Consider the following 182,564-nt stretch of genomic DNA (forward strand, 5'->3'; position numbering starts at 1 on the left):
AAAGCCCACCTTGTCCGTTGTTCACCCGATCCCTCGGGAGCCGGCTCGACCGGCCGAGTGTCTGCCTTCGCCGATCACATCCCGGGAGCATGCAATCAATCGAGGAGACGAGGATGCACCAGCACGGCCATAACGATCCGAATGCCGGAAAGCTCTACGAGCTCATCAAGGATGTGAAGATCGCCATGATGACCACCGTCGACACCGACGGTACGCTCCACAGCCGCCCCATGCACAGCCAGGAGGCCGACGAGCACGGCGACCTCTGGTTCTTCACCCAGATCCAGTCTCCCAAGATGACCGAGATCTCGCGCGACAACGAAGTCAACCTCGCCTACAGCGATCCGAGCAGCCAGAATTATGTTTCGGTATCCGGCAAGGCGGAGATCGTGCGCGACAAGGCAAAGATCGAGGAGAAGTGGTCGGAGCCCATGCGCGCCTGGTTCCCGAAAGGCACGGACGACCCGCAGATCGCCCTGATCCGGGTGCATCCCATCAAGGGCGAGTACTGGGACAGCCCGTCCTCGACCCTGGTGCATCTCTACGGCTACGCGAAGGCCGTCGCCACCGGCAAGCCCCCGAACCCGGGCGATCAGGCGAAAGTCAACCTGACCTGATCGTTCAGCCGGCTTCTTTCTTTCGTGGGGCCGCTCTTTCAACATGAGCGGCCCTTCGCTATGGTCCTGCTTCTTGTGAGTGCTAGGGAGCAGGCGATGGTGGACATCGCGACGCGTGTCTACAATCATACCTGGAAGATCGACCCGATCGTCCGGTCGGTTCTGGACACGGATTTCTACAAGCTGCTGATGGCGCAGACGATCTTTCGCCGCCATCGGGACGTGCAGGTGACGTTCGGCATCCACAACCGCACCACCCGCATCCGCCTGGCCGACATCATCGATGCCGGCGAGCTGCGCGAGCAGCTCGACCACGTGCGCAGCCTGCGCCTGACCCGGGGCGAATCCACCTGGCTGCGGGGCAATACGTTCTACGGCAAGCGGCAGATGTTCTCGCCGGAATTCATGGATTGGCTCGAGACCTTCCGCTTTCCGGAATACCTGCTGGAGAAGGAGGACGGCCAGTACGTGCTCACCTTCCACGGGCCCTGGATCGAGACCACCATGTGGGAGATCCCGGCGCTGGCGATCCTGAACGAGCTGCGCTCGCGCGGCGTTCTGCGGGGAATGGGCAAGTTCGAGCTGCAGGTGCTCTATGCCCGCGCCATGACCCGGGTCTGGGAGAAGATTGAGCGGCTCAAAGCGCTGCCGGATCTTTCCATCGCCGATTTCGGCACCCGTCGCCGCCATGGCTTTCTCTGGCAGGATTGGTGCGTGCAGGCCATGATGGAGGGGCTTGGATCGTCCTTTCTCGGAACGTCCAACTGCCTGATCGCCCTGCGCCAGGAAGTGGAGGCGGTGGGCACCAACGCTCATGAGCTTCCCATGGTCTACGCGGCCCTGGCCGATTCCGACGAGGAACTGGCCGTGGCTCCCTACAACGTGCTGTCGGACTGGCAGGAGGATTACGAGGGCAACCTGCTCGTCATCCTACCCGATACCTACGGCACCACGAACTTCCTGCAGAATGCGCCCGACTGGGTGCCGGCCTGGACGGGCATCCGCGTGGATTCCAAGGACCCCATCGAGGGCGGCGAGGAGGCCATCGAATGGTGGCGCCAGCGCGGGCAGAACCCGCGCGACAAGCTCGCGATCTTCTCCGACGGTCTCGACGTGGACGTGATCGAGCGCATCCACGCGCATTTCCGCGGGCGCATGCGCATCGGCTATGGTTGGGGAACGCTGCTGACCAACGATTTTCGCGGGCTGGCTCCTGAAGGAAAGCTCGATCCCATCTCCATCGTGTGCAAGGTCATCTCGGCCGATGGGCGACCGACGGTGAAACTCTCCGACAATCCGACGAAGGCCATGGGTCCGAAAGCGGAAGTCGAGCGTTACAAGCGCATCTTCCACGTGGGCGAACAAGCGGCGAAACCTGTTCTGGTGTGACAGCATGATCATCGATCTCAACTGCGACATGGGCGAAGGCTTCGGTCCCTGGCCGATGGGGGACGACGAGGCGATGCTCGACATCGTCTCCTCTGCGAACATCGCCTGCGGTTTCCATGCGGGCGATCCGTCCATCATGTTCCGCACGGCGGAGATCGCGAAGCGCAAGGGCGTGGCTATCGGGGCGCATCCCGGCTTCAACGATCTGCACGGCTTCGGCCGTCGCATGATCCGCGGCGATTCTCCCGCCGAGATAGAGCGCATGATCGCCTATCAGATCGGCGCCATGCAGGCCGTGGCGTCGCTTGCCGGGCACAAGGTCACCTATGTGAAGGTGCACGGGGCGCTCAACAACATGGCCAACGAGGACGAGGATCTCGCTCTCGCCATTGCTCGCGCCATCAAGGGCGTCGATGCGAGCCTCATCAACATGTGCATGCCGGGCCTTCTGATGGAGAAGGCATCCCACAATGTCGGCATCCCGGTCGTGCGCGAGATTTTTGCCGACCGCACCTATGAGGACAACGGCACGCTCACCAGCCGGAAGAAACCCGGCTCCGTGCTGCATGATGCCGAGTTCGCGGCGGAGCGCATTCTGCGCGCTGTCCAGGACAAGGCGATCACGACGGTGTCAGGCAAGCGGATTCCGGTCGAGATCGACACCATCTGCGTGCATGGCGACGAGCCGAGCGCAGTGGCCATGGCGCGAACCGTTCGCGCGACGCTGGAGGCGAACGGCGTCAGGATCGCGCCTTTCGCAGGATGATGAGACATACCCTTTGAAGCAGAAATTTCATGGGGCACGAAGGTCAGCGCCCCATGATAGGCAACCTGCGCGGGCTTCTTCCAAGAAGGTGCAAGAACACGGTCCAAAGCACTATCAGTTCTGGACCGGCGCACTTGCAAAGAACCTGCTCAGATCCTTAAGGGCAATCACATACATCTCGCCTTTGCTGCCGATGGCACCGATTGCCCCATCGCCCAGATTGACAGGAGAGGGAAAGCCACCGGGAGACCCTGGGCCAAAGGGACCGCACCAGCCGTTCCTGCTGGCTCCGCCGCCGCCGTTCCCGGGAGTTCCAGGTGCGCCGCCGCGACCTCCGCTTCCTCCCAAGCCGCCCTGGTTATTGACACGAGAATAGCTGAATGTGTCGGCGCCGCGCTGAAGGGACACAAAGACAATCGTCCCTCCAGCGCCTCCCGAACCACCATCTCCGCCTCGTCCGCCCATCCCTGCCATGCCACCGTCGCCTCCAGGACCGGGTCCTTCCTTGCAATCGAAGAGACCACTTGCGCCTTCCTTCCCGTTCCCGGCATGGCCCCCATCGCCGCCCCGTCCTCCGGGCCCGCCTGCGCCGCCATCGATGCCGCGCGCGAGTACCGCAAGATTGAGGAGACCAGCCGGAATTTCCTGATTTTGATCGTCCAGCAACTGCTCGGCTACAACATAGATCGTCGGCAGTGGCAGGCGTTCGCCTGTGCCTCCATTCCCGCCTGTGCCGCCAGGATGTCCGTCGTTGCCTCTACGATTGGTTTCCCCATAGTCATCAGCGCCGCGCTGGCCTGTGTTTCCCATGCGGCCAGTTGATCCGCTGCGGACATTCATATCCCGCTCGATTAACGAATAGCTGAGGGGATCGCGGAATTTGATCCGTCTCGCCGCGATTGCGATCCATGGAGCTTTGAGGTTCGTGAAAACCAGCCGAGATCCTGCGTCGAACACGATTTCGTCGGCTTTGATGATCTGCTGTCCGAATGACTCACTTCCCGTGATCGGGATGACATTCCTGATATTGGGCGCCGTTTTGATAGAGTCGGCAACTTCCTTAGGAATCTCAGGAGTCAGCACATTCGCATGGGCTGACACGTCTTTCTTAATGACGACAGAACTGCCCCTGTCTGTAAGTAATTCTTGAGCCTGAAGCACATAGCCGGAAGCAAGGAACAGACCGGCACCTAGGACAAACCTGTTCATGAGCCTTCCCCTCAACCTAAGACAGCAAATTGCTGCATCTACAATCATAAGTTTAGAGGGCTATGAGCGACAACTTCCCTAAAAGATCTTTCTATTTATCCTTAAGAGCATTAGGGCACGCAGCTATGGTCTGAACGCCTTCTCGGCATCCTGTTTTCCAGTTACTCCCGAAATGGCTTAGATCTGCATTCTCGCGAACGCCCCATCCAGAAAAGGCGCTAAAGCTGCCAGCGTGTCCTCTGGCGCTTCCTCGGCGAGATAGTGGCCGCAGTCGATGGCGTGGCCCTCCACGTCATCCGCCCAATCGCGCCACACGGCCGGCACATCGTACCATTGATCGAGCCCGTTCCTGCGGCCCCAGAGGGCTTGGACCGGGCACATGATCCGACGGCCTGCCTTCCGGTCCTCCTCGTCGAGGCGCATGTCGATGGTCGCCCCGGCGCGGTAGTCCTCGCACATGGCGTGGATCGTGTCTGTATCGGTGTAGCAGCGGCGGTACTCGGCAAGCGCTTCTTCATCGAACATCGAGCGCCCGCGGCGGAGATAGAAGGCATCGGGATCCGACGCGATCAGGCGCTCCGGGAGCGGGTGGGGCTGCGCGAGGAAGAACCAGTGCCAGTAGCCCATGGCAAACGCCATGTCCGTGCGCTGGAAGTGCTCCGCAGTGGGAATGATGTCGAGAACGGAAAGCGCCACGATGCGCTCCGGATAGTCGAGGGCCATGCGATAGGCACAGCGCCCGCCGCGATCGTGACCGACCACGGCGAAGCGCTCGAAGCCGAGGGCCTGCATCAGTTCCACCTGATCGCGCGCCATGGCCCGCTTGCTGTAGGGGGCGTGATCTTCCGTCGTTGGTGGCTTTGAACTGTCGCCATAGCCACGCAGGTCGGCGCAGACGACCGTGTATCTGTCTGCAAGCTTCGGCGCCACCTTGTGCCACATGACGTGGGTCTGCGGATGTCCATGCAGCAGAAGCACGGGCGGGCCGTTGCCGCCGGCGCGCAGGTTGATGACGGCTTCGGAGGTTTCTATCCGGCGGTGAGTGAAGGTCTCGAACATCCGGTGAGTGTCTTACAGTTTTCGCTTTCGAGCCAGAGGTGGCCAGAGCCACGGGCCGTGCGGCTCCGTGGCCCTGGGCAGAAGCGAAACGGGCGCGCTTCTCACCAGGAACGGCGTTCCCCGTTGTCGATGTGGATGATGCCGTTTCGATACATCTTCAAGCCGCCGACCTGCGGGTGCGCGCGCAGGTAGGCCATGACGCCTCGCACGCGGGTGCGGACCCTGAAATCGATGGCGCGGCAGGAGAGATGCAGCGACTGGCGGGCCCCACCGGCACGCCAGTTGCGGGCGCGGCTGCGATGGGTGGATTCAACACTCACGGGGCCGAACTTCGCGGCAACGGATGCAACGACCTCGCGCAGATTGCCGGGGATGCAATTGGTCGGAGCACTCGCCCGCAACGTGATCGTCCCCTGAGAAACCAGAGATGCGAAACCGGAGAGAGTTCTCGCACTAGGCAGGCTTCCTGTTGTCTTGGGATCGTTGAGTTCGTCGTTGGAGGGGAGGCTGGCATATTGGGCCGGGGGAACGAAACTTCCGTCGCCGTCACCGGCTTGAAGCGCAGCCGGCGACAATCCAAACAGAAGCACGCCGGTCACGAGAACTGGTCTGCACGCGTGGCGAACTCGGCAGGTGATGCTCATCGGGTTCTCCCGTTCTGACCCCCTACAGAAGTAGATACCGTCGAAATGGTCCTCCCAACGGTGTCGCTGTTGTTATTGGTCAGGTAACTGACGGTTGCGCAAAGAGCGCTACGGCAAGACTACCTAAAGGAAGCTTGGCACTAAGCAAGAGCGCGCAGGTATGGGGGAGGGGCGTAGACAACGCACATGGTCGGCAAAGCTTTAGCCCGTAAGGCATTCAGCGTGTGGGAAATTTGGTGTTAGTTTTGAAATAACAGAGCCTTAACTCTTGCAGATTGTAGGTCCGATGCACACATTCCGCGCATTGGACCATTCAAGCTTTTGGTCTGCTGGAGACTGGAATGAACACTGCCCGCAGCGCTGTTTTCGACGCGATCAAGACGGCCGGCCCGAGCCGGGAGGATGCGATCGCGCGCATCACCCTGGTTGCAAAGTTGCTGGACAGCGCCTTTCTGATTCCGGGCCTGAACAGGCGCGTCGGCCTGGATGCGGTGCTGGGCCTCGTGCCGGGTGTCGGCGATGCGCTGTCCGCGGCGCTTGCCAGCTATATTGTTTGGGAAGCCCGCCAACTGGGGCTGCCGCGCTGGAAGATCGCCCGGATGATCGGCAACGTTGCGATGGACACCGCCATCGGCGCCATTCCGCTGGCGGGCGACGTGTTCGACGTCTTCTTCAAGGCCAACGAGCGCAACCTGCGGATCATTCACGAGCATCTCGGCACGCCCAAGCGCGGGCCGAAAGAAATCGACGGTGTCGCAGTCAGGATCGAGGAGCGCTGAATGAGACGGCTGTTGTGGATCGTTGCCTGGATTGCCGTGGCGCTCTGGTCCCTGTTCGCCTGGGGAGCCTATGGGCTTCTGGACTTCTTCGGCGGCATGGCGGCTCGCAACGCCGACATCGTTCCGGGCAATCCCGAGGCGGTCGAATGGCTGTCCTGGGCTCTGATCACGCTGAGAGGTCTGGGCCTCGGCGCCATCGTGTTCGTCTGGGGCCTCGTATCGCTGCTCATCCTGGCCGTTCCGGCCGTGCTGAGCCTGTTTCTCGGCAGCTCACGCCACCATCATCATCGCGTTCACGAGTGGCGAGGGCCTGGAACCGGCCCAAACCCTTCAACGCCGTTCACGCCGCCGACCGGATCGTATCAGCCGAACGGATTGCATCCGCCGCGCCGGATCGAGAAGCGCTGAAACGAGAAAGGGCGAAGCGGCATCCGCTTCGCCCTTCGCTTTTCTGGCCCTGGGTGATCGGCCGAAGCACCTGTCATCCCCGGCGGCCGCAGGCCGGGAAGGGGATCCATTCACAGGCGCAACCCTATGGATTCCCTTCCCCTCCGTTGCGCTCCGGCCGGGAATGACACCATTCCTGTCTTGGTCGAAGCCTATCGATGGCTTGAGATGAACTGCTTGAAGCGCTCTGATTTGGGAGCTTCGAACACCTCCGCGGGTGCGCCTTCCTCCTCCACCACGCCCTTGTGCAGGAACACGACCCGGTTCGACACGTCGCGTGCGAAGCCCATTTCGTGCGTCACCACCAGCATGGTGCGGCCTTCCTCGGCGAGCGAGCGCATGACGCGCAGCACCTCGCCGACGAGTTCCGGATCGAGCGCCGAGGTCGGCTCGTCGAAGAGCATCACCTTCGGGTGCATGGCGAGCGCCCGCGCGATGGCGGCGCGCTGCTGCTGGCCGCCGGAGAGGTGAGAGGGGTACTGATTGCGCTTGTCGACGATGCCGACCTTCGCCAGCAGTTCCTCGGCCTCGGCGATGCATTCCGCCTTCGGGCGTTTCTGCACATGCACGGGTGCTTCGATGACATTCTCCAGGATCGTCATGTGGGACCAGAGGTTGAAGCTCTGGAACACCATGGCGACGCGGGAGCGGATGCGGTCCACCTGACGCTGGTCGGCAGGCTCCATGCCCTTGCGGCCCTTCCTCAGGCCGATGGTCTCCCCGCCGATGCGGATCTCGCCGGAATCGGGCACCTCCAGCATGTTGATGCAGCGGAGCATGGTCGACTTGCCGGAGCCGGAGGCGCCGAGGATCGAGATCACGTCGCCTTCCTTGGCGCTCAAGGAAACGCCTTTGAGGACTTCGAGCGATCCGAAGCTCTTGCGGAGATTCTGCACGGAAACGGCCTGGGCCGCCTCGGAGGACGCAAGCTGGGACGACAAAGGTGCAACTCCGTTAGACATGGGCGGCCTCCAGACGCGGCTCCACGGCCGGTGGGCGCCGCAGGTGAGGCGAGAGCCACCATTCGATGGCCATGATGATGCGGGTGATGATGAAATTCATGATCAGGTAGATCAGGCCGGCGACGACGAACACCTCGATGGCGCGGAAGGTCTGCGAGATCAGCTTCGCGGCGAGGCCCGTGACCTCCATCATGGTGATGACCGAGGCCAGCGATGTCGCCTTCACCATGAGAATGATCTCGCTGCCATAGGCCGGGAGGGCCTGCCGGACTGCGATGGGAAAGACGACGCGGCGGTAGAGCAGGAAGCCCGACATGCCGCAGGCCCGTGCGGCCTCGACCTGGTTGTGCGGGACGGATTGCAGCCCGCCGCGCATGATCTCGCTGGCATAGGCGGCCGTATTGAGCGTGAGGGCAAGCACCGCGCACCAGTAGGGCTCGCGGAAGAAGACCCACAGGCCCCATTCCTGCAAGGTCGGGCGGAACTGGCCGAGGCCGTAATAGATCAGGAAGATCTGCACGAGCAGCGGCGTTCCGCGGAACACGAAAACATAAGCCTGGGCCGGCCAGTCGAGCACCTTGAGGCCCGACATGCGCATGAGCGCCAGAAGCATGGCGAGAACGGCGCCAAGGCCCACGGCCATGAAGGCGAGGTTCAGCGTCAGCGGCACGCCGCTCAGCAGGGTCAGAAAGGCATCCCACATGAAAGCGAAGTCCATCAGGAAGCCCTCCGCATGCCACGCATCGAGTGGGTCTCCGCGCGCTGGAACAGATAGGTGGAAACCCACGTAATGAGCAGGTAGAGCACCGCAGCCGTGAGATAGAAATCGAACGGGCGGCGCGTGGAGCCTGCCGCGATATGCGACTGGCGCAGTAGCTCGACGAGGCCCGTCACGGAGATGAGCGCCGACTCCTTCAGGACCAGCTGCCACGTGTTGCCGAGGCCCGGAATGGCATAGCGCAGAACCTGCGGGGCAATGATGCGGCGGAACATGAGCCAGCGGTGCATGCCAACGGAGCGCGCCGCCTCGATCTCGCCGCGGCTGACGACCTGATAGGCGCCGCGAAACACCTCGGCTTGATAGGCGCCTGACACGATGCCGATAGCCATGGCGCCCGTCGCGAAGGCCGGCACGCCGATGAAGCCGTCGGCGCCGAACAGGCTGCCGATGGCGCCGAGGGCCGCGCTGCCGCCGAAATAGAAGAGATAGATCACGAGAAGATCGGGGATGCCGCGCAGGACCGTGGTGTAGCCGTCGGCCAAGCCGCGGATCACGACATTGCCGCCGATCTTGCCCCAGGCCACCAGGGTGCCGACGACGGAGCCCGCGAGGAAGCCGCAAGTGGCGACCGCAATCGTCATGCCGGCTGCGGTGAGGAGCGCCCATCCCCATCCATTGGGACCGAACCCGACGAGCTCGAAATAGCTCAGTTGCTGCACGCGTCTCAACTTTCTTGAATATGTCTCCCCCTGTGGAAGGCAGCGGGCGAGACAGCACTTTCAACATCCGGTTTCGACCGGATCCATCCCGGGCCCGCAGAGCCGGGCCCGGGATGGATTTTTTTCCGTCATCAGGCCTGCGGGGTCGCGTCGATCTTGAACCACTTCTCGGACAGCTTCTTGATCGTGCCGTCCTTGATCGCAGCCTGGATCGCCTCGTCGAAGGACTTCTTCAGCTCCGCGTCGTCCTTGCGCATGCCGACCGCAACGCCCCGGCCCAGCACGCCGCCGCGCATGCCCGTGCCGGCGATGACCATGTCCTTGAACTCGGGCTTTTCCTGCGTGGCCTTCAGGGCCCCATGCCCGGCGAAGATCGCATCGATGCGGCCGGCGGTCAGGTCGAGGTCGTGCTGCTCCGTCGTCTTGTACTCGCGGATCTCGATGGTGTCCTTGAGATGCTGCTCCAGGAACTGCGAGTTCACGGTCGAGCCCTGCACGCCGACCGTCTTGCCCTTGAGGAGCGGCTTCCAGGCCTCAATAGCCTTCTTCGCGCCCTCGGGATCCTTCTCGAAGCTCACCGTCGTGCCGGTTCCGGCCAATTTGGCGAGGGGAGAATCCTTCATCACGCCGAAGCCGTGCGGGGTGGATGCATAGGGAAGCGAGAAGTTCATCACTTCCAGGCGCTTGTCGGTGATGTTCATGCCGGCCATGATGGCGTCGTACTTCTTCGCCTGCAGGGCCGGGATGATGCCATCCCAGTCCTGAGCCACGATCTCGCACTTCACCTTCATGCGCGCGCAGAGTTCATTGGCGAGGTCGATCTCGAACCCTTCGAGCTTGCCGCCCGCGCCCGTGAAGTTCCACGGGGCATAGGCGCCCTCCGTGGCGATCTTGACCGTCTTCTCCTGCGCGGCGGCTCCACCCATAGCGAGAGCGGAGGCCAGCAGGCCTAAACCCAAAGCCTTGAACAGTTTCATCGTCATCCCTCTGGTCAGTTTCGACTGATCCCGTTGTCGGGTGACAGGCGGCTCCGTGAGCCGGAGCTGTCATCCTGCATGCCAAAGCTAACATTCAAAAGCCAAGCCGGTGCAAGCCCTAAACATGTTCAATAGGGCAGCCAAGCTGGCAATTTCAGTGGCAAACAGGCTTTCCCATACGAAAAAGGCGCGGCCGAAGCCGCGCCTTGATCCTGCTGGCGAGATCGATCAGCTGCGGGGGGTCAGGTCGACCTTGAACCACTTCTCGGACAGCTTCTTCACGGTGCCGTCCTTGATGGCGGCCTGGATCGCGTCCTCGAAGCCCTTCTTCAATTCGGCTTCACCCTGGCGCATGCCCACGCCGACGCCGGCGCCGAGAATGCCGCCGGTGATCGAGGGACCGACCATCGCGTAGTCCTTGAACTCGGGCTTGTCGAGGGTGCCGATGATGGCGGTCGAGTCGGCCAGAACCGCATCGATGCGGCCTGCGGCGAGGTCGAGATCGTGCTGCTCGGTGGTCTTGTACTCGCGGATCTCGGCGACGTCCTTCAGGTACTTGTCGGCGAACTTCGAGTGGATGGTCGAGCCCTGGACGCCGATGGTCTTGCCCTTCAGGAGCGGCTTGTAGGCCTGGATGGCCTTCTCGGCGGCAGCCTGCTGGCTGCCCAGGTTGAAGGCCTCACCGGTGCCCGGCATCTTCGCCAGCGGCGAGTTCTTCGCCACGAGGAAGCCGTTCGGGGAGTTGGCATAGGGACCGGCGAAGTCGATGGTCTTCTTGCGCTCGTCCGTGATGCTCATGCCGGCCATGATGGCGTCGTACTTCTTGGCGGTCAGCGCCGGGATGATGCCGTCCCAATCCTGGGCCACGATCTCGCATTTTACCTTCATGCGCGCGCACAGGTCGTTGGCCAGATCGATTTCGAAGCCTTCGAGCTTGCCGCCGGGGCCCGTGAAGTTCCAGGGGGCGTAAGCACCTTCCGTGGCGATCTTTACAGTCTTCTCCTGAGCGGCTGCTCCACCCATGGCGAGAGCGGAGCCGAGGAGGGCCAAGCCGATGGTCTTCACAAATTTCATTTGTCGTTCCCTTGTTTGTGGGCCCGGCTCGAGGCCAGGGCCTGACTTACCGCAGCCCTCTCGGGCCGCGCCGTGACGCAGTAACGGCCAAACTTCGAAAAAAGGCAAGGGGCGCCCGTACCGCCTTACACAACCCGCAGCCGGATCTCGCCGAGACCCTGGACGGCTCCGACCATGATCTGCCCTTGCTTGACCGCCCCCACGCCGTCCGGGGTGCCGGAGAAGATCACGTCGCCCGGCGCAAGCTCGAAATACGAGGAGAGATAGGCGATCTGCTCGGCCACCGACCAGATCATGTCCGACAGGTCGGCCTTCTGCCGCACGGCATCGTCCACCGTCAGGGAGATGGCGCCCTTCGCGGGATGGCCGACCTTGGACACGGGATGGATCGGGCCCACGGGGCCGGAATGATCCGCAGCCTTGCCCAGCTCCCAGGGACGGCGGAGCTGCTTGGCCTCGTCCTGCAGGTCGCGGCGGGTCATGTCGAGGCCGACCGCATAGCCGAAGACGTGGTCGAGAGCCCGCTCGACGGGGATGTCACGGCCGCCCTTGGCCAGCGCCACCACCAGCTCGATCTCGAAATGGTAGTTCCCGGTCTTGGGCGGATAGGCGTGATCGGCCGTTGCGCCCTCGGCGACCGGCTGGAGGGCATCCGCCGGCTTCATGAAGAAGAACGGGGGCTCGCGGGTCGGGTCGCCGCCCATCTCCCGCGCATGGGCGGCATAGTTGCGGCCGACGCAATAGACGCGGCGCACCGGGAAGAGGTCGGCCGTTCCGGCGACGGGCAGGGCGGGGATCGAAGGCGCGGGAATGACGTAGGCCATGGGAGCTCGCGAGAGGTGAGGTGTGATGCTCCTTCCTACACCGTGCCGCCCGCATCACAAGCCGGGAAAAGGGCTCAACCTTCCTTTGCCGCCGCTGCAAACGGAAACGGCGGGTCCAATGGACCCGCCGTCAGGCGACTTCGGTTCAGGTTCGCTTAGCGGCGACGGGCGGTCGCGCCGGGAAGGCGACGGGAATCCTCGAGGTGATGCTCGATGTGCGGAACCACCGAGGCCGCGAACTGGCGCAGGGACGGATCGTTGCCGGCCTGGGCATAGCCCGCGTGCAGGGCCAGAGCCTCCTGGTGCGCCATGCGCTGGGTCTGACCGTAGAGGCGGTCGAACTGCGGGCCCGAGGTCGAGGCGAGCTGGTTCAGCATGGCCATCTTTTCCGGCGGAAGCGGAACGCCGAGGCGGATCGGGGTCACCGAGCCCGTGGCCTGGACGTCGGCCGCACCGCCGGCCGCCGCGCCCGTGCTCGCACCGATGCCGGCGCCGACCGCTGCGCCCACGGGGCCGCCCACAAGGGCGCCCACGCCGGCGCCGGCCAGGGCACCTGTCGCCGTGCCGCCAGCCGTGCTGGGAGAGCCGCTCGCGGTCGCACCCGCTGCCGTGCCTGCGGTCGCACCGATGCCGGCGCCAACGGCTGCACCCACCGGCCCGCCGACCAGGGCGCCGATGCCCGCGCCGGCCAGGGTGCCGCTCAGGGAGCCGCCGATGAACTGGCCGGAGGCGGTGTAGACCGGACGGCCGCCGTTCAGGGCCTGGCTCGTCGTCGTGTGATCCTGGATCATCCGTTCGGCATAGCGGCGGACGGCCGGATTGCGGGAGCGCTCGAGGGCGAGCTGGCTGGTGGCGATCTCGAAGGCATCCGATTGGGCCGCCATCATGCGATAGGTCTGGCTGTCCATGACCATCTGAGCGGAGGCCGGGGCGGCCGAAACGGATGCGGCCAGGGCCGCGAGGGCGACGTATTTCTTCATGGGATGAACTCCTGTTGTCCCAGGTCCCAGAACATCGTGCGCAGTCCGAAAGGCCTGCGAAGTTCATGGGTGTCTGCTGCACCCCTTCAACGGGGAGCGATCTGAGCGGTTCCAGAAGATAAGAGGAGATGCAGGGAAAATACTGCTGCGAATACTGAAGCTTAGCTTTGCTTGCGCTGTCGCGGGGCGAGACGTTAACATGTGTTAGCGCGGTTCCCGAGAGACGCAGCTTGAGCCTTATCCCTGCTCGCCGGGTTGGCGGATGCGGGCGAGCGAGAGCATGCCCAGGCCGCCGACGGTTCCGTCAGGGCGCAATCCCCTGCGCTCCGCCATCAGGAGAAAGCCCGTTTCATCCCGTCCGACGGTGAAGAGATGATAGCCGGCCGTGTGGATCAGTGTTCCGCCGCGGGCCGAGGCCGAGGGGGCGCCGATCACCGGGATCGGGCCGCGCGGGCCGTCGAGATGGGCGAGCGATCCCACATGGTTGTGACCGTGGAGCACGAGCTCGGCGCCCGCCCGGCAGAGCATCTTCTCGAAGCGCTTGGCATCGGTCAGGTTGCGCCCGGCTTCCGCCCCGCCCACGTGGGGCGGGTGGTGGATGAGCACGATCCGGAAGCAGCCCGGATCCTCGCCCAGCGTCTTCAGCATTTCCTCGGTGGCTTTCATCTGCCTGGAGCCGACCCTGCCCGAGGCCACGAAGGGAAGCGTCGGAATGGCGGAGGACAGGCCGACGATCGCGATGGAGCCGTAGCGGCGTAAGTAAGGAAAGCTCGCCTCGCGGCCGTCGTCGCCGCGCGTCCAGGGCGCGACCTCCTTCAAGAGGCCTGCCAGGGAGCCCCGGACATAGGCGTCGTGATTGCCCGGCACGAAGGTGACGCGGGCCGGATCGCCGAGCTCCTCGAGGAAGACCCGGGAGGTCTTCCACTCTTCCGGCAGGCCGATGTTGCAGGTGTCTCCCGTGCAGGTGATGTGGTCCGGCTCCTGGGCATGGATGTCGGCCACCAGCGCGGCCAGGAGTTCCATGTCGTGCATGTCGTGCCGGCTGCGGTGCCAGTTGTACCAGCCGGTCAGGCGCTTGCTCAGAAGCTGCTTCAGGCGCGGCCGGGGCAGGGGGCCCACATGAGGGTCGGTCAGGTGTGCGATGCGGAACATGGCGGCCGGGTTGATGCGGTTGGACACGAGAACTCGCGCGCGCACGCTGCCCCGTCAAGCGCTGCCGATGAAGATACCGGCAAGCAGCACCAGCACGCCGCCGACGATCACCTGATAGGTGGCGCTCCAGAACGGCGTCTCCATGTACTTCGTCCGGATCCAGGAGATCGCGACGAGTTCCACCGCCACAACGACGGCCGCGATGCTGGTGGCCAGGATGAAGGCGTTGGGCCAGGAATCCGGCACCAGGTAGGGCAGGGTATGGCCGATCCCGCCAGCCGCCGTCATCAGGCCGCAGACGAGGCCGCGCAGCCAGGGCGAGCCGCGCCCGGTGATCTCGCCGTCGTCCGACAGGGCCTCGGTCAGGCCCATGCTGATCCCGGCGCCGACGGAGGCCGCCAGACCCACCAGAAAGGTCTCCCAGTTGTTCTGGGTGGCGAAGGCCGCGGCGAAGAGGGGCGCGAGGGTCGAGACCGAACCGTCGATGAGGCCGGCGAGTCCCGGCTGCACGTATTGCAGGACGAAGAGCCGCCGGCGGGCATGTTCCTCGGCGGCTTGCGCGTTCTCGGTCAGGTGGGCGGCATGGAGTTCGCCGGCCTTGCGCTCATGCCCACGCTCGATCTCGGCGAGCTTGGTGAAGAGTTCGCGCAGGGACACGTCCAGGGTCTGCCCGGCGGCCTTCTCGTAGAAGCTCGCCGCCTGCAGCTCCATGACTTCCGCCTCGCGGCGCATCCGATCGAGATCGAGATGGGGGCTCCACCAGACCGCGCGGCGCTTCAGGAAGCCGCGCACGTCCTCCCGGCGGATGGGAGGCAGGTGCTCGCCGTACCGCGAGCGGAAGAAGCCGTAGAGGGAATTGCGATGGTCCCGCTCTTCCTCGGCCATGCCGTCGAAGATGTCGGCCGAAGCGGGAAAGTCAGGGCGAAGGCGATCCGCGAAATGCTGATAGATCCGCGAGTCTTCCTCTTCGCTGGCGATGGCGAGCGCAACGACCTCGCGCTCGGACAATTCAGACAGGGACTTCATGACGACTCCAATTTAGAATAATTCTAAAATAGAGCCGCGCCATAGCCAAGTCCCCTGTCATGCGGACAGGGGCTCGTCCGAACTCAGTACTGGGCGCCCGGGATCAGGGTCGAGTAGACCGAGCGGTCGTCGAAGTTGAGGGCCGGGGTCCACGAGAAGCGAGCGGAGCGGTTCAGGCGGGACAGGATGAACGTGAGAAACATTGGAACACCTTTGGTTGCCGGTGTCTTAGACCTTCGTATGATGCGGGTCACGCGCCATTTTGAGGGAACAGCCATGCATTTGATGAATGACTACATTCATCCTCCGGTAATCTTGTTGTGATGGCATGGGCCGATGTCCGACTCCGCGCCGCCCCGGAAAGCCTCGCGTCTCCTGTCCCTGGGGCTTCACACCTATTGGCGCTTCTCGAGAGGCATGACGCTCGGGGTGAGGGGCGTGGTGCTCGACCGTGAGAACCGCGTCTTCCTCATCCGGCACACCTATGTGCCCGGCTGGCACCTGCCGGGCGGGGGTGTGGAGACCGGCGAGACGGCCCTGGAGTCCCTCGACCGTGAGCTGCGCGAGGAGGCCTGTATCGCCATGGACGAGGCGCCCTCCCTGTTCGGCGTGTTCTTCAACAATCGGACATCCCGGCGCGACCACGTTCTGGTCTATGTGATCCGGCGCTTCACCGTGCTGGAGGAGAAGCGGCCGGACCGGGAGATCGCCGAAGCAGGGTTCTTCCCCCTCGACGATCTGCCCCAGGAGACGACCTCGGCCACCCGAAACCGTCTGGCGGAGATCCTCGAAGGCCAGCCTCCCTCGCCGCATTGGTGAAGAGCGTTTGCGCCGCGTTCCCGACGCTGCTATGGCCTAGTCAGAGAGGAAACGCCGAGCCCCATGAGCATTACCCGGATTCTGCGACGACGACACGGCTGAATTTGTCCAGCCGCCTTAGTCCATTTCGTCTTTCGCCCAGAGTCCGTCCATGACCGAGCTCTCGCTCCAGATCCGCACCGAGCAACCCATCGATTCCGACGCCATCGAGCGCCTGCACGAGCGCGCCTTCGGCCCCGGCCGCTTCGCCCGCACCGCCTCGCGTCTGCGCGAAGGGGTGCCGCATCTGCTCGACCTGTCCTTCACCGCCATGGTCGGCACCCTGCTCGTCGGGTCCGTGCGTCTCACGCCCGTGATGGCTGGCGAGGAACCGGCCCTCGTGCTCGGGCCGCTGACCGTCGAGCCGGCTTTCGAGAGCCGCGGCATCGGCGCCGCCCTCATGCGCCGGTCTCTGGAGGCCGCCAAGGCCAAGGGGCACACCCTGGTGCTGCTGGTGGGCGACGAGCCCTATTACAGCCGCTTCGGCTTCAAGCGCATTCCGCCCCAGCACCTGCAGCTTCCGGGCCCGGTCAATCCGGGGCGTTTTCTCGCCCTGGAGCTGGAAGAGGGCGCATTGGCGCGCGCCAAGGGGCTCGTGAGTACGCTTCAGCCGACGGACTGATCAGGCCCTTCGCCGTCCCTCGATCAGCCAGGCGGCGAGGGTCGAGCCGATCAGCAGCACCAGACCCACGAAGCCCAGGGCCATCGGGAAGACCGAGACGCCGCGCACGATGGCGCTGTCGCTCGGCTTGATGCCGATCCAGTCGCCGCCGGCAAAGCGCGATCCCGAATGCACCGCGAGGATGCGCGGGACCGTGATGCTCTGATCGCCCGCCATGGCCACGCGCCGCACCGACCCGCCGGTCGCTTCCGCGATGGGCTCGAGAGCCTCGGTGTTGCTGAACACGTCCATCAGCTCGCGCGGATTGGCCGGGCCGATGCTGACGAAGGCGACGAGGTCGCCGGAGCGGATCGTGTGCAGCCCGAGTTCGCGGCTTGCCACCTGCGCGGTGAACAGGCCGGGGCGCGACTCCGTCAGAGCCACGCTGCTCTCCTGGCCGCTCGGCGCGACGACCGTCGCGGGAGCGGCGGTCTCCGCCATCGTCTGGCGCTCGATGCGGATGTCGCGTCCTTGCGCGCTCGCCCGCAGGGCCTCCTCCTCGAGGGCCGGCTCCTTCATGAGCCAGTGGGCGAGGCGGCGCAGGAGGTCGAGATGCGGGCCGCCCTCCTGATAGCCGCGGGCCCAGAGCCAGGCGTGGTCGGAGAGCAGCAGGGCCACGCGGCCCTTGTCCTCCCGGCGCAGCACCAGGAGGGGCAGGTCGTTGGCGCCCGACATGAGCGTCGAGCCCGTCTGCACCTGTGAGCCGATGATGCGCAGCCACTCGCCCCAGGCGGGCGGCGACTGCTCCGAGCCCGGCAGGTCGCGGGTCACGGGATGGCGCTCGCCGGTCTCGGTGATCTCGGCCTTGTAGGGCTGCTCGATGATGCTGCCGTTGGGCTGGCCTGGAATGATCGGCGAAAGGCGCGTCTGCGCGAGGCTGCCATAGCTGGCGAATTCCGGGCCCGCCGCCACGAGGATCGCGCCGCCCTCGCGCACGTAGCGCACGATGTTCTCGAAATAGCTCGAGGGCAGGATGCTCTGGTTCGCGTAGCGGTCGAAGATGATCAGGTCGAATTCCTTGATCTTCTGCTGGAACAGCTCGCGGGTCGGGAAGGCGATGAGCGACAGCTCGTTGATCGGCGTCCCGTCCTGCTTCTCCGGCGGACGCAGGATCGTGAAATGGACGAGGTCCACGTTAGCGTCCGACTTCAGCAGGTTGCGCCATGTCCGCTCGCCCGCATGGGGCTCGCCCGACACCAGCAGCACGCGCAGCTTCTCGCGGATGCCCTCGATGGGAATGACGGCCCGGTTGTTGGCCTGGGTCAGCTCGTTGGGCAGGCCCTCCACTTCGAGCTCGACCACGTTGGTGCCGCCATGCTCGATGCGCACGTCGAGGGAAAACGGCGTGTCGGCGCGCACCTGCTGGCGGGTGAGAACCTGCCCGTCCCGGCGCACCGTCACCTGGGCGGAGCCCGTGCCGCCGCGCTCCATCACCTGGGCCCGGATGGTCTGGTCCTTGCCGACGATGCCGAAGCGCGGTGCCTCCAGCAGCTTGATCTGCCGGTCGCGTTCGTCGGGGCGGCCGGTGATCAGCGCATGGAGGGGCGCCCTGAAGCCGAGGCTCTCCACCGTGGGGGGAATGTCGTGAACGACGCCGTCGGTGATGAAGATGACGCCGGCGAGACGATCCGGCGGCACGTCGGCGAGGCCGTTGGAGAGCGCGGCGAACAGGCGCGTGCCGTCGTCGCCGCTGCCGTCGTCGGCCTCGATGAAGCGCGGGTCGACATCCGCCAGGGAGCCGAAACGGCGCTCCAGCTCGGCCCTCACCTGATCGGTCATGGGCGAGCGGTCGCCCAGGGTCTGCGAGCTCGAGCGATCGACGACCACCGCCACGATGTCCTTCACCTTCTCCCGGTCCTCCTGCACCAGCGCCGGGTTGGCGAGCGCGAGCAGAACGAGGCCGAGGGCCACCGCGCGGAGGATCGCCACAGGCCCGCGCGTGGCGAGCGCCAGGACCGCCAGAAGGGCGACGACCGCGCCGAGAGCCCAGAGGGCGTAGTCGGGGATGAGGGGTGAGAAGCTGACGGAAAGCAAAAGACCTACCCCTTACTGCCCGAGGCGTTCGAGCAGGGCCGGCACGTGCACCTGATCGGCCTTGTAGTTGCCGGTGAGCGCGTACATGACGATGTTGACGCCGCTGCGATATGAGAATTCCCGCTGGCGCTGATCGCTGCCGACGACGGGATAGAGCCACTCGCCCCGCTGGCCCACGGCCCAGGCGGCGGCGAGATCGTTCGACGTGATGATGATCGGCGAGACGCCGTCGCCCGAGCGCGCCGGACGGTTGGCCTCGCCTTCCGTCTCCGGCGGCAGGGCCTCGACCCAGGTCTGCCCGGTGGCGTAGCGGCCGGGGAAGCTGTCGAGAATGTAGAACGTCTTGGTGAGCACGTGATCGACCGGCACGGGCTCGATTTCCGGAATGTCGAGGCCTGCCAGCATCCGGCGCAGATACTGCCCCTCGGCGCTGGGAGCGCCGTCGAGACGGTTGCCGAAGGCGTCCCGCGTGTCGAAGATCACGGTGCCGCCGCCCTTCATGAAAGCATCCAGACGCCTGATCGCCGCCTCCGACGGCATGGGCCGGCCCGCCACGATGGGCCAGTAGAGCAGCGGATAGAACGCCACCTCGTCCCGCGACAGGTCGACGCCGATGGGCTCGCCCGGCGACAGGGCGGTGCGCTGGCTCAGCACCTGCGTCAGCCCGGTGAGGCCCGCCTTGCTGGTCTCGTCCACCTGCGGATCGCCCGTGATCACGTAGGCGAGCCGCGTCACGAGAGCGGGGTTCGAGCTTTCCATGGTCATGGACGACCGGCGCTCCTGCGCACTGGCATCCGAGGCAGGGTTGAGCAGCAACGTGGAGCCCAGCACGATGGCGGCTGCGGCGCCCGCCTTGCGCAGGCGGCCGGAGACGCTGGACAGATGGCCGCCGAGCCAGAGCGACGCCAGGGTGTCGATGACGAGCAGCAGCAGGGCCAGCATAAAGAGGGGCATGCGCAGATCGATGGTCTGGGCTCCGGCCAGCGGAGCGATCCGGGCGTTGAGGGGGGCGAAGTTCAGCGGAGCCAGCCGGTCGCCGGGCAGGAGCGCATTGACCGCGAGGCTCGAATCCACCGGGCCGTAGAAGCCGGGCGGATGCTCGCCCGTCGCCCGCTCGGCATAGGTGCGCGTCACCGGGCGGGCGTTCGCCGGCGGCGAGATGTAGATGCCATAGCCATCGAGGGTGAGACGGGGCGCCACGGTTTCGTTCTCCGCGTTGCGGGACTCTGCGTTCACGTCGTTCGGGGCGCCGGCGAGGGCCGTGGTCCGGCGCAGCATGTCGACGAACAGACCCGACAGGGGCAGGTTCGACCAGGTGGTGTCGGCCGTCACGTGGAAGAGCACGATCATGCCGTCGCCGCGCTTGTCGGCCGTGACGATGGGTGTGCCGTCGGCCAGGGCCGCCCAGGTCTTCGCCGGCAGGTCGCCATCGGGCTCCGCGAGAATCTGGCGGCGGATGCCGATTTCTTCCGGCACGGCGAGGCCGAAGAAGGGGCTTTCGCGGGTGAAGGGCGCGAAGGTTTTGGGCGTATCCCAGGACAGCGTGCCGCCGAGGCTGCGTCCGCCGCGGCGCAGGCGCACCGGCACCAGCTCGTCGTTGCCGGCGGCCAGTCGCGAGCCTGCAAACCGCAGCAGCATGCCGCCCTGTTCCACGAAGGCGGTGATCTTGCCCAGGGTCTCCCGGTCGAGCCCGCCCACATCGGCCAGCACCAGCACGGAGACCTGCTCGTCGATGAGCTGGTTCACCGCATCGGCCACGCCGCCGCGGCCCTGGCGGATTTCGGAATACGGCGCGAGAGCCCGCTCGATGTAGTAGAGCGGCGAGAGGAGCGGCTGCGCCCGGTCGGAGGTGCCGCCGAACACGAGGCCGACGCGGCGGCGCTTGCCGCGCTCGTCGAGGAGATGGACCGCGCCGGCCGAGCCCTCGCCGAGGATCTCGATGCGGGCGATGGCGTTGCGGATCTCGGTGGGCAGGTCGAACGCCACATTTGTCTCGGTGGCGTCGGCCGCGAACGAGAAGCGCGTGTCGGCGAGCGGCAGGCTCTTGAGATCGAGAACGCGAATGGTGCCGGAATCGCGCCCGTTCGGTTCGGGCCGCACGAGCCTGACATTGAGCTGGCCGCTGGCATTCTCCACGCCGGCGACCGCAAGGGCGGGAGCGCGCTCCGCTTTCAGAACGGTGATCCGCCGGCCGTCCGCCATCTGCGCCAGACCATCGATGAAGCCCTGTCCGTCAACGCCCGCGACCCCGTCGCTGATCCAGACGATGTTGGCGTCGGGCGTTGCCTCCAGGAAGCGCCTGACGGACTCCAGGTGCGCCTGCCGGTCCTGCAGGTGCGGCAGGGGTTTCACGGAGCGCAGGCGTTCGAGCGCCGCAGCGGGGCTCGCAGGCTCGATAGCGGCCGGCGCTTCCGCCGTCGCCACGAGGGCCACCGTGCGCCCGTCGCGACCGGCGGCCTCGATGCGCTCGGACGCCAGGTTCATGCGGTCGCGCCAGTCGTGAGCGGCGGCAAAGCCGTTGTCGAGCACGATGAGGAGCGGAGAGCGATTGCTGTCCTCGGCCAGCGGATTCCAGATCGGCCCGGAGGCCGCGAGGATCAGGAAGGCGGCGAGCAGCAGCCGCAGGAGAAGGAGCCACCACGGCGTGCGGGCCGGCATCTCCTGCTCGGGGCGCAGGTCCGCCATGATCCTGAGCGGAGGGAAGTCCACGCGCTTGGGCTGCGGCGGCGTGATGCGCAGGAGCAGCCAGATGGCGGGCAGCGCGGCGAGCGCCGTCAGGACGAGGGGAACGGTGAAGGTGAGAGGCAGGCCCAGCATCGCTCAGCGCCCTCCCACGCCCGTCCCGCGGGACGTCGACACGAGCGTCATGATCCGCAGGGCTGCCTCGCTGGCCGGCCGGTCCGTTCGATGGATGGTGAGCGTCCAGCCGCGGCGGCGTGCCAGTTCCTGCAGCTCCGCCCGGTGCTGCTCGATCCGCAGGCGATAGGCCTTGCCCCAGGAGATGGCGTCGCCGATCCGAAGCGACAGGCCATCCTCGAGATCGTGCAGAACCGCCTGTCCCTGGAACGGGAAGGTCTCCTCGACGGGATCGACGATCATCACGAGATGCCCGCGTGCGCCCCGGGACGAGATGCCCTCGACCATGGCGGTGATGTCGCGCGCAGGCGACAGGAAATCGCTGACCAGGATGGCCTCGTGCTGCGGCGCCACGGCAGCCGGCGGCGGCAGGTCCTCCTCGAGGGAGGCGCGGTCGGCCACCAGGGTCTGGGCCATGGTCTCGGCGATGCGCCGGGTGGCGCGCGGCGGCATCAGGCCCAGCATGCCGACCCGCTCGCCGCCCTCGACGAAGCAATTGGCCAGCGCCAGACCCAGCACGACGGCACGCTCGATCTTGGGCGCCTGGGCCAGGTCCGACGCGTAGCCCATGGAGGCGGAGCGGTCGATCCAGAACCACACGGTCTGGGCCGTCTCCCACTCCCGCTCGCGCACATAGAGCCGGTCGTCGCGGCCCGAGCGGCGCCAGTCGATGCGCTGCGCCGCCTCACCGGCCACGAAGGGCCGGAACTGCCAGAAGGTCTCGCCGGTGCCCGAGCGGCGGCGTCCGTGGATGCCGTGGGCAAGATTGGCGGCGACGCGCCGGGCCTCCAGCACGAGGCGGGGCATCCGGTGAGCGAGGGAGAGCGCGCTCTCCGTCTCGACGCGGCCCGGCGAACGGGCGCTTTCGGGGAGGACCCGGACACGGGCCATGGTGATGATCCTAGCCTGCGAGCCGCGCGGTGAGCCGACCGATGATGCTTCCGATGGTGTCGCCATCCGCACGGGCCGAGAAGGTGAGCGCCATGCGGTGCTTGAGAACGGGTTCGGCCAGCGCCACCACGTCGGCCAACGAGGGCGCCACGCGGCCCTCGATGAGCGCGCGGGCGCGCACGGCCAGCATGAGCGCCTGGCTGGCGCGGGGTCCGGGACCCCACAGGATCTTGTCGCTGACGCCCTCGATCCGTTCCGCTTCCGGACGGGCCGAGCGCACGAGATCGAGGATCGCCTCGACCACGCTCTCGCCCACGGGCAGGCGGCGGACGAGGCGCTGCGCGTTCATCAGCGTCTCTGCGTTCATGACGGCGGTGGGCTTGTGATCCTCGGCGCCGGTGGTTTCGATGAGGATGCGCCGCTCGGCGTCCCGGCTCGGATAGCCGACGTCGATCTCGAGCAGGAAGCGGTCGAGCTGGGCTTCCGGAAGCGGATAGGTGCCCTCCTGCTCGATCGGGTTCTGCGTCGCCAGCACGTGGAAGGGCTGCGGCAGGTCGTGCCGCTCGCCGCCCACGGAAACGTGATGCTCCTGCATGGCCTGCAGCAGCGCGGACTGGGTGCGGGGGCTGGCGCGGTTGATCTCGTCCGCCATCAGGAGCTGCGCGAAGACCGGGCCCTTCACGAACCGGAAGGAGCGACGCCGGTCGGCGCCCTCGTCGAGGATCTCAGACCCCAGGATGTCGGAGGGCATCAGGTCCGGGGTGAACTGGATGCGGCGGGCATCCAGCCCGAGCACGGTGCCGAGGGTATCCACGAGCTTCGTCTTGGCGAGGCCCGGAACGCCGACGAGGAGGCCGTGGCCGCCGGCGAGAAGGGTGATGAGGGTGAGGTCCACCACGTCTTCCTGGCCGAAGATGACGGTGTGAATGGCTTCCCGGGCACGGCCGACTGTCTCAAGCGTTGCCTCCGCGTTGCGGATGATCGCGTCGTCCAGGGCGGTGGGCGCTTGAGCAATGCTGGCCGTCATGAGGTCATTCTCCCTCTCATAGCGATTGCCCCCGTTAGCTAGTCTGCCTGTGATCCGGGTCGAGTGGCAAGGGTCGATGCGCCGCAGCGTTGAACCGGGGTGGAGTGGACGAGACAGCTGGGGACTCTATGCTCTAGGAAGTAACCATCGATGGCCGTTCGTCGATCCCGGAAAATGAAAATCATGTTCACGCTTGCGTCATGACCGACCCTTCGCCTCTCACCCCCGGAAATGCCCTGACCCGCCTGGCGGAAGCTCTCGGGTCCGATGCCAAGCGCAAAGGCCCGCCTCCCGTGGAGCGCTGGAATCCGGCCTATTGCGGCGAGATCGACATGCGCATCGCGGCCGACGGCACGTGGCACTACATGGGCACGCCCATCAACCGCCCCGCTCTGGTGAAGCTCTTCTCGACGGTGCTGCGCAAGGATCCGGAGCGCCATGTGCTCGTCACGCCGGTCGAGCGGGTCGGGATCGTCGTCGAGGATGCGCCGTTTCTCGCAGTCGAGATGGCAGTCGAAGGCGAGGGGGAGGGGCGCCAGATCGCGTTCCGCACCAACGTGGACGACCTCGTCCAGGTGGGGCCGGATCACGCCCTGCGCTTCGAGCAGGACGCCCATGGCGGCGTCAAACCCTATGTGAAGGTCCGGGGGGACCTGTGGGCTCTCGTGACCCGCAGCCTCGCCCTCGACCTGATCGCCCTGGGAGAGGAAAGGAGCCTCGACGGCGCGGCCACCTTTGGGGTGGCTGCAGGCGGGGCCTTCTTCCCGATTGCTCCTGCCTCCGAGCTGGGCGCCGCTTGATGCGTCTTGCCCCCCAGGACGAGCCGGATTTCCTGACCCTGGCGACCGAGCGGCTGCGCCCGGAGCCTCCGCACCCCGAGGAGGCCCTGGCGAACCCTCGCGGCGATCACAGCATCGACGACGTGCCGCTGGTCTATCCGCTCACGCCGAAGCCTGCGGCGGTCTTGGTGCCCGTGGTCATGCGCGAGGAGCCGATGCTGCTGCTGACCGAACGCGCCGCGCATCTGCGCCAGCATTCGGGGCAGATCGCCTTTCCGGGCGGCCGGGTCGACCCGACGGACGCGTCGGTTCTGGATGCCGCCTGCCGCGAGGCCATGGAGGAGATCGGCCTCGACAGCCGCTTCATCAGCCCCCTCGGCTATCTCGACGCCTATCTGTCCGGCACGAACTATCTCGTCATGCCGGTGGTGGCCCGGGTCTCGCCGTCCTACGCGCTCGCCATCAACCACGATGAGGTCGCCGATGCCTTCGAGGTGCCGGTGAGCTTCCTCATGGATCCGGCCCGCCACGAGCTCCATTCCCGCGAGTGGAAGGGAAAGCTTCGCCGCTACTATGCAATGCCCTATCAGGGACGCTACATCTGGGGCGTGACGGCGGGCATCATCCGCAACCTTTATGAAAGGCTCTACGGTTCATGACGCGGGCAGTTGTTCAAGGCCTGGTGCTGTTCTTCCTGCCCTTTGTCCTTTTCGGCGCATATCTTGTGATCCGTCGCCGCAATCCGCTGCTCTGGGCCCATTGGAGCAGCCAGTCCCTCTGGCTCACCATCGTGGGCCTGAGCTTCGTCGTTCTCTCGCTCATCGCCACGGGCCTTCTGGATGAGCGCCAGACCGGCACCTATGTGCCGACACGCGTCGAAAACGGACGCGTGATCCCAGGGCATTTCCGGTGACCGGAGCCCTCGACCGGCGGGCGCTCGCCAGCCTCCTCGAACGCCCCGAGCTGCGACGCCTCCTCGAGGTCTTCAACGACAGGGCCGAGGAGACCCGCATCGTGGGCGGCGCCGTGCGCAATGCTCTCCTCGGACGGCCCGTCACCGAGGTCGACTGCACCACCACCATGCTGCCCGACGCGACCGTGAAGCGGGCGAGGCAGGCCGGGTTCAAGGCCGTGCCCACGGGCATCGAGCACGGCACGATCACGGTGATCGTCGACGGCGAGCCCTTCGAGATCACGACCCTGCGGGAGGATGTGGAGACGGACGGGCGCCACGCGGTGGTGCATTTCGGGCGCGACTTCGCGCGCGATGCCAGGCGGCGAGACTTCACCATCAATGCCCTGTCCCTCGGGCTCGATGGGCAGCTCTACGACTACACCGGCGGCGAAGCGGATCTCGCCGCCCGGCGCGTGCGCTTCATCGGCGACGCCCGCACCCGCATCCGCGAGGATTTCTTAAGGATCATGCGCTTCTTCCGCTTCCACGCGGAATACGCGCAAGGCGAGCCCGATGCCGAGGGACTTGCCGCCTCGGGAGCCGAGCGACAGGGCCTGTCGATCCTCTCGAAGGAGCGGATCCGACACGAGCTGCTCAAGCTCCTCGTGGCCAGAAGAGCCGAGGAGACGATCCGCATCCTGGCAGAGCACGGCTTCCTCACGGGCCTTCTCGGCGGCGTCGCCGAGTTCGGTCGCTTCGGTCGCGTGGCTGCCGGTGATGGGGATCACCCTGGCGCCATCTGGCGTCTGGCGGCTCTCGCCGTGCTGGTGGAGGAAGACGCAGGCCGCCTGCGGGACGAACTGCGGCTGTCCAATGACGAGCACAGACATCTTGTCGCCTATGCCCGGCTCCTCAGCCTGCTCAAGACCCGGACCCTGCCTCTCGATGCACAAGCCATCCGCCGCCTGGTGGCCGATCACGATCCGGCGTCCTTGGGGCTTGCTCTGGCGGCGATGGCCGGAGAGCCGGTCCCCGTCGTTCACGACGAGGGCCGCAAGGCCCTCGAGCGCTACCGCAGCGGCGCCGAGCCCGTGCCGGTCTTTCCCCTGCGCGGGGCCGATCTCGTCGAAGGCGGCGTTCCGAAAGGACCGAAGATCGGCGAAATGCTCGCCCAGGCCCGGCAGGCTTGGCTGGCGGAGGGCTGCCGGACGGATGCGGACTACGCCAGGGACTTGCTCAGGCGGGTGCTGGAGCCGGGGTCGCGTACAGGATAGGGCGCTGTTTCCCTCCCCTCTTGTGGGGAGGAGCAGCCGCGAAGCGGCCGGTTGGGGGTGGTGCGACCGGCGGGGCCGGGAAACCAGCATGGCACGTCTCCCTCTCCCGTGTGGGAGAGGGTTGGGGTGAGGGGAAGCCGGTGCCGAAGAAGATGCAGCGGAGATGACCGCGCCAAGGTGGCCGAGCGCTACGCCCTCACCCCTGCCCCTCTCCCGCCCGGGAGAGGGGAGTGTCCCGATGTCATCCCCGCCGCCGTCATCCCGGACGGCGGAGCCGATCCGGGATCGTGTGCAGGATGGAGCGCGGGTACCCCTCCCCCCCATCCAGATCGGGTGTTCCCGATCTGGACATTCCTCGTGCTCAAGTCGGAAACATCCGACTTGAGTGCGGGGGAGGGTGGCGAGCGGAGCGAGCCGGGAGAGGGGCTGTGCTCGACGTCTGACGGCCCCTCTCCCGACCTGCTGCGCAGGCCACCCTCTCCCGCTACAGGGGAGAGGGAAGGTGGCGCATGTTCTCACTTTGTTCTTGACAGATGTGCCAAGCTCGGCTATATCGTTGTGCATTCCCGCCCTTCGAGGGGCGCGCTCGCGAGGCGTCGCAGAGGTGGGGTGGGAGGCGGTCCCGCCGCAGGTCTCGCACACCTGTGATCGCGGGTGGCCGATCCTGGCTTGGACCAGGTCCGCTGAAACAAACCGCGCGTGACGAGCAGTCTGGCTCTCACCTTCCACACACATCATCGAGCCGGGCTGCCCAGCACGCCACCCTCGACAACCCTTCAGGCTCGCAGCACCCGCTGCGGGCCACAAGGCGCTGGCGCTTTGACAGATATGAGAGTGTCTTCCCGGACGAAGCGCAGATCCGGGATGACGCATTCTTGGTTTAAGGCCACCTCACCGTCGGCGGCATGGAGGAGAGGATGGAGGCGATGTTGCCGCCCGTCTTGAGGCCGAAGATCGTGCCCCGGTCGTAGAGCAGGTTGAACTCCACATAGCGCCCGCGCCGCACCTGCTGCTCGATGCGATCTTCCTCCGTCCAGGGCTTGGTGGCGTTGCGGCGGACGATCTCGGGATAGACTTTGAGGAAGGCCTCGCCCACATTGCGGGTGAAGGCGAAGTCCTCGTCCGGGTTCCCGGTCCAGTGATAGTCGTAGAAGATGCCGCCGATGCCGCGCGGCTCGTTGCGGTGCTTGAGGAAGAAGTATTCCTCACACCACTTCTTGTATTTCTCGTAGGAGCCTTCGGGAGCATGGGCGCCGCAGGCTTCCTCCATGGCCTGATGGAAGAGCACCGTGTCCGGGTCCTCCTGGGTGCGGCGCCGGTCGAGCACGGGAGTGAGGTCCGCCCCGCCGCCGAACCAGGGCTTCGTGGTCACCACGAACCGGGTGTTCATATGCACCGTCGGCACGTTCGGGTTCCAGGGATGGGCGATGAGGGAGATGCCGCCGGCCCAGAAGCGAGGGTCCTGGTCAGAGCCGGGGATCTGGCCGCGGAACTCGGGTGCGAACTCGCCGTGGACCGTCGAGACGTGCACGCCTACCTTCTCGAACACGCGGCCCTTCATCATGGACATGACACCCCCGCCGCCGGGCACGCCGTTGTGATCCTTGCGCTCCCAGGGGGTGCGCTCGAAGCGGCCGGGCTCGGACGCCTCCGGAGGGAGGGGACCCGTCACCTCGTCCTCCAGGGCCTCGAAGGCGGCGCAGATGCGGTCGCGCAGCAGGGCGAACCAGACAGGGGCCTCATTCTGCAGGCGCGCCACGGCGGCTTGGTCGGTCATAGGAACTGGCCTCACGTCTCGGAAGGGGCAGGGTTGGGGAAGGAGCGGGTCTGCCGCAGGGCCTCGCCCAGGACCATGGCGGCGGTCACGGCCACGTTGAGCGAGCGCATCCCGGGCTGCATGGGAATAAGAACGCGCGCGTCGGCGACCGCATGCACCTCATCCGGGACGCCGGCCGATTCCCGGCCGACCATCACGACGTCGTCGGGCCGGTATGCGAAATCGGAGTAGGGGATGGCCGCCTTGGTCGTGGCCAGGATCAAACGGCCTCCATGCTCCTGCCGCCAGGCCTCGAAAGCCCGCCAGGAGATGTGACGGTTAATCGTTGCATGGCCTAGATAGTCCATGCCGGAGCGGCGCAGATTGCGGTCGGAGACGTCGAAGGCCGCAGGTTCGATGATCTCCACTGGCACGGCGAGGCAGGCCGCTAGGCGCAGCATGGTGCCGGTGTTCTGCGGGATATCCGGTTGGTAGATGGCGAGACGGGGCATGCCTTCCGTCATCGTGGCAACCGGCCCTGCCGTCAAGGGATCGCCATGGGCCATCGGGACCGGCGGCATTTTGAGCCACTCCCTGGAACAACTCCAATCCGGCTATGGACAGGCGGGCTTGACCGTGCCAAAGAGCCACCGCGCGGCGACTCCCAGTCGCATTGCGCGCGCCTCGACGCGCATGCTTGTTCCTTTTTTGGACCTCGTGTGCCGGATGCCTGGGTTTCCAAGGCATTGCCGATGCGCGGTTCTCGTTTTTACCAATGCTGGAGAGCCAAGTGGCCGAGACCACCACTCATGTCGCTGAGCCGACACGGCGCGATTTTCTGTACATCGCCACGGGCGCAGCCGCCGCTATCGGCGGGGCCACCCTGGTATGGCCCTTCGTCCAGTCGCTGGCACCCGACGCTGCGACCGTTGCGGCCGGCGCCCCTGTCGAAGTCGACCTGACGCCCATCGCCGAAGGCCAGATCGTGAAGGTGTTCTGGCGCGGCAGGCTGATCTTCATCCGCCACCGCACGCCGGACGAGATCAAGGCTGCAGCGGACGTGAACGTCGCATCGCTCCGCGACCCGCAGCCCGACGCGGTCCGCGTGAAGGACGGCAAGCCGCAGTGGCTCGTCGTCTACGGCAACTGCACCCATCTCGGCTGCGTGCCGCTCGGGAACTCGGGCGAGTACAACGGCTGGTTCTGCCCATGCCACGGCTCGGTGTTCGACACCTCCGGCCGTGTCCGCGGCGGCCCGGCGCCGACCAATCTGCCGATCCCGCCCTATGCCTTCGCGTCCGACACGAAGGTCATCATCGGCCAAGAAGCCACGGCGTAACCTAAGCGACGATCAGGCGATACACATGAGCCAGCATTCCACAACTTACGTTCCCAAGAGCGCCTTCGGTCAGTGGTTCGAGAGCCGCCTGCCGGTCGCGGGACTTGTCCATTCCTCATTCGTCGCCTTCCCGGTGCCGCGGAACCTGACCTATTTCTGGACCTTCGGCGCCATTCTGGCCTTCATGCTCGTCGCGCAGATCGTGACCGGCGTGTTCCTGGCGATGTACTACACCCCGAACGCCGCCATGGCGTTCCAGTCCGTCGAGCACATCATGCGCGACGTGAACTACGGCTGGCTGATCCGGTATCTGCACGCCAACGGCGCGTCGATGTTCTTCATCGCCGTCTACATCCACATCTTCCGGAACTTCTACTACGGCTCCTACAAGGCGCCCCGCGAGGTTCTGTACATCCTCGGTGTGATCATCTTCATCCTCATGATGGCCACCGCCTTCATGGGTTACGTGCTTCCCTGGGGCCAGATGAGCTTCTGGGGCGCCACCGTGATCACGAATCTCTTCTCGGCGATCCCGCTCGTCGGCGAGACCATCGTAAGCTACCTCTGGGGCGGCTATTCCGTCGGTAACCCGACGCTCAACCGCTTCTTCTCCCTGCACTACCTGCTGCCCTTCATGATCGCCGGTGTCGTCGCCCTGCACATCTGGGCGCTGCACGTGCCGGGCCAGAACAACCCGACCGGCATTCCGATCAAGTCGGGCAAGGATGCGGTTCCGTTCACGCCGTATGCGACGATCAAGGACATCTTCGCCGTCGTCGTGTTCCTAATCTTCTTCGCCTACTGGGTGTTCTATATGCCGAACTACCTGGGGCACGCGGACAACTACATCCCGGCGAACCCCGCCGTGACGCCCGCGCACATCGTGCCGGAATGGTACTTCCTGCCGTTCTATGCGATCCTGCGTGCCATTCCCGACAAACTCGGCGGCGTCATCGCCATGTTCGCGGCCATCGTGATCTGGGTGTTCATGCCCTGGCTCGATACCTCGAAGGTGCGCTCCACCGCCTATCGTCCGACCTACAAGTTCTTCTTCTGGGTCTTCGTGGCCGTCTGCCTCGTGCTCGGCTGGCTGGGCTCCCGCCCGGCGGAGGGCTGGTACGTGATCGCGTCCCAGATCTGCACGGTCTACTATTTCGCCCACTTCCTAATCGTCCTGCCGGTGCTCGGCTTCGTCGAGCGTCCGCTGCCGCTGCCGAATTCGATCCTCGAATCCGTGATGGGCGTGCAGAAGGGCGGGGCTGGCATGCCGGTCGGCGCCAGTGCCGAGCCGCAGTCCAAGGGCTGAACGGAAGCGTTGAGGAAAACATCATGATGAAGCGTACCCTTCTCATCGCTGCGGCCGTTCTCGGCCTCTCCGCTCCGGCCTTCGCTGCCGGCGAGACCCCGGTCCCGCCGCAGCTCAAGTGGAGCTTCCAGGGGCCGTTCGGCACCTTCGACCGGGCCCAGCTCCAGCGCGGCTTCAAGGTCTACCGGGAGGTCTGCGCCTCCTGCCACGGCCTGAGCTATGTCGCCTTCCGCAACCTGTCGCAGCCCGGCGGTCCGGAATTCTCCGAGGCCCAGGTCCGCGCCCTGGCGGCGGAGTACAAGATCCAGGACGGCCCGAACGAGGCCGGCGACATGTTCGAGCGTGCCGGCCGTCCGGCCGACCGTTTCCCGTCGCCGTTCCCGAACGAGAACGCCGCGGCGGCAGCCAACGGCGGCAAGGCGCCTCCGGATCTGTCTCTGATGGCCAAGGCCCGCACCTATGAGCGCGGCTTCCCCTGGTGGATCACGGACGTATTCCTTCAGTATTCCGAGAACGGCGCAGATTACACGGCGGCGCTGCTCAACGGCTACAAGGAGCCCCCGGCGGGCTTCGCGGTGCCGGCCGGCGGTCACTATAACGAGTACTATCCGGGCCATGTGATCGCGATGCCGAAGCCGGTCAGCGACGGCCAGGTCGAGTATCCGAAGAACGAGGCCGGCCAGCCTCAGGCTCCGGAGACCGTCGAGCAATATGCCAAGGACGTGACGGCCTTCCTCATGTGGACGGCGGAACCGCATCTCGAGGCCCGCAAGCGCCTCGGCTTCCAGGCCATGCTGTTCCTGATCGTGCTCGCAGGCCTGCTCTACTTCACCAAGAAGAAGATCTGGGCCCGAGTGGGCGGCGAGGTCGAAGGCCACGCCACGCCCCCGATGACGCACAATCCTTGAGAACCAACGATCAAGGTCCCGGTTTCCGGGGCCTTTTTCTTTTCAGGTGACACTCCCCAGGAGCGGCCCTATTTCGGTGGCCATGCTGCAGACGATTGCCGATGACATCTGGGGCCTGCCCTGCCTCGCCTACCACGTCCAGCCGAGCCTTGAGCCTGAAACCCGCGAAGCCTTCGAGGAGGTGCAGCGGGCGATTGCCGAGCGCTGGCCGGAGCCGCTGCATCTCGTCCCCAGGGACGGGCTTCACGTGACCATCTATCCGCTCGTGCCGGTGAAGGGATCCTTCGACAAGGACGCCTACTGGCAGAGCATCGCCGAACTGTCCCGAAACCTCCTGGAGGATCTCTGCTCGGGCCATGGGGCGCTGGAACTGCGCTTCTCCCGGCTCAAGGTCACAGACACGGCCATCATCGCCACCGCGACCGACGAGACCGGCCTGATCGCGGCGATCAGGGACAGGATCGTCCGTGACCTTCCCCTTCCGCCCGGCCGGGAGCCGCTGCATTACGATCTGATCCACACGACGCTGGCTCGCTATCGGACCGCCGCCTCGGTGCCCCGTTCCGTCGTTGAGAGCATCGAAGCCATTCCGGTTGCGGTTTTGGCCCCTGTGGCTCGGATCAAGCTCATCCGCGAGACCCTGTTCCCCTGCCTCGTGCGGGACAAGCTCGCGAGCTTCCCGTTGGGCTGATCGGCTGGCCCTCGCATCGAAGCGCCGCCGGGCTTGGGGATGAGCCTGCAGTCGTCTATGAGAGGCTGGAGCACAGGCAGGCGAGGACAAGCATGGCGAAGGCGGTTTTGGGCATCATCGGCGGATCGGGGGTCTATGACCTGCCGGGGCTCGAGGACATGCGCGAGGAGCGCATCGCATCGCCGTGGGGCAAGCCTTCCGACGTGCTGCGCATCGGGCGGATCGGCAAGACCGAAATCGCGTTCCTGCCCCGTCATGGGCGAGGGCACCGTCTGTCGCCCTCCGACATCAACTACCGGGCCAATATCGACGTGATGAAGCGGGCCGGGGTCACGGACCTGATCTCCGTCTCGGCCGTCGGCTCGTTCAAGGACGAGTACTATCCCGGCTTCTTCGTGCTGGTGGACCAGTATGTGGACCGCACCCACAAGCGCGAGACCTCCTTCTTCGGCCGGGGCTGCGTGGCCCATGTCCCCATGGCCCATCCGGTCGGTCCCCTGCTGCGCCAGCGTATCGCCGATGCCGCCGTGGCCGAGGACATTCCTTTCAGCTTGGGCGGCACGCTCGTGTGCATCGAGGGGCCGCAATTCTCCACTTACGCCGAGTCCATCACCTACAAGGGTCTCGGCTACGACGTGATCGGCATGACGGCCATGCCGGAGGCCAAGCTCGCCCGCGAGGCCGAGATCACCTATGCGACCATCGCCATGGTGACCGATTACGATTGCTGGCACCCCGAGCATGACAACGTGGACGTCGCCTCCGTGGTCGCTGTGGCGCAGCAGAACGCCGCCACGGTCTCGCGCCTGATCGCCCGCGTCGCCCGCGATTTCCCGGCCGAGCATGAGCCGTGCCCCGCAGGCTCCGACCGGGCCCTCGACGGCGCCATCATGACGGCGCCCTCCGCCCGCGATCCCGAGATCCTGACGAAGCTGGATGCGGTGGCCGGGCGGGTGCTCAATCCTTCGAGAGCATAAGCGCTGGCGTCTTGCGCTCACGGCGCTTACAGATCCATCTTCATTCCATATCCAGGCAGGCCGAACCCATGGACCAGCGTCTCCTCACCGATCTGAAGACCGCGATCCGCTCGATCCCGGACTATCCGAAGCCGGGCATCGTGTTCCGGGATATCACGACCTTGCTGGGCGATGCGCGGGCCTTCCGGCGCTCCGTGGACGAACTCGTCCATCCTTTCGCGGGCGGGCGCGTCGACAAGGTGGCGGGAATCGAGGCGCGAGGCTTCATTCTCGGCGGCGCCGTTGCGCACCAGCTCTCCGCCGGCTTCGTGCCGATCCGCAAGAAGGGCAAGCTGCCCCACGAGACGGTGCGGATCGCCTATTCGCTCGAATACGGCGTCGACGAGATGGAGATCCACACCGATGCCATCGGCCAGGACGAGCGCGTGATCCTCGTGGACGATCTCATCGCCACCGGCGGCACGGCCGTGGCTGCCTCCCAGCTCCTGCGCCAGATGGGGGCCAACATCGTGGCCGCCTGCTTCATCATCGACCTGCCCGATCTTGGCGGCGCGCAAAAGCTGCGTGACCTAGGCGTCGAGGTGCGCAGCCTCGTGAGCTTCGAGGGGCATTGACCTCCCTGTCATCCCGGAGCCGCGCAGCGGAGTCCGGGATCCATAACGGCTGACGGTGCAGGAGAGGCACAACGCCGCCGCTCATCCTTTCTTGCAACGCCGTGTTTCTGGATCCCCGCCTGCGCGGGGATGACACTGGATTATGGCTACGCAGCCTGAGTGAACGTCAGCGAACGCTTCAGCCCCGCCGTTCCCAGAACACCATTCCGTCGAAGGCAAAAACCTCCTCGCCGTTCTGGTTCGTGCCGGTGTTGTGGTGGAATACCAGGCCCCATTCCGGACGGGACGCGGAGGGGCGCTTGGCCGTCACCGTGGTGCGGTAGGTGATCGTGTCGCCCGCATAGACGGGCTTGAGCCATTTCAGGTTCGAGAAGCCCGGGGAAGGGCCGAGCCGGGCAGGACGTTGGCCATGGGCCAGCGCATAGGCGCGGATCCGCTCGCGATGGCCGACCATTTGCTTCATCCAGACGCTCGCCGTGTGCCAGCCGGAGGCGCAGAGCGCCCCGAACAGGCTGCTCTTGGCGGCCTCCGCATCCACATGGAAACGCTGCGGGTCGTAACTCTTGGCGAAGCGGACGATCTCGTCGGGCGTGAAGGTGTAGGAGCCCAGCTCCTCCGTTTCTCCGATCACGAGATCCTCGAAATAGGGGTTGGAGGAGATCGGCGGGATCTCGCGCCGGGGATGATCGCCGGGCAGGGAATCCGCGATGTCGGAAAGCACCTGCCGACCTTCGCCTGAAAAGGGCTTGGCGTCGCGGGTAGCGAACATGACCCAGTTGGTCTGGGTGAGAACGGTCTCGTCCGCCTGGTTCATCATGTCGAAATGGAGCTGCACGAGGCCGAGCGACGGCCTGCTCTTCGAGACGCGGCTCTCCAGAACCTTTACGTGCGAGCGCAGGGTATCGCCCGGCCTGACGGGCCGCACCCATTTCACCTCCTCGATGCCCGGCGCGCCCATGGCTGTGGAATCCAGAAGCAGCCCGTCAGCCACAAGGCGCATGTTGAGGCTGCAGGTATGCCAGCCGGAAGCGATCAGGGTGCCGACGAAGGAGTCCTTGGCCGCGATCTCGTCCACATGGAAGGGCTGGGCATCGTACTCCCGGGCGAAGGCCAGAATGTCGTCCTTCGACACATGGAGCGGGCCGAGGGTCTGAGCAAAGCCGACCGGCAGGTCTTCGAATGTGCGCATGAGCGTTCCCCTGTCGAAATCTGCCCTAGCACAGCGAGCCTTTCAGGGGGAGGCCTGTCCCTGCAACCCCGGTCCGTGGCGTGTGCGCAGCCCCGAACGGGAAAGGGGACGGGCATCGCCCGTCCCCTCGCGTGATAGTCGAAAGTGCGTCCGAGCCGACGGCGATCAGAGCACGAACCAGCTCTTGCTAAGCTCGATGGAGCCCTTGAGCTTGATCACGCCTTCGGCCGCCCGGTCGTTGTCGGTGTTCAGGTAGACATAGGTATACTTCTTCGTCTTCTCGAAGCGCACCTCGCCGGCCTTGCTGAAGCTCTCGTCATCCCCGATGAAGGAGAACTTCTGGTCGCCGCGCTTCTTGGTGTTGGCATCCACCAGCTTCAGGTCAATCCGGTCGCGGTCCCTACCACGGAAGTCGGTGATATAGTCCGCCTTGCTCTTGGAGGAGGCCGTCTCCCGGTCGTCGAACACGAACACGTCCCGGCCCTTGCCGCCGGTGAACGTGTCCTTGCCTTTGCCGCCGATCATCCGGTCGTTGCCGTCGCCGCCGCTGAATACGTCGTTCCCGGCACCGCCTACCAGCGAGTCGTTGCCGGCATCGCCGTTCAGACGGTCGTTGCCCGCAGCGGCATCAATGGTATCGTTGCCGGCTCCGCCGGAGAAGGTGTCTTGGCCGGAGCCGCCCAGCATCAGATCGCCTAGGGCGCTGCCGGTGGCACTTTCATTCAGAACATCATCGACCGTGATGAACAGGGTCCTGGTGATCGAAGCCCCGGCTCCGTCGATTGCCTTGACCGTGATGCTGTGGCGGGTCGCCTGCTCATAATCCAGACGGGTGCCATCCTTTACTGTCAGGGCACCGGTGCTTGGATCGATTGCGAAGCGACCTTCGGCATCGTCGACGAGTTCGAAACGATGCTGGGCGTCATCCGCATCGGTCACCTTGAACGTTACGATCGGCGTACCGTTCTTGCTATTCTCGGCCACCACTTCGAATTCCGAGGTAATGCCGGTGGGAGCTTTGTTGAGCAGATTCTCCGCGGTGATCGGGCCATCGCTGAACCGGAAGATCTCCACCTTGAGAACCGTATCGACACCGTCGCCATCGGTGCGCGAATCTTCCAGCAGGAACGAGCCATCATGATTGCGTGTAACGGTGTAGTCGACACGCCTGCCAGTGAACACGACGGTGTCGCTACCGCCACCGCCGTCGAGACGGTTGGCGCCTCTGTTGCCATGAAGCGTATTGCCCAGCTCGTTCCCGGTGAGATCGCTGATTTCACTTTCCTCGTCAGCTTTCAGAATCTCGACATGCACGCCGCCGGCGAGGGTGTATGATCCGTCCACAATGATCGTGTCCGTACCCTTACCGGATGCTTCAACAATAACGTCTTCCGCACTGTTGACCCGGTAAGTATCGCTGCCGTCGCCACCCTCGAGCGTGTCGGCTCCACCGGCACCGTCGAGCGTGTTGGCTGTGTCATTGCCTTTGATATAGTTGTCCCAGTAGTTTCCTGTGCCCTTGGCAGCCGTGCCGAGCAGGATCAGGTTCTCCAGGTGAAATCTCGGATCCTCAACTCCGCCAGGTTCAAAGCTGAAATCTATCATCGACTCGACGGTGTCGATTCCTCCGTCCATGCCTTCGACGATGAGATCGCCTTCATCGTCGACCACATAGGTATCATTGCCGCCAAGGCCTATCATCGTGTCCGCGCCGCCCCTCCCATCGAGGCGGTTGGAGCCGGCATTGCCGGTCAATGTTTGCGAGAACTCGTTGCCGGTCAGGTCAAGCGCAGACGTAGAGGCTAGGTTGTCTGCCTGGAGAGCTTCAACGGCTTGACCGGCGTGCAGGACGAAGGATGTGGCCGAAGCGAGAACGCGCACATGATCGATGCCGCTATCGGTCTCTTCGACAATGATGTCGTCTATGTCGACATAGTAGACGTCATTGCCGCTGCCGCCTTCGAGCGTATCCGCTCCGGCATCGCCATACAGCCGATCGTCATCGGCCTCGCCAAAAATATGGTCATCATTGTCGCCGCCATGAATGGTGTCGTTGCCGCCGCCGCCATAGATGGTGTCGTTGCCCTCAGCGCCGTTTAGTATGTCGCCCAAGTCTGACCCGCCGCCGCCTGCATCGAGGCGGAATACTTCTCCGGTGATGTCCACCACGTAGAGGTTGCCGTTGTTGTCGGTTCCGAAAGAGGCGATCCTCTCGATCGTCCCGGCACTCGGAACGATCATCGCGGTGATGTCAGTTCGCACCCAGTCGGTGCCGATTTGTTCGAGAGTCCAGATTCGACCGCTGCCGAAGTCGCCGAAAACGTACTTGCCCTGCAAAGCGGCGATAGGGCCGTTATAGACATATCCACCCGTAACCGATGATCCGATGCCTTCGCTATGAAAATAGGAGTGGATCGCGTCCGTGTAGCCGTCGTTGGTTCCAGGAGTTGGTCCGTCATCCGGAGCGCCGCCGTTGTCCTGTCGCCCCCAACCATAGTTTGCGCCGGGGACCACAAGATTGATCTCTTCCGCGGTGTCTGCGCCAACATCGCCCACAAAGAGCCTGCCATTCTGATCGAAGCTGGCGCGCCATGGGTTGCGGAACCCGATGGCATAGACCTCTGACGGCTGTGCCAAGTCGGGCGCATTGTCGAAGACGGTCGGATTGTCAGCCGGTATGGCGTAGTTCTTCTTGTCGTCGGCCGGAAAGGCGTCGGGTCCATTCACATCGAGCCGCAGGATCTTGCCCAGGAGGCTGGTCGGGTCCTGCGCTTTCGCGTTCTGATCGCCGTCGCCGATCGCGGCATAAAGATAACCGTCCGTTGGGTGGAAGCCGATCCAGCCCGCGCGATGGTTGCCTGAGAACGGGGTGTACTCCGTTGTCTCCAGAATCAGCTTGTAATTGTTGGGATCCAACTCATTCGGATGAGCGGGATCGACAGTGTACTCCCGGATCTGCGACTGATTGTGCCGTGGATCGTCAGTGGTCTCGCCTTTGACTGACAGAAAGACGTAAACCTTGCCGTTGTTGGCGAAGTCCGGGTGGAACGTGAAGCCGAGGAGGCCGACCTCACCAGCCGTTGCAACCTGATCCGTTACGTCCAGGAACGGGGTATCTGTCCCTGCGATATGGATTGTCCCTTGCTTGCCCACGATGAAGAGGCGGCCTGAGTTGTCCGGGGCGCCCGTGACGAAGAGCGGTTGAGTCAGGCCTGATGCGATCCGTGTGCCGACGATTTCCGACGCATTGGGATCGTACCCATAGATCGTATCCGCGTCAGATGTGCCGGTACGCGTATCTGCGCCAGAGGTGCCGTAAATCGTCGCCATAATCGTTGCCCCAAATTGAGGAAGAGTGCCTTCCCTCCATCTGTTGCCGAGCGGCTTGGCTGGGACAACTCTCTGAACGGGGAGGGCTCTTGACGAAGGGGTAGGTTTGCTTGGCTCAGGCAGCGAAGAAGTTTAGCGAATACAGCCGATGTTTCCCAAAGCCGTCGCTCTGCGTCAATCAGCAGCACTTAAGGCGAGAACTGCCCCGCCGCGTTGTGCGCTAAACGGATGGGTTCCGGCAGGCGGTATTTCGGTGAGCAGCGCAAGACGAGTTCGGTGGCGGTCGGGATGTCGGCAAGGTGGCCGGGGGAAATGAACATGGGGTTCTTGGCTGTGCGGGTGCGCAGCGCCACGCCGATGGTCTCCTTGCGGTCGATGAGCGGCGCGGCGGAGCCCTTCTCCTCAGCCAGATCCTTGTAGCGTCCGCACAGAAGCGTCTTGCCGCAGCCGACAGTGGGGCGCTGGAGCCACAGGCCCATGTGGCTGGCGATGCCGATGCGGCGCGGATGCGCGATGCCCATGCCGTCGAAGAGAAACACGTCGGGCACGGTTTTCAGCTTCTCGAAAGCCTCTTCAAGCACCGGCCCCTCGCGGAAGCTGAGCAGGCCTGGCACATAGGGAAAGGGCGTCGGGCGCTGGGCCAGCACCGTCTCCACCGGCAGGAAGCCCGGATACGTCATCACCACGATAGCCGCCTGTGACTGCTCGTTCTTCACGCTCACATCGACGCCGGCCACCAGTTCGATCCGGTCGAGATCGATAGGCCGGTCGGAGATCACCTCCGACCGCAGTTCCTGCTGCAGCGCGACGGCCTCGGACGGGGAGAGATTCCAGTCGTGTCGATGGTGAAGCTTCATGGCCCGGCATTGGAGAACACGAAGGCACAACGCTCAAGGTTCGGGAACGATCCCTCCACGGCGCGCGACAAGGGCTCGGGGCCAAGGTTCTTATGGTCAAGCCTATGACGCCGTTACGGAAAACCCCTTAGGGACATTGTCTGAATGTTCCCGTGGACAGGATGGGGCTACACCCCGCTCATCGAAAAAATTCTCAACAACGAGGATATCATGTCTCGCGTCACTGCCACGAACGGCTCCGCGCCGTGTGAGCCAAGAGCAGGAAATCCGGGAGCGCTGAAGCGGGCGGCTGCAGGCTTTACGGCCCTTGGCGCAGGCCTGTGGGCGCTGCCGGCGGAAGCGCATGTGAAGTGGTTCGCACCCTATATCGTCGATGCCGCTCCGCAGCCGATCTCCGCAACCCTGACCAACATGTGGTTCTGGACCGGCATCGGCCTGGTGCTGGCCTTCTTCCTTGCCACGCTCGCGGTCGAGCGCACATTCGTCGGCCGGGGCATCCAGTCGGGGCTCGACCGCATCAGCGCGCCGCTCTGGAGCCGTTCCGACGATTTCATGCGCGTGTCCATCGGGGCCTTCTTCGTCGCGATCTTCGCGGTCGGGGGCATCTATCTCACCCCCGATCTCAAGACGGATTCCGAGCTGATCTCATGGGCGCAGCTGCTGATCGCCATGTGCGTGTTCTCGCGCCGGACCATGCCGGTCGCGGCGGCCGGCATCATCACCCTCTGGGTGGTGGCCCTGCGGGAATACGATCTGTTCCACCTGCTCGACTACCTGGCGCTCGGCGTCGCGGTCGCGGCCTATCTGGTGATGGCCTCCTCCAACGACGAGAAGTGGCGCGCCCGCCGGTTCCTGGCCCTGCGCTGGGGCATCGCGATTGCACTCATGTGGTCGTCTCTTGAGAAGTTCGCCTATCCGGACTGGTTCTATCCGCTCGTGGAGGAGAAGCCCTTCCTGACCTTCGGCATGCCGCGCGACGTGTTCATTCCGATGGCGGGCGTCGCCGAGTTCACCCTGGGCTTCGGCCTGCTCTGGACCCCGATGGTGCGCCGTCTCTCAGCCGTGGCCCTGCTGGCGATCTTCTTCACCGCGGTCTATCCGTTCGGCCGCATCGACCTCGTCGGCCATGCCCTCATCATGGCAGCGCTCTTCCTGGTTGCCGCCGATCCGTGCCGCGATGCCAAGGCCATTGCCGTGAAGATGCCGAATACCCTGCCGCGCTTCGGCAGCCTGGCTTCGGTGCCTGCAGGTCTGGCCGTCGCCCTCGTGGTGCTGGTGAGTGGGTATTGGGGGCTTCACGGTGTCTTCTACGGCGCCGAGTATGAGGCCGGTCAGCAAATGGAGCTGAGCACCCATTCCCACAGCAAGGAATACCCGCACGGGCCCCAGGCCAAGCCTGAGAACCGCAGCCATCACTGACCAACCTCAAGCCGGGCCGCTCATAACGGCCCGGCTTGATCTGTCGCAAGGAATGATCGAACGGGATGGAGGCATGATGCTCCATCCCTTTTCGTTTTGAGGAGATCCGCTTTGGTGCAGTCAGCCACAGGCCGCAGCATCCCGATCATCAGCCCGGCGGAGGGCGTGACCGAGGAGATGATCCGGCAGCTCGTGGAAACCTTCTACGACCGGGTGATCCGCGATCCGGAACTCGGGCCGATCTTCCATAAAGCTCTCTCCGGCCGCTGGAGTCGGCACCTGGCGCTGATGGTGGATTTTTGGTCCTCGATTGCCCTGCGGACCGGCCGCTACCAGGGCAAGCCGCAGGCGGCCCATATGGGGATGAGCCTCACACCGGAGCTGTTCGGGCGCTGGCTGGCGCTGTTCGAACAAACGGCGGGTGAGATATTTGAGCCGGATGTGGCGGCCTTCTTCGTGGATCGGGCAGGGCGGATTGCCGAGAGCCTGCAGATCGGCCTCGGGATCGGGCCGAAGGCGCTGCGGCTGCCTTGAGGGGAAACTAGCGCTCCCACCACTCGAGCTTGTCGTCACCGGTCTTCGGCAGGAGGGACGAGATGCCGATCATGACGAAGCCGCAGGCCACGAGCACGCCGATGAAGAACTCGGCGCTGCCGAAACCGGGGGAAGCGAAATTCTCAAAAAAAGCCTGCATGGGATGGGAACCTCCATAGAGGCTTTGTCGCAGAACGGCCCTGAACGGACGAAAAAGCGCCCGTTCAGGATTCCGACAGATTTAGGTGTTGAAGCGGAAGTGCATCACGTCGCCGTCCTGCACGGTGTATTCCTTGCCCTCCAGCCGCAGCTTGCCCGCATCGCGCGCACCGGCCTCGCCTTTCAGGGAGGTGTAGTCGGCATAGGCGATGGTCTCGGCCCGGATGAAGCCCTTCTCGAAATCCGTGTGGATCACGCCGGCGGCCCCGGGAGCCTTGGTCCCCCTGGTGATGGTCCAGGCGCGGGCTTCCTTGGGGCCGACGGTGAAGTAGGTGATGAGGCCGAGCAGCTCATAGCCCGCGCGGATCACGCGGTTGAGGCCGGGCTCCTCGAGGCCCACGGCTTCGAGATAGTCCGTCTGCTCGTCGGGCGGCAGAACGGCGATCTCGCTCTCGATCTTGGCCGAGACGACCACGGCCTTGGCGCCTTCTTCCTTGGCGCGCTCGAAGACCTTGGTTGAGAAGGCGTTGCCCTGGTCAGCGGAGGCCTCCTCCACGTTGCAGACGTAGAGAACGGGCTTGGAGGAGAGCAGGCCCAGCATCTGGAACAGGCGCTCTTCTTCGGCCTTGCGCTCCACCAGGCGGGCGGGCTTGCCCTCGCGCAGAAGAGGCAGGGTCCGGTTGACGAGGTCGAGGGTTTCCTTGGCCTCCTTGTCGTTGCCCTTGGCTTTCTTCTCGAGAGCGGTGACGCGCTTCTCGAGGCTGTCGAGGTCGGCGAGCATCAGCTCGGTCTCGATGGTCTCGATATCGGCGACGGGGTCGATCTTGCCTTCGACATGGGTGATGTCCGTGTCCTCGAAGCAGCGCACCACGTGGGCGATGGCGTCGACCTCACGGATGTTGGCGAGGAACTGGTTGCCGAGACCCTCGCCGCGGGAGGCGCCGCGCACGAGGCCGGCGATGTCCACGAAGGTGAGGCGGGTCGGGATGATCTGCGCCGAGCCGGCGATGCCCGCGAGCTGGTCGAGCCGGTCGTCCGGCACCGCCACGTCGCCCACGTTCGGCTCGATGGTGCAGAACGGGTAGTTGGCGGCCTGCGCCGCAGCCGTCTGCGTCAAGGCGTTGAAGAGGGTGGACTTGCCCACGTTCGGCAGGCCGACGATGCCCATTTTGAAGCCCATGGCCTCACTCCTTTGATGGCCGGCCCCTAGCCGGCGTTGTTCTTGCCTTCAGCGGCCTTTTCTCCGGGCCGCTTCACGTCCGTCCAGCCTCTCGCCTCCATGGCGAGGTGCACCTTGTTCTGAAAGCTGCCATCCTCACCCTTGGCGAGAAGGGCGGCGCTGTCCGCGATGATCCGGCACAGGTCATCGACCCAGGCCTCTTCGCTCTTTCCGAAATCGCCCAGCACATGGCTCTGCACCAGCGCCTTGTGGCCGGGGTGCCCGATGCCGAGGCGCACGCGGCGGTAATCGTTGCCGCAATGGGCCGAGATCGATCGCAGGCCGTTATGACCCGCATTGCCGCCGCCGATTTTCACGCGCAGCTTGGCCGGCGGCAGATCGAGCTCGTCGTAGAAGACCGTCACGTCGTGCAGCGGGATCTTGAAGAAGTTCTGCGCTTCTCCCACCGCTTGGCCGGATAGGTTCATGAAGGTCTGCGGCTTGATCAGCAGCACCTTCTCAGCCCCGATCACCGCATCCGCGGCCTCCGCGTGGAAGCGCTTGCGCCAGGGGCCGGCATTGTGCGCGCGCGCGATCTCGTCCACGGCCATGAACCCTATATTGTGGCGGTTCCTGGCGTAGCGGGATCCGGGATTGCCGAGGCCGACGAAGAGGCGCATCGCTTGGTCCTGCTCATAAGAAACGCTCCGGCCTTGCGGTCGGAGCGTTAAAGCCGATCGATGGGGCTCGAACGCCCGATGAGGCCGATCAGGCGGTGGCGGCAGCCTCGCCTTCGGCCGGAGCTGCTTCCTCTTCCTTCAGGCCGGTCGGGGCCACGACGGTGACGAGGGTCGCGTTCTCGGTCGCGGTCGCCTTTGCGCCGTTCGGCAGCTTGATGTCGTTCAGGTGGACCGAGGAGCCGATGTCGAGACCCTCGACCGAAGCCTCGATATAGTCCGGGATCGCGTCGGGCGACACGAGCAGCTCGACCGTGTGCTCCACAACCTGGAGGGTGCCGCCGCGCTTCACGCCCGGGCACTTCTCCTGGCCGACCACGTGGACCGGAACCACGACCTTGATCGACTGACCAGCTGCAACGCGCAGGAAGTCGATGTGGATCGGGAAGTCACGGACCGGGTCGAGCTGATAGTCGCGCGGAATGGCGCGGATCGTCTGGCCGTTCACGTCGATCTCGAAGATCGTGGTCAGGAAGTGACCGGCGAAGATCAGCTGCTTGGTCTGGTTGAAGTCGAGGGCGATCGCCTGGGCCGGCTGGCCGGCTCCGTAAATGACGGCGGGAACTTGGCCTTGGCGACGAACGGCCCGGGCGGCCCCCTTGCCGGCCCGGTCGCGCGCCACGGCCTTGATTTGCTTTACTTCGCTCATGGTCGTGGTCCTATAGATTGAGTTGAAAAACCGATGGCCGCCTAAAGGCGGCCATGAGGTCAGCGCCCGTGCCTCCAAGGGTGTCGAGCGGGCGCGGCATCCCTATAAGGGAAATCTCCACGAAAGACAATCACGTGAGAAAATTCAGAATTCTGAGATCGCGGAGCACTACGGATAGCAGCCATACCGCTCAAGATGGTGCATCTCCTTGACCCGGCTGCGCCAGTTCTCCTCTGGATGGCCGATGCGGGGGAGGGGCCAGTGTGGTTCTTTCCCTTTAGGAAAGGCAACAATATTGGTGTCGCCAACAATTTTAGCCGACCTGTCAGACCGTTGGGAGGCCGATCCTGAAACGAAGGGAGCGAAAAACCAGTAGGCCTCATAGCCCCATTGATCCAGCAAGCCGATGAGCTGGACCGTCTTGGGCGAAGCATGAGCCTCGCAAAACAGAATGGGCCTGTTCCGCTGGATCGTTTCCTGGGCTCCGCGAACCACCTCCAGGTCATATCCTTCCACATCGATCTTGATGATGCTCAGGGGTGGAAGCGCCAGCGAATCCAGTTTGCGGATAACGACCGGAACCTTGTCTCCACTTTGGCTTCCACGGCCAATGGCACCAAAGTTCGTCTGCGTCGTCAGGGCAGGACTGGCGAATTCAATCATTCCGTCCGCCTCGCCTAAGGCCCAAGGATAGGCTTCGACAGACATCACGCCATTGAGTGCCACGTTCCGCATCAGGAGCCGAAAGATCGGCAATTGAGGCTCAAAGGCAAAAACCGATAGTCCCGGCGATGCCTTGGCGAGCGGGATTGAGACGGTGCCGATGTTGGCACCCACATCGCAGACAGCGCCATTCGCTGACAGGTGGGCGATCAGGAAATCGACTTCAGCGCGAGCAAACTCACCTGCCGATGCGAGGCACGGCCCAATCGTTTGATCGGCGCTCGGGTATAGAAAGAGAGCATCGAAGGCGATTGCGCTGGATACCTGTCTCATCTCACCTCTCCAAATCATGTGAGGTTATAACGAATAGAAGCAATCCGGCCTAGCGCCTCAGATGCGTCCGACAGCTATCAGTCGAACAGGCTCGACACCGAGCTTTCCGTCGCCGTCCGACCGATGGCCTCGCCCATGAGGGACGCGATGGAGATGACGCGGATGTTGTGGGCCGCTTTCACCGCCTCAGTGGGCATGATGGAATCGGTGATGACGAGCGCCTTCAGGCGGGAGCTGGCAATGCGGGCCACCGCGCCGCCGGACAGCACCCCGTGGGTGATGTAGGCGTAGACCTCCTTCGCCCCATTGGCCAGGAGGGCGTCGGCGGCGTTCACCAGGGTGCCGCCGGAATCGACGATGTCGTCGACCAGGATGCAGGAGCGGCCGGACACGTCGCCGATGATGTTCATCACCTCGGACTCGCCGGGGCGGTCGCGGCGCTTGTCGACGATGGCAAGCTGGGCATCGATGCGCTTGGCGAGCGCGCGGGCGCGCACCACGCCGCCCACGTCCGGCGAGACCACCATGCGGTTGCCGCCGTCCAGGTGTTCCTTGATGTCGCGCGCCAGGATCGGCGCGGAGAAGAGGTTGTCGGTCGGGATATCGAAGAAGCCCTGGATCTGGCCGGCATGGAGATCGAGCGTCAGCACACGGTCAACGCCCGCATGGGCGATCATGTTGGCCACCAGCTTGGCCGAGATCGGCGCGCGGGATGCGGATTTCCGGTCCTGCCGGGCATAGCCGAAATAGGGGATCACCGCCGTGATGCGGCGGGCCGAGGCCCTGCGCAGCGCATCTGTGATGATCAGGAGCTCCATGAGGTGGTCGTTCGTGGGGAACGAGGTCGACTGGATGATGAACACATCCTCGCCGCGCACGTTCTCCTGAATCTCGACGAACACCTCCATGTCCGCGAAACGCTTCACCTGAGCCTTGGCCAGGGGAACATTGAGATAGGCGGAGATGGCCTCCGCCAGCGGACGATTGGAATTTCCCGCAACGAGCTTCATGCAAGCAACTTTGGCTCTGTGTGACCGACAATGCCCGCTGCGCAACGCCATGATCCCTGCGCGGCCGGGCGCAAGGGTCTTAGCAGCGATATCAAACCGTCACAATACACGTGAGCGGCTTTGATGCACCGCAATGCCGGGTTGTTGCCATGCAATCATTGCATTGCAACTTGGCTCTCCTCGTCCGAAGTCTCCATCGGCTGGACCTCTGCCGTCTGAAGCGGCGCTTCGAGAGCGGTCGGCTTTTCCGATTTGGCCGCGCTCAGGAAATCGGCGATCTCGCCCATGCTGGCCTGGGCCAGCTTGGCAAGGGCCTGCTTGTCGAGGGACGAGATGGAAGCGGCGGTCACGGGGCTCGACCCCTCCAGGCGCTTGGCCCGCCGCTTCTGGGAATCGAACACGTCCCAGACATAGGCGACCTGGGTCTCTCCATCCTCGGTCGAGGTCGAGAGATAGCCGCGGACCCGGTAGCGCGCCTCGGCGCTGGCGCCCACGAGATCGACTTTGCGGTCGGTGGCTGCGGTGGCGAGTTCGTCGGCCAGGGCAGCCCGGATCGGGTCCGGTGCGCCGTCGATGCTCTCGAGCGCGACGGGGATCCCCTCGGGCGAGGCGCTGAAGGTGCCCTGGCAGGCTCCCAGAGCCGCCGTCAGCATGATTGCGGCAACACGTGCCGCAGGCGCCATCCCGCCCATGAGAGCCCCCGTTCTTGTTCTTCGTAACGAAGTCTTAAGCTTAACGGAGGCTGCCGTCCAGATCAGCCGCGTCGGCGCAGCCGGATTGCCAGGAGGTCGAGCCCCAGAGTGATGAGGCCGGCCGCCAGCCCCCAGAAGGCGGAGCCTATGCCGAACAGGGTGAGGCCGGAGGCTGTCACCGCCAGGGTTACGACGGCTGGAAAGACCTTGGAGCTCTCCGACAGGGCGGAGCCGAGCGCGCCCGCGAAGGCGCCCATGAGGGCAAGTCCCGCCACGGTCTTGATGAGTTCGGGCGGCAGCGCCGCAATCAGGCCGATCAGGGCGGCGCTGAAGGCGGCGAAGATCAGGTAGCTGAGAGAATAGAACGGCCCCACCATCCAGCGCTTCGTGGGATCGGGGTGCGTATCGGGCCCGGTGCAGATCGCCGCCGAAATGGCCGCGAGGTTGCTCGTGTGGGCGCCGAAGAGGGCGGTGACCACGGAGGCAAGCCCGGTCGCGGCTAGGATCGGCCGGGACGGCGGCTGGTAGCCAGAGGCCTTGAGCACCGCAAAGCCCGGCAGGTTCTGGGACGCCATGCTCACCAGGAACAGGGGCAGCCCGAGGCCGATCAGCGCCGCGGGCTCGAAGGCAGGCTCGATGAAGGTGAGGGAGGAGAGGCTCAAATCCGATGTCAGGGGTTGGGCCATGCCGCCGCCGAAGGCGATGCCGAGGCCGACGAACAGGACCGCCAGCACGGCGAGCGCCGGATTGAACAGGCGCACCACCAGGAAGATGGCGACCAGGGGCAGGACGAGGCCCGGCGCCCCTTGCGCGCTCTGAAACACCCCGACGACGAACTGAAGCAGCACGCCGGCTAGCATCGCGGCCGCGATGGAGGTGGGGATGCGCTCGATGGAGCGCCCGAACGGCTTGATTAGGGCTGCGAGGACGATAAGGGCGCCGGCGAGCAGGAAGGCCCCGACCGCTGCATGGATCGAAATGCCGGCCGAGGCTGCCACGAGCGCCGCCCCGGGGGTCGACCAGGCGGTGATGACCGGCATCCGGTAGCGGACGCTCAGGAAGCCGCTGGTCGCCGCCATGGCGAGGCACAGCGCCGCCACCCAGGAGGAGGTCTGCGCGGCATCGGCCCCCACCGCCTGCGCGGCCGCAATGATGATCGCGATGGTGCTGCCGAACCCCACCAGGGCCGCAACCACGGCTGATGTGACGATCGACAGGCGCATGATCCGGCTCCGGTTCCTTCAGAAGCTTCGCGGTTTAGCCCGAACGGCAGGGCTGCGCCAGTTCGTCGGCGGTACTTTCCTCGCGACTCCGGAGCCCTTAAATCTCTCCCATGAGTCGCAACACCACCAACGACGTCCCGCCGGACATTCTGGACAACGACGAGCAGGACGAGGCTGCTTCCGTCGAGAGCGGCTCGGATGTCGAGTTCGACCTGGAGGCCAATCCGGGCTCGGTCCAGCGCGGCACCGAGGTCATCCGGCATTTCTGGAACACGCTGCCCAATGCGCCCGGGGTCTACCGGATGCTCGATGCGAAGGGTGATGTGCTCTATGTGGGCAAGGCGAAGAGCCTGAAGAACCGGGTGGGCTCCTATGCCCGCGGTCAGGGCCATTCCAACCGCATCGCCCGGATGATCGGCGAAACCTCGTCGATGGAGTTCGTCACCACGGCGACGGAAACCGAGGCGCTGCTGCTCGAGGCCAACCTCATCAAGCAGCTCAAGCCCCGCTACAACGTGCTGCTGCGGGACGACAAGTCTCTGCCCTATATTCTGCTGACCGCAGACCACGAGGCGCCGCAGCTCGTGAAGCATCGCGGCGCGCGCAAGCGCCAGGGCGACTATTACGGCCCCTTCGCCAGCGTGTGGGCGGTCAACCGCACCATCAACGCGCTCCAGCGCGCATTCCTGCTGCGCTCCTGCAACGACAGCTACTACGAGAACCGCACGCGGCCGTGCCTGCTCTTTCAAATCAAGCGCTGCTCGGGCCCCTGCACCAACGAGATCCCGCACGATGAATATGCCGGGCTCGTGGCGGAGGCGCGGGCGTTCCTGTCGGGCAAGTCGAACGCGGTGAAGCAGCGCATCACCGAGGAGATGCAGCAGGCGGCCGAGGACCTTGAGTTCGAGCGCGCTGCGCGCTGCCGCGACCGTCTGGCTGCGCTCTCGGCCATCCAGGGCGTGCAGGGCATCAACACCCAGTCGGTGGAAGAGGCGGACGTCTTCGCCCTCGACGAGCAGGCGGGGCAGTTCTGCGTGGAGGTGTTCTTCTTCCGCAACTGGCAGAACTGGGGCAACCGCGCCTATTTCCCGAAGGCCGACAAGTCCATGAGCCGGGAGGAGGTCCTCGGCTCTTTCATCGCTCAGTTCTACGACGACAAGCCTGCGCCGCGCCTCATTCTGCTCTCGCACGAGATCGAGGATGCGGAGCTGATGGCGGCGGCGCTCTCGACCAGAACCGACGCCAAGGTCGAAATCCATGCGCCGCAGCGCGGCGAGCGGCGCCAGCTCATCGAATACGTGCTTCGCAACGCCCGCGAGGCGCTCGGCCGACGGCTGGCCGACACGGCCTCGCAGCAGAAGCTTCTCATCTCCCTCGGCCAGGCCTTCGGGCTGGCGAAGCCGCCCCGGCGCGTCGAGGTCTACGACAACTCGCACATCATGGGCACCAATGCGGTCGGCGCCATGGTGGTGGCGGGCGCCAACGGCTTCATGAAGCAGCACTACCGCACCTTCAACATGAAGTCGGAAGACCTGAAGCCGGGCGACGATTACGGTATGATGCGCGAGATGCTGCAGCGCCGCTTCGCCCGCCTGGTGAAGGAGGAGCCGCGTGGCCCGGACGGCAATGGGGCCGCCAATGGAGACGACGGGTTGCCGGCTTGGCCGGATCTGGTGCTGATCGACGGCGGCAAGGGGCAGCTCGAGGCGGCGCGCCAGGCGCTTGCCGATGTCGGCGTCAGCGAGGACGACGTGGCCCTCGTCGGCATCGCAAAGGGGCGCGACCGCGACGCGGGCCGCGAGACCTTCTTCAAGCCGGGCCAGCCGCCCTTCAAGATGCCGCCGCGGGACCCCGCGCTCTATTTCGTGCAGCGCCTGCGTGACGAGGCGCACCGCTTCGCCATCGGGGCGCACCGGGCCAAGCGCAAGCGCGAGCTGGTGAAGAACCCCCTCGACGAGATTCCCGGCATCGGCCCGACCCGCAAGCGGGCGCTCCTGCACCATTTCGGCACGGTCAAGGCGATCCAGCGCGCGGCCCTGGAGGACCTGATGAAGGCGCCGGGCGTCAACGCCGCCACGGCCCGGGCCGTCCACGACTTTTTTCACGAGCGGGGTTGAGTGCGGCGGAATGTGGATCACGTAAGGGTCACGTTCCGCGACCGCCGGCTTCCGCGATTGACGGAACGGGTGTCCTCATGCTTCCTGCGGGTGATATGAAGATTGCTCCTTCCTTAAGCCGCTCGAAGGCCTTCAACCTGGCGAACATGCTGACCTACGGTCGGCTTGCGGCGGTGCCGGTCGTGGTCGGCCTGCTGTTCTGGCCGGAGGACCACTGGTCCCGTTGGGCGGCGCTGATCGTCTTCGCCATTGCGGCGATCACCGACTACCTCGACGGCTATGTGGCGCGCACCTATGCCCAGCAATCGGCCCTCGGGCGCATGCTCGATCCCATTGCGGACAAGCTTCTGGTGGCCGCGTGCCTCCTGATGCTGGTGGCGGACGGCACGATCCATGGCTGGTCGCTCTGGGCCGCCATCGTGATCCTGTGCCGCGAGATCCTGGTCTCGGGCCTGCGCGAGTTCCTGGCCGAGCTGAAGGTGAGCGTGCCGGTGAGCCGGGTGGCCAAGTGGAAGACCACCCTGCAGCTTGTGTCGCTGGGCTTCCTGATCGCAGGGCCGGCCGGCGAGACGGTTCTGCCGAACAACACCCTGATCGGCGTCGTCCTGCTCTGGGTCGCGGCGGTCCTGACGATCTATACCGGCTGGGACTACTTCAAGAACGGCATCCACCACCTCGTGGACGAAGGCTGAAGGCCATGAAGCTCGTCTATTTCGCCTGGGTGCGCGAGCGGGTCGGCAAGACGGACGAAGACGTCGAGCTGCCGGAGGGTATCGGAACCGTGGCGGATCTGGTGCGCTGGCTCAAAGGCCGGGGCGAGGAATACTCATATGCCTTCGAGAACGAGGGCGTCGTCCGGGCCGCCGTCGACCATGTCCATGTCAAGCCCGAGGCCTCCATCGCCGGCGCGCGGGAGATCGCCTTCTTCCCTCCCATGACCGGAGGCTAGCCCTTCGAGGGGCGCGACCGCCATGGCACGCACCATCCGCATCCAGTCCGAACCTTTCGACACCGCCGTCGAGACGGCGATCCTGACCGAGGGGAGGGCGGATATCGGCGCGGTGGTGGCCTTCACCGGCCTGTGCCGGGATGAGGGCGGGCGGCTGGCGGCCCTCGAACTCGAGCATTATCCCGGCATGGCCGAGGCCGAGATCGACCGGATCGCCGGGCAGGCGGAAAGCCGCTGGCCCCTCCTGGGCCTCACCGTCATCCACCGGTTCGGCCGAATTTCTCCCGGCGAGGAGATCGTGCTGGTGCTTGCCGCCAGCGCCCACCGGCAAGCGGCTTTCGAGGCGGCGTCGTTCCTGATGGACTACCTGAAGACGCAGGCGCCGTTCTGGAAGCGCGAGCACCTGAAGGACGGGACTACTGGCGCATGGGTCGAGGCCAAGGAGGCCGACGACCGGGCGATGGAGCGGTGGGCCTGACGCGTCAGGCCCGGATGCCGTCCTGAAGCGCCTCCGGCGAAGGCCAGAGATAGATGACGACCGGCCACTTGAAGGCATCGACCCTCACCATGACCTGCTTGACCACGACGCCTCCGATGGCGTCGTAGAAGGACCGGAAAGGGTTCTGCTCGAAGGCCCCGATGGAGACCGGGCCGGGCGCACGGACCTTCAGCCATTCGGCCGCTTCCAGGAGAAGCCGGCGTCCGATGCCGCGGCCTTGCCTCTCGGGAGAAACGTAGAGCAGGGTGACCTGCGCCACCGATCCGACATCGTTGCGGTCGCCCAGGCGCGCCGCCAGGAACCCGGCCGCGTCGCCGGCCAATTCCGCCACGAGCAGCAACTCCGTGCCAGTATTGAAATCGTTCGAGAGCCATGTCTCGACCTCCCGCGCCCGATGGTCGGGATCCACCCGTGGGCCGAGTTCGTCCTCGGGCATGAAGCCGGAATAGGCCTGTTTCCAGCCCTCAGCCAGGATCCGCCCGATGGCGCTGCTGTCGGTGGCGGTTCCGGGGCGGATCAAGAGTTCCGGAGATGTAAGGCGCATGGGGTCGGGCTGCGTTGCAGGTGCATTTCCTTGACCTTATGGCGGGAAAGGCGGACCATCGCGAGGGAAATGACACGCGGAGATGCCTGATGCGCAGCGTGGTCGTCGTTCTTGCCCTAATGGGTCTGGCCCCTGCCGCCGCTCACGAGCGGCCGGTACTATCCCAGACGGCTCAAGCTCCTGCTCACAATCCGCTCGAATGCTACTGCAGGGCGCAGGGGCGGATGTTCGCCCCTGGAGAGAAGGTGTGCCTGAGAACGGCCGAAGGGCCGAGGCTGGCGCAGTGCCAGATGGAGATCAACGTCATGTCCTGGAGTGTCACGGAGACGCCCTGCCCGGAGACATGAAAAACGCTGCCGGGAAACCGCGGCAGCGTGGAGAAACCATGACTTGGAGCGGCTCGCCCGAAGCCGCTGTGCCTCTTCCTAGAAAAGACCTGCCACCACGGCGAGGATGAAAGAGGAGGACGCGCAGACGGCTACGATGTTGAGCTTGGCTGTCCAGTCGAGATTGGATGTCAGATGCATCGCGGCCCCTTTCCCTATAGGGGTTAACCCCCCTCTATGAATGGATAGGTAGGGTATCAAACCTGCGAGGGCCTGAGAAGCGATTCCAGGAGCTTCAGGGCCGCAAAGGCTGGCCGCCGAGGTGGTTAACAAATCGTTAACGCCTTGTATTCTCAGGAATGAAATCGTTTTCAACTTTCGACGAAAAATGTTCCTGATCCATTGTGTCGCACCCCGGGTTTCCCAGGCCTGTAAGGTCATGAAGCGGATGCAAAGGGCCGAATCGGCCGGGCAGGGCAGCCGGCCCACCCGCCGTTGACGGGATGTTTACGAGCCTGCTGCTAAGTCTCCGGCCATGCGTCGTGGGTTAGTTGCGTTTGTTGCCCTATCGCTCGTCGGGCTCGGGCTTACCGGTTGCGGACTGTTTCGGTTCGAGCAGCGCGAGCCTTGGCGCGCGCAGGCCGAGGAGGCCTGCCTGTCCCAGCGCCTCGTGCAGCCTTCCGCCTATATGTCCCTGAGTTCCAAAATCGACGGGCCCGGCGTCTGCGGCATGGATTACCCGTTCAAGGTCTCGGCCTTCAACAACGGCTCGGTCGGGTTGAAGTCGAAAGTCACGCTCGCCTGCCCGATCATTCCCCGGATCGATATCTGGCTCGACGAGATCGTGCGGCCCGCCGCCGAGATGTATTTCGGCGTCCCGCTCGCCGACATCAAGGCGGGCTCCTATTCCTGCCGTCCCCGCAACAACCAGCGGGGCGCCAAGCTTTCCGAGCATTCCTTCGGCAATGCCCTTGATGTCATGGGGTTTGTCCTCGCAGATGGCCGGGAGATCTCGGTTGCCAACGGCTGGCGCGGCCGCGATCCCGCCGAGCAGGAGTTCCTGCGCGAGGCCTTCGTGGGGGCCTGCCGCTACTTCACGACCGTTCTCGGGCCGGGTTCCGACGCGTTCCATTACGATCACTTCCACATCGATCTGGCGCGGCACGATCCTCGCGGCGAGCGGCGCATCTGCAAGCCGATCCTGAAGTTTTCACCCCGGATCGATCCCGAGCGCAGCCAGGAGGTTCTCCAAAGCGCGGCCGCTGCCGGCGATCTGGCCCCGGTGGATCTGGAACAGGACGTGTCGGAAGGGGGCGCCTATATCCCACCTGCGCCGCCTCCGGCTCCCACCCTGGCTGTGCCGGTGGCTCCGCTGCAGCGCTCCCCGGTTCCGAACGGATATGCGGCCGACCTGCCGGGCCAGGCTGCAGGAACCCGGAGCCCCGCGCCGGTGGCCTCCTATCCGGCGCAGCCGCCGGCGGGCCGTCCCCTGGAGCAGACCTATGCTCCGCCGCGGCCCCAGGGGCGTCCGGCTGCTGCCCCGATGGTGCTGAACAGCCACGCTATCTATTAAACCACAAGCGGAGCCTTGACCTTCTCGGGCTTCGCCCACATGGTCGATGGAACAAGATCCAAAAGACCTGTTGGAGCACCCGAATGAAGTGGCTGGCGGCTTTCGTCTCCTGCGTGATGCTGAGCGCACCTGTGATCGCCCGTGAGATCACGCCCGCAGAACGGCGCGAAATCCCCTTCGATGCCTCGCTGCCGGCCTGCGCCGATCCGTCCGTGTTTCACGACATCAGCACGAAATTCGCGCATAAGGAATACAAGTTCTGGAACTCGACCCGCACGATCGTGGCGTTCGAGCGGGTGCAGCAGGTCGCCTGGCGTCCCTGGGGCCTGGATTACATCCCGCGCCGCTTCTGCACCGGCACGGTGCTCATGTCCGACGGCGAGCGGCACAGGATCAACTACTCGATTCGCGAGGATCTCGGCTTCCTCGGCATCGGCTGGGACACGCTGGCCTGCGTGGATGGCTTCGACAACAACCATGCCTACGCGCCCCACTGCAAGCAGGCCGCCCCTTGATCCTGCGCCGGTGCCTGACGCATCGTGCGCCTTAGCGGATCCGGCTTTGCGGCACCATGATGAGGCTCACCAAAAGAGTTGAGATGAGGGACGTTCTCAAGAAGGTATGCTTCGCCCTGGCCTTCGCGGGCGGCAGCCTTCTTTCGCTCTCTCCCACGGCAGCCCAGGGCATGCGGGAGGCGAGGGGCGCTCCCGTAGGACAGTTCGACTTCTACGTGCTGGCTCTCTCCTGGTCGCCGGGCTTCTGTGAGCACAGCGGCAGCCGAAGCCGGCAATGCGACAGCGGCAGCGGGCTCGGCTTCGTGACCCACGGCCTGTGGCCGCAGAACGAGCAGGGCTATCCCAGCTTCTGCGAACCCGGCGGACGTTTCGTGGCGCGGGCAGCGATCGACGATGCCAAGGGTCTGTTCCCGGACGACAACCTGGCGCGCTACCAGTGGCGCAAGCATGGGACGTGCTCGGGGCAATCGCCGAGCGGCTACTTTCAGGCGGTGCGCCGCGCCCGCGAGCTCGTGCGCATTCCCGACAGCTTCAGGGGGCTGGACAGCCGCTCCCGGGTTCTGCCGAGCGAGATCGAGCAGGCCTTCATGAGAGCCAATCCGGGCCTGCGCGCCGACATGATGGCGGTTTCCTGCGGACGGCGTATCTTCCAGGAGGTGCGCATCTGCCTCGGCAAGGACCTGCGCGGTTTCCGCCAGTGTCCCGAGGTCGACCGCAGCGGCTGCCGCGCGAGCGAGGTCTCCGTCCCGGCGGTGAGATAGCGCACCGAACGATGCGCCCATGAGGGAAAGGGGCATCGGATCGCTTCCAGAACTGGAATCCGCCATGGATCCGATGCTTTAGGACGAACATGAATTACCGCCATGCCTTTCACGCCGGCAATTTCGCCGACGTCATGAAACACGCCGTTCTGGTGCGGATCCTCACCTATCTGCAGCGTAAGGAGACGCCGCTTCGCGTCGTCGACACCCATGCGGGGATCGGCCTCTACGATCTCGGCGGCGACGAGGCCGGTCGGACGGGGGAGTGGGTCGACGGCATCGGTCGCCTGGAAGAGCCTTTCGCGCCGGAGGTCGAGGAACTCCTCGCTCCTTACCGCAAAGTCGTTGCCGATGTGCGAGCTCGGCATGGGCAAACCATCTATCCCGGCTCGCCGGGCATCGTGCGCGAAGTTCTGCGGCGGCAGGATCGGGGCGTGTTCGTGGAACTGCATCCGGCCGACCATGCGGTGCTGAGCGAAGCCTTCAACGAGGTCTCGAACCTGAAGGTCATGCATCTCGACGGCTGGACGGCGCTCCATGCCCTGATCCCGCCCAAGGAGAAGCGCGGCGTGGTTCTCATCGATCCGCCCTACGAGCAGCCTCATGAACTGGAACGGCTCGGCACGGAGCTTCTCGATGCCTTGAAGAAATGGCCTACCGGCGTCTATGCCGGCTGGTATCCGATCAAGGATGTGGGGCCCGTCGATGCGGTGGCCGGGCGGCTCCATCGGGAGAGCCCGCGCCCCGGCCTGCGGCTCGAACTCTACGTGGACGATCCGCGCGACAAGACCCGGCTTAACGGCAGTGGGCTGTTCGTGCTCAACCCTCCATGGTCATTGGGACAGGAGGGCGAACTGCTGCTGCCAGCCCTGGCGGAGCGCCTGTCGCGCAGCGGCTACGGCGCTTATCGCTGTGAAGCCTTCGGACCCCCTGCTTAAAACGGATTGCCGCAGGCGCCGCGACCGTTCATGACTTGCCCCATTCTGTCAGATCAGGGGTTTGCTCATGCTCGTTCTCCGCTCCTCGCCCGCGTCGCCCTTCGGCCGGAAGGTGAAGCTCGCCGCCACGATTCTTGGTGTCTCGGACCGGATCGACATCGTCGATGCCGACACGCTGAACCCGGAGGATTCGATCCGCCAGCAGAATCCGCTGGGCAAGATCCCGGCGCTGATCCTCGAGAACGGAGATGTGCTCTACGATTCCCGTGTGATCGTCGATTATCTCGATCATCTCGCCGGCGGTGGGCGCGTCATCCCGAACGGGCCGGAGCGGTTTACCGCCCTGCGCGATCAGGCGCTCGCCGACGGAATCATGGATGCGGCGCTGCTGCAGGTCTATGAGGGACGCTTCCGCCAGGAGGACAAGCGCGAGCCGAAATGGATGGATCACCAGGCGGACAAGGTGCGCCGCGGCCTCGACCATGCCGAGGCGCATCTGTCGGCGCCCGGACAGGACCTGCATATCGGCCAGATCGCCCTTGCCTGTGCCCTGGGCTATCTCGACCTGCGCTTCGGCGGCCGGTGGCGCGAGAACTATCCGAAGCTCGTCGCGTGGCTTGCCGATTTCGAGGCCCGGGTTCCGGCCTATGCCAAGACCAGGGTGGCACCCTGAAACGAAAAAGGCCCGGGGTGACCCGGGCCTTTTCTGTCTCTGGAGAAGAGACGGATCTTAGTAGGTGCCGAAGCGGAAGTTCAGACCGGCGCGGATCACGCCGAAGTCGGTCTCGCCGTCGAAGCCCGGGAAGTCGTCGTCGTTGTCGAGGTTGACGTACAGACCTTCGATCTTCGCCGACAGGTTGTTGGTGAAGGCGTACTCCATACCACCACCCACGGTCCAGCCGGTGGAGTCGTCCGCGAACGCGAAGCCGCCGGTGGCGTAGATCAGAGCGCGGTCGAAGGCCACACCGGCGCGAGCACGAACCGTGCCGAACCAGTCGCCGCTATCGAACACGTCGTCGTCGCCGTCGATGTCGCCGTCAGCGTCGGAGTCGAAGCTGAACTCGGAGCCGAAGTCGGCGTACTGGATGTCGCCTTCGAGACCGACCACGAAGGAGCCGATCTGGTAGTTGTAGCCGACCTGGGCGCCGCCGACGAAGCCGCCGTCGTCATTCTCGTCCGCCAGATCGACGACGTCGAAGTCGTTGTTCGACCAGCCGTAGCCGGCGTTCACACCGACGTAGAAGCCGGTCCAGGTGAAGATCGGAGCAGCGGCGATGATCGGAGCCGGCGGAGCAGCGCGCATGGGCAGGTCCGCAGCGGAGGCAGCCCCGGCGAAGCCGAAGAGGGCGACGCTGGCGAGAAGAATCTTCTTCATGGTTTCTCTTTCCTAATCGATGTCATGCCAGCCCAACCGAATTCCATCGGATCAAGCCGGGCACTCCCCATTTATAGAGCGACAACCTCGCGAGGGCTGTGACCTCACAACCACAGCAGCCAAGAAGTGTTGTGGCAGGATTGTGGCGGTAATGCCCGTGCTGTTCCCCTTGTGGCATCGCTGGACCCACAACGCACAGCTTGGCCATTAGTTCGACGACGCAACGAAAAAATGTCATTTTCTTGGCGAAGGCAGATACTTGACGCAACAGATTTACATTTCAAGAGGTGGAGCATGGAAAAAGCAGCCCTCGTGACCGGAGGCGCTCAGCGCATCGGTCGCAGGATCGTCGAGCGGCTTGCTGCGGAAGGCTACGCTGTAGCCATCCATTGCCGCCGCTCGACGGACGAGGCTGAGCGCATGGCTGCGCAGATCCGGGGCGCCGGCGGGAGAGTAACCGTCGTGCAGGCCGATCTGGCCGATGGAGATGCCGTCGAACGCCTCGTGCCGGAGGCTGTCAGAGCCCTGGGTGCTCTGACCCTGCTCGTGAACAATGCCTCCGAGTTCGAGCCCGACGAGGTCGAAACTCTGTCGCAGGAGCGGTGGGACCGGCACTTTGCCGTCAACCTGCGTGCGCCGGCCTTCCTCGCCCGCGACTTCGCCCATCAGTTGCGCGTCGGGGGCCAGGGATGCATCGTCAACATCGTCGACCAGCGGGTCTGGAAGCTCACGCCGCAGTTCTTTTCCTACACGCTCACGAAGGCCGCCCTCTTCACCGCCACCCGGACCATGGCCCAGGCGTTGGCGCCGCGCATCCGGGTGAATGCCATCGGGCCGGGCCCGACCCTGTCGAATGTGCGCCAGGGGGATGAGGACTTCGCCAAGCAGAGCAGCGCCGTGCCACTAGGGCATGGCGGAACGCCGGACGAGATCGCCGATGCGGTGCTCTACCTTGCGGGTGCGCGCAGCGTCACCGGGCAGATGATCGCTGTCGACGGTGGCCAGCACCTCGCCTGGGAGACGCCGGACGTGGCCGGCATCAGGGAGTGAGCGCGATCGCCGAGATCAGGCGGCCGTAATCCGGCTCCTGGCGGTGAGTGGTGCGGCGATAGCTGTAGAACCGCTCCTCGTCGGAATAGGTGCAGAGCCCGAGATCCGTGAAGGCGCCGATGCCTGCCGCCTCCAGGCGCGCGCCGATGAAGCCGGGGAGGTCGAACATGGCATGGCCCGGCCTCTCCGCGCTCTTGAGAAAGCGCTCATGGCCGGGCACTTCCTTGTTGAAGCGCTCGATGAAGTCGGGGCCGACCTCGTAGGCCTTCTGGCTGATCGTGGGCCCGAGCACCGCGACAATGTTCCCGCGCCGGGCTCCAAGCCGCTCCATCGCCTCGACGGTGGCTTCGAGAACGCCCGTCACGGCCCCGCGCCAGCCCGCATGGGCCGCCCCGATGACGCGCGCTTCGGGATCTGAGAAGAGAACCGGTCCGCAATCCGCCGTGGTGATGCCCAGCGCCAGGCCCGGCACGGAGGTCACCATGGCGTCGGCCTTGGGGCGCTCACCCTGCCAGGGGCCCTCCACGGTCACCGCATCGGGCGAGTGAACTTGATAGACGCTGATCAGGGCCTCGGGCGCCACGGCAAGTGTCTCTGACATGCGGCGGCGGTTCTCCCGCACCTTTTCCGGATCGTCGGAGGAGCCGACGCCGCCGTTGAGCGAGGCATAGATGCCCTCCGAGACGCCGCCTTCCCGCGTGAAGAAGGCGTGGCGGATGCTCGGCTGGGAGGAAAGGGCAGGGGCTTGGATGAACATGGGGCGATCCTACGAAGAGGAGGGCAGGGCAGGCAATCCGGGAACGGCCCCGATGCCCTCATGTGTAATGGCCAAAACCTTAAACAGCTCTCCCATGCCCGTCGGGCCGCGCTCGGTCAGGCGGTCAAGGGCCTGGTCGATGTCAGTCGCCTGGAGCGGCGTGGCCCGAGCCTTCAGGGCCTTGGCGCGAGCCTCGATGCCGAGAGCCTGGAGGAAATCGCCCTGCGCGGCGATGCCGTGAGCCCGAGCGCCCTGTGAGGCGGCGGCCTGGGCGAGGCGGTGGAAGTCCACATGGGTGGTGAGGTCCGCGTCTCCCGGCTCCTCCAGGGGATCGACCGGCTGGTGATGTTTCAGGGCCTGCAGGGTGTCGCCGAAGGCCGGGCCCCAATAGCCGTAATCCAGCACCAGGGCCGCGCCGCCGTCGCGGGCAAGCCTCCCGGCGAGTTCGCCCATGATGTCGATTGAGGCGGCAGGCCATTCGAGAATATCGCCGAGCCGCAGGGGCTTTCCGAGAGCCTGCTCCGGCTCCGGGCGCAGGCCGAGGATCAGCCGCTCGCCGTCGAGGCCTATCAGGCGCTCGCACCAGCCGCGCTCGGTGGCGAGGAACTGGCGAACGGGGAGCGCATCGAAGAACTCGTTGGCCACGAGAAGCATGGGACCTGTCGGCACATCCTGAAGGCGATCATGCCACTCAACTGAAAACCCGGAGGAGGCGAGGGCTGCCTGCTGCCGCTGCCTCAGAGATGGGCTTGTCTCCACAAGATGAACGGTGGTGGCTGTCTTGAAATCGGGCAGGAGCCGTGTCGCCCGCAGCAGATCCGCCATCAGTGTGCCGCGTCCCGGCCCCAGCTCGACGAGGCGGCAGGGGGCAGGGCGGTCCATGCCGTTCCAGACCTCCAGCATCCACAGGCCGATCAGCTCGCCGAACATCTGGCTGATCTCGGGTGCCGTGGTGAAGTCGCCGGCGGCACCCAACGGGTCGCGGGTGCCGTAATAGTGGCGGAGGCACAGGCCCATGTAGCGTTCGACCGTGATCGGCCCCTCCAGGGCGATGGTCTCGCGCAAGGTGTCCTTCAGCGCCGTCACGCAGCCCCGACCGCTTGTCTCGGCCGCGTCAAGCCGCGCGCCGCAAGCCCGATGACTGCCGCGCCCACGAGCGCCATGGGGATCGAGAGCAGCATGCCCATGGTGATGCCGCCGCCCAATGCTTGCACGGACGAGCCGAAGAGGAATCCGAGCTGCGCGTCCGGTTCACGGAAGAACTCGGCTGCGATGCGGGCGAGCGCATAGCCGAGCACGAAGATCCCGCCGAGCAGCCCGGGCCTGCGGAAGCCGAAGCGCCGCGCCGCGATAATCATGACGATGAACAGGATCAGGCCCTCGCCCAGAGCCTCGTAGAGCTGGCTGGGATGGCGTGGCACCGGTCCCGCGTGAGGGAAGACCACCGCATAGGGGAAGTCGGGCGCCGGCCTGCCCCACAGCTCCCCGTTGATGAAGTTGGCGATGCGGCCGAAGAACAACCCGATGGGCGTCACCACGGCGGCCATGTCGAGCATGGCGAGCGGGTTGAGCCCACGCGAGCGGGCAAAGAGCACGATGGCCAGCACCGCGCCCAGGAAGCCGCCATGGAACGACATCCCGCCGCGCCAGATCGCGAAGATTTCCAGGGGCTGCGAGAGATAGGATCCCAGATTGTAGAACAGCACGTAGCCGACGCGCCCGCCCAGCACGACGCCGAGCGCCACCCAGACGATGAGATCGTCCACATCCATGGGCTTGGGCTGCTTGAGGCCGGCCCAGAGGTCCGCCTTTGCAGCCAGGCGCTTGGCATAGAACCAGCCGCCGAGGAGGCCGGCCACGTAGGCGAGCGCGTACCAGCGGATCGCCAGGGGGCCGATGGAGATGGCAATCGGGTCGATGAGCGGGAATGAGAGCGGCATGAGAGGGCCTTGATCGAACGGGTTGCCATTGGACCCGTCAGGCGAGGATCGTCAACCCTGTTGCAGTTTAGGGCGAATGCGCCCATGTGTGGCGTTCCGGGGCCAGGCAGGCCCGCCGAACGCTGTGGATTGACCTCATGACCCAATCGTCCAACCGGATCTTCGATGAACTCGCCCGCTTTGCCACCGATGCCGCGGGCGCGGCCCAGGGTGTCCGGCGCGAGGTCGAGAGCGTGGTCCGCAGCCAGTTCGAGCGCCTCATGAAGGATATGGACGTCGCCACCCGCGAGGAGGTCGAGGTCCTGCGCGAGATGGTGATCGCGGCCCGCGAGGAGAACGAGCGGCTCGAGGCCCGGCTGAAGGACCTGGAGGCGAAGCTCGCCGGTTCCGGCGGCACGGGTGCCGCCACGCCCTGACCGGGGTGAAAAGCCGGCCTGCACCCGGCGCGGGTCTCCTGTTGTGGACAGGTGAACCCGGCGCATTGTGACAGAGGCCGAAATCTAAGACTGTCGATTCATGAGCTGATTCGAGGCTGCGGCGGCAGAGGGCTCCGAATACGGAAGTATTCCGAGATCTTCTTCCGAATAGTGCCCGGATTGATGCAATGGTGTTGCCCGGATGTGTTTACCATATTCAGGCAACTGAACTTTCTGGATCGACATGTCGCAGATTCATCTTGAAATCGACCGCGCGGAGCACCCTCTCGACGTAGTCGAGCGTCTGGCTGCTCTGCGGCACTGGATCTTCGACCGCGCCGAGGCGGACGAGATGTCCGTGTCCGTCGCCGGTCGCTGGGCGGATTACGACGTCGCCTTCACCTGGATCGAGGATGTCGAGGCGCTGCACATGGCCTGCGCCTTCGACCTGAAGGTTCCCGAGCGCCGCCGCCAGGACGTTCTCCAGCTCATCTCCGCCGTCAACGAGCAGCTCTGGGTCGGGCATTTCGACCTGTGGAGCACGGAGAACGTGGTGATGTTCCGCCATGCCCTTCTGCTGGCGGGCGGGGCCGATCCCACCGACGGACAATGCGAGACCATGCTGCGGGTCGCGGTGGAGGCTTGCGAGCGCTACTTCCAGGCCTTCCAGTTCGTGATCTGGGCCGGCAAGTCGGCCCGCGAAGCTCTCGATAGCGTCCTGTTCGAAACCGAAGGCGAGGCCTGATCCCGCCTCGACAGGGCCGGGCGGACTTGAATAGAGTGCGGCCTCCCGCGTCCATTCCGCTAGGTCGTCCCATGTCGTCGAACGCCTCTCATCTCCCGTCGTCGCTCATCCTCGTCGGAGCCGGCAAGATGGGCGGTTCCATGCTGGAAGGCTGGCTGAAGGTCGGAATGAAGCCTGAGGGCGTCACGGTTCTCGACCCGCGTCCCTCCGACGAGATGACCCGGCTCTGTGAGAAACGGGGAATCGCCCTCAACCCTACAGAGTCTGCCGCCCCCGACGTGCTGGTGCTGGCGATCAAGCCGCAGATGTTGGACGACGCGGCCTCTCTGGTGAATGCCTGCCTCGGGCCCCACACCCTCATCGTCTCGATCCTCGCCGGCAAGACCGTCGGTGACCTGCGCGCCAGGCTTCCGGCCTCCGGTGCCATCGTGCGCGCCATGCCCAACCTTCCCGCCAGCATCGGCCGTGGCGCCACGGGAGCCGCCGTCAACGACCAGGTGAGCGAAGGGCAGCGCCTCATGGCCGATGCGCTTCTCGCCAGCAACGGCATCGTCGAGTGGCTGCCGACCGAGGATCTGATCGACGCGGTCACGGCCGTGTCGGGATCGGGCCCTGCCTATGTATTCCACCTCGTGGAGTGTCTTGCCGAGGCCGGCGCCGCGGCCGGACTTCCAAAGGAACTTGCCGAGCGCCTCGCACGCGCCACGGTGACCGGGGCGGGCGAGCTCCTGTTCCAGAGCGATCTGCCGCCTGCGACGCTTCGCCAGAACGTGACCTCGCCGGGCGGCACCACGGCGGCGGCGCTCGAGGTGCTCATGCGAGACCCCGACGGGATGAAGGCGCTCATGCGCGAGGCTGTGGCCGCTGCCAAGCGGCGCGCGGAGGAACTCGCCGGGTGAGGCTTGGGATTGGTGCAGTGCATCCCTAGATTAGCCTGAACGGCATATTTTCAGGAGGTTGATCGTGACGGCACAGGCTTCCACAGCTCCGATGGACAAGCGCAAGGCAATCGTCGAAGCCCTTATGGATCTCGCTGCCCGGCGCTCCTGGCACGAGATCGAAATCGCCGACATCGCGAGGGCCGCCAACTTCTCGCTCGCGGAGTTCCGCGATTTGTTTCCCTCGAAGGGCGCGGTGCTCGGCGGTCTCTCCCGGATGATCGACAAGCAGGTGCTGGAAGGAACGACGGACGATCTCGCCGGCGAGCCCGCGCGCGAACGCATCTTCGACGTGCTCATGCGCCGGTTCGATGCGATGCAGCCCTACAAGGAGGCTCTGCGCCGGATCTCGCAGGATCTGCAATACGATCCGGTTTCGCTCGCCGCGCTCAATCAGGTGGCGCTCAACTCTCAGCGCTTCATGCTGGCGGCAGCCGGCATCAACACGGAAGGGCCGCTGGGCACGCTGAAGCTGCAGGGTGCGGTGCTGGTTTATGCCAACACCATGCGCACGTGGCTCGAGGACGAGGATCCGGCGCAGGCCAGGACCATGGCGCGTCTCGACCGCGAATTGCGACGGGGCGAGCGCATCCTGGAAGGCGCCGAGGATCTGCGCCGCCTGAGTGCACCGTTGCGTGCCGTCGGCCGCGCCTTCATGCAGGGGCGTCGCTCGTCCCGCTCCGAACGGCGGCGTTCGGCGGATGACAACGGCGATGCGGAGAACCCGGCCGCGGCGATCTGACGAAGACCGAGGGGCACCATGGATCAGGCGCGTTCGATCTCACCGCAAATCACGTTCGACGATTTCCTGAAGGTCGACATTCGTGTCGGCCGCATTCTTGCCGTGGATCCGTTTCCGCAAGCGCGCAAGCCCGCCTTCAAGCTGACCATCGATTTCGGGCCGGAGATCGGCACGAAGCGCTCGTCGGCTCAGATCACGGTCAATCACACACCGGAGGAGCTTGTGGGAACGTTTGTGCTGGCGGTGGTGAACTTCCCGCCGCGCCAGATCGGGCCGTTCATCTCGGAGGTGCTGACGCTCGGCGTGCCCGATGCCAATGGCGACGTCATGCTGATCAGGCCGGATCGCGACGTGCCCGTGGGGGGAAGGCTCTACTGATCAGGCCGGCAACCTGACCGTTGCCCTCAAGCCCCCGAGAGGGCTTTCGCCGAGCACGATGTCGCCGCCGTGGGAGCGCGCGACGTCGCGGGCGATGGCAAGGCCGAGGCCTGAACCGCCTTCGTCCTGGTTGCGTGCCTCATCCAGGCGAACGAACGGCTTGAACACCTCCTCGCGCATGTCCTGCGGAATGCCCGGCCCGTCGTCATCCACGTGCAGCACCAGCCAACGCGTTTCGTGATTGGCCGTGATCTCGATCCTGTCCCCGTGCCGCGCCGCGTTGGACACGAGGTTGAAGAGAAGGCGGCGGAACGCATCGGGACGCACGGTGATCATCGGGTCTCCGACGATGTCGAGTTCCGTCACGTGGCCTTGGCGCTCAGCATCGGACTGCACCTCTTCGAGCAGTTGCCGCAGATCCGTCGCAACGGCCTGCTCGCCCGCATCGCCGCCTTCGCCGCGGGCGAAGGCGAGATAGCCTTCCAGCATGCGGCTCATCTCGTCCACGTCGCGCTTGAGGTCCTCGACCTCGGCTGTTTGTTCGAGGAACACGAGCGAGAGCTTGAAGCGCGTCAGAATGGTCCGCAGATCATGGCTCACGCCGTTCAGCATCGTCGTGCGCTGTTCCATGTTGCGCTCGATGCGCCGTTTCATTTCGAGGAACGTGTGACCGGCTTGGCGCACCTCGCGTGCGCCGCGCGGGCGGAAGTCGATCTCACGCCCCTTGCCGAGAGCCTCGGCCGCTTCCGCGAGCCTGAGGATCGGCCTGATCTGATTGCGCAGGAACAGGATGGCGATGCCGAGCAGCACGAAGGAGGAACCACCCATCCACACGAGGAAGATGTGCGAGTTGGAGGCATAGGCCTGGCTGCGCCGCGCCAGAACGCGCATCACGTCGTTCTGATCGAGCTTGATGCGCACTTCCACATAGCTCGAGCGCCCGACCGTATCGATCCAGTAGGGGCGGTCCACCTGGCGGCGCAACTCGTTGGACAGGGTCTCGTCGAGGATGTCGAAGAAGGGCTTCGGGCCGGGCGGCGGCAGATCGGTGTTGCGCAGGATGTCCACGTCGAGCTGCAGGCGCTCGGAGGCGATGCGCGAGAGAGTGCTGGTGTTCCTGTCCTGCGGATAGCTCTCGTAGATGTCGATGAGCGCCGCGATGTCGGCGGTCACGGCCGAGGAGAGGCGGCGGGTCACGAGTTCGTAGTGGCGCTCCATGAACACGTAAGCCACGACCGATTGCAGCAGGATGACCGGCGCGATGATGATGATGAGCGCGCGCGCATAGAGACCCTTCGGCAGGAAACGCCCGAACCAGCGCGCGGCATGGTCGAGGGGCGAATACTTCAGGGTCGCGCCGATCTTCATCGGTCGATCACGAGCCGGTAGCCGATGCCGCGCACGGTCTGGAGGAAGATCGGGTTGGCCGGATCGGTCTCGATCTTGCGGCGCAGCCTGTTGATCTGGACGTCCACCGTACGCTCGTTGGCGGCGAGGCCGTTGCCGGCGAGCGCCTCGCGGGGCACGTTGTCGCCCGCATGGCTGCCGAGAATGGTCAGGATCTCGCGCTCGCGCTCGGTGATGCGCACCACCTCATCGCCTTTGCGCAATTCGCCCCGGTCGAAGCGGTAGGAGAAGGGGCCGAAATGGATCACGTCCGGAGCGTCCCCGTTGGAAGCGCCCGGCACGGGCACGGCGCGCTTGAGGATGTTGCCCAGACGCAGGAGCAGCTCGCGCGGCTCGAAGGGTTTCGACAGGTAGTCGTCCGCGCCGATCTCGAGGCCCGTCACCCGGTCCGAGGTGTCGGAGCGGGCGGTGAGCATGAGGATCGGCACCTGCGAATGCTCCCGCAAGGAGCGGGCATACTCGAACCCGGTCTCGCCCGGCATCATCACGTCGAGGACGAGGGCGTCGAAGACGAAGTTCTCCGCTTTGGCCCGAGCCTCGGCGGCGCTGGCTGCGGCCGTCACCCTATAGCCGTTCTCGCTGAGAAACCGGGTCAGCAGGTCGCGCAGGCGGCGGTCGTCGTCCACCACGAGGACGTGCGGGGCATGGTCGGGAATGTCGATGCGTGCATCCATCGGGTCTAACACTTTACTGTCACGGACCCTGCTTTATCAGGTTTCCTCAGACCCGAATACGAGGTGCTTCACATGGGCGCTGCTGTCCGGATCGATCAGGCGCAGAAGATAGCGGCTCACCAGGTCCTTGGCCTCCGGCTCCATGTCGGACAAGGCACGCATGATGCGGCGGGTCTGCAGCTTGGCAAGCTTCAGGGCCAGCTCCCGGCCCTGCTCGGTGGCGAAGAGCAGCCGCTGGCGCCGGTCGGCGGTGCCCATCCGGCTTTCGATGAAATCCTTGTCGATCAGCTCCTTCAGGACCCGGTTGAGACTCTGCTTGGTGATGCGCAGGATGTCGAGAAGCTCCGCGATGGTCAGGCCGGGATTGCGGCCGACGAAGTGCAGGACCCGGTGATGGGCGCGCCCGAAGCCGTACTCGTCCAGGATCCGGTCCGGATCGCTGACGAAGTCGCGATAGGCGAAGAAGAACAGTTCGATCAGGTCATAGGCCGGAGTCTCGGCGAGGATGTCCTTGCCGGGTTGGTGAGACTTCAAAGCCGGAATGGCGTCAGGCAACGTCCTTATCCCAAATGATATGTCAGCCTTGTTGACATATCTCAGGACGATTGTTACTCGTCAAGCCGCTTCCGCGAAACGAATGAAACCCAAATCGTGCGGAGGCGCACCGGAAATTACCCGGCCCCGGTTGCCGCAAAGGCTGGCCTGCAAGGAGATACACGATGTCCGCGTCCCCCTTCGATCAACGTGATGGATGGATCTGGTACGACGGGCAGCTCGTACCCTGGAAGGATGCCCAGCTCCACGTTCTCTCCCACGGCCTCCATTATGGGTCGTCCGTGTTCGAAGGCGAGCGCGCCTATGGCGGCGAGATCTTCAAGTCGACCGAGCATTCGGAGCGCCTGAAGAAATCGGCCGAGATCCTCGATTTCGAGATCCCCTACACGGTGGCCGAGATCGACGCGGCCAAGCGCCTCGTGCTGGAAAAGAGCGGCATGAAGGATGCCTACCTGCGCCCCGTCGCCTGGCGCGGCTCGGAGATGATGGGCGTGGCCGCGCAGGCCAACAAGATCCATCTCGCCATCGCGGCCTGGGAATGGCCGAGCTATTTCGACCCGGCCCAGAAGATGAAGGGCATCCGCATCGACATGGCGGAGTACCGCCGTCCCGATCCGGCGACGGCTCCGTCGGCCGCCAAGGCGGCGGGCCTCTACATGATCTGCACGATCTCCAAGCACAGGGCGGAGCGGAAGGGCTATGCCGACGCGCTGATGCTCGACTGGCAGGGCCGCGTGGCCGAATGCACGGGCGCCAACGTGTTCTTCATCCGCGACGGCATCGTTCACACGCCGATCGCCGACTGCTTCCTCGACGGCATCACCCGCCGCACGGTGATCGACCTCGCCAAGCGCCGCGGCTTCGAGGTGGCCGAGCGCCGGATCATGCCGGACGAGCTCCCGAGCTTCAACGAGTGCTTCATCACCGGCACGGCGGCCGAAGTGACGCCCGTGTCCGAGATCGGCCCGCACACGTACCAGCCCGGCAACATGACCAAGGTGCTGATGGACGACTACACGGCCGAAGTGCAGCCCAAGAGCAAGGCGGCCTGAGGCAGCTCCTCTCACTCGGCTATCACGTTCATGCCCGGCCTCGCGCCGGGCATTTACGTTTTTAGGCCTTTTCAGAGTGGCTCCATATGGGCGATGACGCGGATCTCGACGATGGCCCCCTCACGCCTGAGACCGGCGACCTCAACCGCCGTCCAGGCCGGGTAAGGCTCGTTCAGGTATTCGAGGCGGATCGCATTGAAGAAGTCGAAATGGTCCCGCAGGCCCACATGATAGGTCGTCATCTCGATGATCGCGTCAAACGTCAGACCGCCCGCGCGCAGCACGGAGCCGATCTTCTCGAAGGCATTTCTGATCTGCGTTTCCTGATCGTCCGGCATCTGTCCGTGCATATCGCTCCCCGTGACGCCGGTCAGGAAAACGTGGTTTCCGGAAACAATGGCTGGAGACATCTTCAGGTGCTCGACGGCGGCCTGAAACCCGGGTGGAATGATTGCACGCTTGGCCATTGAGGAGCCTCCAGGGAACAACTGAGCCGCCATAGTGGCCAAGGCAGCTCCTATGCTCAACATCTCTCATGCCGCCTAGAAATCCTCGTCATCGGGGATGCGGTTGAAGGCGATCTTCGCGCCGGCATAGCCCCCGGGAATCGTCACCCAGGGGCCCCAGTGAAGCAGGGTCTTGCGGTGGCTGACATTGAACCGGTCGGCGATGACGGACAGGTACTCCATGCGGCGCTTGAGCTGCACCTCGGGCATGTGATCGAACAGATCCTCCTCGATGTCCTGCAGCGGCACGAGATCGTGCAGCGCCACGTGGACGCTGCGGCTGCGATGCATCTCCTCCCGCTCGGCATGGAGGAAGAGGCGGCTCAAGGATGCCAGCAGGGACGGGTCGTCCCAGGCCGGCTGGAAATGCTCCTCCCCGTACCAGCCGGCGCTGTTCTTGTCGGTGAGCCACAGGGCCAGGGCCTTGGCGGCGAAACCTTCCCGCCGCATCCGGGCGGAGGCCTTGGCCAGCAGCACGCGGGCGGCCGCGTAGGCGCCGTTCAGGGAGCGCCAGTCGGCGGGGAGAACCCGGCCATGGCCGAACATGCGGCGCCGGGTCTCCGGCCGCTCGACGGTGTAGCCGTGCAGCCCCATCCACATCCGCTCCCCCTCGACGCTGCCCCACAGGCGGCGCAGCTGCTTGGGCTGGAGCCGCCAGAGCGCGGCCATGTCGCCGATCCCGGCGCGGGCCAGACGCGCCGCATTGCCTCGGGCGATGCCGGGGATGTCCGTGAGCCCGAGGGAGAGCAGGGGACCGGGCAGGTCGTCGGGATGGAGGGCCACGAGGCCGTCGGGCTTCTTCATCTCGGCAGCGATCTTGGCCAAAAGGTCGTTAGGCCCCAGGCCCACCGAGCAGGTGAGGGTCGGGCCGATCCGGGTCGCGATGGCATCCTTCACGCGCTGCCCGACCTCGAGGGCTCGCGGCCATTCCGACGGCACGAGAGCACACAGCATCTCGTCGATGGAGCAGACCGCCTTGACGGGAAGCACCGTCTCGATGGCGTCCAGGATCTGGCGGTGGAGCTTCACATAGGCCTCGTGCCGCGCCGTCACGAGGACCAGCCCGGGGCATTGCCGGCGGGCATCGCGCACGAAGGTGCCGCGCCTGAGCCCCAGGGCCTTCGCCTCCCGGCTGACCGCGATGAGCCCCGTATGCTCCGAATCGACCGGAATGACGCCCACAGGCCTGCCGCGCAGGGCAGGCTGCAGGTGCTGCTCGGCGCTGGCGAAGAAGGAATCGAAGTCGACGTAGAGCCGCTCCAGACCCGTCGGTTTGCGCATCGCCATCCGCCCATCCTGCATTGCATGAACAAATCAAGAACATGGGCGTGGCCGGGAGTCGAGGGCCGTATCTGTGGATAACGGGGATGAGTCCGGGGGAGTAATCCGCCTTTCTCTGAGGAACCAATGGCCTGAAAGGCTGTTCTCCTATCAGAACAAATATAGAACAATAGGAGTCCCGCATGTCTTCGCACAGCAAAGTGAAATCCGGTGGTTCCGTTAACCATAAGGGTCCCGCAGAGGCAGGTAATCCGAAGACCGATCCTGATCCTTCCGACAACCAGATCAAGGATCCGGACGAGTGGGTTTCGGGGGACGAACCGATGACCGGTGCTCAGGCATCCTATCTCAAGACCCTGTCCGAGCAGGCCCACGAGCCGAAGGCCTTCGACCCCGATCTCGACAAGGCGGAAGCCTCGAAGCGGATCGACCAGCTGAAGCAGAAGCAGGGGCATTGAGGCTCTTCGAATGACCACACGCCATGGCCGGGCCCGTCTCAGCCATGGCGTTTCTGCGAGGCTAATTCTTTTCGGGCAGGCTCACCGGCGCAAAGACGGTGATGGCGGGTGGGAGGAGGCTTCCGAAGCCTCGCTCAAAATCGGACGGCCGACCCTTCCGCAACCCCTTGGGCATCACCACATTATCTCTCGAGAGCGATATGCTCCGAAGGGATGGAAAACCAAGACAATGATGAATTTAGCTTCTCGCCGTAGCCGGGTCATGATGGCCCTGGCGGCCGCTCTGGTCTTCGCCGGAAGTGCGGCCGAGGCCCGCGTCGGGCGGGGAGGGGGCAGCTTCGGCTCGCGCGGTGCGCGCACCTACACCCCGCCGCCGGCCACGCGAACGGCGCCTGACGCCGCAGCCCCGATCCAGCGCTCACAGGTTCCCAACCAGGGCCCCAACGTGACCCGTCCGGGCACTCCGGCGCCCAACGTGGCGCAGCCGCGCCGCTTCGGCTTCGGCACGGGCCTCATGGCCGGCCTGTTCGGCGCAGGCCTGCTCGGCATGCTCATGGGCAACGGCTTCTTCGGCGGCCTTGCCGGTCTCGCCTCGATCTTTGGGCTCCTGCTCCAGATCGGCCTGATCGTCCTGGTGGTTTCCTTCGCCATGAAGTGGTTCCGCAGGCGTCAGCAGCCTGCCTATGCGGGTCCGGGCCAGGATCAGGGCTATGCCCGCTCCATGGGCGGCAGCGTCCCTCCGGCCGGCGGACGCCCCATGGGCGGCGGTCTCGGCAGTGGCATGGGCGGCCTTGCAGGGGGCTTAGGCGGAGCGCTCGGCGGCATATCCAGAGGGGCTCAGCCCCAGGCAGCACAGCGCCGTCCCGGCGTGCGTGACGAGATCGGCATCGGCGAGCGCGACTACGCCGAGTTCGAGAAGGGTCTCGTCGAGATGCAGGATGCCTATTCCCGTGAGGACGTCGCCAAGCTCTGGACGCTCGCGACCCCGGAGATGGCCGGCTACATCCAGGAGGAACTGAACGACAACGCCGCACGCGGCGTCGTGAACAAGCTCTCCAATGTGCGCCTCAACCAGGGCGACCTGTCGGAGGCCTGGCGCGAGGGGGCGACCGACTACGCGACCGTCGCCATGCGCTTCGGCATCACCGACGTCATGGTGGACCGCGCCAGCGGCCGCGTGGTGGAAGGCGATCCGAACAAGGTCGAAGAGGCCACCGAGCTCTGGACCTTCCGTCGCGACCAGGGTGGTCCCTGGAAGGTCTCGGCGATCCAGCAGGTTTAAAGCCGCTCTCCAGACGAATACGAAAGCGGCCGGTTCTCACCGGCCGCTTTTTTGCTTGCATGCTACTCTGCGGCCTGGCGCCTGCCGGCGTGCGAGCCTTCGCGAACCTCTTCGATGATCTTGCTCACGAAGGCATCGAGATCGCCGGGATTGCGGCTGGTGATGAGGCCGTGATCGGTCACGACCGTCTCATCGCGCCACTGGCCTCCGGCATTGACCACGTCGGTCTTGATCGAGTGGTAGGACGTGCATTTCCTGCCTTTGATGATCCCGGCCTCAATCAGCAGCCAGGGTGCATGGCAGATCGCAGCTATAGTCTTGCCCGATGAGTAGAAGGCGCGGATGATCTCGATCGCCTTTGGCTCCACGCGCAGCTTGTCGGGGTTGATCTGCCCGCCGGGCAGCACGAGTGCATCGTAATCGGCCGGGTTCACGTCCTCGATGTCCTTGTCGACGGACACCGTCTTGCCCCAGTCGTTTTCGTCCCAGCCATAGATCTTGCCGGACTTCATGCGCGACTTCGGAGCCGCGACCTCGACCGTTGCGCCGGCATCCGACAGCTTCTCCTGCGGCACCATGAGCTCCGACTGCTCGAACCCGTCGGTGGCCATGATGAGGATCCTGGCCTGTTTGATGTCAGGCATGATGCTTCTCCATTGTTTTGGGACTGCTTGGGAACGGATGAACGATGGCGGGGTTCCGCGGCGCGAGCGCCGGTCGGAACCGTGTCCGCGTGCGCCTGTTGACCCAATCAGGGATGTCGCAAACAGAGGATGAAACGATGGTCAATCCGGGAGCACCGACGAACGAGCCGCTGCCGGGCGGCAACATTCCAAGCGAGGTGCCGCCGCCAGTGCCGGTGCCCGACGAGCAGCCGGATATCGGGCCGACCGGGCCGCGCACGCCCTATCCCGTGAACGATCCGGGGATCACCGATCCGAAAGGTCCAGGCTCCGAGCCCGATTACCTGCCAGGCAACCCGACCGACCCCGGCACGCGCTATTGAGCTTAAGATGATGAGGCGTCGAGCGGGCTGCGAATGAGCCCGCTCAGATTTCCAGAATGGCGTAAGGCTTGCCGGTCGGCTTCTCGATGTGCTTGGCCACGTTGTAGACCGGCTGCCCGCCGGGCGTGCGGCCCTCGAAACGGCCGCGATGCGCGTGCCCGTGCACGATGGCGTTGACCTTGAAGCGGTCGATGGTTTCCGCCAGGCGCGATGAGCCCAGGAACGGATAGATCTCCAACGGTTCGCTTTCGATCGTATCGGTGACAGGCGCATAATGAAGAATGACCATGGAGCGTTTGGCGCGCACATGGCGCATGGCGTTCTCCAGCCGCAGCGTTTCGTTCATGGTCTCGGTGACGAATTGCTTCATGGCGGGCTCGCCGAAATATCCCAGCATGCGCCGCCCGAAGCCGCCGGCAAATCCCTTCACGCCGACAAAGCCGACGCCGTCGATCTCGACGGACTGCCCGTCCAGCAGCTTCATGCCGGCATCGCGCAGGATCTGGGCGACCTCTTCCTGTGCGCCGCATTCGTAGTCGTGGTTGCCGAGAACGCCGACGACGGGTATCGAGCAGGCTTTCAGGTCCTGCGCGAGAAGCTCCGCTTCCTTCGGCTTGCCGAGATCCGTCAGGTCTCCGGCGAGCACCAGCACATCCGCCTCGCGCGAGATTTCTCCGAAGAGTTCGCGATAGGACTCGGCATTGTCTTCACGGATATGAAGGTCGCCCATGGCAGCGATCTTCATCAACTGTTGTGGTTCGTCACTCATTCCGCCATTCACCTTCGCCGCCCACGTCGCCGAAGCCCCATTGCTTTACGTCGATTTCGTAGTCGACACGCGAGAACATCCGTCCGCGGCAGACCTTCATCTGCGGCGGAGGAAGATCGAGCTGCTTGGTGAGCCTGTCGAGAAGCTCGTTCATCACCCAGTGTGGAACCTTGTCGCGCTCGGATGGGTAGATCCAGCGGAAGTTGAGCAGGTGCATGAGCAGCACCTCCCAATGGACTTCCATGTAGGCGAGCAGGCGATGCCAGTCGATCTGGTCGTGCGCCTTCAGGATCGTGTGCGCCACGTCGGCCCCGTCATAGCGGTGGCGCAGCTGGATGAAGCACTTGGACCAGACGAGTTCCGTCGGCCCGACGATGCGCACGGGAATGCCGAAGACGTCGATCTGGCGCGCGTGCTCGAACCAGGGGTCGCCGATCGGCATCGTGCCGTTCGACGAGGCGAAGATCACGTCGAAGAAATACTGACCCTTGAACACTTTGCCGAGCCAGCGGTCGTCCTCGATCTCGATGGAATAGCCGATGCTCTTGAAATGCGATAGCACACGGGTGTAGTCGCCGGCCTTGCAGAAGATGTCGAGATCCTTGGTCGGGCGCGTGATGCCCGTATAGGCCGAGAGTGCATAGGTGCCCGCGAGCAGGAAGGGTAGCCCGAGGGAGTTCAGCTCCCGAAGAGCCTCCGCGTAGAAGGCTTCCGACTCCGGATACTTGAGCGTCGGCTCCGCCTTGGCGTTCATGACCGGAACGGACGGATATGCGCCGGAGGTGAGATCTGGATCGTGAACTGCCATGGGCCCTGTCCGAAGCGCGGCCAAGAATGACCCGCGTTCGACAACAGAATGGCATTCATGAAGTTCCGCAGCCGCTCAGCTTGAGGCCGGAGTGGATATACGGCTCAGGCGCGCAGCCGCCGCTGCTCGGCGGCTTCCTGCGGCGATGGCGCGCAAAGGCCGAGATTCTCCCACACGCCGAGGGTGTTCTGTTCGAAATCAGCGATGCGCTGCCGGAGCTCCGTTTCCTGGTCCGCATCGTTCAAGGGCTTGCCGTCCTTCAAGAGACGGTGACCGGCTGCCGACAGGACGCTCCCGACAAAATGGGCCATTTCGGTCTCGCGCTCCTCCAGGGACAGCCACATCAGCTGGCTGATGCGGTCGGCCGCGATGCCGCCGCCCGTAACCGGAGAGGCGAAGGATCCGAACTTGCGCTCGAAGCGCGACAGGTCCGCGACAACCCGATTGAAGCGCTCCGTCCGGAGCTTCCGCTCGTCAAGTCCCCGTGTCGGCAAGCAGGGCTGACAGGACCCCAAGGCGACGAGGATCGTGAGGGCCTGGATCAAACGGCTGAAGCCCGCCTGTGCCAGAACCGGCTCGGCCATGATCTCGCGCAGGGTGCGGGGACCCTTCTCGAGCACGGCGATCAGAGGATCGTATATGCCGCTGTGCAGTTTGACGCCGTGGCGAAGGCCACGCAGCTCGCGCGGGATCCTGCTGCCTTTTGCGGTCAGGACAAAGCCTGTCTCAAGCCATTGCTCGCGAATCTGATGGGCGGAGAGACGGGCCGCCCCCTTGATGAAGATGTCGCGGCGGAACTGCTGGTCGACGATATGGTCGCGCGTGGTCTGGCGCAGGGCGATGTCGTCGATCCCGGCGAGGAACTCCCGCTGCTCCTTCGTCAGGTTGACCTCGTCGAGGTTCTCGAGCGCGTTCGCGGGCCCGACCCAGGTCAGCTTCGCCTCGACCAGCTCTCGCGCGAGATCCGAGAAGTAGAAGGGCTCCAGATCCTGGTTGAGGTATTCATGCGCAATGTAGTTTGAATTTTGATCCTTAAGCTTCTCGATCCGCTTCGACAGCTTGGGATGGTTGGCGAAAAAGCGCGTGTCGAGCTTGCCGAGCTTGTCTGCAACGTCGAGGAAGTTCTTGACGCGCGCCGGGCCTGGGAGCTGCGAACCCCTCGCGGCCATGTGCTCCAAGAGCAGGCGCCGGAGCGGCATCATGGAGGCCCAGCCGGGCATGGTATTGTAGGAGATGTAGACGATGCCACCGGGCTTGAGCTTCCGGCGGATGAACTCGACGATGGTCCGCCGGTTCTCGGGAGAGATCCAGCTGTAGATCCCGTGCAGGCAGACGAAGTCGAAATCCGGCAGGTCGCTGCGGTCCAGGAAGTCGGCGAAACTGTCGTCGTAGAAGTGGACGTTCTGCAAGCCCCCGGCCTGTGCGAGGCTCTGTGCGCCGACGATGTGGCCCGGATTGAAGTCGGTGGCGTGGAACTGGATGTGCGGGTTCGCGGCCGCCAGGAGATTGGTCGAGAAGCCCTGGCCGCACCCAAGCTCGCAATAGGTGAGTGCAGAAGAGCCAAGATCCGGTGCCTGCACGCCCTGCAGGAGTGTTAGAAAGCCGAGAAGGCTCGGCGTCAGCTCCTGGTAGAAACCATGGGTATACTCGACGTCGACGACATACCCTGCTGACCAATTCGCCATGACAATACCCCGGCTGCCTTCGAGATACTGCTTCAGCTCGTCGAAGGCACTGAAAAGTTATAAAATAACTCTATGTCAGGTGCCCGTATCGAGATCAATCCTTTTCTGGCGACAGAAAACGGCTGTGGTTAAGCCTAATGATCCCCGTGCGAGACGCGCACGTCACGGGGGCTGTTGAGGATTTCGAGCAGGCTCTGGGCGATATGCCTCGCTTCGTCGTCCTTCAGACGAAGCAGGAAAGGCGGCATCAAGCCCGCCTGAAGAGCCACCACGGCCATCCCGTGCTCATCCATGCCGACATCGATGGTCTGGGAGGTCACATCCACCAGTTCCTCCGGCATCTCCTCGCCCTCCTCGCCGACGTTCTCGCCGATGGCGGTGAGGAGCTGGCTCACGGCCCTCACGAGCGAGCGGGCGGCCTGGGGATCCATGACCACGGCCGTGGATTGTTCGCCCTTCTGGAACGCCAGCTGGATGTTGTCGCCTTCGAGCGTAACGGAGATGCCTGCCATCGATGTCCTCGTCCTTGTCCCTTCCATATGGTGTCCCGACACGCTCATGGAAAGTCAAAGGCCTTGGTACGACGGATGCGCCTCATCCCCAAGGGAGGAAGCGCATCCTGGTAAACCGGCGGGCGGAGGGCGGATCGGAAGGTGTCAGCCGCCGCTGCCCGACGTTCCGCCGGTCCTGCGGCGACTTGGGGTCGTGGTCGGATTCCCGACACTGCCCGCTCCCGCCGCCCCGGCACCGGACATCATGGTGCCGGCAATGCCTGCATCGGCCGCCTGCTGAATGCGAAGGTTGTTCTGCACGTGGGTGACGCCGGAGACGGATTCGGCAATGTCCTCTGCGTGCCGCTTCTCAAAGCGGCTGTTGGCCGTGCCGGTGAGGGTGACCTCCCGGTTCTCCACCCTCACGTCGATCTCGGAGGCGTCGACGTGCGGATCCTCCGTCAGGCGGTCGTTCACGTCCTCGAGGATGCGGGCGTCGGAGCGCTGGTAGCCCTTCGGCCCGCGGCCGCGATGCTGGCCGGCCTCGCGCATGTCGCGGTCGCGGCGGCGCTCCGCGTCGTCATCCCCGAACCAGGACCGCACCTCGTCGCCGGCCCGATCCATGAAGCCGCGGTCCTCGTGGTAGTCGCGAGAGCCGCGGCCGAAGCTCTCCGAGCCGGAGCGGTCGCGCCCGTAGCGGTCCTGCCCGAACCGGTCCGGGTCGTGCCGGCGGTCCGTATCGAACAGGGGATGTCCGGATCCCCGGTTGTCGCCGACCACGTCGTGCCAGTCGAGGGCCGATCCGCCGGTGCCGTAGCCGGCCGAGTCTCCGAAGTCGCGCTCGCGGCCGCGCCCATACCCTTCATCCGAATTGGAGCTTCGGCCCGAACCGGCGTTCCGGTCGTAGCCGGCGCTGCGGTTGCCGAAGCCGCGGCGGGCGATGTATCCGTCGTCCTCGCGGTCCTGCCAGTCGGAAGCCCTGTTTCCGTAGCGGTTGCGATCATTGGCCATGATAGCGCTCCTCCTTGCTGTCGTCCGGGGCCCTTGAGGGCCCGCCCTCGCGCAAACAACGTGAGGCACGGGGCTCTGTTCCTAGTGGCCGGAGGAGCGTCGCGGGGCCTGTTTTTGCCGCTCCGCTTGAACGGTCCCGGTGCAATCGCATTGAGAGGGTGGAACCCTTCAACGGCAATCGAGGTCAACGATGGCGGATCTGTCCGGATTGAGCGACGAGGCGCTGGCGGTCTTCGCCTTCGCGGCCTATCACCAACTGTCGAGCGGCCAGATGGTGCGCAGCGTGGTGCAGAAGGACGGTGTCGGCCACAAGGCGAGCGACCCTGCCGTTGAGGAATTGAAGGGCCGCGGCCTCATCGAGGCCGACGGCAGCGAGATCCGCTTCACGCCGCAAGGCGAGGAGGCTCTCCAGGGGGTGATTTCCGGCATCCGGGGCAGCCGCTGACGGCCGGTTCACAGATAGCGGCGACCGGGGACGGGCCATGGGCCTTTGCCTTGCATTTGCCCCATCCGTACCCTACGTAGTTCTCATCGACATTTGGCCGGACGACTGGGCTTCCCGCTTTGGCACTGCCGGGCGCACGTTCCTTGCTCTACCATCTATCGACTAACGGGTGACTGGCCTTAAGCTCTCATCCACGTGCAAACGACAGTGAAAAGGAATTCCCCATGGAACAGGGAACCGTGAAGTGGTACAATGAAACCAAGGGTTATGGTTTCATCCAGCCCGACAACGGCGGCAAGGATGTGTTCGTTCATGCCACGGCGCTCGAGCGTGCCGGCATGCGCGGCTTGCAGGAAGGCCAGAAGATCTCCTATGAGCTTCAGACCGACCAGCGCACCGGCCGCGCTTCTGCAGTGAACCTGCAGAACGCCTAAGGTTTCATGCCGGAGGACGTGCCCCGCACGTCCTCTCGCATATTGGCCGTTCCGGTTCAGGGGCGGCTTTTTTGTTATGAGGAAAGGCTTTGCATGGCAAAGGAAGAACTGATCACCTTTGAAGGACTTGTGACCGAAATCCTGCCCGATGCGCGCTACCGCGTGCAGCTCGACAACGGGCACGAGGTCATCGCGTATACGGCCGGCAAGATGAAGAAGAACCGTATCAAGACGCTCGCCGGCGACCGCGTGACCGTCGAGATGTCGCCCTACGATCTGGAGAAGGGCCGCCTCATCTTCCGTCACAAGGACTCGGGTGCCTCTTCCGGTCCGCGCCCGCCGCAGCGCGGCAACCAGCAGTTCCGGCGTCGCTAAATCGGTTGGCGCCCCGCGAGGCAGCGCCAATCGTTCGAAGGCCGTTGACGGCCGCTTGAGATCCGTTGTCAGGCGACCGCGTGCATCGCCGAGAGGGTGACGCGGTCCGGGCCGAGATCCTCCTCCATGTCGGTGAGGTGCATCAGCTCGGCGAGCCGGTTGCGGGCCCGGTTGACGCGGCTCTTGATCGTGCCGACCGCGCAGCCGCAGATCTCCGCCGCCTGCTCGTAGGAGAAGCCCGAGGCGCCCACCAGCAGCAGCGCCTCGCGCTGGTCGTGGGGGAGGCAGGCCAGGGCCTTCTGCAGATCCTCGAAATCGAGATGGGGCAACTGGTCGGGCTGCACCGAGAGGGCGGCCGCGTACTTGCCGTCCGCATCCTCCACCTCCCGGCGGCGCTTGCGGTATTCGGAATGGAACAGGTTGCGCAGGATGGTGAAGAGCCAGGCCTGCATGTTGGTGCCGGGCTGGAAGCGGTCGATGTTGGCGATCGCCCGCATCAGGGTCTCCTGCACAAGGTCGTCGGCGCGATCCACGTTGTTCGTGAGCGAGATGGCGAAGGCGCGCAGGTTGGGCGTCGCCTTGAGCATGGAGTCGCGAAGACTGGTGTCGATACTCATGACTGCTGCTTCTCCGGCTTGCGCTCGTCCAGCCGATTGATGATCTCGATGAACCGGTCCGGCACCGGCTGCTCGCCGAGCGCCAGGGTCTCGTAGAACTGGCGCAGCCGCTGGCCGATCTGGGCCTGCACCGAGCGGCTGAGCGCTGGGGATGACCCGTGAAGGCCAGGAACGCTCTCTGTGTCTTCGTTGCGCATGATGTTCGGATTCTTCTTCTGCATCGGGTTGTCCTGAACCATCGGGGATTGACGGCCTCCCGAGGGGGCGCGTGAAGGCCGCCCCCAACCGCCAGGGAGGTAACGTCAAGCCGTTGTGAACGTTCCGCCCGGGAACCTACCCCTTCGGTGCTCATCCACAGGCAAAAACGGGGCTCATGGAGACGGGAACCTTTTCCCGAACGGCCAAGTTTCTTCACCCATGAAGCGCGGCCGTTCCGAAGGCCCGCAATCGAAGGAGACCTCCTTATGGGTATCGGCACCATCCTGCTCATTCTCGTGATCCTGCTGCTCATCGGCGTCGTCCCGGCCTGGCCGCACAGCCGCGGCTGGGGCTACGGGCCGAGCGGCCTCATCGGCCTCGTCCTCGTCATCCTCATCGTCCTGCTGCTGCTGGGACGGCTCTGAGCCCGACACGAGCCTGATCGAACCCGATGGCCGGGCGCTCCCCGGCCATTCGCCTGCCATCCAGCGACCAAACGGCCCAGCGGGCCGAAAACCCTCGCCAGCCTGCCGAAACGTGATATCGAAGGGGCGGCGGACAATGCTCCGCTTCATTGTTGAACAGCCTGTTTGAAATCGAAGACTGAAGGTTGGAAATGGCAAGATATTTCGGGGGCCGAGGGGCCGACGTGCTGCGCGGCGGCATGGGGACGGATCTCATCAAGGGCTATAACGGCAACGACCGCATTTACGGCGGGGCCGGCAACAACACCATCGACGGCGGCGACGGCCACGACCGGCTCTGGGGCGGCGCGGGCGACGACCGGCTGACCGGCGGCAACGGCCGCGACCGGATCTGGGCCAATGCGGGCAACGACACGGTCGATGCGGGCGCGGGCCACGACATCGTCTTCGCCGGAGCGGGCGACGACAGCATCGACGGCGGCACCGGGGCCGACGTCCTCCAGGGCGGCGCGGGCCACGACACGGTGCTCGGCGGCGCCGGCTTCGACATGATCTTCGCGGGCGACGGCAACGACGTGGTCAACGGCGGCGCCGGCACGGACTTCCTGCGCGGCGGCCTGGGCCAGGACAGCTTCGCCTTCGACGTGAATTTCGGCCGCGACCGCATCCGCGACTTCAGCCAGGCCGACGACCTCCTCGACCTGCGCAACACGGACGTGACCGCCTTCGAGCAGCTGAAGATCGCCATCAAGGGCGGCGCCACCGTGGTGGACACCGGCACCGGCACCATCGTGCTCCAGGGCTTCAAGGGCACGCTCACGGCGGACGACTTCCTGTTCTGAGGCAGCCTTCGCAGATGGATGAGTGAGAGGGCGGCCGCAAGCCGCCCTTTTTCTTGGCCCGCGACAGGCGCGACGCCGGCCGGGCGCCCGGCGCCGCAGGGCTGCGGCCCGGCCCGGACGGGTCGCCGGTCCCGAGAGGGGCGGGCCGTCGGCGTCCAGGGCCAGGGGCGGCATCCCCGTGGGGATCGCCATCCCCGTTGGGATCGCTATCCCCGTTGGGATCGACATCCCTGTCAGGGCTCCATGACGGTCGAAGCTACGTGGAGGCCGGCCGGGCCTTGGCCCGCCGGCGCTGCTCGTACCAATAGGCCCGGTACTCGTCGAGCTCGCAGCGGACCGCATCGGCGAAGAGGTGGCGCTGCTGCAGGTAGCAGGGCGGGCCGAACCCGCCCTGGCAGCCCTCATGCCAGCGGCAGGTGCGCCGGCGGCAGAGCCGGTGCGCCCTGAGCAGGTTGGACAGGCGGATCAGGGTATCGTCGAAATCGGGCATGTCGAACAGGGGAAGGTCTTCGTCGTCGATCATGGCGGGTCTCTCGGGCAATGGTTGAGTCGGGAAAGGGAATGAAGCAATCGGGGAGGAGTGCCCGGACGAACCGGGCACGGGCCATCGGCCCCGGGGCCGGTCAAGGCCCCGGGAGGGAAGGCAATCGAGGGTGGCGCGTTGGGCAGCCCGGCTCGATGATGTGGTGGTAAGTGAGAGCCGAACTGCTCATCACGCGCGGTTTGTTTCAGCGGACCTGGTCAAGCCAGGATCGGCCACCCGCGATCACAGGCGTGCGAGGCCTGCGGCGGGACCGCTCTCCGCCCCACTCTTGCGACGCCTCGCGAGCGCGCCCCTCGAAGGGCGGGGATGGGTTACGATATAGCCCAGGTTAGGAGGATTGTCAAGAACAAAATGGGAACAATGCCGCAATCTCGCTCAAGCCGACTACTTCAGAGGAGAAACCCGGGAGGTTGGTGCGGACGAGGCTGGTGAGTGCTTTGAGTAGGCATTCAAGAGGGCTTTTCCTATGCGGCCTCGCACTATGTTCTGACTAGAAATCAACCCAAATCTTTAAGAAAGAGAAGTTCGAATTTCTGGTCAATTTTCTCTGTTGCGTACACTGTGGTGCTAGTCTCTCTAATCCGAGCAATATATGTCTTACCCAATGTTAGCTCAGCGTCAGGAAAGAAATCGTCTGCCAAGTACCCGCGATAGTCACTGCCATTAGGAACAACGAAGTGGAATGAGCCGCTATTTAGGTCTCCACCAACTAGGAGCCCAATCGCGTCAATATCGCGGGTTTGTTCGTCAGATGTTGCCTCAATCAGATCAACAATTACTTCCATCTGTCGGCGGTTGATTATCTGGCCAAGCTGCTTTCCGTCTGATCGATTCCATCTAACGTCAGTAGCAAATCCACCTTCTATATTTGCTGCCGACCAGTCATGGAGTCGCTTCACAACGGCATTGCCTAGAGTATGAGCAACATCTCTAACAGCAGAGCGGCTATCAATTTCCAAGATTTGGAATAGAGCATCTATTGAATTGTCTAGCTTGCCTTCGAAGAAGTCTCGCTCGCTGGTGGCGAGTAGCACCACTCCTAGTGAGCCACTATAGGAATATGCGAGTTCAAGAAGACTTTCATCCCAAGCTTCTTTGCCAATTCGAGTTCTCGCTTTAAGTCCATTTTTGAAGGAATCATAGATTTGGCTAAAAAGATTTTGGTATTCGAGGAGCGACTTAGAAACGTAAGGGAGCGCATAGCGCTCTGTTGCCTCTGGAAGCAAGCGATAATTGCAAATTTCTATTTGGTTGCGCTCGGCGACAACGTAAAGTTGCTCTTGTGCTTGGCGGGCTAGTTTGCGTTTTGCTGCCAAGTTGATCTGAATGGATGAGTCCTCTGGAGCGCGCGCCAAAGCGCTCTCCAATCTTGCGACGGAGGCGAAAGCGCGCCTAGCGCGATCAGCGACGAATGCGTAGTCCGACATTCGTTTCCCTCAGTCTCAAAACAGCAAGTCCCTTTAACCAGACTTCGCTGTGTTCAAGCCCAAATTGCTCTGCCCAAGTCTCGCGGTCGTCGATCTCTGACCCAAAAAATTCATGATCACGAGGATACGCCACAAAGACAAAACTGTCTATTCCCTCAATATAAACAATGTCATTTGCTGCGTCAACAAGTTGTCTCTGCTCGGATGTTAGTGCTTCTGAAACATCAAAGCCGATTTTTACAACAATATCTACATCGCCCGGATCAGGTTTCTCAGTAAGAAAGCTTCCATCAATCCACATTTCACATGGGATTTCGGCAATCAAAAATTGCTGCACCATCTCTTCTACTTTGTGGAACTTGTGCTCGCGATCCCTATTTCCAGGGAAACGAGCGACACATAAGCCGTACAATTGCTCCAAGGTCAGGTAATGCCGACCAGGAGCGAGCAAAGGAGAGCGGTCGTACTTGTACCGAAGCCCCATAAGTCACCGGCGCGGCCGAGCGCTGCCGCGATAGGAAAATAGCGACTTGGCCTTAACGATTTATACCGGTGGGTACGAGAAGTGCAATATCCTCAGTTTCTCAATCACTGGTGGATTGGCGTCTTGTAAGTAACTTAAAGATTGAGGGGTTTGACCGAGCTTGACCCTCCTCGCATGGAGAAGGCTTTATGCCCTTGCCGACCCAGACTGGACCGTGTGGCTTGGCTCAGCGGGTCGGCCCTCGTGGTGGGGCGCTCATCGCGTGTTCCTCGAAGCTGCCGCAACAGGCGACTGTGGCCGTAATAGCGTTCGAGGCAGGGGCCTGATCCGAAGCGCTCTCCTTCGACCTCATGGACAGGCTTAGGCCGCGCGTCATCCCCGGCCTTATACCGGGGATCCACGTCTTCTCTCGCTCCCACCTCATCCTGAGGAGCAGCCGGAGGCTGCGTCTCGAAGGGGCTTCCAGAGAACACTGGATCCTCCTTCGAGACGGATTGCTCGCGCAATCCTCAGAGGCTGGCTCATAAAGAGGAATACGACTCGGTTTCCGTCATGGCCGGGCTTGTCCCGGCCATCCCGATGCTGAAAAGCGTTGCGCCTCACCGCATCGGGATCACCGGCACAAGGCCGGTGACGACGTGAGGAGGGGGCTGCCGGTCCCTTATGAGCCAACCTCTCAGGATGAGGCTGCGTTTGTGGAGAGCGAAGACGTGGATGGCCGGGACTGATCCCCGGATCAAGTCCGGGGACGGCCATGACGCGGTGTGGGTTCAGGCCGGAAAGCGCCGGTCGTATTCGGGCTTCAGGCGGGCGATCTGGTCCCAGAAGGGCTCCGGCTCCTGGCCTGCCATGCGGGCGGCCAGGACGTCGAGATGGGTGTGCCAGCCGGCGCTGACGCTGAGCAGCATCGGGCGCTCGCACACCCGGCGATGGGTGACGGTGAGCAGGGTCTTGCTGCCGATGGGCTCGAGCGTGAAGGTGACGCCGCCGGTGGAGCCCCAGGTGATGGCGAGTTTTCTCGGCGGGTCGAGCTCGGTGATGCTGCATTCCAGCCGGTGCTCCTCGGCCGAGCCGGCCGGGCGGGCGCCGGGCGGGGAGGTGAGCTCGTCGTTGCGCCACACGAACTCGAAGGGCGCGCCGACCGCCAGCGCCATCTCGCCCGCGGCGAGCCACTGGCGGCGCAGCTCGCTCTGCGTGAGATACTCCCACACCCGCTCGACGGGGCCGGGGAGGAGGCGCTGGATCGTCAGCGTGTCGGGCTCGCTTAAGGTCCCATAGGCATCGGGGGCAAGCCGGGTGGGCGAAAGGTCATTCATGGCCGTCTCCTTCGGGGTTCTTCGGGGGCTTGGGGGCACGGGCATCCTCCTCGCGAAGGAGCCGGTCGAGGGCATCCAGACGATCCGTCCAGAAGCGTTCGTAAGCCGCGAGCCATTCATGGGCGCTCGCCAGCGGGCCGGGGTCGAGGCGGCACAGATGGGTCCGGCCGCGCACCTCGCGCCGGATCATCCCGGCCTGCTCCAGCACCTTGATGTGCTTCGAGGCGGCCGCCAGCGAGATCGCGAAGGGCTCCGCCAGCTGGCTCACGCTGCGCTCGCCGCGCGAGAGGTCGCGCAGCATCTGCCGGCGGGTGGCATCGCCCAGGGCGTGGAAGACGGTGTCGAGGTGGGGTGCGTGTTGTTCAACCATGTGGTTGAATATGCGCCCGTCGGATTAGATTTTCAACCGAATGGTTGAATGTTTGCGCCGGGCGGCCCGCGCATCCGCCCGGCCGTGAGGCGGCAGGATTCCGGCTTCCGCCCGAACCGTGTAAAGTGCTCCAGGGGGCTCGGAGGGCACGAGGATGCCTATCTATCTCGACCGGCACGATCTCAAGGGACTGACCGCCGCCGACATTGCCGAGGCCCATCGCAAGGACCTGGAGGTGCAGGGACGCTACGGCGTGCGGTTCCTGACATACTGGTTCGACGACACCCGCGGCACGGCCTTCTGCCTCATCGACGCGCCCGACATCGACACGGCGATGCGCGTCCATGACGAGGCCCATGGGGAGCTCGCCCGCGACGTGATCGAGGTCGATCTCTCGGCCGTCGAGGCGTTCCTGGGCCGCGTGTCCGATCCGGCGCCGGCGGGGCATTCGGGGCATTCGGGGCATTGCTGCGACGGGCGCGTCGATCCGGCCCTGCGCACCATCATGTTCACCGACCTGGTCGATTCCACCGCCATGACCGCGCGTCTCGGCGACGTGCGGGCCGTGGAGATGGTGCGGGCCCACGACGCCATCGTGCGCCGGGCGCTGCACGCCAAGGGCGGGCGCGAGGTCAAGCACACCGGCGACGGGATCATGGCCGCCTTCGACGATGCGGCCGCCGCCGTGGATTGCGCGCGGGCCATCCAGCAGGCCTTCGAGGCCTTCAACCTCGCCAGCCGCGAGAAGCTGCAGGTGCGCATCGGCCTCGATGCGGGCGAGCCGGTGGCCGACCACAACGACCTGTTCGGCGCCACCGTGCAGATGGCCGCGCGCCTGTGCCAGAGCGCCGAGCCGGAGACGATCGTCGTGTCCGAAGCGGTGTCGGGCCTCATGCCGGATCGCGCCCAATTCGTGGATCTCGGGCACAGGGATCTGAAGGGCTTTGCCAGGCCCGTTGCTGCCTTCGAGGTGGCCTGGCGCTGAAGGGAAAGCCGCCTTGCCATAAAGATGGCACGGCCCTCATCCACCATGAGGGTTCGGGCGAGAGCCGGAGCGTCGGGGATGGTCAGGGGTCTGGTCTGGTTCGTGCTGTTCGGGGCGGCGTCCCTGGCGTTCTACCGCGTGAACGACCGCATCGTGTGGGACATCTGCCGGCGCGAGCGGCGGCCCTATCCGCAGGCCTGGACCTTCTCGCTCTACTGGCAATGGCGCACCATCATCGGCGGCTGGTACACGGATGCGCGCCGTGCCGGCCTGCTCATCCCCAAAGCCGCCGCCACCGCGGCCATCCTCATCGCCAGCATCGGCTCGGTGGTGACGGGCATTTTCGAGAGGCTGCCGGGGTAGGGGGCTGTCATCCCCGGCGGTCCGCGGGACCGGGATCCACTCACATGCGTGGTGCTATGGATTCCCTTCCCCTCCGCTGACGCTCCGGCCGGGAATGACAGGGAGCAGAGCCGGCGCGGCTCTACCGCCCCTTGCGCCCGCCCTTGTATTTCGGCTTCTGCCCGGCGAACCCTTGCGTCGAACGCCCGGCGGGACGCTCGCGGAAGTTCAGCGGGACCTCGCGGTCGGTGCCGGGGCCCATCTCGTCGAGGCCGGGCTTGCGCACGCGGGTGCCCTCGTCCGAGCGGCCCTTGCCTGTGGGGCCGTAAGAGTCCGAATCCTCGTCGCCCGCACTCGTGCCTTCGCCTGAGGGCGGCAGCCCCTTCGGCGGCAGGTTGGCGCTGCGGCCGTATTTGCGCGCGCCGCCATACCGGCCTGCATCCCGCTCCACATCGGCCTGCCGCGCCATCGGGTCGTCGCTGATGGCAAGCTCGGTGGCCTGCAGGCGCTTGAGCTCGTCGCGCAGGCGCGCAGCCTCCTCGAACTCCAGGTTCGCCGCGGCCTCGCGCATGCGCTTTTCCATGTCGGCGATGACGGCCTTGAGGTTGTGGCCCACGGTCCTGTCGGCCATCCCCGTATCGACCGACACGTGATCGCGCTCGTAGACGCTGTCCAGAATGTCGGCGATGTTCCTCTTCACCGATTGCGGCGTGATGCCGTGCTCGGCGTTGTAGGCGAGCTGCTTCTCTCGGCGGCGGTTGGTCTCGGCGATCGCGCGCTCCATGGAGCCGGTGATCTTGTCGGCGTAGAGGATCGCCTTGCCTTCTACGTTACGCGCCGCGCGGCCGATGGTCTGCACCAGTGAGGTTTCGGAGCGGAGAAAGCCCTCCTTGTCCGCATCGAGAATGGCGACCAGCGCGCATTCGGGGATGTCGAGGCCCTCGCGCAGCAGGTTGATGCCGATGAGCACGTCGAAGGCGCCGAGCCGCAGGTCGCGGATGATCTCGATGCGCTCCAGCGTGTCGATGTCCGAGTGCATGTAGCGCACGCGGATGCCGTTCTCGTGCATGTATTCCGTGAGGTCCTCGGCCATGCGCTTGGTGAGCGTGGTCACCAGCGTGCGGTAGCCGTTCGCCGCGAGCTCCTTCACCTCGTGCACGAGGTCGTCCACCTGCGAACGCGCGGGCCTGATCTCCACCACCGGATCGACGAGGCCCGTGGGGCGGATGACCTGCTCGACGAACACGCCGCCGGTCTGCTCCATCTCCCACTTGGCCGGCGTCGCCGACACGTGCACCGATTGTGGGCGCATGGCGTCCCATTCCTCGAAGCGCAGCGGGCGGTTGTCGAGGCAGGAGGGAAGGCGAAAGCCGTATTCCGCCAGCGTCGCCTTGCGCCGGAAGTCGCCGCGATACATGCCGCCGATCTGCGGCACGGTCACGTGGCTCTCGTCGGTGAAGACGAGCGCGTTGTCGGGCAGGTATTCGAACAGGGTCGGCGGTGGCTCGCCGGGCTTGCGGCCGGTGAGATAGCGCGAATAGTTCTCGATGCCGTTGCACACGCCTGTGGCCTCGATCATCTCGAGGTCGAACTGCGTGCGCTGCTCCAGCCGCTGCGCCTCCAGCAGGCGGCCCATGCGGGCGAGCTCCTGCAGGCGGTGCTGCAGCTCGTCCTGAATGCCCTTCACGGCCTGCTGCAATGTGGGGCGCGGCGTCACGTAGTGCGAGTTGGCGTAGACCTTCACGAATTGCAGGTCGTTGGTCTTCTTGCCGGTGAGCGGATCGAACTCGACGATGCTCTCGATCTCGTCGCCGAACAGGCCGATGCGCCAGGCGCGGTCCTCCAAGTGGGCCGGGAAGAGTTCAATGACATCGCCGCGCACGCGAAAGGTGCCGCGGGCGAAGTCGCTCTGGATGCGCTTGTACTGCAGGGCCACGAGGTCGGCGATGAGCTGGCGCTGCTCGATGCGCTCACCCACCTTCACGGAGAACGTCATGGCCGTATAGGTCTCGACCGACCCGATACCGTAGATGCACGACACGGAGGCGACGATGATGACGTCGTCGCGCTCCAGGAGCGCGCGCGTCGCCGAGTGGCGCATGCGGTCGATCTGCTCGTTGATGGACGATTCCTTCTCGATGAAGGTGTCCGAGCGCGGCACATAAGCCTCTGGCTGGTAGTAGTCGTAGTACGAGACGAAATATTCCACCGCATTGTCGGGGAAGAACGACTTGAACTCGCCGTAGAGCTGGGCGGCCAGCGTCTTGTTCGGCGCGAGGATCAGGGCCGGGCGCTGCGTCTCCTCGATCACCTTGGCCATGGTGAAGGTCTTGCCGGAGCCGGTGACGCCGAGCAGCACCTGGTCGCGCTCCTGCCGGCGCACGCCGTCCACCAGCTCGCGGATGGCGTTGGGCTGGTCGCCAGCGGGCTGGAAGTCGGACTTGATCTTGAACGGAATGCCGCCTTCCGACTTCTCGGGGCGGGGCGGGCGGTGCGGCACCCAGAGCGTGCCGTTCTTGAAGCGCGGATCGCCCTCGGTGAGCAGCCGCGAGAGCGCATCGACCGTGGCGGAATAGCCGGAGCCGGACGAGAGGTCGCCCAGCTCCTCGGCCACGTCCGGCCCGTCATCGGGACCCTTCAGGCCAAGCTTCTTCGCCAGCGCCGGGTCCACATCCGTGACGTCGCCGTGGATGAAGGTCTCCTGCGCACGCTCGGCAAACCCCTCGGCCGCCTCGCGCTCCCGGTTGACGGCCGGGTTGAGGAGATCGGCAAGGTGAGGCGCCAGGGGCTTCAGCTCAGGCTTGGAGGCTTTCCCGGTGGAAAGCTTGGGCTTCTTGGGTGATTTGGCCATAGAACGAATATGGTACAAACAGCCGGAGATTGGAAGGGCGGTACTAGGGAAGAGATTGATGATCTACTTGACGAGATCCTTGACACTCTGCGCCTTCTGAAGGGCAGAATACGTCGTGTAACGAGGGCCTTGCATAGCCCCAGAAGGAGCATCACCGAAAGGGATGGTTTTCGGCAGTTTGATCGCCGGCCCTTTAAAAACTACTTTCCACTTACCTGTGTCGCCATACGGCTCCAGGTGGTCAATCTCGGCTATGTGTGTGACAGCTGCTATTGGAGAGACTTGATAAGCGGCAATCCACTTCAGGTTTGCCCTATGCTTTTCAGCAACTCGTATGGACCACCAGGCATTTTGGTTGATGAAGGCATGCTCAAACCCCTCCTTTTGTGCTGGAACGACAATAAGGTCTTTGCTTTCTCCTATAGCAGGAAGAAGTCCAGCAGCAGCCAATTCTGCAGGGGCAGCGGTTTTAGCAGCTTCAAAAATTTGAACGCCCATCACGGGCATTAGCCTGACCATTTCATTTAAGAACGCTCTAGTGTCAGCTTTCTCACTCTCGATGAGATTGGGCTCGCCTGGCTCTATTTTATTCTCAAGGCGACAACGGCGAGCAGAGAGAGCTCTCTGGATGAGCTCCCATTCCAGCCAAGTTGTATGGGCCCTATTAAGACCGTAGTTTGTTGAAATAAAAAGAATCGCCTGTTCCCAGAATTCCTTACCGATATCGTGATTTTCGATACGTGTTTTTACGTTGTCGGTCTGTCCAATGTAGGCTACGGGTCTTTCTACGCCGATCTCATCGGTTTCATATCCGATAAGGATGTAAACGCCTGGGTTTGCTAGTTCAGCGCGATTTTTGACCTCTATCCAGCGATCACGCGGTACAACATACCCGCGGCCTGTCCAATTCATCCGGTCAACAATTCGAACTCCTTCAGGATCTCCAGAGGGAACGTAAATTCTCAACGTGAATGCATTAGCCATCACAATCTCATAATTCGTAAGTTCAGACTTCTTGAGCAGACAAGATTGAGAGGCTCAAGATATTTCATGAACCTTAGCCATGCCTGTGAAATTTGTGAAGATCAACTATAGGGGACAGTAGGTTTTTCTAACTACGGAAGCTCAGCTTACGCATCTCTCACGCCGAGTGCTTCTCCGCCTTCCGGCTCCCGCCGCGCAGGGCCTTCAGCAGCGGCACGGCGACGAAGTGGATGAGCGGGATCAGCAGGCCTCCCAGCACCAGCCCGACCAGGCCGGCGGCCGCGGCCGAGACGAGCCATTCCACCAGGCCGGCCAGCGCCGGCACCGCATGACCGGCCGCGACCGCCACATCGTGGATGGCGTGGCCCAGCCCGGCGAGGCCGTAGCCCTCGAGCCCATGGACGATGATGCCGCCGCCGACCCAGATCATGGCGGCGGTGCCGACGATCCCGAGAATCTTGAGCAGGATCGGCATACCCTTCACGAGGCCGCGGCCCATGGCCTTGGTGAGCGGCGCCAGGGCGCGGTCCGGACCCGTAGCCGGCCTGCCGGGGAGGGCACGGCCGATCATGCGTGAGACGGGCCGGTTGCTCGCCGCCATGGCGACGCCTGCATCGTCCGCCTTCACGATGAGCGCCACGCCGCCATAGACCACGGCCGTGATGCCGATGCCCACGACGGCGAGCACCACGGCCTGCATCCAGGTCGACCCAACCTCGATGTTCGCCAGCGTGATGGCCATGATCTCGGCCGAGAGGATGAAGTCGGTCTTGATCGCGCCGCCCACCTTCTCGTTCTCCAGGCTCTGCGCCGTCTGGGTGGCTTCGCTGACGGCGGCCTCGTGGTGGTGCGCCCCATGGGGAAACAGCGCCTCGAACACCTTTTCCGAGCCCTCGTAGCAGAGATAGGCGCCGCCTATCATGAGCAGGGGCGTGATGGCCCAAGGGGCGAAGAGGCTTAAGATGAGGGCCGCCGGCAGCAGATAGAGAAGCTTGTTCTTGAGCGACCCGAGGGCGATTCTGCCGACGATGGGCAATTCGCGCGCGGCCGCGAAGCCCACCACGTAGCGCGGCGTCACGGCGGCATCGTCGATCACCACGCCGGCCGCCTTCGCGCCCGCCTTGGCGGCCTGCAATCCCACATCGTCGAGGGAGGCGGCGGCGACCTTCGCGAGGCCCGCGATGTCGTCCAGCAACGCGATCAGGCCGATGCTCATGAGGGCTCCTGTCGAGATTCAAAGCTTGACTTTAGAGAGCAGCTACACGGCTGCCCTAGCTTCGACAACGTCTTGGACGGGGATTGGGTGCAGGCTAGATGCCGAGTTTACCCATCATCTGTGTCCGCATGTCCCTACCATGGATGCTCTTTTCGACCATCAAGAAGAGGCCCTTGCCGTCGCTCAGCCTGTCCCAAAGCTGCCCGACGGTGCGCTTTTCGTTCGTCTCCTCGTTACCCTCCCCGGCGAGATGCGCGCCTTTGTATTCGATCACAAAGAGGCGGCCGTCGTTCAGCAGGGCGACGAAGTCGGGATAGAACTTGCCGGAAGCAAGGGGAAGCCAGAAGGCATCCGGGTGCTTGGCAACGTTGCGGATCCAGTATCGGACACTCGGCAGGCTATCCAAGACCTGGGCGCACTGGAACTCCTCGCCCTGCTCGGCGCCGTCGAAGGCGGGTACGTGATCGGGGCCGAGGAAGTGCTTCGTCGGCCGCCACGCCCCGCGATAGCGGCGCTGATCCGCGAACATGCCGTTCCTGAAGGCGAAGCCGTTCTCCAGTGACATGCAAGCCTTGGCCTCGGGCGCGATCAGATACCGCCGATAGGCGGTCTCCTGCTCTATGCGGCGAATGGCGGCGATCCTGGTTTTGAGCGCACTCGCGAGAATGAACTTTGCGCGCATGAGCGAAGCAACAGAGATCTTACGGGCATTTGTCAGGTGCCCGACCGCATCGCGCACCCAGCGCAAAAGTTCGAATGGGTGGATGTCCGGCTGGCGCAATTGCCGTTCGAGCCAGATCGACAGGTTCTCCGGCGTCCAGCCCTCGACCGCGATGTCGAGGGAAAGCTGCCTGTCCTCCTGGGCGAAGCTGTAGATGACGCACCGACCATCCACATCGATCTCGAAGGTTTGCGCATTGTCGCGGATCGAGAAGGCGGCCTCGTCGAGTTTCGCCGGATGGTTGAGCAGCGACCAGTCGTGAAACTCCATCAGGGTCTCGGGCGCGGCGAAGACGAGTTCACCCTGGATCTCGCTGACGAGACCCGGCACGGTGAAGGCTTCGCCCCGCTCGGCAGGCGAGAGCATCGGCAGGATCTCGGCCTGATAAGCCCGCGCCGCCTCCGCGAAGCGCTGCCGCTCGGGCTCGGGCATGGCCTCGGTCAGGATCGTCTCGACCTCCGCCGCGATGGGACCTGTCACGACGATCTCGACCTTGCCCTCGGGCAACTCGTTCACCGCCACACCCTGAACGGTGGCGTCCCTGACGGCGGCATAGAGGGCCGGCGAGGGCGTGACGCTGTAGCGGAAGGTGGGCTTGGGCCGCTCGCGCGGCGCGAACAGGCCCGTCTCGTCGAAATGCCCTTGCGCGGCTTCGATCATTTCGGGCGCTTCGTCCTGGAAGCCCATCGAGACGAGCTTGTCCACGAGCGCATTGGCGGCGGCGCTGAAGGTCGGCTCCGAGATATGCGCGTAGGCTTTGTTGAGGTCCGCGATCCTGCGGCGCTTCGCATAGGGCATGCGCAGCACGCGCCCCAGAAGCTGCTCGACCGCCGTGGCGCTCTGGATGCGCGAGACGGAACAGAACACATAGGCGAAGGAGCAGTCCCAGCCCTCCTTCAGCGCCTCCACCGTGATGACGTATTCGATCTTGGTCTTCTGATCGAACAGGTCGATGCCGTCGAGTTCGCGCTGCTCGCCGGTCGCCACCGCGATGCGGCCTTCGGGAATCTGCTCCACGTCGATCAGGTGCTGCTTCAGCCGCTCGACCGTGACCTCCTGGTCCTTCGGCTGCGCCTGGAACAGGACGATGGGGCGGATGTAGTCCGCCTCGTCCTTTGCGGCTTCCGCAAGTTTCGCCCGCGTTGCAATCGCGCCGTTCACCGCGCCCTGCCAATCCTGGTGCTCGGCGAGCACGATCGGCAGCTTGATCATCTCCTCGTCCCTCAGCTCCTGCGCCGTGACGCTGTGCAGGATGTTGGAGTTGAAGCGCGGCGTGGCCGTGAATTCGATGATGGCGCACGGGTTCACCCGCGCCTGCATCTCCCGCGACAGGCCGGTGACGGCGTTGTGCGCCTCGTCCACGATCATGAGCGGACGGTGCATGTGGAGCAGGTTCGCGAAGGAATACCTGACGCCGCCGCCCTCCTGCCGCTCCAGCTCCGGCGCGTGGGCGGAAACACCCGAGAAGTGCGGCTCCATGTCCTCGTGATGCGCGTAGACCTTGCGGCCTTCGGTGTTGTTCACGCGCAGCGTCTGGATCGTGCCCACGACCACGCAGAGATTGTCGCGGATGTCGTGGGGGCGAACTTGCGTGAAATCCGCGATGTCGAACACGCGCACGCGCCCCTCGAAAACCTCGTCGAGCGCCTGGCGGTAGGGGTGGCGCGGGTTCTTGAGCGCTTCCGCCGTCTGGAGGCGGATGGTGTTGGATGGCACGAGCCAGAGAACGAGGGGATAGTCCTTCTCCACCCAGGTGTCGCGGGCGATGCCGATGGCATGCGCGCCGAGCACCGTCTTGCCGCCGCCGGTGGGCAGGCGAAGGCACACGTAAGGCGCATCGGGCAGCGCCTCCAGGGCCTTGTATTCGCCCCGGTAGCGCCCGAGGCGGCGGGCCTGCTCCGGCTCGCTCGTGATCGCCTCATAGGCGTTGCGCGGGCCTGCCACGCGCGCCTCTTCCAGAAAACGGCGCAGGGTGGCGAGGGTGTCGGCCTGATAGGCTTTCAGCTTCATGGATCGAACCTCACCGCCGCGCCTTCACGTCGTAGGGCGTCTGCTTGAACGTGATGCCTTCGCGCTCCAGGCTCGCGGCCCCGAGGCGCGATTGCTCGCCGTAGACCGTGACGGGGCCATCGAACGCGGGGTGCTTTTTCGCGATGGCCTCGCGGATGAGCTGCAGCGTGCTGCGGGTGAGCACGTTGCCGCCGTCGGGCCGCCTGTCGCCGAGAATGCCGTTGTAGAGCAGCGCATAGGCACGGCCCCCGTGGATGCCGAGGCAGGGCGACTTGCCCCTGCCGCTCCAGGGCGTGTTCGTCTCGCTGAACCATACATGCGCGGCGAGCGTGGGAAAGCGGATGTCGCCGCGGATATGCCCGTTCTCATCGAAGACCGGCGGCCCGAGGCGATAGAAGCGAAAGCCCCCGCCGCCCTGCCAGCCGACGCTTTGCGAAATGCCGCCCTGCTCGCCCGCGATCACCTTGCTCAGGCGCGGCGCGCAATGGGTGACGGCGTGCTCGCCCATCTCGATGCCGATATAGCGCCGCCCCATCTTGTGCGCGACGGCGGCAGTGGTGCCGGAGCCGAGGAACGAGTCGAGCACGAGGTCGCCGGGATTGGTGGCGATGTGGAGGATGCGTTGGAGAAGACGCTCGGGTTTGGGAGTGTCAAAGTTAGTATCCGCACGAAATGCTTTCGCCTCTTCCCGTGCTTCATGATTATGTCCCGCATCAGCGTGAAGCCAGAGTGTCGGAGCTGGTGCCCCTGAAATCTTCAGTTCGCTAAGAAATGTCTTACGGGAAGGGGAAGCATTTCCATCAGCACCAAACCAGATTTCGTCGTTGTCGTCCATTCGCCGAAGGGTTTCGTAAGGAAACCGAGGTGTTGTTCCCTTTGGAGGACACCACTCAACACCATTCTTGAACGTGATTTTGAAGGCTTTCTCTTTTTCGCTCGGCGTTCGTTTGGCGTAGAGGGGTGTAGCTTTCCATGGTCCCTTTGGATGGTTATCAGGGTTGCGATAACGACTGTCCATTTCCTCGCTGCGAGCGAGGCGGTTAGGATTCCAAATTCCCTTATTTAAGGCAAAGGCTATTATATGGTCGTGATTTTCGGCCAAATACTTAGCGTCATTGGCAACGGTATATTTTTTCTGCCAAACGACGTTTGCTATGAAGTTTGATCGCCCAAACACCTCATCCATAATCACCTTGAGGTAGTGCCCCTCATTGTCGTCAATCGACACCCAGATCGACCCATCCTCCGCCAGCAGGTCGCGCAGCAATTCGAGGCGCGGCCACATCATGGCGAGCCATTGGGTATGTTCGAGATTGTCGTCGTAGTGCTGAAAGGCTGATCGGGTATTGTAGGGCGGGTCGATGTAGATGCACTTCACCTGTCCCGCGTAGAACGGCAGCAGAGCCTTCAAGGCCTCCAGGTTGTCGCCCTGGATCAGCATGTTGGCGGCGTCGGCATCTCCGCAGCTGTGGGAGGGATCCTCCTGCAACAGCCGGTAGGGAACACTCCGCACGGCGCGGGTGTCATCATCCCGCGTGAGCCAGTGCAGGATCGGCATGACTCAGCAAGCCACGCGGATGGCGATTGGCAGAGACCGGAGGGTCGGCTTGGAAGAAACCTCGTGGGGCACAGCAGCGGACGGCATTTTCTACAACGTTATATAGAATCATTTGCATGTTCTACTATCAGTTGCGGAAAATGGGAATCCTGTCGCTGATGAAATTTCCTAATCTTTTCTTGAACGAAGTCGCTTCTGCCCGGCGTCACCGATACCTAGAGCCGGCCTGTGTCAATGAAAAAGCAGCCCCGAAGGGCTGCCGAAGTTTTCGTGTCACTGGGAGAACGGGGCGGAGCTTTCGCTCCGCCCTTGCCGGGATGTGGGGGATCAGCCCGGCAGCAGAACGGTGTCGACCACGTGGATGACGCCGTTCGATTGCATCACGTCGGCGATGCTGACGGTGGAGGTGCCGCCCTTCTTGTCGGTGATGGTGAGCGTGTTGCCCGAAGGCGTGACGGTGAGCATCTCGCCCTGCACGGTCTTCAGCATGGCCTTGCCGCCCCCTTCCTTCACCTTTGCGGCGAGATCCTGCGCGGTCATCTTGCCGGGCACCACGTGATAGGTGAGCACGCCGGTGAGCTGGGCCTTGTTCTCGGGCTTCAGGAGCGTGTCGACCGTGCCGGCCGGCAGCTTCGCGAAGGCCGCGTTGGTGGGGGCGAACACGGTGAACGGTCCCTGGCCCTGGAGGGTATCCGCGAGGCCCGCGGCCTTCACGGCGGCCACGAGAGTCGTGTGGTCCTTCGAATTGACGGCATTCTCGACGATGTTCTTCGATGGGGACATCGGGGCGCCGCCCACCATCTTGGTCTGCTCCTGCGCCGTCACGGACAGCGTGAGAGCCGGAGCCGCGAGGGCGATGGCGGCGGTCATGCAGGCAATGCGAATGTTCATGGATCTGGTCCCTGAATTGGTTTGCATGGGATCCCGGCTCTTGCGCCGGAGACCGAAGGCTCAACCTTCAGGCTGGGTACCCCGCATCGCGGCTTGCGGATGCGGGATCGCGTTTTCGTGAAGAGGGAAAAGTTCTGGGTCAGGCGGTGAACGCCGTCGGGCCCCTCAGGTAAGCCTCGATGCGGTCGGGTTCGGCCTCGACATCCTCCGGCTTTACCGGGTGCGGAGCGTTCGGCTCCGCGCTCGCAAGGGGCTTCGCATCGGCAGGGCCACTGACGAGGGGCTTGTAATTGAGAGAGTCGTGGACGGCCCGAAGCAGCTTCATCTGCTCATCGTCGTCCGGGTTCTCGGACGGGTGGCGCGAGGTCATGACATCCTCCTTCCGGATTAGCCGAAAGTATTGGCGCGATCCGTGTCCTAAATAGGGCGCCGTCACAGGGCCGTGGACGCGGTGCCCTTCATCACCACCGGGCCGGTGGGCTGGCCCGTCGGAGAGCCGGCGAGCGGCTCGACCGAGATCGCGAAGAGCTGGTTCGAGTGCGGCTGCGGAAGGTTTCTCGGATCGAGCTGCACCGTCTTCGCCGCGTGCACCACACCCACCGAGACCGGCGCCCCGTTCGGGTCTGGGAAGGTCCAGACCTGGATGGAGTGGTTGTGCGGGATCTCCATGTCGCCCAGCGGCGTCAGCTCGACGCGCCCGTCCGCGAAGGTGCGCAGCACGGCGCCGGGCTGGTTGGTCTCATTCATCAGGACCGCCACGAGCATCGGCTGGCGGGAGGCCTTGTCGGCAAAGTAGCCCACGCCCATGGCGAGCAGCAGCCCAGCCAGCGCCCCGGCCATGCCGAAGCCGCGCCAGAAGCTGAGGCTGTCCCACAAGGTCCGGAGCGATCCCGTGGCCGGTTTCCGCCGGACCGGCGCGGCAGGCGCCGGCGCCGGCTGGCTGTCCAGATCGGATTCGATCCGCCGCCACAGGGTGTCGTCCGGCGCCACATCGGCGGCCGTGCTGTCCCATTCCGCGAAGCGGGTGCGCCATTGCTCGACACGGGCCTGGAAGCTCTCGTCCGTGGCGAGCAGGCGCTCGGCCAACCCGCGCTCCTCTGCGTCGAGGAGGCCGAGAACATGCTCGGCGGCCAGACGATCCTGATCGTCGCGGGTCATGCCATGCACTCCCGCAGGGAGATCAGGGACCGGCGGATCCAGGACTTGATCGTGCCGAGCGGCACGCCGAGACGCCCGGCGAGCTCTCCGTGAGTGAGCCCGTGGATATAGGCGAGCGTGATGGCCTGGCGGCGTGAGGGCTCCAGGCGTTCCAGGCAGCGCTTGAGGTTTCCCGTATCGGACAGGCGCAGCATCACGGCCTCGGCATTCTCCTCGTCGCTCACGAGACCCATGGGCTCGAAATCCTCGACCAGATCGGTCCGGGTCTCGCCGCGCAGGATGTTGAGCGCCCGGTTGCGCAGGATGGCATAGAGCCAGGAGCGGGCATCGCCGCGAACGGGATCGAAGCTGTCCGCCTTGCGCCAGACCTGGAGAAAGGTGTCGTGCACGGCCTCCTCGGCCAAGGCCCGCCGCCGCAGGAGCCGCATGGCGACCCCCAGCATGCGCGGCGCCTCATTGTCGTAGATGGCACGCAAGGCCGCGCGATCGCCCCGGGCGCATTGGCCGAGGGCGTGGTTCAGGTCCAAGGCCGGGGAGGCCATCTCCCCCAGCACTGCCTTCACGCGAGAACTCCGTTTCCACTTGCTGACGATACACCCGAGCCCTGCTGCCGGATGCAACGGGGGCCGAGAAAACTCACGTCCCCTGCATCCATAGAGGATTCCGGCGGGTATGCGCAATGTCGGCCACGCACGGCCGGCGGTTCAAGCCGGAGGATTATCATGAAGGTCACAACCCTGGTCGCGGCTCTCATCGGGTCGACGCTCGTGGCAGGCGCCGCGCAGGCGCAGAGCGTCGCGGCGCTCGTGGGCGGCGACACGATCGCCATCGTCGATGTGGCGGGCAAGAAGGTCGAGCGCTCCATGAAGGTCTCGGGCGTCTCCGGCGCGCTCGTCGGCATCGATGTGCGCCCGGCCGACGGCATGCTCTATGGCGTTGCAACTGACGAAACGGTGGTGACGATCGACCCGGCCTCCGGCAAGGCGACCATGAAATCCAAGCTCGACACCATGCTGGCGCCCGGCACCATGGCGACCGTCGATTTCAACCCGGTGGCGGACCGGCTGCGCATCATCGGCTCGGACGGCATGAACCTTCGCGCCAACGTGGATGACGGCAAGGTCACGAAGGACGGCCAGCTGAAGTTTGCGGATGCCGACATGCACAAGGGCAAGATGCCCAAGGTGGTGGCCGGCGCCTATACCAATTCCATGAAGGGCGCGAAGGAAACGACGCTCTACGACATCGAGGCGGGCGGCGTGCTGGTCAAGCAGGCGCCTCCGAACGACGGCGTTCTGAACTCGGTCGGCATGCTGGGCATGGACGCCGGCACGGTCGCTTTCGACATCGTGTCCAGCGATGCCGCGAACGAGGGCTGGCTCATGAACGGCAAGACCCTTTACAAGGTCGATCTGGCGACCGGAAAGACATCGGAAGTCGGGACGATTGCAGGCGTGGACGGGACCGTGCGCGACATCGCGGCGATGCTGAAGGCGATGTGACCCTTGCGGCGCGCCAAATGTCTTGGCGCGCCACCCCGCTCAGGCGCAGCTGCGGCCCATGGCGTTGAGGCCCTCGTCGAGCAGGTCGGCGAGGTTCGGGATGCCGATGAGCCAGTCGGCGGTGGACAAGGAGCTCGATGCCTCGCGCTCCCGGGCCAAGCGGACGGCGCCGCCCCATTCCTCGGGCTCCATGTCGCCGCGGCCGATATAGACCAGGGCGATCAGGTCGGCGCGCTCGTCGTCGTTGAGGCCGGCGATCACGTCGCGGATCTCGTCCTCCGTGGCGTCGTCCGGGGAGGCGGTCAGCGCATCGATGCTGCCGTCGTCGATGGGATTCGAGCCCGAGGCCGGATCGGTGAGGCCCTCTTTGACGTCGATGGCCCTGACCCGGAGAATGAGTTCGCAAACCTTGTCGAGCGCGATATCCATAGAATCCCTCTTCGAAATCCCCGTGGGGCAGTCGTTTCGTCACATGGCTGACAGGGAAACCCGGAAGAGGGGATTCGGTTCAGCCCAGGTCCGCAAGGCGCAAGTCCGCTCAGTCCAGGGACGCGTTGGCGTCGGGCGGGCTCTGCGCGTAGGATAGGCGGAGGCTAAAGCATCGGACCCAAAAGTGGATTTGCACTTTTGGGATCGAATCCGATGCTTTCTTCTTGAATGAGAGCATCGTTGAGTGGGGAAAACCGGATCCACTCTTCACTGACGTGGCCCTCTGGGTCCGCACGATGCTCTAGGGATACGACATGCGCCGATTTCTTGCTTTGTGGCTGGCGGGGCTGCTCCTCGCCGCCGTTCCCGTACAGGAATCCCTCGGGCAGACCGCCCGCCGGGCCGATCCCATCAGGCTCCAGCCGCAGCGCGCGGGGCAGACCGACGTCTACATCCTGTCCTTCGGCCTTTGGGGGCCGCAGAGCGTGTTCGAGAGCGAGGCCAGGGGAGCGGCCCGCGTGCTCGAGCAGCAATTCGGCGCGAAGGGGCGCTCCATCGTCCGGTTCAACACCAAGCGCCGCGCCGGTGCCACGCCCGAGACCCTCGCGGCCGCGGCCGAAGCCGCGGGCCGCACGCTCGATCCCGCCGAGGATGTGGTGGTGCTCGTCCTGACCTCCCACGGGGCCCCGGAGGGGATCGGCCTCGTCGCCGGGCGCGACACCCTTCTCGTGACGCCCGGCGACGTGAGAGATCTGCTCGAGAAGACCAGAGCGCAGCATCGGGTGGTGATCGTCTCAGCCTGCTACTCGGGCGTTTTTGCCCAGGAACTGGCCGATGAGCGGACCCTGGTGATCACGGCGGCCGCGGCCGACAAGCCGTCCTTCGGCTGCCGGGACGGGGCGACCTGGACCTATTTCGGCGATGCCTTCTTCAACAAGGCCCTCAGGCGCGAGCCGCGTCTGGACACGGCTTTCGAGACGGCGCGCGGCCTCGTCACCCGTCGGGAGAAGCGGGAGGGCTTCGATCCCTCCAATCCGCAGCTCGCCGGCGGCGCCCAGGTTCTCGAAAAGCTGCAGCAGACCTGCCGGATCAGCCCCGCGCAGCAAGCGTGCCGATGCGAGCGACCCAGCGCTCGATCCGCCGCCTGTTGACGCCGAAATCGGAGCGGCCGATCTGGCTGCGGGAATAGAGGGCGAGGGTCGATTCATCGGGGCCCCGGTCGAACACCTGCACGACCACGGTATCGGGAAAGCGCATGAGCCGCGTGCGCACGAGGTAGCGGTCCTGGTCGGGACCTTTGTCGACAAGGGTCGTACCGGGCTCCGCCAGGGCTACGTCGGACACGAGGCCGCGCAGGCGGTCGCCGGACATGGGAAAGACTGGAGGCTCGGCATCGGGCCGGGCCCGAGGGCAGATGTCGGCTGAGCAGATCAGGGCATCGTTCGGCGTGGAGCGGCGCTCGAGGGTGGAGAACTCCACGGGCCCGAGGTCGGGCGAGCCGAACACGCCCTGCCACGCGCGCTCGACGCCCGATTCCCAGCCGCGCCAGACGCCATAGCCGAGACTGACGCCCACAAGCCCTATCGCTACAGCCTTCTTGCGCATGTTCCGTCCGTTCCCCACCGTCCGCTTGACAGCCCGGCTGAGGAGCATAGGGCAAAGCGCGCCTTTGTCCCACCATTCCGGAACCTCCATGAGCCCGCATACCACGCCCGTCCTGATGCTGATCGCCTCGAACGTGTTCATGACCTTCGCGTGGTACGGGCACCTGAAGTTCAAGACCTCGCCCCTGTGGCTCGCCGTGATGGCCAGCTGGGGCATCGCCTTCATCGAGTACTGGTTCGCCGTGCCGGCCAACCGGATCGGCTCCGCCGTCTACTCCGCGGCCGAACTCAAGACCATCCAGGAGGTCATCACCCTGGTGGTCTTCGCCGGGTTCTCGGTGCTCTATCTCAAGGAGCCGCTCGGCTGGAACCACCTGATCGGCTTCTGCCTGATCGCCGGGGGTGCCGCCTTCATCTTCCAGGGGCGGTGAACGGACCCGTCAGGTGGCCGGCTTCATGCGCAGGATGCGGCCGTTGCTGGAATCCGTGAGCATGTAGACGAAGCCGTCCGGCCCCTGGCGCACGTCGCGGATGCGCTCGCCGAGGTTCTGCAGCATACGCTCCTCGCCCGTGACCCGGTTGCCGTTGGTTTCCAGCCGCGAGACGAGCTTGCCGGACAAGGCGCCGACCAGGATGCTGCCGCGCCAGGCCGGGAACTTGTCGCCCGTGTAGAAGGCCATGCCGGAAGGGGCAATGGAGGGATCCCAGTAATAGACCGGCTGCTCCAGGCCCGGCTTCTTCGTGCCCTCGCCGATCTTCTCGCCCGAGTAGTGGACCCCGTAGGAAATCACCGGCCAACCGTAGTTCTTGCCCTTCTGGGGAATGTTGACCTCGTCGCCGCCGCGCGCGCCGTGCTCGACGGTCCAGAGTTCGCCCGTCGTCGGATGAAGGGCTGCCGATTGTACGTTCCGGTGGCCGAGGGACCAGATCTCGGGCTTGGCACCCTCGCGGTTCAGGAACGGGTTGTTAGGCGCAGGGCTCCCGTCCGGCGTGATGTGGACGATCTTGCCGATGTGGTTTGCCGGGTTCTGGGCCTGGTTGCGCAGGTCGAACCGGTCACCCAGGGTCACGAAGAGATTGCCGTCACGGTCGAAGACCAGCCGCGAGCCGAAGTGATTGCCGCCCGTATAGGACGGCTCCTGGCGGAAGATCACCTGCAGAGATTCGAGCGCCTTTCGGTCCTCTGACAGCCGTGCCTTGGCGACGCTGGTGCCGGCGCGGCCCTCGCCGCGATCCTCGGCGTAGCTGAGATAGACGAGGCGGTTCTGGGCGAAGTTGGGGTCGAGAGCCACATCCAGAAGGCCGCCTTGCCCCCGCACGGCCAGTTTCGGAAGGCCGCTGATCGGGTCGGAGAGGGTGCCGTCGGCCTCGATGATGCGCAGGCGCCCGGCGCGCTCGGTGACGAGCATGCGGTTGTCGGGCAGGAAGGCGAGGCCCCAGGGGTTCTGGAGATTGCGGGCGACCGTCTCGACGATCACCTCGGTCTTGTCGGTGCGGAAGCGCTGGGTGTCCTGGGCCAAGGCGGGGGAAAGGGCGCCAAGGGTCAGGGCGCAGGCCAGGGCAACACGAAGCTTAAGCATACCAGTCTCTCCGTCGTTCCGATGCCGGAGAGCTAGACTCTTGCGGCAGGGCGTCAACCGTGCCGCCGTTCACTCACGCGTTATCGCGGAGAATAGACGTGGATGGTCTTCGTGTCCTGGGCCGAGAGCGTCTGGGTCGTCGCCATGACCGAGAGCGTCGCCAGCCCCATCAGCATGATCAAGGCCAGGGAGCAGCGGCTTTCCTGGCGCCGGTCGAGACGCTGAACGCGGGACGAGACGTGGCAGGTGTTTCTGGCCTGGAAGGTTTTCATCGGTTCTTCCCCTAGCAACCGAAGGACGATCACAGGAGGAAAACTTGTTTGATTCAAGAAAGTTCCAAGGTGCGGCGAAAGTGCTGCTTACGGACTCTTGGCTAAGTCTTTGTTAACTAATTATTAACCATTGTGGCAAGTCGTCAGGCCTCTCTCCGACGCATAACGACGGACTCGGCGGAGCGTTCCGTGGGATCATGAAGGACGGCCTCGATGGTGCTGCATCCTGGTCTCCCCTATCCCACGTCATCCCCGGACTTGGTCCGGGGATCCACGTCTTGCCCCCTAAAACGTGGATGGCCGGGACAAGCCCGGCCATGACGAAGTGCTTTTAGATCGATGTCACTGGGCCTCGATGCCGGCCGTCTTGATGATCTCGGCCCAGGTCTGGATCTCCTTGTCGAGATAGGGCTTGAAGGCTTCCGGCTCGCGGACGTTCAGGGTGAAGCCGATTTTGTTGATCCGGTCCTTCACCTCGGGCTTGTTGAGGATCCCGACGATCGTGGACGAGAGCTTGTCGAGCACGGGCTTGGGCGTGTTCGCCGGAGCGAAGAAGGCGGCCCAGGATTCCGCGTCCGCATTGGTGATGCCCTGCTCGCGCAGGGTCGGCACGTCCGGTGCCTGCGGGTTGCGCTGCGGGCTCGCGATGCCAATGGCGCGCATCTGGCCGGCCTGGAACTGGGAGAGCACGCTCGGCAGGGTCGAGTTCGACACGTCGATGCGGCCGCCCATGAGCTCCGTCACCAGGGGAGCGGCGCCCCGGAAGGGCACATGGGTCATCTTCGTGCCCGTGCGGGTCATGAAGAGCTCGGTCGCCAGATGCGAGCCGGAGCCCACGCCGGTCGAGCCGTAGTTCAGCTTGCCCGGATCCTTCTTGGCCAGCGCGATCAGCTCCTGCATCGACTTCACGGGCAGGTCGTTCTTGACCACGAACACATGCTCGAAGGCGCCGGCGCCGGCGAGCGGCGCGAAGTCCTTCACCGCGTCGTAGCCGGGCTCCTTGAGCAGGAACATGTTGTTCCCGTGGGTCTGGTTGTTACCGAAGATGATGGTGTAGCCGTCGGGATCGGCTTTCGCGACCGCCCGGGTGCCGACCGCCCCGGAGGCGCCGGCGAGGTTCTCGACGATCACGTTCTGGCCGAGCTCCTTGCCCATCTCCTCGGCCACGATGCGGGCGATGACGTCGGTGGGGCCGCCCGCCGGGTAGGGGACCACCATCTTGATCACGCGGTTCGGGAAATCCTGGGCCGAGGCCGCAGAGGCGAAGAGGGCTGCGCCGGCGAAAAGGCCGAGGGCGAGGCGGCGGGTGACGGATTGGGTCATCGGAAAAGGCGTCTCCTCAAAATCCCCTCTGGGAAGGGTTGTTGTTCCTGGCTGTTTTGCTTGCTTGAGCGGCCGGCCCGGATTACGGTCCGCCGCCGTCACAATCCCTTTTTAACGTCCCGCTCGGAGGATTCCCATGGGCTTTTTGTCTGACGCCCTTTCCCGCATCAAGCCGTCTGCCACCATCGTCATCACGCAGAAGGCGCGGGATCTGAAAGCTCAGGGGCGGGACGTGATCAGCCTCTCCGTCGGCGAGCCGGATTTCGACACCCCTGACAACATCAAGGAAGCGGCGATCGCGGCCATCCGCCGGGGCGAAACCAAGTACACGCCCGTCTCGGGCATCGTGCCCCTGCGCGAGGCGATCTCCCGCAAGTTCAAGCGCGAGAACGGCCTCGACTACAAGCCCTCGCAGACCATCGTGTCCACCGGCGGCAAGCACGTGATCTACAACGCGCTGCTCGCCACCCTGAACCCGGGCGACGAGGTGATCATTCCGGCGCCCTACTGGGTGTCGTACCCCGAGATGGTGGTGCTGTGCGGCGGCAAGCCCGTGTTCGTGGATTGCACCATGGAGCACAATTTCAAGCTCCAGCCGGAGCCGCTCGAGCGCGCCATCACGCCGAAGACCAAGTGGATCATCCTCAACTCGCCGTCGAACCCGACGGGCGCCGCCTATTCGCGCGCCGAGATGAAGGCGATCACCGACGTGCTGATGCGCCATCCGCATGTGTGGGTGCTCACCGACGACATGTACGAGCACCTGACCTACGGCGATTTCGAGTTCGTCACGCCGGCCCAGGTGGAGCCGAACCTCTACGAGCGCACGCTCACCATGAACGGCGTGTCGAAGGCCTATGCCATGACCGGCTGGCGCATCGGCTATGCGGGCGGTCCCCAGCACCTGATCAACGCCATGGACTTCGTGCAGGGCCAGCAGACCTCCGGCACGAGCGCGATCTCGCAATGGGCGGCCGTCGAGGCGCTCGACGGTCCGCAGGATCACCTGCCGCGATTCAGGAAGGCTTTCGAGGAGCGCCGCGACCTCGTGGTCTCCATGCTCAACCAGGCGAAGGGCCTGAAGTGCCCGATGCCGGAAGGCGCGTTCTACGTCTATCCGTCCTGCGCCGAGGCCATCGGCAAGACCGCGCCATCGGGCAAGGTACTGGAGACGGACGAGGACTTCGTGTCCGAGCTTCTGGAAGCGGAAGGCGTCGCCGCCGTGCACGGCTCGTCCTTCGGCCTCGGCCCCAACTTCCGCATCTCCTACGCCACGTCCAACGCGGCCCTGGAGGATGCCTGCAACCGCATCCAGCGCTTCTGCGGATCGTTGCGTTGATGAGCCTGCCGCGGACATTCAACCCGGATCCCGCGGCACAGCCCTACCGGGCCGATCCCGCCTCCGCGCACCGCGTGAAGTTCGACGCCCGCGTGGACTTCACCAATGGCGGCTATGTGGAGGCCAAGGACTTCCTGCTCGACATCCAGGGCGACAGCATCAACCCTGAGCGCCTCGCCGAGATGATCGTCTCGGCCATGAATCTGCTGCGCGCCGGCCCCGTGACCATCACCGCCATGCGCGTGGTGCGGCGGGGCGAGCACCAGGACGGGTGAGAGAATCCAACAAAAAGGGCCGCCAAAGCGGCCCTTTTCGATTGAGCTTTCTGCGCCGGTCAGATCACGAAGAAGTCCTTCTCGGTCATCTTAAGGTTCTTCTTGAGAGTGGCGACCTCCACGGCCTTCTTCGAGCCGGAGCCGTCCGCATCGTAGAGCAGCACGCCCTTCTTCTTGTTGTAGATCAGGTAGTCGTTGGCATCCTTGGCCTTGTCGCCCACCGTGAAGAAATCCTTGGCGAGCTTCGCCGGCTTCTTCTCCGAGCCCTTCTTGCCGAGCTTGGTGAACACCCTGTTCTCCAGCCAGATTCCGTCATCCTTCACGTTGAAGTCGGTAATCCTGTCGAGATTAGACTTCTTATTGGGCTTGGTGTCGAACACGAAGATGTCCTTGCCCTTGCCGCCCGTGAGCACGTCCTTGCCGGCGCCACCGATCAGGGTGTCGTTACCGAGCCCAGCATCGATCTGGTCGTCACCGGCAAGACCGGTGAAGTGGTCCTGCCCCGCCCCGCCCTTCATCACGTCGGCACCTGGGCTGCCGGTCGCGCGCTCGTTGAAGACATCCTGAACCAGGATCGTCACGTTCCTGATCGTGCTGGCACCGGACGCATCCGTCACCTGCACGGCGATCGTATGCTGGCTGGCCTGCTCGTAGTCGAGCTTCACGCCGTTGGCGACCTTGAGAATGCCTGTGACGGCATCGATCGTGAAACGGCCCTCCGCGTCGTCGATGAGCGCGTAGCTCAGCGGGCCGCCTGCCTTCGCCGACGCGATGAAGCTGCCGATGGCCGTTCCTGCCGCAGAGTTCTCATCGATCACGTCGCTGGTCAGCAGCCTCTGGGCTCCTGCCGCGACACCGGCGAGACTCAGCTTGCCGTCTGTGAAAGAGAAGATCTCGACATTGGAGATCGTATCGCTCCCGTCACCGTTGGCGCGCTTGTCGGTGAGAGTGATGGAGCCGTCCTGGTTGAGCGTGACGGCGTAGTCGGAAACGGATCCGGTCAGCATCAACGTGTCGGTGCCGGCGCCGCCGTCGAGGCGGTTGGAGTCTTTATTGCCGTGGAGGGTGTTGTTGATCCCGTTGCCGGTGAGGCTGATGTTCCCGGCCTCGGCGCCCGCATGAAGGATTTCGACATCCGCATCCGCTGCGAGAACATAGGACGTGTTGGCGATCAGCGTGTCCCGGCCCTTGCCGGCAGCCTCCACGATGGCATCCGCGCGATCGACAACGTAGGTGTCGTCACCCTCGTCACCATGCAGCTCGTCGCGGCCGGCGCCGCCATCGAGGACATCGTTGCCTCCGGCGCCTTTAAGGGTATCGTCGCCGCCATGGCCGTAGAGCCGATCATTGCCCTCATCGGCCCAAAACGCATCATTGCCGGCGGCGCCCTCCAGGGTGTCATGGTAGCGGGACCCGTCGATGACCTCGATATCGAAGTATTGGTCACCCAGTGCGGATCCGCGGTTCTGCGATACGTCCTGCAGGAACACTCTGACGCCTGCAACGGCATTCCCATAGCTGACGGTATCCTTGCCCTCGCCGCCACGGAAAAGATTGTTGCTGCCCACCACATCGTACAGAGCGTCGTTGCCATCTTCGCCGACGAGCTCGTTATTGCCTCTTCCGCCGGTGATGACGTCGTTGCCCTGGCCGCCCTTGAGGGTCTCGTCGCGGTCGCTGCCCTCCAGCGTATCGCGATGGATGGTGCCCTCGATCACCTCGATGCTGTCGTATCTGTCCCCTGCCGCAGCGTTGGAATTGTCCTGCGGCCACGCAAGGTAAACTGCTACCCCGACCGAGGCGCCGAGATAGCTGACCGTATCGATGCCCGCGCCGCCGTAGAACCTGTCGTTGCCTCCCGACGCTCCGATCAGGCGGTCGTTGCCTCCCATGCCGTACAGAGCATCGTCTCCCGCGCCGCCATCGAGCGTATCGCCGGCAGTGAAATTCGTTCCCCCGAACTGCTCATTGTTGCCCGTTCCGGTCCAGAGAGCCGGATCGGCTCTGGGATCGACGATCTGCGCACGGAGGGATGTGGCCGCGCCCGCGCCCACGTTCTCCCAGCCGACGATGAAGCGGCCGTCGGGCAGGGGCGAGATGGTCGGATCCTGCAGGCCGTGACTGGCTTCGTGAATCACAAAGTCAGCGTTTACCTGTGCGCCGGAGCCGTCATATGTATGCGTCTTGATCTTCCTGTCATCTACGTATGCGAGGGCGAAGGCTCCGTTGGGGAGAGCGGCCACCACCGGTGACTTGATCGCCGAGCCCGAGGTCACCAGGTTTTTAGCAGGCAGGGCTGTCCCATTGGCATTATAGATAACGCCTTTGATTATATATTCGGACGGCTTGGTCGTCGGGGTGCCGTTGTGGCCAAGCCAAGTGACGACGAAGCGCCCACCTCCCAACGCTGTCACCGACAAGTCAGAGGCATTTGCACCCGCTGTTATGCTCCAGCTACCGACCATTGCATTGGGCAGGTAGGAACGAAGTGTGATTGTGCCGGTTGAGGAGGTTTTCTCCAACACACCCACAATCGACATGTTGGCAAATTGAGCTCCGGAAGGGGCGTCAACGATGGCGGCAACCGAGTGAGACTCGATCGTGCTGTTCTGACCGGGGAACTGGCTGTGCAGATTGCCAAAAGTTTCTGTCGTATTGTTGAAGATATGAGTCGAGGTATAGCTTTCGCCTTTGGACGAAACGATGAAGCCGTCGCGGTAGGCCGTTACATGAGGAAGTTTCCAGCTTCCTGAGGCAGACTGAGCGACTCGGAAATCGTTTCTCGCAGCTATGCCGTTCTCATCGTAGGTTCTGGCTCGGATGCTGTTGGCAAAAGCGGAGCCTTCGCTGTAGTCCTCCCACGCGATGGCAAAGCCGCCATTGTTCAGAGCCGAGACGCTTGGGGTGCGTTGGGTGCCCTGATCGGTCGTGTTGACCTGCAGAGGGTCGCTCTTCGGGCTGCCGTCGGCGTTGTAAATCTGAAAGAGGACGTTGGCATCCAGAGTTAGTTCGCCATTGGTATCAATCCAGTCGTACTGGGTCCAGACAGCGACAAAGGTGCCGTTCCTAAGCGCCGTTACCTTCAAGTCGAATCTTTCGCCGCTGTTGCCAACGTCGATTTGGGCTCCGGAAGGTGAGAGCGGCATAGTCTTAGTCCTCGGAAAGATCGGTATTTTATACTTTATAACATATTATAATTCATCCGAGTCAAATATTCAGCTTATGGTTGACGGAATAAGAGGATGATTGGCATTCCGCTGGGGAGCGAATTCAGGGCCCTCCAGCGGATGCACGGGCAGCCTTAGAGGCGGTGGGCGCGATGTCGTTGCAGTCCGATCCGGTCTGCCATGGCGATCAGCACCAGTGAGCCCTCCGCCGCGTGAGGCGGCTTTGGTCCGCAAAAGCTCTTGCCATTCCGCTACGACAGGCAGACCATCATCCTCAACGCGCCCTGGACAAGAGCGCGCCACCAACGGGGGCAGGGAGGATGAAATCCTATGGCACCCAACGGCAGACCAGCTTCGGGCCCGCGATGCATCGCGATCGTCGGCCCGTTTCAGAGCGGCAAGACCACGCTTCTCGAGGCCATCCTGGAGCGGACCGGAACCGTCTCGCGGGCCGGGCGCGTGGCAAATGGGGACAGCGTAGGCGATGCGAGCGCCGAGGCCCGCGCCCATGCCATGAGCATCGAGCCCAATGTGGCCAGCGTGAACTTTCTGGGCGAGAACCTGACCTTCGTCGACTGCCCCGGCTCCACGGAATTCCTGCACGAAATGCGCAACATCACGCCGGTCTGCGACGCGGCGATCGTCGTGTGCGAGGCGGACGAGCGCAAGATCCCGGCGCTCGAGATCATCCTGCGGGAGCTGGAGGAGGCGGACATTCCGCGCTTCCTGTTCATCAACAAGATCGACACGGCCACGCAGCGCATCCGCGAGACGCTCGCGCTGCTGCAGCAGGCCTCCCGCACCCCGCTGCTCCTGCGCCAGATCCCGCTCTGGAAGGACGGGATCGCCGTGGGCTTCATCGATCTCGCCCTGGAGCGCGCCTTCATCTACCGCGAGCATGCGCCGAGCGAGGTCGTGGATCTTCCCGAAGGCGAACTGCCGCGGGAGAAGGAAGCGCGCTTCGCCATGCTGGAACGGCTCGCCGATTACGACGACGAGCTCATGGAGGAGCTGATCTCCGAGATCGAGCCGCCGCGCGACCAGATCTTCGATGATCTTTCCAAAGAGCTGCGGGAGCGGCACGTGGTGCCGGCACTCATCGGTTCGGCCGAGCGCGGCAACGGCATCACGCGGCTTCTCAAGGCGCTGCGCCACGAGGCCCCGACCCTGTCCGAGACCCGGGCACGCCTCGGCATCGCCGAAGAGGGCGCGCCGCTGGCCCAGGCCGTGAAGACCCTGCACCAGGGGCAGGGCGGCAAGCTCTCCATCGCCCGCGTCATGCGCGGCACCTTCCATGAGGGCGACAACGTGGTGGGCTCCCGCGGCGGCGAGGCACGGGTCGGCAGCCTGCTGACGATGATCGGCACCACCACGACCCGCAAGGCGGAGGCCGTTGCCGGCGACACGGTCGGCTTCGGCCGGTTGGAGAACATCGCCACCGGCGACAGCTTCGCGGCCGGCAAGACGAGGCCCGAAGCCATCCTGTCGGTCGCGCCGCCCGAGCCGGTCTATGCCGTGGCCCTCAAGGTCAAGGACCGCAAGGACGACGTGCGCCTCTCGAGCGCGCTTTCGAAGATCACCGAGGAGGATCCCTCGCTGGTGGTCGAGACCCGGCCCGAGATGGGCGAGATCCGGCTGCACGGACAGGGCGAGATGCACCTGCGGGTGGCGGTCGAAAAGCTCGCCTCGCGCTTCCAGGTGGGGGTGGAGACCGCAAAGCCCAAGGTGGCCTATTGCGAGACGATCAAGCTGCCGGCGGCAGCCCGCGGGCGCCACCGCAAGCAGACCGGCGGCCATGGCCAGTTCGGCGACGTGATGATCGAGATCAAGCCGTTGCCGCGCGGGGAGGGCTTCGCCTTCCAAGACCGGATCACCGGCGGCGTGGTGCCGCGCCAGTACATCCCGTCCGTGGAGACCGGGGTGCGGGACGCGCTCAAGTGCGGTCCCCTCGGGTTCCCGGTGGTGGATCTCGCCGTGAGCCTGACGGACGGCTCGTATCATACGGTCGATTCCTCGGATGCGGCCTTCCAGGCCGCCGCCAGGCTGGCGCTGGCCGAGGCTCTGCCGAAGGCCAAGCCCGTGCTGCTGGAGCCGGTGCTGTCGGTGGAGATCACGATTCCGTCCGAGGCGCTGTCCAAGGCCACGGCCCTGGTGACCGGCCGTCGCGGGCAGATCCTCGGTTATGACGAGCGGCCCGGATGGACCGGGTGGCAGGTCCTGAGCGCGACGATCCCCGAGTCTGAGATCGGCGATCTCATCGTGGAGCTGCGCTCCGCCACGGCCGGGGTCGGAACCTTCTCGACCCGGTTCGACCACATGGCCGAACTCAGCGGCCGCCCGGCCGACATGGTGCTGCAGAAGGCCCATTGAGCCCTCTAGGCCTGAACGATCCCACAGGATGGTTCAGGCCTAAACTATTCCCATCGACAAAAGATCTCTTCCGCGCCAAGTTACGCTTTGACGGAGACGCCATCTCCCATGAAGCAAACCTCGCCAAGAAGCGGAGGACGACGATGAACGCCACGAACCCGGCGCCTGCCACCCCAGGCGCTCAGCATTCTTCTGCAGCCCGCCCCTGGCTCAAATCCTATCCGGCCAGCGTTCCGCCCGTGATCGACGAGGCCGGGATCGGCACGGTCAACGACATCTTCCGCAATGCGCTCGCCAAGTACCCGAACCGGCCGGCCGCCGAGAGCTTCGGCAAGCGCGTGACCTATGGCGCTCTCGGGCGCGATGCGGATGCGGTGGCCTCCTGGCTCCAGGGCCAGGGGCTGAAGAAGGGCGACCGGGTTGCCATCATGCTGCCGAACGTCATGGCCTTCCCGGCGATCCTGTTCGGGATCCTGCTGGCCGGCGGCACGGTGGTGAACGTCAACCCGCTCTACACCCCGCGGGAGCTGACCTATCAGCTCAACGATTCCGGCGCCCGCTTCCTGTTCGTGCTCGAAAACTTCGGCACCACGGTCCAGGAATCCCTGCCGGACATCAAGCTGGAGCGGGTCGTCGTGGTGACGCCGGGCGATCTGCTCGGCCTGAAGGGCGCGATCATCAATCTCGTCTCGCGCCGCGTGAAGAAGGCGGTCAAGCCGTTCAGCCTGCCGCAGGCGGTGACCTTCAAGGCCGTCATGGCGGAGGGGGCACGGACGAAGCCGCAGCCGGTCACCGTCTCGCCGGACGACGTGGCCTTCCTGCAGTACACGGGGGGCACGACCGGCGTTGCGAAGGGCGCCACGCTGCTCCACCGCAACGTGGTGGCCAATGTGCTGCAATGCGAGGCCTGGATGCTTCCCTTCTTCGGGACGCGCGAGGATCATCTCATGGTCACCGCGCTGCCGCTCTACCACATCTTCGCCCTCACGGTCTGCGGGCTCCTGATGGCGAGGATCGGCGGCTGCCAGCTGCTGATCGCCAACCCGCGCGACATCCCCGGCTTCGTCAAGACTTTGCAGAAGAGCCGCATCACGCTCATGTCCGGCCTCAACACCCTCTACAACGCCCTGGCGCATGCGCCGGGCATCGAGAAGGTGGACTTCTCCCAGATGGTCTTTGCCGTCTCGGGCGGCATGGCAACCCAGGAAGCCGTGGCCAAGAAGTGGAAGGAGATCACCGGGCGGCCCATCGTCGAAGGATACGGCCTCTCGGAAACATCGCCGGTCGTCTGCGCCAACCGCCTCGATATCGAGGACTTCACCGGCACGATCGGCTATCCCCTGCCGTCGACGGACGTGACCGTGCGCGGCAGCGACGGCGCGGTCCTGCCCAATGGCGAACGGGGCGAGCTGTGCGTGAAGGGTCCGCAGGTGATGGCGGGCTACTGGCAAAGGCCTGACGAGACCGCGAAGGTCATGACCCCGGACGGATGGTTCCGCACCGGCGACGTGGCGATCATCCTGCCCGACGGTCAGATCAAGATCGTGGACCGCATGAAGGACATGGTCCTCGTCTCCGGCTTCAACGTCTATCCGAACGAGGTCGAGGACGTGCTCGCCAACCATCCGGGCGTCATGGAATCCGCCGTCATCGGCTTGCCGGACGAGCATTCGGGTGAGGCGGTGGTGGCCTATGTGGTCCGCAAGGATCCGAACCTCACGGCCGACGAGCTGCGCCAGTTCTGCCGCGAGAACATGACGGGCTACAAGGTGCCGCGCCGTATCGAGTTCCGCGAGACCCTGCCGAAGACCAACGTGGGCAAGGTCCTGCGCCGGGCGCTCAAGGAGGAAGCGGAGCAGTCCCACATCCGCTGGAGCTGACTTCGGTCAGCGCATCGTGTTGACCCAAAGGTGGAAAGCGCCTTTGGGTCTGATGCTCCAGGCCCTAAAAGAAAAAAGCCGGGCCAAAGGCCCGGCAAAAGTAGAGGTCCGACAAATAAGTCAAAACCTTCCAGAGGGAACGGCCGACACGGCAGCGCCGGGAGGAAGAAAGCACTGCCGCGTTGAAATCAGCCACCGCTCATATCGACTGCATCATGCCTCTTTGCAATGCAGCATGCCTCATGAAAGGGCTGCAAATAACGCATGGCTTTCGTCACATGAGTGACAAAGTCCGGGAAGCCATCGAGCTTGGCTTTGGATTCGGGCTTCAGAACGTCCAGCGCTGGGCCTTGGAGATCAGGAAGTCACGGAAGGCCTGAACGCGCGCAACGGAGCGCATCTCCTCCGCATAGACCAGATAGCTGTCGAGGGAGGGCATCTCCACGTCGCGCAGGATCTGGATCAGGTCCGGATTGCCCACCACAGCGTAGTCCGGCAGCACGGCGATGCCGGCGCCGGTCTCGACGGCGAGCTTCAGGGCCGTGATGTTGTTGACCACGTAATGATACTGGCGCGGCTCGCGCCCCTCGCGCCCGGCGGTGGCAAGCCAGTGCACGGCCATGAGATAGGACGGCTGGTGACCGCCGAAGGACACGATCCGGTGCTCGTCCAACTCCTCCAGGGTCTTGGGCTCGCCGAACCGCTTGATGTAGTCGGCCGACGCGTAGACGTGGAAGTGAATGGTGAAGAGGCGGCGCTGGATCAGGTCGGGCTGGGCCGGGCGGCGCAGGCGGATGGCAACGTCCGCCTCGCGCATGGCGAGATCCAGCTCCTCGTTGGAGAGGATCAGTTCGACCCGCACATCCGGGTAGAGGTCGAGAAACTCCGCGATGCGCTGGGCGAGCCAGATGGAGCCTAGGCCGACGGTCGTCGTCACCTTCAGCTCGCCCGACGGGCGCTCGCTGGTCTCGACGAGGCGGGCCTTGGTGGTCTCAAGCCGCATGCGCATGTCGCGGGCGGCCCGGAACAGCAGGTCGCCCTGCTCGGTGAGGATCAGGCCTCTGGCATGGCGGTGGAAGAGGGGCGCCTTCAGTTCGCGCTCGAGGGCGCTGATCTGTCGGCTGACGGCGGACTGGCTCAGGCCCAGATCGTCACCGGCTCGCGTGAAGCTGCCCGCTTCGGCGACGGTGTAGAAAATCCGGATCTTGTCCCAGTCCACGGCATTCCCCTTGCGCCTTGTGCATCGTGCGGAAAAGTGGGTCCGTTTTCCGCTCGAACGATGCGCCGGCCAAGAGAAGGTGCACCGGAATGAATCCCAAGAGTGGTGTCCACTTTTGGGTCCGATGCTCATGCTCCAGACGCAAGGCGACCTTATCTCTTATGAGCCGCGAGCCCGACGCAACAGGAAATCGGCCCGAAGACTAACCAGTTGTTAACAAATCTATTCGGCGGCTTCCTGAGTGGCTTCGAGGGCCGCCAGATAGCGCTCCGCATCGAGAGCCGCCATGCAGCCCATGCCTGCCGATGTGACGGCCTGCCGGTAGATGTCGTCCGTCACGTCGCCGGCGGCTTCTCTTAACCAAGGATCACTGCGCATTCAACCGACTCCGCAACGAGAAGCCAAACTCAGTTAAATATATACAGCCGAATGCCTTTTCGATCCGAGTCAGGCCTTCTTAGCCTTGGTTTCATCGCTGCATAATCAAAGCAACCCGGTGAAGCTACAGTCTCACGGCTCTGCCACCCGCCACGGGATTTCAGGGTTTGAGAGGGATGGGCGTCGTCCGGCCGGCGCGCCCTTCATAGCGCCGTAGCCGGGCGGACGGCGCACAGCCCGTCTTCGTGCCATGTATTACCTGTAACGGTATTCCACCGCTCCGACGGTGCTGTCGGGACCCGTGCACGGCGGGATGGCAGGCACCCAACGCGGAATTGTCTAGTCTGTTTCGGCACTGGGTTCGGGCCGACAGCCATGGCAGGCGGACACGGAGAGGGGTTCGGGGAGAGGGAGGCAGTCCCTCTCACTGATCCTCGACGCGCGGCGAGGGATCTTACCGGGGGGACGCCGGTCGGACTAGGAGATCAAGCGTTCATACCCTCATAGAGCTTTGAGCGGATGACATCTCCGACCCTCCCTAGGGTAGAGTGATCCACGACCGTAATCTCATGGACCCTAGCGATCGCATGACCTGATGGCTCCACCGAGCCATTTGTGACGAGGACCATGGACGGGTTTTTAATCGGGTAGCGCTCTCTGGCCCGCAGCACGTCGATGACCTCTCGTTCGCTGACGCGTCCAAGTTTGCCACTTGAGCGGTGCTTCACTTGGACGATAGCACCACGATCCCTTTGTGTTGGCGAGTGAACGATCATGTCTGCCCCGGCGTCACCGCTGGAGGGTGTCCGATTAGCGACGAAGCCAGCTTCAATAATGCGCTCCAGCGTCCACTCCTCGAAGCGCTTCCAGTCCATGTTCGCGACGTCGTCCTCGATCGGGGACTCACCGAAGACTGAGGTATGGAGGTTAGCCAGCTCCGCTGGATCGAACTGCACAGGGACGATGACGTCCTTGCTCCGGCTCCTCTTGAGTTCCAGCAGGCGGTCCAGGACGGCGTCGTAGGACCGCGCGCTCAGTTCGGGATGTTCGGCGATCGGGATCCAGACCGTGACATCCTTCTCCTGTCCGATACGGTAGGCCCGGTCGGTGCACTGATCCTCGACCGCTGGGTTCCACCATCGGTTCAGGTGGATCACGTGATTAGCCGCATGCAGCGTCAGGCCGAACCCGGCTGCCCTTGGTGCCAGCATCAGGACCTCGAAGCCGCGCCGCTTCTGGAAGCCCCGACGGATGGAGTCGCGCACCTCGCCCTTCGTCTCTCCGTTGATGACGTGCGGGAGGTGTTGGAGCCTGTAGCGGTACTTGATCAGTTCTGCCAGGACGGCTTGCGCCCGCCTCAGGTCGATGAACACCAGCGCTTTCTCGTCACGCGCCCTGATATCGTCTAAGATACGGAAGAGCACCTTGAACCGTGCCGACATGTTGATGAAGTCGTCGACGGATTTCTCGTCCCGGAAGTCGATCGAAGCCTGCAAGTTCGGGTGTAACGAGATGTTTCGGATTGCTTGAAGCGCGACGAGCGCCCCTCCAGCTCCGCGGGCTTGCAACTCCAGCGCCTTCGAATACGCGACCGCCTGTACTTGCGGCATTGTCTCCCTTGCGGACTTGAACCGCTTGGGCGGCAGCTCTGCAACCTCGTCCTTCATCCGCCTCAGCATCAATTGAGGAACGACGATGTTGTTGTCGGTCGTGGGTTCCGTGAGGAGCCGCTTGATCTCCGAAAGGTCGGCGTCCTTGTCTGCCGCGAACTTCTTCTTGAACTCGGCGGCGCTGTACCCAAGCCGTCCGGGCCAGGCAATGTCCATCAGGGTCCAGAGGTCCATCAGGCCGTTCTCGACGGGCGTGCCCGTCATAAGGATGCGCAGCGCGGAGGCCTTTTGCGCCCGGGCTGCCTCCGTCACCATCGCGCCGCTTTCCTTGACTTTCTGGGCCTCGTCGAAGGTGACGACCTCGAAGGTCACGCGAGCCAGAGAGATCTGGTAATCGCGAAGAGTCTCGTAGGTGGTGAGCACCCAGTCGTGCCCCTTGATTTTCTCTAGGTCGAGAGTCGCCACGCCGACCTTGATGTCGCGTTTATCCCCTTGCGCGAGCTTGTGCTCCTTGAGGCTCCGGAACTGCTTGAGGCTCTGGCCATACAGCATGGCGGGCCTGCCCAGCCCGTCCTCGCCGATGTGCATCTCAACCTCTTCGAGCCAGTTGCCGAGAAGAGATTTCGGAGCGACGATCATGAACAGCGGATCGCCGCCGTTCTTGCGCCGCTCCTCCAGTCGGTGGCGGAGCCACTTGAGGAAAGCCAGAACCTGGAACGTCTTCCCGAGGCCCATGTCGTCGGCCATCAGGAGGCCGCGCATGCCGGCGAGATATCCGCGGCGCATCCAGGTGATGCCTTCCGCCTGGTGTTTCTTCGGCTCATTCCTGAGGTCGAGCTCTTCTTTGATCTCCTCGCCGCGCGGCGCAGCTCGGTCCTCGACATAGGTCAACTCCTCCACGTTCCCCTTCGGCTTCACGTAGAAGTAGTGCGGAGGGCGTTTCGGCTCGGGCTTTTTTCCTTCAGGTAAGGGATCATCCGTCGGGGGCTCGACGGGAGATGAATCGGAAGGGTGCTGCACGACCGGGATTCTCATGACCTGGTCAATCATCTGCGGTCCAATGCGGTAGACCTCGCCGCCGATCGTGACCGTCGGCTCCCCGTCGATGATCGCCTGCTTGATCAGGCCGACGATCCTCTCGGCCTCCTTGCCCGGAATAGCGATGTCTCGGCCATCTTCGTCGCGGATGATGAACGTGGACGCCTCGGGATCGGGAAACCATTCGTGATCCCCGTCGCCGCCACCGAGCTTGTTGCCACCCTCCCAGACGCTGACGCCGATCACGCGCTCTGAGAACTCGACGACAGAGCCGTCCGACCCTACAGCCTCGAGTGCTGGCAGGAGGAAGGACATCGTGTCCCCGAAAAATTCCTCCTTGGTCTTCCGGTCGGCTTTTCCAACCTTCCGAACCACCTCAAGCGCCGCCCGGACGCCGGGATCAAGGACGACATAGGTGTTCGAGGACAGGACGTAGCTGGGGCGGGCTTCCTCGTTACCGGACAGCCAGGCCTCGTTCATACGCCTGTTGAACCGCTCCCCCTCGAACTTGCTCAGTAAGGGCACTCTGCGCGGAGCGGTGTCCTCCGTTTCACCAGGGATGTCGCCGAGCAACTCGGGATGGAAGACGTATCCGTCATCGCCCATCTCCGTCCGGATGCCCAGGGCTGTGGCCTGGTAGATGACCATGTTCTTGAGGTTGCCCGGGGCGATGGTTTGGTCGGTCAGTTCCATCAGGAGCCGCTGGACGACGGCGAAGCGCCTCATGCGCTCGTTCACGTCGACGGCGGCGTTCGTCGCGTCGACGGCGCCCGCAAGCGACCGGAGAGGATCGCGCAGCAAGAAGTTCCTCTTGCCCGTTCTGAGGAGCGTGCCGCTCCGCGTGACGGCCGGCACGGCCAGGTAATCGGCGCCGAGCCACTGGAGGTCGATGCTCCCGGAGGGATCGCTGATCGGCTTGGCGGACGAGATGCTCAGTCGGAACGGGCAGACCGCGGGAAGGCCGATGTCTTCGAGTTCCCCGGGGGGCACTTCCCACGACGCGATCACGTCCTCTGACACCACCATTTCTTCGTTGGTCAAGTGCACGCCCTGCTGGCTGAGCAGGCCGCGCAGGAGCCGGACCGCCTCGGCCTCTTCGCCCGTTGCCTCCTCCCAGGTGTCTGGCGGGATAACAGTGCCGGAACCGATGCCGAACTTGGGTGCTTTGATGCATCGGAAGGCCCAATTTCCGTCCCGGTGTGTCGCGGTGATCGTGTATCGCCTAGCCATTCCATCCTCCCGACGGCGTGTAGCGGATTCCCGTCTCGCTCTCGATCAGTTGCGCAAAGCTGGACTGCCAATAGTGAGTGTGAGGCTTCCACTCGTCGCAGGAGTCACGTAAGGCGCTGCGGTCGTATCCATCCTTTCGGAAGAATTCGGGTGCCGAACCGGAACGTGTGGTCCAGAAGAGGGCCGAGGCGTTCTTGTTGACCTCCAGCACGGTGATGCGACTGCCTTCCGGGCCGACAATCTGCATCAGGATCCCGCAGTGGCTCCTGTCCGTGCTCCAGAGCCTTCCGTGTGGCTCCTTCAACCTCTCCGCGATTGGGATCGCCCTGGTCTCGCAGAGCAGATAGGCCCGCTTGATGTACGGCAGATAGCTGCGCCAGAAGTCGCGCCGCGCCTCCCACATGTCCGGACGGTCGGTCTTCAGCTCGTCGATGACCCGGAACAGGTTCTCGAGCGTTCGCGCTGTCAGCCAGGACTCGACCTCCTCGCGGACGTCGTCATCAATGTCCCGCCACAGTGCCAGAGAGATGCGGGGATCGCCCGCGAGTGTCAGCGCGATCTCGAGCGCCGCATCGGTCGACACGCGGGTTCCAGGGAGTGAGTTGCTCCTCACGATCCCCGCTACCATCTGTTTGCGGGCTTGGGTGCGCATGTCCTCCGATCCCCTCGCGCCCGAGAGGCCATGTTCTCCGAGATGGCCCAAGAGGGTCTTCGCGAGCCGATCGCTATCCTGAACCTTTCCAGCGCCGCACAGACGACCCATGGACGCAACGAGGGCGACGAGAAAGCCAGATCCGTTGGTGACCACTTGGCAGCGAACGTCGCTGGCTGCGTCTTGCAGGAAGGAATGGTCGCCGGCCGCGAGGGCAGCGGAGACCCGATCCACGGCTTCCCTCCAGTGTTGCAGGCCGTACGCCCGGATGAACTCGCCGAACGGTCCGGAAATCTCCGATACTCTCGGGACGAGCCAATCGCCCACCTCGCGCGTGGCCTCGCTCGAAGGATCGAAGTTGCGGAGGTAACTCATCGTGATACGGGCGATGCCGACGCGAGATCCCCACTCTAACGCTGCCCAGGCGAGCCACCGCTTCACGTCCTCCAAGCTGGGTTCCCACCCATGCATGCCAACCCAGAACAGTTCAATGGCGGCCTTCCGCTCCCGAGGCGTAAGGATCTCGAGGTCGCCTCCGGCCGCGGCGAGCTTCCGCGCGGCGTCGGCAAGCAGTGAGGCGCCGGGTGGCTTCGGAGGTTGCGGATCACCATGGCGCGCGGTCATCGTGTTCGCCAGCTTATGGAGGTGTCCATTGAGGTTGACGTTCAGCAGCTTCCCCAACCGGAACGTCCCGTCCGGGGAGGGGGCTTGCGATGGGTCTTCAGTCGAGGTCGACATCGAGTTCCTCTAGCCGCTCGTTGAACTCGCGGAGGGTCGATAGAACCTCGTGTTGATCAACTGCCATGATGAGCCGGACCTCGATGCGCCGATCCGTTTCCTTTGCTTGGTCGTCGAGCCTTTGCTCTGTCGAGAGACCCTCTGTCGATGGCCGCGTGTCGGCATACCCGCTGACGCCGACCAGCGCCTTGCCCTCGGCGTTTCGTAGGGCCGATACCCGGGGATCCGACTCGCGGACAATGCGGAAGGCCTCGATCGCACGCGCAGCCGACAGGTCCCAGTTGTTACGGAAGCGGTCGACCGTGTTCCTGAAGGGGGCGGCGTCAGTGTGCCCTTCAATATATACCGCGCTCAGCACCCCGGCCCCGTCCGTCTGGGGGCAGTGCTCCGGCCGGGCGCCGTCCGCAAGGTAACAGGGGACAATGTCGGCTATCGCCACGCCGAGAGACTTGATGACCTCGGTGCCCACTGGAGTGGGATCGGCCTTGGCGGACTCGAACAATTTGGTGCTCGGCAGCCGCAGCGTGCCGTTCTCGGCGTCAATCTCCACCTTGATGTTGCTGGCGAAGAGGCGATCCTTCAGCCGCTCAAGGATTTCAGTGCGGCGCTTGTCTGCCTCGGCAATCTTGCCGAGGATCGGAACGACACCTGTGTCGCGCATGTACCTGACGAACTCGGCGAGCTTCCTGCGGGCGGCTTCCTCCTGCTCGGCCCGCACACGTTCGCGATGAGCAAGCTCTCGTGCCTGGTCTCTGTCGGTCTCAGCCAATTTGCGGGTGGCCTCCTCATGGTTCGCACGTTCGGCCTCCGTACGAGCCTTCTCCTTCTCCACATCGAGCCGCGACACAATCGCATCGTATTCGGATTTAGGCACGGCGTTGTCGAGGTCCTCTCTCATCAGGAGCGACAGTGCGAGCACCATGATGATGAAGATGAAGACCACGCCCACCATCAGGTCGGCGACCGGGGCGAAGACGTCCTTCTTCTCCTCGGCATCCGCCGGTCTGGAGTAGGGGGCGAACATCATAGCTTCGGCCTACCGAACACTTTGGTGCTGCCATTGCCGCTGGGGGCGGCACCAGGAGTTGGGCTGGGCTGCGTGGCGGGGCTCGGAGCAGGCGGGACCTTGATGGGGGCGTTCGTGCCGGCACGTCTGTTGTCCACGATATCCGCGACGTCGAGGATTGCGCTCTCAAGGCTGCCAATCGATCTCGCGATCTCGGCATCGTACGTGTTGATGCAATCGGAGATCTGGTTGCCCAGCCGCACCACACCCTGGACGAGTTCGTTCATGGTGTTGTTGACGTTCGCGTGCAGGTCCGAGAACCGCGTGGCCTGATCCGAGAACGCCGACTGAGCCTTCTCTACCGACAAGTTGAGCAGTTCCGCCATCTGCATGCCCGCCGCTGTGGCGTCACGCACCTGCGTGGAGGCGCCGGTGACCTGCTCAAGGGCGAGGTTGATGGTCCTGACAGCGCCCGAGAGCGGTGTGGTCGCCGTCTCCACGTTGCCCGCCGCGGAGGCGAGGGACGTCGAGGCGCCGACGACGATTTCGCCCGCCCGCGACAGGTGACCCTGCTGGGTCTCGAGGAGCCTGGTTGTTTGGTCGAGCCGGCTTGAGAGGCCGTCCACGACGGAGGCCAGTGCGGCGACAGTCCCGGACAGCTTCGCGCTGGCGTCCTGCGTTGTGTCCGCAATCAACTTTATGCCGTCGCGCACGCCCATCGCCAGATCGTCCCGGGCGCTCTTGAGGCCCTCCGCCGAGTGATCTCCGGCGGCGCGCAGGCTCTCGGCCGACGCCGCGAGGGAGGTCGCGATCTTGGCGACCTCGGCTCCGAGCTGCTCGGCGCTGGACTGCCCAGCCTTCGCGGTTATCGTGGACAGGTTTTCGAGCGAGGACTCCACGGAGCGACCGACAGTCCCCGCCGCCTCGCGGGAGGCTTTCTCGACGATCTTCGGGATCATCGCGATCTGCTCGTTGAAACCAGAGATGGTCGTGATCATCGAGCGCTGGCCCTCCTCGAAGGTAGCGCTCAGCCTCATGGCGGTTTCGTTCAGCTTCTCGGTGACCCGCCCGATCTCACCTCCAAGGCCTGTTTCTGTCTGCTTGACCTTCTCCGGCAAGCTCTCGAGGGCTGCGATGGTCTTCTCCATCTGGGTACCGAAGAGGTCCATATGCTTGCCAATGCCATCCTGCCAGACCTTGGAGAAGACGTCGCCCGCGCCATCGGCCATGTTGCCGCCGGCCTGCTTTATCTGATCGCCAATCCTGTGCAGGTCGTCTCGGACAGGCTCGAAGGCGGTGGCGACCGCCGGCCCGACCATCTCGGCTACGGCTTCGGGCAATCGCTCAAAGCGGGCCTTAAGGGCCATCTCAATCTGGTTGCCGATGGCAACCGCAAGGTCATTGCCGAAGGTCTGGAATTGCTGCCTCTGCTCCTCAATAGCCTTCAACTGCTTCTGGAGAAGCATTTCAGGGGCAACGTAGGAGGACAACTGCCGGACCTCATGCACGAGCCCCTCGACGGCCCTGTCTTGGGCATCGGCTTGGAAGCGGGCGACGAGGCTCCAGAAAATATACGCTCCGATGCCGGCCAGGGAGGTGATGAACTTGACCGAACTGACCCCCAGGATACCTTCCACGGCTCGCCGGAGCTTTTCCGTATCCATCGGGGCGTTGCCGTCGCCTCCGACCTGGAGCAGGGCAGCCGACAGGCCGACGAAGGTGAAGAACAGGCCGACGGTGAGGAATACGCCACCGAGCGTCGTGGACCATTTGACGTAGTTATGCCCAGGTACCCGATCGGCCGCCAAATAGGGTGCAGGGTCCGTGTAGCTGAAAAGGTTGCCGTTCGCGATCTCAAGGGACGAGCGGTACTGGCTCCATCCCGAGGCGAGGGGAGTACCCTCGAACTCGCCTATCGCAGCGGCAAAACGCTCCTCCTGCGATCCGGCAGTTTGCCTGATGGTCCTCAGCGCACGGGTGACTCGCCTGTAGGACCCGAGGAATCTGCGCTCGACGAAGAAGTAGACCAGCAACCATATCAGGACTGCGCTGGCCAGGATGCCAAGTGCGATGCCGACAGCCAATGGCTTGCCAGAGAACATGCCGATGGGCGCGAGTACGATCGCGACTATCTGGTCCATGAATTGTTGCCCCCGAACGGCTCTCGGCCGTAAAATTTTCTACTGTTGCTTTACGACCTTAGTCCTAAAAGGCAGAGAATCGTACTGGGACACAGTGCCTTAGTTAAGCTTATTCTTTCATGCTTTGACGAAAGTTCGAGCAGGGAAAGGGCGGACCGGTTCCATCAACTGAGCTGCGCAGAGCAGGATTGCCGAGCACAGTCGCGGTGATGGGCAGAGGTTCGGATCATGCGCGCCCAGACGTATCGCCTTCTTGGACAAGCAGTCCCTTGAGCATTTCCCTGATCCTCGGATCGACGTCGAGGTCATCGAACACGGCCTGCATCTCCTCCATGAAGACGGATCCGTCCTCCGTCCGGGGAAGTTCGGCCTCCTGGCGGAGCAGGTTCACGAAGCTGCTCTCGGGACGCTCCATAATGAGAGGCGGCTCTGTCGCATCGATCCGCCGTCCCGTGTGGTCGAACACCTCGGCGACATGCTCGATCACGTGCCGCCTCAGTCCGTAGGGAAGGACGTGCGACAGGAACTCGTCGAGGGCGTCCTCGCGGCCCGGGATGAGGGAGAACACGCTCGGAACATGCGTCTCGAGATCGATGGACATGCGGGTGATGTTCCCGGGATTGAAGAACGTCGTCTGCCCGACCGGCACCGGCTTGCGCGTGTCATGGACGTGTCCGTTCACGATCAGATCGATGCCCGTCACCCTTGGCAACGGGATCGCGCCGGGGATGACCCGGCCGGGGAACGAAAGGTCATGATGCGTGGTCAGGAGGCGGATGTCCGCCTTGGTCGTGGTCCACGCATCCCCGGCGACGGAGGGGATCTCACGTCCCCAGCACACGCCTCCGACGAGGATGTCGCCCGTGGGCGTTTCCACCAGAAGGTCCGGATCGCCGTCGCCGCCGAGCAGGCGCAGCGTGCCCGACTCGGCGAGAAGGGTCAGCACATGGCCGTCCGACAGCTCCTTGTGGATTGAGCGGCGTCCGATGGTGAGGGTGTGGTTGCCTACCAGGTACCACGGCGTGCACCAGCAAGAGCGGAGCACGCGCGTGACCTGCGTGAGCATCCGGATGTCGTTGTCGTCCCCGGCATCGAGGAGGTCGCCGAGGATGATCGGGACAAGACGGTTTGCCTCGGCCACCTTCAGAGCGGCGGCCAGCTTGCCCAGCACCGTCTCGACGAAGTCGTCATCGCGGCGCCGTCCTGGCCGCCTCGAACTGACGTGCGGATCGCCGATGAGGAGGATGCCGGAGGCGGAAATCCGCTCAATGGTGCGCATGGAAGGCTCCCGGTGCCAATGGATCGTACCCGTCCCGTCCGCATGTCGGGCAAATGCCCTTGTTCTCGTCCCTCCAGGCCCGCAGCCTTTCCTCGACGTCGGCCAGCTCGGCGTCGAGGCGGGAAGCCTCCTGCCGATGTGCCTCGGTCGCCTGGGCGCTTTCCTCGAGCCGGGCCACAATCTCCAGATAGCCATCGGTCTGCAACACGGCAGGGGGGTCCGGCAGCGCCTCGAGCGCGGCAAACCTCGCCTCGATGACGGTCGTCGCCTCGGCGGCCGCCTCAATGCCCGTGGCAGCCTCCTCCAGGTCCATGGCGTCCACAAGCTCGGGCGGCGATGCTAGCCGATCGAGTACGTAGGCCTCGGCCAGCAGCGAGGCCATCTCGTTGTGGGCTGCCTCCAGCCTGTCCGCCATCGGGATGAGCCCGGAACCGTCCTGCAACTCCGGCGGCGGCGGCAGGTCTACCATCGCAGACGAAGCCCCTTCGAGGCGCCAGACCTCGGACGAAGCTTCCTCGACGGAATCGGCCGCCTCCATCAGCCCGTCGACCGGGTGGAGCGTTGGCGGTGGAACCACGGATGCGAGAGCGGCGAGTTCCCGTTCCAACCACGCGCAACGGGCTACGGCCTCGTCCAAGCGCAGAGAGGCTGCCTCAAGTCCATCGTCCTCCTCCAGAGTCGGCAGCTCGGGAACCGCTTCGAGGACAGCCGATACCGCCTCCAGCTCCGCCACGGTCGCGGAGGTGTTCGCCAGATCGCGCGCAGCCTCCAGCAAGCCCGCCGTGTCTTCCAGGGCAGCGAGAGCTGGAATGTCGGCGAGCGCCCGGCTCACGGCATAGAGTACCGTCGCCCGGCTCGAGGCATCCTCGAGGCGTCGCACCATGTCCCCGAGCTGATCCGTCGGCTCCAGGTCCGGTGGGGACCACAGGGCGGCGAGCACGCGCTGCCGGTCCAAGGCAGAAGCGATCTCGGCCTTAGACCTTTCGATCTCGCCGAGAAGCGATGAAAGTGCCTCCGTCTCCTCGAGGATCGGCGGCTCGGACAGCGGCGTGAGCCTTCCTGCCACTTCCTCGAGCTCGGTGCAGCGGGTGATCGCCGCCTCCACTTGGTCCGTCGTCTGGAAAAGCTCGAGCGCGTCCGCACGGGCCGTCCGGACTTTGCCGATGCCGGCCGAGAGATGCTCGGCATCGACCATCAGTCCGGGAACCGCCGACAGAGAGTTGAGGCGATGCTCTATCCTGGCATCCTCGATCTCACCCTTGCGGATCGTGCCGCCGTCGTCCCTGACGTTCCTCTGCCAGGCATCCATAAGTCGGTCGAGGTGAACGGCCTCCCGGCCGACGGAAAGCACCTCGGCCCGCTTTGTGCCCATCCCCGAGTCGTCGTCGAGCAGGAAGTTGGGCTTCGTCTGGCGGGCGATGTGAAGGTTCATGTCCTCCGACAGATGCATGCCGAGGGCATCGGCGATGAAGCCGGGGACGTCGCTGCCCTCGCTCTGCTGGCGCTCCCCGGATGGGAGCCGCAGTTCCCATCGCATCTTTCGCTTCGCCGACTTGCGGACGGATGCGACCCGGCCATCAGCCAGCGTCAGTTCCACCGCGGCCTCCTTCGTGCCGTGCCTGATGTCGGAGTCCTTCAGGTCGCCGTCGACGAGCACGCCCAGCGCTGAGACGACTGCGGACTTGCCGATGTCGTTGCCACCCACGAGGCATGTCATCCCCGGGGAGAGGGGCACCACGGTGTCGGAGTGGGACCGGAAATTGACCAGCCGGATCGACCTGAACAGGTTCGTGGACGCTTCCGTTCCCTCGTCGGCGGTCCCCTCGGGAATCGCGACGAGGCCCGTCTCGGGAGTGCCGTCCAGTCGGACGATGAACGCCCCGTGGAACATCCGCGGGTCATGGTGGCTGATCAGCAGGCACTGGAAGCCGAGGTCGGTCGACAGCCGGACGAGCACGTTGCCGTAGGCCGGGACGTTGTCCGGCGAGATCCAGCACTCGCTCTCGTCGAACGCCACGAACTGCCGGGCGCCCGACTTGCTGAGTGCGCTGACGCGCAATCCGGTCGCGAGCACGTTCATCAGGCTGCCGCCCGAGGCCCTGCTCACGTCGACGCTCCCCCCGTCGCGCTCGGCCACGATGTCGAGTGAAGGCTTTCCGTTCCTTCTGTTTGTGCCGAGGTCGAGGCGGATCCTGATCTTGGAAGGCAGGACGTCATTGGCAATCATCGTGAGCAGTTGCTCGTAGCTTCCGACCGCCTTCGCATGCAGGCGCGCCTGCGCGGCCTCGAAGACCTTCTCGACCGTTGCCTTCTGCTCGACGCGCCATTTGGCGGTGCCCACGACCGCTCGGTTCCTGATCCGCTCCTGCTCTAGTTGCTCGCGCTGGCCCTTCAGCTCGCTCAACCTTTGCCCGATGACTCGGGCGGCCGACATCATGACGTCGAGATCGCTCTCCTGGACGGTCATTGCACCCTCCTGCCGGATCGGCTGCTTATTCTGCCGCGGAGAGGTTCTCCAACTGAGTCTGTATTTCCGTGAGCTGCGCCTGATAGCTCGTTAGCATCTCGTCGTTGGCCTTGGTGCGTCGCGCGAACTCTGCCCGCAGGTCTTCCGGATTGTCCATGCCGAACTTCTTCTTGGATTCGGCGGTGAGCGTTTCCAGCGTCTTCCTTGCCCCCCTCAGTTCGGCCTCGACCGTGACCTTCTTCTCGTTCAGAACCCTGTAGGTATCGGTCAGATCCTTGAGGGTCTTGGCCTGACGATCGGAAACGGACATGGCGGCATCGGACATCGGCATCTACCTCGTGCTCTGATGAGAATCCTTTTCGAAGGTTAACGGTTGTAGCCGTTTTGTTCGCGGCTCGCGACCGCAAATGTCGGTAGGAGCCATGTCCCAGAAGTATGAGGGCATCCGGGTGGCCTCATAGGCAGAACGGGTCCGCAGCATACTCGGCGAAGGGGCGTCATCTCCCCGGACGAGTCGGCTATGTTCATCGTGCCCTCGAACGACACCCTCGCCCTCAAGGCAAAGGTGCAGCCGCAGGATATCGACCAGCTCTCGGTCGGGCACGCAGACGGAGACTTCGTCCAGGGTCAACGAGTGAACGCCGTTCGAGTACCTGATATAGCCCCTCAAGGAGCAGTTCGCTCGCGTGTTCCGCGAGCGCTGAGCCAAGCCGCCGCAAGGATTCGCTCCCTTGCGGCGGCTCCCTTCACGGGCATCGACCGGGCTCAGTCCTGGGCGGAGCACCGGACCGCGCGCCCGAAGTGGTGCCTAGCGTCGTCCAGGTGCCGGAGGAAGGTGCGCTGGTCGCGCTCCCGGTACTCGCACCAGACGTCCACGGTCTGCCTTGCGCACTGGGAGAGGCCCTTCCGCCCGTCCGTCTCTTGGTACTCAAAGTTCCCCATCCGCTTGGCGAAGGATGCCCATGGGATGCCGAGCAGGCGCGCGACCTCGCGCTCGCTGGCGGCGCCGAGGCGCGAGCACCCGTGACGCTTCACGAAGAGAACGATGATGTCGTCGGCCCATGTCCACTCGTGCATGTTGAACTCCTGTTTCTGTCGGGAAGGGAAGGTTTCGGGCAGCGTCACCTGCGGGTCTGCCGGACGGACGTGCGCCCGCGTCGCTGCCACGTGCGCTGGGTCTTCCGCAGCATCCTGCGGGTCCGCCGGGCCACCGTGACGATGGCGCCGTCGTCGCCGAGGACCGCGTACACGTTCAGCCACGGCTCAATCAGCCGCTGGATTCCGCGTCCGTCCGGCGCGCGCTCCATCCGCGAGACAGCGGCCTTGTCAAATATGAGCCGCTCCGCTCCGCGTGATCGGAAGGCCGACCCGTGCTGCTGGAGCATCTCGAGGACGAAGTGAGGTATCGCCCTCTCCCTGCGGCGCTCGGTGGCGTGGGAAGTCATGGCAAATGAAGTGATCATCTGTTCATTCTCCTTTGGGTTTGGAGTTCCGGGCCCGGGCACGTGCAAGCCCTGTCCTGTTCCCGTCGTGCGGGCGCAGAAACGCAGAAACCCGCTGGCGCGGAGCCAGCGGGTTGTGCACCCGCCACAAGTGACGAGTGTTCGCTTAGGGATAATTACGTAAGGCGCACGAAATTCCGCGCGTCATTGCCCTGATATAAGGGGGATTACCCCAATGTACGTGACGTTCGACTATCAATTGACAGCGGATCACATCGATCACTACGTCACGAAAAGCATAATACAGGAACGGCGGCCGATTACTACCTGTTCTGTTGGTGTAATACTTTGAGGAAACAGATGGCTGCAACTCCGTCGTGTGTGGGAAGCCGGACAGTCCCATGGTGCAGCCCTTTTCGAATGCTGCTTCCCCAATGCCTGCTCCAACTTGAGATCGAAAGGCGCAGGGGCCGCGGCTAAGTTCCGGGATGTTCGCGACGTAGGTGGAGCGCGCGGATCACATCTGCACCGAGGGTCTGCGTGTTCTTTGTTTCTCCCTTGGCGTTCAGTAGGCTGATACCAAGGCGGGCAGCGATGGGCCGGAGAACATCCTTGACTACTATTGGCTGGACGGCCCCATCACGCAGGATGCGGATCGCGCCACTCTCATACCGGACGATTTCAAGTTCAGAATGTCTTGCGCGCGCTGTGACACGTAGTTCGTCGACGGGGCGCTTCTCCCGCTGGTTTCCCTGCGCAATGGAGTACACGTACTTGCCGTCACTGAGTCGCATCTTGCCCGTGGCTGCCTCGGCGCTCTCATCGAGCAGTTCCTCGACGGAGATCCCCAGTTCGTCGTCCACGTTGACGCGGAGGACGATGACCCTGTCGACAAACTCGAATGTCGCCGCGTTGAAGGATGCATGGGAGGAGGTCGTCACCGTCTTGACGGAGATCCGCTCGTTCGAGGACGACACGACATCGTACCCCCGCTGGTTGGTTTCCAGCGCCATCTGGCCACGGGTGATCATAGCAGCGTAGAGTTCGCCAATACGGCCGGTGAGGTGGTTCAGTTCCGCCGGAGCCACTCCCCAGCTCAACTCCTTCTCGAACCACGCGAGTGCCTCGGCAAGCGATTGGATAATCTGGACTTGGGTTAATGTAGGCTTGGGTTCACTTGCCTGGGATGTCATTCAAAGTCAGTCGTAGCTGTGGTCCGGACGACATTTGCAGCCGATTCAGCAAGGCACCAGTTCCGCGCGAGCCGGAATTGGTGCCATTTCTAGGTGAGCTCACGGCTGGGTACCGTGGTACAGGTACCTAGCGGCTGATCTTCAGGGCGTCTCTGACGAACGCATCGAGAGAGCGTCCGCCGGGCGCATGAGCGATCGAGGCGTATCGATGGGCGAGGTGGATCGGGATCAGCGCATTCGCGAACAAGTCGGTCTGCATCATCTCAATGAGTGATATCATGCGCGACAGGTCGGCCCCGTAATGCTTGAGGTCCATCTTCGCCTCGCGGAACGCCACACCGTCAACATCCGCCTTTCGGGCGAATGGATAGGCGAGGGTGACATCGAAGATCTTCCCCCGGGACGTCCTAACGATGAAGGTCTGGCCGTAGTACGTTTCATCCCCGAAGTTGTTTGGGTTGTTCGTGACGTTTGCCTCGATGATCGAGTACCGGTAGTCATCATCAATCGGCAGGAGGAAGGTTCCTTCCCGCTCAGTCCCGTCGGGATTGCATTGGAGGATACGTTCGATCATCGTTGCGTGCTCGACGACCTTTCCCGTCTTGGATACGCCTATCACGAGCGGGCCGTTCAATCCCTTCGACCGGCAGTCCGTCCGAACCTCGTCCAACAATGACATGATACCCCGATGGAAACGGGCGGACTCGCCGAAGATTGCAAGCGGGCCGTCAATGATCACGTGCATGTTGCCCGTGGATGTCGGGTCGTTAATATGGGCACACCGAATGATATGGGCGACCAGAATGTGCTCCATCGCCGACATGAGACGGCTGAAGCACTCGGTGTTGGATCCTTCCTCGGAGAAGACGTCCTGCACGCGGAGAGCATCTGTCACGAAGACCCTCTTCGCGGAATCTCCATTAACGTCCACGTAGCCTGGATCAACGGGGACGAAGAGCTTTTCGCCCAAGGGCATCCCGTCAATGGGCGACTTCTTGTCTTTACTTAGAACAATGCCCTCTCGACCCTGTTCCGTTACGATGGACCCGCTCCGCCTTATGAGGTCCACGAGCGTGTCGTAAAGGGTAATGCCCTGACAGGTAAGGCTTTCATCCCGAAAGATGTCGAAGACGGTGCTGCGGAAGAAGGTCTTTGTCTTCGGGATTGCATCCGACGTGATACCAGCCCCAGGCAGCGCGAAACTTAGCGAACCGGCGGCCTTCTTCAGGTTCGCGATATCGACCGGGTCAACGAAAATCTCGTTGCGGTCGCGGAGCCGCTTGTAATCGGGTACCTTGATCAGAACATTCGAGAACTTCAGAAGGCCAACCCTGATGGACGGGAAATCCTTCTTGGCGATCGCCTCGTACGGCGAGGCATCGGAGGCGAGTATGAGACCTTGGTCCATTTCGCGGACGAGTTCCTTGACGTCGATCACCTTCGTCCGAATGGAGTCCCCGCGGTCGGCGAGGTTCACGCCGACTCTCGCCTTGTCCATGAAGGCGAGTACCACCGGTTGCTTCATCACGTCGAAGCCGCCGGTTGGGGAAGACGGCTCGCGATCATACGGCATGCTCAGGCCTCCACGGCTAACGGCTTGAACCAAGCCGCGCCGGAGGCCTTCGCCTTCATGTAGCTTGCGAAGACCTTCTTGGGCTCGAAAAGAAGGATCTGGGTCGGTGTCGTGAAGTTCGAGCTCAACGTCTTTATGCGCGCGAAGCCCACGTCCTGGCAACGTTTCAGGCTCTCCGAGAAATCCTCGAAGTCATAGTAGCGCGACAGTCCCTTGATCTCGTTGTCGTTGTTGAGGTGAGTGACGAAAAAATTCTCTGTGTTGGACAGGATGTTCGGATGGATGGAAGATGGTTCCTGCGTTGCGTAGACAAGGGAGATGCCGTACTTAGCGCCCTCCTTGGCGACGCGTGGCCATGTGGTGTTGAGGTCCGAGTTCTTGCCAATGAGGTTGTGGGCTTCCTCGACGTAGATGACCACCCGCGGAGGAGTCCCACCTTCAGTAAAGATCCGAGAGGACTTGTCGAACACGTGCCTCGCGATTCGTTCGGCCATCGTCTCGCGAACGCTGGGTGGGCCGACCGACAGGTCGACGATCACGATCCGACCTTCCTTGAGCAGCCCGTAAATGTCCTCGGCGACGTTGGCCGACCCGGTTGCAGAGTGGAACTGGATGGCAGCGTTACGAATGGCGTTGGCAGCCCTGATCGGCCCATCATTCTTACTCGACCTACCGACAAGAACACATAGGAGTGCATACTCTTGGATAGAGAGCCACTTTTTCTTCCCGTCCCTCAGCCCCCGGTCGTCGGCGGGACCACCCTTCGCTTTCTCGACGTCCCGTATCGTGGACCAGAATGTAACCGCATCCTCGGGTGACGCTCGATACACGCCGTTGGCTCCGGCTGGTGACAGTGAGAAGAATTTAATGGCGGCTTGGATGCGCTCGTCGTCGCTCGTCGCCGATGGAAATTCGTTTTGGATAGGGGCGTGAGCGCTGTACAGCTCCTTCAGGATTGGCTTCCCGACTGAGAACTCAATCTTGAAGGCTGATGCGTGGGGATAGCCCGCTGCCTTCAAAATGCACTGGTAGATGGCAACCCGGCGCTGCCAACGTGTCTTTGCACTGAAATCCGCTGGATCCGGCTCCTCAAAATCAAGGGAGACGAACGTTTGCAGGTCCTCGCTCATGGACCCACCCTCGTCGCGAAGGTTGTTCGCGATGAATTGGCGTCCCATGTCGAGAGACTCGTAGAAGTTGACCCGGACATCGCGGAAGCCCGTTGCGAACGATGCGCGGTACCGGACTGTGTTGTCGCCGAAGACGTCAGCAATTGAGCTGCCCTCGTCCTGGTTGTTGGCGTTCGAGTACTCGCCGTTGATGTCGAAGATGACTTGGCCAATGGGAAGGTCCGTCTCAAGCGCGGAGAGCGCCACCGCCGAAACCATGGTCTTGGTCGTGTTCGACTTTCCGGTGCGCGTCATGCCGAAGACAGCCGTGCGGCGGGCAAGAAAGTCTCCTGGGAACAACTTCACGGGGACTGAATCCTGCTTCGCCTGGATCCCCATGTGGTTTGCGGAGGTGAAGCGGACGGTCCCGATCTGGAAAGAGGCTGGAGGCTTGCCCATCCCCATGGCCTTCGCGTCGTCATGAGCCTTTTTCAGTCGGATCGGGTCAACAAAGTTCACGATCTCTTCGAGAGCTGCCGGACCGGGCTTCAGAACCTTCATCTGACGTGCGGCGAAGAAGTCCTCCACGTCCGCACCAAAGCGGAGCCTATGGTCGGCATCAAGATAGAAGGTGCCTAGGACCTTACACTGAATGCCGCTCCACTGAAGCATCCCGAAGGAGATCGGCTCCATGCCACGGAAGGCGGGGTCCGTGGTTTTGGGTGAGTCCTGGAAATGCTCCATGATCGCCCGGAGCGCGTCGCGATCGGTCGCGATCTCCGTGCGCCCGACGATCCGAAGGAGCACCGCCCGCCTGTCTATCGGGTCGGTCGAGCCGTATTCCGAAGGGTTGAGGCTGCTCGCGAGCAGGTAGCTATTCATGGGGATGCCGCCTGCCTCCTGCCGCCAGCGGTCGTTCGTCATGACGACCATCTCGCCATAGGATGAGTGGATGGTGAATCCTACGTGGCGGCTGTCGGCGGCCTCATCGACAAGCCTGACCAAAGGATTGGTCACTGCCGACATTTGCTTGATCGTGTTGGCGATCATGAATTTATCCTACCTGAGTTCTGGGAAACATCGGGTTTCGTACGATACCAGCAGAGGGAATCTGCCGGCGGCGAGGAAGTTGGATTACTACTCCTGAATCCTGGAGGTCGCCTGACGCGCGCAGACGGGCGATGATGTTCGAGACAATGACTTCCGAGGCCACGAGGCGTTCATGGGCATCGATCCGAGCGCTGTATTGGAGGTTGACGCGCGCGAAGCCCGGATGCTTCCCGTACTTCTCGCGGGCCTCAGGGTGGTCATCGTAGGACAGGATCCAGTGGCCGGGAATCGACTTTACGTCCTGCGCGAGCACGTCGTGCTGCTCTTCGCTGAAGCTATAGCTATAAAGACGCTCCGCCTTTGCGAAGAAGGGCGGGTCCAGATACCAGAGCACGGTCTCGGGAGTGTCCCTGAAAACTCGCATCGCACGGACGTTGCGAAGCGTCTTGCGGTAAGATTCGTTCCGCACGAAAGCGACCCGATTGGAAAGCTTCTGGAGTTCGAGGATTCGCTCCGCAAGCTTCTCCCGGTTGAAACGGCAGTCGATCTTATAGGCACCGGATTGAGACCTCCCGCCGATCGGCCCGGTTTGCGGCATTAGGGCGCCCGAAAAGCTAGTCCGATTTAGGAAGAAGCATTTGAAGGCTGCCTGAAGCTCTGTCCTAGGCTCCAGTGATTTCTGCCGGTGCCACTCATCCAAAGTGACATCCACGTCATAGATCATGTCTGCCAAGCGCAGCGCCTTCATGGAGAATACCGTTCGCCAGAACGCTGCAACAAGCGGGTCCGCGTCGGCCAGTGCAATCGACTTTACGTAGCCGCCTTCGAGCAGGGATATAGATACCGCGCCCCCCCCGGCAAAGGGTTCCACGAAGAGCTCAATATCGAGTTTCGCTCGGGTGATCACGTCAGCTATGAAGGGGGCGAGCTTTCTCTTGCCGCCCGGATACCGCAACGGGGACACATCCGACCGGGTGCACCATGGGACCGTGTTCCCGTAGATGTCCGGACGAGCGTGTTTCTTTGTTTCCTTCATCGGTTCCGCCCCCAAGCTCCATCCGCCACTCTCGGCAGAACGGCCCAGACGACCTTCGGAACCAGCGATTACCGAATCTTCACGCCTCCATGAGCCCCTGCTGGATTGTTGCCCATAGGGTTCCATTTGACAACGGACCAGGAGTTCGGCGGATCCAAGATCCCCAGGAAGTGCAACTGTGAGCTTGTTGCAGAGAGCTGCTGGATTGTTATGCCAGACCAAGGGTTTCCATGACACCCGCAAGGGGTAGGATGCCCCCTTCCCCGTCCTCGGTCTCCGCCAGGAGGGCCTTGGCCTTCTCGGCCAGCACCTTCGCGTCCTCCTTGTCGACCCTGAACGTCTCGTCCCCGATCTCGATGGCGGGCCTCCTGAACGCCAATTGCGCGAGGCTGCCGTCGATCTTGGTCTTGCAGGGCTTGTCGAAGGTCCGCGCGATCCCGTTGTAGCGGGGCTTCCTGATGACCGAGACGTCGAGCAGCCATGCATTCTTCGGGAAGGGATCCCAGTCGACGAAGTGCCAATAACGATCGGTCTTCGGCTGCTCGCCCAGGTCTCCCTCCGCAACCATCTCGTCGATCTTGTCCCTCGTCGGTTTGGGGACATTCGCCGTCGATACGGTGAAGTAGATCCGCTGGTTGGCGAAGAAGTCGGGCCTCTTCCTGATTGCCTCGAGGAGGCTCCCGCCGGGCGGGGGCGGTGCGGATGCCTGCTTCCGCTTCCAGACCGGGCGGTACTCCTCCACGACGTCCTCGTCCACGTCCCTGGCCTCGCCCCACAGCTCGTTGAACCGCCTGTTCAGGTCGAGCAGGGCCTGCCTGTCGTCGGTCGCCATGTTGATCTCGCGCCAGCCCTTGGTCTCGCCCTCGATGGCAAGCCCGTTGAGGGACGCGTTCGAGGAGCCGACGACCGCCAACCCGGGAACCTTGTAGAGCTTGCCGTGCAGCTTCCCGTGGGTCTTGACCTCGAAGTCTGGAAGTAGCTTCAGGATTTCGTCTGGGTTGGTACAACCGCTCTGGAGGTTGCAGATAATCTTCCCGCCCGTGGCGCCGTCGAGTCCGATGCGCTCGACGGCGCCCTTGCCCCAGAACGCTACCGCGTGCCGGACCTTTTTGCCCGCGCTCATATCTTTTACGTAGCCAGGAGTATCTTTCTCGCTGAGTATCCTGATCATATCCAGTCCTTGATCGTGTATCCCTGTACAGGTCGCATCCGCACCCGGTACCGGAGGTTAGCACGGTAAGGGCACGTGGTGAGCCATGCCGAGTGAGTACCCTAGTATATCTGTCCTCACCCAGAGAGCCGTTGCCCACACTACCTTTACTTTGATGAGGCGATAAGCCGAGGTTGCAGATGACCGACGCAGGAACGTTACTGACAATCGACGTTGCTGCGGTCCTCCGCCTGGAGGATCACCCGCTGCATGCGGCCCGCATTCAGGTTATCATTTATGTAGGACGAGCCGACGTTGGCGGTGATCGCGTTGTTGATGTCGGCAAAGGACACGCCAAAGGTGTTGGCCTCTTCACGGTTGATGACCCGCATCACGTGTGCCGCGTCGGGCATACCCTCCATGCGGAGGCCAGTTACGATCAGCTCGGCACCGGCCTTGAGCGCCGTCTGCCTGGTTGCCCAGTCCGAGGCAACGGGGGATCTGGCAGGTTTATGAGGCGTTCTCTAAAGCTTCCTCATCGCCGTTCTTGTCGATCTCGAAGACATGAAAACGCAGGAGCGCTACGTCGCTTGGATCAGCGCGATTGTAGCCGCCGTCCAGACCCTCGCCGATGTCCTTGAGCTCGAAGACGAGATTTCACTCGACGGGGACGGTGCCGGGAACGCTCTGGATAGTGTGCTTGGTTTCGTACATTCGACCCTCCTCCTCGAGGCTCCATGATCCCAACCCGGGCGGCAAGCGACCACATGAACGGGTGCTTCTCCATGTCGGTCAGTCCCTGGAACGGGCCGAGGGATCCTCCGGGAGTGACCTCGCGCCCATCGGTAGTAGGCGCCCCGGGTATCCGTTAGCGCCAGTTGAGGTCGCGGCTACGGTATCGTACGACCTTTACGGGAATGCGAATGGAGCTCCAATGGACCATGCCGTGCTGGTGACGAGCGACACCGACAAGTTCGACATCGTCGACCTGACCTCGGATCGGCGCACGTCCGCCTACTTCGACATGAGGACGCTCCTGGACCGCTACCGGAGAACCCCTGACAAGGCATCGCAGCGAATTCTCATCCCAGACCTCTCCGACGCGCTGGCCCGCTTCCTCGCCCTCAGCAGGAAGGATCGGGAGGAACTCCACCTGGCGTTCTCCTTCGTCCTCTCGGACGACGAACTGCGCGAGATGAGAGGAGGCTCTGCGGCTACACCGCAGCCGACGGCTTGCGAGTTCTTCTCTGAAGACGACCTTAAGGACGAAACCGCCCTCAAGAACGCATATCGCCGGAATGTCCATCGGCACCATCCCGACAAAGGCGGCAGCCATGACGCGATGGTCCGCCTCAATCGGCGCTATGCGGAGTTGAAGGGTTTCCGGTTCAACGCCCCGCCAGCCCGCTCCTTGTACCGCAAGTCGATGAGTACCGCGAAGAAGTACTATCACTACATGCCATGGCTGGGATCATCGCCGGACAGCTCGTTCGAGGCCGACATGGACCTGGTGCTGGACCTGTACGAACTGCTCGTGGACGACTTCGAGCTGGAGGCTGCCCATCGGCACCTGCACGGAGGGGTTCTGCCGATGTTCGAATCCCTGGAGCGTTCGTACAGGAACAAGAGGAAGACCGGGGCGCTTGAGCATCGGCGGGTTGACCTGTTCGAGACGACCTACAAGTTCTTCCGTTACTGCAAGGCGGTTTCGCTCGACGAATGGGCAGCGGAGCTGGATGCCCTTGCCTCCGCACAGTTGCCGTTGGTCCGCCACCCCGGCATGACCCGGGTGGACTGGGACCGCTATTGGGCAAAGTACGGAGGTCTCATGGAGGGCATCAGGAGCGGTGAAAGGCCCCGCCTGAACCCGCCGGACGCACGGCGAAGGGAGAAGCTCGCACACCTCCGGGGCAACCTGCCCCGGCAGCAGTGACGAAGGGTCTAAAGACGTAGGAAGGCTGGAACCCGTAGGTTCAGCCTCCCGCCGATGGCAGGGAGTCAATTGAAGACCGGGGAGACGTCGATCGATACGAACTTGCCGAGGCACACACTGTCTGGCGGACGGCAGCGGTTCATGTTCGCCCGGGTTCAGCGGCGCCAGAGTGATGATCAATGACGGACATTTCTCACCGGACCGCCGTCAGACAAAGCAGAGAATGGCTGGAATTGGCACATTTGCGAAGTAGACCGAATTTCTGCTGAGGGAAGTGATAGCAGACATTCCTGATGCGTAGGCAATTACCTTGTCTGACCCAGAGCAGCCCTTCCCATGCACTCCGCCTGAGAAGCACACCACTCGACAGGCTCCAACACCGGTTCGGCGTTGCCGCTTGACGATGACGACAGTGGTGATGGGCAGAGGCGGCAATCGCTGCTTGAGCTTCGCTGGGCTCCGAGATCCGGCTTTCAGCGAGGCTTGGCGATCTGGGGGTCAGATTGCCTGAGGATCCCGTCTCTGTTCTGGCACGTCTTCAAGCCAAGCCGCCCGCGCTGAACTGGCTTAGGACGAGAATTGCGTTCCGGCGCGCAAGGAGAATTCAGCGTATCGCTCTGCCTTTCTGCCCAGCCGAAGCCGCGTGGGTATGGAACGGTCTTCCAGACCTTTTCATTGTGTTCGGATCGCAGGAGGTACGAGATGGCAGGCAAGGCAAACTTCACACCGGACGAATGGGCGCGCGTCGTGGCAAGCCCGATGGTAGCCAGCATGGCGATCACGGCAGCCGACCCGAGCGGCCTCTGGGGCTTGCTGAAGGAAGCGATGTCGGGTGGTTGGGCCCTGCTGGAGGCCAGGCAGGGCGCCCAAACCAACCCACTCGCCAAGGCCGTGGCTGAGGACATCACGACCCCGGACACGCGCACCGCAGCCCGCGACCAGGTGCAGACGCAGTTCAAGGGCTTGCAGCTCGGCGAGCTCAAGGGCAAGGCGATCGAGGAGCTGCGATCGGTCGCTGCTCTTGTAGAAGCTAAGGCTCCCGAGGATGCCGCCGGGTTCAAGGCTTGGCTCAACGAGGTGGCCCGCAAGGCAGCGGAAGCTGGCAACGAAGGCGGCTTCCTGGGGTTCGGCGGAGTGCCGGTCAGCGACGCTGAGCGGGCAACGCTGGGCGAGATTGCAGCGGCTCTCGGAACAGCAAGCCCAAGCCAAGCCTGACGGTACCGCAGAAGAGCTTTGCATGCTCTTGGCAGCTCCGGCAACGTGCCGGGCGGTGGGTTCCTGTTCCGCCACTGAACGGACGCGCACCGGCGGCTCCTCGGGCAGGGTCGTGGGGCCGGATAACCCCTTCCACGGCATTGTCCGAATAGCTGGGTCTACAAGGGATCTACTCTCAGACGGGAGGAACGAATGCCCTGCTGCAACATGCCGAGGCGGCTCGCACTTCTTTGCCTCGCGCTCGCGCTCGGCTCATCGGCTGCGATGGCCCAGTCGGGACGTGTGCAGCGCGGGCAAACCTTTGCGCAGACGAACTGCTCCCAGTGCCACGCCATCGGCCGCGTCGGCGACAGCCCCGTCCCTGAGGCGCCGCCGTTCCGGACCCTCCATACCCGCTATCCCATTGAGCACCTGGCGGAGGCGTTCGCGGAAGGCATCACGACGGGGTATCCCTCCATGCCACAATTCCAGCTCGATCCGGCCCAGATCAACGACCTGCTGGCTTATCTCAACTCCATCCAAGGCTAGGGTTCACGCTCTTGTCGGCCTGAACCCGCCCACCCGAAAGAGCCTGTAGATCCGTCATTTCGGATTGGATGAGGCGTGCTAGTTTAACATAGGTTGCATTTGTGTTCCGACTTGGAGAGCTGCTGGATGAGGCCCAGGCCCACGAGATACGCGCTGCCGCTTGCTCCGGCCGTGGTTCTCGCGCTTGGCATCCTGTTGCTGGGAGCGCTGGAACTCCTGCAAAGCCACAAGGAGGCGGCCGGGCGAGGCGAGGAGAACGCCCGCAACCTCGCCGATGTGCTGGCTGAGCAAACCGAACGGACCTTCCAGGCAGTCGACTTCACCCTCCTGGGCATTCGGGATGCATGGACGGCCGCTCCCGACATGCCCGACAACGACCTCCGCTTCAGGGAGTCGCTGACGGAGCGGCTCAAGGCGCTGCCGTATGTTCGTGCCCTCTACGTCATCGGTCCGGACGGGTTCATCGCGCACGATACGGACTACCCCTCGACACCGAGGGTGAGCCTGGCCGATCGGCCCTACTTCAAGGCTCACCAGCAGGACCCCGCCCTCGGCCTGCATGTGGCGCAACCACTCCGCAGCCGCTCGGTCGGGGTCTGGTTCGTCAGCTTCAGCCGCAGGATCAACAGGCCCGACGGCAGCTTCGGCGGCATCGTCGTCGCGGCCGTCGAGCCGCGCTACTTCGAACGATTCTACGGCGCACTCTCGGTCGGGGAGGACGGATTCATCGCGCTTCTGATGCGCGATGGTACCCTTCTGGCCCGCAGCCCTGTCTCGGAGGAGGCCATCGGCAAGTCCTTCGCCGCAGTGGAGCCGCTCAACACCCATCTGTCCCGAAGTCCCCAAGGCGTCTTCTGGGGCGCCAGCCCGATCGACGGCATGACCCGTGTCATCGGGTACCGCGCCCTTGGCACCGTGCCGGCTGTCGTCAACGTCGGGCTGGCACGGCAGACGGTCTTCCGGTCCTGGCGCGAGCATGCCGCTGTGGTCTCCGTGTCGGCGGCCATCCTGCTGGGCCTGGTCATCGTCCTGATCGTCCTCGTCCAGAAAGGCCGACGGCGCGACCAGGCCGAGCAGGTCCGGCTCAGCCGGGCGCAGCGGCTCGAGGGACTGGGGCGCATTGCCGGCGGCATCGCGCACGATCTCGGCAACACCATCAGGATCATGCAGTCCACGTTCCGGCTCCTGCGCCCCTCCCTGGCCGACCGCCCGGACGCATTGTCCCTGCTCGGCGATGCCAGTCAGGCCCTCGGAGGCGCGACGGCGATGATCGAGCGCCTGCTCGCCTTCGCGCGAAGGCAAGATCTCCGGCCGGAGATCACCGTCATCGACGGGCGGATCGACGGCTTTGCCCCGATCCTGAGGCAGGCCGCGGGTCCCCGGATCACGCTCGACCTCCGGCTCTCCGCCACGGGCCGCGCCGCCCGGCTCGATCCGGTGCAACTCGAGGCGACGCTGCTCAACCTGGTCCTGAATGCCCGGGATGCCATGCCGGATGGGGGCACCATCATCGTCGAGACAATGGACGTCGGCCGTCCCCTCGACTCGGGTAAGCATCTCATCCCCGCCGCCGACGGGCGATGGGTCCAGGTCACGGTGGCGGATACGGGCATCGGAATGCCCTCGGCGGTGCTGGAGCGGGCGTTCGATCCCTTCTTCACCACCAAAGGGCAAGGCAATGGCCTCGGCCTCAGCCAGGTCCTGGGTTTCGTCCAGCAGAGTTCCGGGGACGTTGAACTGGACAGCGAGGAGGGGCGCGGCACGACGGTGCGTCTCCTGTTCCCGGCCGTGCCGCTGGGGGGACAGGCTGACGGGTACTCCAAGCCGGAGACGGCGATTTCCGGTGAACCGCACCCTCGGCTCGAAGCGGCCCTCAGGGAAATCCCGAGCCGCCACTCGGGTCCAGACCCGATGGGGCCGAGGCGGCAACGGGGGTAGGGATTGTTGGATCCCATGAGGGTGCCATGACCGTGAAACTCCTCGTCACCGACGACCATGCCATCGTGCGCAGGGGCTTGCAGGCTCTCCTGGAGGCCCAAGGCGGCTGGCATGTCTGCGCCCTTGCCGACAACGGGCGGGCGGCGGTCAACCTTGCCACCGAGCACAGGCCGGACGTGGCCATCCTCGACTACTCCCTGCCGGGGCTGAACGGCCTCGAGGCCACCCGCCAGATGCGCCTCGCCAGCCCGGGCACCGAGGTGCTGATCTACACCATGCACAACAACGAGGACGTGATCCGCGACGTGCTGCGGGCCGGCGCGCGCGGCTACCTGCTCAAGACGGAGGACGACGCCGAGGTCGTTCGAGCGGTTCAGGCGCTGTTGCGCAAGCAACCCTACTTCTCGCCCCAGGTGGCCGAGACCTTGCTCGACACCTTCCTGAGCGGCGGGAAGGTAGTGGCCTCGCAAACCCTGAGCTCGCGCGAGCGCGAGGTGATCCAGCTCGTGGCGGAGGGCAAGAGCAACCGCGACATCGCCGATCGCTGGCAGGTGAGCGTCAAGACCGTCGAGAGCCACCGGACCGCGGCGATGCGCAAGCTCAACCTGCATTCCGGCGTGGAGCTCGCCCTCTACGCCGTGCGCAACAAGCTGATCGAGCCCTGATCCTCCTGCCTCGCGGACTAGGGAAATCCCGACCCTCTCCTCCGGTCCTCACCTGATTCCAATCCGGATGGCGATGCGGTTTCCTGATGGCGCTGATGTCAGGGTTGCAGACAGGACAAGCCTCCTCCTCAACTGGCTGGAGGCACACATCGAGGGATGCCAGTTCGGAGCCACGGGTGCCGGGACCAGCCATCATTGGCTTGGTTGTCGGACACGCCAATGCGGGCGCGGGAGCAAGGGCTTCGGCACGTGCCGCTTAGGAGAGCGCAATGCTTGGGATGACAGGAAATCTCTTGAGCCTGACCAGGACCAAGATCGGCATGAGCCCGGACGAGATCGAACAGCACATCATCCGGGCCTATGTCCATCTCGCCTGGACACCTGAGACGGCCGGCTCCCAGACCTTCACCGTTCTCCGGTTCGGCATGCTGGAGGCGTGGCTGACCGCAATTCAGGAGGAGCATGGGCTTCCTGACCTCCCACGGGTGCGGCTCGAACTCTATTCCCACGCCAGGCATGCCGTCGTCGACAGTTGCGAATGTACCGAACTCGACGTGAACGAGTTGGCGCGGGCGGTGAAGCTCATCGCCCGCGCATGGCAACGGGTACATAGCCTGCACTAGGGCATCCATGCGGCGCGGGAGGTTCCCCGCCGCCATCCGGGAGGGACGCGATGCCAAGCAAGAAGGAGACGGGACTGAGAGTGCCCGTTCACGGATTCGCCAGGCGCGCGGACGACACCGTGGTACGGGCAACGGCCATCCTCCGCACGAAGGAGGATTGCATCCCGAAGGAATCGCCGCCCGTGCCAGCGCAGCCGACCAAGAGCAGGGTGGCGCGTGGCAATGACCATTGATCCTGACGGCGCCTCCCGGTCCGCACCTGGGTTTTCCCGGGCCGCCTCACCGCTTTCGGGACGGGGCTTGGTCCGTCGGCCGAGAATCCGCAACTCCTCGCGGCGAGGGGTCGGGACGTCGATCATGGCACTCGATCCACGCGCGCTTCTCGTGTTGCTGGTCGCCACCTGCTTCAGCGTGATGCTGATGGCGTACGCCCATGCGGACGACGCTGGAGACGCCAGGCTGCCTACCCCGCGAACCCCAACGGATGCGGGTTCCCTGTCTGCCGTCAACGCAATCCCGAAGCCGATCGCAACCCAAAACGGATGGAGTCAGCCTCATGCTTGAGGAGTTCAAGAAGTTCGCCCTGCGGGGCAACGTCGTCGACCTGGCGGTTGGCGTGATCATCGGCGTGGCGTTCGGGGCCATCGTGACCTCGCTGGTCGAGGACATCATCATGCCGGTCATCGGCGCGGTCACGGGCGGCCTGGACTTCTCGAACTACTACATGCCGCTGTCCGCAGCCGTGCAGGATGGCGCCGCCTACGCGGACGCCAAGAAGCAGGGCGCCGTGATCGGCTACGGCCAGTTCCTGACGGTCGCGATCAACTTCGTCATCGTCGCCTGGGTGCTCTTCCTCGTGATCCGGGCGATGAACAAGTTGAAGCGCCAGGAGGATGCCAAGGTCGATGTCCCCCAGGCTCCGGAAATCCCGGCGGACGTGAAGCTGCTGTCGGAGATCAGGGACCTCCTGGCGACAGGGCAGGCGCCAGGTGGCGTTGGCATCAAGCCGGTGAGGGGCCCCTGAGATCGCCGGTCCCGCAGATGAGGGACCATTCGCACGCAAGACTTTCCGGACTTCCTCTGACGGGAGAACAACCATGGATCTTCGTAAATGCCTCGCCGAGGCGATTGGCACCTTCTGGCTCACCTTCGCGGGCTGCGGCAGCGCCGTCATCGCCGCAGGCTTTCCCGAAGTCGGCATCGGCCTGCTCGGCGTGTCGCTCGCCTTCGGCCTGAGCGTGCTCACCATGGCCTATGCCATCGGCCACGTCTCCGGCTGCCACCTCAACCCGGCCGTGACCGTCGGCCTGGCGGCAGGCGGGCGCTTTCCGATGAAGGATGTCGTTCCCTACGTGGTGGCCCAGGTCGTCGGCGCGATGATTGCCGCCGCAGTCCTCTACGCCATCGCCAGTGGGGCACCCGGCTTCGATCTCGCCAAGGGCTTCGCCGCCAACGGCTACGGCGAGCATTCGCCCGGCAAGTACACCATGTTCTCGGGCCTGCTGGCCGAGATCGTGCTCACGATGATGTTCCTGTTCATCATCATGGGATCAACCCATGGCAAGGCCCCGGTCGGGTTTGCCCCGATCGCCATCGGCCTCGGGCTCACCCTGATCCACCTCGTTGGGATCCCGATCACCAACACGTCCGTGAACCCGGCCCGCAGCACCGGCCCGGCCCTGTTCGTCGGCGGCTGGGCCTTGGCGCAGCTCTGGCTGTTCTGGCTCGCACCGCTGATCGGCGGGGTGCTCGGCGGTATCCTGTACCGCTGGCTCAGCGAGGAACCCTCGGCCCAGATCACCGGGATTGCGCCTGCAAGCGGCCTTCCACCCACACGACCGGCGACATGAGTTGCCGTGTTCTCTTGAGGCGTTCAGGTCCGACGGCGGGAGCGCCCTGAACCCTATCGAAGGTCTTGCGTCACTCCCGTCGCATCTACCCAATCAAGGAGCAGAAAAATGAGTCGCGGATTTCCATCGATGACGGCCCTGCTGGGCCTGCTGGCCGTGGCGGGCTTCCAGAACCGGGACAAGATCGCCGGGATGCTGAGGGGCGCAGGGTCGGGCACCCCCGGCGCTCCCGAGCAGGGCGACCAGCCAGGTGGCCTGGGCGGGCTCCTCGGCAGCCTGGGCGGCGGCGGTCCCGGCACTGCGGGCCAGGGCGATCAGCACGCTGGCCTCGGCGGGCTTCTCGGCGGCCTGGGCAGTGGCGGGCTTGGAGGCTTGCTCGGCGGCGGGCTCGGCGAGTTGGTGGAGAACTTCAGGCAGAACGGGCAGGGCGACGTCGCGGAGTCGTGGGTCGGCACCGGACCGAACAAGCCCATCGCTCCCGACCAGCTTGAACAGACCATCGGTCCCGAGGTGCTGGCAACCCTGACCCAGCAGACAGGCCTGTCGCGGGAGGAACTGCTGTCACGGCTCTCGACGACGTTGCCCGAGGTCGTGGACAAGGTCACCCCGGACGGACGCCTGCCCGACACGGCGGACCTGCCGCGTTCCTGATTTATCATCCAAGGAGAGTGCCATGGGCCTGTTCAAGTTCATCAAGGATGCGGGTACCAAACTGTTCGGGGGCAGCGCCCAGGCTGCGACGCCGGATACGCTCAAGCAAACGGTCGAGGGCCATGGCTTCGATGCCAGCAAGCTCGCGATCGACGTGCAGGGCGACAAGGTGAAGCTGTCCGGCCAGGCGATGAGCCAAGAGGAGGCGGAAAAGCTTATCCTGTCGCTGGGCAACACCTACGGCGTGGCCGAGGTGGATACGAGCGGTTTGAAGGTCGAGAAGTCGGCCGAGCAATCGACGATGTACACGGTGCAGAAGGGCGACACGCTCTGGGAGATCGCCGAGAAGCACTACGGCAAGGGCAAGGGCGCCAAGCACACCGAGATCGTCAAGGCCAATTCGCCGCCCGTGAAGAACCCGGACATGATCCAGCCGGGGTGGGTGCTGCGCATCCCGCCCTTGGCAGGCTGATTTGTGTGAGCTTGCGGCCGCCCGTCTGCCAAACGGCAGGCGCTGCGCCGCCGATAGGACCACAGGATACATTCGTCCTTGATTGGCATGGGAGGAAACGATGGCTGAGGACTGGACGCCGGACGTGCAGAAATACTCCCCGGATGCGGACCGGAATGCGATTGCCGGGATTGTCCGTCACTGCGGCATCTCCCTGCAAAAGCGGGACTCGTCCCTGGTCTCGCTGAGCGATAGGGATGAAGTCGTCCGTGTGCGGGAGGGTTTTCTGAAAAGGAAGCTTGGTCTGGCTGATTCCGATGCCGACCTCGACAAGGCGATCATGGCTGTCGGCGAGAAGATGAAGGGCGACCGGACGAAGAACAGGGTCACTCTCTACTATCTGTTGGCCGAGCATTTCGGGAAGCTTTCGATCTTCGGTCGCCCAACCCCTGCTGCGGGGACGGGCTGAGCTCCCGGACGTCCCTTCCGTCCTGGCCGCGGCTGCACCGAATGGACGCGCCGCGGTCCTGATCCAACCTGGAGAACCTTCATGCGCCTGCCGTCCGTGGCATTGATGTCCCTTGCATTGTCTGCATGCGTTTCGTCAGGCGAGCAGCGGGCCGGACCCGTGCCGCCCGCGAACCTGGGGGTGACGCAATCAACCCCGTCCGCCTACCCCGCGCCGACGGCCGCACCGAAGTACACGAGACGCGTGAGCTACAGCGACGGCAGGTACACCATGCCCGATGGCACGACCGTGGCCGCGGAGCCGGGTGGCGGCTTCACGCTGTCGAACGGGATGGTCGTGCCGCCTGACGGCACGGGCGGGATCATCCTCCCCAACGGGGCACGGTGCGTCACGGATGGCAACCGCGGCTATCTCTGTCCCTGACCCGTCCCTGTGGCCAGGAAATCCGAAGGCCCGCCCGAAGGTGGGCCTTTGTCAGTCCGTCGTCCGCTTGACGGGCAACCGGAGAGCCTTCGAGCGACCAGCCCAGCGCCATGGATCAATCCGGAGGTAGAGCCTCATCTGCCGTCTTCGGAGGTTGCGACGGGCCTGGCGCGTCGGGGACGGTCGGCGGACGCCTCCTTCCTTGCAATCCCGACGATGGACTGTGTATTGCAGGACATGGAGCCACCCCTTGAACGAGGCCCTCACAAAAAGCTTGATCACCATGAACGCGAAGGAATGGCCTTCCAGCGGCGACGAGATGGCCGGACGCATCCGCACCCATGACTGGGCGGCCACGCCGCTCGGGCGGCTGGAGACGTGGCCGCAGAGCCTGAGGAGCGCCGTCGACCTGATCCTCCCCAACGGCTTTCCCATGATCGTCCTCTGGGGGCCCCAGCTCATTCAGATCTACAACGAGGGCTATGCCCGGATCATGGGCCTCAAGCATCCGGCCGGACTGGGCCAGCCCACCCGCGAGTGCTGGCCCGAGGTCTGGCACATCAACGAGCCGATCTACGAACGCGTCCGGGCCGGCGAGACCGTCACGTTCGACGATGCCCTTTATCCGCTGGCCCGCAACGGTGTCCTTGAGGACGTCTGGTTGACCTTGTCCTACAGCCCGCTGCGGGACGACAACGGTGTCATCGCCGGCGTGCTCGTCACCCTGTTCGAGACCACGGCCCGGCACGTGGCCCAGCGCCAGCGCGATGAGGCGGCAGGAGCGCTGCAAGCGAGCGAGGAGCGGCTGCGGCGGGTCCTCGAGACCGACGCCGTGGGCATCCTGCTGTTCGACCACGAGGGCACGCTCATCGACGCCAACGAGGTCTTCCTGAAAAAGACCGGCTGGTCGCGCGAGGACATCGGGAGCGGCCGTCTCGACTGGCGCCGCATGACCCCGCCCGAGTGGGTTGCCGCCAGCGAGGCGCAGATGGACGCGCTGCGGCGGACGGGCCATCTCGGCCCATACGAGAAGGAGTACCTGTGCAAGGACGGCAGCCGCTCCTGGATGCTGTTCGCCGGCCGCGACCTCGGGGACGGCACCATCGTCGAGTTCGCGGTCGACGTCAGCGCCCGCAAGGAAGCCGAGCAGGCCGAGCAGCGGCTCGCCGCGATCATCGAGTCGTCCGACGACGCCATCATCAGCAAGAACCTGGATGGCATCATCACGAGCTGGAACCAGAGCGCGGAACGGCTGTTCGGCTACCGGGCCGAGGAGGTGATCGGCCAACCCGTGACGATCCTGATCCCCGAGGGGCGCCAGGATGAGGAGCCGAGGATCCTGGAGCGCCTGCGCCGCGGCGAGCGCGTCGATCATTACGAGACGGTCCGCCGCCGCAAGGACGGCAGTCCGGTCGAGATCTCGCTGACGATCTCCCCCGTGAGGAATCAGCACGGCCGGATCATCGGCGCCTCGAAGATCGCCCGCGACATCACCGAGCGCAAGCGGCTGGAGGAGCAACTGCTGCTGGTCAACCGCGAGCTTCATCACCGGGTCAAGAACACCCTGGCGACGGTCCAGGCGGTGGTCGCCTCGACGGCGCGGCGGGCCCAGACGATAGCCGAGTTCCAGCAGGCCGTGACGGAGCGCATCACCTCTCTGGCGAAAACCCACACGCTGCTGATCGAGAAGGAGCAGGACGGGGCCTCGATCAAGGATATCCTGACCTCCGAGCTGGCGCCGTACGATGACGGCACAGGCCGCAGGGTAAGGCTCGCCGGTCCCGATGTTCCGCTGCCGTCCGAGATCGCGGTGGCATTCGGCATGGCCGTGCACGAGCTGACCACCAACGCGGCCAAGTACGGCGCATTCTCCCTCCCCAGCGGTCGCATCGAGGTGACCTGGGACCTTGAGGCAATGGCCGGCGGGCGCAGGCTGACCTTGGGATGGCAGGAGCGGGACGGACCAGCAGTCGAGGAGCCGACGCGACAGGGCTTCGGCTCGGTGCTGTTGCAGCGGGCTCTCGGGCGCCAGTTGGGCGGCGAGGTCGAGGCGACGTTTGCGCGAGACGGACTTCAGGTCCGGATCAGCGCAGCGCTGCCGCCGCGGTAGTCGAAGCGGGAGCAGGTCACTCCATCGAACACGATGCAGGGCCGCTCCTGTCCGACGTGGGATCCGCGGCGCTCAGCGGGACCGTGACACCTTTCCGGCCTTGGGCCGGTTTACGCTTCCGGTCGTCGCGACGTCGTCGGTGTTGACGGCAAGCTTGCCGCCCGACCTGACCGCATCCGTGCTCCAGGCGATGTTCTCTGCCGGGAGCAGGTGCTTGACCAGCTTTCGTGTCTCACGCGAAAGGAGCTTCCCGGCCTGGGCCACGGGCTTGAAGTCGGTGAGCTTGTGTGGCCCGCCAGTGCGTCCCGCGAAGACCCGCAGCCCGTCAGGGAACATCACCATGTCGCCCCGTCGCAACGTGCTGTCGGCCAGAAGCGCCGGAACGGGATTGGCAATCTCCCCCATAGGTTTGGGCTCGATGGGCTTCCTGACCTCGGGCTGCTCCACGGCAACAGGCTTCGGCCGAGGGCGGGCCTTGCGCCGGGGCCTTTCGACTTCTGGATTGGGTTGATAGCCGAACGGCTGCGGCGCTGGAACCAGGGCTGCTGGCTGGGAGAAGGCCCTGAACAACCCGAAGATACCCTGCGCTCGCGCAGGAGCGGCGCCGATCACAAACGGGAGGATCAGGGCCACGGCGAGCACGCTGCATGATCTCGCCAATGACGCGAGCCGGCGTCGGGGCTTTGACATTCCCGCCTCCCTCGATGAGGAGCAACGTGGCCTAGCTCTCCAGGTTCCTGATCCCTCCGGGGTAGAGGAGACAAACCCGCGCTGCTGGGCATGGCCGTTCGTCCGGATCTGACTGGGGATTTCGTTTTGAACGAGCGCAGGCTGCCCATCGAGCAGGAAGGGGGCAGGAGCCTAGAGGAAGAAGGATGAAGCCTGCCATTGTTTCCTGCCTTCCGACATGCTTGACCAAGGAACCGGCACTGGCGATCGTCGATTGGTCAGTTCAGGGACAACCGGCACAACTCGGGAGAACGGAGCGTTCGTGATGGCAACGCGGGAGAGAACCTACCGGTGTGTAGGAGGTCCATGCGATGACATGCTCCACACTGTGTGCGAGGAGAGGCGGGTCCGCCTGTCACCTCGGCATGACGTAGCTGCAAGACCTCCGCGTGATGAGGAATCCGCTGAATACGACGTGCGACGGCTTTTGGCGCCCGACGGTCGGTGGCACGAGTTCCTGGTGCTGTCGACCTGGACGAGCATGCAAGCAACCGTATGGCTCAACCGCCGCTGATGAGTGGCAACGTGATGCAACGCTCATGGCAGCGGCACCAAAGGGAAGAACGGCCGAGCCAACCTTACGGCAGGGGCACCGGGATGATGTCGGGCGCGATCACCCGTATCGCCTTGCGGGGCCCAGCGGGCGGCGCAGAGTTGCGCCCGATGCTGCCCGTGGCGTCCGGTTCCGAGAGGGCAATTGGCCGGGCTGTCGCTCCACCGATGGCCGTTCCCCCCGCCTTGTCCCGCCTGGCCTTCGGCCGCTTCAGCATCGCGTTTGCCATCTGCTGCGAGATCGCTTCGGTCACCAGGACATCGCCTTTCCTGCGCTTGATCAGGCTTTCGGCCTTGCGCAGGGCATGAGCCCAGCTCTCATCCGGCTTCTTGCACGAACAGCTCGGGTCATAGGCTTTGCGGTAGCGCAGCGCGTTGGGCAGCTTCAGATACGGCTCGCCGGTCTCCGAGACGGCCTCCTCGATCCCGCCCTCCCGCGGCGCCCGGAACACCGTCACTTCGGCATTCGGGCACAGGGCACTGCACAGGGCTGCCACGCTCTCCTTTCCCTTGGGTTGACTGTCCAGGGGGAAGTACCCTCCATCGCACGAGCGCACGCACACGAGGCGCCCATTGCCTGTCAGCTTGGATGTCGGGAGGGATTCAGGTTCGGTTGCATCGCAGGCACGGTTGATGGCGGCCCTGAGCTGACGCCGGCGCTCATCAACGGCGGTCGGGTCCGCAGCCTGACCGACGAGGGACTGGTAGCTTGCCTGAAGGGCACGGATCTGCCCGCCAATCGGACCACACTCGGCGGGAGGACGGAAGAAGAAGCCGCCGCGGTCACAGCCGATGGCACGGTAGTAGCCCGCTAGACGCTCGATCTCGCGGGCATACCGTTGGGCATTGGCTTCGGCTTGGCGAGATGAGGCGCCACTGCGATTTAGGGAGGCGAGTTCGGCCCTGTACCTCTCGCATGCCGGGGCCTGGGCCCAAACCGGGTTGGCTTCAAGGAAGGACAACGCGAGGAGCGCCATCGCGACGATGGAGATGGAATTCCGGACGGGGTAGGACCAAGTCGGCATGTTGTCCTCCGAAGCCGAGGCTCCGTGCATCCAGTGAGGTGCCCGTGCCGATGCAGGGCGGTGCGCTGACGGGAGGGCAGCGGGACAACGGATGCGGGTGCCAAGTGCGAGGTCAAGCGGGCGGACGAGATCGGGGTTCCCGCACTACCGCTTCTGCGCTGTCCGGCAAACCGTCGATGCATCACTCGGCCCTTGGCTCCGAGGAGCCATCGACCAAGGTAACGGGCATGGCGCTCCGGCTCCCATCCACGGCGTTCCGCCCGGCAACGGGATTTGCCCAGCCCGCAGGAGCTGCCACGGCCTCTTGTCACCCCGGCTGCGAGACATAGCCAGTCCGCATAGGATTAGTCCTGCGTTCGACCCGGCCTAGCCATCTCGCGGACAAACGGATCGACTTCTACAAGTAGAACTTTCATCCGCCCGCACTTGCCTGGTTTTCTGGTGTGGAGGCTTGCAGCTCTGATCGATCTCAGCGCAATTCAGGTCCAAGGGTGCGCTTTTGCGAGATCATGGCCATCGACTTGGATGGAGGGAGAGCCGGGCGCCTCGGGCTCTCCAGCGTTCCGGTTTGGGATGAGCTCGCTTGGGAAAGACCAGCCTGACTCGGACTCTTCTTCTGGCAGCCAAGCGGTTAAGTCTGTCTGTGATGATCACGGCGAGGTCCGGACCGATGCTTGGGACTTCGCTGATCCGGGGAGCCAAAGCCTTGAGCTGTTCAAGGCTAGTGATGCGCGCCTCGTCGATGGCCCTCCAGGCCTCCATCGGCAGGAGCAGGCCGGGGAAGGCATCCTCAGACGGCATAGAGCAGGCTTGAGGCATGGGCTTACCTCCAGGCTAGGATCAAGGCTGCGGTACGAACAACCTGCCCAAGGCCCTGGGCATCGTGTTCTATTCCCGATGCGACGAGAGGCTGTGTAGGTAGCTATCCCGCAACCCTGGAAAGCTCCACCGCTTCATGCAGGCGATGGGGTACGGCATCTATTCTAACACTTGTTGGCCAGAGAATCGCTAGAAAGTTAACCTAAGTTAAGACTGATCCTGATTGAACCTCGTTCCATCGATGGACTCCGGGAAATTAGCGTAATCGGTTCGATTGTACGGAATGTCTCAGATTGGCACGAGGCAGACGAAAGCCGAACTTCCGCAGTCATTGAGTAAGCCGACCTTCATAAGGCCACGTCCAACGGCTCAGTTTGACCCACAACAGACATTCCCTTAGTCGGGCGAGAATGATCCGCCGCATCCTGGAAGAAGGCGGGTCCGTTCGGGAGCTGCGGCCGGCTTTGGTGTCGGGGACCGCACCGCCGCAGGCAGGAGCCCCGCGCCATCTTCCTCGGGGACATCGTTGATCGGGGGCCTAGCAGCCGTGGCGCGATAAACCTGGTCGCGTCGACGCTGAGGCGCTGGCCCTCGTCGCGATGCGGCGATCAAGCCTTCGAAATCGCACTCGACAGGATCTCCTTGTACCAGCCGACAAGCTTCGCAGCGTGCCTGTTGGCGGAGCTCGGCTGCGGCCGAGGCGTATGGTATCTATGAACGAGCTAGGCCCGCGAGCATTAACCCAGGGACGCAAACGGGAGCATGTGGAATTGGAGCCTGACCCAGAATCCACCGACGCCGATCAGGGAAGAGCCGAAGATCGGATCAAAGACTTTCAGCGCGGCGGTGGCCCGTTCGTGGCGGCAGTTGAGGCAACCCGCATGCCTATGGTGGTCACCGACCCCACGGTTGATGAAAACCCCATCGTCTATGTGAACCAATCCTTCACCGACCTGTTCGGGTACTCCCGCGAGGAGGCTCTGGGCCAGAACTACTTCTTTCTTGCAGGCCCAGACACCGATCCCGAGGTGGAGCAGCTCATCCGGGCCGCCATGATGGCAGACGAGCCCCTCGACCTTGAGGTCCGGCTGCGCGCCAAGGACGGTCGGGAGGTCTGGGCGGCGCAGTTTGTCAGCCCTGTTCACGACGACCATGGCCGCGTGATCCAGCACTTCGCGTCGTTCCTGGACATCACCCGCCGCGTCAGGGCCGAGCACCGCACCCGGCGCCTGAACGAGGTGCTGGAGAGCCGGGTCAAGGAACGCACTCAGGAACTCCAGAACGAACTGAATCGCCGGCATGCCATGGAGGGGGTCCTCACGGAGAGCGTCCGGGAGAAGGACAAGCTTCTGGGCCAGAGGAGCGTGCTGCTGCACGAGGTCAACCACCGGGCCAAGAACAGCATTGCCATGGCCATCTCAATGCTGCGCCTTCAGATGGCACGCCAGGGCGATCCTGGCGTCTCGGAAGCCCTGGAGAACGCCATCCAGCGGCTCGATCATCTGGCCCGCATCCATGAACTGCTCTACCGGCAAGACAGCAATGACGTGCAGACGGTCGACATGGCCAGCTACCTGACGGAGCTGTGCCTGAACTTCGCCCATCTCCGGAGCCCGGAGGACCATCGCATCGAACTGGTCAGCGACGCCGATGACATCACTCTGGATGTAGACCGTGCCATCAACGTGGCCCTGATTGCCGGCGAAGCGATCACCAACGCGCTCAAGCATGCTTTTCCCGACAAGCGGCGCGGTGCGGTTCGCGTCGGGTTGCACCAGGAAGGGGATGCCGTGCTTCTCTCCATCGAGGACAACGGCGTGGGCCTACCTGCCACTCGGCGGGCAGGGTCCATGGGCATGCGCCTGATCGAGGGCATGGCTCGCAGCCTCAATGGCACCTTGACCGTCGACGGTGATCGCAGGACGCGGATTGCCGTGCGCTTCCCGGCCAAGCCTGGATCGTAGGGCCATCCAGTCGCAAAGAAGCCTTCCAAGCGCCCTCAGGCAAGGATCAACTCCTGACGGCGGCCCTTCCTGAAGAGGACGATTTGCGATCCAGGCACATCGGCGAAGGAACGGCATCGCACTGTCAGCGGTATCCAATTCCCATCAGATAATCCCGCATGATCGCTTCCTCGTTCTCCGATTCTCTCAGGAGAACCTGGAGCATGTCCCGCGCATTGAGCACTCCCTGGGGCCGCAGATCCCGGTCCACGACCGGAATGTTCTTCAAGCCTCGCTCCTTCATTCGTGCCCAGACATCATGGAGCTCGTCACCCGTTTGGCAGTGTACAACGTCTCGTGTCATCACCAGTGAAGCTGCCGTTGTGCAGCCCGCTCCCTGACATCGGCTGATCTGGCTCACCACGTCCGTCTTGGTGATGACACCCGCCAAAATGCCTGTTGACCCGTGCACGACCACAAGGTCAGTCCCCGGTCGCAGAAGGTTTGCCGCCTGGATCAGCGGGGCATCATCCGCGATCGTGACGAGCCGTTTACGCGCCTGAGGCAACAATCTCTCGACAAACATGGGCCTGGTCTCCTGACTTCTGTGAGATCCGACGGGACCGATGACGCAGCCGTTCCCTCTCAGCCGCCGAAGGCGATGTGCAGCGTGGCGATGATCCCGGCGGTCGCCAGTCCAAAACAGCTCAGCCGCATGATGACCAGCGCCGCGAACTTGGCCCCGGCGTGCCTGTAGTCCTCAATTACGACCTGGAGGCCAAGCGCGGTGTGATGGAACAAGGCTACCAGTAGCAATACCATCATGATGGTGGCAACCGGGGTTCTCAGCCAGGTGATGAAGGTGGCATGGTCACTGCCTGTCTGCGCGATGATCGATGCCACGAACCACAGGGTCAGCGGGATCAGGGCAACGGCCGACACGCGCTCCGCCCACCAGTGCTCAACCCCCTTTTTTGCCGAGCCCAGTCCCATCGCGCGTGCCAGGGGCGAGCGCATGTGCTGACGGTCCATGGCCCTAACCTCCTAGAACCAGGCTGGCGATCCAAGCCAACACGGTGAGCACCACGCTCCCTGCCACGACCGTCCATCCCGACGCGTAGATGGACCCAAGCTCGTAGCCATACCCCATGTCCCAGACCAGATGTCGGATCCCCCCGCACAGATGCAGAAAGAACGCGAAGGTGCATCCGAACAGCACCACCTGACCGAGCCAGGAGGCAAAGGCACCCTGCACGACCGCGTAAGCCTCCGGTCCGGCTGCCGCGGCAAGCAGCCAGATGACCAGCACGACGGCAGCAAGGCTTAAGAGCACGCCGCTGATCCGGTTGGCGATCGAAAGCACCGACGTGAGCTGCGGCCGATAGTTCTGAATGTTGGGCGAAAGCGGCCTTGGGCGCTTTGCCGGGGACGTGGGCATCATGGCGGTCCAGCCCTTTGCAATGGTCAGGTTCGGCGCTCGAGCACCATCTTCTTGATCTCGGCGATGGCCTTCCCCGGGTTCAGGCCCTTCGGACAGGTCCGGGTACAGTTAAGGATGGTGTGGCACCGGTAGAGCCGAAACGGGTCCTCCAGAATGTCGAGCCGTTCGCCGGTCGCTTCGTCACGACTGTCGGCCAGCCAGCGGTAGGCCTGGAGAAGCGCGGCTGGCCCTAGGAAGCGGTCGCCGTTCCACCAATGGCTCGGGCAGCCTGACGTGCAGCAGAAGCAGAGGATGCATTCGTAATAGCCATCGAGCCGGCTACGCTCTTCCGGGGACTGGGGCCGTTCCCTCTCAGGCTCCGGCGTCCTGGTTTGGAGCCAGGGCTCAATCATCGCGTACTGCGCAAAGACATGCGTCAGGTCTGGGACCAGGTCCTTGATGATCCTCATGTTCGCCAAGGGATAGACGGTCGCCGGTGTGGCCAGGTCGGAGATGAACCGCGTGCAGGCCAGCCAGTTCGTGCCGTCCATGGTCATGGCGCAGGACCCGCAGATGCCCTCGCGGCACGAGCGGCGGAAGGCGAGCGTCGAATCGACGTTGTTCTTGATCCAGATGAGCGCGTCCAGAACCATCGGGCCGCAATCGTCGAGATCCACCTCGAAGGTATCGAGGCGCGGACTGTCGTCGGTGTCGGGGTCATAGCGATAGATCTCGAATGCCTTGACGCGCACGGCCCCGGCCGGCGCTGGCCAGGTCTTCCCGCGCCCGATACGGGATTCCGGGGCGACGCCGAGGTTTCGGGGGATCGGAAACCGCTTGAGCAGGGTCGTGCGAGGCACCTGATCGGAGGATCCGATAATCATTATTCACCCTTTCGCCGCCTTCTGTGATTATGGGCCGGGACAAGGGGCTGACCACCCCCGAGCTGTCCCCTGATTCCAAAGGCAGGCGGGCTTGGTACGTGGCCTGCCAGATTTTGGTGCTCCCCGGCTGGGTTCCAGCGTTGTCGGGATGGGCTCGCGTCCTCGCCTGGAATGGCCGATGCAAGCAACTTCGCACCCTTGCTCTTTTGAAAGGTCACCTCATGACCCATGACAAGCCGGAATTTCCAGACCCCTCGGAGCAGCGCCGGATGGCGCTCTCAAGGTGGGACAACGAGGGCGGCGCAGGGCCCAGCCGCCTGCAAGAGGGCCGGACCTCCCCTGATGCGCGACCCGAGGTGCCTGACCTGACGAATGCCGAACTGGTGCAGCTTCGCATTCGGGTGATTGCACTGGAGAACCTGCTGATTGCGTTGCTCGCCAACGTATCCGATCGGCAGCTCGACCTTGCCCGCGAGATGGCGACCTACATCTCTCCAAGGCCAGGCTACACCCCACATTCCCTGACAATTCAGGCAGCATCTCTGATGATTGATCTCATTGAGCGGGCTGATCAGTTCCGAGATGGGAAATCCTCATGAGCGCGTCAGCAGCAGAACCGTATAAGCGAAGCCCTGTCTTCGATGAGAATACCTTGCCCGCCGGACTGCGTCGGGAACATCGCACCAAGCCCGGTGTATGGGGTATCATCCGGGTGCTTGAAGGGCGACTGCGCTATCGGGTGCTCGATCCGGCCTCCGAGACGATCCTTGAACCCGGCCATCCCGGCCTCGTGCGGCCTGATGAGTCACATCTCGTTGAGCTCCTTGGTCCAATGCGGATGCAGGTTGAGTTCTACAATCAGCCACCCGAACTCTGTACCGAGGATTTGGGCCTTTCTCCCAAGTCGGTACCGTCATAAACATGCTGATGCAGTCGTTGGGTGCCAAATTCATGGGAAAAGCCGATGTCTTCTCCTGGCAGATTGCGTTGACAAAGTCGGCATCTAGACGGACTCGGGCAGCGGTGCAGCTTGCCTGTTGAGGTCAGGCCTGCCTGAGGTGAGCGCCTTCAACCCTCCTCAGACTGGGAGCATCACCTGAGGCCCTGGTGAAGTGACCAGCTTGGCGAGCTTTCTCAGGTTCTGAGCCGTTGCCGCCAGCAGGAACTCATCCTGAGCCCCGCACGGACCGCGCAGCCGTAGACGTCCCATCTTCAAGATCCGCTTGAGATGAGCAAACAGCATCTCGATGCGCTTGCGGCCCTGACGCGACCGCTCATAGGCCGGTGTGCCGGCCAGGGCACGGGCGGCCTCCCGGGCATGCTCGTAGATGCTGCGCGGGATCTTGCGCGCCGGCGTGTTGGGACAGCACTGCTCCTTGAGGTGACAGGGGCCGCAATCAAACGTGCTGCCTCGGTAGAGGCGCGTCGTGCCCTCGTTCACAACCGTGCCGCTGGTCGTCAGCGTCTTGCCTTCAGGGCAGGTGTAGGTGTCCGTCTCCGGATCATACGTGAAGTCAGATCGTGAGAAGGTGCCGTCCTGGCGCTCGGATTTGTCGATGACGGGAACATGCGGGGTGATCTTCTGCTCGTCCACGAGCCAGTGCAGCATCTCGGCCGAGCCGTAGGCACTATCCGCCGCCAGCCGCTCCGGCTTGAGGTCAAAGCGCTCGGCGGTGCGCTCCAGCATGGTGCGGGCAGCCCCCACTTCAGCCTGCCGAACGGCTCGGGAAGCCTCCACGTCCACGATCACGGCTGACTTGAGGTCAATCAGGTAGTTGTCCGCGTAGGCAAAGAAGGCTGGGCCGCGCATGGCGCCGGTCCACTGAGCCGCTGGATCAGAGGGTGAGACGAACTTCGGCTCAACGTCAGTAGCCGCACCCCAGGCAGCCTCGTCAAGCGTGGCGAGATACTCACGCACGGCCCGTGGGGCCTCCTGCTTGTGGTCTAGTGCGGCCCAATCGGAACCTGCCAGAGAGCGCTGCTTGTTGGCATCAGCCTGGATCAGGCTGGCATCGACCGCAAAGCCTTCACCACCCACCAACCCCTCGTCCAGGCACCGCTGCACCACCGCTTCGAACAGGTGACGGAACAGGTCACATTCACGAAAGCGCCCGTGCCGGTTCTTGGAGAAGGTGGAGTGGTCGGGCACCTTGCCTTCCAGCCCGAGACGGCAGAACCAGCGGTAGGCCAGGTTGAGGTGCACCTCCTCGCACAGCCGCCGCTCGGAGCGGATGCCCAGGCAGTAGCCAATCAGCAGCATGCGGATCATCAGCTCGGGATCGATAGCGGGCCGGCCTGTGGTGCTGTAGTAGCCGGCGAGATGCTGACGCAGCCCGGAGCAGTCGACGAAGCGGTCGACGCGCCGCAGCAGGTGATCGGACGGAACGTGGTCCTCGAGCCGGAACTCGTAGAACAGGCTCTCCTGCATCACGAGACGCTCGCCCATCATGGCTCGATCCTCCGCTGAGAGTGCCCGATCAGGGAATCACGATCCGCCGCCGATCACGAGGACTTTTTCAACGAAATCGGCACTCCTGAGACGTAAGAGCTTGGTCCGCTTCAGCGCTCTAGAGCCGACATTCGTTAGGTGGCTGGAATGTGAAAGTTTGACCCGGTGCGGACCTTCCTGCGAGGCTGTCCGGAGGCTCGGGACACGCTCTTCTCAGGTTCACCCAAACCCAATCAACTAGCGTGCGCTGGCACGCCACTCCCGAGGCGTCATGCCGAACTTGCTTCGGAAAGCCTTGTTGAAATGGGAAAGGTCGCTGAAACCCCATCGATAGGCGATCTCGGAGATTGCGGAGCCAAGCTGACGCGGCTCCCGAAGGTCCCTCTGGCACGCCTCTAGTCGATTGTCGACCAGCCACCGACCGAAGGTCTGGCCGATCCGCTCGAAGCGCAAGTGGACCGTTCGAACCGAGATCCGACAATGCGCAGCGATCATCCCGGGTGATAGTTCAGGATCCGACAGGTGCCGACGGGAGAATGCGAGCACCTCCTCGAGCTGGACATCCGGATGTGTGGCCTGTGCCTCGGGATCCCGCGCCGTGGCCAATGCAAGAAGATTGCAGAGGTTCTCCGTGAGCAGGGTCGCCTCGCTGACACCCAGCCCCGCCTCAGGGCGCGCAAGCTGGAGCAGGTGCCGCCGGGCAAGGCTGGCGTAGGGGAAACTCGACACGATCTTTCGAACGGATCCTTTCCGGAGCCACGGAGCCCGTGTGTCGAGCGACTTGCGGGGGATCACCGCCAGAACCCGCTGCACGTGGGTCGGGAAGCCCACCCGAAATGGCCGTTGGCCATCGAGAATCGCAATCTCGCCAGCGTCGAGCAGGAACACGGCATCGCCCTGCGAGATCTGGCTTTGCCCACGGTGTTGGAGGCTGATGAGGTAATGCTCGTCAGAGGATCGAGCGATGTGAGCCTTTTTCCGGACGATCTCATGACTGGCCGCGGAAAAGTACGCGAACCGCAGACCGTCGACGCTCTGGCTTGAGATGCTTGCCTGGAAGCCGTCGGACGGGGCCTCGGTTGAGACGTTGAGAACGGCCTGACAGACGGCCTCGTGCCAGAACGAGAACCCCTCGCTGGTTCCAACCGTGTCAGTCGACCAAGTTCTGGCCGCCACCTCCTGCACTCCTTCCGTCCTGAAGAAATAGGGCTTCGTGGGCCATGCGGTTGCCGAGGATACACAGGCTTGCACTCTCAGCCAAATATGTTTGCGCTCTCGACCAAGACGGAGGAGATGACGCCTCCTAACCTCCCCTTGTTCCGTCCCCTCTGCCTGCGGTGGACCGGGTCGGACCCGACAAGGCTTCCTGAGAGGTGACGACCCTCCATGCGGACGAACTTCAGCGAGGCGCAACTAGCGGATCCGGAGATCGCCGAGGCGAACCAGATCCTCGAGACCTGCGTACACTACGGCTTCTGTACCAATACGTGTCCGACATACGTCCTCACCCGCGACGAGAACGACTCGCCTCGGGGCCGGATCGACCTGATCCGGAGGATGCTCGAGAAGGGCGGCCCGCCGGACCCCAAGACCGTGCATCATCTCGACCGCTGCCTTTCATGCCTGTCCTGCATGACGACCTGTGCGGTCAAGGTTGACTACGTGCACCTGATCGACCGTGCCCGCGTCCATATCGAGCATCACCACCGGCGCCCATGGCCTGAGCGCTTCCTCCGGGGTCTGTTGGCCAACGTGCTGCCTTACCCGAGACGCTTCCAATGGGCCCTTCGGGGGGCCCGTGCGGCGAAGGTCCTGCCGTCGATGGTACCTTCCGCGCTGCGGGCCTCCTTGGCCATGGTGCCCGAGCCCAAGCGTCTGGATACGGATATCCTGGCCCCAGGTGTGTACCCGGCCGAAGGACAGCGCCGCAAGAGGGTGGCCGTCCTCGCCGGCTGCGCACAACAGGTCCTGAACGGCAATATCAATCGGGCGGCGATCCGCCTGCTACGGCGTCATGGCTGCGACGTGATCGTATCCGCCGGAGTCGGCTGCTGCGGATCCCTGACGCTTCACATGGGACGTGAATCGGATGCACGGGTGTCGGCCCGCGCAGCGATCGCGGCCTGGACCAGGGAGATCGAGGCGGAGGGCCTCGACGCGATCGTCGTCAATGCCTCGGGCTGCGGGACGACCGTAAAGGATTACGGCCATCTCTTCGCCCGGGATCCCGGGATGGCGGAGCCCGCACGGTGTGTCGCGGCCCTCGCCCGCGACGTCAGCGAAATCCTTGTCGACTTGGGCTTGGCCCCACCCGCGGAGCCCAAGGCCTATCGCGTCGCGTATCATGATCCTTGCTCGATGCAGCACGGGCAACGGGTGACACGTCACCCGCGCGAGCTCCTGAGGGCCGCGGGATTCCAGGTCATGGACATCCCCGAGAAGCACTTCTGCTGCGGCTCGGCAGGTACCTACAACCTGCTTCAACCCGACATGGCAGAGAGGCTAGGCCAGCGGAAGGCGGATCACGTCGCGAGCACGGATCCCGACATCGTCGCCACCGGCAACATCGGCTGCATGATGCAGATCGGGCAGTACCTGGGCCGACCGGTTCTCCATACCGTCGAGCTGCTTGATTGGGCCACCGGTGGTCCGTGCCCGCCCGCCCTGGCGGGGGTCCCGCTGCGGGAGCCGGCAGAGCCAAACCAGGAACCAGCACCAGACATCCCGGTCGTGAACGATGGCGGCGGAGCCGCGAACGACGTCGGGGTTTGGTGATCGGAAAGACCAACCAGTGGAGGAACCCATGCGCATACAGGAAGCCCGGATCGAGCCGTTCTTCGCCGAGATCCAAGCCTCGCTGGGGTCGGAGGGCATCAATCGCGATCCCGAGACCCTGCGGCGCTACGGCGAGAACACGATGCCCGGCGGAGATAGGAGCCCGGTGGGCGTGGTGTACCCGGCATCGACGCAGGACGCCCAGACCATTGTCCGTGCCGCGAATCGCCACGGCGTGCCGCTTTACCCCGTCAGCACGGGCAACAACATCGGCTTGGGAAGCCGATCCGCCGTGCATCCGGGCCAGGTGATCGTCGACTTGGGTTACCGAATGAACCGGATCCTCGAAGTCGACGAGAGACTGGCGTTCGCCGTCGTCGAACCGGGCGTGTCCTACCAGGCGATGTATGACGAGCTCGTCCGTCGCGGCAACAAGCTCATGCTCGACGTCACCTCCGGTCCGCCCCAGGGCGGCATGATCGGGAACGCCTTGGACAAGGGAGCCGGCTACACGCCGTACTTCGACCACTTCGGGTTCGCCTGCGGAATGGAGGTTGTGCTGGGAAACGGGGAGGTGCTGCGCACCGGGGACGGCGCTCTTGATGCCGGCAATCTCATCAACTGGCACACATCGAAATACAGCTTCGGCCCCATCCTCGATGGGCTGTTCACGCAATCCAACTACGGGATCGTGACTCGGATGGGCATCTGGCTGCTGCCGCGTCCGCCCGCGATCCGGTCGTTCCACTTCGCGTTTCCGGACGATGACGACCTCGAGCAGATCATTGAACTCTGCCGTCCCCTGAAGCTGTCGAATTTCGTCCCGACCCTCTTCCGGGTCTGCAATGACCTCTACCTATGCGGCTCAGAAGGCGAAAACCCGGAATACCGTGCCAGCGGCGGCAAGCGTTCGATCTCCGACGAGGGACGCCGCGCCCTGCGGGAGAGCCATGGGGTCGGAGCCTGGACCGTGTCAGGCGCATTCTACGGCCCGAGCGCCGAGGCGCTCGAACCGCAGATCAAGCGCGTCAGGGATCTTTTCTGCCAATCGGGCAAGGCCCGCTACATCGCCCATGAGGAGGCTGAGGGGATTGGCCCGCTACAGGTCGCGATCAACACCTTTTCCGGCATTCCCAGCGTTGGAGAGCTAGGGCTGCTCAAATGGCGGCCGGGCGGTGGCAATACATGGTTCCTTCCCGGCACGCCGATGGACGGGAAGATCGCGAACGAGTTCCAGCGCGTGTGCCGCAAGGTCTACGAGGACCACGGTCTCGATTACACGGTCATGAACGTGTGCGGCCCCCGCTTTGCCCGCGGCCTGCACGTGATCACGTTCAACCGCGAGGATGAGGACGAACGCCGTCGAGCTGACGACTGCTACCGCAGGATGTCCGAGGAGGTCGCCCGTCTCGGCGTCTTCGTCGGCCGGGCACCGCTCGACTATCACGAGTTTCATATGGGACAGGCCATGGCTTCCTTCCGGGAGGCCTGTTCGGGAATCAAGCAGGCTCTCGATCCGAACGGCGTCATCGCCCCGGGTCGGTATGGAATCGGATGATCCCTGGGCGTGCAGGGACAAGCAAGCCGTCCGAGCACATGAACACTCTGCCGGGATGTACCGCCGGCGACACGCAGGAGAGCAAAATGAGTTCAATGGTCAAAACGATTGGCTTCGCAACGGCTCTCGGCCTGACGGCGACGCCCGCACTCGCGCAGGAGAAGCTGAAGGTCGGCTTGCTTCTGACCCTTTCCGGTCCCTCCGCCGTCCTCGGCCAGCACGCGCGGGACGGATTCCAGCTTGCGGTGAAGGATCTCGGCGGCAAGCTCGGCGGACGCGACGTCGAAGTGATCGTCATTGACGACGAATTGAAGCCGGACGTGGCCGTCACCAAGGTCAAGGGCCTGCTCGAGCGCGACAAGGTCGATTTCGTCGTCGGGCCGATCTTCTCCAACGTCGCGGTGGCGGTCCACAAGCCGATCACAGATGCCAAGACCGTCTATATCAGCGTGAATGCCGGCCCCTCAAACCTCGCCGGCAGGAGCTGCAACCCGTACTTCTTCGCGACCTCCTACCAGAACGACCAGAGCCATGAGGTTCTCGGGAAGGTCGCGCAGGACCGCGGCTACAAAAAGGTCTACCTGCTGGCACCGAACTACCAAGCTGGCAAGGATGGGCTCGCCGGCTTCAAGCGCCGCTACAAGGGCGAGATCGTCGAGGAATCCTACACTCCTCTCAACACCCTCGACTTCCAGTCCGAGCTTGCGAAGATCGCCTCCATGCAGCCGGACGCCATCTTCACCTTCATGCCGGGCGGCATGGGCGTGAACCTCGTCAAGCAGTACCGAGCGGCAGGCCTTGCCGACCGTATCCCGTTCCTCTCTGCCTTCACGGTGGACGAGACGACCTTGCCCGCCCAGCAGCATGCCGCCGTCGGCATGCTCAGCGGCTCGAACTGGGCGCCGAACCTCGACACGCCGGAGAACAAGAAGTTCGTCGCGGCCTACGAGGCCGCCTATAATACGGTTCCGGCGACTTATGCCATGCAGTCCTACGACGCAGCGCTAGTGATTGACGCGGCCCTGAAGGCGACCGGCGGCAAGACCGACAACAAGGACGCGCTCCAAAAGGCGATCCAGAAGGCCGAGTTCAAGTCCCTGCGTGGCGACTTCAAGTTCGGCGCCAACGGCTTCCCGATCCAGGACTTTTATCTGGTGAAGGCTGCCAAGCGCCCTGACGGCAAGTTCCAGACCGAGATCGTCGAGAAGGTGTTCGACGACTACACCGATGCCTATGCCAAGGAGTGCGCGGCTACGAATTGACCGGAGTATCGGCAGATGTCGAAACTCCTAAACCGTCGAGTGTTCTGACAACTTTCAAGCAAGGGGGTGGAGGTCTCCAATCATGGGACCTCTCCTACTTGGAACTGGGGGAGAGCCTCGAGGGGCGTCCTCCATATTGGCTGAGGTCAGGAGAAGGTCTGGACCTGGCAGATTTTGTTGAAAAACTCTCGGGCGCTGCTGCGTCGGTCTATTACTAGGGTCTGTTCGCCCGATCAGGCGCAGCATCCTGTATGTCGGGCACTCGAAAAACGGCACTTGTAGAGTTTTTCAACACAATCGGCACGTTCCAGACAGGTGGCGAAATTCCGCTTTGGACAGGAACATCGGACGCTCCTGTCAGTGAAAGAATTTCACTACCTGACCGAGGCCGTGTGGAAACGCGATTTCGAGCGACGTGCGCGGGCCGCTATTTGGGCGTGAAGCCGCGGCGGCAAGAGGGTTCAGGCTGCCAGAGCCTTCAGCAGGGGCCCGACACCCAGGATGTTGATCATCCGCTTCAGGTTGTAGGCCAGCACGTGCAGGCTCATCTCGGTTTTGACCTTCTCCAGGGTCTTCATCAGGAAGTGGGTACTGCCCATCCAAGCCTTGATGGTCCCGAACGGATGCTCCACCGTCTGCCGCCGGATTGTCATGGCTTCAGGCATCCGCTCCAGCCGATCTTGCATCCGGTCGAGCACATCCTCGTGCTGCCAGCGCTTCACCCGCTTGTGCTTGTCAGGCGTGCACCGGGGCTTGAGGGCACAAGCTGAACAGGCGGTCAGGTTGCGGTAGTGGTCGATATTGTCCCGGCGATCTGAACGCACCTTGCCCTTGGTCAGATGCTGACCCGCCGGGCAGGTGTAGTGGTCATGCTCAGCGTCATAGATGAAGTCCTGCCCGGTAAACAGGCCGCGCTTGGTGTTGCCGGAGGTCAGCGTCTTGGGAACGCAGGGCAGCACGCCGGTTCCTTCGCAGGCCAGCACCTCGTCACCATTGAAATAGCCGCGATCGGCCAGCGCAATGAGCTCCTCACACGCCATCACGTCCTGGGCTTGCCGTCCCATCGCGAGCAGTTGGGTGCGGTCGTTGCCGACATTGGTCACCTCGTGCGCCACGATGAGGTGGTGCTCGGCCTCCACCGCCATCTGCACATTGTAGCCGACGATGCCGGTGCCCTTGCCGCTGGTGGCCATGGAGCGGGCATCCGGATCGGTGAGGGAGATCTGCTGGTCGGGCGCGGCCTCCACCTGCTGTCCCATCTCTCTGAGGGCCTGCATCTGCCGGCGCAGGCCTTCGATCTTCTCCTTCAGGCGGGCAGTCTTAGCCTCGGCCACATCGTTGTCCTGCCGGTCGGCCCGATCGAGCGCCGCCAGGTAGCGGGCAATGCTGGCCTCGACCTGCTCGATGCGCTTGGCCACCTTGGCGACCGTGAAGTTCTTGTCCCGATTGTTGACGGCCTTGAATTTGGAGCCGTCGATGGCCACCACCGCCCGGGTGAACAGGTTGAGCTGGCGGCACAGCACGACAAACTGCGCACACGCCGCGCGGATGGCCGGGCCATTGTCGCGGCGGAAGTCAGCGATAGTCTTGAAGTCGGGCATCAAGCGGCCGGTCAGCCACATCAGCTCGAGGTTGCGCTGGGTCTCGCGTTCCAGCCTCCGGCTCGACTGAATGCGGTTGAGATAGCCGTAGACGTAGATCTTGAGCAGGGTGGCGGGATGATACGCTGGGCGGCCCGTCACCTCCGGCACCACGCCGGCAAAGCCCAGAGCTGCCAGGTCGAGCTCGTCAACGAAGGCTTCGATGATGCGCACAGGATTGTCGGGCGCCACGTAGTCGTCCAGGCAATCAGGAAGCAGGGTGGCCTGCCGGCGGTCTTCCCCTTCAACGAAACGCTTCATCTTGCCCTCCGCTGCTCACGATCAGCTTAACAGATGAACACGTTTCCACACAGGCTGGACCCAGAGCGGGCCTTCGTGATCAGCGGGCCACTCCCTCAGCAATCTTGTTGAGACTGACAGGAAGCTGACACCACACAACAGCGGGCGGTCAGGGAGTGTGCGCCATTCTCCTAGTCGATTCAGCGCCGATGCGGCGCGGAGAGACAGGAGACAACACCATGCGCACCATCACAATGATCGCCGCTGCCCTCACTACCCTTGGCGGCGTGTCGGTCGCCCAGGCGAGCAGCCTCGGGCGGCCCTGTACGGCGGCGCCGCAGAGCCAGTGGCTCTCGGTCGAAGCCCTCAAAGCCAAGGCCGAGGCCCAAGGCTACAAGGTCCAGAAGGCCAAGATTTCGAAAGCCTGCGGCGAGATCTACGCTCTCGACCAGAACAACGCCCGCACGGAGCTGTTCGTCGATCCGACCTCGGGCGAGATCGTCGCCAAGGAGTGACACCATGACCGCGAGCAAATCCGCGGTCGAAGCCGCCGGCGCAATGCCGGCGGCCACCGCCTCCTCAGCCCAGGCGAAGACGGTCCGCGTCTGGGATCCCTTCGTCCGGATTTTCCACTGGAGCCTCGTGAGCCTGTTTGCCCTCGCCTTCGTGACCGGAGACGAGAGCGAGTGGCTGCACATCCGCATCGGCTATGCCATTGCCGCTCTCGTGGCGCTGCGGATCGTCTGGGGCTTCGTCGGAACCCGCCACGCCCGGTTCAGGGACTTCGTCCGTTCGCCACGGGAGATCGCGACATACGCCGGTCAGGCGCTTCGGTTCAGGGCTCCGCGGCATCTCGGGCACAATCCGGCGGGCGGCGCCATGGTCGTGGCCCTGCTCGTCATGATCGCGGGCATCGCCGCCACCGGGATCGCCATGACCACCGATGCGTTCTGGGGCTCCAAGTGGGTCGAGGACCTGCACGAGGGATTCGTCTACACGGCCATCGGGCTGATCGTCCTGCACGTGGCGGGCGTTGTTTTCTCCAGTCTTGAGCACGGGGAGAACCTCGTGAGGGCGATGATCACGGGACGGAAGCGGGCGCCCTGAGCCCACGTGTTTTCAGGCCGCGCTCGGCAGCCGGACCTCTGCGAGAAGGCCGCCGAGCGCCGACCGCCTCAGTGACAGTGAACCGCCATGGGCTTCCACCAGATCCCCAACAATGGCAAGCCCCAGCCCCGTTCCGGGGCGGGTTTCGTCCAGACGGCCGCCGCGGGCGAGCACGGCCTCTATCCTGTCTTCTGGCACGCCCGGACCGTCGTCCTCGACCCGAAGCATGATCGTGCTCCCGTCGCACCGGCCTTCGATCCGCACGGTGCCGGCCGCCCAGGTCGCCGCGTTCTCGGCAAGGTTGCCGAGGATCTCGGTCAGGTCCTGGGCGTCCATGTGAACCCTGAGAGCATCGGTGGCATCGATCTCCCATGCCAGCTTCTGTCCGTGCGGGGTTCGCCGGAGCACATCCACCACCTGCTCAGTAACGGGACGGACTGACTGGGCCGACCCCGACCGAACCCGGAGGCCTGTCCGCGCCCGCACCAGCTCACGTTCGACATGACGCCGCATGCCGGCCGTGACGGTCTCGATCTCATCGGCAAGGCGGGTGTCCCCACGGGCGCGGAGTTCCTCCGCATCGGCGCTCAGGACCGTCAGCGGCGTCTTCATGCCGTGAGCCAAATCGGCGGCGCGAGCCCTTGCCCGGGCGATGGCTTTTTCCTGCGCGTCGAGCAGATGGTCGACCTCGGCGGCAAGCGGCCTGACCTCGTCCGGGAAAGCCTCGCCCAGCCGGGCGGCCGCGCCGGAGCGGACCTGCGCCAGGCGCCGGCGCACCGCATCGAGCGGACGCAAGCCGATACTGACCTGGACCCAGGCGGCGGCAATCAGGACGGCTGCGAGAAGAGCTAGCGAAGGGATGAGATCGAAGGCAAACGCCAAGCCGGCGGCATGGACTTCCACACGGTTCACGGCCACCACGGCACGGATCGTCCCGCCCCCGAGGCTTGCCGGCAAAGAGATCCGGCGCTCAATCGCCAGCAGCGAGGCGCCGCCAGGACCGGGGATCGTGTGCTGGTGGACCTCTCCGGCGGCAGGCATATCGGACGGCACGGGCAGCGTCGCATCCCAGAGCGAGCGCGAGCGCAGCACGGTGCTGGTTCCCTCCTCGGCCATCTGCCAGTAGAGCCCGCTCAGGGGTTGGAGGAACCGCGGCTCGGCCGGCGGCACGCCGATGTCGAGCATGCCAGCTCCAGTCCGGGCGAGGCTGCTCACGAGCTGGTTGAGGTGCGAGCCGAGCTCGGCCGCCATGCGCCGCTCCACATGCCGCTCGAACAGCAGCAGCAGGCCGAGGCCTGCCAGGACCAGAGCGAAGATGATGGAGGCCGCGCCCGCAGCGAGAAGGCGCAGCCTGAGCGAGCCGTGCCTCATGTCGGCGCAGGCTCCGGCACGAGATAGCCGAAGCCACGGCGGGTCTCGATCAGATCGACGCCGAGCTTGCGGCGCAGGCGTCCGACGACCACCTCCAGCGCGTTCGGGTCGCGGTCGTGGTCGTGCGCGTAGAGGTGCTCCATCAGTTCCGTCGGCGGGATCACCCGCCCGGCATGGTGCATCAGATAGCTCAGGCAGCGGTATTCGAGCGGCGAAAGATTGAGCGGCACGTCGTCGACCGTGACCCGCATCTTGCGGGTGTCGAGCATGACCGGGCCGGATGCGAAGATGGGCGCGGAGCGACCGGCGGCCCGGCGCAGCAGCGCCCGCACGCGGGCCAGCAGTTCCTCCATCGCAAACGGCTTGGCGAGGTAGTCGTCAGCGCCGGCATCGATGCCCTCGACCCGCTCCGCCCAGGCGCCGCGCGCAGTAAGGATCAGAACCGGCAGATCGCGCCCGGCTGCGCGCCATTTCTTGAGGACAGTGAGGCCGTCCATCTTCGGCAGCCCGAGATCGAGGACGGCGAGATCGTAGTCCTCGGTGTCGCCACGGAACCAGGCTTCCTCGCCATCCTGGACATGATCGACGGCATAGCCTGCGTCCGCCAGAACAGCTTCCACCTTGCGGGCGATGCGGGGATCGTCCTCGACGAGCAGAATGCGCATCAGTGCCCCTCCCGCTTGAGGATCGCGGCCGTGGCGGCATCGACATAGACCTCCCAAAGCCGCCCGCCCGGATCGATCACCTTGAACTCGTAGACCCAGCGCTCGCGCTTGCGCTCGAACTCCACGCCGACGACCTCGCCGCCAAGATCGGTCCGCATCCGCGCCAGGATCTCGGCCAGGGCGAGCGCCTCGCCGCGTTCGACGGCACGACGGGCCTGGTCATAGTCGCGCTCGCGATCCGCCAGGGCGGCAGCCGGCAGCAGGGCTGCGGCGAGGCCGAGGACGACGATGGCGCGGCGGGTCTTGCTCATGGGACGAGAATGCGCCCGCGCACCTGACAATTCGCTGACATGGATCAACAGCAGGCCGAAAGCGGCGCCTCGCTAATGTCGTCCTCATCGATCCGGGCACGCCGTGCGGATCAGGACCACAGGAGACCGACATGCGCACGATCATCATGACGTCAGCCCTTCTCGCGGCAGGCCTTGTGACCCCAGCCCTGGCGGATGGCGCAGACAGCCGCTGCGCTTCCGGCGTCGACGGCCGTATCGTCGCCGCGAGCGCGGTGAGCAAGGGGCTAGAGAACCTCGGCTACCGCGTGGACCGCATTAAGGCCGAGGACGGCTGCTACGAGGTCCGGGCGGTGAATGACAGCGGCTTCCCGATCAAGGCAGTCTACACGCAGGCCACGGGCGAACTCGTCCAGGCGCGGCTTCGCTGAGCGGAACGAAGACAACCAAGAGAACGACGAAACAGGACATCCAATCATGGTCATGAACAAATCCCTTGCCGCCGCTCTGCTCGCACTCGGCTTGGCAGCCGGGTTCGCGGGGACCGTTTTTGCCGCTGCGCCGCACGGACACGACGGGCACGGGGCGCCCGCCGTGGAACTGAGGCTCAACAACGGTCAGAAGTGGCAGACGGACGAGGCCCTGCGGACCGGGATGAGCCGGATCCGCGATGCGCTCGACGCCTCCCTGCCGTTGATCGATGCGGGCCGCTACAGCGCAGCCGACCTGTCCACGCTCGGCGACTGGGTGCAGGAGCAGGTCGACTTCGTGGTGGCGAACTGCAAGCTGCCGGAGGAAGGCGACCTCCAGCTCCATCTGGTGCTGACCCAGGTTCTGGACGGCATCAATGTTATGAGGGAGGAAGGCAGGCAGGAGCAAGGCGCTGGGGCCATCGTTCAGGCCCTGAACGCCTATGGCGACCACTTCGACCACCCCGGATGGAGGCCGCCGGGGGCATTGATGATAGGTGAGGAGGCAGGCGCTGTCTCCAGTAAGGCTCCTGAGCTTCCATGGCGAATGATTGCTCTTGGCACACTTGAGACGTATGAGCTTAGTCCGCTTAACGAGCAATTAGCGGACCTTCATCTGGCCTGCTCAACGTTACAGATTGACCCTGACCTGACTTTAGCTGGTCCGGGATTATATGACTTGTGCACGAACCCGGTCAGGCAACGGAGTTGGCGCGAGCGTTCCCCAAGTGCCCTTCAGTAGTCCGGGTCATATCAGGCTGGGCAAAACGGACGCTTGGACTGGTTCTTTACTGACTCACTGCCCAAGAGTGCCGATGGAATTTTCCAAATACGCTCAGACGACAGCATATCCGGCTCCATAAAAGGGGTTCTGCGAAATTCGTGGCTCTTCCGTGTGATGAGGCGCATGCTTGCCGTTGCCATGCCCGACTTGCAACAGGAACTCCGCCCCCTCGCCCAAGCGGACCGTCACCTCGCCGATGGTGCGGGGCATGTGGCCGAGCAAATCGCCCTGATCGAGTGGATGACCAAGAAGGGCCAGGACACGACCGAAGCCGAGAAGCTGCTTCGGAACTTCAAGCAGATCCTTGAGCAGTTTCGCGTTCATCGGCGGCTGATCCTGGACGCCATCACCCGAAGTTAAGTGGCTTGGGTTATTCCTCACGCGTGCGTGAAGATCCGGCTTCCCCTTTGCTGATCTGATTGATAGCGCGAGCAAGATCGGCTTCGGATTGGCTCAGGGCCTTCGAGCGAGCGACTTCGGCGCGTGACTGCTCGATTGCCCGGTTGGACTGGTCGAGCAGGTCATCAAGTGCGGATGGGTTCTGGTCTGGCTTATTGCCCGGAGAGTCAGAGTGACTCATGGTCAAGAGATCACAAAGGGAGGGGACAGGCCGGAAGCATGACGTGCGGCAGAAACCTTGACGTCAACTTATGTTAAGGCCTTCTTCAACTCACGATGCGGCATGTTTCCCGGGCTGAATTTCGAGCCGCTCCATAAAGGAGCTACGCCAAATTACGCTTCAGATGTGTGTTGCGAATGGGAGGCTGGCTGCTGAGCCTTGCGCTCCTCTTCCTCTGCCAACAGCTCCAGATGCCTGGCAGTATCGAGGAGTTGGTTCTTGGCCTTGTTCAAGGTGAGTTGTCGGGCCATAGCTCGGATCGTCCTGGCCTCCTGACGATACTCAGCCACCTTATTGGATCGAGGGTGACGCACGGGCTGCAACCTTGGGCCTTCGGACACTCGAAGCGATGTCCATCAATTTCCTTCGGCATCCCCGGCGACATTCCCGACCTGCAAAGCCTGCACCTGAAGGTTCTGGACATCAGCATCGGCACCATCACCACCTGCCGGCTGGGGTTCGTCACCCACGAGGTCCTGTACGACCTCTGCACCCGCTATCCGCGTATCGCCGCCACCTTCTGGCGTGAGACTTTGATCGAGGGGGCGATCTTCCGGGAATGGGTGGCCAATGTCGGACGCCGCGAGGCCCTGAGGGCCGTTGGCTTGGCCAAGGACTACTCGTGCGACCTGCCGATCACCCAGGGCGAGTTCGCCGATGCGCTCGGCATCACGCCGGTTCACGTCAACCGGGTTCTCCAGCAGATGCGGGCCGACGGCCTGATCAAGCTGAATGGCGAGCGGCTGAACATTCCCGACTGGGAGAAGTTGAAGCAAGTGGGCGAGTTCGACCCGACTTACCTGCACCTGGAGAGCCATCAGGCCGCCGCATGAGTTTCACCTTTCAACCTATACGCGTTGCGACAGGCTTCGACGAGGAAGGCACGATGGTCCTTGACGGGGAGCAGCGGCTGGTGGCAGTGCTGGTTCGCCTCTCAGACGCCAACGAGGTGGCTCCAGGGCAATGGTACCTGGAAGCAGGCTTTGGCCGCATCGACGGAGGAAGTCACCCGACCTTCTCCAATCTGGATCTCGCCCAGGATTGGATCGGTGAGCGGGTCGCCCATCGATCCTCAAACTAGGCAGCTTGTCCCGATAAGGTGATTGCCAGCGTGAGGGCGTCCAGCAGCACCTTCCCTCAGGCAGGCTTCACCACACCCAAGGTGCTCCCGCAACCTCAGGCACATACAGGACAGGCAGCCCGGGATGCTCGCTATGCCGCCCGAAAGGCGCGCAAGCGAGATGAGCCGGAACCCTGCCGAACACTTCAAGTTCCCTCATCGCACCCACATCATACCGGATAGGCCATGAACGAGTTTGAGGAGAACAAGTCGGACACCCCTGAACGAACCGTGTCTGAGCACCACATCGAAGCGGTTCGGCAGCAAGGCGGGATGTTCGTCGAGGCGGTTCGACGAACCCGTATGCCGATGCTCGTGACCGACGCCACCCTGCCCGGCAATCCGATTGTTTTTGCCAACCAATCCTTCGTCGACCTGTCGGGCTATAGCATGGACGAGCTGCTTGGGCAGGATCCGCACTTCATGAACGGCGAAGGCACCGACCCTGAGGCCATCCGGCGCTATGAGGCCGCGATCCTGGCGGGGCGGGACGAGACCCTGGAGATCCTCCAGTACCGCAAGGACGGTAGCCCGTTTCGAGCTATGCTGTTCGCCAGTCCAGTGGACGACGGCCAAGGCACCGTCACCAATCATTTCCTCTCCTACCTCGACATCACCCGACGCTACGACGCCGAAGAGGACCTTCGGACCCTTGCTTCTGAGCTGGAGGCCCGCGTAGCGGCCAGGACCCAAGAGTTGGAAGCCATCAACGCCAGGCTGTCAGCTCTAGTCACGGAGCGGGCGATGCTGCTGGTCGAGGTCAACCACCGCGCCAAGAACAGCCTTGCCATTGCGGCCTCCCTCCTGGCCATCCAAGGTAGGCGGCAGCCGGACCCGACCGTCCGGGCCCTGTTCGAGGAGGCTCATGATCGTCTCAACGCCATGGCGCGGGTGCACGATCTCCTGAGCAAGTCGGAGAAGGCTCAGCGCGTCGACGTTTCTGTGTACGTGGCAGACCTGTGCGAGGCATTGAAGCCAATTACGGAAAACGATGATCGCATCCGTTTTGACGCGACAATGGAGGATGGGATGCTGGTGGACGCCGATACGGCAGTTCCGCTGGGCATTGTGCTGACTGAATTGATCACCAACGCTGTCAAGTACGCTTTCCCGGCACCACGGTCAGGGATGATCCTCGTTCAGGTGCGCCGCAGCCAGCCGGGATGGATCGAACTCGTCGTCCGGGACGATGGGGTTGGAATGTCGAGCCTGCGGGAAGGATCGCTCGGCTATGGCCTTGTCCGGTCTCTCGTCCAGCAGATCCGGGGTGAGATCGACGTGCGCAGCGATGAAGGCCTGACGGTCACGATCTCGTTCCCGGAGGCGTCCCAGTAGCGACATCACACAGCCCAGATGGCGCAAAGAGGCCGTGCGTCGCGCCAGCCGAATATCACCGTGGCCTTTGGAACGAAGAGGATTGATCCCCATTCCATCCGATATGCTTGAGAAGAAACCTGATATTCGCGCACTCATTCTCGTTGTCGAGGACGAGGCACTCGTCCGCATGATGCTGGTGGACGTGCTGGATGATGCTGGCTTCAAGGTCATGGAGGCGGCTCACGCGGACGAGGCGCTTCATATTCTCGCGGCCGTTCCCGACGTCCAGGTGGTCGTCACGGACGTGGAAATGCCACGCGGGAGCATCAACGGCTTCGAGCTGGCCCGCAGAGTGCGGGATGATCGCCAGGATATCGGTGTTGTGATCGCATCCGGACGTGTGGCCCCCACACCCGGGGACTTGCCGGAGGGAGCCTATTTCGTCGGAAAGCCCGTTCGCCCTGAAAGACTAATTGAGCTGATCCGGGCGCTGCTCCTTCAGGACTGAGAGTGCCACGAACGAGCGCTCGTGGCACTGAAGCACGTGCGCATGCCTGCGCCTTGGTTACGGACGACCCTCAAAGAGCGCGTCGTTCCGGGTGCGCCATGCGTCGTCCGACAGCCACTTGTAATCCTGATCGGGCATGTGCGGGATAATCTTCACCTGCGCCTCAGCCATGGGAAGAAAGAAGCTATCGCGCTCCTGCGAGACCTTGAGGGAGCGGATCGGGACGACGATGCTGTCCTTGCCAGGGGTAAAGAACCCTCCTGATGCCACAATTGCATAATCCCGGCGGTCTTTGGTGCCGAACACGACGTTCCTGACTTCTCCCACGATCTTATCATCGGCACTGCGCACCTCTGCGCCGATGATCTGGTCCGCCCTCAGGCCCGGGGCAAGCTCGTCAATGTGGATCAGCGGCTTGGCATCCTTGTCAGCGCGACGACCTTGGACAGCGCCGCGCTGGACCTTTGGCTCTCGCGCGCTCATCTGGGCCTCCGCATCCTCCTCGTCGTTTCCGCCCAGGGAATTCATTGGGGGACCGGCGAGGAGTTCACGGATGTTGCCCAGGAGGCGCTCGCAATCGTCATGACGCCCGTAGGACCAGAGGGTGATCGCGGCGTCGCGCAAGGTGCGCAGGTCACGAACCGTCTGGCGGTTAGCCTTCCCGCGAAGCTCGGGCTTTTGCAGGATGGCTTCTTCGAGTTTGGCGTCCCCAATCTGGCAGTCGGCCAAGGCTGGTGTGACACCGAGCACGCTGAGGAGGGCGACCGCAAGGAGAATTGCCGGCGGTTTCATAGGTGGTCCGTTCTGTAGGAAAGGCAGGTTGCCAGATAAAATCCGTCCGCTGCCGCCTGCAATACGAACCTGGAACGATGAATGTCGCCGCCCATACCTATGGCATGTCAAAGATATGTGCTTGAACAAAACGAGTGTTCATTGGGATTAGGACTTCGTCTGAGAAGTGCTGACAGTCAATTATACACATATGAACACGCAATAATACCTATAAATATTGCAGTAATATCGTTAATGCATCAAAACCACCATCGATAAGCCATCATGTGGATCGTATTCTTCTGGGAGAAAACGCAGGAAGGACAGTGATATGGAACAGCATGCCAATGAGACACAGGACCGGGTCAGACGGCGCGCCTACGAGCTTTGGGAGCAACACGGCCGCTCTGAAAGACATGAGGCGGAGTTTTGGCACCAAGCCGAGCGTGAGCTGAAGGGTGAAGCGAGCCTTCGCGACACCCGCAAAGGCGTCACCGCGAATGCTGCTTCAGCCAGAAGCGGTTCCGGCTCCGACGGGCCGGGCTAGAGAGCGGTAAGCCCACCGAAGCTCATGCTCGGCGGATCGGTCCGGAGTATCCTTCGCGATCTTCACGGCTGGACAATCGATCATGGTTGATCCTCGCCCGGGTTGCGTCGGCAGACGCCCCGGGTGTGCTTCTCGATGGCCGCTAAAGCGGCATCAAGGGATGCGAAGGGTCCACGCTCAATGCCGGCCATGGTCTCCAGGGCATGGCCGGCCGGGTGAACGGTGAACTGCTGTGCATATGCTTCCTCAATCCGGCCCATCGGACGGCCGAGCAGGTCCGTCAGGTTCCATGCCCTGCCTTCGCTGGTCGGTGTCACGATCACATCCAAGCTTGCCCCCGTACTGCGCATGAATCCATATGGGTCGTCAGTCTCATACCTAAATCTCGCAAACACAGCGTGTTCCCGTGCGTTTCCGGCCGGCCGGTATAGGTCGGATCGGCTGCGCCTCAGAACTGCTCTGTGCTACGGGAAGGCTGCTCCCGCAGTGAGGGGCGTCTTTGCTCTGGCAAGATGGACGCATTGACGTAAAACGCTGCGCGTGCGGAGCGTTGCGTCTGCCTCATGGTTGCTGGGCGCACTCCGCAGCGCCGGCCGAGTGTCATTATCAAGCCTTGGAGGTGCGAAGGTCATCCTATGAGGCTGGTTGTCCAATCAGGCATCGTGGGATCCCGAAGCATCCCGCGCCAGTGCGGCGTCGAGAGCTTCCGGAGTGACCGAGATTGCTTGGAAGGACCCTGGTCCACCCTGACCGAGGGGTAGAAAGATCACGGTGGCAACACGGCGGTAGGCCAAGAACGACAAACCCTCGATAGGCTCCTCGTCAGTCTGGATCGTGTAGGTCCCGGCTGGTTGGCTCTCCTCCAGTCCAGCCAGCGAGAACGGCCGTGCAAACGTGATCGTCTTCGATGTGGTGCGCAGGTTCATGGCCGTTCTCCTTGTCTCACTAGGGTTGGGCCTAGACCCCAACCTTGTCAGCGCACGCAATGGCGACAAGGCGATTGCCTTCGGTCGTTCCGGGCATGGTCCCCCAGCCATTCTTCATCACGAGATCACCCCGCTCGTAGGATGAGGCCGCTTTCAGAAGTATAATCCGCTCGGCAAGCTGCGGATCCCGCTTGGACTGATCGAGGCAGATCGAGGTCAGCGCCGTGACCACTTCGGTTCGCGTCTGGTCCGTGGCCATCTGCTGAGCTGTGCCGCCTGTCACCCACCCGCCCCAGTTGAAGCCAATCACCGTCACGGCAATTGCGCCGCAGGCCACGCCGTATAGACCTGGTTTCAGCCATTCTGCGGCTGTCATGGTAATTATCCTCTGGAAAGCGAAGAAAAAAGTGTCGCTTCCGTAAATAAGAACTTAGCACATATAAATATAATGCCCTAGAATTGTTATCATCTGTGGGCTCTGGTTACTGGGTACATACGACCCTATATCTTATGGACGGCTACAGACAATTTCCCCATGTGAGGGCGATGCATAATATCACAAGCAGCCCGGGGCGTTTTGCTCGGAGCCTTAGGCTCTCATTTGAGAAGCCCGTATGAAGGAGGCTGCCATGAAATTCCTGGTCCAGTTCAAGAGGTATCGACGCGGTGTCCTCGAGGTCATCCAGACACTTCCCATCGCCGCGATCAACGGTACTGCGGCTTTGGCGTTCGCCAGGAGCCCTACCGGGATGAGACACTGGCCAACCCGGACCGATGCTCTGCGTGTGATGGACGAGGGTGGCCGTACGCTGCTCGACTGGGCAGTCCCGGCAGTGATCGCACAACCTGCCACCAACTCACCCCTCCCTGTTCCAAGGAAACCCGCTGGCAAAGAGGCGCGCCCAGCGCCTCTCATGACGGCGGCGCAGCCGGAAGAGGGCCCAACAACGCGCCCCTCAGGCCGCCACCGTTTTGCCGTGGGACAGGCCGTCTCCTACGCGGAGGATGGTCAGCCCGAGATCTGGAAGGGCGGCTATGAGATCGTCAGGCTCGATGATCCGCATCGTGAGCCGCAATATGCGATCAGAAGCGCGGATCAGTCGTATGACCGGATCGTCCATGAGCACGAACTCCGCGAGGATCTGGGCGCCCGCGCCCGTGGCCGTTGAGCCTCCACCTCCGGTTCGCGTACGAGCCAGTCAAGAGCCTGCACCAAGCTACCGTGGAAGTGCGGCGAGCCCGAGCCGTTGACTGCACGAAGGAAAGTGAGCGAGACATGGCACAAAACATCCTCAGTTTGGCGACATCGATCATGCGCAAGGTTTGGAGCGCGTTAACGCCTGCCCCAGTTCCCGCCTTACAACCACGGCCGCAGCTCGATGGAAGGCGAGGTTATGGAGACGACAGCATCAAACCGTTCGACTGAGGTTTGAGAGCGCAGCCGCCCGGAAGGAAGGCTCTTCATCTACGCCTCGCGCAGGTGAGAGAAAGCCGCAAGAGGCGAAACACGTCAGTGACAGTTGCCGCGCCCACGCAGTCCGCGACCCTGCGCCAGGTCGCTCTGTCCCGGCTCAGACCAGCTCTAAGAGCCAAGGACCGTACTATTGCGCTCGGGGCTGCCTCGCTTCGCGGCGGATGTTTTCCAGCTCGTTGCGGGTATGTTCCATTTCCCGCCGGACTGTTCCAATATCGCGGCGCAAGTCCTCAATCGAGCGCGTAATCTGCTGCGTCAGGTCCCGCAGGTCACCGCGGGTGATGGATGCGTCATTGCTGTCCTGCTGAACGCTCGCACAATCCGGCGTACCGTCGCGGCGGTAGCGCAGGCTCAGGGCGTCTCCCACCTTGAGATACACGCACCGTGTATCCGGATCGCGCCACGTCGCTGGCGGGGCTTCTTGTGCCGTTGCCGAGGTGGCGAGGACCAACAGCCCCGCCATGATTGCAATCTTGATCATCAAGCCTCCTTCTGAGGAGGTGGGGCTGTGTGCTGGAAAGTCCATGTGGGTCCAGGAGATACCGCCTCAATAAGAGAGCACGGCGTCCGCTGTGGAGACGAGGCTCCTGTTCGTTGAACGGCGGGCCGGATGACGGACTTATCCCTGATCTTGCCAGAGACCTCAGCGCTCCTGGTCTGGAGGTGGGCTTTCCGGAACAGGGCGGGACTGGTGGTGTTAGCCTTAGGGCAGTCTCGGAGGTTGATATGAAGGACCAGGATATGGTGCTCTCTATCATCGTCAACGCCATCCAATTTGCCCTCCAGCAGGCGCGAAAGGATTCCGGCGGCCCCGGAGACGTCATACCGCCCGAGGAGCGGGTGGATCTCGCAAGAGCAATATTGGCGGCCCTTTCTGAACAAGGTTTCGAGGTCACACGAGCGCCATCGGAGCCACGCTAGTCCACCACCAGACGACAGGGTTCGGCAAAGAGTGCTCCTTGAGAAGGATACGATCCAATGACCACGAAAACTCGCCCAAGCCTGCCTAAGGGCAAGCGCAACAACGGCATCTCACAGTGGGACAACGAGGGAGGCGCTCCTTCGTCCGGCGACCGGTCACGCAAGCAAGGCGGCAGGCCCCAAAAACCCGACAAGCCGGCCAAGAAGGCGTCCTGACCTCCCACCGAATCCGACACGAATTCCTGACCTGCCGGTCTAGCACCAAGGCTCGACGTCGCTGGGGCCGGCTCATGAGAGAGATCGCACCCGTCCTCGACTCTTCTCATGAGTTCGGACGTGGTTCGAAGCCCTGACAGCTCTCCCGCCGTCAGCCGCAGCCCGGGTGCCGATGCTACTTGCACCGAGTAAGGGGAGAGACAGGACCATCATGATCCTGAGAACGCAGGTGGCTTCCTCCCGCAGCCACAATCTGGAGTGGGGCACCCGGGCGGCGTTTGCGGTCCTGCGAATGAGCGTTGTCTCTGGGTGCAATATCAAGCGTGTGGGGCCCCGACATGATCCGCCATGTTGGCGCCGCGAGATCCGAGCAGCTTGGGTGAGCCTTCCGTGCTGTCCATGGCGGTCTGGTGCTCCATCTCGGCATTGAGCGCGGCCCCGAACAGGACAATCACCACCGACAGCCAGATCCACACCATGAAGCCGATGCCGGCGCCGAGGGACCCATAGGTTTTATTGTAGCTGTCGAAGTTGGCCACGTACCAGGAGAACAACATCGAGGCCACGAGCCAGAGGATGGCCGCCATGGCGCTGCCCCAGGTCACCCAACGCCACTTGGCATCTTGGCGGCTCGGGCCGTAGCGGTAGATGACGGCAAGCCAGGCAAAGAGGACAACGAATAGGGTGGGCCAACGCAGAATGCTCAAGAGCCGTCCGGTCGGGGTCACGAAGCCCATAAAGGTGAAAACGACAGGCGCCACCACCACCGCGCCGATGGCCAGGAGAACAATGCCAACCATGCCGAGCGTGAGCAGGAACGTCGTGGCGTAGAAGCGCAGCAGGCTGCGCTTCTCCCTCTCGCCGTAAACCACGTTGAGCGCATCGAAGAGGGCCGCTACGCCCGAGTTCGCGCTCCAGAGCGCCACCAGAAAACCCACCACGAAGGCAAGGCTGAGCGTGTCGCTGTCCTAGGCGATGATCAGGCTGATCTGCTCGCCGATCAGCTCCAGCACGCCGCCGGGCAGGATCCCGGTCAAAAGCGACAGGTGATCCCTGATCATGCTGGTATCGGCAAAGAGTCCGTACAGCGACACGATTGTGGCGACGGCCGGGAACACTGCTAGCAGGGCAAAGAACGCGACCCCACCCGAGGTGGACAGGATCCGGTTTTCCGGGATCGACCACAGCGTACGCCAGAGGATGTCTTTCCAGCCCCGCGCCGGGATCTCCCCGGGGGTATCGGCGTCGCGTCCCCGGCCAAGCTCACGGGCGCGGGCCAGATCGTCCGATGGCTCGCCGTGGGCCGCCGTCTCGCCGACGCTGGAGCGCCAATCCTCTGCCTGTTCATTCATCGGAGCCATGGCTTCTTGATCCAATTTCGGCAGAGTATCAGGTTCGGAAACTCTTCGCCGCACGAACACGACGCGGCTGAGGGGAAACCAGCCGAGGGAAGTGCAGGCAGGACTGGAACCACCGTAACTCGGGGAGGGCCTCTCATGGAACTCACGCTTTGCATCGTCGGTCTTTCCCCGGATGGGGTTGGATACCGCTGGAAACAGTTGAATGGAACAGATTGAGCATTTGTTAGAGGCGCTGCGGGTACTGCCTCACGTCGCCGCCCTGGCCTTTGCCTATGTGCTTGCCTTACCTATCGGATGGGATCGTGAGCGAAGCGAACGAAGTGCTGGCTTGCGGACCTTCCCGCTTGTGGCGGTTGCAAGTTGCGGCTTCGTTCAGGCGACCGAAGGCATTACCGGGAACTCGCCGGAGGCGCAGGCGCGGATCATCGAAGGCCTGATCACCGGCATCGGCTTCATCGGCGGCGGCGCCATCATCAAGCAATCCGGTGCCGTGCAGGGAACGGCCACAGCGGCCGGTCTATGGGCAACAGGGGCGGTAGGAGCCGCGGTTGGCCTTGGCAGCTACGATGTCGCCATCGTGGTCACCCTGTTCACGATCTTCACCTTCCGCGTCCTGTCCCCAGCGAAACAGCAGAAGACGCCCGACGACGATATTGGCCCGCCATCGGGCTCGCAGTGAAACGGGAGTTCCTCGGATATCAGGCTCTGGGACTAGATCACGTGTGAGAGGATGGCTCGAGCGGGGGCGCTCCAGCACCAGTCCCAGGCTTGGCACCGGATGAGGCGGCTGTGCGTTAGCCGACCATGGCAAAGTCCCTCAGGCTTGTATCGGCTCAGCCAGAAGACAAACCCGGCGTCGTCGCCTCGGCCGTGTATTCGGAAGGCCGACGCGTGGCCGAGGTTCCGATCGCGGAGGTTGGCGAATGGTCACGGAGGCCGGGGCATGTCGTCTGGATCGGTCTACATGAGCCCGGCCTAGCTCTCCTGCGCCAGCTTCAGGCGGAGTTCGGTTTGCATGACCTCGCCATTGAGGATGCGCTCAAGGCCCACCAACGGCCGAAGCTCGAACAGTACGGCGAGGCCTTGTTCGTGGTGGCACGGACCGCCCAGATGCTGGACGGGCGCATCGCCTTCGGCGAGACCCATCTGTTCGTCGGGCATGGCTACGTCGTGTCCGTCCGCCATGGCGCCTCGACAACCTACACCCCAGTGCGTGAGCGCTGCGAAGCCGATCCGGGGACACTCTCGGGCGGGGAGGACTATATCCTCTATGCCATTCTCGACTTCATCGTCGATAACTACATGCCGGTGATCGAAGCAATCCAGTCCGAGGTCGAAGAGATCGAGGATTGCATTCTGGCGGTGACCTCATCCCAAGACCAAGTGGCCCGCCTCTACCAACTCCGCCGGGATCTGCTGCGTCTGCGCAATGCCGTGGTTCCGCTGGTGGAGGTCTGCCGGCGGCTCGAACAACCTGGGCTGCCGGGGATCGATCCTTCAATGGTCCCGCTCTTCCGCGATGTCTCTGACCATATCCGCCGGGTGCAGGAGGAGATCGAGTCCTTGCGCGAGGTGCTGGCCTTCGCGTTCGAGACCAGCCTGATGACGGGACAGGCACAGCAGACCGAGATCACCCGCAAGCTCGCGGCCTGGGCCGCCATCTTGGCCGTGCCGACAGCGGTGGCTGGGATCTACGGCATGAACTTCGAGCATATGCCTGAGCTGAACTGGAGGTACGGGTACGCCCTGGTGCTGACGATTGTCGCGACGGTCTGTGGCTGGCTCTACTGGCGCTTTCGCCAGAACCGATGGCTTTGAGCGGCCGTAACGAAATCAGCTTATTCATCTTCGACTGGGACAGACTCTCAACCTGATAGCTTCGCATCAACAGCGTTCCATTTCTAAGGTCCGGTAATGGGATGGTCCGGCCGTGCTTCTGCCCCGCTTGTTCGTAAGCTGTGGGGTTTCGAGCCACGCAAGGAGCACG

At 64.0% G+C, this 182,564-nt stretch carries 189 protein-coding genes and 1 pseudogene; 87 read left to right on the forward strand and 103 right to left on the reverse strand.

Annotation, left to right across the window (positions count from 1 at the left end):
• Window positions 1–113: 113 nt before the first annotated feature.
• From JAO75_RS04615 to JAO75_RS04625, 3 genes are all read left to right on the forward strand, one after another.
• Complete coding sequence (locus JAO75_RS04615) at window positions 114–617, forward strand: pyridoxamine 5'-phosphate oxidase family protein (RefSeq protein ID WP_199047074.1); 504 nt, start codon at window positions 114–116, stop codon at window positions 615–617.
• A 96-nt stretch (window positions 618–713) separates the two neighbouring features.
• On the forward strand, window positions 714–2,006 hold the full coding sequence (pncB, locus tag JAO75_RS04620; RefSeq protein ID WP_199047075.1) for a nicotinate phosphoribosyltransferase: 1,293 nt from the start codon (window positions 714–716) through the stop codon (window positions 2,004–2,006).
• Between the two features lie 4 nt (window positions 2,007–2,010).
• Complete coding sequence (locus JAO75_RS04625) at window positions 2,011–2,772, forward strand: LamB/YcsF family protein (RefSeq protein WP_199047076.1); 762 nt, start codon at window positions 2,011–2,013, stop codon at window positions 2,770–2,772.
• A gap of 114 nt (window positions 2,773–2,886) precedes the next feature.
• On the opposite strand, the gene JAO75_RS25150 is transcribed toward JAO75_RS04625, so the two are convergent.
• From JAO75_RS25150 to JAO75_RS04640, 3 genes are all read right to left on the reverse strand, one after another.
• Entirely contained in the window at window positions 2,887–3,981 is a 1,095-nt protein-coding gene (locus tag JAO75_RS25150; protein WP_199047077.1) for a hypothetical protein, read from the reverse strand.
• Window positions 3,982–4,158: 177 nt separating this feature from the next.
• Entirely contained in the window at window positions 4,159–5,040 is an 882-nt protein-coding gene (locus JAO75_RS04635; RefSeq protein ID WP_199047078.1) for an alpha/beta fold hydrolase, read from the reverse strand.
• A gap of 101 nt (window positions 5,041–5,141) precedes the next feature.
• A complete protein-coding gene (locus tag JAO75_RS04640; protein ID WP_199047080.1) occupies window positions 5,142–5,684 on the reverse strand; it encodes a YcbK family protein in 543 nt (180 codons plus the stop codon).
• A 341-nt stretch (window positions 5,685–6,025) separates the two neighbouring features.
• Here JAO75_RS04640 and JAO75_RS04645 point away from each other — a divergent pair, with 341 nt between their 5' ends.
• On the forward strand, window positions 6,026–6,463 hold the full coding sequence (locus JAO75_RS04645; RefSeq protein ID WP_199047082.1) for a DUF4112 domain-containing protein: 438 nt from the start codon (window positions 6,026–6,028) through the stop codon (window positions 6,461–6,463).
• The gene (locus JAO75_RS04650) at window positions 6,464–6,871 is read left to right on the forward strand and encodes a hypothetical protein (protein ID WP_199047084.1); all 408 of its coding nucleotides are present in this window, start codon (window positions 6,464–6,466) and stop codon (window positions 6,869–6,871) included.
• Window positions 6,872–7,062: 191 nt separating this feature from the next.
• Here the strand turns inward: JAO75_RS04650 and JAO75_RS04655 are convergent, their stop codons facing one another.
• The 9 genes from JAO75_RS04655 to mbfA form a co-directional block, all read right to left on the reverse strand.
• Window positions 7,063–7,872 (reverse strand): ABC transporter ATP-binding protein, encoded by an 810-nt coding sequence (locus JAO75_RS04655; protein ID WP_199047092.1) that lies wholly within the window; start codon window positions 7,870–7,872, stop codon window positions 7,063–7,065.
• On the reverse strand, window positions 7,865–8,590 hold the full coding sequence (locus JAO75_RS04660) for an ABC transporter permease (protein WP_199047094.1): 726 nt from the start codon (window positions 8,588–8,590) through the stop codon (window positions 7,865–7,867). The genes JAO75_RS04655 and JAO75_RS04660 overlap by 8 nt, the downstream gene beginning before the upstream one ends.
• Window positions 8,590–9,312, reverse strand: coding sequence for an ABC transporter permease subunit (locus JAO75_RS04665; protein WP_199047096.1), 723 nt, complete (start codon window positions 9,310–9,312; stop codon window positions 8,590–8,592). Before JAO75_RS04665 ends, JAO75_RS04660 begins: the two co-directional genes overlap by 1 nt.
• A gap of 131 nt (window positions 9,313–9,443) precedes the next feature.
• Window positions 9,444–10,289 (reverse strand): lysine/arginine/ornithine ABC transporter substrate-binding protein, encoded by an 846-nt coding sequence (locus JAO75_RS04670; protein WP_199047098.1) that lies wholly within the window; start codon window positions 10,287–10,289, stop codon window positions 9,444–9,446.
• A gap of 228 nt (window positions 10,290–10,517) precedes the next feature.
• Window positions 10,518–11,363, reverse strand: a complete 846-nt coding sequence (locus JAO75_RS04675) for a transporter substrate-binding domain-containing protein (protein WP_199047100.1) — start codon at window positions 11,361–11,363, stop codon at window positions 10,518–10,520.
• 125 nt (window positions 11,364–11,488) lie between these two features.
• Window positions 11,489–12,187 carry a fumarylacetoacetate hydrolase family protein gene (locus tag JAO75_RS04680; protein ID WP_199047102.1) on the reverse strand — a complete coding sequence of 233 codons (699 nt, stop codon included), beginning with the start codon at window positions 12,185–12,187 and terminating at the stop codon, window positions 11,489–11,491.
• A gap of 155 nt (window positions 12,188–12,342) precedes the next feature.
• A complete protein-coding gene (locus JAO75_RS04685; RefSeq protein ID WP_199047104.1) occupies window positions 12,343–13,167 on the reverse strand; it encodes a DUF4142 domain-containing protein in 825 nt (274 codons plus the stop codon).
• A gap of 237 nt (window positions 13,168–13,404) precedes the next feature.
• Window positions 13,405–14,319 carry a metallophosphoesterase family protein gene (locus JAO75_RS04690; protein WP_199047368.1) on the reverse strand — a complete coding sequence of 305 codons (915 nt, stop codon included), beginning with the start codon at window positions 14,317–14,319 and terminating at the stop codon, window positions 13,405–13,407.
• A gap of 54 nt (window positions 14,320–14,373) precedes the next feature.
• On the reverse strand, window positions 14,374–15,345 hold the full coding sequence (gene mbfA / locus JAO75_RS04695; protein ID WP_199047106.1) for an iron exporter MbfA: 972 nt from the start codon (window positions 15,343–15,345) through the stop codon (window positions 14,374–14,376).
• 336 nt (window positions 15,346–15,681) lie between these two features.
• Between mbfA and JAO75_RS04700 the strand changes: the two genes are divergently transcribed.
• Entirely contained in the window at window positions 15,682–16,164 is a 483-nt protein-coding gene (locus tag JAO75_RS04700; protein WP_199047109.1) for an NUDIX domain-containing protein, read from the forward strand.
• Window positions 16,165–16,315: 151 nt separating this feature from the next.
• Window positions 16,316–16,825, forward strand: coding sequence for a GNAT family N-acetyltransferase (locus JAO75_RS04705; protein WP_199047111.1), 510 nt, complete (start codon window positions 16,316–16,318; stop codon window positions 16,823–16,825).
• On the opposite strand, the gene JAO75_RS04710 is transcribed toward JAO75_RS04705, so the two are convergent.
• Genes JAO75_RS04710 through JAO75_RS04725 form a run of 4 tightly spaced genes read right to left on the reverse strand, consistent with a single transcriptional unit; the run spans window position 16,826 to window position 23,672 of the window.
• Complete coding sequence (locus tag JAO75_RS04710; RefSeq protein WP_199047113.1) at window positions 16,826–18,898, reverse strand: hypothetical protein; 2,073 nt, start codon at window positions 18,896–18,898, stop codon at window positions 16,826–16,828. It abuts the gene before it with no gap.
• 12 nt (window positions 18,899–18,910) lie between these two features.
• Window positions 18,911–21,715: a DUF4159 domain-containing protein gene (locus JAO75_RS04715; RefSeq protein ID WP_199047115.1), complete on the reverse strand. Its 2,805-nt coding sequence runs from the start codon at window positions 21,713–21,715 to the stop codon at window positions 18,911–18,913.
• A gap of 3 nt (window positions 21,716–21,718) precedes the next feature.
• Window positions 21,719–22,645 carry a DUF58 domain-containing protein gene (locus JAO75_RS04720; protein WP_199047117.1) on the reverse strand — a complete coding sequence of 309 codons (927 nt, stop codon included), beginning with the start codon at window positions 22,643–22,645 and terminating at the stop codon, window positions 21,719–21,721.
• A gap of 10 nt (window positions 22,646–22,655) precedes the next feature.
• Window positions 22,656–23,672: an AAA family ATPase gene (locus tag JAO75_RS04725; RefSeq protein ID WP_199047118.1), complete on the reverse strand. Its 1,017-nt coding sequence runs from the start codon at window positions 23,670–23,672 to the stop codon at window positions 22,656–22,658.
• A gap of 200 nt (window positions 23,673–23,872) precedes the next feature.
• On the opposite strand from JAO75_RS04725, the gene JAO75_RS04730 reads away from it, so the two are divergent.
• Genes JAO75_RS04730 through JAO75_RS04745 form a run of 4 tightly spaced genes read left to right on the forward strand, consistent with a single transcriptional unit; the run spans window position 23,873 to window position 26,620 of the window.
• Complete coding sequence (locus JAO75_RS04730; protein ID WP_199047119.1) at window positions 23,873–24,472, forward strand: DUF1285 domain-containing protein; 600 nt, start codon at window positions 23,873–23,875, stop codon at window positions 24,470–24,472.
• On the forward strand, window positions 24,472–25,110 hold the full coding sequence (locus JAO75_RS04735) for a CoA pyrophosphatase (protein ID WP_199047120.1): 639 nt from the start codon (window positions 24,472–24,474) through the stop codon (window positions 25,108–25,110). The genes JAO75_RS04730 and JAO75_RS04735 overlap by 1 nt, the downstream gene beginning before the upstream one ends.
• A complete protein-coding gene (locus JAO75_RS04740) occupies window positions 25,107–25,364 on the forward strand; it encodes a DUF6111 family protein (RefSeq protein ID WP_199047121.1) in 258 nt (85 codons plus the stop codon). The genes JAO75_RS04735 and JAO75_RS04740 overlap by 4 nt, the downstream gene beginning before the upstream one ends.
• A complete protein-coding gene (locus JAO75_RS04745) occupies window positions 25,361–26,620 on the forward strand; it encodes a CCA tRNA nucleotidyltransferase (protein ID WP_199047122.1) in 1,260 nt (419 codons plus the stop codon). Before JAO75_RS04740 ends, JAO75_RS04745 begins: the two co-directional genes overlap by 4 nt.
• A gap of 880 nt (window positions 26,621–27,500) precedes the next feature.
• Here JAO75_RS04745 and hemF read toward each other — a convergent pair.
• Together hemF and JAO75_RS04755 are read right to left on the reverse strand one after the other, a co-directional pair.
• Window positions 27,501–28,397, reverse strand: a complete 897-nt coding sequence (hemF, locus tag JAO75_RS04750; RefSeq protein WP_199047123.1) for an oxygen-dependent coproporphyrinogen oxidase — start codon at window positions 28,395–28,397, stop codon at window positions 27,501–27,503.
• Window positions 28,398–28,408: 11 nt separating this feature from the next.
• Entirely contained in the window at window positions 28,409–28,888 is a 480-nt protein-coding gene (locus tag JAO75_RS04755; RefSeq protein ID WP_199047369.1) for a tRNA (cytidine(34)-2'-O)-methyltransferase, read from the reverse strand.
• 263 nt (window positions 28,889–29,151) lie between these two features.
• Here JAO75_RS04755 and petA point away from each other — a divergent pair, with 263 nt between their 5' ends.
• The 6 genes from petA to JAO75_RS04785 all read left to right on the forward strand — a co-directional run bounded on the left by petA (window position 29,152) and on the right by JAO75_RS04785 (window position 34,211).
• A complete protein-coding gene (gene petA, locus JAO75_RS04760) occupies window positions 29,152–29,715 on the forward strand; it encodes a ubiquinol-cytochrome c reductase iron-sulfur subunit (protein ID WP_199047125.1) in 564 nt (187 codons plus the stop codon).
• A 25-nt stretch (window positions 29,716–29,740) separates the two neighbouring features.
• A complete protein-coding gene (locus JAO75_RS04765) occupies window positions 29,741–31,021 on the forward strand; it encodes a cytochrome b (protein ID WP_199047126.1) in 1,281 nt (426 codons plus the stop codon).
• A 23-nt stretch (window positions 31,022–31,044) separates the two neighbouring features.
• Window positions 31,045–31,929 (forward strand): cytochrome c1, encoded by an 885-nt coding sequence (locus JAO75_RS04770; protein WP_199047127.1) that lies wholly within the window; start codon window positions 31,045–31,047, stop codon window positions 31,927–31,929.
• Between the two features lie 76 nt (window positions 31,930–32,005).
• Window positions 32,006–32,620: a hypothetical protein gene (locus JAO75_RS04775; RefSeq protein ID WP_199047129.1), complete on the forward strand. Its 615-nt coding sequence runs from the start codon at window positions 32,006–32,008 to the stop codon at window positions 32,618–32,620.
• Window positions 32,621–32,712: 92 nt separating this feature from the next.
• Window positions 32,713–33,597, forward strand: coding sequence for an S-methyl-5'-thioadenosine phosphorylase (locus JAO75_RS04780; RefSeq protein ID WP_199047131.1), 885 nt, complete (start codon window positions 32,713–32,715; stop codon window positions 33,595–33,597).
• Between the two features lie 68 nt (window positions 33,598–33,665).
• Window positions 33,666–34,211, forward strand: a complete 546-nt coding sequence (locus JAO75_RS04785) for an adenine phosphoribosyltransferase (protein WP_199047133.1) — start codon at window positions 33,666–33,668, stop codon at window positions 34,209–34,211.
• Between the two features lie 178 nt (window positions 34,212–34,389).
• Here the strand turns inward: JAO75_RS04785 and JAO75_RS04790 are convergent, their stop codons facing one another.
• The 3 genes from JAO75_RS04790 to nfi all read right to left on the reverse strand — a co-directional run bounded on the left by JAO75_RS04790 (window position 34,390) and on the right by nfi (window position 39,587).
• Complete coding sequence (locus tag JAO75_RS04790; RefSeq protein WP_199047135.1) at window positions 34,390–35,400, reverse strand: MaoC family dehydratase; 1,011 nt, start codon at window positions 35,398–35,400, stop codon at window positions 34,390–34,392.
• Between the two features lie 165 nt (window positions 35,401–35,565).
• Window positions 35,566–38,730: a PQQ-dependent sugar dehydrogenase gene (locus JAO75_RS04795; RefSeq protein ID WP_199047137.1), complete on the reverse strand. Its 3,165-nt coding sequence runs from the start codon at window positions 38,728–38,730 to the stop codon at window positions 35,566–35,568.
• A 188-nt stretch (window positions 38,731–38,918) separates the two neighbouring features.
• Window positions 38,919–39,587, reverse strand: a complete 669-nt coding sequence (gene nfi / locus JAO75_RS04800; protein ID WP_199047139.1) for a deoxyribonuclease V — start codon at window positions 39,585–39,587, stop codon at window positions 38,919–38,921.
• 210 nt (window positions 39,588–39,797) lie between these two features.
• Between nfi and JAO75_RS04805 the strand changes: the two genes are divergently transcribed.
• Together JAO75_RS04805 and JAO75_RS04810 are read left to right on the forward strand one after the other, a co-directional pair.
• On the forward strand, window positions 39,798–41,006 hold the full coding sequence (locus JAO75_RS04805; protein ID WP_246742365.1) for a hypothetical protein: 1,209 nt from the start codon (window positions 39,798–39,800) through the stop codon (window positions 41,004–41,006).
• 114 nt (window positions 41,007–41,120) lie between these two features.
• Window positions 41,121–41,540, forward strand: a complete 420-nt coding sequence (locus tag JAO75_RS04810; protein WP_343234551.1) for a group III truncated hemoglobin — start codon at window positions 41,121–41,123, stop codon at window positions 41,538–41,540.
• A gap of 7 nt (window positions 41,541–41,547) precedes the next feature.
• Here JAO75_RS04810 and JAO75_RS04815 read toward each other — a convergent pair whose 3' ends face one another.
• The 8 genes from JAO75_RS04815 to JAO75_RS04850 all read right to left on the reverse strand — a co-directional run bounded on the left by JAO75_RS04815 (window position 41,548) and on the right by JAO75_RS04850 (window position 48,165).
• Entirely contained in the window at window positions 41,548–41,700 is a 153-nt protein-coding gene (locus JAO75_RS04815) for a hypothetical protein (protein ID WP_199047141.1), read from the reverse strand.
• 81 nt (window positions 41,701–41,781) lie between these two features.
• On the reverse strand, window positions 41,782–42,879 hold the full coding sequence (gene ychF, locus JAO75_RS04820; RefSeq protein WP_199047142.1) for a redox-regulated ATPase YchF: 1,098 nt from the start codon (window positions 42,877–42,879) through the stop codon (window positions 41,782–41,784).
• Between the two features lie 26 nt (window positions 42,880–42,905).
• Window positions 42,906–43,538: an aminoacyl-tRNA hydrolase gene (pth, locus tag JAO75_RS04825; RefSeq protein ID WP_199047144.1), complete on the reverse strand. Its 633-nt coding sequence runs from the start codon at window positions 43,536–43,538 to the stop codon at window positions 42,906–42,908.
• Between the two features lie 88 nt (window positions 43,539–43,626).
• Complete coding sequence (locus JAO75_RS04830) at window positions 43,627–44,244, reverse strand: 50S ribosomal protein L25/general stress protein Ctc (protein ID WP_199047147.1); 618 nt, start codon at window positions 44,242–44,244, stop codon at window positions 43,627–43,629.
• Window positions 44,245–44,412: 168 nt separating this feature from the next.
• Window positions 44,413–45,240: an FkbM family methyltransferase gene (locus tag JAO75_RS04835; protein ID WP_199047148.1), complete on the reverse strand. Its 828-nt coding sequence runs from the start codon at window positions 45,238–45,240 to the stop codon at window positions 44,413–44,415.
• Between the two features lie 77 nt (window positions 45,241–45,317).
• Window positions 45,318–46,250, reverse strand: coding sequence for a ribose-phosphate pyrophosphokinase (locus JAO75_RS04840; RefSeq protein WP_199047150.1), 933 nt, complete (start codon window positions 46,248–46,250; stop codon window positions 45,318–45,320).
• Between the two features lie 155 nt (window positions 46,251–46,405).
• The gene (locus tag JAO75_RS04845) at window positions 46,406–46,942 is read right to left on the reverse strand and encodes a hypothetical protein (RefSeq protein ID WP_199047152.1); all 537 of its coding nucleotides are present in this window, start codon (window positions 46,940–46,942) and stop codon (window positions 46,406–46,408) included.
• Between the two features lie 62 nt (window positions 46,943–47,004).
• A complete protein-coding gene (locus JAO75_RS04850; RefSeq protein WP_199047154.1) occupies window positions 47,005–48,165 on the reverse strand; it encodes a benzoate/H(+) symporter BenE family transporter in 1,161 nt (386 codons plus the stop codon).
• A 110-nt stretch (window positions 48,166–48,275) separates the two neighbouring features.
• On the opposite strand from JAO75_RS04850, the gene uvrC reads away from it, so the two are divergent.
• The 4 genes from uvrC (at window position 48,276) to JAO75_RS04870 (ending at window position 51,709) form a co-directional block, all read left to right on the forward strand.
• The gene (gene uvrC / locus JAO75_RS04855; protein WP_199047155.1) at window positions 48,276–50,282 is read left to right on the forward strand and encodes an excinuclease ABC subunit UvrC; all 2,007 of its coding nucleotides are present in this window, start codon (window positions 48,276–48,278) and stop codon (window positions 50,280–50,282) included.
• 95 nt (window positions 50,283–50,377) lie between these two features.
• Window positions 50,378–50,974, forward strand: a complete 597-nt coding sequence (pgsA, locus tag JAO75_RS04860; RefSeq protein ID WP_246742366.1) for a CDP-diacylglycerol--glycerol-3-phosphate 3-phosphatidyltransferase — start codon at window positions 50,378–50,380, stop codon at window positions 50,972–50,974.
• A gap of 5 nt (window positions 50,975–50,979) precedes the next feature.
• Window positions 50,980–51,231, forward strand: coding sequence for a molybdopterin converting factor subunit 1 (gene moaD / locus JAO75_RS04865; protein ID WP_199047157.1), 252 nt, complete (start codon window positions 50,980–50,982; stop codon window positions 51,229–51,231).
• A gap of 22 nt (window positions 51,232–51,253) precedes the next feature.
• Window positions 51,254–51,709, forward strand: a complete 456-nt coding sequence (locus JAO75_RS04870; protein ID WP_199047158.1) for a molybdenum cofactor biosynthesis protein MoaE — start codon at window positions 51,254–51,256, stop codon at window positions 51,707–51,709.
• Between the two features lie 4 nt (window positions 51,710–51,713).
• Here the strand turns inward: JAO75_RS04870 and JAO75_RS04875 are convergent, their stop codons facing one another.
• A complete protein-coding gene (locus JAO75_RS04875; protein WP_199047159.1) occupies window positions 51,714–52,274 on the reverse strand; it encodes a GNAT family N-acetyltransferase in 561 nt (186 codons plus the stop codon).
• An 89-nt stretch (window positions 52,275–52,363) separates the two neighbouring features.
• Between JAO75_RS04875 and JAO75_RS04880 the strand changes: the two genes are divergently transcribed.
• The 6 genes from JAO75_RS04880 (at window position 52,364) to JAO75_RS04905 (ending at window position 57,060) form a co-directional block, all read left to right on the forward strand.
• Window positions 52,364–52,621, forward strand: coding sequence for a hypothetical protein (locus JAO75_RS04880; RefSeq protein WP_199047162.1), 258 nt, complete (start codon window positions 52,364–52,366; stop codon window positions 52,619–52,621).
• Between the two features lie 514 nt (window positions 52,622–53,135).
• Window positions 53,136–54,173, forward strand: coding sequence for an extensin-like domain-containing protein (locus tag JAO75_RS04885; protein ID WP_199047163.1), 1,038 nt, complete (start codon window positions 53,136–53,138; stop codon window positions 54,171–54,173).
• Between the two features lie 83 nt (window positions 54,174–54,256).
• Window positions 54,257–54,688, forward strand: a complete 432-nt coding sequence (locus tag JAO75_RS04890; RefSeq protein ID WP_199047164.1) for a hypothetical protein — start codon at window positions 54,257–54,259, stop codon at window positions 54,686–54,688.
• 83 nt (window positions 54,689–54,771) lie between these two features.
• Window positions 54,772–55,449, forward strand: a complete 678-nt coding sequence (locus JAO75_RS04895; protein WP_199047165.1) for a ribonuclease T2 family protein — start codon at window positions 54,772–54,774, stop codon at window positions 55,447–55,449.
• Window positions 55,450–55,538: 89 nt separating this feature from the next.
• Window positions 55,539–56,387: a 23S rRNA (adenine(2030)-N(6))-methyltransferase RlmJ gene (locus JAO75_RS04900; RefSeq protein ID WP_199047166.1), complete on the forward strand. Its 849-nt coding sequence runs from the start codon at window positions 55,539–55,541 to the stop codon at window positions 56,385–56,387.
• Window positions 56,388–56,454: 67 nt separating this feature from the next.
• The gene (locus JAO75_RS04905) at window positions 56,455–57,060 is read left to right on the forward strand and encodes a glutathione S-transferase (protein WP_199047167.1); all 606 of its coding nucleotides are present in this window, start codon (window positions 56,455–56,457) and stop codon (window positions 57,058–57,060) included.
• A gap of 57 nt (window positions 57,061–57,117) precedes the next feature.
• Here the strand turns inward: JAO75_RS04905 and JAO75_RS04910 are convergent, their stop codons facing one another.
• On the reverse strand, window positions 57,118–57,762 hold the full coding sequence (locus JAO75_RS04910) for an outer membrane protein (protein WP_199047168.1): 645 nt from the start codon (window positions 57,760–57,762) through the stop codon (window positions 57,118–57,120).
• Window positions 57,763–58,056: 294 nt separating this feature from the next.
• Between JAO75_RS04910 and JAO75_RS04915 the strand changes: the two genes are divergently transcribed.
• Window positions 58,057–58,812 carry an SDR family oxidoreductase gene (locus JAO75_RS04915; protein ID WP_199047170.1) on the forward strand — a complete coding sequence of 252 codons (756 nt, stop codon included), beginning with the start codon at window positions 58,057–58,059 and terminating at the stop codon, window positions 58,810–58,812.
• Here JAO75_RS04915 and pgeF read toward each other — a convergent pair.
• From pgeF to lgt, 3 genes are read right to left on the reverse strand one after another with little or no spacing between them, the layout of a single operon-like run.
• Window positions 58,802–59,569: a peptidoglycan editing factor PgeF gene (gene pgeF, locus JAO75_RS04920; protein ID WP_199047172.1), complete on the reverse strand. Its 768-nt coding sequence runs from the start codon at window positions 59,567–59,569 to the stop codon at window positions 58,802–58,804. The two genes, JAO75_RS04915 and pgeF, sit on opposite strands and share 11 nt — an antisense overlap.
• 9 nt (window positions 59,570–59,578) lie before the next feature.
• Window positions 59,579–60,655: a class I SAM-dependent methyltransferase gene (locus JAO75_RS04925; protein WP_343234553.1), complete on the reverse strand. Its 1,077-nt coding sequence runs from the start codon at window positions 60,653–60,655 to the stop codon at window positions 59,579–59,581.
• Window positions 60,652–61,509, reverse strand: a complete 858-nt coding sequence (gene lgt / locus JAO75_RS04930) for a prolipoprotein diacylglyceryl transferase (RefSeq protein ID WP_199047174.1) — start codon at window positions 61,507–61,509, stop codon at window positions 60,652–60,654. The genes JAO75_RS04925 and lgt overlap by 4 nt, the downstream gene beginning before the upstream one ends.
• Before the next feature lie 137 nt (window positions 61,510–61,646).
• Between lgt and JAO75_RS04935 the strand changes: the two genes are divergently transcribed.
• The 5 genes from JAO75_RS04935 to JAO75_RS04955 all read left to right on the forward strand — a co-directional run bounded on the left by JAO75_RS04935 (window position 61,647) and on the right by JAO75_RS04955 (window position 64,728).
• On the forward strand, window positions 61,647–61,925 hold the full coding sequence (locus JAO75_RS04935; RefSeq protein WP_199047176.1) for an accessory factor UbiK family protein: 279 nt from the start codon (window positions 61,647–61,649) through the stop codon (window positions 61,923–61,925).
• Window positions 61,926–62,169: 244 nt separating this feature from the next.
• Window positions 62,170–62,670: a type III secretion system chaperone family protein gene (locus JAO75_RS04940; protein ID WP_036351233.1), complete on the forward strand. Its 501-nt coding sequence runs from the start codon at window positions 62,170–62,172 to the stop codon at window positions 62,668–62,670.
• A gap of 71 nt (window positions 62,671–62,741) precedes the next feature.
• Window positions 62,742–63,569 (forward strand): pyrroline-5-carboxylate reductase, encoded by an 828-nt coding sequence (gene proC, locus JAO75_RS04945; RefSeq protein WP_199047177.1) that lies wholly within the window; start codon window positions 62,742–62,744, stop codon window positions 63,567–63,569.
• 91 nt (window positions 63,570–63,660) lie between these two features.
• On the forward strand, window positions 63,661–64,350 hold the full coding sequence (locus JAO75_RS04950; RefSeq protein WP_199047377.1) for a TetR/AcrR family transcriptional regulator: 690 nt from the start codon (window positions 63,661–63,663) through the stop codon (window positions 64,348–64,350).
• 18 nt (window positions 64,351–64,368) lie between these two features.
• A complete protein-coding gene (locus JAO75_RS04955; protein ID WP_199047179.1) occupies window positions 64,369–64,728 on the forward strand; it encodes a tRNA-binding protein in 360 nt (119 codons plus the stop codon).
• Here the strand turns inward: JAO75_RS04955 and JAO75_RS04960 are convergent, their stop codons facing one another.
• The 3 genes from JAO75_RS04960 to JAO75_RS04970 are packed head-to-tail and all read right to left on the reverse strand — an operon-like array spanning window position 64,729 to window position 67,364.
• On the reverse strand, window positions 64,729–66,096 hold the full coding sequence (locus JAO75_RS04960; RefSeq protein WP_199047181.1) for an ATP-binding protein: 1,368 nt from the start codon (window positions 66,094–66,096) through the stop codon (window positions 64,729–64,731).
• Window positions 66,093–66,809, reverse strand: coding sequence for a response regulator (locus JAO75_RS04965; RefSeq protein ID WP_199047183.1), 717 nt, complete (start codon window positions 66,807–66,809; stop codon window positions 66,093–66,095). The genes JAO75_RS04960 and JAO75_RS04965 overlap by 4 nt, the downstream gene beginning before the upstream one ends.
• Before the next feature lie 36 nt (window positions 66,810–66,845).
• A complete protein-coding gene (locus JAO75_RS04970; protein ID WP_210340167.1) occupies window positions 66,846–67,364 on the reverse strand; it encodes a MarR family winged helix-turn-helix transcriptional regulator in 519 nt (172 codons plus the stop codon).
• 164 nt (window positions 67,365–67,528) lie between these two features.
• On the opposite strand from JAO75_RS04970, the gene JAO75_RS04975 reads away from it, so the two are divergent.
• Complete coding sequence (locus JAO75_RS04975; RefSeq protein WP_199047184.1) at window positions 67,529–68,416, forward strand: branched-chain amino acid aminotransferase; 888 nt, start codon at window positions 67,529–67,531, stop codon at window positions 68,414–68,416.
• A gap of 71 nt (window positions 68,417–68,487) precedes the next feature.
• Here the strand turns inward: JAO75_RS04975 and JAO75_RS04980 are convergent, their stop codons facing one another.
• The gene (locus JAO75_RS04980; protein ID WP_199047185.1) at window positions 68,488–68,883 is read right to left on the reverse strand and encodes a RidA family protein; all 396 of its coding nucleotides are present in this window, start codon (window positions 68,881–68,883) and stop codon (window positions 68,488–68,490) included.
• Window positions 68,884–68,958: 75 nt separating this feature from the next.
• Entirely contained in the window at window positions 68,959–70,209 is a 1,251-nt protein-coding gene (locus JAO75_RS04985) for a Y-family DNA polymerase (RefSeq protein WP_199047186.1), read from the reverse strand.
• A 176-nt stretch (window positions 70,210–70,385) separates the two neighbouring features.
• On the opposite strand from JAO75_RS04985, the gene JAO75_RS04990 reads away from it, so the two are divergent.
• Both JAO75_RS04990 and JAO75_RS04995 read left to right on the forward strand, forming a co-directional pair.
• Window positions 70,386–70,661: a DUF3072 domain-containing protein gene (locus JAO75_RS04990; RefSeq protein ID WP_199047187.1), complete on the forward strand. Its 276-nt coding sequence runs from the start codon at window positions 70,386–70,388 to the stop codon at window positions 70,659–70,661.
• A gap of 229 nt (window positions 70,662–70,890) precedes the next feature.
• Window positions 70,891–71,943: a Tim44 domain-containing protein gene (locus JAO75_RS04995; protein ID WP_199047188.1), complete on the forward strand. Its 1,053-nt coding sequence runs from the start codon at window positions 70,891–70,893 to the stop codon at window positions 71,941–71,943.
• Window positions 71,944–72,005: 62 nt separating this feature from the next.
• On the opposite strand, the gene JAO75_RS05000 is transcribed toward JAO75_RS04995, so the two are convergent.
• Window positions 72,006–72,587 (reverse strand): type 1 glutamine amidotransferase domain-containing protein, encoded by a 582-nt coding sequence (locus JAO75_RS05000; RefSeq protein WP_199047189.1) that lies wholly within the window; start codon window positions 72,585–72,587, stop codon window positions 72,006–72,008.
• Window positions 72,588–72,724: 137 nt separating this feature from the next.
• Here JAO75_RS05000 and JAO75_RS05005 point away from each other — a divergent pair, with 137 nt between their 5' ends.
• Window positions 72,725–72,949: a hypothetical protein gene (locus JAO75_RS05005; RefSeq protein ID WP_199047190.1), complete on the forward strand. Its 225-nt coding sequence runs from the start codon at window positions 72,725–72,727 to the stop codon at window positions 72,947–72,949.
• A gap of 43 nt (window positions 72,950–72,992) precedes the next feature.
• Here JAO75_RS05005 and JAO75_RS05010 read toward each other — a convergent pair whose 3' ends face one another.
• The 5 genes from JAO75_RS05010 to JAO75_RS05030 form a co-directional block, all read right to left on the reverse strand.
• On the reverse strand, window positions 72,993–73,718 hold the full coding sequence (locus tag JAO75_RS05010; protein WP_199047192.1) for a metallophosphoesterase family protein: 726 nt from the start codon (window positions 73,716–73,718) through the stop codon (window positions 72,993–72,995).
• A complete protein-coding gene (locus JAO75_RS05015) occupies window positions 73,711–74,526 on the reverse strand; it encodes a nucleotidyltransferase family protein (RefSeq protein WP_246742367.1) in 816 nt (271 codons plus the stop codon). Before JAO75_RS05015 ends, JAO75_RS05010 begins: the two co-directional genes overlap by 8 nt.
• Before the next feature lie 104 nt (window positions 74,527–74,630).
• Entirely contained in the window at window positions 74,631–76,211 is a 1,581-nt protein-coding gene (locus JAO75_RS05020; protein WP_199047194.1) for a class I SAM-dependent methyltransferase, read from the reverse strand.
• A gap of 134 nt (window positions 76,212–76,345) precedes the next feature.
• The gene (locus JAO75_RS05025) at window positions 76,346–76,723 is read right to left on the reverse strand and encodes a hypothetical protein (RefSeq protein WP_199047195.1); all 378 of its coding nucleotides are present in this window, start codon (window positions 76,721–76,723) and stop codon (window positions 76,346–76,348) included.
• Between the two features lie 144 nt (window positions 76,724–76,867).
• Window positions 76,868–77,713, reverse strand: coding sequence for a BON domain-containing protein (locus JAO75_RS05030; protein WP_199047196.1), 846 nt, complete (start codon window positions 77,711–77,713; stop codon window positions 76,868–76,870).
• Window positions 77,714–77,903: 190 nt separating this feature from the next.
• On the opposite strand from JAO75_RS05030, the gene JAO75_RS05035 reads away from it, so the two are divergent.
• From JAO75_RS05035 to infA, 3 genes are all read left to right on the forward strand, one after another.
• Entirely contained in the window at window positions 77,904–78,158 is a 255-nt protein-coding gene (locus JAO75_RS05035) for a hypothetical protein (protein WP_199047197.1), read from the forward strand.
• A 224-nt stretch (window positions 78,159–78,382) separates the two neighbouring features.
• On the forward strand, window positions 78,383–78,592 hold the full coding sequence (locus JAO75_RS05040; protein WP_190842609.1) for a cold-shock protein: 210 nt from the start codon (window positions 78,383–78,385) through the stop codon (window positions 78,590–78,592).
• 93 nt (window positions 78,593–78,685) lie between these two features.
• Window positions 78,686–78,967, forward strand: a complete 282-nt coding sequence (gene infA / locus JAO75_RS05045; protein ID WP_009494617.1) for a translation initiation factor IF-1 — start codon at window positions 78,686–78,688, stop codon at window positions 78,965–78,967.
• 68 nt (window positions 78,968–79,035) lie between these two features.
• On the opposite strand, the gene JAO75_RS05050 is transcribed toward infA, so the two are convergent.
• Both JAO75_RS05050 and JAO75_RS05055 read right to left on the reverse strand, forming a co-directional pair.
• The gene (locus JAO75_RS05050) at window positions 79,036–79,584 is read right to left on the reverse strand and encodes a sigma-70 family RNA polymerase sigma factor (RefSeq protein WP_199047198.1); all 549 of its coding nucleotides are present in this window, start codon (window positions 79,582–79,584) and stop codon (window positions 79,036–79,038) included.
• Window positions 79,581–79,805, reverse strand: coding sequence for a NepR family anti-sigma factor (locus JAO75_RS05055; RefSeq protein ID WP_199047199.1), 225 nt, complete (start codon window positions 79,803–79,805; stop codon window positions 79,581–79,583). The genes JAO75_RS05050 and JAO75_RS05055 overlap by 4 nt, the downstream gene beginning before the upstream one ends.
• 243 nt (window positions 79,806–80,048) lie before the next feature.
• Between JAO75_RS05055 and JAO75_RS05060 the strand changes: the two genes are divergently transcribed.
• Together JAO75_RS05060 and JAO75_RS05065 are read left to right on the forward strand one after the other, a co-directional pair.
• Window positions 80,049–80,207, forward strand: coding sequence for a DUF3309 family protein (locus tag JAO75_RS05060; RefSeq protein ID WP_199047200.1), 159 nt, complete (start codon window positions 80,049–80,051; stop codon window positions 80,205–80,207).
• Window positions 80,208–80,398: 191 nt separating this feature from the next.
• A complete protein-coding gene (locus JAO75_RS05065) occupies window positions 80,399–81,049 on the forward strand; it encodes a calcium-binding protein (protein WP_199047202.1) in 651 nt (216 codons plus the stop codon).
• Window positions 81,050–81,305: 256 nt separating this feature from the next.
• Here the strand turns inward: JAO75_RS05065 and JAO75_RS05070 are convergent, their stop codons facing one another.
• The 5 genes from JAO75_RS05070 to JAO75_RS05090 form a co-directional block, all read right to left on the reverse strand.
• Entirely contained in the window at window positions 81,306–81,572 is a 267-nt protein-coding gene (locus JAO75_RS05070) for a hypothetical protein (protein WP_199047204.1), read from the reverse strand.
• Between the two features lie 518 nt (window positions 81,573–82,090).
• Window positions 82,091–83,020: a hypothetical protein gene (locus tag JAO75_RS05075; protein ID WP_199047206.1), complete on the reverse strand. Its 930-nt coding sequence runs from the start codon at window positions 83,018–83,020 to the stop codon at window positions 82,091–82,093.
• A complete protein-coding gene (locus JAO75_RS05080) occupies window positions 82,995–83,504 on the reverse strand; it encodes a DUF6932 family protein (RefSeq protein ID WP_199047208.1) in 510 nt (169 codons plus the stop codon). Before JAO75_RS05080 ends, JAO75_RS05075 begins: the two co-directional genes overlap by 26 nt.
• Before the next feature lie 770 nt (window positions 83,505–84,274).
• Window positions 84,275–84,820: an SRPBCC family protein gene (locus JAO75_RS05085; RefSeq protein ID WP_199047210.1), complete on the reverse strand. Its 546-nt coding sequence runs from the start codon at window positions 84,818–84,820 to the stop codon at window positions 84,275–84,277.
• Window positions 84,813–85,190 carry an ArsR/SmtB family transcription factor gene (locus JAO75_RS05090; protein ID WP_199047212.1) on the reverse strand — a complete coding sequence of 126 codons (378 nt, stop codon included), beginning with the start codon at window positions 85,188–85,190 and terminating at the stop codon, window positions 84,813–84,815. The genes JAO75_RS05085 and JAO75_RS05090 overlap by 8 nt, the downstream gene beginning before the upstream one ends.
• Window positions 85,191–85,344: 154 nt before the next feature.
• Between JAO75_RS05090 and JAO75_RS05095 the strand changes: the two genes are divergently transcribed.
• Both JAO75_RS05095 and JAO75_RS05100 read left to right on the forward strand, forming a co-directional pair.
• Entirely contained in the window at window positions 85,345–86,175 is an 831-nt protein-coding gene (locus tag JAO75_RS05095) for a nickel-binding protein (RefSeq protein WP_199047214.1), read from the forward strand.
• A 78-nt stretch (window positions 86,176–86,253) separates the two neighbouring features.
• Window positions 86,254–86,538, forward strand: a complete 285-nt coding sequence (locus JAO75_RS05100; protein WP_199047216.1) for a hypothetical protein — start codon at window positions 86,254–86,256, stop codon at window positions 86,536–86,538.
• 121 nt (window positions 86,539–86,659) lie between these two features.
• Here JAO75_RS05100 and uvrB read toward each other — a convergent pair whose 3' ends face one another.
• The 9 genes from uvrB to JAO75_RS05145 form a co-directional block, all read right to left on the reverse strand.
• A complete protein-coding gene (uvrB, locus tag JAO75_RS05105; RefSeq protein WP_199047218.1) occupies window positions 86,660–89,368 on the reverse strand; it encodes an excinuclease ABC subunit UvrB in 2,709 nt (902 codons plus the stop codon).
• 63 nt (window positions 89,369–89,431) lie between these two features.
• Window positions 89,432–90,352 carry a GIY-YIG nuclease family protein gene (locus JAO75_RS05110; protein WP_199047220.1) on the reverse strand — a complete coding sequence of 307 codons (921 nt, stop codon included), beginning with the start codon at window positions 90,350–90,352 and terminating at the stop codon, window positions 89,432–89,434.
• A 157-nt stretch (window positions 90,353–90,509) separates the two neighbouring features.
• A complete protein-coding gene (locus JAO75_RS05115; protein ID WP_199047222.1) occupies window positions 90,510–91,568 on the reverse strand; it encodes a DUF808 domain-containing protein in 1,059 nt (352 codons plus the stop codon).
• A 94-nt stretch (window positions 91,569–91,662) separates the two neighbouring features.
• Window positions 91,663–94,299, reverse strand: a complete 2,637-nt coding sequence (locus JAO75_RS05120; RefSeq protein ID WP_199047224.1) for a DEAD/DEAH box helicase — start codon at window positions 94,297–94,299, stop codon at window positions 91,663–91,665.
• A gap of 10 nt (window positions 94,300–94,309) precedes the next feature.
• Entirely contained in the window at window positions 94,310–95,857 is a 1,548-nt protein-coding gene (locus tag JAO75_RS05125) for a site-specific DNA-methyltransferase (RefSeq protein ID WP_199047226.1), read from the reverse strand.
• Window positions 95,858–96,184: 327 nt separating this feature from the next.
• Complete coding sequence (locus tag JAO75_RS05130) at window positions 96,185–96,748, reverse strand: fasciclin domain-containing protein (protein WP_199047228.1); 564 nt, start codon at window positions 96,746–96,748, stop codon at window positions 96,185–96,187.
• 139 nt (window positions 96,749–96,887) lie between these two features.
• Window positions 96,888–97,118 carry a hypothetical protein gene (locus JAO75_RS05135; RefSeq protein WP_199047230.1) on the reverse strand — a complete coding sequence of 77 codons (231 nt, stop codon included), beginning with the start codon at window positions 97,116–97,118 and terminating at the stop codon, window positions 96,888–96,890.
• A gap of 62 nt (window positions 97,119–97,180) precedes the next feature.
• Window positions 97,181–97,906: an anti-sigma factor gene (locus JAO75_RS05140; protein WP_199047232.1), complete on the reverse strand. Its 726-nt coding sequence runs from the start codon at window positions 97,904–97,906 to the stop codon at window positions 97,181–97,183.
• Window positions 97,903–98,469: a sigma-70 family RNA polymerase sigma factor gene (locus JAO75_RS05145; protein WP_343234554.1), complete on the reverse strand. Its 567-nt coding sequence runs from the start codon at window positions 98,467–98,469 to the stop codon at window positions 97,903–97,905. The genes JAO75_RS05140 and JAO75_RS05145 overlap by 4 nt, the downstream gene beginning before the upstream one ends.
• A 159-nt stretch (window positions 98,470–98,628) precedes the next feature.
• On the opposite strand from JAO75_RS05145, the gene JAO75_RS05150 reads away from it, so the two are divergent.
• Window positions 98,629–99,408, forward strand: coding sequence for a DUF4394 domain-containing protein (locus JAO75_RS05150; RefSeq protein ID WP_199047234.1), 780 nt, complete (start codon window positions 98,629–98,631; stop codon window positions 99,406–99,408).
• A 39-nt stretch (window positions 99,409–99,447) separates the two neighbouring features.
• On the opposite strand, the gene JAO75_RS05155 is transcribed toward JAO75_RS05150, so the two are convergent.
• Entirely contained in the window at window positions 99,448–99,837 is a 390-nt protein-coding gene (locus JAO75_RS05155) for a DUF3775 domain-containing protein (RefSeq protein WP_199047236.1), read from the reverse strand.
• A gap of 314 nt (window positions 99,838–100,151) precedes the next feature.
• On the opposite strand from JAO75_RS05155, the gene JAO75_RS05160 reads away from it, so the two are divergent.
• Window positions 100,152–100,988 carry a C13 family peptidase gene (locus tag JAO75_RS05160; protein WP_199047238.1) on the forward strand — a complete coding sequence of 279 codons (837 nt, stop codon included), beginning with the start codon at window positions 100,152–100,154 and terminating at the stop codon, window positions 100,986–100,988.
• Here JAO75_RS05160 and JAO75_RS05165 read toward each other — a convergent pair.
• Window positions 100,927–101,442, reverse strand: a complete 516-nt coding sequence (locus tag JAO75_RS05165; protein WP_199047240.1) for a DUF1499 domain-containing protein — start codon at window positions 101,440–101,442, stop codon at window positions 100,927–100,929. The genes JAO75_RS05160 and JAO75_RS05165 overlap by 62 nt on opposite strands.
• 88 nt (window positions 101,443–101,530) lie before the next feature.
• Between JAO75_RS05165 and JAO75_RS05170 the strand changes: the two genes are divergently transcribed.
• The gene (locus tag JAO75_RS05170) at window positions 101,531–101,872 is read left to right on the forward strand and encodes a DMT family protein (protein ID WP_199047242.1); all 342 of its coding nucleotides are present in this window, start codon (window positions 101,531–101,533) and stop codon (window positions 101,870–101,872) included.
• Between the two features lie 9 nt (window positions 101,873–101,881).
• Here JAO75_RS05170 and JAO75_RS05175 read toward each other — a convergent pair whose 3' ends face one another.
• The 3 genes from JAO75_RS05175 to JAO75_RS05185 form a co-directional block, all read right to left on the reverse strand.
• Window positions 101,882–103,021: a PQQ-dependent sugar dehydrogenase gene (locus tag JAO75_RS05175; protein WP_199047244.1), complete on the reverse strand. Its 1,140-nt coding sequence runs from the start codon at window positions 103,019–103,021 to the stop codon at window positions 101,882–101,884.
• An 80-nt stretch (window positions 103,022–103,101) separates the two neighbouring features.
• Window positions 103,102–103,293 (reverse strand): hypothetical protein, encoded by a 192-nt coding sequence (locus tag JAO75_RS05180; protein WP_199047246.1) that lies wholly within the window; start codon window positions 103,291–103,293, stop codon window positions 103,102–103,104.
• Between the two features lie 342 nt (window positions 103,294–103,635).
• Entirely contained in the window at window positions 103,636–104,616 is a 981-nt protein-coding gene (locus JAO75_RS05185) for a Bug family tripartite tricarboxylate transporter substrate binding protein (RefSeq protein WP_199047248.1), read from the reverse strand.
• Window positions 104,617–104,752: 136 nt separating this feature from the next.
• Here JAO75_RS05185 and JAO75_RS05190 point away from each other — a divergent pair, with 136 nt between their 5' ends.
• Together JAO75_RS05190 and JAO75_RS05195 are read left to right on the forward strand one after the other, a co-directional pair.
• A complete protein-coding gene (locus JAO75_RS05190) occupies window positions 104,753–105,955 on the forward strand; it encodes a pyridoxal phosphate-dependent aminotransferase (RefSeq protein WP_199047250.1) in 1,203 nt (400 codons plus the stop codon).
• Window positions 105,955–106,230 carry a hypothetical protein gene (locus JAO75_RS05195; protein WP_199047252.1) on the forward strand — a complete coding sequence of 92 codons (276 nt, stop codon included), beginning with the start codon at window positions 105,955–105,957 and terminating at the stop codon, window positions 106,228–106,230. Before JAO75_RS05190 ends, JAO75_RS05195 begins: the two co-directional genes overlap by 1 nt.
• A 59-nt stretch (window positions 106,231–106,289) precedes the next feature.
• Here the strand turns inward: JAO75_RS05195 and JAO75_RS05200 are convergent, their stop codons facing one another.
• The gene (locus tag JAO75_RS05200) at window positions 106,290–108,368 is read right to left on the reverse strand and encodes a cadherin domain-containing protein (RefSeq protein ID WP_199047254.1); all 2,079 of its coding nucleotides are present in this window, start codon (window positions 108,366–108,368) and stop codon (window positions 106,290–106,292) included.
• A gap of 1,359 nt (window positions 108,369–109,727) precedes the next feature.
• On the opposite strand from JAO75_RS05200, the gene JAO75_RS05205 reads away from it, so the two are divergent.
• Window positions 109,728–111,767, forward strand: a complete 2,040-nt coding sequence (locus tag JAO75_RS05205; RefSeq protein WP_199047256.1) for an elongation factor G — start codon at window positions 109,728–109,730, stop codon at window positions 111,765–111,767.
• A gap of 143 nt (window positions 111,768–111,910) precedes the next feature.
• Window positions 111,911–113,647, forward strand: coding sequence for an AMP-binding protein (locus JAO75_RS05210; RefSeq protein ID WP_199047258.1), 1,737 nt, complete (start codon window positions 111,911–111,913; stop codon window positions 113,645–113,647).
• Between the two features lie 328 nt (window positions 113,648–113,975).
• Here JAO75_RS05210 and JAO75_RS05215 read toward each other — a convergent pair whose 3' ends face one another.
• The 17 genes and pseudogenes from JAO75_RS05215 to JAO75_RS05300 form a co-directional block, all read right to left on the reverse strand.
• Window positions 113,976–114,866, reverse strand: a complete 891-nt coding sequence (locus tag JAO75_RS05215) for a LysR substrate-binding domain-containing protein (RefSeq protein ID WP_199047260.1) — start codon at window positions 114,864–114,866, stop codon at window positions 113,976–113,978.
• Between the two features lie 222 nt (window positions 114,867–115,088).
• Window positions 115,089–115,217: pseudogene (locus tag JAO75_RS05220) on the reverse strand (thioredoxin-disulfide reductase); the annotation flags it as partial.
• A 512-nt stretch (window positions 115,218–115,729) separates the two neighbouring features.
• Window positions 115,730–118,747, reverse strand: coding sequence for an SNF2-related protein (locus JAO75_RS25325; RefSeq protein ID WP_210340168.1), 3,018 nt, complete (start codon window positions 118,745–118,747; stop codon window positions 115,730–115,732).
• Between the two features lie 367 nt (window positions 118,748–119,114).
• A complete protein-coding gene (locus JAO75_RS05235; protein ID WP_199047268.1) occupies window positions 119,115–120,455 on the reverse strand; it encodes an EH signature domain-containing protein in 1,341 nt (446 codons plus the stop codon).
• Between the two features lie 40 nt (window positions 120,456–120,495).
• Window positions 120,496–121,539, reverse strand: coding sequence for an OmpA/MotB family protein (locus JAO75_RS05240; RefSeq protein WP_210340169.1), 1,044 nt, complete (start codon window positions 121,537–121,539; stop codon window positions 120,496–120,498).
• On the reverse strand, window positions 121,536–123,659 hold the full coding sequence (locus JAO75_RS05245) for a hypothetical protein (protein ID WP_199047272.1): 2,124 nt from the start codon (window positions 123,657–123,659) through the stop codon (window positions 121,536–121,538). Before JAO75_RS05245 ends, JAO75_RS05240 begins: the two co-directional genes overlap by 4 nt.
• Before the next feature lie 226 nt (window positions 123,660–123,885).
• Window positions 123,886–124,938 carry a metallophosphoesterase gene (locus JAO75_RS05250; protein ID WP_199047274.1) on the reverse strand — a complete coding sequence of 351 codons (1,053 nt, stop codon included), beginning with the start codon at window positions 124,936–124,938 and terminating at the stop codon, window positions 123,886–123,888.
• Window positions 124,925–127,405 (reverse strand): AAA family ATPase, encoded by a 2,481-nt coding sequence (locus tag JAO75_RS05255; protein ID WP_199047276.1) that lies wholly within the window; start codon window positions 127,403–127,405, stop codon window positions 124,925–124,927. Before JAO75_RS05255 ends, JAO75_RS05250 begins: the two co-directional genes overlap by 14 nt.
• Before the next feature lie 25 nt (window positions 127,406–127,430).
• Window positions 127,431–127,730 carry a hypothetical protein gene (locus tag JAO75_RS05260; protein WP_199047277.1) on the reverse strand — a complete coding sequence of 100 codons (300 nt, stop codon included), beginning with the start codon at window positions 127,728–127,730 and terminating at the stop codon, window positions 127,431–127,433.
• Window positions 127,731–128,170: 440 nt separating this feature from the next.
• Complete coding sequence (locus tag JAO75_RS05265; protein ID WP_199047278.1) at window positions 128,171–128,482, reverse strand: hypothetical protein; 312 nt, start codon at window positions 128,480–128,482, stop codon at window positions 128,171–128,173.
• A gap of 44 nt (window positions 128,483–128,526) precedes the next feature.
• A complete protein-coding gene (locus JAO75_RS05270) occupies window positions 128,527–128,868 on the reverse strand; it encodes a hypothetical protein (RefSeq protein WP_210340170.1) in 342 nt (113 codons plus the stop codon).
• 455 nt (window positions 128,869–129,323) lie between these two features.
• The gene (locus tag JAO75_RS05275) at window positions 129,324–130,040 is read right to left on the reverse strand and encodes a DUF6998 domain-containing protein (RefSeq protein WP_199047279.1); all 717 of its coding nucleotides are present in this window, start codon (window positions 130,038–130,040) and stop codon (window positions 129,324–129,326) included.
• A 127-nt stretch (window positions 130,041–130,167) separates the two neighbouring features.
• Entirely contained in the window at window positions 130,168–131,613 is a 1,446-nt protein-coding gene (locus JAO75_RS05280) for a hypothetical protein (RefSeq protein ID WP_199047280.1), read from the reverse strand.
• A gap of 2 nt (window positions 131,614–131,615) precedes the next feature.
• Window positions 131,616–133,772, reverse strand: coding sequence for an ATP-binding protein (locus tag JAO75_RS05285; RefSeq protein ID WP_199047281.1), 2,157 nt, complete (start codon window positions 133,770–133,772; stop codon window positions 131,616–131,618).
• Window positions 133,773–133,776: 4 nt separating this feature from the next.
• Entirely contained in the window at window positions 133,777–134,808 is a 1,032-nt protein-coding gene (locus JAO75_RS05290) for a DNA adenine methylase (RefSeq protein WP_199047282.1), read from the reverse strand.
• Window positions 134,809–135,016: 208 nt separating this feature from the next.
• A complete protein-coding gene (locus tag JAO75_RS05295) occupies window positions 135,017–135,931 on the reverse strand; it encodes a phospholipase D-like domain-containing protein (protein WP_199047284.1) in 915 nt (304 codons plus the stop codon).
• 245 nt (window positions 135,932–136,176) lie between these two features.
• Complete coding sequence (locus tag JAO75_RS05300; protein WP_425523151.1) at window positions 136,177–136,401, reverse strand: efflux RND transporter permease subunit; 225 nt, start codon at window positions 136,399–136,401, stop codon at window positions 136,177–136,179.
• A gap of 491 nt (window positions 136,402–136,892) precedes the next feature.
• Between JAO75_RS05300 and JAO75_RS05305 the strand changes: the two genes are divergently transcribed.
• The 13 genes from JAO75_RS05305 to JAO75_RS05365 all read left to right on the forward strand — a co-directional run bounded on the left by JAO75_RS05305 (window position 136,893) and on the right by JAO75_RS05365 (window position 148,814).
• The gene (locus tag JAO75_RS05305; protein WP_199047288.1) at window positions 136,893–137,891 is read left to right on the forward strand and encodes a hypothetical protein; all 999 of its coding nucleotides are present in this window, start codon (window positions 136,893–136,895) and stop codon (window positions 137,889–137,891) included.
• Window positions 137,892–138,593: 702 nt separating this feature from the next.
• Complete coding sequence (locus JAO75_RS05310) at window positions 138,594–139,106, forward strand: hypothetical protein (protein ID WP_199047290.1); 513 nt, start codon at window positions 138,594–138,596, stop codon at window positions 139,104–139,106.
• 192 nt (window positions 139,107–139,298) lie between these two features.
• Window positions 139,299–139,634 (forward strand): c-type cytochrome, encoded by a 336-nt coding sequence (locus tag JAO75_RS05315; RefSeq protein WP_425523150.1) that lies wholly within the window; start codon window positions 139,299–139,301, stop codon window positions 139,632–139,634.
• Window positions 139,635–139,760: 126 nt separating this feature from the next.
• A complete protein-coding gene (locus JAO75_RS05320) occupies window positions 139,761–141,572 on the forward strand; it encodes a hybrid sensor histidine kinase/response regulator (protein ID WP_199047292.1) in 1,812 nt (603 codons plus the stop codon).
• 26 nt (window positions 141,573–141,598) lie between these two features.
• Entirely contained in the window at window positions 141,599–142,237 is a 639-nt protein-coding gene (locus JAO75_RS05325) for a response regulator (RefSeq protein ID WP_199047294.1), read from the forward strand.
• A 278-nt stretch (window positions 142,238–142,515) separates the two neighbouring features.
• Window positions 142,516–142,860 (forward strand): hypothetical protein, encoded by a 345-nt coding sequence (locus tag JAO75_RS05330; protein ID WP_199047296.1) that lies wholly within the window; start codon window positions 142,516–142,518, stop codon window positions 142,858–142,860.
• A 556-nt stretch (window positions 142,861–143,416) separates the two neighbouring features.
• On the forward strand, window positions 143,417–143,884 hold the full coding sequence (gene mscL, locus JAO75_RS05335; RefSeq protein ID WP_199047298.1) for a large conductance mechanosensitive channel protein MscL: 468 nt from the start codon (window positions 143,417–143,419) through the stop codon (window positions 143,882–143,884).
• A 73-nt stretch (window positions 143,885–143,957) separates the two neighbouring features.
• The gene (gene aqpZ, locus JAO75_RS05340; RefSeq protein ID WP_199047300.1) at window positions 143,958–144,710 is read left to right on the forward strand and encodes an aquaporin Z; all 753 of its coding nucleotides are present in this window, start codon (window positions 143,958–143,960) and stop codon (window positions 144,708–144,710) included.
• 108 nt (window positions 144,711–144,818) lie between these two features.
• Complete coding sequence (locus tag JAO75_RS05345) at window positions 144,819–145,361, forward strand: YidB family protein (RefSeq protein WP_199047302.1); 543 nt, start codon at window positions 144,819–144,821, stop codon at window positions 145,359–145,361.
• A gap of 22 nt (window positions 145,362–145,383) precedes the next feature.
• Window positions 145,384–145,833: a peptidoglycan-binding protein LysM gene (lysM, locus tag JAO75_RS05350; RefSeq protein WP_199047304.1), complete on the forward strand. Its 450-nt coding sequence runs from the start codon at window positions 145,384–145,386 to the stop codon at window positions 145,831–145,833.
• 100 nt (window positions 145,834–145,933) lie between these two features.
• Window positions 145,934–146,281, forward strand: coding sequence for a DUF2853 family protein (locus tag JAO75_RS05355; RefSeq protein ID WP_199047305.1), 348 nt, complete (start codon window positions 145,934–145,936; stop codon window positions 146,279–146,281).
• 243 nt (window positions 146,282–146,524) lie between these two features.
• On the forward strand, window positions 146,525–146,704 hold the full coding sequence (locus tag JAO75_RS05360; protein WP_199047306.1) for a hypothetical protein: 180 nt from the start codon (window positions 146,525–146,527) through the stop codon (window positions 146,702–146,704).
• Between the two features lie 250 nt (window positions 146,705–146,954).
• The gene (locus JAO75_RS05365) at window positions 146,955–148,814 is read left to right on the forward strand and encodes a PAS domain S-box protein (RefSeq protein ID WP_199047307.1); all 1,860 of its coding nucleotides are present in this window, start codon (window positions 146,955–146,957) and stop codon (window positions 148,812–148,814) included.
• A 72-nt stretch (window positions 148,815–148,886) separates the two neighbouring features.
• Here the strand turns inward: JAO75_RS05365 and JAO75_RS05370 are convergent, their stop codons facing one another.
• Both JAO75_RS05370 and JAO75_RS05375 read right to left on the reverse strand, forming a co-directional pair.
• On the reverse strand, window positions 148,887–149,504 hold the full coding sequence (locus JAO75_RS05370) for a hypothetical protein (RefSeq protein ID WP_199047308.1): 618 nt from the start codon (window positions 149,502–149,504) through the stop codon (window positions 148,887–148,889).
• 617 nt (window positions 149,505–150,121) lie between these two features.
• Window positions 150,122–151,120 (reverse strand): DUF2865 domain-containing protein, encoded by a 999-nt coding sequence (locus JAO75_RS05375; RefSeq protein WP_199047309.1) that lies wholly within the window; start codon window positions 151,118–151,120, stop codon window positions 150,122–150,124.
• A 1,532-nt stretch (window positions 151,121–152,652) separates the two neighbouring features.
• Here JAO75_RS05375 and JAO75_RS05380 point away from each other — a divergent pair.
• Window positions 152,653–153,903 (forward strand): sensor histidine kinase, encoded by a 1,251-nt coding sequence (locus JAO75_RS05380; protein WP_281433487.1) that lies wholly within the window; start codon window positions 152,653–152,655, stop codon window positions 153,901–153,903.
• 124 nt (window positions 153,904–154,027) lie between these two features.
• Here JAO75_RS05380 and JAO75_RS05385 read toward each other — a convergent pair whose 3' ends face one another.
• Genes JAO75_RS05385 through JAO75_RS05400 form a run of 4 tightly spaced genes read right to left on the reverse strand, consistent with a single transcriptional unit; the run spans window position 154,028 to window position 156,186 of the window.
• Complete coding sequence (locus JAO75_RS05385) at window positions 154,028–154,468, reverse strand: CBS domain-containing protein (RefSeq protein WP_199047312.1); 441 nt, start codon at window positions 154,466–154,468, stop codon at window positions 154,028–154,030.
• A 59-nt stretch (window positions 154,469–154,527) separates the two neighbouring features.
• A complete protein-coding gene (sdhD, locus tag JAO75_RS05390; protein WP_199047314.1) occupies window positions 154,528–154,914 on the reverse strand; it encodes a succinate dehydrogenase, hydrophobic membrane anchor protein in 387 nt (128 codons plus the stop codon).
• 4 nt (window positions 154,915–154,918) lie between these two features.
• On the reverse strand, window positions 154,919–155,323 hold the full coding sequence (gene sdhC / locus JAO75_RS05395) for a succinate dehydrogenase, cytochrome b556 subunit (protein WP_246742368.1): 405 nt from the start codon (window positions 155,321–155,323) through the stop codon (window positions 154,919–154,921).
• 23 nt (window positions 155,324–155,346) lie between these two features.
• Window positions 155,347–156,186 carry a succinate dehydrogenase iron-sulfur subunit gene (locus JAO75_RS05400; RefSeq protein WP_210340171.1) on the reverse strand — a complete coding sequence of 280 codons (840 nt, stop codon included), beginning with the start codon at window positions 156,184–156,186 and terminating at the stop codon, window positions 155,347–155,349.
• Between the two features lie 221 nt (window positions 156,187–156,407).
• Between JAO75_RS05400 and JAO75_RS05405 the strand changes: the two genes are divergently transcribed.
• Together JAO75_RS05405 and JAO75_RS05410 are read left to right on the forward strand one after the other, a co-directional pair.
• The gene (locus tag JAO75_RS05405) at window positions 156,408–156,785 is read left to right on the forward strand and encodes a hypothetical protein (RefSeq protein ID WP_199047316.1); all 378 of its coding nucleotides are present in this window, start codon (window positions 156,408–156,410) and stop codon (window positions 156,783–156,785) included.
• The gene (locus tag JAO75_RS05410; protein ID WP_199047318.1) at window positions 156,782–157,105 is read left to right on the forward strand and encodes a TehB family protein; all 324 of its coding nucleotides are present in this window, start codon (window positions 156,782–156,784) and stop codon (window positions 157,103–157,105) included. The genes JAO75_RS05405 and JAO75_RS05410 overlap by 4 nt, the downstream gene beginning before the upstream one ends.
• Before the next feature lie 159 nt (window positions 157,106–157,264).
• Here JAO75_RS05410 and JAO75_RS05415 read toward each other — a convergent pair whose 3' ends face one another.
• The gene (locus tag JAO75_RS05415; RefSeq protein ID WP_199047320.1) at window positions 157,265–158,635 is read right to left on the reverse strand and encodes a transposase; all 1,371 of its coding nucleotides are present in this window, start codon (window positions 158,633–158,635) and stop codon (window positions 157,265–157,267) included.
• Window positions 158,636–158,872: 237 nt separating this feature from the next.
• The gene (locus JAO75_RS05420; RefSeq protein ID WP_199047323.1) at window positions 158,873–159,811 is read right to left on the reverse strand and encodes a helix-turn-helix domain-containing protein; all 939 of its coding nucleotides are present in this window, start codon (window positions 159,809–159,811) and stop codon (window positions 158,873–158,875) included.
• 210 nt (window positions 159,812–160,021) lie between these two features.
• Between JAO75_RS05420 and glcF the strand changes: the two genes are divergently transcribed.
• The 3 genes from glcF to JAO75_RS05435 all read left to right on the forward strand — a co-directional run bounded on the left by glcF (window position 160,022) and on the right by JAO75_RS05435 (window position 164,230).
• The gene (glcF, locus tag JAO75_RS05425; protein WP_199047324.1) at window positions 160,022–161,410 is read left to right on the forward strand and encodes a glycolate oxidase subunit GlcF; all 1,389 of its coding nucleotides are present in this window, start codon (window positions 160,022–160,024) and stop codon (window positions 161,408–161,410) included.
• A 28-nt stretch (window positions 161,411–161,438) separates the two neighbouring features.
• Window positions 161,439–162,968: an FAD-binding oxidoreductase gene (locus JAO75_RS05430; RefSeq protein ID WP_199047326.1), complete on the forward strand. Its 1,530-nt coding sequence runs from the start codon at window positions 161,439–161,441 to the stop codon at window positions 162,966–162,968.
• A gap of 86 nt (window positions 162,969–163,054) precedes the next feature.
• Window positions 163,055–164,230, forward strand: a complete 1,176-nt coding sequence (locus tag JAO75_RS05435; RefSeq protein ID WP_199047328.1) for an ABC transporter substrate-binding protein — start codon at window positions 163,055–163,057, stop codon at window positions 164,228–164,230.
• A gap of 461 nt (window positions 164,231–164,691) precedes the next feature.
• Here the strand turns inward: JAO75_RS05435 and JAO75_RS05440 are convergent, their stop codons facing one another.
• Window positions 164,692–166,131, reverse strand: a complete 1,440-nt coding sequence (locus tag JAO75_RS05440; protein WP_199047330.1) for an IS1182 family transposase — start codon at window positions 166,129–166,131, stop codon at window positions 164,692–164,694.
• A gap of 218 nt (window positions 166,132–166,349) precedes the next feature.
• Here JAO75_RS05440 and JAO75_RS05445 point away from each other — a divergent pair, with 218 nt between their 5' ends.
• Together JAO75_RS05445 and JAO75_RS05450 are read left to right on the forward strand one after the other, a co-directional pair.
• Entirely contained in the window at window positions 166,350–166,625 is a 276-nt protein-coding gene (locus tag JAO75_RS05445; protein WP_199047332.1) for a PepSY domain-containing protein, read from the forward strand.
• 4 nt (window positions 166,626–166,629) lie between these two features.
• The gene (locus JAO75_RS05450) at window positions 166,630–167,217 is read left to right on the forward strand and encodes a cytochrome b/b6 domain-containing protein (protein ID WP_199047334.1); all 588 of its coding nucleotides are present in this window, start codon (window positions 166,630–166,632) and stop codon (window positions 167,215–167,217) included.
• 12 nt (window positions 167,218–167,229) lie between these two features.
• On the opposite strand, the gene JAO75_RS05455 is transcribed toward JAO75_RS05450, so the two are convergent.
• Genes JAO75_RS05455 through JAO75_RS05465 form a run of 3 tightly spaced genes read right to left on the reverse strand, consistent with a single transcriptional unit; the run spans window position 167,230 to window position 169,564 of the window.
• The gene (locus tag JAO75_RS05455; RefSeq protein ID WP_199047336.1) at window positions 167,230–168,588 is read right to left on the reverse strand and encodes a sensor histidine kinase; all 1,359 of its coding nucleotides are present in this window, start codon (window positions 168,586–168,588) and stop codon (window positions 167,230–167,232) included.
• A complete protein-coding gene (locus JAO75_RS05460) occupies window positions 168,585–169,253 on the reverse strand; it encodes a response regulator transcription factor (protein ID WP_199047338.1) in 669 nt (222 codons plus the stop codon). The genes JAO75_RS05455 and JAO75_RS05460 overlap by 4 nt, the downstream gene beginning before the upstream one ends.
• Window positions 169,253–169,564, reverse strand: a complete 312-nt coding sequence (locus JAO75_RS05465; protein ID WP_199047340.1) for a PepSY domain-containing protein — start codon at window positions 169,562–169,564, stop codon at window positions 169,253–169,255. Before JAO75_RS05465 ends, JAO75_RS05460 begins: the two co-directional genes overlap by 1 nt.
• A 131-nt stretch (window positions 169,565–169,695) precedes the next feature.
• Between JAO75_RS05465 and JAO75_RS05470 the strand changes: the two genes are divergently transcribed.
• The 7 genes from JAO75_RS05470 to JAO75_RS05500 all read left to right on the forward strand — a co-directional run bounded on the left by JAO75_RS05470 (window position 169,696) and on the right by JAO75_RS05500 (window position 174,361).
• The gene (locus tag JAO75_RS05470) at window positions 169,696–169,974 is read left to right on the forward strand and encodes a PepSY domain-containing protein (protein WP_199047342.1); all 279 of its coding nucleotides are present in this window, start codon (window positions 169,696–169,698) and stop codon (window positions 169,972–169,974) included.
• 46 nt (window positions 169,975–170,020) lie between these two features.
• The gene (locus tag JAO75_RS05475; RefSeq protein WP_199047344.1) at window positions 170,021–170,755 is read left to right on the forward strand and encodes a hypothetical protein; all 735 of its coding nucleotides are present in this window, start codon (window positions 170,021–170,023) and stop codon (window positions 170,753–170,755) included.
• Window positions 170,756–170,920: 165 nt separating this feature from the next.
• Complete coding sequence (locus JAO75_RS05480) at window positions 170,921–171,157, forward strand: hypothetical protein (RefSeq protein ID WP_246742370.1); 237 nt, start codon at window positions 170,921–170,923, stop codon at window positions 171,155–171,157.
• 564 nt (window positions 171,158–171,721) lie between these two features.
• Window positions 171,722–172,249 (forward strand): Crp/Fnr family transcriptional regulator, encoded by a 528-nt coding sequence (locus tag JAO75_RS05485; RefSeq protein WP_343234555.1) that lies wholly within the window; start codon window positions 171,722–171,724, stop codon window positions 172,247–172,249.
• A gap of 53 nt (window positions 172,250–172,302) precedes the next feature.
• The gene (locus JAO75_RS05490) at window positions 172,303–172,497 is read left to right on the forward strand and encodes a hypothetical protein (RefSeq protein WP_246742372.1); all 195 of its coding nucleotides are present in this window, start codon (window positions 172,303–172,305) and stop codon (window positions 172,495–172,497) included.
• A gap of 225 nt (window positions 172,498–172,722) precedes the next feature.
• Window positions 172,723–173,871 carry a sensor histidine kinase gene (locus tag JAO75_RS05495; protein ID WP_199047350.1) on the forward strand — a complete coding sequence of 383 codons (1,149 nt, stop codon included), beginning with the start codon at window positions 172,723–172,725 and terminating at the stop codon, window positions 173,869–173,871.
• Window positions 173,872–173,974: 103 nt separating this feature from the next.
• The gene (locus JAO75_RS05500; RefSeq protein ID WP_210340172.1) at window positions 173,975–174,361 is read left to right on the forward strand and encodes a response regulator; all 387 of its coding nucleotides are present in this window, start codon (window positions 173,975–173,977) and stop codon (window positions 174,359–174,361) included.
• Between the two features lie 57 nt (window positions 174,362–174,418).
• On the opposite strand, the gene JAO75_RS05505 is transcribed toward JAO75_RS05500, so the two are convergent.
• Window positions 174,419–175,153, reverse strand: coding sequence for a PRC-barrel domain-containing protein (locus tag JAO75_RS05505; RefSeq protein WP_199047352.1), 735 nt, complete (start codon window positions 175,151–175,153; stop codon window positions 174,419–174,421).
• A 310-nt stretch (window positions 175,154–175,463) separates the two neighbouring features.
• Here JAO75_RS05505 and JAO75_RS05510 point away from each other — a divergent pair, with 310 nt between their 5' ends.
• Complete coding sequence (locus tag JAO75_RS05510) at window positions 175,464–175,679, forward strand: DUF2934 domain-containing protein (protein WP_199047354.1); 216 nt, start codon at window positions 175,464–175,466, stop codon at window positions 175,677–175,679.
• A gap of 80 nt (window positions 175,680–175,759) precedes the next feature.
• On the opposite strand, the gene JAO75_RS05515 is transcribed toward JAO75_RS05510, so the two are convergent.
• The 3 genes from JAO75_RS05515 to JAO75_RS05525 all read right to left on the reverse strand — a co-directional run bounded on the left by JAO75_RS05515 (window position 175,760) and on the right by JAO75_RS05525 (window position 176,981).
• On the reverse strand, window positions 175,760–175,996 hold the full coding sequence (locus JAO75_RS05515; protein ID WP_343234556.1) for a hypothetical protein: 237 nt from the start codon (window positions 175,994–175,996) through the stop codon (window positions 175,760–175,762).
• Between the two features lie 336 nt (window positions 175,997–176,332).
• A complete protein-coding gene (locus tag JAO75_RS05520; protein WP_199047356.1) occupies window positions 176,333–176,605 on the reverse strand; it encodes a hypothetical protein in 273 nt (90 codons plus the stop codon).
• A 31-nt stretch (window positions 176,606–176,636) separates the two neighbouring features.
• On the reverse strand, window positions 176,637–176,981 hold the full coding sequence (locus JAO75_RS05525; RefSeq protein WP_199047357.1) for a hypothetical protein: 345 nt from the start codon (window positions 176,979–176,981) through the stop codon (window positions 176,637–176,639).
• Window positions 176,982–177,234: 253 nt separating this feature from the next.
• On the opposite strand from JAO75_RS05525, the gene JAO75_RS05530 reads away from it, so the two are divergent.
• Entirely contained in the window at window positions 177,235–177,774 is a 540-nt protein-coding gene (locus JAO75_RS05530) for a hypothetical protein (RefSeq protein WP_210340173.1), read from the forward strand.
• Between the two features lie 432 nt (window positions 177,775–178,206).
• On the opposite strand, the gene JAO75_RS05535 is transcribed toward JAO75_RS05530, so the two are convergent.
• A complete protein-coding gene (locus JAO75_RS05535) occupies window positions 178,207–178,560 on the reverse strand; it encodes a hypothetical protein (RefSeq protein WP_199047359.1) in 354 nt (117 codons plus the stop codon).
• 245 nt (window positions 178,561–178,805) lie between these two features.
• On the opposite strand from JAO75_RS05535, the gene JAO75_RS05540 reads away from it, so the two are divergent.
• Window positions 178,806–179,000: a hypothetical protein gene (locus JAO75_RS05540; RefSeq protein ID WP_199047360.1), complete on the forward strand. Its 195-nt coding sequence runs from the start codon at window positions 178,806–178,808 to the stop codon at window positions 178,998–179,000.
• Window positions 179,001–179,057: 57 nt separating this feature from the next.
• Window positions 179,058–179,216, forward strand: a complete 159-nt coding sequence (locus JAO75_RS05545) for a hypothetical protein (RefSeq protein ID WP_199047361.1) — start codon at window positions 179,058–179,060, stop codon at window positions 179,214–179,216.
• A 317-nt stretch (window positions 179,217–179,533) separates the two neighbouring features.
• Here the strand turns inward: JAO75_RS05545 and JAO75_RS25330 are convergent, their stop codons facing one another.
• The gene (locus JAO75_RS25330) at window positions 179,534–180,157 is read right to left on the reverse strand and encodes a YihY/virulence factor BrkB family protein (protein ID WP_343234557.1); all 624 of its coding nucleotides are present in this window, start codon (window positions 180,155–180,157) and stop codon (window positions 179,534–179,536) included.
• Window positions 180,158–180,184: 27 nt separating this feature from the next.
• Complete coding sequence (locus tag JAO75_RS25335) at window positions 180,185–180,568, reverse strand: YhjD/YihY/BrkB family envelope integrity protein (RefSeq protein ID WP_343234558.1); 384 nt, start codon at window positions 180,566–180,568, stop codon at window positions 180,185–180,187.
• A gap of 211 nt (window positions 180,569–180,779) precedes the next feature.
• Here JAO75_RS25335 and JAO75_RS05555 point away from each other — a divergent pair, with 211 nt between their 5' ends.
• Entirely contained in the window at window positions 180,780–181,256 is a 477-nt protein-coding gene (locus JAO75_RS05555; RefSeq protein WP_199047363.1) for an MgtC/SapB family protein, read from the forward strand.
• A gap of 125 nt (window positions 181,257–181,381) precedes the next feature.
• Entirely contained in the window at window positions 181,382–182,395 is a 1,014-nt protein-coding gene (locus JAO75_RS05560; RefSeq protein WP_199047364.1) for a magnesium and cobalt transport protein CorA, read from the forward strand.
• Window positions 182,396–182,564 lie beyond the last annotated feature (169 nt).

The organism is Microvirga splendida (assembly GCF_016427565.1).
In the GTDB taxonomy this organism is placed as follows: domain Bacteria; phylum Pseudomonadota; class Alphaproteobacteria; order Rhizobiales; family Beijerinckiaceae; genus Microvirga; species Microvirga splendida.

Excerpts from the sequence above, each read along its gene's own strand:
- JAO75_RS05095 (WP_199047214.1), top strand. The coding sequence starts at position 85,345 with ATGCCTATCTATCTCGACCGGCACGATCTCAAGGGACTGACCGCCGCC.
- JAO75_RS05275 (WP_199047279.1), bottom strand. The coding sequence starts at position 130,040 with ATGACATCCCAGGCAAGTGAACCCAAGCCTACATTAACCCAAGTCCAG.
- JAO75_RS05475 (WP_199047344.1), top strand. The coding sequence starts at position 170,021 with ATGGTCATGAACAAATCCCTTGCCGCCGCTCTGCTCGCACTCGGCTTG.
- JAO75_RS05510 (WP_199047354.1), top strand. The coding sequence starts at position 175,464 with ATGGAACAGCATGCCAATGAGACACAGGACCGGGTCAGACGGCGCGCC.
- JAO75_RS05460 (WP_199047338.1), bottom strand. The coding sequence starts at position 169,253 with ATGCGCATTCTGCTCGTCGAGGACGATCCCCGCATCGCCCGCAAGGTG.
- JAO75_RS04685 (WP_199047104.1), bottom strand. The coding sequence starts at position 13,167 with ATGAAGAAATACGTCGCCCTCGCGGCCCTGGCCGCATCCGTTTCGGCC.
- JAO75_RS05125 (WP_199047226.1), bottom strand. The coding sequence starts at position 95,857 with ATGCCGATCCTGCACTGGCTCACGCGGGATGATGACACCCGCGCCGTG.
- JAO75_RS04905 (WP_199047167.1), top strand. The coding sequence starts at position 56,455 with ATGCTCGTTCTCCGCTCCTCGCCCGCGTCGCCCTTCGGCCGGAAGGTG.
- JAO75_RS05530 (WP_210340173.1), top strand. The coding sequence starts at position 177,235 with ATGAAATTCCTGGTCCAGTTCAAGAGGTATCGACGCGGTGTCCTCGAG.
- pgsA (WP_246742366.1), top strand. The coding sequence starts at position 50,378 with ATGAAGATTGCTCCTTCCTTAAGCCGCTCGAAGGCCTTCAACCTGGCG.
- JAO75_RS04990 (WP_199047187.1), top strand. The coding sequence starts at position 70,386 with ATGTCTTCGCACAGCAAAGTGAAATCCGGTGGTTCCGTTAACCATAAG.
- JAO75_RS05280 (WP_199047280.1), bottom strand. The coding sequence starts at position 131,613 with ATGCCGTATGATCGCGAGCCGTCTTCCCCAACCGGCGGCTTCGACGTG.
- JAO75_RS04940 (WP_036351233.1), top strand. The coding sequence starts at position 62,170 with ATGTCGCAGATTCATCTTGAAATCGACCGCGCGGAGCACCCTCTCGAC.
- JAO75_RS04985 (WP_199047186.1), bottom strand. The coding sequence starts at position 70,209 with ATGGCGATGCGCAAACCGACGGGTCTGGAGCGGCTCTACGTCGACTTC.
- JAO75_RS05260 (WP_199047277.1), bottom strand. The coding sequence starts at position 127,730 with ATGTCCGATGCCGCCATGTCCGTTTCCGATCGTCAGGCCAAGACCCTC.
- JAO75_RS25150 (WP_199047077.1), bottom strand. The coding sequence starts at position 3,981 with ATGAACAGGTTTGTCCTAGGTGCCGGTCTGTTCCTTGCTTCCGGCTAT.
- JAO75_RS04690 (WP_199047368.1), bottom strand. The coding sequence starts at position 14,319 with ATGTTCCGCATCGCACACCTGACCGACCCTCATGTGGGCCCCCTGCCC.
- JAO75_RS04895 (WP_199047165.1), top strand. The coding sequence starts at position 54,772 with ATGAGGGACGTTCTCAAGAAGGTATGCTTCGCCCTGGCCTTCGCGGGC.
- JAO75_RS05110 (WP_199047220.1), bottom strand. The coding sequence starts at position 90,352 with ATGGCTAATGCATTCACGTTGAGAATTTACGTTCCCTCTGGAGATCCT.
- JAO75_RS04740 (WP_199047121.1), top strand. The coding sequence starts at position 25,107 with ATGACGCGGGCAGTTGTTCAAGGCCTGGTGCTGTTCTTCCTGCCCTTT.
- JAO75_RS05375 (WP_199047309.1), bottom strand. The coding sequence starts at position 151,120 with ATGCCGACTTGGTCCTACCCCGTCCGGAATTCCATCTCCATCGTCGCG.
- uvrB (WP_199047218.1), bottom strand. The coding sequence starts at position 89,368 with ATGGCCAAATCACCCAAGAAGCCCAAGCTTTCCACCGGGAAAGCCTCC.
- JAO75_RS04900 (WP_199047166.1), top strand. The coding sequence starts at position 55,539 with ATGAATTACCGCCATGCCTTTCACGCCGGCAATTTCGCCGACGTCATG.
- JAO75_RS05150 (WP_199047234.1), top strand. The coding sequence starts at position 98,629 with ATGAAGGTCACAACCCTGGTCGCGGCTCTCATCGGGTCGACGCTCGTG.
- proC (WP_199047177.1), top strand. The coding sequence starts at position 62,742 with ATGTCGTCGAACGCCTCTCATCTCCCGTCGTCGCTCATCCTCGTCGGA.
- JAO75_RS05545 (WP_199047361.1), top strand. The coding sequence starts at position 179,058 with ATGACCACGAAAACTCGCCCAAGCCTGCCTAAGGGCAAGCGCAACAAC.
- JAO75_RS05160 (WP_199047238.1), top strand. The coding sequence starts at position 100,152 with ATGCGCCGATTTCTTGCTTTGTGGCTGGCGGGGCTGCTCCTCGCCGCC.
- mscL (WP_199047298.1), top strand. The coding sequence starts at position 143,417 with ATGCTTGAGGAGTTCAAGAAGTTCGCCCTGCGGGGCAACGTCGTCGAC.
- JAO75_RS05445 (WP_199047332.1), top strand. The coding sequence starts at position 166,350 with ATGCGCACCATCACAATGATCGCCGCTGCCCTCACTACCCTTGGCGGC.
- JAO75_RS04720 (WP_199047117.1), bottom strand. The coding sequence starts at position 22,645 with ATGGCCCGTGTCCGGGTCCTCCCCGAAAGCGCCCGTTCGCCGGGCCGC.
- JAO75_RS25335 (WP_343234558.1), bottom strand. The coding sequence starts at position 180,568 with ATGAATGAACAGGCAGAGGATTGGCGCTCCAGCGTCGGCGAGACGGCG.
- mbfA (WP_199047106.1), bottom strand. The coding sequence starts at position 15,345 with ATGAAGTCCCTGTCTGAATTGTCCGAGCGCGAGGTCGTTGCGCTCGCC.
- nfi (WP_199047139.1), bottom strand. The coding sequence starts at position 39,587 with ATGAAGCTTCACCATCGACACGACTGGAATCTCTCCCCGTCCGAGGCC.
- JAO75_RS04670 (WP_199047098.1), bottom strand. The coding sequence starts at position 10,289 with ATGAAACTGTTCAAGGCTTTGGGTTTAGGCCTGCTGGCCTCCGCTCTC.
- JAO75_RS04870 (WP_199047158.1), top strand. The coding sequence starts at position 51,254 with ATGGCACGCACCATCCGCATCCAGTCCGAACCTTTCGACACCGCCGTC.
- petA (WP_199047125.1), top strand. The coding sequence starts at position 29,152 with ATGCTGGAGAGCCAAGTGGCCGAGACCACCACTCATGTCGCTGAGCCG.
- JAO75_RS05085 (WP_199047210.1), bottom strand. The coding sequence starts at position 84,820 with ATGAATGACCTTTCGCCCACCCGGCTTGCCCCCGATGCCTATGGGACC.
- JAO75_RS05040 (WP_190842609.1), top strand. The coding sequence starts at position 78,383 with ATGGAACAGGGAACCGTGAAGTGGTACAATGAAACCAAGGGTTATGGT.
- JAO75_RS05455 (WP_199047336.1), bottom strand. The coding sequence starts at position 168,588 with ATGAGGCACGGCTCGCTCAGGCTGCGCCTTCTCGCTGCGGGCGCGGCC.
- JAO75_RS05035 (WP_199047197.1), top strand. The coding sequence starts at position 77,904 with ATGGCGGATCTGTCCGGATTGAGCGACGAGGCGCTGGCGGTCTTCGCC.
- JAO75_RS04960 (WP_199047181.1), bottom strand. The coding sequence starts at position 66,096 with ATGAAGATCGGCGCGACCCTGAAGTATTCGCCCCTCGACCATGCCGCG.
- JAO75_RS05205 (WP_199047256.1), top strand. The coding sequence starts at position 109,728 with ATGGCACCCAACGGCAGACCAGCTTCGGGCCCGCGATGCATCGCGATC.
- JAO75_RS05025 (WP_199047195.1), bottom strand. The coding sequence starts at position 76,723 with ATGGCAGGCATCTCCGTTACGCTCGAAGGCGACAACATCCAGCTGGCG.
- JAO75_RS04935 (WP_199047176.1), top strand. The coding sequence starts at position 61,647 with ATGACCCAATCGTCCAACCGGATCTTCGATGAACTCGCCCGCTTTGCC.
- lysM (WP_199047304.1), top strand. The coding sequence starts at position 145,384 with ATGGGCCTGTTCAAGTTCATCAAGGATGCGGGTACCAAACTGTTCGGG.
- JAO75_RS05250 (WP_199047274.1), bottom strand. The coding sequence starts at position 124,938 with ATGCGCACCATTGAGCGGATTTCCGCCTCCGGCATCCTCCTCATCGGC.
- moaD (WP_199047157.1), top strand. The coding sequence starts at position 50,980 with ATGAAGCTCGTCTATTTCGCCTGGGTGCGCGAGCGGGTCGGCAAGACG.
- JAO75_RS05525 (WP_199047357.1), bottom strand. The coding sequence starts at position 176,981 with ATGACAGCCGCAGAATGGCTGAAACCAGGTCTATACGGCGTGGCCTGC.
- JAO75_RS05355 (WP_199047305.1), top strand. The coding sequence starts at position 145,934 with ATGGCTGAGGACTGGACGCCGGACGTGCAGAAATACTCCCCGGATGCG.
- JAO75_RS04980 (WP_199047185.1), bottom strand. The coding sequence starts at position 68,883 with ATGGCCAAGCGTGCAATCATTCCACCCGGGTTTCAGGCCGCCGTCGAG.
- JAO75_RS05010 (WP_199047192.1), bottom strand. The coding sequence starts at position 73,718 with ATGAGTGACGAACCACAACAGTTGATGAAGATCGCTGCCATGGGCGAC.
- JAO75_RS05245 (WP_199047272.1), bottom strand. The coding sequence starts at position 123,659 with ATGGACCAGATAGTCGCGATCGTACTCGCGCCCATCGGCATGTTCTCT.
- JAO75_RS05055 (WP_199047199.1), bottom strand. The coding sequence starts at position 79,805 with ATGCAGAAGAAGAATCCGAACATCATGCGCAACGAAGACACAGAGAGC.
- sdhC (WP_246742368.1), bottom strand. The coding sequence starts at position 155,323 with ATGATGCCCACGTCCCCGGCAAAGCGCCCAAGGCCGCTTTCGCCCAAC.
- JAO75_RS04650 (WP_199047084.1), top strand. The coding sequence starts at position 6,464 with ATGAGACGGCTGTTGTGGATCGTTGCCTGGATTGCCGTGGCGCTCTGG.
- JAO75_RS05415 (WP_199047320.1), bottom strand. The coding sequence starts at position 158,635 with ATGATGGGCGAGCGTCTCGTGATGCAGGAGAGCCTGTTCTACGAGTTC.
- pncB (WP_199047075.1), top strand. The coding sequence starts at position 714 with ATGGTGGACATCGCGACGCGTGTCTACAATCATACCTGGAAGATCGAC.
- JAO75_RS04725 (WP_199047118.1), bottom strand. The coding sequence starts at position 23,672 with ATGACGGCCAGCATTGCTCAAGCGCCCACCGCCCTGGACGACGCGATC.
- JAO75_RS05490 (WP_246742372.1), top strand. The coding sequence starts at position 172,303 with ATGGTCCTTGACGGGGAGCAGCGGCTGGTGGCAGTGCTGGTTCGCCTC.
- JAO75_RS05505 (WP_199047352.1), bottom strand. The coding sequence starts at position 175,153 with ATGAAACCGCCGGCAATTCTCCTTGCGGTCGCCCTCCTCAGCGTGCTC.
- JAO75_RS05560 (WP_199047364.1), top strand. The coding sequence starts at position 181,382 with ATGGCAAAGTCCCTCAGGCTTGTATCGGCTCAGCCAGAAGACAAACCC.
- JAO75_RS04790 (WP_199047135.1), bottom strand. The coding sequence starts at position 35,400 with ATGCGCACATTCGAAGACCTGCCGGTCGGCTTTGCTCAGACCCTCGGC.
- JAO75_RS04890 (WP_199047164.1), top strand. The coding sequence starts at position 54,257 with ATGAAGTGGCTGGCGGCTTTCGTCTCCTGCGTGATGCTGAGCGCACCT.
- lgt (WP_199047174.1), bottom strand. The coding sequence starts at position 61,509 with ATGCCGCTCTCATTCCCGCTCATCGACCCGATTGCCATCTCCATCGGC.
- JAO75_RS04755 (WP_199047369.1), bottom strand. The coding sequence starts at position 28,888 with ATGCCCCGTCTCGCCATCTACCAACCGGATATCCCGCAGAACACCGGC.
- JAO75_RS05380 (WP_281433487.1), top strand. The coding sequence starts at position 152,653 with ATGAACGAGCTAGGCCCGCGAGCATTAACCCAGGGACGCAAACGGGAG.
- JAO75_RS05020 (WP_199047194.1), bottom strand. The coding sequence starts at position 76,211 with ATGGCGAATTGGTCAGCAGGGTATGTCGTCGACGTCGAGTATACCCAT.
- JAO75_RS05000 (WP_199047189.1), bottom strand. The coding sequence starts at position 72,587 with ATGCCTGACATCAAACAGGCCAGGATCCTCATCATGGCCACCGACGGG.
- JAO75_RS04975 (WP_199047184.1), top strand. The coding sequence starts at position 67,529 with ATGTCCGCGTCCCCCTTCGATCAACGTGATGGATGGATCTGGTACGAC.
- JAO75_RS05430 (WP_199047326.1), top strand. The coding sequence starts at position 161,439 with ATGCGCATACAGGAAGCCCGGATCGAGCCGTTCTTCGCCGAGATCCAA.
- JAO75_RS04795 (WP_199047137.1), bottom strand. The coding sequence starts at position 38,730 with ATGGCGACGATTTACGGCACCTCTGGCGCAGATACGCGTACCGGCACA.
- JAO75_RS04965 (WP_199047183.1), bottom strand. The coding sequence starts at position 66,809 with ATGGATGCACGCATCGACATTCCCGACCATGCCCCGCACGTCCTCGTG.
- JAO75_RS05265 (WP_199047278.1), bottom strand. The coding sequence starts at position 128,482 with ATGCACGAGTGGACATGGGCCGACGACATCATCGTTCTCTTCGTGAAG.
- JAO75_RS05555 (WP_199047363.1), top strand. The coding sequence starts at position 180,780 with ATGGAACAGATTGAGCATTTGTTAGAGGCGCTGCGGGTACTGCCTCAC.
- JAO75_RS04700 (WP_199047109.1), top strand. The coding sequence starts at position 15,682 with ATGTCCGACTCCGCGCCGCCCCGGAAAGCCTCGCGTCTCCTGTCCCTG.
- JAO75_RS05450 (WP_199047334.1), top strand. The coding sequence starts at position 166,630 with ATGACCGCGAGCAAATCCGCGGTCGAAGCCGCCGGCGCAATGCCGGCG.
- ychF (WP_199047142.1), bottom strand. The coding sequence starts at position 42,879 with ATGGGCTTCAAAATGGGCATCGTCGGCCTGCCGAACGTGGGCAAGTCC.
- JAO75_RS04885 (WP_199047163.1), top strand. The coding sequence starts at position 53,136 with ATGCGTCGTGGGTTAGTTGCGTTTGTTGCCCTATCGCTCGTCGGGCTC.
- JAO75_RS04830 (WP_199047147.1), bottom strand. The coding sequence starts at position 44,244 with ATGAGCGAAGTAAAGCAAATCAAGGCCGTGGCGCGCGACCGGGCCGGC.
- JAO75_RS04735 (WP_199047120.1), top strand. The coding sequence starts at position 24,472 with ATGCGTCTTGCCCCCCAGGACGAGCCGGATTTCCTGACCCTGGCGACC.
- JAO75_RS05255 (WP_199047276.1), bottom strand. The coding sequence starts at position 127,405 with ATGACCGTCCAGGAGAGCGATCTCGACGTCATGATGTCGGCCGCCCGA.
- JAO75_RS05005 (WP_199047190.1), top strand. The coding sequence starts at position 72,725 with ATGGTCAATCCGGGAGCACCGACGAACGAGCCGCTGCCGGGCGGCAAC.
- JAO75_RS05405 (WP_199047316.1), top strand. The coding sequence starts at position 156,408 with ATGACCCATGACAAGCCGGAATTTCCAGACCCCTCGGAGCAGCGCCGG.
- JAO75_RS04655 (WP_199047092.1), bottom strand. The coding sequence starts at position 7,872 with ATGTCTAACGGAGTTGCACCTTTGTCGTCCCAGCTTGCGTCCTCCGAG.
- JAO75_RS04880 (WP_199047162.1), top strand. The coding sequence starts at position 52,364 with ATGCGCAGCGTGGTCGTCGTTCTTGCCCTAATGGGTCTGGCCCCTGCC.
- JAO75_RS04845 (WP_199047152.1), bottom strand. The coding sequence starts at position 46,942 with ATGGGCGGGATGGCGCCTGCGGCACGTGTTGCCGCAATCATGCTGACG.
- JAO75_RS05130 (WP_199047228.1), bottom strand. The coding sequence starts at position 96,748 with ATGAACATTCGCATTGCCTGCATGACCGCCGCCATCGCCCTCGCGGCT.
- JAO75_RS05440 (WP_199047330.1), bottom strand. The coding sequence starts at position 166,131 with ATGAAGCGTTTCGTTGAAGGGGAAGACCGCCGGCAGGCCACCCTGCTT.
- JAO75_RS05290 (WP_199047282.1), bottom strand. The coding sequence starts at position 134,808 with ATGAAGGAAACAAAGAAACACGCTCGTCCGGACATCTACGGGAACACG.
- JAO75_RS05400 (WP_210340171.1), bottom strand. The coding sequence starts at position 156,186 with ATGATTATCGGATCCTCCGATCAGGTGCCTCGCACGACCCTGCTCAAG.
- JAO75_RS05080 (WP_199047208.1), bottom strand. The coding sequence starts at position 83,504 with ATGGGGCTTCGGTACAAGTACGACCGCTCTCCTTTGCTCGCTCCTGGT.
- JAO75_RS04615 (WP_199047074.1), top strand. The coding sequence starts at position 114 with ATGCACCAGCACGGCCATAACGATCCGAATGCCGGAAAGCTCTACGAG.
- JAO75_RS05090 (WP_199047212.1), bottom strand. The coding sequence starts at position 85,190 with ATGGTTGAACAACACGCACCCCACCTCGACACCGTCTTCCACGCCCTG.
- JAO75_RS04780 (WP_199047131.1), top strand. The coding sequence starts at position 32,713 with ATGGCGAAGGCGGTTTTGGGCATCATCGGCGGATCGGGGGTCTATGAC.
- JAO75_RS05370 (WP_199047308.1), bottom strand. The coding sequence starts at position 149,504 with ATGTCAAAGCCCCGACGCCGGCTCGCGTCATTGGCGAGATCATGCAGC.
- JAO75_RS04660 (WP_199047094.1), bottom strand. The coding sequence starts at position 8,590 with ATGGACTTCGCTTTCATGTGGGATGCCTTTCTGACCCTGCTGAGCGGC.
- JAO75_RS04910 (WP_199047168.1), bottom strand. The coding sequence starts at position 57,762 with ATGAAGAAGATTCTTCTCGCCAGCGTCGCCCTCTTCGGCTTCGCCGGG.
- JAO75_RS04675 (WP_199047100.1), bottom strand. The coding sequence starts at position 11,363 with ATGAAATTTGTGAAGACCATCGGCTTGGCCCTCCTCGGCTCCGCTCTC.
- JAO75_RS04955 (WP_199047179.1), top strand. The coding sequence starts at position 64,369 with ATGGATCAGGCGCGTTCGATCTCACCGCAAATCACGTTCGACGATTTC.
- glcF (WP_199047324.1), top strand. The coding sequence starts at position 160,022 with ATGCGGACGAACTTCAGCGAGGCGCAACTAGCGGATCCGGAGATCGCC.
- hemF (WP_199047123.1), bottom strand. The coding sequence starts at position 28,397 with ATGACCGACCAAGCCGCCGTGGCGCGCCTGCAGAATGAGGCCCCTGTC.
- JAO75_RS05175 (WP_199047244.1), bottom strand. The coding sequence starts at position 103,021 with ATGCTTAAGCTTCGTGTTGCCCTGGCCTGCGCCCTGACCCTTGGCGCC.
- JAO75_RS05140 (WP_199047232.1), bottom strand. The coding sequence starts at position 97,906 with ATGACCCGCGACGATCAGGATCGTCTGGCCGCCGAGCATGTTCTCGGC.
- JAO75_RS05195 (WP_199047252.1), top strand. The coding sequence starts at position 105,955 with ATGAGCCTGCCGCGGACATTCAACCCGGATCCCGCGGCACAGCCCTAC.
- JAO75_RS04730 (WP_199047119.1), top strand. The coding sequence starts at position 23,873 with ATGACCGACCCTTCGCCTCTCACCCCCGGAAATGCCCTGACCCGCCTG.
- JAO75_RS04840 (WP_199047150.1), bottom strand. The coding sequence starts at position 46,250 with ATGAAGCTCGTTGCGGGAAATTCCAATCGTCCGCTGGCGGAGGCCATC.
- JAO75_RS04635 (WP_199047078.1), bottom strand. The coding sequence starts at position 5,040 with ATGTTCGAGACCTTCACTCACCGCCGGATAGAAACCTCCGAAGCCGTC.
- JAO75_RS05100 (WP_199047216.1), top strand. The coding sequence starts at position 86,254 with ATGGTCAGGGGTCTGGTCTGGTTCGTGCTGTTCGGGGCGGCGTCCCTG.
- JAO75_RS05520 (WP_199047356.1), bottom strand. The coding sequence starts at position 176,605 with ATGAACCTGCGCACCACATCGAAGACGATCACGTTTGCACGGCCGTTC.
- JAO75_RS05495 (WP_199047350.1), top strand. The coding sequence starts at position 172,723 with ATGAACGAGTTTGAGGAGAACAAGTCGGACACCCCTGAACGAACCGTG.
- JAO75_RS05015 (WP_246742367.1), bottom strand. The coding sequence starts at position 74,526 with ATGGCAGTTCACGATCCAGATCTCACCTCCGGCGCATATCCGTCCGTT.
- JAO75_RS05285 (WP_199047281.1), bottom strand. The coding sequence starts at position 133,772 with ATGATCGCCAACACGATCAAGCAAATGTCGGCAGTGACCAATCCTTTG.
- JAO75_RS05065 (WP_199047202.1), top strand. The coding sequence starts at position 80,399 with ATGGCAAGATATTTCGGGGGCCGAGGGGCCGACGTGCTGCGCGGCGGC.
- JAO75_RS04765 (WP_199047126.1), top strand. The coding sequence starts at position 29,741 with ATGAGCCAGCATTCCACAACTTACGTTCCCAAGAGCGCCTTCGGTCAG.
- JAO75_RS04915 (WP_199047170.1), top strand. The coding sequence starts at position 58,057 with ATGGAAAAAGCAGCCCTCGTGACCGGAGGCGCTCAGCGCATCGGTCGC.
- JAO75_RS05155 (WP_199047236.1), bottom strand. The coding sequence starts at position 99,837 with ATGGATATCGCGCTCGACAAGGTTTGCGAACTCATTCTCCGGGTCAGG.
- JAO75_RS05180 (WP_199047246.1), bottom strand. The coding sequence starts at position 103,293 with ATGAAAACCTTCCAGGCCAGAAACACCTGCCACGTCTCGTCCCGCGTT.
- JAO75_RS05465 (WP_199047340.1), bottom strand. The coding sequence starts at position 169,564 with ATGAGCAAGACCCGCCGCGCCATCGTCGTCCTCGGCCTCGCCGCAGCC.
- JAO75_RS05135 (WP_199047230.1), bottom strand. The coding sequence starts at position 97,118 with ATGACCTCGCGCCACCCGTCCGAGAACCCGGACGACGATGAGCAGATG.
- JAO75_RS04995 (WP_199047188.1), top strand. The coding sequence starts at position 70,891 with ATGATGAATTTAGCTTCTCGCCGTAGCCGGGTCATGATGGCCCTGGCG.
- JAO75_RS05535 (WP_199047359.1), bottom strand. The coding sequence starts at position 178,560 with ATGATCAAGATTGCAATCATGGCGGGGCTGTTGGTCCTCGCCACCTCG.
- JAO75_RS05345 (WP_199047302.1), top strand. The coding sequence starts at position 144,819 with ATGAGTCGCGGATTTCCATCGATGACGGCCCTGCTGGGCCTGCTGGCC.
- JAO75_RS05120 (WP_199047224.1), bottom strand. The coding sequence starts at position 94,299 with ATGAAGCTGAAAGCCTATCAGGCCGACACCCTCGCCACCCTGCGCCGT.
- JAO75_RS04680 (WP_199047102.1), bottom strand. The coding sequence starts at position 12,187 with ATGGCCTACGTCATTCCCGCGCCTTCGATCCCCGCCCTGCCCGTCGCC.
- JAO75_RS04815 (WP_199047141.1), bottom strand. The coding sequence starts at position 41,700 with ATGCAGGCTTTTTTTGAGAATTTCGCTTCCCCCGGTTTCGGCAGCGCC.
- JAO75_RS05060 (WP_199047200.1), top strand. The coding sequence starts at position 80,049 with ATGGGTATCGGCACCATCCTGCTCATTCTCGTGATCCTGCTGCTCATC.
- JAO75_RS05185 (WP_199047248.1), bottom strand. The coding sequence starts at position 104,616 with ATGACCCAATCCGTCACCCGCCGCCTCGCCCTCGGCCTTTTCGCCGGC.
- JAO75_RS04875 (WP_199047159.1), bottom strand. The coding sequence starts at position 52,274 with ATGCGCCTTACATCTCCGGAACTCTTGATCCGCCCCGGAACCGCCACC.
- JAO75_RS05165 (WP_199047240.1), bottom strand. The coding sequence starts at position 101,442 with ATGCGCAAGAAGGCTGTAGCGATAGGGCTTGTGGGCGTCAGTCTCGGC.
- uvrC (WP_199047155.1), top strand. The coding sequence starts at position 48,276 with ATGAGTCGCAACACCACCAACGACGTCCCGCCGGACATTCTGGACAAC.
- JAO75_RS05305 (WP_199047288.1), top strand. The coding sequence starts at position 136,893 with ATGGACCATGCCGTGCTGGTGACGAGCGACACCGACAAGTTCGACATC.
- JAO75_RS05170 (WP_199047242.1), top strand. The coding sequence starts at position 101,531 with ATGAGCCCGCATACCACGCCCGTCCTGATGCTGATCGCCTCGAACGTG.
- JAO75_RS05295 (WP_199047284.1), bottom strand. The coding sequence starts at position 135,931 with ATGAGCGCGGGCAAAAAGGTCCGGCACGCGGTAGCGTTCTGGGGCAAG.
- JAO75_RS05435 (WP_199047328.1), top strand. The coding sequence starts at position 163,055 with ATGAGTTCAATGGTCAAAACGATTGGCTTCGCAACGGCTCTCGGCCTG.
- JAO75_RS05540 (WP_199047360.1), top strand. The coding sequence starts at position 178,806 with ATGAAGGACCAGGATATGGTGCTCTCTATCATCGTCAACGCCATCCAA.
- JAO75_RS04640 (WP_199047080.1), bottom strand. The coding sequence starts at position 5,684 with ATGAGCATCACCTGCCGAGTTCGCCACGCGTGCAGACCAGTTCTCGTG.
- JAO75_RS04645 (WP_199047082.1), top strand. The coding sequence starts at position 6,026 with ATGAACACTGCCCGCAGCGCTGTTTTCGACGCGATCAAGACGGCCGGC.
- JAO75_RS05500 (WP_210340172.1), top strand. The coding sequence starts at position 173,975 with ATGCTTGAGAAGAAACCTGATATTCGCGCACTCATTCTCGTTGTCGAG.
- JAO75_RS05410 (WP_199047318.1), top strand. The coding sequence starts at position 156,782 with ATGAGCGCGTCAGCAGCAGAACCGTATAAGCGAAGCCCTGTCTTCGAT.
- JAO75_RS05310 (WP_199047290.1), top strand. The coding sequence starts at position 138,594 with ATGGCAGGCAAGGCAAACTTCACACCGGACGAATGGGCGCGCGTCGTG.
- JAO75_RS05115 (WP_199047222.1), bottom strand. The coding sequence starts at position 91,568 with ATGAGCATCGGCCTGATCGCGTTGCTGGACGACATCGCGGGCCTCGCG.
- JAO75_RS05050 (WP_199047198.1), bottom strand. The coding sequence starts at position 79,584 with ATGAGTATCGACACCAGTCTTCGCGACTCCATGCTCAAGGCGACGCCC.
- JAO75_RS05385 (WP_199047312.1), bottom strand. The coding sequence starts at position 154,468 with ATGTTTGTCGAGAGATTGTTGCCTCAGGCGCGTAAACGGCTCGTCACG.
- JAO75_RS04625 (WP_199047076.1), top strand. The coding sequence starts at position 2,011 with ATGATCATCGATCTCAACTGCGACATGGGCGAAGGCTTCGGTCCCTGG.
- JAO75_RS05240 (WP_210340169.1), bottom strand. The coding sequence starts at position 121,539 with ATGATGTTCGCCCCCTACTCCAGACCGGCGGATGCCGAGGAGAAGAAG.
- JAO75_RS04950 (WP_199047377.1), top strand. The coding sequence starts at position 63,661 with ATGGACAAGCGCAAGGCAATCGTCGAAGCCCTTATGGATCTCGCTGCC.
- JAO75_RS04770 (WP_199047127.1), top strand. The coding sequence starts at position 31,045 with ATGATGAAGCGTACCCTTCTCATCGCTGCGGCCGTTCTCGGCCTCTCC.
- JAO75_RS05030 (WP_199047196.1), bottom strand. The coding sequence starts at position 77,713 with ATGGCCAATGATCGCAACCGCTACGGAAACAGGGCTTCCGACTGGCAG.
- pth (WP_199047144.1), bottom strand. The coding sequence starts at position 43,538 with ATGCGCCTCTTCGTCGGCCTCGGCAATCCCGGATCCCGCTACGCCAGG.
- infA (WP_009494617.1), top strand. The coding sequence starts at position 78,686 with ATGGCAAAGGAAGAACTGATCACCTTTGAAGGACTTGTGACCGAAATC.
- sdhD (WP_199047314.1), bottom strand. The coding sequence starts at position 154,914 with ATGGACCGTCAGCACATGCGCTCGCCCCTGGCACGCGCGATGGGACTG.
- JAO75_RS05480 (WP_246742370.1), top strand. The coding sequence starts at position 170,921 with ATGCTTGCCGTTGCCATGCCCGACTTGCAACAGGAACTCCGCCCCCTC.
- JAO75_RS04715 (WP_199047115.1), bottom strand. The coding sequence starts at position 21,715 with ATGCTGGGCCTGCCTCTCACCTTCACCGTTCCCCTCGTCCTGACGGCG.
- JAO75_RS05330 (WP_199047296.1), top strand. The coding sequence starts at position 142,516 with ATGACAGGAAATCTCTTGAGCCTGACCAGGACCAAGATCGGCATGAGC.
- JAO75_RS05070 (WP_199047204.1), bottom strand. The coding sequence starts at position 81,572 with ATGATCGACGACGAAGACCTTCCCCTGTTCGACATGCCCGATTTCGAC.
- JAO75_RS04785 (WP_199047133.1), top strand. The coding sequence starts at position 33,666 with ATGGACCAGCGTCTCCTCACCGATCTGAAGACCGCGATCCGCTCGATC.
- JAO75_RS04705 (WP_199047111.1), top strand. The coding sequence starts at position 16,316 with ATGACCGAGCTCTCGCTCCAGATCCGCACCGAGCAACCCATCGATTCC.
- aqpZ (WP_199047300.1), top strand. The coding sequence starts at position 143,958 with ATGGATCTTCGTAAATGCCTCGCCGAGGCGATTGGCACCTTCTGGCTC.
- pgeF (WP_199047172.1), bottom strand. The coding sequence starts at position 59,569 with ATGTTCATCCAAGCCCCTGCCCTTTCCTCCCAGCCGAGCATCCGCCAC.
- JAO75_RS05210 (WP_199047258.1), top strand. The coding sequence starts at position 111,911 with ATGAACGCCACGAACCCGGCGCCTGCCACCCCAGGCGCTCAGCATTCT.
- JAO75_RS05075 (WP_199047206.1), bottom strand. The coding sequence starts at position 83,020 with ATGTCGGACTACGCATTCGTCGCTGATCGCGCTAGGCGCGCTTTCGCC.
- JAO75_RS05315 (WP_425523150.1), top strand. The coding sequence starts at position 139,299 with ATGCCCTGCTGCAACATGCCGAGGCGGCTCGCACTTCTTTGCCTCGCG.
- JAO75_RS05190 (WP_199047250.1), top strand. The coding sequence starts at position 104,753 with ATGGGCTTTTTGTCTGACGCCCTTTCCCGCATCAAGCCGTCTGCCACC.
- JAO75_RS05325 (WP_199047294.1), top strand. The coding sequence starts at position 141,599 with ATGACCGTGAAACTCCTCGTCACCGACGACCATGCCATCGTGCGCAGG.
- JAO75_RS04805 (WP_246742365.1), top strand. The coding sequence starts at position 39,798 with ATGTCTCGCGTCACTGCCACGAACGGCTCCGCGCCGTGTGAGCCAAGA.
- JAO75_RS05320 (WP_199047292.1), top strand. The coding sequence starts at position 139,761 with ATGAGGCCCAGGCCCACGAGATACGCGCTGCCGCTTGCTCCGGCCGTG.
- JAO75_RS04850 (WP_199047154.1), bottom strand. The coding sequence starts at position 48,165 with ATGCGCCTGTCGATCGTCACATCAGCCGTGGTTGCGGCCCTGGTGGGG.
- JAO75_RS04835 (WP_199047148.1), bottom strand. The coding sequence starts at position 45,240 with ATGAGACAGGTATCCAGCGCAATCGCCTTCGATGCTCTCTTTCTATAC.
- JAO75_RS05270 (WP_210340170.1), bottom strand. The coding sequence starts at position 128,868 with ATGATCACTTCATTTGCCATGACTTCCCACGCCACCGAGCGCCGCAGG.
- JAO75_RS05470 (WP_199047342.1), top strand. The coding sequence starts at position 169,696 with ATGCGCACGATCATCATGACGTCAGCCCTTCTCGCGGCAGGCCTTGTG.